Raw genomic sequence first — 225,893 nt, 5'->3', positions numbered from 1 at the left:
CCAGTACTCCGGGTTCGAGCCGCCCTGCCGGGCCCACGTGGGCGAGACCCAGCCGTACGCGGGGCCGTTGGCCACGAGCCAGGCGCGCGCCGGGGAGTCCCAGCCGTACTCGCACGGCAGCTCCGGCACGTCCAGGGCCAGGCCGGTGCCGTGCGAGGACGTGCCGGGCACCGCCGCGACCGAGCCGAGCGCCGCGCGCATCGCCACCTGCGTGTCGAGGTCGCGGTACGTGAGGTCCAGCGCCAGGTCGTGCCCGAGCGCGGCGCGGAACGCCCGGTTCAGCCGCTCGAGGGCGGCCGCCGCGTCCGCGCGCAGGTAGAACGGTGTGCCGCGGGAGTCGCGCGTCCAGGAGACGGCCGTGAGCGCGGAGGGCGGCAGCCGGCCGTTCGACCCGTCGCCCCCCTCCGTGGGCACCGACGTGTAGAACGCGGGCCCACCGTAGGTCGTCGCGCACCGGTCGGCGCCCCCGCCCGGTGCGGGAGGCGTCCCGGGCCGGCTGGTCGCCCGCACCGCCCGGGCGGCCTCGGCCGCGACCCGGGCCGCCTCCCGCTCCGCCACGCGTGCCTGCTCCGCCGCCACCGCCACGTGCACGGCCTGCTCGGCGGCGGCCAGCTCCGCCGCGAGCCGCCGGGCGGCCAGCGGCGACGCGGTGGGTGCGGCCGCCCGGCCCGCCTCGAGGTGGGCTGTCAGCGCGGCACGTGGCGCGTCGTCGTCACCGACGCGCTCGGCGGACGCCTCCAGCGTCTGCTGCCCCCGCGCGAGCGCCGCCTCGAGCGCGGAGCGGGCGTCGGTCAGCAGGGCGGACGAGCCCACCGCGTCGGACGTCGCCCCCTCGACGACCCGGGCGGCCACGTCCGCGTGCACCACCGCGAGCGCGTCGTCGACACGCCCGAGCGCCGCCTCCCGCTCCGCCTGCGCCGCGCGCCGATCCGCCGAGGTCCACGTCTGCACGCCGACGCCCACGCCGAGGGCGAGGGAGACCGCGGTGACGGCGGCGACGGCGACGCGACGGATGAGGACCTCCCCGGGGACCGTCGTCACGGTAGCCGAGCCCGCGGCGGGCGCCACCGCAGGGGGCGCCGGGCGCGACGCCCCCTGCGGTGGCGCCGAACCGGCGCGTGGCCGGGCGGGCGCGTCGGGCACGCTCCGCCTCGCCACGACTCACACGTCCGGGTCCTCAAGGCGCGCGCCGCCGGCGCCGATGAGCGGGCATGGACACCGTCTCGCCCGCGCCCGCGGCGAGGTCCGCCGCCCCCACGGCACCCTTGCTCGCACGCCCGCTGACTCCCGGGGAGTCCGCCCACCTCGACCGCCTGCGTGCCTGGCTGCGGGCGGACGGCACCGACGCGCACGACGCCGCGGCGCTCGACGCCCGCTGGGCGCGCCTGCTGCACACGCACCCGGCGGACGCGCCCGCACCCGCCGGGGTCTCCGCCGCGCTCGGGATCGCGGTCGGCGACCTCCTGCTCGCGTCGGTCACCGACGCGGTGTGGATGATGTGCCCCGGCCCCGACGGTGCGACCCCCGGCGTGCTGCTGCCGGACCGGCCCCACATGCCCGTGCTGCCGGTGCTCGACGCCCACCAGCGCTGGCGGGTGCGGTCGCCCTCGTGGACGGTGGACTACGTGCAGCGGGCGGCGGCGCACCTGATGTCCGGTCGGCAGCAGGTCCCCACGCCGCACCCCGCCCCCCGGTCCGAGCAGCCGCCGGCCGCGGCGGCGCCGGAGCCCGCCTGGGCGCCGGCCGTGGTCCCCGACGCCCCCGCCGACGAGCCCACCCCGGAGCGCGCGGCGTGGACCCCCACGGTCGTCCAGGACACCGGGGCCGACGAGCCCGACCCGGAGCCCGCCGGCTGGAGCCCGACGTTCGTCGAGGACACCGGCAGCGACGTCGGGGCGTACGACGACGCGATCCAGGACCCCGACCCGGAGCCCGCCGCCTGGACCCCCACGGTCGTCCAGGACACCGGCCCCGACGAGCCCGACGACGAGCCCGCCGCCTGGACCCCCACGTTCGTCGAGGGCACCGGCCCCGACGGCACCGACCTCCCGGGCACGTCCCCGGCACCCGCCGCGTGGACCCCCACGGTCGTCCAGGACACCACCGGGACCGACGAGCCCGACGAGCCCGACGACGAGCCCGCCGCCTGGACTCCCACGTTCGTCCAGGACACGGCCGAGCGGTTCGCGACGCCCGACGCCCCCGTGCCCGTGGTCCTCGAGGAGCCCGCGGTCGTCGAGGAGCCCGCGGTCGTCGAGGAGCCCGTGGTCGCACCGCAGTCGACGGTCACGCCGGGTCGCGGCCTGCCCGTCACGGCGCACCAGCACCTCACGCCGGAGGACCTGCCGCACCGACCCTCGGAGCGGGTCCAGGACCTGGCGCTGCGCGCCCTCGAGCTCGCACTGGACCGGGCCGTCGCCGACGCCGCGGGGTCCGCCCCGTTCGTGCTGGTGCGCGAGGGGTACGACGTCGAGGTGCTGGACTTCCCGCACTCCGACGCGGGCCTCGCGCAGGCGCGGGACGCTGCCCGGTCCGGCGGGTACACCGCTGCCGCGGTCGCCTGGACCAGCCCGGCCGACGCGACACGCCCCCACCCCCGGGTGGTCGTCGACGCGTCCGCGGCGGGCCGCCCCGGCATCCGGGTCGCGCACTCGTACGCGCACGACGAGCGCGGTGGCCACGAGGTCGGCGGACCGCTCGTCGTCGGGCAGTCGGCACCGGTCCTCTAGCCGTCCGGCCGCACCCCGGGAACGGCCGCGCGACCGCCGCGCGGACCCCGGGGACCCGGCCCTACGATCGCCCCGTGGCCGACCGTGACACGCCCGCCCACGCCGCGGCGGAGGAACGCCTGCACCGGGTCGCGCAGGAGCTCGCCGACCTGCCGGGCGTGGTGCTGCCCGCGGACGGCCGCCGCCACTTCGGCACCGCGACGCTGCGCGTCCACGGCCGCATCGCCGCCTTCACACCCGAGGACCGGCTCGTGGTCAAGCTCCCCGCCGACCGGGTGGCCGCGCTGGTCACGTCGGGCGAGGGCCTGCCCTTCCCGACGGGACGGCCCCCGATGCGCGAGTGGGTCGCGGTCACGTCGGACGACCCCGCCGTCTGGCGCGCGCTGCTCGCGGAGTCCGTGACGTACGTCGGCGCCTGACCGCGGCTGTCGGACGACGGTGCCGTCGGACGACGGTGCCGTCAGACGACGGGTGCGTCGGTGACGACCGGCTCGGCCTGCTTCTTGCCGTGCCGCACCTCGGCGCCGGCCATGATCGCCACGATGCGCACGTCCAGCACGGGCCCGCCGCCGACGGGTGGCTGCGTCTTGTTCTCCCAGCCGCCGAGCAGCGGCAGCCCCGACGTGCGGACCTCCCAGGTGCGGGGCACCTTGATCTCCACACCGCCCCAGAACGTGAACACGTCGATGCGCGCGGTGCCCTGGATGTCGGCCTCGCGCAGGTCCAGCTCGACGCCGCCCATGATCGCCGTCAGGCTCGCGGACCGGAAGTGCGGGGACCGGCTGCGCCGCTCCGTGCCCCACCAGAAGGCGAGAGCCGTGATGCGGTCGTCCTGCTGCTCCCGCGACGCGGCGCCGAACGTGATGCCCAGGCCGACGAGGATCACCGCGATCGGCCACAGGTAGTCCCACACGTCGACGTCGAGCACGTCCAGCCGGTCCAGCAGCAGCACCACGCCGGCCGCCGTGATGACGACGGGACCGAACCACGCGCGCGGCACCAGCAGCAGCGAGGTCAGCCCGGCCAGCACCACCAGCAGCGGCCACAGGGTCGAGGCGACCATGCCGAGGTCGATCTCGACCACGCCGGTGCGCTCGAGCAGGAGCACCACCCCGGCGAGCACGACGAGCACACCGAGAAGCACCTGACCGAGCGAGCGACGACCGTCCACACCCCCACGCTATCCCCCGTAGGCCCCGGCGTCACGGACGAATCCGCAGGTCAGTGGGTTGCACCCACCGGGTGCTCCGGGCGCGTCGCCGCGGTGCGCACGCACTGGGGGCAGGGCTCGCAGCCCTCGGTGCCCTCAACCTTGTCGAACCACGCGAGGTTCCGGCCGGCGGGGCAGTCGTCGTCCTCGTGGAAGACGTGCGGGGCGTTGCTGCGAGCAGAGTGGTACGGACGGACGTGCATGTCGGCCTCCTTGCCGATGCGCCCTGCCCTTGCGGGCCGTCCTCGCAGGCTAGGAGGCCGGGCGGGCCAGGACCCGGGACCTCGGTCCGTGGTGCGACGTGGCCGCCCGGAGCCGTCACGGGGCCGGGGACGACGAAGGCCCCGCACGCACCGTGCGGGGCCCTCGTTCCGGAGCCGCCTAAGGGAATCGAACCCTTGACCTTCTCATTACGAGTGAGACGCTCTGCCGACTGAGCTAAGGCGGCATCGTCGTCCGACCGCGCACGTGCGCGACCGATCGGCGAGCGCGCCCACTGTACCCGCCGCGCGCCCCGACACCAAAGTCAGCAGCGCGTCCCGTCGGCCGGCGCCTCACCGGTGAGCAGGTACGTGTCCACGGCGCCCTTGACGCACTGGTTCGAGCGCCCGTACGCGGTGTGCCCCTCGCCCTCGTAGGTGAGCAGCACGCCGGAGGACAGGATCCCCGCGAGCTGCTCGGCCCACGCGTACGGCGTCGCGGGGTCGTTCGTCGTGCCGATCACCAGGACGGGCGCGGCACCGTCCGCGGCGTACGACTCCAGCGCACCGACGGCGGGCACCGGCCACGCCTCGCACGCCACGCCGCCGTAGGAGAAGAACCGCCCGACCGTCGGGGCGACCTCCGCGACCTCCGCCGCGTCCGCGCGCATGTCGTCCGGGTCGGCCGACGGGCGGTCGTCCAGGCACAGGACGGCGGAGAACGCCTCGTTCTGGTTCGACGAGTACGTGCCGTCGGGGGCACGGCCGTAGTAGCTGTCGGCGAGCTGCAGCAGCACCGAGCCGTCGCCCTCCTCCATCGCCTTGGTCAGCGCCTGCGTGAGCAGCGGCCAGCTCGCCTGCGCGTACAGCGGCGCGGCGACGCCGCTGAACGCGAGCGCGAGGGTCAGCTCGCGCTCGGTGCCGGTGGGCAGCGGGTTCGCGGCGATCCGGTCGAACATGCGGGTGATCTGCGCCAGCCCGGCGTCCACGTCGCCGCCCAGGGGGCACGCGGCACCGGCCTGGCAGTCGGCCACGTACGCCCGCAGCGCACCCTCGAACCCGGCGGCCTGCCCGGCGGCCACCTCACCGGAGTCGAGCGTCGGGTTCATCGCACCGTCGAGCACCATGCGCCCGACGCGCTCGGGGAACAGCGCCGCGTACGTCGCGCCCAGCTCGGTGCCGTACGAGAACCCCAGGTACGTCAGGGCCTCGTCGCCCAGGGCGGCGCGCAGCACGTCCATGTCCCGCGCCGCGCTGATCGTGTCGACGTGCCCGAGCAGCGGGCCGGTGCGCTCCAGGCACGCCTGCCCGAACTCCCCGTTGCGCTCGACGGCCTGCGCGATCCCCTCGTCCGTCGAGAGGTCCGGCACCCACGACGTGAGGGCGTCGAGCTCCGCCGGCTCCACGCAGGTCACGGGCGACGAGTGCTGCACGCCCCGCGGGTCGAACGCCACCAGGTCGTACGCCGCGAGCACCTCGCGCGACACGACCTGCCGGAAGAACCCGAGGGTGTCGATGGCCGAACGTCCCGGACCCCCGGGGTTCACCAGCAGCGACCCGACGGGCTCGCCCGACGACGCGGGCACGCGGCGCAGCGCGACCGTGATGGTCTCCCCGTCCGGCTCCGACCAGTCGAGCGGCACCGTGGCGTCCGCGCACTGCTCGCTGCCGCAGGTCGTCCACTCCAGCACCTGGTCGTAGAAGCGCGCGAGCGCCGGGTCGGACGTCCCGGAGGTCGCGGCTGCGGCGGAGGTGGGGGCGGAGGCCTGGTGCTTCGGCGCGACGCATCCGGCGAGGCCGAGGGCGAGCAGGGCGACGAGGGCGCACCGGCGCAGGGTGGGTCGCGTCGGCATGCCACTACGGTAGCCGCCGGACAGGCGAGTCAGGCACGGTCCGCGGTGCCCGTCGTCGCGCGTCAGCCCTGCGGTCGCAGGGCGATCGCCATGGCCTCCACGGCGAGCAGCGGGGCGACGTTGCCCGCGAGTCGCGTGCGGGCCTGCCCGACGGCGTCCATGCGCCGCAGCGTCTGCTCCGGCGTGCTCCCGGCCGCCAGCGCCCGGACCTCCGCCTCCTGCTCCACGTTGACCAGGTCCACGCCGGCGCCGAGCTGCACCACGAGCACGTCGCGGTACAGCGAGAGCAGGTCCACCATCGCGCGGTCCAGGACGTCGCGCTGGGCGCGCGTCGCCCGCCGCTTCTGCTCCTCCTCCAGCTGGCGCACCTGCGCGCGCAGCGACGGCGGCAGCTGCTGGGCGCCGTCCGCGCCCATGCCGCGCAGCAGCTCGTTCCGCTCGGCGGCGTCCCGCTCCTCCGTGGCGGCCTTCGCGTCGGCCTGCGCGGTCTCGACGAGCTCGCCGGCGGCGAGCACCGCGTCGCCCACGCCGCGCACGCGCGACGCGAGGGACAGGACGGCCGCGCGGCGCTCGCGCGCCTGCGGGTCCCGCGCGAGCCGACGCGCGATGCCGATGTGGCTCTGGGCCGCGCGGGCCGCGACCTGCGCGACCCGCGGGTCGGCACCGTCGCGCCGCACCAGCAGCTCGGCGACCGCGTCGACCGGCGGCACCCGCAGCCCGACGGCCCGGCTGCGGGACCGGATCGTCACGAGCACGTCCTCCGGGCCCGGGGCGCACAGCAGCCACACGGTCCGCGGCGGAGGCTCCTCGATCGCCTTGAGCAGCACGTTCGCGCTCTGGTCGTTGAAGCGGTCGGCGTCCTCCACGACGATCACGCGCCACCGGCCCTGCGACGGCGACCGCTGCGCGAGCTCGACGAGCGGGCGCGTCGTGTCCACGCGGATGAACACGCCCTCGGTGGCGACGAGCGTGACGTCCGGGTGGGCGCCCGACAGCACGGTGGTGCAGGCGTGGCAGGTGCCGCACCCACCCGCCTCGCACTGGAGGGCGGCGGCGAAGGCCCGCGCGGCGTTGGAGCGGCCGGACCCCGGAGGGCCGGTGAGCAGCCACGCGTGGGTCATCGCGGAGGGGTCGGTCACCGCGCGGCGCAGCACGGCGACGGCCGGCTCCTGGCCGACCAGGTCGTCCCAGACGCTCACGCCACGCTCCCGGCCGCCGCACCGACGGGTCCCGCGCCGACGGGCGAGGCACCGAGCAGCGGCGCGATCCTGGCGCGCACCTGAGCGGCGACGACGTCGGCCGGCCGGGAGGCGTCGAGGACCAGCCAGCGTGCGGGGTCCGCCGCGGCGCGGGCCAGGAACGCCTCACGGGTGCGCCGGTGGAACTCGTCGCCCGCCGCCTCGAGCCGGTCCGGGTCGCCGGTCAGGCGCGCCAGCCCGATCGCCGGGTCCAGGTCGAGCAGGACGGTGACGTGCGGCAGCAGCCCCTGCACGGCCCACAGCGAGAGCTGCTCCACCTCGTCCGCGCCGAGCCCACGCCCGGTGCCCTGGTAGGCCACGGAGGAGTCGAGGTACCGGTCGGTGAGCACCACGGCACCGCGCGCGAGAGCCGGGCGCACCAGCGAGGCCACGTGGTGCGCGCGGTCGGCGGCGTACAGCAGCGCCTCCGTGCGCGGGTCGAGGTCCTCGCCGTGCAGCACGGCGCGGCGCAGCTCCAGCCCCAGCGGCGTGCCCCCGGGCTCCCGGGTCACGACGACCTCGCGCCCCAGCGTCGTCAGGTGGTGCCCCAGCAGGGCGACCTGCGTGGACTTGCCGACACCGTCGCCGCCCTCGAAGGACACGAACACCCCGGGCGGCACCCCGTCGCCGGGTGCCGGGTCGGGGCGGGGGGCGCGGTCGGTGCTCACGCGGTCAGGCTAGCCGCCGGCGCCCACAGCGCCGCACCGCGCCCCGACCGCACGGGCCGACGGAGCTCCGCCCCCGCGGGGTCAGGCGACCTGCTCCCCCGGATACGTCACGCCGACCTGCCGGCGCACCTCGTCCATCGTCGTCAGCACGTCCAGCGTGCCCTGCCAGGTCATCAGCGGGCTCTCGGTGTCCCCGGCGGCGACGCGGCGGGCCACCTCGGCCGCCTCGTACTGCAGGCCGCGGGCCGCGGGCTGGTCGAACGTCCACTCCCGGCCGTCGCGGCGCGCCAGGCGGAACGACGTCGGCGCGTAGAACGGGCCGGCCACCCGGATGTAGCCCTCGGTGCCGGAGATCGACGACGTGGTCGGCGTCTTCGACCACAGCGTGGTGTTCAGCGTCGCCTGCCGGCCCTCGCCGTAGTCGAGGATCATCGAGACCTGCCCGTCGACGCCCGTCTCCGTCAGCTGCCCGAACGCGTGCACGGCGGTGGGCACCCCGAGGAAGTCGTGCGCCCACGACACCGGGTACACGCCGAGGTCGAGCAGGGCGCCGCCGGCGAGCGCCGGGTCGTACAGGCGGCTGGCCGGGTCGAACGGGAAGTACTGCCCGTGGTCGGCGCGGATGTTGACGATGTCGCCGATCTCACCGGCCTCGATGACCTGGCGCAGCGCGGCGACGTGCGGCAGGAACCGCGTCCACATCGCCTCCATCACGAAGACGCCGGCGGCGCGAGCGGCGTCGAAGACCTCCTGCGCCTCGGCGACGTTGCGCGTGAACGACTTCTCCACCAGCACGTGCTTGCCGGCCCGGATCGCCAGCAGCGCGTGCTCGCGGTGCTCGGAGTGCGGGGTGGCCACGTAGACCGCGTCGACCTGCGGGTCCTCGACGAGGTCCCGGTAGCCGACGTGCGTCGTGGGGATGCCGTGCGCGGTGGCGAACCGCTCGGCGCGGTCACGGTGCCGCGAGCCGACCGCCACGAGCTGCGCGCGCGTGAACTCGCGCACGGAGTGGGCGAACTGGCTGGCGATGCCGCCGGCGCCGATGATGCCCCAGCGGATCGGCGGGGCGTTGCGGGGGTCCTCGGTGCGAGCCATGCCGTCAAACCTAGTGCCCGACGGCGACACCCGGCAGGCCGTACCTGCACGCCGCGCCGGTGCCGCGCGGCATCACCCGCCGGACGCCGCGGCACCGGATGCCGGGGCACCCGGCCGGACGGTCAGCCCTTGGCGGCGGACTTCTTCCGTGCGGGCGCCTTGCGGGTCGTCGTGCGCTTCTTGGCCGGTCCGGCCGCGCGCTTCTCCGCCAGCAGCTCCACGGCCTGCTCGGGGGTGATCGACTCCGGGGTGACGTCACGCGGCAGGGTCCGGTTGGTCTCGCCGTCGGTGACGTACGCGCCGAACCGGCCGTCCTTGACGACGATCGGCTTGCCGCTCGTCGGGTCGGTGCCCAGCTCGCGCAGCGGCGGGGTCGCCGTCTGCCCGCGCCCCCGCTTGGGCTGCGCGTAGATCGCGAGCGCCTCGTCGAGGGTGATGTCGAAGAGCTGCTCCTCCGACGCCAGCGTCCGCGAGTCCGTGCCCTTCTTCAGGTACGGGCCGTAGCGGCCGTTCTGCGCGGTGATCTCGGCGCCCGACTCGGGGTCGACGCCGACCACGCGCGGCAGCGACAGCAGCCGCAGCGCGTCGTCGAGGGTCACGGTGGCCAGCGACATCGAGGAGAACAGCGAGCCGGTGCGCGGCTTGGGGGCCGCGGCCAGCGCCTTCTTGCGGGCGGCGGCGGACAGGCCCGGGTCCAGCTCGGGCTCCGGCAGCACCTCGGTCACGTACGGCCCGTAGCGGCCGTTGCGCGCGACGACCTGGTGACCGGTCGCCGGGTCGGTGCCCAGCACCTTGTCGCCGTCGGGCATGGTCTCGAGCAGCTCGCGCGCCTTGTCGACCGTGAGCTCGTCGGGGGCCAGGTCGTCCGGCACGGAGGCCCGACGCGGGTCGGCGTCCGGCCCGTCGCCGGGCGCCTCGAGGTACGGCCCGTACCGCCCGACGCGCAGCGTGATGCCGTCGCCGATGTCGATGGAGTTGACCTCGCGCGCGTCGATCTCGCCGAGGTTGTCGACGAGCCCGCGCAGGCCGCCGGTCTCGACGGAGTCGGACCGGTCACCGAAGTAGAACTGCTCCAGCCAGTCGACGCGCTCCTTCTGGCCCGCGGCGATGGCGTCGAGGTCCTCCTCCATGCCGGCCGTGAAGTTGTAGTCCACCAGCCGGTCGAAGTTCTCCTCGAGCAGCCGCGTGACGGCGAACGCGAGCCACGTCGGCACCAGCGCCTGCCCGCGGTTGGTGACGTACCCGCGGTCCTGGATGACACCGATCGTCGCGGCGTACGTCGAGGGGCGGCCGATGCCGCGCTCCTCGAGCGCCTTGACCAGCGACGCCTCGGTGAAGCGCGGCGGCGGGGACGTGCGGTGGCCGTCGGCCGTGAGCCCGGACGCGTCGACCGCGTCGCCCTGCGCCATCTGCGGCAACCGGGCGTCGTCCTTGCCCGCGGCGCCACCGCCCTCGGACTCGTCGTACCGGCCGCGGTCGCGGCCCTCCTCGTAGGCCGCGAGGAAGCCGCGGAACGTGATGACCGTGCCGGACGCGGAGAACACCGTCTCCACCGGGCCGTCGGCGGGGGTGGCGGTGGCCGCCAGGCGCACCGACGCCGTCTGGCCACGGGCGTCGGCCATCTGCGAGGCGACCGTGCGCTTCCAGATCAGCTCGTAGAGCTTGAACTGGTCGCCGGACAGCTCACGCGCGACCTGGGCCGGGGTGCGGAAGTGGTCACCCGCGGGGCGGATGGCCTCGTGCGCCTCCTGCGCGCCCTTGGCCTTCGACGTGTACACGCGCGGCTTGTCGGGCACGTACTCCGAGCCGTACAGCTCGGCCACCTGCCGGCGCGCGGCGTCGACCGCCTGCGTGGACAGCGCGGGCGAGTCGGTCCGCATGTAGGTGATGTAGCCGTTCTCGTACAGCGACTGCGCGGTGCGCATGGCCTGCCGCGAGCTCATGCGCAGCTTGCGCGACGCCTCCTGCTGCAGGGTCGACGTGGTGAACGGCGCTGCCGGGCGACGGGTGTACGGCTTGGTCTCCAGGGACTGCACCGTGAACGCGGCGCCCTCGAGCCCGGCGACCAGCGCGGTCGCCCGCGCCTCGTCGAGCGCGACCGCGTCGCGGGACTTCAGCCCGCCGCGGTCGTCGAAGTCACGGCCGGACGCGACGCGCGCCCCGCCCACACCGGTCAGGCGTGCGACGAACGTCGGCTCGGCGTCGTCGGCCACGGCGAACGTGCCGGTCACGTCCCAGTAGTCGGCCGCGACGAACGCCATGCGCTCGCGCTCGCGCTCCACGACCAGGCGCGTCGCCACCGACTGCACGCGGCCGGCGGACAGGCCCTGGCGGACCTTGCGCCACAGCACGGGGCTGACCTCGTAGCCGTACAACCGGTCGAGGATGCGCCGCGTCTCCTGCGCGTCGACGAGGCGCTCGTCGAGCTCGCGGGTGTTCTCCAGCGCGCGGGCGATCGCCTCGCGCGTGATCTCGTGGAACACCATGCGCTTGACGGGGATCTTCGGCTTCAGCTCGGCCAGCAGGTGCCACGCGATGGCCTCGCCCTCGCGGTCCTCATCGGTGGCGAGGTAGAGCTCGTCGGACTCCTTGAGGAGCTTCTTGAGCTCGGCGACCTTCTTCTTCTTGTCCGCGTCGACGACGTAGTACGGCACGAACCCGTTCTCGACGTCGACGGCGAACTTGCCGTACGGACCCTTCTTCATGTCCGCGGGCAGCTCGGAGGGCTGCGGCAGGTCCCGGATGTGCCCGACCGACGCCTCCACGTCGTACCCGTCGCCGAGGTACCCGGCGATCGTGCGCGCCTTCGCGGGCGACTCCACGATGACGAGCTTGCGACCTGCAGACATCTGAACGGCCTTCCGTGCCGAGGGGTGTGAACGACGATCTCGTGGCGGCCGTGGGCGCGCCACGACGCGTGGACACCGCTTCCGAGGGGACTCTACGTCCTGGCGTCAACCCGGAGCCGACGTCGTCTCGTCCCGCGAACCGGCGGCGTGCCGCAGCACGAGCATCGCCGCGAACGTCAGGCAGCACGCCGCGACGACCCCCGCCACGCCCCCACCGTAGGCCAGCAGCTCGTGGGCCCGGTCCGCGACCCCGGCCCGGTACGCCCACGTGCGGGTCAGGAGCAGGCCGGCCACCGCACCGGCCGCCGCGCCCAGGACGGCGAGCCCCAGCGCGGTGCGCCGCGTGCGCTGCCACCACGGGTCTCCGGCGCCCACCCGCGGCAGGGTCGACGTCGCGGTCGGCGTGACACCGGGCCGGGCCGCCATGGCACCGCAGACCAGGGCCGTCCAGCCGAGCACGACGAGCGTGCCCGCCACCACGTCCGACGGCCGGTGCCACTGCCCCACGAGCGTCGAGACCCCGGTCAGCGCCGTGTACCCGGCGCCGAGCAGCGCGACGACGGGCCGGGCGCGGGGCGGCGCGACCAGCAGCAGCGCCGCCGCCACGGACCCCGCCGCGGTGGTGTGGCCGCTGGGCAGCGTGTTGCCGTAGTCGGCACCGACGCCCAGCAGGGGGCGGTCCAGCACCACGTGCTTGACGAGCCGCGTGGTGAGGTTGGCCCCGCCGACGAGCACCGCGACCTGCACCGCCAGCGACAGCCGACGGCGTACCAGGGCGACGACGGCCGCCCCGAGCAGGCCGCCGGCGACGAAGCCGACGGACACGACGTCGAGCACCGGCTCGGCGACGGCCCACAGCCGGCCCTGGCCGAACGCCGCGCCGTCGAGCGCCGCGTCCTCGACGCGCTGCCCGGCCCACGTGTCGACGAACGACCGCCACAGCAGCCACACGCCCACGGCGCACGCGACGGCCACGGCACCGCAGGCGACCACGACCCCGCCGCGCGCCTGCGGCCGACGCCGCTGGTCCGGGACCACCCGGACGACAGGACCCTCGTGCACCGTCACACGGTAGGCCACCCGGGGGACCTCGGGTGACCGCCCGGAGGACGCCCTCCCGCGGCGCGGGTCGGGGCCCGCGCCCGGCTCAGCGAACTCACAGGGACGCTCCAGCCGCACCACAGGGCGGTCGCACAGCCTGGTCACATGACGACGACAGCATCCGCCACGCACCCGTCGCACCGGCCCGACGCCCTGGCGCGCGCCGACGGGTCACCGATCCGTGCGCTGGTGGTCGACGACGAGACGAACCTCGCCGAGCTCCTGTGCACCGCGCTGCGCTACGAGGGCTGGCAGACCGAGCAGGCGCACACCGGCCACCAGGCCGTCCGCAAGGCCCGCACGCTCGACCCCGACGTGATCCTGCTCGACGTGATGCTCCCCGACATGTCAGGGCTCGACGTCCTGCGGCGCATCCGGCAGACCCACCCCACGGTCCCGGTCCTGTTCCTCACCGCGCGCGACGCGGTCGAGGACCGCGTGGCGGGCCTCACGGCCGGCGGCGACGACTACGTGACCAAGCCGTTCAGCCTCGAGGAGGTCGTGGCGCGCCTGCGCGCCCTGCTGCGCCGGGCCGGGGCGGTCGCGCAGCGCGAGGACTCCGTGCTCGTGGTCGGCGACCTGCGCATGGACGAGGACAGCCACGAGGTGTGGCGCGGCGACGACGCGATCCGCCTCACCGCCACCGAGTTCGAGCTGCTGCGCTACTTCATGCGCAACCCGCGCCGCGTGCTGAGCAAGGCCCAGATCCTCGACCGGGTCTGGCAGTACGACTTCGGCGGGCAGGCGAACATCGTCGAGCTGTACGTGTCCTACCTGCGGCGCAAGATCGACAAGGGCCGCGAGCCGATGCTGCACACGCTGCGGGGTGTGGGGTACGTGCTGCGCCCGGCGTCCTGACGATGACGCCGTCCCCGGGCACCGGCCGGCGGTGGCCGCTGCGGCGCCGCCTCGTGGCCGTCGTGCTGGGGCTCGTGCTCCTGGTGGGCGTGGTGACGGGCGTCGTGTCGACCGTCGCGCTGCGCGGCTCCCTGCTCGCGCAGGTGGACGAGCGGACCGTGGCCGCGGCGCAGCGTGCCGTCCGTGCGACGCAGGCGTCCCCGTTCCCCGACGACCCCGCCGACGGACGCGGCGAGGACACCGCCCCGGGCGCGGACGACGGGCGCGTCGAGGGCGGTCGGGAGCGGGGCCGCCGCGGCGAGCGGCCACCCTCGCTGGACGCCCCCGGCCAGGACGTCGGGACCGTGAGCCTGGTGGTCGGCGACGGGACGACGCGCGCGCAGTACCTGGACACCGACGCCTCGTTCGTCGACCTGACCGAGGCGCAGGTCGACGCGCTGCTCGACGTGCCGGCGGACGGCCGCGTGCACCCCGTGACGCTGGACGGGCTGGGACCGCACCGGGCGGTGGCGCTGCGCACGGACGACGGCGAGCTGGTGGTCACCGCGCTGCCGTCCGCCGGCGTGGAGGCGACCGTGCGGCGGTACGTGGCCGTCGAGGTGCTGGCGGCCGCGGGGGCGCTGCTGGTGGCGGGCGTCGGCGGGTCGCTGCTGGTGCGCCGGGAGCTGGAGCCGCTGACGCGCATGGCCGCGACCGCCACCCGCGTGGCCGAGCAGCCCCTGGGACGCGGGGAGGTCGCGATCACCGCGCGCGTCGACGAGCGCGACACCGACCCCTCCACGGAGGTCGGGCAGGTCGGCGCCGCGCTCAACCGGATGCTCGGGCACGTCGAGCGCGCCCTGGCCGAGCGGCAGGAGTCCGAGCAGCAGGTGCGCCGGTTCGTCGCCGACGCGAGCCACGAGCTGCGCACACCCCTCGCGTCGATCCGCGGCTACACCGAGCTGGTGCGCCGCTCCCCCGAGGAGCTGCCCGCGGACGCCCGGGCCGCGCTCGCACGCGTGGAGTCCGAGGCCACGCGCATGAGCGCGCTGGTCGACGACCTGCTGCTGCTCGCGCGCCTCGACGCGGGCCGACCCCTGGAGCGCGCACCGGTGGACCTCGCGGCGCTGGCCGTCGACGCGGTGGCCGACGCGCACGTCGCGGGCCCGGAGCACGTGTGGCGCCTGGACCTGCCGGGGCAGGGCGACGAGAGCGTGCAGGGCGACCCGGACGTGCCGGACGACGAGGTCGGGACCCTGACGGTGCTCGGCGACGACCACCGGCTGCGCCAGGTGCTGGGCAACCTCACGTCCAACGCACGCCGGCACACCCCGGCCGGGACGCACGTGACCGTCGCGGTCCGCCGCGACGGCGACGACGTCGTGGTGTCCGTGACCGACGACGGACCGGGCGTGCCGCCCGAGCTGCGCGACCGGCTGTTCGAGCGGTTCGCGCGCGGCGACGAGTCCCGCAACCGCGCGGCGGGGTCGACGGGCCTGGGGCTCGCGATCGCCCGCGCCGTGGTCACCGCCCACGGCGGCACGCTGACGTGCGAGAGCGCGCCGGGACGCACGTCGTTCGTCGTGCGCGTGCCGGCTGCCGACGTCGGCCGGTAGCGGCTACAGCCCGTAGGCCGCGTACGCGTCGAGCACGTCGGCCAGGGGCGCCGTGAGCCGGAACACCGCGGTGGCGTTCTGCCAGACCGCCACCCCGGTGCCGTCGCCCGCGTCGACGACCGTGAACGTCCCGACGGGCTCGCCGCCGACCGTGACCTCACCCGTCTGCGGCAGGTCGGGCGCGTCGGCCTGCGCCGGCTCGGTCGACGTCGCGGTGTCCGCGGCGGCGCCGGGCAGCGTCGCGGTGAGGCCCTGCAGGAACGTCGTGGCGTCCTGCGCGGTCTCGAGCTGGGCGGCGCGGACCGTGAGCGTGCCGCCGTCGCCGTCGGTGAAGGTCTCGGTGTACGCCTCCAGCGCGCCCGCGCCGAGCCACTCGGCGTCGTCCTGCGACGACTCCAGCGCGTACTGCAGCACCGAGGCGGGCAGCGCCGACGCGAACGCCGTGGTCGCGGGGCGCGCGACGGGCGCGACGGCCGGCGTCGGGAGCGGCAGCACGACGGTCTCGGCGGGCGCCGGCTCGTCCGCGCCGCGGTCACCGAAGACCGCGACGGCGCCGGCCACGAGGCCGGCCACGACGAGCACCGCCACGCCGATGATCGCGGGCAGCATCCAGCGCGGCCGCCCGCCCGGTGCACCGTCGCCGGGACCGTCGTCACCGACGACGGGGCCGGGCACGCCCTGCGGCGTCACGGCCGGTCGGTGCGTCGGTCCCGTGGCCCCCGGCACCCACTGGGGCTGCCCGGGTCGTCCCGTGTCGCTCATGCGCCGAAGTCTCCTCGTGTCGCGTGGTCGGCCGCTGCCGAGCCACGCGCAGCCTACCGAGCGCTCAGCCGTCGACGTCGCGCCGCCGCGCCCCGGCGAGGCCCGCCACGACCAGCAGCGCCGCGACCGCCGTCACGAGGAGGACCGCAGGCCAGTCCATCGGCGCGGCCGGCAGCGCCGGCAGGTGGGTGAACGGGGACAGCGCGTCGACGCCGTCCGGCAGCAGCTCGCCGAACAGCCCGACCGTCCCGACGTACGCGACGTACAGCCACACGGCACCGGTCGCCCGCGGCAGCAGGCCGAGCAGGGCCGTCGCGACGCCGAGGACGAGCAGGACACCGGGCACCGTCACGGCGGCCGCGCCGAGCAGCCGACCGACCTGTGACGCGTCGTCGAGCGTGGAGGCCGCGCCCGCCCCCATCACGACCCCGGCGAGCAGCAGCATCACCGTCGCGGCGACGGCCGCGAGACCGACCTGCGCGCCCAGCCAGCGCACGCGCGACACCGGCAGCGCGAGGAGCCCGGCGGCGCGGCCGGAGCGCTCCTCGGCGCGCGCCGCGCCGACCGCGGTGCCGACGTACGCGGCCGCGACGACCGCGATGAACACCACGTACAGGCCGAACGCCGCCGCGACCGCGTCGTCGACGTCACCGAGGATCACGGCCAGCTCCGACCCCTCGGCCACGAAGTCGACGACCGCCGACGCCAGCAGCCCGATCAACGCACCCGTCCCCACGACGCCCGCGCCCCAGGCGAGCACCGACGTGCGCTGGCGGCGCCACGTGAGCCCGACGAGCCCGCCGACGCGCCCGCGCGCCGGGCCGAGCCGTTCCGGCAGCAGACCCGTGCCCAGGTCACGCCGCCGCACGAGCACGGCCGCGACCCCCACGTTCACGGCGACCGCCGCGACGCCCACCGCGAGCGGCCACCACCGGTCGAGCGTGTACGGCGCGGTCGCCTGCGACCAGCCGAACGGCGACAGCCACGTCCACACGCTCGTGCTGCGCGGCCCCTGCACGTCGCCGACCGCGCGCAGCACGAACGCGAGCCCGAGCAGCGCCATGCCGATCGCGCTCGACGTCCGGGCGTGCGTCGTCAGCTGCGCGGCCACCGCCGTCGCGGACGCCAGCACGAGCGCGACGACCACGACGGACGCGACCATCAGCACCGAGCCGCCCGGGTCGAGGTCGGTGGTGAGCAGCGCGACGAGCAGCAGCGCACCGACGACGAGCACACCCGTCGCCGCGGCCAGGAGCCCCGCGACGACCGGTGCCGCCCGGCCCACCGGCTGGGACCGGACGATCTCGAGCCGCCCGTCCTCCTCCGGGGCGCGCAGGTGCCGGGACACCGCGAGCACCCCCATGATCCCCACGGGCAGCATCAGCCACAGCGCCAGCTCGTTGGCCGTCATCGCGCCCAGCGTGTAGTCGTCGAGCCCGAAGCCCGGGCCCGCGAGCGCCGTGGCGGCGGGTGACGCGATGAGCGCGGCACGTGCCTCGCGCTCGCCGGGGGGCGCGTAGAGCTCCGCGAGCGCGACGACCGAGACCTGCGTCATCCCCGCCACCGCGACCGCCCAGATGCCGGTCGTCCAGCGGTCGGTGCGCAGCGCCAGCCGCAGCAGCCGGCCCGTGCCCGCGAGCGGGCCGTGGGGCGTCGTCCGCCGCGGGCCCGACCGTGCGGCGGTCGCGCGCCGCACCGCCGTCGTCGTCACCGCTCCCCCACCCCGAGCGTCGCGAGCTCGTCGCCGTACTCCCGCAGGAACACGTCCTCGAGCGTCGGTGGGTGCGCGACGACCGAGCGCACACCGTGCGCGGCCAGGGTCGCGAGCACCGCGTCGAGCGCGACCCCGTCCGCGGCGAGCGTGACGTGCGCGTCGTCGGCCCGCAGGTGGTGCACGCCGTCGAGCGCGGTCAGCGCGTCGCGCGCCCCGGGGACGTCCGCGAGGCGGGCGACGACGGTCGTGCGCGTCAGCCCGCGCAGGTCGTCCAGCGTGCCCGTGCTCACGGCACGGCCGCGCCGGATGATCGTCACGCGGTCCGCGAGCGCCTCGACCTCGGCGAGCACGTGGCTCGACAGGAGCACCGTGCGGCCCTGTGCGGCGGACTCGCGCACGACCTCCTGGAACACCGCACCCATGAGCGGGTCGAGACCCGAGGTCGGCTCGTCCATGAGGAGCAGCTCGACGTCGGCCGCGAGCGCCGCGACCAGCGCGACCTTCTGCCGGTTGCCCTTCGAGTACGCCCGGGCCCGCACGCGTGTGTCGAGCTCGAACCGCTCGACGAGCGCGTCACGGCGGTGCGGGTCCAGCCCGCCGCGCAGCCGGCCCAGCAGGTCGATCGTCTCGCCGCCCGTCAGCTGCGGCCACAGCGTCACGTCGCCCGGCACGTACGCGAGGCGGCGGTGCAGTGCGACCGGGTCGCGCCACGGGTCGCCGCCCAGCAGCACCGCCTCGCCCCCGTCGGCCCGCAGCAGGCCCAGCAGCACGCGGATCGTCGTGGACTTGCCGGCTCCGTTGGGCCCGAGGAAGCCGTGCACCTCCCCCGTGCGCACGTGCAGGTCGAGGCCGTCCAGCGCGCGCGTGCGGCCGAACGTCTTGACCAGGCCCTGGACCGCGATCGCGTCCGTCATGGCTGCTCCCGGGTGGCGGGGACGGCGCCCTCCCCGGCGCGCCACGCGTCGAGGTAGGCCGAGTCGGTGAGCAGGCCGTGCGTGAAGATCTCCAGCCCGGCCTGCATGGACGTGGTGGTGATGTGGGCGAGCGCCGCCGCCGGGTCCGTGGTCGGCGACGGTGCGCGGCCCGCGGCCGCCTCGAGCTGCGCGAGCAGCAGCAGCCCGAGCTGCCCGGCGACGACGTAGCGGGCGCGCCCCTGCGGGTCGGACGTGGGGCGCACGGCACCCGTGCGCTCGCCGTGCTCGAGGTAGGCGACCGTGTCCGCGACGAGCCCGTCGACGAACGCCGCCGCCCCGGGCCCGCCGTCGAGGACGACGCGCACGAGGTACGCGACCAGCGGCGCGTACTGCTCCGTGCCGGCGAGCTCGGCCATGACGTCGCCCGCCGGGCGGTCCAGCGCGTCGGACTTCACGGCCCGCAGCTCGTCGTGCACGTACCGGTCGCAGGCCGCGCGCAGACCGTCCTTGGACCCGAAGTGGTGCAGCACGAGCGCGGGGCTCACGCCGGCGTCGGCGGCGACCTGCCGCAGGCCGACGCCGAACCCGTCGCGCCCGAAGCGCAGCATCGCCGCGTCACGGATCCGCGCGCGGGCGGTGAGGTCGTCGACTGATCGCACGTTCAGCAGACTAAACGTACGTTCAGCCGTCCACAACCCCCTGCCCCCGACAGGTCGGCGCACCCCGTGCGCGTGGCCGACGCCGGTGTCGGTGGCGGCACGTACCGTGCGTCCCGTGAGCCAGACGACCACGCGACGCGCCCGACCCGGGACCGAGCGCGCCACCGAGCGCCCCGGGTTCCGCTGCACCGAGTGCGGGTGGACCACCACCAAGTGGGTGGGACGGTGCGGCGAGTGCCAGGAGTGGGGCTCGGTGGTCGAGGACGCCGGCCCCGGCTCCGGCGGGCCGCGCACCGTCGCCGTCGCACCGACCCGCAACCCGGCCCGCCCCATCGAGGAGATCGACGTCGAGGCGGCCGCCGCCCGTCCGACGGGCGTCGAGGAGCTCGACCGCGTGCTCGGCGGCGGGCTCGTGCCCGGTGCCGTCGTGCTGCTGGCGGGCGAGCCCGGTGTGGGCAAGTCGACGCTGCTGCTGGACGTCGCGGCCCGTGCCGCGCGCACGGGCCGGCGCGTCCTGTACGTCACCGGCGAGGAGTCGGCGGCGCAGGTGCGGCTGCGCGCGGGCCGGATCCACGCGCTGGCGCCGTCGCTGCTGCTCGCCTCGGAGACGGACCTGGGCACCGTGCTGGGCCACGTCGAGAGCGTCGACCCCGACCTGCTGGTGCTGGACTCGGTGCAGACCTTCACGTCCGCCCAGGTCGAGGGGGCGCCCGGCGGCGTGTCCCAGGTGCGCGAGGTCACGGCCGCGCTGATCGCCGCCGCCAAGTCCCGTGCGCTGCCGGTGGTGCTCGTCGGTCACGTCACCAAGGACGGCTCGGTGGCCGGCCCGCGCACGCTCGAGCACCTGGTCGACGTCGTCTGCCAGTTCGAGGGTGAGCGGCACTCCCGGCTGCGGCTGCTGCGCGCCACCAAGAACCGGTACGGACCGACCGACGAGGTCGGGTGCTTCGACCTCTCCGAGCACGGGATCGTCGGGCTGGCCGACCCGTCCGGGCTGTTCACGTCCCGGCTCGTCAGCGACGTGCCCGGCACCTGCCTCACCGTGACGCTCGAGGGCCGACGGCCGCTGGCGGCCGAGGTCCAGGCCCTGGTGGCGCCCAGCGTGGTGCCCAACCCGCGGCGCACCACCAGCGGCGTGGACGGCAGCCGCCTGGCCATGGTCCTGGCCGTGCTGCAGCGACGCCTCGGCGCGCGGCTGGCCGACCAGGACGTGTACGTCTCGACGGTCGGCGGCGCGCGGGTCGTCGAGCCCGCCGCGGACCTGGCGCTCGCGCTGGCCGCCGTCAGCGGACGGGAGAACGTGCCCGTGCACGCCGGTCTCGTGGCGATCGGCGAGGTGGGGCTGGCCGGCGAGATCCGCCCGGTCCCCGGCGTCGGACGCCGCCTCGCGGAGGCCGCCCGCCTGGGCTGCCTGCGCGCGGTCGTCCCCGCCGGGACGCTCGCGGAGGTGGCCGTGCCGGACGGTCTGCGCGTCGTCGAGGCCCCGGACCTGGCCGCCGCCGTGCTGGCCGGGCTCGCCCCCGCCGCCGACGCGTGAGCACGGGCTCGGACAACACGTCACGCCACCGATACGATTCGCACGTGCCCCACTCGCACCAGGAGGACCTGCTGAGGTCCACGCTCGCCGCTGTCGCCCCCGGATCGGAGCTCCGCGACGGCCTCGAGCGGATCCTGCGCGGCCGCACGGGGGCGCTGATCGTCCTCGGGATGGACCCCACCGTGGAGTCGCTGTGCTCCGGGGGGTTCGTGCTCGACGTCGAGTTCTCCGCCACCCGCCTGCGCGAGCTGGCCAAGATGGACGGTGCGGTGGTCATCGACCCGGTGCGCGACCGGATCGTGCGGGCGGCGGTGCAGCTGCTGCCGGACCCCTCGATCCAGACGTCCGAGTCCGGCACCCGGCACCGCACCGCGGAGCGGGTCGCCAAGCAGACCGGCCTGCCGGTCATCTCGGTATCCGCGTCCATGCGGATCGTCGCCCTGTACGTCGGGGCGCAGCGCTACGTGCTCGAGGACTCCACGACGATCCTGTCGCGCGCCAACCAGGCCCTCGCCACGCTCGAGCGCTACAAGGCCCGCCTGGACGAGGTCAGCGGCACGCTGTCCGCGCTCGAGATCGAGGACCTCGTCACCGTCCGTGACGTGTCCGCGGTCGTCCAGCGCCTCGAGATGGTCCGCCGCATCTCCGACGAGATCGCCGGCTACGTGGTGGAGCTCGGCACCGACGGCCGCCTGCTGACCCTGCAGCTCGACGAGCTGGTCGGCGGCGTCGGCACGGAGCGCGAGCTCGTCATCCGCGACTACGTGGACACGTCCCGTCGCACCGTCGAGACGGTCCCGGGCGCGCTGGCCGAGCTCGACTCGACGCAGCTGCTGGACATCGCGCACATCGCGCGCGTCCTCGGGCTGCCGGGCGGCGGTGAGGAGCTCGACGCCGCCGTCGGACCCCGCGGCTACCGGCTGCTGTCGAAGGTGCCGCGGCTGCCCGGCCCGGTCGTCGACCGGCTGGTCGGGCACTTCGGCGGGCTGCAGAAGCTCCTGGCCGCCACGATCGACGACCTCATGGCGGTCGACGGCGTGGGCGAGCAGCGTGCACGCTCCGTCCGCGAGGGCCTGTCGCGGCTCGCGGAGTCGAGCATCCTCGAGCGCTACGTCTGACCCGAGCGCTCCGTCCGACCCGAGCCTCAGCCCAGGCCGAACACCGCCGGCGGTGAGGTCGCGCCGGCCGCCGTCAGGGTGACCGAGTAGGTCCCGTCCCCCGGGTCCGGCAGACCGCCCGCGCAGCCGGCGGCGGACCGCTCGCGCGGCCACACCAGCTGGGTGACGTCCGACTGCCCCCCGGCGAGCAGCAGGGTCCGGGGCGGGGCGTCGGCTGCGGCGCAGTCGCGGCTCGACCACACGCGGTCGTCGCCGGAGGTGATGAGGACCTCCCGCTGCGCCTCGCCGACGTCGACGAGGCACGGCTCGGACCCGGAGTTGGTGACCCCGACCTCGAAGGTGGGGTCGACCCCCGCGGGGAACGCCTCGGCACCGGGGGTGATCGCCAGGACGAGCTGCTCCGGCGCGCAGTCGGGCACGCCGGGCTCGTCGGCGGGCGGCGTCGTGGGCGCGGCCTGCGGCGCCGCGGAGGTGGGCGCGGCGGCGGGCTCACCGTCACCGCCGCGGCCCGTCAGCCAGACGACGAGCAGCACGATCAGCAGGACCGGCAGCCCGAGCACCACGAACCGCCGGATCCAGAACACCCGGGCGGGGGGCCGCGGCGGCGGCACCGGACGCGCGGGCCGGGGTGCGCGGCCCGCCGGGGGCGTCCGGTCGTTCATGCAGGACCTCCGAAGGTGGGCGCCGCGCGCGGGCTGGCTGTGCGCGACCACGGTACGAGGCCACCGCGGCGTACGCCGCCCGACGCGCTGCACGACGCGCTCCACGCCGCGCCGACGCGCCGCAGACCGACGCCCGCCCCGCGCGCCTCGCCGCGGGACCGGGGCGAGTTGGCGCACCCGCCGGGCACGGGCACCATGAGGCGTGCCCGTCGCTCAGCAGACACCGCCCCCGGCGACCGACGCACCGGACGCGTCCGTCCGCGCGGACGTGGTCGCCTGGTTCGACCGGCACGCGCGCGACCTGCCGTGGCGCGCCGCGGACCGCACCGCGTGGGGTGTGCTCGTCAGCGAGGTGATGCTGCAGCAGACCCCGGTGGTGCGGGTGGAGCCGGCGTGGCGGGCCTGGCTCGAGCGGTGGCCGTCGCCCGCGGACCTGGCCGCCGCGCCCACGGCGGACGTGCTGCGCGCCTGGGACCGGCTGGGCTACCCGCGCCGTGCGCTGCGCCTGCAGGAGTGCGCCCGGGCGGTCGTCGAGCGCCACGGCGGCGTCGTGCCGGACGACGAGACCGCGCTGCTCGCCCTGCCGGGCGTCGGGGCGTACACGGCGGCGGCGGTGCGCGCGTTCGCGTTCGGCCGCCGGTCGGTGGTGCTGGACACCAACGTGCGCCGGGTGCTGGCCCGCGTCGCGGCGGGCGAGGCGCTGCCGGCGCCCGCGCAGACGGCGGCCGAGGTCCGCCGTGCGGCCGCGTGGGTGCCGGACGACGACGCCGCGGCGGCACGCTGGTCGGCGGCGTCGATGGAGCTGGGGGCGCTGGTCTGCACGGCCCGCACGCCGCGGTGCGCCGCGTGCCCGGTGGCGGACCGGTGCCGGTGGCTCGCCGCCGGCCGACCGGCGGACGCGCACGCCCACCGACGCCGGACGCAGGCGTGGGCGGGCACGGACCGGCAGGTGCGTGGCCGGGTGATGGCACTGCTGCGGGAGGCCCTCGCGCCGGTGCCGCACGACGCGCTGGCCGCGGTGTGGCCGGACGCCGCCCAGCTGGCCCGCTGCGTCGACGCGCTCGTCGCGGACGGCCTGGTGACGCGGGACCCGGCGCCGGGCGAGGACCCGGACCCGGCGGCGGCCACCTACCGGCTGCCGCACTGACCCGGCGCGGCACCACCCGCGCCGGCCTCGCCGCGGCACCGGCCGCGCCGTCGCGACCCCGGTGGGTCAGAGCTCCAGGAGCATGCGCGTGTTGCCGAGGGTGTTGGGCTTCACGCGCGCCAGGTCGAGGAACTCGGCGATCCCGTCGTCGTGGGAGCGGAGCAGCTCGACGTACACGTCGGGCGGCACGGGCGTGCCGTCGATCTCGCGGAACCCGTGGCGGGCGAAGAAGTCGACCTCGAACGTCAGGCAGAACACGCGCCGCAGCCCGAGCCGGCGCGCACGGTCCAGCAGCGCGTCGACCAGCAGGTGCCCGACGGCACGGCCGCGGTGCTCCGGCGCCACCGCGAGGGTCCGGATCTCCGCGAGGTCCTCCCACATGACGTGCAGCGCCCCGCACCCGACCAGGTCGCCGCCGGCGACGGGACGCGCCACGAGGAACTCCTGCACGGCCTCGTAGTAGCCCACCCACTCCTTGGCGATGAGGATGCGCTCACGGGTGTAGGGCTCGACCAGGCGGTGGATCGCGCGGACGTCGGACGGCAGGGCGGGGGCGATCTCGACGGAGGCGGTGGTGCTCACGCGCACAACCTACGCACGGACGTGCACCCGCGCCGTCAGCGGGGCCGTCCGGGCGCGCGGCCGGCGACGGCCTCGACCAGCGCGGTGGCGGTCACCTCGTCGACCACGAGGTCCGTGACGACCCGGGCGTGCAGGGCCGCGAGCAGCGGCGCCACCTTGTTGTCACCGGCGACGACGCACACGCGGCGCGGGATCCGCTGCAGCTCGGCGGGGGTGGGCCCGGTGGCGCGGCTGTTGAGCGAGACGTCCTCCCAGGAGCCGTCGCCCCGCAGGAAGACGGTGCACACGTCGCCGACCACGCCCTCGTCGTGCAGGCGCCGCACGTCCGCGTCGTCGAGGTAGCCCGCGGAGTACACGTGCGACGGCACCGCGCCGGCGACGGCACCGGTGGAGAACACCGCGATGTCGGCACGGCGCTGCATGTCCAGCACCCGGCGGACCGAGCGCTCGCGCCACATGGCGGCCTTGGTGTCGGGGTAGTCGAAGAACGCGGGCACCGAGAAGTGGTGCACGGCGGCCGCGAACGCCGAGCCGAACGACGAGATGAGGTCCGAGGCGTACTCGACGCCGGACGTGCGCATGTTGGCGGCCCCGTTGAGCTGGACGACCGCGGAGCCGCGGGTGGGCTTGGGGGCGAGGTACCGCGAGACGGCCGCGAGCGTGGTGCCCCAGGCGATGCCCATGACCATGTCGGAGTCGAACCACGAGCCGATCAGACGTGCGGCCGTCATGGCGACCTGGTCGAGCCGCTCCACCGAGCCGGCGGAGTCCGGCACGGGCACGACGTAGGTGTCGATGCCGAACGCGGCGGAGATCGAGCGGCCCAGGCCGGGCGCACGGGTGCTGGAGGGTCGCAGCGTGATCTCGACGAGCCCCGTCTCCCGCGCCCGCTTGAGCAGCCGCGACACGGTGGACCGCGACGTGCCCAGGTGCCGGGCGATGACCTCCATCTTGAGGTCCTGCAGGTAGTACATCGAGGCCGCGCGCAGCACGTCCTGCTCCCGCTCGACGAACACGCGGCACCACCCTCCGTCGGGCACGACACGCGAGTCCCCGAGGCTGCACGTTCGTGCATTCGAGTTGCGCGTCCGTTCTGTACGTGATGACCATATCGGCGACGCACCCGGCGAGCGAGGGGGCCCCCGCCGGGAGCCGCGACCACCGAGCCACGGCTCCACCGGGAGGGACCGCCACATGAGGACCGCACCGCTGACCGCCCAGGGCCGGCAGGACGCACTGGGCGCACTGCGCCGCAGCTCCGAGGTGGGTCAGGAGCTCGACGTCCTCGTCGTCGGCGGGGGCGTCACCGGCGCCGGCATCGCCCTCGACGCCGTGACGCGCGGCCTGTCCACGGCGATCGTCGAGGGCCAGGACTGGGCCTCGGGGACGTCGAGCCGCTCGAGCAAGCTCGTCCACGGGGGCCTGCGCTACCTGCAGATGCTCGACTTCCACCTGGTCCGCGAGGCCCTGACGGAGCGCGACCTGCTCATCACGCGCCTCGCCCCGCACCTGGTCAAGCCCGTGAGCTTCCTGTACCCGCTGGAGAACCGCGTGTGGGAGCGGGCGTACGTGGGCGCGGGGGTCGCGCTGTACGACACGCTGGCCTCGGTCTCCGGCAGCCACCGCGCCATGCCGATGCACCGCCACCTCACCCGCAAGGGCATGGAGCGGCTGTTCCCCGACCTGCGCCACGACGCCGCGATCGGAGCCGTGCGGTACTGGGACGCGAGCGTGGACGACGCCCGCCTGGTCGAGACGCTCGTGCGCACGGCCGTCAGCTACGGCGCGCACGCCGCGTCCCGCACGCAGGTCGTCGACCTGCAGACCACGACCGGCGGCGCCGTGACCGGTGCCGAGGTGGTGGACCTGGAGACGGGCGACCGGATCGACGTGCGCGCGCGCCACGTCATCAACGCGACCGGCGTGTGGACCGAGCAGACGGAGTCGCTGGCGGGCAGCGAGGGCGGCCTGCGGGTGCTGGCCTCCAAGGGGATCCACATCGTCGTCCCGCGCAAGCGGATCGAGGGCAACACGGGCCTGATCCTGCAGACCGAGAAGTCGGTGCTGTTCATCATCCCGTGGTCCCGCTACTGGGTGATCGGCACCACGGACACCCCGTGGGAGCAGGAGCTCACGCACCCCGTCGCCACCAGCGCCGACATCGACTACGTCATCGAGCACGCCAACCAGGTGCTCTCACGGCCCCTGACCCGTGAGGACGTCATCGGGACGTGGGCGGGCCTGCGCCCGCTGCTGCAGCCGGGGACCAAGGAGGGCACGTCGTCGGCGAAGGTGTCGCGCGAGCACACCGTCGCCTCCCCGACGCCCGGCCTCACGGTCGTCGCGGGCGGCAAGCTGACGACGTACCGGGTCATGGCCAAGGACGCGGTCGACTTCGCGCTCGGCTCGCGGGCGACGACGCTGCCGTCGATCACGCAGGACGTGCCGCTGGTCGGTGCCGAGGGGCTCAAGGTCGTGCAGCGCCAGGCCCGCGCGATCGGCGCCCGCTACGGCTGGGACCGTCCGCGCATGGACCACCTGCTGCACCGGTACGGCTCCCTGCTGCAGGAGCTCACCGACCTGTGCGACGAGCGGCCCGAGCTGGCGCAGCCGTTGCAGCACGCGCCGGCGTACATCGGTGCGGAGATCGTCTACGCGGCGAGCCACGAGGGTGCGCTGCACCTGGACGACGTGCTCATGCACCGCACCCGCCTGAACTACGAGCAGGCCGACCGGGGCGTCGGCGCCCTCGACGAGATCGCCGACCTGCTGGCACCCCTGCTCGGGTGGGACGACGCGACCCGCCGCCGCGAGATCGAGGCGTACCGCGCCCGCGCGGAGGCGGAGGAGGCCGCCGCCGCGCAGCCCGACGACGCCACCGCCGAGGCGGTCCGCCTGAAGGCGCCCGACCTGGCGCCGCTTCTCCCGCTGGGTGAGGACGCCGACCCCGGAACCAAGCCCGGCTCGCCGGCCGGCCGCGGCGCGTCCGGCCCGGCGGGCACCTGAGGCACCGGTGGTGCGGGGCACCGCCGCCCCGCACCACCGGCCCGCCGCACCCGTGCGGCGACGTGAGGCCCCGGCGGTGACCCGCGTGACAACGACGTCGACGAGAGAGGTCTGAAGTGGACTACACGATGGTTGATGCGTTCTGGTCGGAGACCATCGGCACCGCGATCCTGATCCTGCTGGGCGCGGGGGTCGTGGCCAACGCGATCCTCCCGCGCACCAAGGGGTTCGGCGGCGGCTGGCTGATGATCAACTTCGGGTGGGGCCTGGCGGTGTTCGCCGGCGTGTACGCCGCGTACAAGTCCGGTGCGCACCTGAATCCCGCCGTCACGATCGGCATCTGGGCGGCCGGTCGCGAGGAGTTCGCGCCGGGCATCCCGGTCACCGCGCTCAACGGCGTGCTGTACGTGACGGCGCAGATGCTCGGCGCGGCCGTCGGTGCCGGCCTGGCGTACCTGGCGTACAAGAAGCACTTCGACCAGGACGCCGACCCCGCCGTCAAGCTGGGCGTGTTCTCGACCGGCCCCGAGCTGCGCTCGTACGGCTGGAACTTCCTCACCGAGGTCGTCGCGACCTTCGTCCTCATCTTCTTCGTGCTCGCGTTCGGTGAGACGCCCGCGGAGATCGGCCCGCTGGCCGTGGCGCTGGTCGTCGTCGGCATCGGCGCGAGCCTCGGCGGCCCCACCGGCTACGCGATCAACCCCGCGCGTGACCTCGGGCCGCGCATCGCCCACGCGCTGCTGCCCATCAAGGGCAAGGGCTCGTCCGACTGGGCCTACGCGTGGGTGCCGATCGCCGGCCCGCTCCTCGGCGGCGTGCTCGCGGGCCTCCTGGCACGCGTCTACGTCGGCTGACCCGACCACCTCGAACGACCGTCCCGACGAAAGGCTCCCCGATGACCGACCAGTACGTCCTGGCGATCGACCAGGGCACCACCTCGACCCGCGCGATGATCTTCGACCACGGCGCGAACGTCGTCGCCGTGGGCCAGAAGGAGCACGAGCAGATCTTCCCGAAGGCCGGGTGGGTCGAGCACGACGCGAAGGAGATCTGGACCAACGTCCGCGAGGTCGTCGGCCAGGCGCTGGGCCGCGCGAGCCTCACGCACGAGGAGATGGCCGCCGTCGGCATCACCAACCAGCGTGAGACGGCGGTCGTGTGGGACCGCGAGACCGGTGAGCCGGTGTACAACGCGATCGTCTGGCAGGACACCCGCACGCAGAAGATCTGCGACGAGCTCGCGGCCCTGGGCGGCGGCGCCGAGCGCTACAAGGACCGCGTCGGCCTGCCGCTGGCCACGTACTTCTCCGGCCCCAAGATCCGGTGGATCCTCGACAACGTCGAGGGCGCGCGGGAGAAGGCCGAGGCGGGCCGGCTCGCGTTCGGCAACACCGACTCCTGGATCCTGTGGAACATGACGGGCGGCACCCGCGGCGGGATCCACGTCACGGACCCGACGAACGCGTCCCGCACCATGCTCATGAACATCGACTCGCTCACGTGGAACGAGGAGATCGCGGGTGAGATGGGCATCCCGGTGTCGATGCTGCCCGAGATCCGCTCGTCGTCCGAGGTGTACGGCGCGGGCCGCAAGGGTGGCCTGCTTCCCGGTGTGCCGATCGCCGGCATCCTCGGCGACCAGCAGGCGGCGACGTTCGGGCAGGCGTGCTTCGAGGTGGGCCACGCCAAGAACACGTACGGCACCGGCAACTTCATGCTCATCAACACCGGCACCGAGCCGATCGCGTCGAAGAACGGCCTGCTCACCACGGTCTGCTACAAGATCGGCGACCGCGACACCGTGTACGCGCTCGAGGGCTCGATCGCGGTGACGGGCTCCCTGGTGCAGTGGCTGCGCGACAACCTGGGGATCATCTCCTCGGCCCCCGAGGTCGAGAAGCTGGCCGCGAGCGTCGAGGACAACGGCGGTGCGTACTTCGTCCCCGCGTTCTCCGGCCTGTTCGCCCCGTACTGGCGGTCCGACGCGCGTGGTGCGCTCGTCGGTCTGACGCGCTACGTCACCAAGGCGCACATCGCCCGGGCCGCGCTGGAGGCCACCGCCTTCCAGACCCGGGAGGTCCTCGACGCGATGAACGCCGACTCGGGCGTCGACCTCACCGAGCTGAAGGTCGACGGCGGCATGGTCGCCAACGACGCGCTCATGCAGTTCCAGGCCGACATCCTCGGCGTGCCGGTGGTCCGTCCGAAGATCGCCGAGACCACCGCGCTGGGAGCCGCGTACGCGGCGGGCATCGCGGTCGGCTACTGGTCCGGGGAGCAGGACGTCATCGACAACTGGTCGGAGGACAAGCGCTGGGAGCCCGCCATGGCGGACGACGAGCGCGACCGGCAGTACCGGCTGTGGAAGAAGGCCGTGACGAAGTCGTTCGACTGGGTGGACGACGACGTGCGCTGACGCGTCCGACGCGGCACGACCCCGGTGACCGACCCGGCGCCGGGGCCGTGCCGCGCCGGGGGCACCCGTGCCGACGTCAGGTCCGGCGGTTGCCGGCCTCCTGCTGGTCGGACGCGGGAACGCCGACGTGCTTGCGCGGCTGGAACGGGGTGCCGCTGACGGGGCGGGTCCCGGCCGCCTGGGCGACGACCCGCGTGGCGACCTCGCTCAGCTTCTCGTCGCGGCGCTGCGCCGTGGTCCGCAGCACCTCGAGCGCCCGCTCAGGGGAGCAGCGGCGGTGGGCGACGACGACCCCGATCGCCTGGTCGATGACCTCGCGGCTGCGCATGGCCGCCGTCAGGTCGGCGACGTCCTGGCGCAGGTCGTCCGCGTCCGCCCGGTCGGCGATCATGCCGGACAGCACCCCGGCGGTCACGCGCAGGTCGTCGGTGACGTCGGACCAGTCCACCGTGCCGGAGGTCCGGACGGCGACGCAGGTGGTGCCGTGCCGCACGGCGGTGGACACCGGCCCGACGGTCCCCGGCTCCGGCCACGGCACGTCCGGCGCCACGGAGCCGGGCGTCGAGACGACGTGAGGGGGGCGCCCGGCCACCTCGGCGACGACACGGAGGTCGACGCCACGGCGCAGCTCGTGCTCGAGGACGCGGCGCAGGAGGGCGAGCACCACCAGCATCCCCGGCGGGACGACGGCGGTCGCCGCGCCCGGCGCGACGGCCGTCATGAGGACATCGACATGCGACTGCCGTCGCGGTGCAGGACGGAACCGAGCCCCAGCACGTCGAGCAGGCGGGCGACCACGGCAGGGACGTCACGCACTCCGTACCCCACCCCGCTCTCCACGCAGATGCGCTCGCACTGCAGGAGGAAGGCGATGCCGGGGGCGCCGAGCAGGCGAACCTCGGCGAGGTCGACGACGACCGGGAGACCCGCCTCGGCGATCTCGGCGAGCGCGTCGCGGGCCTCGTCGCGCAGCGAGATGTCGATCTCGCCGCTGAGGTGCACGACGACAGCCGTGCTGTCGCGCCGGACGGTGATGGAGCTGGTGCTGGGCGTGTGGCTGGACATGTGGCTCGCCCCCAAAGGCGCTTGCCTGGCACCCCGGGAAACCCCGGGATGACCGTGCACGCCATGGGCTGGTGCCCTACCTCACACGACGACGCCCCGTGCACCTTCCACTGTCTCACGTATCCGGGCGAACCGACACAGGCCGGGCATCTCGCAGCTCACGTAGGCGTGCGCCAGGCGGACCACGCCGAGGGCGGGCACCGTGATCCTCACGACGCCCACCCCCGGCCCGTCACGGTGCTCACTGCTGCTGCGGGGCCTTCCGCACCTCCTGCGCCGACTGCTGCGCCTGGTCCCGCAGGTCGGACGCCGCCTGCGTGCCCTGCTCCTTGACGCCGGCGGCCGCGTCGGTGGCGGTGTCCTTCACGGCCTGCAGGGCGTCCTGCGCCGGCTCGCGCAGGTCGGACGCCATCTGCTGCGCCGCCTCCTTGGCCTGCGGAGCCATGGCCTGCGCCTGCTCCTTGACCGCCTGCGCGGCACGCTGCTCCGGCGCCGAGGTCGGCACCAGCGAGGACGCCAGCCACCCGAGCCCGAAGGCGACCAGACCCGCCGCGAGCGGGTTGCCCTGCGTCTGCTGGAGGGCGGCGGTGGGTGCGCCCTTCACGCCCTGCGCGACGGAGCCGGCGGACCCGCCGGCCGCGTCGCGGGCGCCGCCGACGGTGCCCATCACACGCTCGCGGACGGCCCCGACGCGGCCGCGCACCTTGTCCGCCTGGCGGTGCGCCATCTGTCGGGGGTCGATCGTGTCGCCGACGGCGTCGACGTTCGCCGACAGGTCGGCCCGCGTCTCCTCGATCCGCTGGCGGATCTCCTCGGGGCTCTCACTCATGGTTCGCCTCCTCGTCACCCTTCAGGGCGTTCGGGATCTTCTTCATGGTCTCGGCGGTGCGGGGTGCACCCTTCACACGGCGGAGCTCACCGCGTCCTCGCACGGCGAGGACCGCGGCGATCACCGCCCAGATCACGGCCACGACGACCGCGGACCAGGCCCTGCCCAGCGGCAGGCCCCACCACAGGGCGAACGACAGGAACATCAGCACGAAGTGCCCTGCCACCCCCGAACCGGCGAGCAGACCGCCGCCGGTGCCCGCGCGCTTCGCGGACTCGGTCAGCTCGGCCTTGGCCAGCTCGACCTCCTGGCGGACCAGGAGGGACAGGTCCTCGGTGACGGACCCGATCAGGTCACCCAGGGACGGGCGCTCGTCGGGCGCGCCCTCAGCGGCCGGCGGCGGCGCGCCGGTCCCGGGCAGAGGACCCGTCCCGGGCAGGGGACCTGCCCCCGGCACCGCGCGCGGGTCCGCCGCCACCGTGGGGTCGAACTGCCCGGTCACGGTCGGTCCTCACGGAGCACCCCGGCCAGCGGGTCGCCGCCGGCCGTGCCGTACGGGTCGGCCGCGGGGACGTGGCCGGAGGTCGGTGCCACGGGAGCGGGGCCGCCGGCCGAGACCCACGCCTCCTGCTCCGGGCGCTGCCCGGGGCCGCTCGGGTCCGGGGTGCCGGCGTACGCCGGGGCGGGGTCCACCGGCGGCGGCGCGGCGGGTGCCGTGGCCGTCGCACCCGTGCCCGCCGACGGGGGCGCGTCCTTCAGCCCGCGGGTGACCCGCCCGGCGAGGACACCGGCACCGGCCGCGAGCGCCAGGAACAGTCCCGGACGCCGGCGCGCGAAGTCCGTCACCTCACCCAGCAGGTCGCCGGGCTCCCGGTCCTCGAGCCAGCTCGCCACGCCGGCGGTGCGCTCGCCCGCCTGACGGACCAGGTCCGTCGCCAGCCCGCCGCCCTGCGAGCCGTCGGCCATGCGGCCCAGCTCGTCGCCGAGCGCGCGCAGGCCGGCCGCGGCCCGCACCTGCTGCTCCGACGCCTGCGTGGTCAGACCCGTGCGGGCCTCCGACCACAGGTCGCGGGCCTGGCCCGCGACCTCCGACGCGACGTCGGAGGCCCCGCTCTTCGCCTCGCCGAGCAGGCCCTGCCCGCTGTCCGCGGCGGCGTGCGCGAGGCTCGACGCCTCGTCCTTCGCGGTGCCCGCCGCTGCGGCGGCGCCACCTGTGCTGTCCGTGCTCATCGTCGTCTCCTCACTCACTCGTGAACGTGTCGTTGAGCTTCCCGGTGACCTTCTCCGCGAGGTTCGGCTTCGCGGTCGTGCCGTACAGCCGCGGGTCGGGCTGCGTGGGCGGGGGCATGGGGACGCCCGCCGCCGGCTCGGCGACGTAGGTGAGTTCACCCTTGCCGTCGGGCGTCGGGCCGGAGGCCCGCGCGCCCTTGTCCGCGTCCTGCCCGTCGGAGAACTTGATGTACTGGTGCGAGACCTCGCGGTGCTCGTCGCCCAGCGGGAAGCTGCTCGGCACGGGGATCCCCTGCAGCCCTTCCTCCTGCAGCTCGCGGGCGGCGGCGATCCACTGGTTCTGGTGCATCGTGTCGCGCGCGAGGAGGAACGCGAGCAGGTCGCGGACCCCGTGGCCGTCGGTCATGTGGTAGAGCCGGGCGACCGCGACCCGCCCGTGCATGGAGCTCTTGCCGGTGGAAGAAACATCGTGCCTCCTGTACCCGCCGTCGGGCGCGAGGGGATGCTGCAGGACACGGCTGCAGGACGGGGCCGGTTCGGGCGCCGCCCGGCGCAGCCGGCGTGGCGCCGACGGGCTTCCTCCGTCGGTGCGATGCGGTGGACGAGGTCGCGGTACCCCGTCAGGCGGGACGCAGTGCCCGTCGTCCTCGACCGTAAGCGGTCACGGGTCGATCCGCACGGGGAGGCCGGCGGCTCTCGGGATGCGCCCGACGGCCGAAGTGCGCACCCTGGTGGCCACCCGAGGCGGAGGACACCGATGCGAGCGATGGTCTACCGCGGGCCCTACAAGGTCCGCGTCGAGGAGAAGGACGTCCCGGCGATCGAGCACCCCAACGACGCGGTCGTGCGCGTCGTGCGAGCCGCCATCTGCGGCTCCGACCTGCACCTCTACCACGGCATGATGCCGGACACGCGGATCGGCCACACGTTCGGCCACGAGTTCGTCGGCGTGGTCGAGCAGGTCGGTCCGTCCGTACAGAACCTGCAGGTGGGCGACCGGGTGATGGTCCCGTTCAACATCTACTGCGGCTCGTGCTTCTTCTGCGCGCGCGGCCTGTACTCCAACTGCCACAACGTGAACCCGAACGCCACGGCCGTCGGCGGCATCTACGGGTACTCGCACACCACCGGCGGGTACGACGGCGGCCAGGCCGAGTACGTGCGGGTGCCGTTCGCGGACGTGGGCCCGTCGAAGATCCCCGACTGGCTCGACGACGACGACGCCGTGCTGCTCACCGACGCGCTGGCCACCGGCTACTTCGGGGCGCAGCTCGCGGACATCGTCGAGGGCGACACGGTCGTGGTGCTCGGCGCGGGCCCGGTGGGGCTGTTCGCGGCCCGGTCGGCGTGGCTGATGGGCGCCGGGCGCGTGATCGTCGTCGACCAGCTCGAGTACCGGCTGGAGAAGGCGCGCGAGTTCGCGTTCGCGGAGACCCGCAACTACACGGAGTACGACGACATCGTCGTGGAGCTGAAGAAGGCGACCGACGGGCTGGGGGCCGACCGCGTGATCGAGGCCGTGGGCGCGGAGGCGGACGGCAACCTGATCCAGCACGTCACCGCCGCCAAGCTCAAGCTGCAGGGCGGCTCGCCGGTGGCGCTGAACTGGGCGATCGACGGCGTGCGCAAGGGCGGCACCGTGTCCGTCATGGGCGCGTACGGCCCGCTGTTCTCCGCCGTGAAGTTCGGTGACGCCATGAACAAGGGTCTGACGCTGCGCATGAACCAGGCCCCGGCCAAGCGGCAGTGGCCGCGGCTGCTGGAGCACATCCAGGCGGGCTACCTCAAGCCGAGCGACCTCGTCACGCACCGCATCCCCCTCGAGCACATCGCCGAGGGCTACCACCTGATGTCCGCCAAGCTCGACGGCTGCATCAAGCCCCTGATCGTCCCGTCGACGGACTGAGAGGACCCACCGTGCCGTACACCGCGAAGAAGCCGCCGCAGCGCGAGAGCGCCGACGAGCTGCGCGCCCGCATCCCCGGCTGGGGCGCCGACCTGGACCCCGCCGACCGTCCGTCCGTGCCGCGCGAGCGCTCCGACCTGCCCCCCACGGGCGCGCACTGGGAGTTCCCGGACCGCCAGGAGGAGACCTACCCCCGCGAGCGGTCGATCGAGCACGAGATGCTCACGCCCGTGTTCGGCACCGCGCAGCCGCCGCACGGGCTGTCGGGCGCGATCCGCCGCTACTCCTACGAGCGCTTCAGCGAGGGGCGGGCCGCGCACTGGCTGCTGCTCATGGCCGCGGACCGCGTGGACGCGGCCGGGGCGCACCTGCGCTCGTTCGCCACCCTGCGACCGGACAACCCGATCACCGAGACCGGGGTGCTGTCCGAGCTGCACCGGCACCCGGTCGCGTCCCGTCGCGGGCGCGTCGACGTGCGGCACCAGCCGCTGGACGCGCTGATCGTCGCCGGGCCGTGGATCGCCGGCGGTGCCGCGGCGTTCGCGCTGCTGCGCGCGCTGCGGCGGCGGGGCTGAGGCGGCGGGGCCGAGACGACGACGCCGGGGCCGCCCGGCCTGCCCGGGGTACCGGGCGGGCCGGGCGTCCGGGCGTCAGCGCACGTCGGCCGTGAGCCGCCCGTCCGGGTGCACCGTGAGCGGGGCGATCCGCACGTTGCGCAGGTGGTCACGGCCCGACACGCGGGCGTCGTGGTACAGCAGGTACCAGCGCCCCGCCAGCTCCACGAGCGAGCCCTGCGTGGTCCAGCCGGCGACCGGCTCGAGGACCGTGCCGCGGTAGGTGAACGGCCCGTACGGCGAGTCCGACGTCGCGTGGACCAGCGTGTGCGCCTCACCGGTGGAGTAGAGCAGGTGGTAGAGCCCGTCGACCCGCGAGACCCAGGGCCCCTCGAAGAACCGGCGCGGGTCGCCCTGCGTCAGCGGCTCCCCCGCCTCGTCGACGACGACGACCTCGCGCGTCGGCTCCGCGAGCGCCAGCAGGTCGTCGGTCAGCCGGGCGACGCGCGGCCCGAGCGCGGGGGCGCCCGGCGCCGGGTAGGTGTCCTCGCCGGTGTACGTGTCGCCGTCCCAGCGCTGCAGCTGGCCGCCCATGATGCCGCCGACGTACAGGTACGCGCAGCCGTCGTCGTCCGTGAGCACGGCGGGGTCGATGCTGCCGACGCCGGCGATCGGCTCCGGCTCGGCGACGAACGGGCCGGTCGGTGAGCACGACGTCGCGACGCCGATGCGGAACACGCCGTCGGCGTCCTTCGCGGGGAAGAACAGGTAGTACGTGTCGCCGCGGCGGGCCGCGTCGGGGGCCCACATCTGGCGCGCGGCCCACGGCACGTCGGCCACGTGCAGCACCGGCCCGTGGTCGACGACCGGCCCGGCCACGTCCCGCAGCTCCAGGACGTGGTAGTCGCGCATGTCGTACTGGCTGCCGTCGTCGTCGCGCGGGACGCCGGTCTCCTCGTCGTGCGACGTGTAGACGTACAGCACGTCGTCCCAGACGTGACCCGAGGGGTCCGCGGTCCACACGCCCTCGACGAGCGGACCGTCGAGCGGGGCGGCTGCGTCCGCCGCCCCGACGACCCCCGCCGTGCGTACGACGTCCTCGACGTCCGATACCGGTCCGCTCACCACGTGCCGCCCGTCTCCTGCCTGCAGCGCCCCCGTCGGGCGCACCCGGCCGCACCCTACCGGGCACGGATCGTGACCGGTTGCGTCGTTCACGCCGGTACTCGCGACCCGCCCCGACGGTGTCGGTGCGCGCCGGTAACCTCGGGCGCCATGCGAGTCGCCACCTGGAACATCAACTCGATCCGCGCCCGGCTGGACCGGGCCGTCGGCTTCCTCGAGCGGTCGGGCGTCGACGTCCTGGCCCTGCAGGAGACGAAGGTCAAGGACGAGGCGTTCCCGCGCGAGCCGTTCGAGGCGCTCGGGTACGAGGTCGCGACGCACGGGTACTCGCAGTGGAACGGCGTCGCCGTGATCTCCCGCGTCGGGCTGCAGGACGTCGAGCGCGGGTTCCCCGGCCAGCCGACGTGGGGCGACCCGGCCGTCGCGGAGGCCCGGGCGCTCGGCGCCACGTGCGGCGGCGTCCGCGTCTGGAGCCTGTACGTGCCGAACGGGCGCGAGGTCGGCGACCCCCACTACGCGTACAAGCTCGACTGGCTCGCGGCCCTGCGCGACGCGGCGCAGGGGTGGCTGACCGCCGACCCGGCGGCGCAGGTCGCCATGGTGGGCGACTGGAACATCGCCCCGCTCGACACGGACGTGTGGGACGCCGCGTGGTTCGCCGGTCGCACGCACGTCACGCCGGCCGAGCGCGAGGCGTTCGAGGCGATCGCGCGCGCCGGGTACACCGAGGTGTCGCGCGTGCACCTGCCCGCCGAGCACACCTACACCTACTGGGACTACCAGCAGCTGCGCTTCCCGCGGAACGAGGGCATGCGCATCGACCTCACCTACGCCAGCCCCGCCCTCGCCGCCCGCGTCACCGGCGTGCGGATCGAGCGGGACGAGCGCAAGGGCAAGCAGCCGTCCGACCACGTGCCGGTGGTGCTCGAGATCGACGGCGCGTGAGGCACGCGCCGGACCGGGTGGTATCGGCCGCCCGGTCGCGTGCCGGGGCGCGTGCTCCACTAGGTTGCCCTCCATGACGTCCGACGACCGCGCCCACGAGCCCGCCGAGGGGACGGACGCGCCGTCCGTCCCCGAGCCGCCGACCGCCGAGGGGACCGGGTCCGTCCCGTCCGGCCCGGGTACCCCGGCACCGGACGGGGCTGCACCGCACGACTCGACGGCGTGGGGCACCTCCTCGTCCCCCGTGTACGGCGCGGGGGCCGCACCCGGCGCCGGCGACACCCAGCCGATCTCGACGGCGCTGAACGACACCCAGCCGCTGACGTGGAGCCAGCCCACGCCGCCGTCGGTCGTCCCGCGCACCGCGACCCCCACGCCGCCCGCCGTGCCCACGCCCGCCCCGGCCGCACCAGGCACCGACGCGGGCACCGACGCGACGGACCCGTGGGCGGTCCGCCGCGACGTGACCGCGGGCGACGCGGTACCGGCCGCGTCCGCAGCCGCTCCCTCGCCGTACGGCGGCGCCCCCGCGGCGCCCTACGGCTCGCCGGCGCCCTACAGCGCAGCACCCTCGCCCGGCGCGACGGCCCCCGGCACGCCGCCGCCCCCGGCGGCGTCCGGCACCCCGGCCCCGCCGTACGGGACCCCGCCGGTGCAGGACCCCTCCGCCGCCGCGTACGGCGGCGTCACGTACGGCGCACCGGGCGCCCCCGGGTACGGCCCGGGGTACGGGCCGCAGGGCTACCCGCCGCCCTACCCCGGGGCGCCCGTGCCCACCGACGGGATGGCGGTCGCCTCGCTGGTGACCTCCGTGGGCGGTTTGGTGGTGCTGTGCGGGCTCACCGGCCCCGTGGGCCTCGGCCTGGGGATCGCCGCGCTGCCGCGCATCCGCCGCAGCGGTGCCCGCGGGCGGGGCATGGCCATCGCGGGCATCGTCGTCGGCGCGATCGGGACCGCGGTGCTCGTCGCCGTCGTCGCGATGGTCGCCGCCATGGTCCAGTGGGGGCAGTCCCAGGCGGAGCAGGTCACGGACATCACCGGGAGCACCAGCGAGCTGGACCGCCTCCTCGACGACCTGGCGAGCGGGAGCGACAGCGGCAGCGGCAGCGGCAGCGGCAGCGGGTCGGCCGACGACCTCGACCAGCTGCTCGGTGAGCTGGGCGAGCAGCTCGAGGGGCTGGGCGAGGAGCCGTCGTACACGCTGCCCGACTACGCGCTGCCGCAGGACGTCGCGGTCGGGACCTGCTGGGCGACCGCCCCCGGAACCTTCGACCTGTCCGACGCCGTGGCCGTGCCGTGCGAGCAGGAGCACACGACGGAGGTGGTCGCCCGGCTCGAGGTGACGGGTACCCCCGCCGCCGACGGCGCACCCGAGGACCCGGTGTACGTCGCGGCGTCCACGCAGTGCGCGGACGCCGTCGACGCCCTGGACCCGGGCCTGACCGACCGGGGGTGGGCCGACGTGTGGCTCCCCCACCCCGACCAGGCGGTCGCCGGTGAGCTCGTCGCCTACTGCGTCTACGAGGGCCTCGACGCCGCCGGCGGCTCCCTCGTCGCATCGTCGGGGACGCAGCCCTGAGCACCCCCGACGACCGCACGTCGCCCCCCGTGGACGTGCCGGAGGACCCCAACCCCCCGACGTACTACGCGCCGGGCTGGCAGGAGGCGGCCGAGGCGCGCGCCCGCGCCCGCCGACGTGTGCGCCGCGGTGCGGCCGTGATCGGGACCGTCGCGGTCGTCGCGGTGGGCTCCGTGCTCGGCACGCGCGCCGTCACGTCCGCCCGCAGCGCGCCGCTGCCCGCGGACGTCGCCGCACCGACGGACGCGTACGCGGCCCAGCTCGTCACCGGGTCGTGCCTGGCGACCCTGCCGGCGGACGGCGAGGTCGACCGCGTGCGGGTGGTGCCGTGCGCGCAGGAGCACGCGGCGCAGGTGGTCGGCGAGTACGCGTTCGACCCCGCGGCCGTCTGGCCCGGCCAGGACGGCGCGCACACCCGCGTCGCCCGCTCCTGCGTGCTCAGCGACGCAGAGGTCGAGGCGGGGGTGCGGGCGATCACGTGGGCGCCCACCGAGGCAGGGTGGTCGCGGGGCGACCGCGCGGGGCTGTGCCTCGCGGTGCCGCCCGCCCCGGTGACGGGGTCGTTCGTCGACGGCACCGCGGTCCCCGCGGGCTGAGCAGGCACCGACCGGCCCGCCTCAGCGCTCCGGCGCCGGCGGCCCGTCCGGCGCGGGGGTCCGGGCCGCACGCCGACGCTCCGCCCGCGCACCCGTGCGCGCCCACACGAACCGCGCCAGCACCACGGCCATGACCGCATACACGACCGCGTTCAGCCAGTCGCTGTAGCGGCCGATGTCCTGCCACTGCGAGCCCAGCGCGTGCCCGGCCCACACCAGCCCGCCGTTCCACACGGCCGACCCGACCAGGGTGTAGAGGGTGAACCGCCACGGGTTCATGCGCTCGACACCCGCGGGCACCGAGATGAGGCTGCGCACCACGGGCACGCACCGGCCGATCAGCACGGCCGCACCGCCGTGGCGCAGGAACCACCCCTCGGCCTGGTCGAGGTCCTGCGCGTCCATCAACGGGATGCGCTCGAGCCAGCGGTGGATGCGCACCCGCCCCACCCACGCGCCCAGGCCGTACAACGCCCACGCGCCGACCACCGCACCGGTGGTGGCGGCGACGACCGCCCAGACCAGCGACATGCCACCCTGCGACGCGACGTACCCGGCGACGGGCAGAACGACCTCGGACGGGATGGGCGGGAAGAGGTTCTCGAGTGCGACGAGCACTCCCACCCCGAAGGGACCGAGCGCCTCGATCACGGAGACGACCCAGCCGGCCAGGCCGGTCAGCTCCGTCCTGGAACCGGCGGCGACGAGAGCGGCGAGAGCGGGGTCCATGGCCCGGCCATGCTGTCACCACCCGACGAGGGCCGCGCGCCGGCGGCGACGGGCCACGCCCTGCGGCGCACGTCGTGGCGCGTGCACCCCCGCCCGTGCATCGACCTACAGCACCGCGTTGTCCACCCATGCCCGAAGAGCGCAGCCGGTAACCGGGCGGCACCGGACAGACATGGAGCGGCAGGAGGGCGCGGCACCGCGCCCGCGCGCTGCTGACCTGCGGAGATGTGCAGGGTGGGACGTTCGGGGAGATTCTGCGCGAAGTATGCCGCTGATCTTCTGTGTCGCGGCTAGCGTCCTCCGTCACGAGACCCAAAGGGGGGTCTCGTGATCGTGCGTGGCCATCATCTGACGCACATGGATGGGAGAAGCTGATGAGATCCTTCCTCCGGGGCCTGACCACCGCCGCAGCAGTCGTTGCGCTCTCGATCGGCGCGGGCGTGACGACGGCGTCCGCAGCAGACGACCCCTACGGGGGTATGACCGTCGCAGAGTTCCGATCGCACCTGGCCGACCCCGGCTCGGCGGGCGACGCCCAGTGGGCTGCGGTGGAGCGTGCAATCCAGGACGCAGGCGGCAAGATCTCCTACTCAAGCAGCGACGAAGAGCGACTGCTTCGGGACCTCGTCCTGAGCCAGCCGTCCACGGCGAGCCCCCTCGCCGGACGCCAGGCGTCGTCTCTCGCCGGACAGGGTGCGACAACCTTCGCGTCGAAGGTGACCAACGGTCCGTGCACCGGCTACCCGTCCGCACCGCACCGCCGCACCGACACTCCGGGCGCCGCGCACTACAACGTGGGGTTCAAGCCTCGCATCACGTGCACCCAGTCGATGCAGCAGCTGATGCACACGTCCGTGCTCTACCGGCAGAGGGCCACGGGGCTGGTGGGATCCGACCGGATGGCGGTTGCCTCCGGAAGCAACCGCGACGCCGCCTCGTACGAGGACAAGCGTCCGGTGTGGAACTGCAGCTCCTCCGGAAGCGGCAAGTGGAAGGTGATCTACGAGTACGGGTACCAGCGCGCCGGCTGCACGTGCAACGCCGTTCAGTACTTCGTCGTTCAGACTGACTTCGCCAGCCTGAGCTGCCGCGGGATCTGACGTCCGACGGTGCTCCCGCGGTGCGCACCGCGGGGGCATCGTCGTTCGGTGATGGAAGGATCAGGTCATGGTGGACGCACTCATCGAGGCGCCGTTGGGTCGGCTGTTCCTGCGTGAGCTGGCGGACCTCACCGGTCCGGAGGGGCTCACGGACGACCTGGTGTGGCAGGCGTTCCACAGTGCCCTGGCGCTGAGCGTGCAGCAGCTGCACCTGCCTGACGCGCACGCGGTGGTGCCCGGCGCGCACGAGCTCGCAGCGGCGGTCCGTGAGCGCATGGGCTGGTGGTGGTCACCGGCCCCCGCGGAGCAGACCGGCCTGGAGGACCTGGCGTACGCCGGCCCGCGCGTCGGCTCCCTGCAGGACGGGTGGTGGACCAGGCCGGAGGGCGCGGTGCAGACGTCGCGCCGGCTGTCGGGCACGGACGTGTGCGTCCACCTGCTGCACCGCGCCGGGCACGACCTCGAGCCGACACGCCCGCTGCTGTGGGACGCGACCGTGGCGGGTGCGCGCGTCCTCGAGATCCGCACGGCGGACGACTGGTGCGCCCTGGTCGCGTCCGCGCCACGCCGCCACAGGGGCGACATGCAGGTCCCGCGCGCCTACCGGCGCCTGCCGGTGTACCAGCCTCACTGGGACCAGGTCGCCGCCGACGGCGTGCACGTGACACCCGGGGCGCTGATCACGTCCGGGCACACCCCGCTGCCCGTGCTCGACGGGTTCACCTACCTGGCCGGGTGGCACCCGGACGTCACGGCGTGGCTGAACCCGGCGCCGCTGTTCCGTGAGGGCTCGCGCCCGCTTCGCCTGGGGATGCCGCAGCGCTGACGGGGCGTCGGGGCGCCGGCTTCTCGTCGATGGTCGCGGCGACGACCTCGGCCATGTCGATCGACATGCCCCAGTCGAGCACAGCGAGCTGGGCGTCGCCGACTCGATGCATGGCGTCGAGCACACCGCTGTACTTGGTGTGGGTACGGCCCTGCCGTACCACGAGGGGAACGGCATGCCCCTTGCCTGCGATCCCGGAGAACAAGGACGATCGCGGCGCGCAGCTCAGCGCGCATGGTTCCGTCCGTGGACAAGGTGAGCGCCCCGACCGGCGGGGCGACGTTCTCCGCCTCGGGAATCAGCGCTGGAAGGGAACTCAGGATTCCTCCTCCTTCGCATTCGCGGGCAACGTGCCGAACGGCACCGCCCGAACGTCCGTGAGCACGGTCGTCGGCGGGCTCGCGCGCACGCCCCGACGACGGCACCGGCGGTGGCGACGGGCCACGCCCTGGCGGCGCACGTCGTGGCCCGTGCACCCCCGCCCGTGCACCGACCTGCGGATACGGTGGTCCGCGTCCGGTCGCGCACAAGGAGGTGCCACGTGGTCCCGTTCGACGTCGAGCAGGTCCTGTCGGAGCTCACGCTGGAGGAGAAGGCGTCGCTGACGTCGGGGGCGGACTCCTGGCACACCACGGCGGTACCCCGTCTGGGGGTGCCGTCGGTCATGGTGAGCGACGGCCCGCACGGGCTGCGCAAGCAGGACACCGTGCTCGGCGGGCCCAGCCTGGCGTCGAACGTCCCGGCGACCTGCTTCCCCACGGCGGCCGCGCTCGGGTCGTCGTGGGACCCCGCCCTGCTGCGGCGCGTCGGTGAGGCGCTGGGGCGCGAGACCCGCGCGCACGACGTCGCGGTGCTGCTCGGCCCCGGGGTCAACATCAAGCGGACCCCGCTGTGCGGCCGCAACTTCGAGTACGTGGCGGAGGACCCGCACGTCGCCGGTGTGCTGGCGGCCGCGCTGGTCGAGGGGATCCAGTCGCAGGGCGTCGGGACGTCCCTCAAGCACTTCGCGGCCAACAACCAGGAGACGGACCGCATGCGCGTGTCCGCCGACGTCGACGAGCGCACGCTGCGCGAGATCTACCTGCCGGCGTTCGAGCACGTGGTCACGCAGGCCGGGCCGTGGACCGTGATGTGCTCCTACAACCGGATCAACGGTGTCTACGCGTCGCAGGACACGTGGCTGCTGACGCGGGTGCTGCGCGACGAGTGGGGCTTCGACGGGCTCGTCGTGTCCGACTGGGGGGCGGTCCGTGACCGCGTACGGGCGCTGGAGGCCGGGCTGGACCTGCAGATGCCGGCGGTCGGGCCGCGCCCCGACGAGGAGGTCGCGGCCGCGGTGCGCGACGGGCTGCTCGACGAGGCGGCGCTCGACCGGTCCGCGCGCCGGGCGCTGCACCTGGCCGCCCGCGCGCTCCCGGCGGACGGCGACCCGTCGACCCTCGACCTGGACGCCCACCACGCGCTGGCCCGCGAGGCCGCGGCGGCCGGCACCGTCCTGCTGCGCAACGAGCCGGTCGACGGCGCCCCGCTGCTGCCGCTGGCGGGCACCGCCGGTCTCCTCGTCGTCGGTGAGCTCGCCCGCACCCCGCGCTACCAGGGCTCCGGGTCGTCGCAGGTCACGCCCACGCGCCTGGACGACGCGCTCGGTGCGCTGCGCGCCGTCGACCCGACGATCGCGTTCGCCCCCGGGTTCACGGTGGCCGGCGGCCCCGACGGCGACGACGACGCCCTGCTCGCGCAGGCGGTCGAGGCGGCACGCACGGCTGGGACCGTCGTCGCGTTCCTGGGGCTGCCCGGGCCCGACGAGTCCGAGGGCTACGACCGTCCCCGGCTGGGGCTGCCGGACAGCCAGCTGCGCCTCCTCGCCGCCCTGACGGAGGCGAACCCGCGGGTCGTCGTCGTGCTCGCCAACGGTTCGGCGGTGAGCGTCACCCCGTGGCGCGACGACGTGGCCGCGGTCCTCGAGACCTGGCTCGGCGGGCAGGCGGGCGGGTCCGCCGTCGCGGACGTCCTGCTCGGCGCCCGCGAGCCGGGCGGCCGGCTCACCGAGACGATCCCGCTGCGGCTCGAGGACACCCCGGCCTTCGGCAACTTCCCCGGCGAGGCCGGGCGGGTGCGCTACGGCGAGGGCGTGCTGGTCGGATACCGCTGGTACGACACGCGCGACCTGCCCGTCGCCTACCCCTTCGGCCACGGCCTGGGCTACACCACGTTCGCGTACGACGACCTGCGCGTCGACGTGCACGAGGAGGGTGCGGACGTGCGCCTGGACGTGGCCGTCACCGTGACGAACACCGGGGACCGCGCCGGGCGCGCGGTGGTGCAGGTGTACGTGCGCGACCCCGAGGCGGCGGTGATGCGGCCGACGCGCGAGCTGCGGGCGTTCGCCCCGATCGACCTCGAGCCCGGGGCCTCGCGCGACGTGACGTTCACCCTGGGGGCGCGTGCGCTGGCCTACTGGCACCCCGGCCTGCGGCGGTGGGCCGTCGAGGGCGGGCGGTTCGTCGTCGAGGTGGGCGCGTCGTCACGCGACCTGCGGGCCTCGGCGGTCGTCGACGTGGTCGGCGAGCCGCTGTGGGGCGAGCTGACGGGCGACTCGACGCTCGCCGAGTGGATGGAGCACCCCGTCGGCTCGCAGGTGCTGGCCGCGGCGCTCGAGGGCGCCGCGCTGCCGGACCTCGACCCGACCGTCGCGGCGATGGTCGCACAGATGCCGCTGCGGGTCATCGCCGACCTGGGGGTGCAAGGGCTGACCCCGCAGGCCGTCGACGCCCTGGTGGCCGCCGCCCGGTGACACCGGTGCGGGGCGCCCCGCAGGACGCCCCGCACCCGGGTGGACGTGCGGTCAGCGGGACGCGGTCACGGTCAGCCCGCCCTCGCCCAGGTCGACGCGCAGCGTGTCGCCGTCGTGGACCTCGCCGGCCAGCAGCGCGCGGGCCAGGCGGTCGCCGATCTCCTTCTGCACCAGCCGGCGCAGCGGGCGCGCCCCGTACGCCGGGTCGTAGCCCTCGAGCGCGAGCCACTCGCGCGCACCCTCGGAGACGTCGAGCGTGAGGCGCCGGTCGGACAGGCGCCGACCCAGCGACGCGACCTGCAGGTCCACGATCTGCCCGATCTCCTCCAGCGTGAGGGCGTCGAACAGCACGATGTCGTCGAGCCGGTTGAGGAACTCCGGCTTGAACGCCGAGCGCACGGCCCCCATGACCGCCTCGCGCTTCGCGGCGTCGTCCAGCACGGGGTCGACGAGGAACTGCGAGCCCAGGTTCGAGGTCAGCACGAGGATGACGTTGCGGAAGTCGACGGTGCGACCCTGGCCGTCGGTGAGGCGGCCGTCGTCGAGCACCTGCAGCAGGATGTCGAAGACCTCGGGGTGCGCCTTCTCGACCTCGTCGAGCAGCACGACGGAGTAGGGCCGGCGCCGCACGGCCTCGGTGAGCTGGCCGCCCTCCTCGTAGCCGACGTACCCGGGGGGCGCGCCGACCAGGCGCGCGACCGAGTGCTTCTCGCCGTACTCCGACATGTCGATGCGGACCATGGCGCGCTCGTCGTCGAACAGGAAGTCCGCGAGCGCCTTGGCCAGCTCGGTCTTGCCGACGCCCGTGGGGCCGAGGAACAGGAACGAGCCCGTGGGCCGGTCCGGGTCGGAGATCCCGGCGCGGGCACGGCGCACGGCGTCCGACACCGCGGCCACCGCCTTCGTCTGGCCGATGAGGCGCTCGCCGAGCACCTCCTCCATCCGCAGCAGCTTCTGGGTCTCGCCCTCCAGCAGGCGCCCGGCCGGGATGCCCGTCCACGCGGCGACGACCTCGGCGACCTCGTCGGGGCCGACCTTCTCGGCGATCATCGGCGTCTGCTCGGTCGCGAGCTCGGTGTCCTCGGCCGCCTCGGTGGCCTCGGCCTCGGCGATCTCCTTCTCGACCGCGGGGATCTCGCCGTAGAGCAGGCGCCCGGCGGTCGCGAGGTCTCCCTCGCGCTGGGCGCGCTCGGCGTCGGCGCGCAGCTGGTCAAGCCGGGCGCGCAGGTCGCCGACGAGGTTGTGCCCGGCCTTCTCCTTCTCCCAGCGGGCGTTGAGGGCGGCGAGCTCCTCGCGGCGGTCGGCCAGGTCGGCGCGCAGGCGCTCGAGGCGGTCGGCGGAGCCGGGGTCGTCGGCCTCCGACAGCACGACCTCCTCCATCTCCAGGCGCGTCACGGCACGCTGCAGCTCGTCGATCTCGACCGGGGAGGAGTCGAGCTCCATGCGCAGCCGGGACGCGGCCTCGTCGACCAGGTCGATGGCCTTGTCGGGCAGCTGGCGGCCCGTGATGTACCGGTCGGACAGCGTCGCGGCGGCGACCAGCGCGGAGTCCGCGATGGTCACCTTGTGGTGCGCCTCGTAGCGCTCCTTGAGCCCGCGCAGGATCGCGACGGTGTCCTCCACCGACGGCTCGCCGACGAACACCTGCTGGAACCGCCGCTCCAGGGCGGGGTCCTTCTCGATGCGCTCGCGGTACTCGTCGAGGGTGGTGGCGCCGACCAGGCGCAGCTCGCCGCGCGCGAGCATGGGCTTGAGCATGTTGCCCGCGTCCATGGCGCCCTCGCCGCCCGCACCGGCGCCGACGACCGTGTGCAGCTCGTCGATGAAGGTGACGACCTGCCCCTCGGAGGCGGTGATCTCCTGCAGGACGGCCTTGAGCCGCTCCTCGAACTCGCCGCGGTACTTGGCGCCGGCGACCATCGAGGCCAGGTCGAGGGAGACGAGCTTCTTGTCCCGCAGCGACTCGGGCACGTCACCGGCGACGATGCGCTGCGCGAGGCCCTCGACGACCGCGGTCTTGCCGACGCCCGGCTCACCGATGAGCACCGGGTTGTTCTTGGTGCGCCGCGAGAGCACCTGCACGACGCGGCGGATCTCGGCGTCGCGGCCGATCACCGGGTCGAGCCTGCCGTCGCGCGCCCGCTGCGTGAGGTCGACGCCGTACTGCTCGAGCGCCTTGTACGTGCCCTCGGGGTTGGGGCTGGTGACACGGGCGCTGCCGCGCACGGTCGGCAGCGCGGCGAGCAGGGCGTCGCGGGACGCGCCGGCGGCGCGCAGGGCGTCGGCGACGCCGGACTGCCCGGCGGCCAGGCCGATGAGCAGGTGCTCGGTCGAGACGTAGTCGTCGCCGAGGCTGCGGGCCTCGGCGTTCGCCGCCTCGAGCGCGGCGGCGGTCTGCCGGGACGCCGACGGCTGCGCGACGGACGCGCCGGTCGACGAGGGCAGGTTCACGAGGATGCCGCGCACGGCGCGGCCGAGCTGCTGGCGGTCGGCGCCGACCGCGTCGAGCAGTCCGTTGGCGACGCCGCCGTCCTGCTGGAGCAGGGCGTTGAGGACGTGGGCCGGCTCCAGCTGCGGGTTGCCGGCGGCGCTCGCCTGGGCGATCGCGTCGCCCAGCGCCTCCTGCGAGCGGGTGGTGAACTTCGCGTCCAACGAGAACCTCCGGGGGTGCTGCACGTGTCGTCTGTCGTCGATCGGATCAACGATGACCGAAGTTGAGTCTATTCCGCTCAAGTCTGGTTCGCGCAGTGCCTCGCCAGCGCGACCCGTCCGGTCTAGCGTGGGCTGCGGGTCGGGACGACCCGCAGCTCGCACCGCCGCGTCAGGCCGGAGGCATCGTGACCACGCCACCGCTCGCCCCGCTGGACACCGCCGCGCCACCACCCGCACCGGGCCAGGACGCGCCGCGCGACGTCGGCGGCGCCGTCCCGGTGCTGCGCGTCCTCGACGTCGCGACGGCCTACGCCTTCTACCGCGACGTCCTGGGGTGCAGCATCGACTGGGAGCACCGGTTCGGCCCCGGCATGCCGGTGTACGCCCAGGTCTCCCGCGACGGCCTGCGCCTGCACCTGTCGGAGCACCACGGCGACGGGGTGTTCGGTGGCGTGCTGTGGGTGCCCGTCGCGGACGTCGAGGCGCTGGCGGCGCAGGTGCACGAGCGCACCGAGGGGCGCCTGCGTCCCGGCGTCGAGGGCGACGCGCCCGGTGGCCCGACCACCGAGGTCGTCGACCCGTTCGGCAACCGGCTGCGGTTCTGCCGGCCGACGCCCTGACGGCCGCCCGACACGCACGTGTCACACCCGCGTCGCCGAGGCGACACCTGGCGCCCCTAGCGTCGGTGCCACACCGACCGAGAGCGGGGCACCGATGACCCTCACGCTGACCCTCGTCCGCCACGGACGCACCCACTTCAACGCCCGGCGGATCCTGCAGGGCCGCTGCGACTCACCCCTCACGCGCGACGGCCGCGCCGGGGTGCGCGCCACCGCCCGGCACCTGGCCGGCACCCCGTTCACCGCCGCCTGGTCGTCCCCGTCGGGGCGCGCCGTGGCCACCGCGGTGGAGGTGCTGCGCCACCACCCGGACGTCGCGCTGCGCACCGACCGCGGGCTGCTGGAGTACGCGTTCGGCGTCTACGAGCAGCGACCCGAGCGCGTGCTCGACGACGTCGTGCCGTGGACGGACCTGGTGACCGCCGTGCTCGCCGGCACCCACCCGGGCCTGCCGGGCGGCGAGCCCGGCGCCGACTTCATGGAGCGCACCCGCGACGTCTTCGCACGCCTCGCCGCCGCGCACCCCGAGGGCCACGTGCTGGTCGTCGGGCACGGCCTGGCGCTGGCGGCGTACCTCGCGACCCTCGACGAGATCGGCCTGGTCCCGCTGCCCAACGCCTCGGTCTCCACCGTCGAGGTGGCCGCCGACGGCACCGCCCGCATCACGTCGCTCGCCCTGGACGTCGCCGGGCAGGGTCACGTCGCGGCCCGTCCGATGCGCACGCCGACGCCCGTGCCGTCCGTCGCCTGACGGGTGCCGTCACCCGATCGACGGCGGGTCCGACCACCGGACGCGTGCGAGGATCTGCGCGTGGTCGACGACGAGGACGCCCGCCCGACCCCCGGGACCTGGGACGACGAGCGCACCGACGTGCTCGCCGGCCCCTGGCGGGCCCGCACCCTGCACCTGCGCCCCGACGCGGTCACGCGCCGCACCGGGGTCGCCCCGGTCGCCACGCTCGTGCGGCGGGTCCCCGACGCCGACGCCCCCGCGACCCGCCGCGCCGTGCTCTACCTGCACGGCTACGTCGACTACTTCTTCCACCCGCACGTGGGCGACGCGCTGGCGGCCGCGGGGTACGACATGTACGCCCTGGACCTGCGGGACCACGGCCGCTCGATCGTGCCGGGCCGGCCGCCCAACGAGACCACCGACCTCGCCGGGTACACGGAGGAGATCGACGCGGCCGTGCGCCTGCTGCGCCGCGACCACGACGTTCTCGTGCTCATGGGCCACTCCACCGGGGGCCTCACGGCCGCACTGTGGGCGGACGCCCGCCGCGGCCTCGGCCTGGTCGACGCCCTGGTGCTCAACTCGCCGTGGCTCGAGCTGCGCGGCTCGCTGTTCGAGCGGACCCTGCTGACACGCGTGATCGACCTCGTGGGCGGCCGGGCGCCGCAGATCCGGCTGCGCGGCATCGCGCCGCACTACGGCCGGGCGCTGCACCGCGACACCGGCGGGGAGTGGGACTTCGACCTCGCCTGGAAGCCGCACGAGGGCTTCCCCGTCCGCACCGGCTTCGGGCGCACCGTGCGCCGCGCGCACGCCCGGGTCGCCCGCGGGCTCGCCGTCGACGTGCCCGTGCTGGTGCTCGCCTCCGACGCGGCCGGGCCTGACGACCGCCACCACGACGCGCTGCTGACCACCGACTCGGTGCTCGACCCCGCCCAGATCGCGCGTCGCGCACCCCTGCTCGGCGACGACGTCACGTACGTCGAGGTGGCCGGCGGCGCGCACGACCTGGCCCTGTCGGCGCCGCCCGTGCGCGAGCGCTACCTGCGCGAGGTCACGGGCTTCCTGGCGTCCCGGCTGCCCGGCTGAACGGCTCCAGCGCCGGCTCCCCCGGCTCGGACAGCGACAGCACGACGCCCATGACACCCGGCTTGCGTCGCAGCGCCGCCTCCACCTCCGCCAGACGACGCGACGCCTCGGTCTCGTCGGGGTCGCCGGTCAGGTCGACGGCGCCGATCAGGACGACGCGGCGCGCGCCGACGAACTCCAGGCGCAGCTGCGTGACGCGCGCGACCTGCGGCATGTCGAGCAGCGTCCGCAGCGCCGCGTCACGCACGTGCGGGTCGACCGACTCGCCGACCAGGAACCGGACGTTGCGCGTGAGCAGCACGAACGCCACACCCGCGAGGAGCAGGCCGACGAGGATCGAGCCGACCGCGTCCGGCACGGCCGACCCCGTCACCTGGTTGGCGGCGATCCCCGCCACGGCGATGACGAGCCCGACCAGCGCCGCGGCGTCCTCGAAGAAGACCGCCCGCACGGTCGGGTCCGAGGTCGCCAGGACCTGCTCGAGCACCCCACGGTCACGCTCGGCCGCCTCCGCCCGGCTCTGCCGCCAGGCCTGCAGGAACGACGTGCTCTCCAGGACGAACGCCGCGGCGAGCACGACGTACGCGACCGCGAAGTCCGACGCGGGCTCGGGGTCGGACAGCTCGTGCACGCCGTGCGTGACGGACACCCCGGCGCCGACCGCGAACAGCCCGATGGCCGCGAACATCGACCACACGTACACCTCGCGGCCGTAGCCGAACGGGTGGGAGGCGTCCGCGGGGCGCGCCCCGCGGCGCTGCGCGACGAACAGGAAGACCTCGTTGCCCGCGTCCGCCCACGAGTGCGACGCCTCGGCGAGCATCGACGCGGCCCCGGTGATGCTCGCGGCGACGGTCTTCGTGACTGCCACCAGCACGTTGGCCAGCAGCGCCAGGACCACGGTCCGCGTGGACTCGCCGCCGCTGTCGGCCCGGCGCACCGGCCCGTCCTCGCCCCGGACCGCCGCCGGCCGCCCGGCGTCGGCCGCCCCCTCGTGTGCCCCCATGCGTCCGGAGTAGCACGTGCGCCCGTCGTGCGCCCGGCGGGGCGCGGTGGTTGGCTGTGCTCGCCCCGCGGACGGACGTCCGCACCCCGACGCCGGAGGACCGATGACCGTCAGCACCAGCCCGTGGCCCGCCGGAGTTCCCGGCTGGGCCGACCTCACCGTCACGGAGCTCGGCCCGACGCAACGGTTCTACGGCGGGCTGCTCGGTTGGCAGCTGAGCATCGGCGGGCCGGAGACGGGCGGCTACGTGACGGCGACGGTCGACGGGCACGTGGTCGCCGGCATCAAGGTCGCCGACGTGCCGCGCCCCGCCGGGTGGTGCGTCTACCTCGCGACCGACGACCTGGTGCAGAGCGTCGAGCGCGCCGTCGCGGCCGGCGCGACCGTGGTGCTGGACCCGGTGACGGAGCTCGACCTGGGCCGCCTGGCGGTGCTGTGCGACCCGACGGGAGCCGTCGTCGGGCTGTGGGAGGCCGGCACGCGCACGGGCTGGCAGGTGACCGACGTGCCCGGCACGTTCGTGTGGGCCGAGCAGATGTCGCAGGACCCGGACGGCGCCCGCCGGTTCTACACCGAGCTGTTCGGGTACGAGCAGCAGGACATGAGCGCACCCGACTTCACGTACACCTCGCTGTCGGTGGGTGGGGCCCCGGCGATGGGCGTCGGCGGGTACGGACCCGGTGCGGGCGACGTGCCCGCGGCCTGGACCTGGTACGTGGCCGTCGAGGACGCCGACGCGATCGCGCCGCGCGTCGCCGAGCTCGGCGGCGAGGTCGTCAGCGGGCCGGAGAACACCCCGTACGGCCGGATGCTGCTGGTCCGCGGCCCCGCGGGCGAGGTGCTGGCGCTGCTCCAGGCACCCCCGGAGGACCTCGTCGCCTGAGCCGGTGCGTAGGGTGGACGCCGTGCAGCCCGACGTGTTCACCCACCGCGCGTCACGCCCCCACGAGCCGCTGCGCACGTTCCACCCGCGCCGCGCCCCGCTGGGCGCGGACCGCGCGGACGCCCTGACGCGGCTGTTCCCCCGGTGGGGGTTCTCGGTCGACGACCCGCGCGTGCCGCCGCCGCGCACACCCGACGGCCTGCTCGACACCGTCGCGCTGTTCGGCCGCGCCGCACCGGTGGTCGTCGAGATCGGCTCGGGCATGGGCGACGCGACGGCCGCGATGGCGGCCGCCGACCCCGGCCGGGACTGGCTGGCGGTCGAGGCGCACCTGCCCGGCGTCACGGCGCTGCTGCTGCTCGTCGAGCGGCTCGGCCTGACCAACGTGCGCGTCGCCCACGGCGACGCGCTGCGCCTGCTGCGCGCCGACGTCGCCCCCGGGAGCCTCGACGCGGTGCACGCGTTCTTCCCCGACCCGTGGCCCAAGCCGCGGCACCACAAGCGCCGGCTGGTGCAGCCCGCGCACGTGGCGCTGCTGCGCGACCGGCTGCGCGTCGGGGGCACCCTGCACGTCGCCACCGACTGGGCCGAGTACGCCGAGCAGATGCGCGACGTGCTCGGCAGCGACCCCGACCTGGTCGGCGGGGTCGTGCCACGTCCCGCGCACCGCCCGGTCACGCGGTTCGAGCAGCGCGGCCTGGACCTGGGGCACGAGGTCACGGACCTGGTCGTGCGGCGGATGCGATGAGGCTGCTGCTGGTGCCCGGCACGGGCACCGACCGCTGGGACCGCGTCTGGCGCGAGCGGCTGCCGGACGACCCGCTGGAGGTCGTGCGCGGCTCCGCGGCGGACGCCGCCGACGCCGTGCTGCGCGGTGACGTCGACGCGGCGGTGCTGCGCCTGCCGCCCGCGGACGCCGTCGGCCACCCGTCCGGGCTGTCGGCCACGGTCCCGATGACGTCCGACGGCTGGGGCGTCGTCCCGCTGTGGACCGAGCAGACCGTGGTCGTCGTCCCGAAGGACCATGTGCTGACCGTGGTCGACGAGGTCGACGTGACGGACCTCGCGGGCGAGACGGTGCTGGTGCCCGGCGACGACGTCCTGGGGTGGGTGCCCCCGGGCACCGACGTGCTCGAGGTCCCCGACGTGCCGACGGCCGCGGACCTGGTCGTGTCCGGCAGCGGGGTGCTCGTGGTGCCGCACGCCCTGGCGCGGCTGCACGACCGACGGGGCACCGCCGTGCGCCCGGTGCCCGACGCCCCCGGCTCGCCCGTGGTGCTGGTGTGGCGCAGCGAGCAGGAGCACCCGCACGTGCAGGAGCTGGTCGGGATCGTCCGCGGGCGGACCGCCGGCAGCTCACGCGGACGCGCGGGCGACGAGCCCGCCCCGCGCCGGGCGACCGAGGACAAGAACGCACGCCGGTCCGGGGACGACCGGGGCGCCCGCCGCACCGCTCGGCCGGCAGCGGGACGGGGCAGGCCGCGACGCGGCCGCTGACGCTGACGCCGCGGGCCTGCACCGCCGCACGGCACGATCCGGCCCGGACGCGCCGGCGCCCGGCGGGCCACCGTGCGGTGGCCGGCCGGGCGCCGGGATGGTGCGGGGTGGTGCGGGTCGGTCAGCGCGTCGCCATGCGTCGACGGGCCACCACGAGCGCACCGCCCGCCGCCACGAGCACGAGTGCCCCGACGGCACCCGCGACCGGGTCGACACCGGTGACGGCCAGCGTGCCGCCGGCGGCGAGGACCTGGACCTGCTGCCAGCCCAGGAGCGTGCCGTCCGCGTTGTACACCGCGATGCGGTGCGTGCCCACCGTGGTCGACGCGGGGATCGTCAGGCGCACGGTGCCGTCGGCCGCCACCGTGGCCGTCCCGAGGTCGGCGGGGACGGAGAACAGGTAGGCGCGCACGGTGGCGCCGGCCGGCAGACCGGACAGGACGATCGCGGCACCGGGGGCGACGGTCGCCGGGGCGGTGAAGCCGCCCTTCGTGGCGTCGGTCAGCTGGTCGGCCACCGGGCAGACGGCCGCGGTGACGGTGATCGTCCGCGCGATGACCAGGTCGTCGGGGATCTGCGTCCACCCGTTGAGGTCACCGAACTCACCCTCGTAGGGGTACGCGTAGGCGTAGTAGGTGCCCGGTGCGACCTCGACCGAGCCCGCCTCGCCCGGCTCGTCCGGCTGCGCGACGAGGTCGTCCTCGCTGATCCCGTACAGGGAGTCGGTGTTGAGGATGATCCAGTCGACCGAGTCCACCGGGGTGATGGTGATCGTGCCCTTGGCGGCCGGGTTCAGTCCCTTGCACCCGGGCTGCGCGACCTCGACGGCCGGGGCCGGCACCGTCACGACCTCGGGGTCCTCGGTGGGCGTCGGCGTCGGGGTGGGCGAGGACGTCGGCGTCGGCGCGACGGTCGGCTCAGGGCTGGGCTCGGCCGTCGGCGCCGCGGTGGGCTCCGCGGTCGGCTCGGCCGTGGGCTCCGCGGTCGGCTCCGCGGTCGGCGTCGCGGTCGGCTCCGCGGTCGGCTCCGCCGACACCGTGGGCGTCGGGGCAGGGACCGTCTCGGCCTGCGCCGCGACGGCCGTACCGCCGAGGGCGAGGACGGAGAGTGCGACGACCGCTGCGGCTCTGTGGAATCGGGTGGGTGACACGGGTGCTCCTTCGTTGCCCTCCCGGGGACCGGGTGGGCGGCTGGCTCCGACGGACTGCTGACCCGGAGGCTACGGACGCGTGTCGTCCCAGGTCATCCGGCACTTGTCGCCCGAATCGCCCGGGACCGGAGCAACCGGGCGCCATGGGCAGGTGAAGTTTGTCGAGCCGGTACGCCGTACGGGTGTGCGGGGCACGTACGACTCGGCCCCGCACACCCGCGCGGTGGCGCGGGTGGCGGGGCCGAGGTGCGTGCGGGTTCGCCGCCTCAGCGGGCGACGAGCGGCCGCGAGTGCCAGATGCGGTCGATGTAGTCCCACATCGACCGGTCGGACGAGAAGAAGCCGGAGCGCGCGACGTTGAGGATCGCGGACCGCGTCCACGCCTCGGTGTCGCTGTACGCGGCGTCGACCCGGTCCTGCGCGTCGAGGTAGGCCTGGAAGTCCGCCAGGACGAGGAAGCGGTCCTCGTGCAGCAGGTTCGACACGATCGGCTCGAAGACGGACCGCTCGCCGTCGGCGAACGCCCCGGACGCGATGAGGTCGATCGCGCGACGCAGCCGCGGGTTCTCCTCGTAGAACGCCGACGGGCGGTAGCCCGACGCCACGAGCTTCTCGACCTCGGGCTCCAGGAGACCGAAGAGGAAGAAGTTGTCGTCGCCGACGAGCTCGCGGATCTCGACGTTCGCGCCGTCGTCGGTGCCGATGGTCAGGGCACCGTTCAGGGCGAACTTCATGTTGCCCGTGCCGGACGCCTCCTTGCCGGCCAGCGAGATCTGCTCCGACAGGTCCGCCGCCGGGATCAGCGTCTCGGCGAGCGTGACGTTGTAGTTGGGCGGGAAGACGACCGTCAGCGCACCCTGCACGCGCGGGTCGCTGTTGACCGTGCGTCCGACGTGGTTGATCAGGCCGATCGTCTGCTTGGCCATCTTGTAGCCCGGCGCGGCCTTGGCCCCGAACGCGAACACGCGCTTCTGCATCGTGGCCGGGTCGAGCTCGCCGCTGACGATGCGCTCGTACAGCGACACGATGTGCAGCACCTTGAGGGTCTGGCGCTTGTACTCGTGCAGGCGCTTGACCATCACGTCGAGCATGGCGTCGGCCGGCAGCGTGATCCCGTCGCGGCGCTCCAGCAGCGCGTTCAGGCGGTGCTTGTTGTGCGCCTTGACGTCCCGGAACTTCTCGCGGAACTCGGCGTCGTCGGCCAGGGGCTCCATCTCGCGCAGGCGCGCCAGGTCGGTGATCCAGCCGGGGCCGATGGCGTCGGTGATGAGGTCGGACAGCGCCGGGTTGGCCAGCCGCACGAACCGCCGCGGCGTGACGCCGTTGGTGACGTTGGTGAACTTGTCCGGCCAGTACTCCGAGAAGTCCGGCAGCACCTTGTCGCGCAGCAGCTGGGAGTGCAGCGCCGCGACGCCGTTGACCTTGGAGCCGGCGATGGTCGCGAGGTACGCCATGCGCACGGAGCGCTCGGGGTACTCGGCGATGATCGACATGCGGCGCTGGCGCAGCTCGTCACCGGGGTACCGCTGCGCGACCTCCGCGAGGAACTCGTCGTTGATGCGGTAGATGATCTCGAGGTGCCGCGGCAGCAGCTTGCCGAGCAGCGCGACGGGCCAGACCTCGAGGGCCTCGGGCAGCAGCGTGTGGCAGGTGTACGCGAAGCACTTCTGCGTGACGGCCCACGCCTCGTCCCAGTCCCACTTCCTCTCGTCGACCAGCAGCCGCATGAGCTCCGGCACCGCGATGACCGGGTGGGTGTCGTTGAGCTGGAAGATGATGCGGTCGGGCAGGTTGTGGAGGTCGAAGTCCTCGGGCAGCACGTTCTCGACGAAGTCGCGGATCGAGCAGGCGACGAAGAAGTACTGCTGCTGCAGGCGCAGCTCCTTGCCCTGCGGCGTGGAGTCCTCCGGGTACAGGACCTTGGAGATGTTCTCGGCGAACGTCTGGGCCCGCACGGCGTCGACGTACTCGCCGGAGTTGAAGATGGCGAGGTCGAACGCCTTGGTCGCCTGGGCGCTCCACAGCCGCAGCGTGTTCACGCGGCCGTTCTGGTAGCCCGGGACCATGTAGTTGTAGGGCACGCCGAGGACCTCCCACGCGGGGGTCCAGCGGGAGCGCTCGACGCCGTCCTCGTCGACGTACTTCTCGGTCGACCCGCCGAAGTGCACGGTGACCGCAGCCTCGGGGTGCGGGAACTCCCACGGTGCACCGAGGGACAGCCACGTGTCGGGCTGCTCGACCTGCCACCCGTCGACGAACGTCTGGCGGAAGATGCCGTACTCGTAGCGGATGCCGTACCCGATGCAGGGCACGCTCATCGTCGCGAGCGAGTCGACGAAGCACGCGGCGAGCCGGCCGAGGCCGCCGTTGCCGAGGCCGGGCTCGACCTCCTGCTCGCGCAGCGTCGCGAGGTCGAGGCCGAGGGACGCCAGCCCTTCCTCGACGATCTCGGTCATGTCCGTCGAGATCAGCGCGTTGTCCAGCTGACGCCCCAGCAGGTACTCGGCGGACAGGTAGCCCACCGACTTCGCCTGGGCCTCGCGCTGGCGTCGCACGGTCTCGAGCCAGCGGGCCATGAGGTACTCCCGCACCGTGCGCGCCAGCGCCAGGTACTGGTCGTTGACGCTCGCTCGCTCGAGCGTGACCCCCTGTCCGAAGTTCAGCTCACGCAGGAACTCCTTGACGAACCCCTCCACGGAGTGCTGCGGCGCGGCCACTGGTGCGGTGCCGTTGGCACGGTTCTCAGTCACTTGCGCAACGGTAGTTCCCTCGTGCCCGTCTAGCCAGGCCGTTCGGACCGGACAGCGCTGCACGAACCTCCCGAACCGCGCGTCCTGCGGCGTGTCGTACAACACGCTGCGAGGCGTGTTCCGCCCCCGGGCCGGACGAGCCTCCCGCCATCAGCGACGTCACCTGGACGCACGTCGGTACCGGGCGATGGCGAGCGGGGCGAACACCAGCAGGATGACCACCACGCAGCCGAGCGTGTACAGCACCGGGTGCTGCATCGACCACGCCTCGGGCGCGGCCGCCGCCGGGTTGGCGTTGCCGAACAGCTCGCGGCACGCCTGGGTGAGGGTGGACACCGGGTTCCACTCGACCACCCGCCGCAGCGGCTCCGGGAACGAGTCCAGGGGGACGAACGCGTTCGAGATGAACGTCAGCGGCATGATGACGATGAAGGACGCGTTGTTGATGACCTCGACGCTCGGGACCAGCACGCCGACGAGCGCCATGATCCAGCTCACCGCGTACGCGAACACGAGCAGCAGCCCGAACGCCGCCGCGGCCTCCAGCACCGTGCCGTGCACGCGCCACCCGACGAGCAGTCCGGTGAGCGCCATGATCACGAGGGACAGGACGTTGTAGACGACGTCGGACGCGGTGCGCCCGGCCAGCACGGCGGACTGCGACATCGGCAGGGACCGGAACCGGTCGAGGATGCCCTTCTGCATGTCGTCGGCGATGCCCGCCCCCGTGAACGTCGCCCCGAAGACGACGGTCTGCGCGAAGATCCCCGGGATGAGGAACTCCCGGTAGCTGACGCCCTCCCCCGGGTCGATCGCCCCGCCGAACACGTAGGCGAAGAGCAGGACGAACATGATCGGGGACACCAGGACGGCCACGAGGATCTCGGGGACCCGCAGGATCTTCAGCAGGTTCCGCTTGGCGACGACGTGCGTGTCGACGAACGTGCGGGTCAACGTGCTCATCGGGCCACCCCCACGGTCTCGCGCGGCTCGGACGCCTCGGCCGTGCGGCCCGTCAGCGTGAGGAAGACGTCGTCGAGCGTCGGGCGCCGCAGTCCCGCCTCGAGGACCGCGACGCCGTCGGCGTCCAGCCGGTCCAGCACCGCGCGCAGCGCCCGGGTGCCGTCGGCCACGGCGACCGACAGCGCCCGCCCCGCGGGGTCGGCGTGGACCTCGTCCCCGGCCGCGACGCCCGCCAGCACGCCGCGGGCGTCGTCCGCGTCCGCCGCGTCGGCCAGCAGCACCTCGACGCGCTCGCCGCCGACCTGCGCCTTGAGCTCGTCCGCCGTCCCGCGCGCGATCGCCCGCCCCTGGTCGATGACGACGATGGCGTGGGCCAGCCGGTCCGCCTCCTCCAGGTACTGCGTCGTCAGCAGGATCGTCGTGCCCGACCGCACGAGGTCGGTGATGACGTCCCACATCTGCAGGCGGCTGCGGGGGTCCAGGCCGGTCGTGGGCTCGTCGAGCACGACGACGGGCGGCTCGGCGACCAGCGCGCACGCGAGGTCCAGGCGCCGGCGCATGCCGCCGGAGTACGTCTTGGCGGGACGCCGGCCCGCATCCGTGAGGTCGAACGACGCCAGCAGCTCCTCGGCCCGGGGCCTGGCCCGCCGCCGGGGGAAGCCGTACAGCCGGCCGATCATCTCGAGGTTCTCGGCACCCGTGAGGTTCTCGTCCACCGCGGCGGTCTGCCCCGACAGGCCGATGCGGCGACGCACCTCGTCGGGCTCGCGCAGCACGTCCGCCCCCGCCACGGTCGCGGTGCCCTCGTCGGGGCGCAGCAGCGTCGTGAGGATGCGCACCGCCGTGGTCTTGCCCGCACCGTTCGGGCCGAGCAGCCCCAGCACGGTGCCCTGCGGCACCTCGAGGTCCAGCCCGCGCAGCGCCTCCACCTGCCCGTACCGCTTGGCCAGCCCCGTGGCCGTGATCGTCGCCGTCATGGTGCTCCCCGTCGCCGTCGCGCCTGCCGCGTCGTGCCCTGGGTCGATCGTCCACCCGGCCACCGACATACCCGGACAGGTCGCCCCCGGACGGCACGGGCCCACCGGTGGCGAAAGCGCGTGACACGAGGACGCCCTCGTGGGCAGCATCGACGTCACGCGCTCGCCGCTCCGCGCTCCGCGAGCGCCCGTGTGCAGCCGGCGCGGGATCCACCCGTGGTGTGCCGATGAGAACGGCGACGTCGACGGGTCAACCCCCGGGTCCGCCGCTGCAACGCCCCCGCGACACCCCGACGACACCCCGCGACACCCCTGGAGAGCCGCCATGACGACGCCCGCCGCGACGGCACCCGGCCGACCTCGCTGGCGGCGTGACGTCACCGTCTTCCTCACCGGCCAGACGTTCTCCCTGCTCGGCTCGATGCTCGTGCAGTACGCGATCATGTGGCACCTGACGCTGGAGACCCGGTCCGGCACGGTCATGGCCGTCTACGCGGTCGTGGGGTTCCTGCCGCAGGCGGTGGTCTCCGTGTTCGGCGGGGTGTGGGCCGACCGGCTCGACCGGCGGGCGCTGATCATCGGGGCCGACGCGACCATCGCCGCCACGACGCTGGCGCTCGCGCTCCTCATGCTGTCCGGGTACGACGACCTGTGGCTGCTGTACGTCGCCGCGGCGGTCCGGTCCGCCGGCGCCGGCATCCAGACGCCCGCGGTCGGCGCCCTGCTCCCCCAGATCGTCCCGACGGACCGGCTCATGCGCGTCAACGGCATCAACGCCACCATCCAGTCGGCCATGATGCTCGTCGCCCCGGCGCTCGCGGCAGGCCTGTACGCCTGGGCGTCGATCGAGGCCATCTTCTTCGTCGACGTCGCCACCGCGGCGATCGGGATCGGCCTGCTGCTGCTCGTGCCCGTGCCCCGGCTGGTCCGCACGGACCAGACGGCGGGCGTCCGGGGGTACGTCACGGACCTCGTCGACGGGGTGCGCTACGTCGCGACCACGCCGTTCGTGCGGTGGGTCCTGACGATGTGGGGCGTCGTGTTCGTGCTCATCGTCGCGCCGTCGTTCCTCACGCCCCTGATGGTGGTCCGCACCTTCGGCGACGAGGTGTGGAAGCTGACGGTCAACGAGCTGGCGTTCAGCATCGGCATGACGCTCGGCGGCGTGGCCGTCGCCTGGTGGGGAGGGCTGCGCAACCGCGTGCACATGGTGGTGCTGACCACCGGCCTGTTCGGCGTCCTCAACGTCGGCCTGGGGCTCTCGACGAACATGTGGGTGTTCTTCACGTTCATGTTCCTCATCGGCCTGGGGGTGCCGTTCTTCTCGACGCCGACCATGACGGTGCTGCAGGAGCGCGTCGAGCCCGAGCGGCTGGGCCGCGTGTTCGGGTTCGTCGGCATCGTCATGGCCGTCGCGATGCCGCTGGGCATGGCCGTGTTCGGCCCCCTGGCCGACCGGTACTCGGTGGAGTCGCTGCTGGTGGCGGCGGGTGCGGCGCTGATCCTCGTCGTCCTCGCCGGTGTCGCGCTGCCGTCGGGGCGGCGCGCCATCGCGGAGGCGGGTGGCGACCCTGCTCCGCGGGCGGACGGCGGGTCCGGTGCGGTCGCGACCGACGACGCCGTCCCCGGCACCGCGGACGAACCGGCGCACCGGGGCTGACGGCAGGCGCCCCGGCGCTCACCAGGACGCGGCGACGACGTCCGTCAGCTCGGCGGGGGTCAGCGTGACGGGGTTGCCGCGCGTGCTGGACGCGGCCAGCGCGTCGGCCACGACGTCCGGGACGTCGTCGCGCGCCAGCCCCAGGGCACCCAGCCCGGGCACGGCCAGAGCGGCGACCAGGTCCGCCAGCCAGGCGACGGCGTCGTCGGCGCGCGCGCCCGGACGGCCGGTGAGGGCGACGGCCGCGTCGTCGTACCGGGCCAGGCCCGGCCCGTCGGGGGCCGTTCGGCGCAGGGCGGCGACGTTCGCGGCCGTGGTCGCCGCGAGCACCGCGGCGCACACCTGCCCGTGCGGCGCCCCGAGCCGCCCGCCGAGCGCGGCGGCGAGACCGTGCACGGCACCCAGCTTCGCGTTCGCGAGCGCCATCCCCGACTGCAACGCGGCGACGCTCAGGTCCGTGCGCGCGTCGACGTCGTCCCCGTGCTCGACGACCCGCCTCAGGCTGCGCCCCGCCCGTACGAGCCCGTCGCGGGCCAGCGGGTCGGTCAGGGGCGTCGCGTGCGGGGTGGTGAACGCCTCGAGGCACTGCGTGAGCGCGTCGACGCCCGACGCCGCCGTGAGCGCCGGCGGGCAGCCGAGCGTGAGCAGCGGGTCGACCACGGCGACGGACGGCAGCATCGCGCGGCCCCGCAGGCTGGCCTTGACCCCTCGCTCCGGGACGCGCACCGGGGCGTTCGCGGTCACCTCGGCGCCCGTGCCGGCCGTCGTCGGGACGGCGACGACGGGCAGCGCACCGTCCGGCAGCGGCAGCCCGCGGCCGACGACCTCGAGGTGGTCGAGCACGTCGCCGTCCCCCGGTGCCAGGACGGCCACGCACTTCGCGAGGTCCAGCACCGACCCGCCGCCCCACCCGACGACGACGTCGGGACGCACCTCGCGCGCCAGGGCGACCACGGCACGCACGGCCTCGACGTCGGGCTCCCCCCGGTGCCGGTGGACCGCCGCGGCGGGCAGCGCGGCGACGTCGGCCGACCGCCCGGCGACCACCAGGACGCGCCGCCCCAGACCCGCGACGAGGTCCGGGACCTGCTCCGCGACCCCGGCACCGAGGACGATGCGGCCGGCCGTGACGAACGTGGACACCGCTGCAGGCTATGCCGGGGGAACGGGCGGACGCCCGGTCACGCGTGCAGCCGCGCGCGCCAGTCCGGTGGCACCCGGCCCTCCGGCCCCGGGGTCGGCTGGTCCTCGGGATGGGACACGGGCGGCGCGAGGTCCGGACCCAGCGTGTAGTCGCCCTGGGAGTAGTCCCACCACCAGTCCTGCCCGGGCTCGTACGTGCGCATCACGGGGTGGCCGGTGGCGCGCCAGTGCGCGCTGGCGTGCTGCCCGGGCGAGCTGTCGCAGCAGCCGACGTGGCCGCAGGCGGCGCAGCGCCGCAGCGCCACCCACCACCCCTCCTGCTGCTCGCACTCGACGCAGCCGGGGCCGCTCGGTGGGACGGTCGGGTCGATCTCGGCGGCGCTCATGGGCACTCCTTCGGGCTCCTCGCCAGTCTGCGCCCGGGTGCCACGTCACCGCACGCGGTGCCGGGACCAGGCGCCGGGAGCCGTGCCGAGAGCCGTCCCGTCAGTCGTGGCGTGCGCGCCAGTGCGGGTTCTCCATGATCCCGACGGCGTTGCCGAACGGGTCGGTGAGGACCGCGGTGCGGAACCCCTCGCCGCGCTCCGTCACGGGGTCCCGCAGCGTCGCGCCCAGGGCCACGAGGCGGTCCACCGCGGCCGCCACGTCGTCGACGTGCCAGGACACGACCTGCCGACCCTGCGCGTCGGCGGCACCCGGAGGCGCGTACGCCGCGTCGATGAGGCCCAGCTCGTCCTGGTCGTCGCCGATGCGCCACTCCCGGTAGCCGGTCCGCGAGTAGTACGGCTCGACGCCCAGGACGTCGGTGTACCAGGCGGCCGCGGCCTCCAGGTCGTCGGCGTAGTACGACACGTTGCTCAGTCCACGCAGCATGGGGCTCTCCTCGTGTCGGTCGCTCCTCACCCGGGTCGGGTCGGGCAGCGGTCGGGTCCCGTCCTCGACCGCGGTGTCGTCATCGGTGCAGCCGCGAGCGCCAGTCGGCGGGGTGGGCGAGCGGCGGCGCGAGTGCGGGAGCCGTGTGGCAGGACGGTCTCGACGGCCAACAGTCTGCGCCCGGGAACGGGCGGTGTCACCCGTTTCGTCCCGTCGGATCCCCTGCGACGACCGTGGCGACACCGCGCACCGGCCACCGGGACGGGCAGGAACGACGAAGGCCCGGCACCACCGGTGCCGGGCCTTCGACCTGCGCGCCCGAAGGGACTCGAACCCCCAACCTTCTGATCCGTAGTCAGATGCTCTATCCATTGAGCTACGGGCGCACTGCCCTCGCGGGCCGACCAGAACGATACAGGCACGGAGGGCCAGCCCCAAACTCGATCCGCTGCGGCGTGGGACACACCGGCTGCCGGCGCCCGGGGCGGACCCCGGTAGGTGCGGGACGTACCGGTCGGTAGGCGGCCGTTCGGGCCGGGCGTCACCCCTGCACGCTGCGCCGACCGGGTGGCCCGTCACGGTGCGGGCGCGCGCCAGTGCACACCTGTGTCACGGTGACGGCCCGCTGCGGGCCCGACGACGTCCCCGCGCACCGCGCACCACGAGAGGGGATCACCGTGACCGGTCGTCGAGACCGCGGCGGGGCGCGACCGACGCCCCCGACCGCACTGCCGGGCCCGGACGCGCTGCGGTGAGCGCCACCGAGGTGACCACCGCGCTGGACGGCTGGGCGGCGCGGCTCGTGCGGCTGGGTGCCGTCGTGGTGACCCGGCTGCGTCCCGGCCTGACGCCTGCCGAGGCCGACGAGGTCGCCGCGCGGCACGGCTACCTGCTGACGGAGGAGGTCGCGGCGCTGTGGACGTGGCGCGACGGCGTGGGAGCGCACCCAGGGCGGGCTCCGGCGCACCTGGCGCCGGGGCAGGAGTTCGGCTCGCTCGACGAGAGCCTGCGCCGCTCGCGGGAGTACCTGGAGGCGTCGCGGGCGGAGGCCCGCGCGGGGGCGCCCCTCACGGTGCCGTGGCAGCCGCACTGGGTCGTGGCCGTGCACGGGCACGCCCTGCCGCTGGTCCTGGACGGCGCGTCCCCCGGGCCCGACTCGTTCCGGCACGACCCGCAGAGCAGCCCGCTGGTGGTGGCGCACTCGACGCTGCCGCAGCGGATCGCGCGCTGGCACGACATGCTCGACACCGGCACCTGGCGCATCGCGCGCGACGGCACGTGGGACGTCGACCTCACGCACCTCACGCAGAGCGCGCACGCGCCCCGTACGGACCTGACCTGACGCCGACGTGGCCCACGGGAAAGGTGTGCGCGCCCGGGCGGCCCGTGCGCCACGCTCGGCACATGAGCGATCCCGTGCTGCGCGTCCGGTTCCCCGTCGACGACGTCGCCCTGAGCCGGCTGCACACCGCGGCGTTCGGTGGCGCGGGCGACGTGCAGCCGTGGGCGGCCCGCCTCGACCGGTACGCGGTCACGTGGGTGGGGGCGTTCGACGGAGACGAGCTCGTCGGGTTCGTGCACGCCTGCGGGGACGGCGGGGCTCACGCGTTCGTGCTCGACACGGTGGTCGACCCGGCGCACCGGCGCCGGGGCACGGGGCGACGCCTGGTGGAGCGGCTCGTCGCGGAGGTCCGTGCCGCCGGGTGCACGTGGCTGCACGTGGACTTCGAGCCGCACCTCGACGGGTTCTACCGCGCGTGCGGGTTCACGCCGACGCAGGCCGGCCTGCTGCGGCTGTGACGGTCGGTGACGTGCTCCGGAACGGGAAGAAGCCCGGACCCTGGGGCCCGGGCTTCTTCCCGACGCCTGTCGACGTCGAACGCGGAGACGGTGGGATTTGAACCCACGGAAGGGTTGACCCCTTCACGGCCTTAGCAGGGCCGCGCACTAGACCTGGCTATGCGACGTCTCCAAGACGAGCACACGTTACCGGTCGCTCGTCCTGCGACCAAAGCGAGTGCGTGGCGCGCTCGCGCGGCGGACCCGGACGGGTCAGCGCTCGAAGCCCCACTCGCGGTCCGTGACCATGCGCGCGACCGCCAGGCCGACCGCGAGCGCGGTGACCACCAGGGCCGCGGAGACCCCGTACGTCAGCGCCTGCGCCACGTCCCCGTTGCTCAGGTAGTACACGGCCCGGTACGCCGGGACGCCGGGGACCATGATCGTCACGGCCGGCACGTACACGGTGATGCGCGGGATGTTCAGCCGGGGGGCGATCCACGCGGCGAGCAGGCCGACGAGGAACGCGGCGACGGCGGCGGCGGCCTGCGGCGGCCAGTCCAGCAGCACGACGGCCTCGATGCGCAGCAGGTTGGGCAGGGCGGCGACGCCCGCCGCGACCAGCGCCATGCGCCACGGGCTGTTGAACATCAGCGCGAAGCCGAGCACGCCGACGAACGACGCGAGCAGGCGCAGCAGAGTCATGAGGGCCGGGTCCAGCGCGAGCTCGCGCGGCGGGTCCGGGCTCAGCCCGACCACGATCGACACCGCCCACACCGCGAACGCGGCCGAGACGAAGATCATCAGCGCCCACGTCAGCCGGGCGACACCCGCCGAGAAGTCGAGCTTGGCCAGGTCCAGCGCGCCGGTGACCAGCGGGAACCCGGGCACCAGGAACAGGGCGGCGGCCACGTACCCCGCCTCGTGCACGCCACCCGTGACGCCCAGCACGTGCAGGGCCTGCACGAACCCGAGGTACGACAGGCTCGCCAGCGTCGCCGCGAGCATCGTGACGCCGAACTGGTTGAACCCGCGGTGCAGCATGACGCGCCGCAGCCCCTGCCCCAGGCCGGCGCCGACGAACGCACCGGCGACCTCGACGGCGCCGCCGTTGTTGAGGAACGCGAACGCCGCACACGCCACGGCCGCCCACAGGGCGTTGAGCACCACCGGGTACAGCGGCGGCTTGTGCGCGATCCGCTCGATCTGCTCCGTCAGGTGCTCGACCGTGACGGGTGCGCTCGCCTCGACGCGCTGGGCCATCAGCTCGAGCTCGGCCAGGCGGTCGGTGTTGACGCCGACCGTGCGGACCTCGGTGACCTCGGTGCGGAACGACCGCCCGCGGTGCGACGTCGTCGTGATCTCGGTGAGCGTGACGTGCGCGTGGTGCCGGTCGATGCCCAGCGCGCCCGCCACGCGCGCCATCGACGCCTTCACGCGGTACGAGCCCGTGCCCGACGCGAGGCTGAGCCGCCCCACGCGCAGCACGGCCCCCGAGCGGCGGATCAGCTCGAGCTCGTCGTCGTCCGGTTCGGTGGGCACGGTGCCATCATCGTCGCAAGCGCCGCCCGGCGGCAGGACGTCCGCCCCGCAGACACGGCAGGACGGGGGCGTAGGAGAACGCGGTGGCGGGCACGGTGCAGGGCCGCGTGCAGGGGGCAGGGACGGGGCGTGGGGCGTGCGCGCACCTCGCGGCGGGCGGGGTCAGGGCAGGGCGTCGACCGCCCGCTGCTCCTGGTGGCGGGCGCGCTCGGCCGCCTTCGTGGCCCGGTCGAGCTCACGCGTCGCCGCCCGGACGGCCTTCTCCTGGTCACGCGCCCGCGTGCGGGCCGCGACGAGCGCCTCGTCGGCACGCGGCAGTGCGGCGCGGGCCTCGGCCAGGCGACGGCGCACGTCCGCGAGGGCCTGGACGAGCTCCTCCTCGGCGGCGTACGCGTCCTGCTGCTCGCGCTCCACGTCCTCCAGCGTCGCGACCGCCGCCCGCTCCGCCGTGGCGACGTCCTCGTGCCGGGTCCGCGCCCGGTCCAGGTCCGCCTCGGCGGCCACGCGCGCCGCGACCGCCTGCTCGTGACGGTGCCGCAGCCGCTCCGCCTCCTGGGCGCGGCGCGCGCGCTCCCGCTCCTCGGCAGCGGCCCGGGCGGACGTCCCGGACGAGGACGAGCGCGTCCGACGTGCACCCGACGAGCCGGCGGCGTCGTCGGAGGAGTGGCCGTCGGAGGAGTCGTCGGAGGAGTCGGAAGCGTCGTCCCCGCGGCCTGCCCTCGCCCTCGACGACGCCGCGGCACCGGGCCGTCCGCCCTGACGCGGCCCGTCGCCTCCCGCCTCACCCGCACCCCCGGACCGGGATCGTGAGGCACTGCTGCCGGCTTCCGGCATCAGCGCCTCACGGTCGTCGTCGGGGGCCGCGGCCGCCGAGCCGAAGCCGACGTGCTCGGTGCCGTGCGTGAGCGTGCCGGCCGCCACCGCGTCGGCCACGCGCGGGTCCGCGAGCGCCGCGGTCAGCGTCTGCTCGACCTCCTGCGAGGCGGCCGTCGAGAGCTTCTGCCCCCCGGCGGCGGCGAGCCGACGCGCACGGGCCACGAGCCCGGAGACGAGCGCCCGCCGCTGCGTGCCCAGCTCCCGCAGGGCCGGCCCGTCCAGCGAGCGCTCGGCGTCGCGCATGCCCTCGCCCAGGTCGCGCAGCGCGTCGGCGAGCGACGGGTCGTCCCGGACCAGCAGGTTCACCGCCCACGCGGCCACCGTCGGCTTGCGCAGCGACGCGATCCGCGCGGCGGTGTCCTTGTCCTTGGCCGCCTTCGCCCCGCGGACGGCGGCGTCACGGCGCGCGACGAAGTCGTCGAGCGTGCCGCCGTACAGGTCGTCGACGACGTCGTCCAGGGAGGCCACGCCCCCAGCCTGCCCGCCCACCCCGGGCAGGACCACCGCCACCCCGTCCTCTCACCCGACCGACGGGCCGGACCGCCGGCGCACCGCAGATCAGGGCGTCAGTCGCGGTGGCCGGGCTTGCGCGGCGGGTACCAGCGGTTGCCGTAGCGGCGCATGAGCTGCCCGTCGGAGACCTCCGCGAGGTCGTCGAGCCGTTCGAGCACGGCCCGGCCGACCCGGCGGGCCGCGGTGTCGTGGTCGGCCTCGAACCGCACGGTCACGCGTGCGGCGCCGCGCACCACGCCGACGTCGAACGCCTCGACCGTGGCCAGCGCGCGGGCGGCGGCGACGGCCTCGGGCAGCACGTCGGGCGCGGACGTGCCGGGCCGTAGCAGCCCGACGGACGCGGTGACGCGGTAGGACGGCACGTCAGTCCCGCACGGGCAGCCCGGCTGCCCGGCGCGCGGCGTCGACCAGGGGCACCCGGTCCAGGTCGTCGACCTCGGCCAGCGGCACCCAGACCGCCTCGTCGGTGGAGCCGTCGACCTCGTGCGTCAGCGCGCCGCCGACGACGTGCGCGCGGTACAGGATGCCCAGCGCGTGCAGGTCCGGCAGGTCCGGGCGGGCCCGCTCGGCCGAGGGGTAGACGACCGACTCGACACCGATCAGCCCGTCGAGCACGGCCTCGTACCCCGTCTCCTCACGGACCTCCCGGACGACCGCGGCCTCGGGGTGCTCGCCGGGCTCCAGGCCGCCCCCGGGGAGGGACCACCCCTGCAGCGCGCCCGCGGACCAGTGCACGAGCAGCATCCGCCCCTCGTCGACGACGACGGCGTACGCAGCGACCCGGGTGTCCACGGGCGACGACGCTACCGCCCGCCGCCGACCGCCTCCGGGACGTCGTCGGACAGCACGGTCGGGCGCGGGACCGGCGGCCCGAGGCCCCGCACACGCGTGCGCAGCCAGCGGGCGACGAGCCGCGGGTGCAGCAGGCTCGTCGGGCCGGCGGCGAGCTGGTAGATCCGCGACAGCGCGACCTGCGCCGCCACGTCGCCGTGCGTGCTCATCTCGTCGAGCGCGCCGATCCAGCGCCCCACCAGCACCGACACGAGGTCGCGTGACGCGGGCAGCCCGGCCAGGGCCGTGTCGGCACCGGTGGCCGTCTGCCACGGCAGCTCGCCGATGCGCACGCACTCGCGGACGAGGCGCGCGGCCGCGCCCGGCCCGTCGAGGCGGCCGTCGGCGTCGGCCCGGCGCAGGGCGAGCGCGTCGAGCGCGGCGACGGTCATGCCCTGCCCGTACACGGGGTTGAACGCGCACAGGGCGTCGCCGACGACGAGCAGCCCGTCGGGCCACCCGACGACGGTGTCGTACCGGTGGCGGCGGTTCGCGGTCTGGCGGTGCGTGGCGACGTCACCCTCGACCTGCCCCGCCGCGAGGACCCGTGCGAGCGAGTCGTCGGGCAGGCTCGTGAGGAACTCCTGCAGCCCGGCGAGGTCCCGGGGTGGACGGTGCGCCCCGGCGCCGGTCCCGGAGACGGTCCACCAGCCACCCTCGGCGGGGACGGCGAGGCCGCCGCCGCGCCCCGGCTGCGGCAGCACGACGACGCCCGGGGCCAGCAGGCGCCCGGCGGGCAGCCGCACCCGCACGGTCGCGTACCCGACCTGCGCGTCGACCTCCTCGACGGCTCCGGGCCGGACGCCGATCGCGTCGAGCCACACCGGCAGGCGTGACGCCCGCCCGGACGCGTCGACGACGAGGTCGGCGGGCCGTGCGCGACGGCCCGGCGCCGCGCCCGCCGGACCGACCGGCACGTCGGACCACCCCGCCGGGACGGCGTCGACCCACCACCGCGGCTCCCCGGGCCGCCCGCGTCGCAGCCCGGTGACCCGCTGCCCCCCGACGACCCGCACACCGGGCAGCGCACGCACCCGCCGCCGCACCAGGTGCTCGATCAGCGGCCGGGACGCGAGCAGCACCTCGGGCTGGCGTGACGGCGGCGCCCACCCTCCCGTGCCGAGCCACGCGAGCCTCCCGGTGTCCACCGGGACGGCACCTGCCGCGCGCAGGTCGTCGCTGAGGCCGGGCAGCAGCTCGTCGATGCTCGCCAGGCCGCGGTGCAGCAGCATGTGCGGCTGCCGGCCCTGCGGCACCCCGGGACGCGGCGCCGGGGCGGGAACGGCGTGGGTGGGGTCCGCGTCGGCACGGTCCGCGTCGGCACGGTCCGCGTCCGTCAGGTCGTCGCGGTCGAGCAGCGTCACCGCACGCCCGTCGCGCGCGAGCGCGGCGGCGGCCAGCAGCCCGGCGACGCTCGCGCCCACGACCACGACGTCCCGCACGCCCTGTGCACCCATCCGCCCATCCTGCGCGGTGGCGGGCGAACCGCACCAGACCCGGCAGCCGCCGGCGTGGCCGTCGCTGCGGAGGACGTCGTGGTCGCTCGCCGGACGCCTCGTCCGCAGCGCTCACGCCGTGCGCAGGTGCTCCTTGGCGTCGTCGTACGTGGCCTCGCCCGGCAGCGCGGCGGGCGCGTAGACCACCCGCAGCACCCCGCGCGGCAGCGGCTCGCAGCGCAGCAGCGCGAACGGCTGGTACGTGTCGGCCTCGGCGAACAGCCGCTCGCCCGCGCGGGCGGCGACGGGGTGCACGAACAGCCGCAGCTCGTCGAGCAGGCCCGCGTCGAGCAGCTGGCGGACCACCGAGATCGACCCGGCGACCAGCACCTTGCCCGTCGACGCGTCCTCCTTCAGCGCCCGGACGGCACCGACCACGTCAGCGGTGCGCTCGACGTTGCGCCACCCGAGGTCCTGCTCGCCGCGGGTCGCGACGAGCTTGCGCACGTCGCCGAGGTCCTTGGCGAAAGCCGCGTCCTCACCCCCGGCGGCCTCGCGGTCCGGCCAGGCCCCGGCGAACGAGTCGTACGTGACGCGGCCCAGGACCAGGACGTCGACGTCCTCGTAGTCCTCCCCGACGGCGGCGCCCATCTGCTCGTCGAAGTAGGGGAAGTGCCACTCGGGGTCGATCTCCGCCACGCCGTCGAGCGAGATGAACAGGGTCGAGACGACGGTCGCCATGGGGGTACCTCCGGTCGGGGTGCGGTCCCGGGGCTGACCGGCGCGACGGGCCGGACTCATCGGGGTCGGGCGTGCGGGTGCGGCCGCGTCGGGGTCCCGGTCAGTCGTCGATGTCGAGCACGTCGCCGGGTTCGACGCGACGCGCGGCGAGCCCCGGGTCCGCCAGCAGCGCGTCGACGACCGCCGCCGACGCGCCCACCGCGACCTCGCGCGTGTAGATCGGCACACCGACGAACCACGACCGGTCCTCCGGCCAGATCAGCGACGGCGCGTCGCCCGGCAGGTCCCGCAGCGCGAGTGCGGCGCGCAGCGGCCCCGTCCACAGGTGGTACGCCCGGTGGGGCAGGTGCAGCGGGTCGGCGGCGGGGCGCTCGAGGCGGCGTGCGGCCAGGGCGTCCTCGGCCTCGGCCCGGGCACGGGCGATCTCGGCGGCGTCCGGTACGGGACCGGCCGGGTCCCACCCCACGCCGACGCCCATGCCGGGCGCGTAGCGGGGGTCGGCACCGTGGTCGAACAGGAAGCCGAAACCCTCCCACAGCCCGCAGTGCACGGGCTGGTCACCGGTGACCGGCGCGAGCAGGTCGAGCAGCCGGTCGAGCGCCACGTACCCGTCCACGGGCTCGTCGCCGAGGTCCACGGCATGGGGGAACAGCGGCACCACCGCGTACGCCTCGTACCCGAGCGGCACGGCGTGCCCGACGCTCGGGCCGAACTCGCCCAACAGGGGCACGATCCACTCCCCGGCGCCCGGGCCGTCGTCCCAGCGCGCACCGGCGCGACGCAGCACCTCGGACCCGGACATGCCCGCGACCGTACCGGCGGGCGGCGGCTCGCGGCACGCGGTCTCCGCGCCGGACGGCCGGCGGGCGGGCCCGGCCGAGCCGAGGTCAGGACCCGCTGTGCGCCACCCTCCCCGCCCGTAGCCTGACCCGGTGACCAACCTCGACCCGCACCCCGACGAGCAGGTGTGCGTCGCCGGCCCGGCCGCCGACGTCGAGCTCGTCGAGCCCCGCGACGTGCCGCTGGGCGGGCCGCGGGCGATGACGGTGCGTCGCACGCTGCCGTCGCGGGCGCGCTCGCTGGTGGGTCCGTTCTGCTTCGCGGACCACTACGGGCCTGACGACGTCGCGGCGACCGGCGGCATGGACGTGCCGCCGCACCCGCACACCGGGCTGCAGACCGTGACGTGGCTGTTCGAGGGTGCGGTGCTGCACCGCGACGCGCTGGGCTCGGAGCAGGTGGTGGTCCCCGGGCAGCTCAACCTCATGACGGCCGGGCGCGGCATCTGCCACAGCGAGGAGGCGACGCCGGCCCGCTTCCCCGACCGTCCGGTGCTGCACGGCGTGCAGCTCTGGACGGTGCTGCCGGACTCCGCGCGGCACGGCGACCGGGCGTTCGAGCACGTGCTCGACGTCCCGACCGTCACGCTCGACGGTGCCGTGCTCCAGGTGTTCATGGGCGCGCTGGGCGGGGTCGCGTCGCCCGCGCGGGCGTACACGCCGCTGGTCGCCGCGCAGGTCGACCTGCCCGCGGGCGCCCGGCTGACGCTCCCGGTCGACGCGACGTTCGAGCACGGCGTGCTCGTCGACACCGGGGACCTGCGCGTCGAGGGGCACGACGTCGCCCCCGCGTGGCTCGCGTACGCCCCACCGGGCCGTGACGCCCTCGTCCTGGAGGCCGGCGACGCCCCCGTGCGCGCGGTGCTCATGGGCGGGACGCCGTTCACCGAGCCCGTGCTCATGTGGTGGAACTTCGTCGGCCGCACGCACGAGGAGGTCGTCGATGCCCGCGCCCAGTGGCAGGCCGCGATCGCCGGGGACCGCGCCGGGCTCGGCCGGTTCGGCGAGGTGCAGGGGTACGGCGGCCCCGCGCTGCCCGCACCCGAGCTGCCGAACGTGCGGCTGCGGGCCCGCGAGCGCTGAGCGGCGCCGTCCGCGCGACCGGAGCCGGGCGCCGGTCCCGGCCACCGAGCCCCCTGTGCCACGATCGTGGCCGTGGAGCTCCCCGTCCTCTGGTCCGTCGTCCTGATCACCGCCGGGGTGTGGAACCTCGTCGTGTGGCCCCGCTTCTGGCAGCGCGTGTCGGCCGACCCGCGGGCGCGCGACGCCGACGGCCGCGCCACCCGCTTCTTCACCGTCCACCTGGTGCTCGTCGCCGTCTCGCTGGCGCTGGGCACCGCGGTCGGGGTGCTGGGCCTGCTCACCCTGCGGTGAGTCAGCGCGCGAGCAGCTCGCGCAGCGTCGCCACGACCTCCCCCGGCGCCTCCTCGGCCAGGAAGTGCCCGGCGCGCGTGGTGCGGTGGTCGAGGTCGGGCGCCCAGGCGGACCACAGGCCGGCGGCGTCGTAGCCCAGCGCGGCGCCCCAGTCCTGCTGGACCACCGTGACCGGCATGGCCAGCACCCGGCCCCGCGCCCGGTCCTCGCGGTCGTGGACCACGTCGATCCCGGCGGACGCGCGGTAGTCCGCCACGATGGAGGGGACGGCCTCGCGGCTCGCCCGCAGGTACTCGGCGCGGTGCTCGGCGTCGATCGCGGCAGGGTCGGCGACCCACCCGTCGAGGAACGAGGCGAAGAACGTGTCGGCGACGGCCTCGATCATCGGCTCGGGCACGCCGACGGGCTGGGCCATGAGGTACAGGTGCCACGCGACCTTGGCGTCGGCGCCGTGCAGGACGTCCCACATGTCGAGGGTCGGCAGCACGTCGAGCACGAGCAGGTGCGTGACAGCCTCCGGGTGGTCCAGGCCGGCGCGGACGGCGACGAGCGCACCCCTGTCGTGCCCGGCGAGGGCGAACCGCTCGTGGCCCAGCGCACGAACCAGCGCGACCACGTCCGCGGCCATCGTCCGCTTGGCGTAGGTGTGCTCGTCGGCCTCGGCGGGCTTGTCGCTCGCGCCGTACCCGCGCAGGTCGGGGCAGATGACGGTGTGGTCCCTCGCCAGGTCCGCGGCGACGTGCCGCCACATGACGTGCGTCTGCGGGAAGCCGTGCAGCAGGACGACCGCCGGGCCGCTGCCGGCGACGGCGGCGTGCAGGTGCACGCCGGCGGCCGTCTCGACGCGCTGGGACGTGAAGCCGGGGATGGTCAGGGACATCGGTGCGCTCCTTGCAGGTGGGGACGAGCACCACCCTGCCCACGTCGGATCAGCGCCCGATCAGCGGGCTACCCTGCCGGGGTGACGGCGGTGGAGGTCCGGGTGCTGGGCCCGGTCGCCGCGACGGCCGATGACGTGGACCGTCCGCTGCGCAAGCCGCGGCTGCGCGAGGTCCTCGGCCTCCTCGTGGCCGGGCACGGGCGCACGGTCACCACCGGCGCGCTGGTCGAGGACCTGTGGGACGGTGCGGCGCCGGCCGGCGCCGTCGGCGCGGTCCGCACGTTCGTCGGGGAGCTGCGCCGCGCGCTGGAGCCGCAGCGTGCGCCCCGCACGCCGTCGCAGCTCGTCGTCACCACACCGACGGGGTACGCGCTGCACCTGCCCGAGCACGCGGTCGACGCCTGGCGCGTGGGCGCCGCGGCCGCCGCCGCGCGCGCCGCGTCCCCCACCGCGGCGGCGGCCCTGCTCACCGACGCCCTGGCCCAGTGGCGCGGTGACGCCTACGAGGAGTTCGCGGACCGCCCGTGGGCGCACGCGGAGCGTGTCCGGCTCGCCGCCCTGCGCGCCGACCTGACCGAGCGCCTCGCCGACGCGCTGCTGGCGACCGGCCGGGCAGCAGAGGCCGTGACCCTGCTCGACCCGCACGTGGCCGCGCACCCCTGGCGCGAGGACGGGTGGCGGCTGCTCGCCACCGCGCTGCACCGCGCGCACCGGCCCGCGGACGCCCTCGACGTGCTGCGGCGCGGCCGGCGGACGTTCGCCGACGACCTCGGCCTGGACCCGGGGCCGGCGCTGGTCGCGCTGGAGCAGGAGATCCTCGACCGCCGTGAGCACACCTGGAGCGACGCCGGCCTGTCCGCCCTCGACCGCCGCGGCGCCCGCGCCCGGCTCGAGGCGTCGCCCGCCGTCCTGTCCAGCCTGGCGGTCTCGGGCGACCTGACCACGGTCCGGGCCCAGCGCCTGGCGGCCGTCGCCGCGGCCGAGCAGCTCGACGACCCCCTGCTGTCCGCGCGCGTCATCGGCGGGCTGGAGGCACCGGGGGTGTGGACGCGGTCCGACGACGAGGACCTCGCGCGGGCGGTCGTCGCGGCCGCGGTCCGCACGCTGCCGCGCGTGGCCGGCAGCCCGCACGCCACGGCCCGGCTGCTGGCGACCATCGCGCTGGAGGACCGCGGGACGGCGGCACGCGAGCCGCAGGCGCAGGAGGCGGAGGCGCTGGCCCGCGGGCTGGGCGACGACCGGCTGCTGTGCCTGGCCCTGAGCGGCCGGTCCATGCAGCGGTTCGGGCGGGCCGGGCTGGCGGGCGACCGCGAGCGCATCGGGGCCGAGCTGGTCGCGGCTGCGCGGCGCGCGGAGTCGACCACCTTCGAGATCTGCGGGCGCATCGTGCGGCTGCAGGCGCTGTGCGCACTGGACCGGCTGGACGAGGCAGCCGCCGAGGCCGACGCGGTCGACGCCCTCGCCGCGGCCGCGGAGCGGCCGCTCGCCTCGACCTTCACGGACTGGTTCCGGCACGGGTTCGCGGACGCCCCCGAGCCAGCGGCGCCCGCGGAGATGCCCGGCTTCTCGCGCGGGATCGTCGCGCTGAGCCGTCTGACGCGCGCGGTGCGCGCCGGGGCCGACCTGCCCGACGGCGACCTCGGGCCGTACGCGCCGTGGGCCCGGCCCCTGCTGCTCGCCCGCAGCGGGTACCGCGACGAGGCACGACGCGCGCTGGCGACCGCGCCGGAACCGCCGCACGACCTGCTGCTCGAGGCCACGTGGGTCCTGCTGGCCACCGTCGCCCGTGAGCTCGACGAGCCGGCGGTCGGCGCGCGCGCCGCCACGGTGCTGCGCCCGGCGGCCGACGAGCGCGCCGCCGGCAGCGGCGTGATCGACCTGGGGCCGGTGCGCCGGCTCCTCACGCCCTGAGGGCGGGCTGTCACACCCGGCCGCTCGCCGGTGTCTCCGTGTCGTCAAGGACGTCCCCACGACGCACGAGGAGCAGTCATGACCGACACCACACGGGTCCCACCGGCCGAGGTCGACGGCGTGGCCGGTGCACTGGTCAGGTTCGTCGCCCGCAGGCGGCTCGGCCGCGTACCCGCCTCGCTGGGCGTGCTGTGGCACCACCGGGGCGTCATGACGGCCTCGATGGGTGCCGGCCGCAAGGTCGAGGGCTGGCACGCGCTCGACCCCCGGCTCGCGTCGTACGCGGCGATGGCGACGGCCGCGACCGTCGGCTGCGAGTTCTGCCTGGACTTCCAGTACTTCCTCGCGCACGACCACGGGCTCGACGAGGCGAAGGCCCGCGAGGTCCCCCGCTGGCGCGGGTCGACGGTCTTCAGCGCGCTGGAGCGCCGGGTGATGGAGTACGCAGAGGCGGCGAGCCTCACCCCGCCCGCGGTGACCGACGAGCTGTCGGACGCGCTGCTGGCCGAGCTGGGACCCGCCGGGCTCGTCGAGCTCGCCGCGCGCGTCGGGTTCACGAACATGACGGCGCGCATGAACGTCGCCCTCGGCATCCGCTCCGAGCACTTCGCGGCGGCCTGCGGCCTGGCGCCGCTGCCCGCGCCGACGGCGCGCGCGGGTGCGCAGTAGGTTGACGAAGGTGACCGGTGCGGCACGTGTCGTGGGCGACGACCCGTTCGTCGTGCACCGGGGCCTGCTGTTCACCGTCGCCTACGAGATCCTGGGCTCGGCCGCCGACGCCGAGGACGTGCTGCAGGAGTCGTGGCTGCGGTGGGAGGCCGTCGACCGGGCGCGGGTGCTGGCGCCGCGCGCGTACCTCGTGCAGGTCGTCACCCGCCAGGCGCTCAACCACGTGCGCACGGCGGCGCGCCGGCGCGAGGAGTACGTCGGCGAGTGGCTCCCCGAGCCGCTGCTGACCGCGCCCGACGTCGCCGAGGACGTGGAGCTCGCGGAGAGCCTGTCGATCGCGATGCTCACGGTGCTGCAGACGCTGGGACCGGCCGAGCGCGCCGTCTTCGTGCTGCACGAGGTGTTCGACGTGCCGTACGACGAGGTCGCGCGGGCCGTCGGGCGCACCCCCGCGGCCGTGCGACAGATCGCGCACCGCGCCCGGGACCACGTCGCCGCCCGACGGCCGCGGGTCGCCGTCGCACGCTCCGAGCACGAGCAGGTCGTCGAGCGGCTCGTGCGTGCGCTCAACACGGGCGACCTCGACGGCCTCGTGGCCCTGCTCGCCCCCGACGTCGTCTCGGTGACCGACAGCGGAGGCAAGGTCCGGGGCGCGTCCCGAGGGCCGGTCGTGGGCGCCCTCCGCCTGGCCCGGTACCTCATGGGGGGAATGGCGCGGAGCGCCGGTGCCCTGCGCGCGAGCGCCACGTACGTCAACGGCCGGCCGGCCGTGCGGATGGAGCTCGACGGCCGGGTGGCCGCCGTGGCGAGCGTCACCGTCGACGGCGGGCTCGTCACCCACGCCCACACGATCGTGAACCCCGACAAGCTGGGCCGGCTCGACCGCCCGGTCGACGTGCGGCGGTGAGCCAAGGGTCGCTGCTCTCACGGGTGGCGGGCGCGTACCGGGTCGGCCGCGCAGGCTCCGCGGCAGCGTGAGGCAGCCCGGACCGGCGGTGCCGTCGGGGGCTCATGCCTCCCGCACGAGCTGCGCCGAGAGGTACCGCGTCGCGCCCGTGGCGAAGCGCTCGTGCGGGCCCGTCCCGTCGAGGGCCGCGAACGGGCGGAACGCCCGCTGCGCCACGCGCGGGATCCACGTCCGCACCAGCTCCGCGCGGCGCGCACCGTCCAGGCCCAGCGCGTGCACGACCTCGGCGGTGACGTCGTCCTCACGGACCGGAACGAGCCCGCTCGAGCGCAGCTGCGCCCGCGTCACCGCAACCTCGCCGGCGGGCCGGAAGTCCGCCCAGGCGAACGTCCCGCCGGGGCGCAGCACGCGGTGCACCTCGGCGACGAACCGCTCGGTCGAGGGGTAGCAGTGCGACGACTCGACGTTGAGGACGACGTCGAACGACGCGTCGTCGAACGGCAGGGCGAGCGCGTCGCCCTGCATGAACCGCAGCCCCGGGCCGCGCCGCTGCCGCCGGCTGAGCCGCACCGCCGACGCGGCCAGGTCCACACCCGTCGTCGTCGCGGGCGCCAGCGCCCGGGCGACCCAGGACGCTCCCCCACCGCGCCCGGACCCGACCTCCAGCACGTCGGCGCCCGTCAGGTCGAGTCCGTCGAGGACGTGCGCGTAGAGCTGCACGCCGTAGCGGTCGGGCTCGTCGGCCGGGTCGAGCGCGAGCGGCGCCGCCGTGGGGTCGAGGGGTGCGAACCCGTAGTTCATGAACGTCCACGCCGGCTGCCGCACGCGCGCACCCAGCAGCTCGTAGCACGCACGCCACGCGAGCTGTCGCAGTCCCATCCGGTGACCGTAGCGGCCGGGGCCCGTGCCGTCAGGCGTCGTGGGGCGGCCGGGCGCCCGCGGTCCGGCGACACTCCGTGACGAAGAACGACCGTGCCGGCCAGCGGCAGCGCCGGCAGCGAGACCCGAGTCAGGGCCGACGCCTCGCCGCCGCCCAGCACGGCGGTGGCCGCGGCGAGCAGCGCGCTGACCAGCACTGCCCCGCGCACGAGCAGCTCACTTGCCGCGACGGACCTTCTGGATGATGAGGCCGAGGACGAACCCCGCCACCAGGACGCCGAGACCGACCCACCAGGGTTGGTTCATGCCGATCGAGACCATGACTCCTCCTTGGCGAGCTGACCGCCGAACCATCCCACCGCACCAGGCCCGAACCCCGTCGGCAGCGGCTCGTGGTCGCCCGTCATCCCGGCGACGGCCCCGCCACCACCCACGCTGCACGACGACGACCCGGGTCGTCGAGCCCGGCACGGCAGGTCTGCCCGCCACCACGGTGCGCTCCTGCCGCAGCCGGCGCGCACCTGAAGGTCACTTACGGCCGCGGATCGTGTTGACGATGACGACGATGACGACCGCCAGCACCAGAAGGCTGGACCCGACCCACCAGGGAAACTCCTGTCCTACGGAGAACATGGCCCCTCCTCACGCCCGAGCGTGCTCGCCGTCGCTCGGTCACGGTGCTCGGCGACCACGACCGTGCGGAGCCTGAGGCTCGTGGTCCACCGGGAGCTCATCTCCGGTTCCGGATCTTCATGGCGATGAAGCCGACGACGAGCCCGAAGGCCACGATGCTCAGACCGACCCACAGCGGGAACTCGCGTCCTATCGAGACCACGACTCCTCCTCACGTGAGCTGACCTCCGACCACCCCCAGGGTGGCAGATGCCCCCGCGACCGCCGGCGATGCGCCTCTGCCGGCGCCGAGCGGGGGGTCGAAACCCGTGGCGCCGAGGCCCGCAGCCGTCAGGACGTCGCCGGCAATAGCCAGTCCCTTCGCCCAGCCCTTGCGGCTGGTCCCGGGGGGGGTCGAGGTAGCTGACAGGGTTGCCCGACGCGTACGCGTACGGGTCGGACTCCTGCCGCGTGGGGTCGTACTGCGTGAAGCGCCCGAGCCGTGAGAGCCCCGTCAGGTCGTCGCGGGCGGACGCCGCGGCCACAGCCCTCGCGTCCCGCTGACCGCCCACACCAGCGCCCCGGCACCGAGCAGGCCGATCAGCAGCCCCGTGACGTGCAGCACGAGCGAGCCGAGCCCGCGCTCGGGCAGCAGGAACCCGTACGGCACCCAGCCGTCCGTGCGGCCGCGGGTCAGCACGACGCCCAGCCACAGCACGGGGTACGGCAGCACGAGCCACAGCCGGCGCCACGGCAACGACGGGCGGTCGGCGACGACGAGCCAGTCGAGCACGACGAGGCACGGGAACACGACGTGCAGGACGGCGGTCACCCACGGCGGCGCCCCACCCGCACCCGTCGCGAGCACGTTGGACACCAGCGCGACGACGAGCAGGCACGCCGTCGCCACGGCCCGCGCGACGGTCAGCCACCCCGGGACGCGCCGGCCGGTGAGCGCGAGGACGCCCGTCACGACCAGGAGCACCCCCGTCGACAGGCTCGTCAGGTTGGTGAAGTACCCGAGGAAGTCGACGAGGTCCCCGCGTCCGGCCGCCCGCTGCTCGGCGTACGACAGGGCGAGCACCACGAGCACCGCCGACCCGACCACGACGCGGACGCTCGCGACGGAGCGGGACGTCGTCCCGCGCCCGGCATCGCGCACCTCAGCCCCGCACCCGCTCGAAGTACCACGACAGCAGCAGCCCGGCCGCGACGGCTCCCCCGCCGAACGCCGCCGCACCGCGGCCGTCCACCAGCGCGCCTCGGGCGAGGAGTGCGGCGCCTCCCGCGTTGACGGCGCTCCACGCCACGTTGACGGGCGCCGGGGAGTCGCCCCGCCCCGGCGGCCGCGCGAACGGCGACGTGAACCGCCGGCCCGACAACCCGGCGACGCCGTGCGGGACGGCGTTGGCCGCGAGCGCGCCGGCGGCGAACGCGCGGGTCAGCCGCGCCGGAGTGGTCCGCTGCGTCATGCGAGGAGTCTGCCGCGGGCCGGGCGCCACGGCGAGGGGCCGAGCCCGGGGACCACGCCCGGGCCGCTGCTCGGCCCCCGGTAGCATCGCCCCATGGCCGAGCGCGTGACCATCGGCGATCTCGCGCAGCGCCTGGGACTGTCCAAGGCGTCGGTGTCGTACGCGCTCAACGGGCGGCCCGGCGTGAGCGCGGAGACGCGGGCGCGGGTGCTGGCGCTGGCCCGTGAGCTGCAGTGGTACCCCAGCTCGTCGGCGCGGACCCTGTCGGGCGCGCGGACCGGCGTCGTCGGGCTCGTGCTGTCCCGGGACCCCGACCTGCTGGGCACCGAGCCGTACTACATGCTCGTCCTGTCGGGCATCGAGTCGGCGCTCATCGAGGCCGAGTACGGGCTGCTGCTGCGCATGGTCGGCACGGAGCCCGGCCGTGACCTGGCCGTGTACGAGCGGTGGGCGGGTGAGCGGCGGGTCGACGGCGTCATGCTCTTCGACCAGCGTCGCGACGACCCGCGCATCCCCCTGGTCCGGCACCTGGGCCTGCCGGCGGTGCTCAACGGCGCCGCGGAGCCGGGGGCCGCGCTGCCCGCCGTCGTGCCCGACGAGCACGGTGACGCGGACCGGGTCGTCGAGCACCTGCGCGACCTGGGCCACCGGCGGATCGTCCACCTGGCGGGCCCGTCGGGGCTGCTGCACGAGCAGCGCCGTGACCAGCTGGTGCGCGCGGCCGCGGACCGCACGGGCATCGTCGTCGAGACGGTCGAGGGCGACTACACGATGGGGACGGCGGAGCGGCTGACGACCGAGCGCCTGCAGCACGGGCCCGGGCCGACCGCCTGGGTCGCGTCCAACGACGTCATGGCGCTGGGCGTGGTTCGGGCCGCGGCGCGCGCGGGCATGGACGTGCCCGGCCGGATGTCGGTGGTGAGCTGGGACGACTCGCTGCTGTGCGAGATCGGGGCGCCGCCGATCACGGCGCTCGACCGCCACCCGCGCGACTTCGGCCGCCGCTGCGCGCAGGCGCTGCTCGCGGTGATCGCCGGCACCCCCGACGAGGACACCGGGCCGCGCCCGAGCGAGCTGCGGGTGCGCGCGAGCACGGGACCCGCCCCCGCCTGACCGGTCCCCCGCACCGCAACGCCGAGACCCCGGCGAGTGGACGCGGCCGCTGACTCCTGTCACGAATCCGTCACGAGGGGTTCCCGTTCGGCCTAACGGTGGATACGTTGTCCCCGCGAACTGAACCGGTTAGGCAGTACCCCGGCACTCGACAAGGGAGTCCCCGTGAAGCTTCGCCACCTCGCCGCAGCGTCCGTCCCCGTCCTGCTCCTCGCGGCCTGCTCCGGCGGGGGAGGTGGTGACGACTCCGCCTCCGGTGACGGCGACGTCACCCTCACCTACTGGGCCAGCAACCAGGGCACGAGCCTGGACAACGACAAGGAGGTCCTCACGCCCGTGCTCGAGCAGTTCACGCAGGACACGGGGATCGGCGTGGACCTGGAGGTCATTGGCTGGAGCGACCTGCAGACGCGGATCCAGACGGCCGTCACGTCCGGCCAGGCGCCCGACGTCGTCAACATCGGCAACACGTGGGCCGTGTCGCTGCAGGCCACGGGCGCGTTCCTGCCGCTCGACGACGCCGCGATGGACGCGATCGGCGGCGCGGACAAGTTCGTCGAGACCGCGCTGGAGACCGGCGGCGCCCCGGACACCGACCCCACGTCCGTGCCGCTGTACGGGCTGGCCTACGGGCTCTACTACAACAAGGCGATGTTCGAGGAGGCCGGCCTGCAGCCCCCGACGACGTGGGAGGAGATGGTCTCGGCCGCCCAGGCGCTCACCGACCCGGCGACCGGCGTCCACGGCATGGCGCTGGCGGCGGGCAGCTACACGGAGAACAACCACTTCGCGTTCATCAACGCGACGCAGAACGGCGCCGAGCTGTTCGACGCCGACGGCAACCCGACGTTCACCGAGGACGGCGTCGTCGACGGCATCGTGCGCTACCTCGACCTGATGCAGGCCGAGGACGTGGTCAACCCGGCCAACGCGCAGTACGACAACGCGTCGCTCGCCGTGGCCGACTTCGCCACCGGCAAGGCGGCGATGATCCTCAACCAGAACAACGCCAACGCGACGATCGAGTCCAACGGCATGGCGGCCGACGCGTACGGCGTGGTGCCCTTCCCCGCACCGGCGGACTCCGAGAGCGACGTGGCCAGCCACGTCGCCGGCATCAACATCTCGATCTTCGGCAACACCGAGCACCCCGACGAGGCCCTGCAGCTCGTCGAGTACATGACCAGCGAGGACGTGCAGACGACCCTCGGCAAGCCCTTCTCCTCGCTGCCCGTGCTGAAGGACGCGAAGGCCGCCTTCACCGACGACCCCGAGCTGGCCGAGACGTTCACGCAGATCTACAACGAGCGGTCCGCCCCGCTGCCGCTGGTGCCGGCGGAGGACCAGTTCGAGACGACCGTCGGGCAGGCGATGAACCGCATGTTCGCCACGATCGCGACCGGTGGCACGGTCACCGAGGACGACGTGCGCGAGGCCATGCAGACGGCCCAGGACCAGGTCCAGGCGTCGGTCGGCTGACCGCCGCGGACCGCACCGAGGAGGACGCCGTGGCCACGACCACGTCCACCGCCCCGCCGGTGCCCGCAGCGCGCACCGTGCCCGGGCGTCGCCGCCGCAGGAGCGGGTGGTGGCTGCCGTACGCGCTGCTGGTACCGGCGGTGCTGCTCGAGGTGGTCATCCACCTGGTTCCCATGCTCACGGGCATCTGGATCAGCTTCACGCAGCTCACACGGTTCTTCATCCGCGACTGGACGTCGGCCCCGTTCGTGGGGCTGCGCAACTACCAGGTCGCCCTGGACTTCGACGGTGCGGTGGGCCGCGCGCTGCTCAGCTCCTTCGCGATCACCTGCGCGTACACCGTGCTCGTGGTGGGCACGGCGTGGGTGCTGGGCATGGCCGCCGCCGTGGCGCTGCAGCGGCCGTTCCGGGGTCGCGCGGCGTTCCGCACGCTGTTCCTCGTGCCGTACGCGCTGCCCGTGTACGCGGGCATCGTCACGTGGAACTTCATGCTCCAGCGGGACACCGGGGTCATCAACCAGCTGCTCGTCGAGGACCTGGGGGTGCTGGACGAGCGGCCGTTCTGGCTCATCGGCGGGCACGCGTTCGCGTCGATCGTCATCGTCGCGACGTGGCGGCTGTGGCCGTTCGCGTTCCTCATGCTGACGGCCGGCCTGCAGTCCGTGCCCGACGACCTGTACGAGGCCGCGGCGATGGACGGTGCGCACGCGTTCCGGTCCTGGTGGTCCATCACGCTGCCGATGCTGCGCCCGGTGAACCTGGTGCTGGTGCTCGTGATGTTCCTGTGGGTGTTCAACGACTTCAACACCCCGTACGTGCTGTTCGGCACGTCGCAACCACCCGCGGGCGACCTCATCTCGTTCCACATCTACAACGCCTCGTTCCTCACGTGGAACTTCGGCGCCGGTGCGGCGATGTCGGTGCTGCTGCTGCTGTTCCTGCTGCTCGTCACCGGCATCTACCTGATCACCCTGAACCGGAGGTCGCGCCGTGCATGAGACCCGGGCGTTCAAGACCTTCCGCACGGTCGTGGTCGTCGTGCTCGCGGCGGTCACGGCCCTGCCGCTCTACGTCATGATCACGTCGTCGCTCAAGCCGCTGCAGGACGTGCGCGGGGCGTTCTCGTGGTGGCCCACCACGTGGACGTTCCAGCCGTTCGTCGACATGTGGACCACGGTGCCGCTGGCCCGGTACTTCGTGAACAGCCTGATCGTGTCGAGCGCCGCGACGCTGGCGAGCCTGGCGATCGCGATCTTCGCGTCCTACGCGGTGTCCCGGTACCGGTTCCGCGGCCGGACGGCATTCACCACCACGGTGCTGTCGACGCAGATGTTCCCCGGCGTGCTGTTCCTGCTGCCGCTGTTCATCATCTTCGTCAACATCGAGCAGCAGACGGGCTTCCAGTTCGTCGGCACCCGCATCGGGCTGATCATCACGTACCTGACGTTCTCGCTGCCGTTCTCCATCTGGATGCTGTCGGGGTACCTCGACAACATCCCGCAGGAGCTCGACGAGGCCGCTCGGGTGGACGGCTGCTCCCCCATCGGCGCGCTGTTCCGCGTCGTGCTGCCGGCGGCACGACCCGGCGTGATCGCGGTGGCGATCTACGCCTTCATGACGGCATGGGGAGAGGTGCTCTTCGCGTCGGTCATGACGACGGAGGCGAACCGCACGCTCGCGGTGGGGATCCGGCAGTACTCGACGCAGACCAACGTCTACTGGAACGAGATCATGGCGGCGTCGCTCGTGGTCTCGATCCCGGTGGTCATCGGGTTCCTGCTGCTGCAGCGGCAGTTCGTGGCGGGGCTGACCGCGGGGGCGGTGAAGTGAGCGGCGGGGGTGCGCGCACCTGACCACCACGTCGCGGACCGGTGGAGGGGACCGGCCTGCGGCAACCCCGCTGAGCAACCCTGCAGTGCAGCCCCGCAGTGCAGGCCCGCAGTGCAGCCCCGCAGCGCGGTCCGGTATGTCAGGATCCCTCCAGGTGCGCGGTCCGCCGAACCGTGGGCCGGGCAGGGACGAGGGGGGACCGGCGGTGACCGAGATCCGGGTCGACGAGCAGGAGACCGCGCGGTGGCGCCTCGGCGTGAGGTCGCTCGCCGCGGTCCAGGCCGCGGTGGTGCTGGCGAACCTGACGTCGTGGCCGGTCCCGCCCCTGCTGACGCTGCTCCCGGTGTTCGCGCTCGGCCTCGTCGTGGGCGTCTCCCGTGAGCGGGCACCGGGCCGGTGGTGGTTCGCCCTGGCGCCTCTCGCGGCCGTGACGGCCACCCTCGTCGCGCTCACCGGGGCTGTCGCGGACGACGTCGCGTGGTGGGTGGTCGGCGCGGTCGTCAGCGCCGCGCCGGCGTGGCTCGTGGCGTCGACCGGGCGCCCCCTACGGGCCACCCGGTCGGACCCGGCGTGAGGGGCACGACGCCCGACGTGGCGACGCCGTCGGGTGCCGCGGGTGAGATGGGATGAGATCGGCCCGTCCGCGACGTGTGTCCGGTTACCCTGCGCCGATGGGACGCCGTGGCCCGAAGCAGGAGGTCGACCTCGTCGAGGAGGACGGGGCCGGCGACGGCGCGTCGGCCGACCCGCCGGACGGTGACGCACCCGGGGACGGCGCCCCGTCCGGCACCGACGCCGCACGCGCACGCCGGCGCAGGGCCACCACGCTCGGGGCGGGTCTGCTCGCGGTCCTCGTGCTCGTCGGCGTCATCGGGCAGGGCGTCGTCACCGCCCGCGAGCGGGACCGGCTCGCGGCCGTCGCCGCGCTCCGGGGCGTCCTCGCACCGCTCGACGGGCCGCCGCAGGTCCTGTGGACCAGCGACGAGGACATCCCGTTCCAGGTGGTGACCTCCGCCGGCCACGCGGCCGGGGCCGTGGAACACCCGGACGGCCGGGTCGTCGCGCGGGCGGTCGACCTGGCGACGGGCAGGACGGCGTGGGAGGTCGACCTGCTCACCGTGGCCGACGGCATGGAGCTGCCGGCGGGGGTGGTCCCGGTCATGCGCGGCTCCGCGTACTGCTGGCCCGGCGCCCCCGACAACCGCACGTCGGACGTGATGCTGTGCACCGCCGAGAACGCCGTCTGGGTCGAGGAGGACGGGACGATGCGCAAGATCGCCGCGACCGTCTCCCGCCTGGTCCTGCTCGACGCACGGGACGGCACGGTCGTCACCGACCTCACGGACGAGGCCGCTGCGGCGCCGGTCGCGGAGTCGTCCACCACCCTCGGCGACCTGGTGCTGCTGGCGGGCCGCACGTCCGACGGTGCCCAGGTCCGGGCCGTCCGACGCGACGGGTCCGTCGCGTGGCGCACCACCGTGCCCGCCCCGCCGCCCGCGGAGCCCGAGCCCGGAGGGTCGCCCGAGCAGCTGCAGCTGATCGGGGCCGGCGACCACGCCGCCCTCGTCACCCCCGATGCCGTGCACCTCCTCGGCGCGACGGGCGCGACGGTCCGCCGCACGCCCCGCGCCGCGGACGCCTGGGCCACGGGCTCCACCGACGGCACGGTCGTCCTGGGGACCGGCGGCGCGTACGCGCCTCCGGGCGACCCGCCGCAGGCCCCCGCGTCGTCGACGTTCATCCGTCCGGACGGCGCCGTCACCCGGCCCGGGGAGTGGGTGTGGCTGGGCGTCGACGACGGCACCGCGCCGTTCACGGCGCTCACGTGGGACGCCGACGGCCTGCACGCCTGGGACAGCGATGACGCACCGTTGTGGACCGCCGACGTCCGGCTGCCGCGCGAGGCCGTCGCCCTGGACGGCCTCGTCCACCTCGCGGACGGCACCGGGCTGCTGACGCTCGACGCGGGCACGGGTGCCGAGGTGTGGCGGATGACAGCCCTGCGGTCGGACACCCCCCTGATGACCGACGGCAACGTCCTGGTCGTCACCGCCGGGCCGACGCTGGGCGAGGACGGCGGAACCCGCCTCGTCGCGCTCGACCGCAAGGACGGCTCGGAGGTGTGGCGCGCACCCACGCCGGTCGACGTCGACAGCCTGTGGCCGGTGGGCGGCGTCCTCCTGGGCCAACGGTGGGAGCACGACGGACTGGACCAGGTGGTCGTCACCGCACTGGGGTGATCCGGTCCGGCAGCCGACGCGCGCCCCGCACGGTGCGGCGACCCCGCCCTGCTCGTCCGTACGACCGGCACGTCATCCCGGGGTTGGGACGGGTCCGACGCCTTCCCACCCACGGACGGACGGGACCCACGACCGTGTGCCCCCGTGGTGGGCCGCACGTCGAGCCCGCAGGGGGAATCGGCGGGCGCGGCGTCCCGCATAGCGTCACTGATATGCCCCTGACCTGTGACGACGTCGTCCTGCTGCACGACCCCCGTGTGGCAGCCGTCCCGGTCCTCGAGAGCGGCGATCCCCTCGTCGACGCCCGGCTGCCCCGCCTGCACGCCACTGCCGACCCGCTCGGCGCACGCGTCCGGGCACCGGTGGCCCGGCGCCTCGCGCTCGCCCGGGCCGCACTGCCGCCGGGCCTGCACCTGGCCCTGGCGCAGGGGTGGCGCAGCCCGGCCGAGCAGGCCGCGATCGTCGCCGGGTACCGCGCCCGCGTGCGCGCGGACCACCCCGCCGCGTCCGACGCCGAGGTGGACCGCCTCACCAGCCGGTACGTGGCACCGGTGGACGTGGCGCCGCACGTCGCCGGCGCGGCCGTCGACGTCACCCTCGTCGACGACGCGGGCACGGAGCTCGACCTGGGGTGCCCGCTCGACGCCACCCCGGAGGAGAGCGACGGCCGCTGCTTCACCGACGCGCCCGTCCCACCGGCCGCTCGGGCGCTGCGCACGGCGCTGTCGGACGCGATGCGCGCCGCCGGGTTCGTGAACTACCCGACGGAGTGGTGGCACTGGAGCTTCGGCGACCGCTACTGGGCGCTGCTGACGGGCAGCCCGGCCGCCCTGCACGGGCCGGTGGCGGCGTGAGCGCGACCCTCTGCCCGACGGACCCGGGCCCGGACGCCGCCGTGGCCCGGACCCACCCGGTGCTCACGGTGCGGCTCGACGCGGTCGCGCACAACACCCGCGTCCTGGCCGGGTCCGCGCGGCGGCTGATGGCCGTCGTGAAGGCCGACGGGTTCGGGCTGGGCGCCGAGGACGTCGCGCGCACGGCGCTCGGGCACGGGGCGTCCGCGCTCGGTGTGGCGACGCTCGCCGAGGCCGCCGAGCTGCGCCTCGCCGGCCTGACGGCGCCGCTGCTGGCCTGGCTGACGGCCCCGGGCGACGACCTGTCCGACGCCGCGCTGCACGGCGTCGACGTGGCCGTGCCGGGTGTCACGCACCTGCAGGCCGCGGTGTCGGCGGCACGGCGGCTGGGGCGGGTCGTGCGCGTCCACCTGTACCTCGACTGCGGCGCGGCCCGCGACGGCTGCCCGCCGGAGCTGTGGCCCGGGCTGTGCGCTGCGGCCCGTCGTGCGGAGCTCGACGGGACGGTGCGGGTCGTCGGCGTCATGGGGCACCTGCCCTGCGCGGCGAGCCTCGACCCGGTCGGCAACGCGGCGGCCAGGGCCCGGTTCGTGCGCGGCGTGCGGCAGGCGCGCGCGGTCGGGCTGCGGCCCCGGCTGCGGCACCTGGGCGCGACGGCCGCCGTGCTGGGCCTGCCCGGCACGGCGTTCGACCTCTCACGCGTCGGGGCGGGCCTGGTCGGCATCGACCCGACGGGCCGGTACCCGGTGCTGCGCGGGGCCGCCCAGGTGACGGCACCGGTGGTGCAGGTCCGTGACGTCGGTGCCGGGGTCGGCGTGGGCTACGACCACACCCACCGCACGGCCGCCCCCACACGGCTCGCGCTGCTGCCGCTCGGTTACGCCGACGGTCTGCCCGTGGCGGCGTCCGGTCGCGCCGAGGTCCTGGTGCACGGCCGGCGGCGCCCGCTCGTCGGGCGCGTGTCGATGGACCAGGTCGTCGTGGACGTGGGCGACCTGCCCGTGCGGCTGGGCGACGTCGTGACGGTCATCGGCACCGGCGACGACGTCGTGACCGGCGGCGCCACCAGCGACCCCGCCCCCACGCTCGCCGAGTGGGCGGGCTGGGCGGGCACCCTCCCGCACGAGCTGCTGACCGGGCTGGGGCGGCGGCTCGTACGCCGCACCGCACCCGCCGACGCCCACCTCACCCCCACACGTCCCCCCTTCCCACCTGGAGCACCCGTGACCTCCTCCCCCCTGCAGCACCGGCCCCTGCCCACCCCGCCGACACCGGGGTGCCGCGTCGCGGTCGTGGGCGGCGGCGCCAACGCCGAGCACGACGTGTCGCTCGCGAGCGCCGCGGCCGTCCGCGACGCCCTCGCCCCCACGCATGACGCCCTCGCCCCCACGCATGACGTCGTCGCCCTGACCATCGCCCGCGACGGCACGTGGTCGACCGACGGCGTCGCGCTGACGTTCCCGGAGGCGGTCGCCCTGATCGCGACGTGCGACGTCCTGCTGCCCGCGGTCCACGGCCCGCACGGCGAGGACGGCACCCTGGCCGCGCTGGCCGACCTCGCAGGCGTCGCCTGCGTCGGGTCCGGGGTGCGGGCCGGGGCCGTCGGGATGGACAAGTGGGTCACCAAGCTGGTCGCCGCCGCGGTGGGCGTCGCCGTGGCCGACGGGCACGTCGTGCGCAGCGCCGCCGAGGCCTGCCGCGAGCCGCGTCTGCCGGCCGTGGTCAAGCCGGTGGCGAACGGGTCCAGCCACGGGGTGCGCCGTGTCGACACCGTCGGCGAGCTCGCAGCGGCGGTCGCCGCTGCGCTGGAGCTGGACGACCGGGTGCTGGTCGAGGGGCTCGTGACGGGCCGCGAGATCGACGTCGCCGTGCTGCGCCGCGCCGACGGCACCACCGTCACGTCGCCGCCGTTGGAGATCGGCCACGCCGGAGCCGTCTTCGACACGGCGACCAAGTACGACGGCAGCGCACGGTTCGTCGTGCCGGCCGAGCTGGACCCGGCCGACGCGGACCGCCTGGCCGCCGCCGCGCTGGCGGTCGTCGACGCGCTGGGGTGCCAGGGGGTCGCGCGCGCCGACTTCTTCCTCACGTCCGACGGGCCGCTGATGAACGAGGTCAACACGATGCCCGGCATGACGCCGCACTCGCAGGTGCCGCGGATGTTCGCGGCGGCGGGCCTGCCGTACGCGGAGCTGGTCGCCGAGCTCGTCGCACAGGCCCGGGTGCGGCACGCCGCGGGCACTCCGTGACGGCACGCGTCGGCGCGTGGGACGCCCTGCGCGGCGCCGCCATCGCGCTGGTGATGCTGCGGCACGCCTGACCCGACGTGTTCCCGGGTGCAGGGTCGTCGGCGTCGTCACCCTGACGCTCGACCCGCTGGGCGACGTCGACACGCTCGGGCGGAGCGTCGCGGTGTCGCTGACGTACACGGCCAACGTGCCGTACGTCGGCCTCGTGGGTGTCAGCCCGGCGATCTACCAGCAGGCCGGTGGCCCCGCGCCGCGACGGGCCCGGCGGCGGTGGCCGTGGCCGTCGCGCTGCTCGCCGGGCTGAGCGTCGTCGACCTGCGCGGCCACGCCGCGACCTACCTGCTCGCCGGGCCCGCGGTCGCCGTCGCGACCGTCGTGCTGGTGCAGGCCGGCCGCCGGCACGTCACCCTGCGGCCGGTGTGGCGCCCGCTGGTCGCGCTCGGCACCGTGTCGTACGCCGCCTACCTGTGGAGCTACCCGCTGACGCTGTGGCTGCGCCCGACGCTCGACGACGCCACCGGCCTGGTCGCCGTGCCCGCGACGCTGCTCGCGGCCGCCGTGAGCTGGTGGCTGGTGGAGCGGCCCGTGCAGCGGGCGGGCCGACGCCCCCGGGTCGCGGCGGGCGTCAGCGCAGGACGGTGAGGGTCAGGTCGTCGCCGACGGTCGAGTCGACCGCGACGAGCATGCGTCCGGAGACCGTCACGTCCTCGGTGCCCTCAGGCAGGGGGGACCGCCACATCTCGGTGCCGTCCGCGGGGTCCAGGGCCACCAGCTCGGGCTCCCCGGCCGTGCTCGGCGCACGCGCGAGCCCGAGCAGGTGCCGGCCGTCGGGCACGATCGTGCCCTTCATCGCCGTCGACTCCCACATCACCTCGCCGGTGCGCGCGTCGAGCGTCACCACGGCGGACTCGCCGGCGAGGTGGAGACGGCCGCCGATGAGGACGGCGTTCCCCGCCACCCACCCGTCGCGGGTCCACAGCTCCTCACCCGCGACGTCCCAGGCGGTGACCCCGTCCTCGCGCATCGTCAGGAGCAGGCCCGGCACGCTGCCGTCGTCGAGCGCGACCAGGGGATAGCCGGCCAGCTCGACGTCGCCCTCGGGGAGCAGCACCGTGGTGCGCACGTCGTCGTCCGGGTCCGTGGCGTCGGACCCTTCCTGCGGGTACGCGACGACGTGGACGCGGCCGGCGACGAGCTCGGCGGCGATGTACGGCGAGTCGGCGTCCCGCCCCCAGGAGCGCACCGTGCGCCCGTGCGCGTCGAGGAGGCGCAGAGCGGTCGGCGAGCTGACCGAGACGAGGTCACCGACGGTCCGCACGGAGAACCACTGCTCGTCCGCGCCCTCGGGCAGGGCGACCGTGGTCCGCCACCGTTCCGCACCGTCCGGTCCCACCGCGACGACGTCGGCCCCGCCCTCGGTCGGGAGCGCGACGACGACGACGTCCGCGACCGCGGCGAACGATGCGTCCATGACCCCCGCACCCAGCGCCCCGGTGACGTCGGTGACGACCGAGCCGTCGCGTGCGTCGAGCGTGAGCACACGCGTCACCGTCGGCGGGATCTCGGCCGACCCGTCGGCGGTGAGCACCTCGACGCCGTCGTCCACCCAGCACGTCACGAGGTCCGCGCGGCTGCCGGCCTGCTCGCACCGGCCGGGGAACGACAACGCCCGCGCGCCGGTCCGGGGGTCGACGTGCGTCGAGCCGTCGAGGACCTCCGTCCGCCACACCTCGCTCCCCGTGGCGGCGTCCACGGCCGTCACCGCCACCGGCCCCTGGGTGGCGGCCGGTACCGAGACCAGCAGGCCGTCCGGCGTGCGCACGTCCGCGATCTGCAGCCGGTACCGCGTGGTCGTCTCCCACGCCGGCTCGGGTGGCCGCGTCAGCAGGTCGACGCTGTACGGCAGCGCGGCCACGGCGGCGATCAGGGCGCGCTCGCGCCGGTCCACCACCACCTGCCCCACGACGCCGGCCACGACCAGGGCCACGACGAGCCCGGCGCCGACGAGCAGCGCGACGCGTCGTCGACCGGACCCCGCCGCGGGATCCCCGTCGCCGGCCGCCGCACCGCCGGGGGGCGAGGGGTCGGGGGTCGCACCACCGGGATCGACGTCGTCGACCACCTCGACCTCGTGCAGGTGACCGCGGCGCGCCATCGTCGGAGGCTAGCGGCCGGGCCGGCCGGCCGGGCCCGTTCGGGTGCACAGTCACGAGACCGGGCGACGGCCGCGCGAGCGTGGTGCCCGGGAGGGCGGCGGCGCTGCCGGCCGGGTCAGACCGTGAGGTCCTCCCAGACGAACGTCGTCGTGGTCCCGCTCTGCCAGTCGCGCCGCAGGACCGCGTAGGCCACGGAGGCGACGGGCGCGGCACCCTCGACCGGCCAGCCCTCCCGGTAGTGCGCCTCCTTGAGCCAGCCGCACCGCAGGAAGGTCTTGCGCATCGCGATGTTGTCCTCGCGCGTCTGCCCCTCGAAGCGGTGCACGTCCGGCATCGTGCCGAACACGTGGTCGGTGGCCGCACGCAGGACCTCGACCCCGAGGCCCCGGCCGCGCACCGGCCCGTCCAGGCGCAGGTCGAACAGCGGCGCCGACTCCGTGAGGTCCTCCAGGCGCAGCACCCCGATCCGGCCGAGGTCGGTGTGCTCCACCCAGTACGTGTCGTTGTCCTCGTCGCGGTAGGCGCCGTCGGCGACCTGCTCCTCGACGTCCTGCGCCGTCAGGCGGGGCCGGACGTGGAACGGGAAGACGTTCCGCGTCATGAAGTCCACGAGAGCGGTGCGATCGGCGCCCACGGGGTCGAGGCGGTGGAAGGAGACCGTCATGGCGGCCACCCTAGGGTTCCGATCCGCTGACCTGCGACGACATTGCCCGCGGCGCGACGCACGAGGCCGCCGGTCGATCAGCCGGACCCGAGGTCGGCGGCGAGCGCGCGCAGCTCGTCGAGGACGCGGCGGACCACGAGCCGCTCGGCGCGGTCCCGCCGCACCAGTGCGTCGATCCGGCGACCCGCCCGCACCCCGGCGAGCGGGACGAGGCGCACCCGCGCGCCGCCGCCGAACGCGTACCGGGGCAGCAGCGACACCCCGTGACCGGCCTCGACGAGCGCCTCGACCACGTGGAAGTCGTTGACCCGGTGCACGATCCGCGGCACCGCACCCGACCGTGCACCGACCGCCGCGAGCACCTCCGCCACCGGGAACCCGCTTCCGCTGCTGGCACTGTCGCTCGTCGTCGAGGGGCCCGCGCGGATCGCCGGGTCGTTCGACGGGCTCGGCAGCACGCAGGGACTCCTCGCGCTCGGCGGGCTGGCGTTCACCGTCGTGGTGGCGACACTCGTCGGGACCGGGCTGTGGACCACGTTGATGGGCCGGCACCCGTCCAGCACGGTCGCGCCGTTCTCGATGCTCGTCCCCGTGGTCGGCACCGGCGCCTCGTGGCTGCTGCTGCGCGAGCGCACGTCACCGACGGAGCCGGCGTGCGGTGCGCTGGTCGTCGCGGGCGTGCTGCGGGGCAGCACACGCGGGTCGGCGGGCGGCGACGTCGTCGAGGTCCCCGCGACGCCCTCGGCGCGACCGCTCGACCCGAGCCCGGCGTCGCGCGCCTGAGGCACGTCGGCGCTGACCGGGCGGGACGGAGCGGACCGGCTCAGGCCCCGGCGGGGAGCGTCCGCAGCAGGTACCGCTCCGACTCCCCGGCCTGCTGGGCCAGGTCCCACAGCGTCGACGACCCGGCACCGGACGCCTCGGCGGCAGCACCGTCCTGCAGGTCCGACCCGGCCCGCCCGTCGGGGTCCAGCGTCTGCACGACGTGGTCGAGCTCCGCGGGGGCCAGCGGCACCGCCTGGGCCAGCACGGTCAGGTCGCGCAGCCCGTTGCGCAGCGAGTCCAGCTCGGCGAGCTGCCTGTCGTCGAGCCGGTCGCGGTCCGGCACCAGGTCGTCCTGCAGGCGCACGGCGTCGCGGAGCAGGGCGATCTGGTCCGGCTGGTGCGACCCCGGGCCACTGGACGCCTGCAACGCCGTCGCGGTGGCCTGCGCGGCGGTCCGGACGCGTTCACGCAGCGGTGGCGGCCGGAAGCCCGGGACGACGACGAACCCGAGGACCACGCCGAGCAGCACCGCGCAGGCGATGAGCCCGACGTACTGCGTCAGCAGCGTGACCGGGTCCAGGTCGCGGCTCACGGCGTTGAAGCCGACGCTGACGACCACCATGAACGCGTTGCCCAGCGCCGGCAGCGTGACGATGTACCAGAGCCCCAGGCACAGGCAGACGGCGGCGACGAGGACCAGGAACCGCTCCGGCACGACCAGCAGCACCACCGCGACCGTGAGCGCACCGGCGACCACCCCGACGACCTTGTTCCGCGTCTTGACCGCGGTGTCGCTCCAGGTGGCCTGCATGATGCCGAAGGTCGCGAGCAGCGCGGTGGAGACCAGCGGGTCGCCGCGCTGCAGGCGCGAGGTGATCAGCAGCATGATCAGCACCGCGAGCGCGGTGCGCAGCGCGTGCCGCACCTGCACGGACCGCAGGCGGGCGGAGGGGTGCAGCACGGCGTCCTGCAGCTGCTGGCGCCGGTCGCGCTCGAGCCGGACGGCGCTGGTGTCGCGCGTCAGCAGGGCCTGCTCGACGACGTCGAGCGCGGCGCCCGGGGCGTCGGGGACCTCGACGACGCCCGGCGCGGACGACGGGCCCGCTGCCGCCGGCGGCGTCGGTGACGACGTCCGTGACACGGACGTCGTCGCGTGCCTCTCGCGTCCCGGCTTGGCCCGCAGCCGCGCGGCCAGCCCCTGGGCCCGGTCCTGCAGCGCAGGGACGTCACCCGGGCCGGCGCCGTCCGCCAGCTCGGCGGTCCGCAGGGCCAGCCGGTAGCTCGACGCACCCTCGAGCGCCTGCGCGAGCCACCGCTGGCGGCCGTCGGTCAGCCAGGTGCCGAACGCGGTCGCGGTGGCCGTGGTCGGGTCGTCGGCGACGAGCACCGCGGCGACCTGCTCCCGCGTCGGCTTCGACGGGTCGGAGATCCCCATGAGGACGCGCAGCACGACGGCCACGACGACGCCCGCGACCGCCGCCGCGATCACCTGCCGGTGGTCGGCCCCGCCCTCCGGCGCGTAGCCGTAGCCGAACATCGTCGTCATCCCCAGGCCCAGGCCCGCCGTGCCGAAGCGCGGCCCGACCAGCGGGAGCAGCGCCGCCACCGCGGTGAGCAGCACGACCAGCACCATCGCCCACGGGCGCGACGTCTCCGCCACCAGGCGCGGCACCGCCGCCGCGACGACGAGCAGCGGTCCCATCACCGCGGCGACGCGCAGGTCCGCCCGCAGCGGACCCCCGATCAGCGCCACCAGCGCGAACATGCCCGTCAGCCCGCCGATGATCCCGGCCGCACCCGCGCCCCAGGCGTCGGCCAGCAGGACTGACGGCAGGACCACGATGATCATCAGCACGATCAGCATCGGGCTGCCCTTGGGGCGCGTACGCGCCTCGGTGCTCCCAGTGCCCCCCACGGTGCCCCCTCGGAGGTTCGGCCACGCTCGGTCCTCACGCTAGGGCGGGAGGGAGGGAGCCGCCACAGGCCGGGTCGCGGCCCGTCCGCGCGCCGCCGAGCCCAGGATCACAGCTCCACCGGCAGGAATCGATCGGCGATGGCGCTGGCGAGTCGGTTGCCGTCGATCTCGTACCGCTCGCCGGCGGGCGCGGCCACGAAGTGCTGTCCGTTGAGCCACACCCGCAGCGCGTCCTCGATCGAGTCGTCGTCGAGGGACCGGACGCGGACCGCGACCATGACGGGCCCCGTCGGCATGGCCGCGATCGCCGCGAGGGTCGCGAGGTCGTCCGCGTGCTCGGTGGCGTCCTCGGGTGCGAAGCGGCCGGGCACGGGCTCGTCGAGCATCGCCTCGGGGTCGACCGTCGCGATGACCTGCGCCCGGGCGACGGCCCGCGACAGGCGGTCCAGCTGCCCGGCGAGCATCCCGATCGTGGCCGACGGTGGCAGGACGCTGACGGCGTAGGTGAGGACTGCGGCGGCGTCGGCGACGGCCTCGAGCGCGTCCGTGGGGTTCTTCATGGCTCCTCCTTCGATCCGGGAGCCGCAGCGGAGCGACCCCTCCCCTGTGCCACGGAGAGCCGAGAAAGTGACATCGGAGGCAGGCGGACCGGGTTGACCAGGACGAACGCGGTGACGACCAGGGCGGCAGCGCAGCATCTGCGGGCGGTTCGCGCCGCTAGCATCGGCGCTCCGGGACGACGGGGTCCCGCACTGTCGGCCGCCGGGACTCACCTCGGCGGCGAGGAGGTCGTCGTGGGACGCACGCTGTCCACAGCCGCACGCACCTGGGCCGCAGTCGCCGTCGTGCTCCTGCTCGTCCACCTCACCGCCGAGGCGACGGGCGCGCAGGACCTGTCGACCGTGAGCCAGTGGACCCTGATGCCCGCGCTCGCCGCAGTCGTCCTGACCGCCACGCGCAGGCCGCGCAGCCGGCTGGTGACCTGGGTGCTCGTCGCGCTGGGGTTCTCGTGGCTCGGCGACCTCGTGCCGTCGCTGGTCGACGACGACATGTCCTTCCTGGTGATGGTCGGGTTCTTCCTGCTGGCCCAGGTGGCGTACGTCGTCGCGTTCGCGCCCTTCGTGCGCAGCTCCGTCGTGCACCGGCGTCGGCTCCTGCTGCTGCCGTACGTCGCGGCGCTCGGGACGCTGGTGGCCCTGTGCGCACCGCACGCGGGCAGCCTGCTCGTGCCGGTGTGCGTCTACGGCGGGATGCTCACGGCCATGGCCGTGCTGGCGACCGGGCTGGGACGCCTCGCAGCGCTGGGCGGGGCGATCTTCCTGCTGAGCGACGCGCTCATCGCGCTCGAGGCGTTCGTCCCGTCGTGGGACCTGGCGGGTCAGGGGTTCTGGGTGATGCTGACGTACACCGTGGGGCAAGGCCTGCTCGCCGCGGCGGTGCTGCGCCGCGACGCTGTCGAGCGTCGTGCGCCGGAGCAGCAGGCGGCGCCGGCGGACGTCGCGCAGGACGAACGGGCTCCGAGCTGAACAGGTGGAGTCCACCGAGCGGAGGTACCGAACCGCTGAAGGGCCCACGGACTGGACCGGTCGCCGTGAGCTCGTGCTGGTCGCCGCCGAGGACCTCGACGCGCTCGAGGAGACCCTCGACATCCTGTCGGGCGGGCGGCTGCGCAACGAGATGGCCCAGGCGAACGGAGACGTGGACGTCGGCCTCGGAGTCGGGCGCGACGCGCTGCCTCCGGCACTCCTGTCGCGGTGAGTTCCGGGTGCCTCACCTCATCGACGACGCGACGCGGACGGTCTCGTCCTGACGATCGACCACCACCGCGATGCCTACCGGACGCACTAACACTGCTCCCCGGAGGCGATGGGATGGCGACAGGGATGTCCGCCCGGGCGCAGACCGGGGCCTTTTGCGGCGCGGTCCCACGGAACTGCTCGACACCGACTGCCTCGTGGCGCGCGAACCACGGGTCAGGCGCGCAGCTGAGCGCGATGATTCGCCGCGCGCACCAGGGCGGCGCGGGCACTCTACGCATCAGCTCGAGTGGGGGCTGCTGCACGAGTAGGTGACACCCATCTGTGGCGCCGTAGGCGCCGCTGGAAGGATGTGCACCGTGCCCAGGCCCTATCCGATGGAGTTCCGCGACGACGTCGTGGCCGTTGGCTCGCCGCGGGGACGCTCCGATCAAGCAGGGCGCAGCGGACTTCGACATCGCCGAGTCGTGCCTGCGCAACCGGCTGTGTGACGCTGACATCGAAGACGGCAACCGGCCGGGGGTGACCCGCACGGACTCGGCCGAGCTGCGTGAAGCCCACCGGCGGATCCGCTTGCTGGAGCAGGAGAACGAGATCCTCCGCCGCGCCGCGGCGTACCTGTCCCTGGCGCACCTGCCGGGAAAGGCTCTACCCGCTCGTGAGCGGACTCGCCGCCGACGGGATTCCCGTCGCGGTGACGTGCCGGGTCCTCAAGCTCGCCAGGCAGCCCTACTACCGCTGGCTCGCCGCCCCGGTAGGTGCCCGCGAACTCGACGAGGCGCACCTGTCCAACGCCCTGTTCGACGCCCGCCGCGACGACCCGGAGTTCGGCTACCGGCTCCTGGCCGACGAAGCCACCCGGGCCGGGCACCGGGCGTGTGACCGGCGCGTGTGGCGGATCTGCTCGGGCAACGGCTGGTGGTCGGCGTTCGGCAAGAAGCGCACGAAGGGCGGCAAGAAGGGCGGGCCGCCAGCTCACGACGACCTCGTGCTGCGCCGATTCCGCGCCGACGCACCGAACCGGTTGTGGCTGTGGGACATCACCGAACACCCCACCAGCGAGGGCAAGGTCTACCTCTGCGCGATCAAGGACGTGTTCTCCAACCGGATCGTCGGCTACTCCATCAGCGACCGCATGACGTCCCAGATCGCAGTGAACGCTCTGGTCAGCGCCGTCCAACGGCGTCGGGCCGTCGCCGGGTGCGTGGTGCATTCGGACAGGGGCAGCCAGTTCCGAAGCCGGAAGGTCGCCCGCGTCCTGACCCGTCACGACCTGGTCGGCTCCATGGGCCAGGTAGCCTCCGCCGGCGACAACGCCGCGATGGTGAGCTTCTTCTCCCTGCTGCAGGACAACGTCCTGAACCGACGACGCTCGACCACCCGCGACGAACTCCCTCTGGCGATCATCACCTGGATCGAGGGTACCTACCACCGCCGCCGCCGACGCCAAGCCCGGCTCGGACGGCTGACACCCATCGAGTTCGAGACCATCATGACCGCTCAGGTCGCACTCGCCGCCTGAGACCGACTGTCACCTACTCGTGCATCAGCCCCGACCGCTATTCACAGGTCTGTGATGAGCGATGGTGTCCAACTTCTCCCGCTGCAGGCCGCTCCAGATTGGTGCTCGCGGAGACCACGCCGGCCGAGCCCTGCCCTCATGGCGTACAAGCAGCCGTGCCGGTCGCGGTAAGCAGGAGCACCCGGAACTTCCGCCGACAGATCTTGGCGAGGTGCCCAATTCGCCCGGTGGAAGGTGCGACCCTGTGTGACACACAGCATCCAACGCACCGGACGGGATCGGAATGGTCTACCTGGACAAGTGGGGCATTAGCCTCGACGAGCTCGACGCTCTCGTCGCAGAGAGCAGCGTCCTACGAGGCATGGTGTACGGCTTCGTGGCGGAGTTCAAGCTCCGGACCGACGTCTTCGAGAGCGACCCCCGGATCATCAACCTCGTGAAGCCCGCCGACTCTAACCGAGTCAACCACCGGGACAAGACGAAGCGGATGAAGGGCGACCTGAACTTCACGTACCGGAACCAGCAGTTCAAGGTGGAGACCAAGAGCCTTGACACCGCCAGCTGCATCGACCGAGGAGACGGTCGGTGGGGGGGCACCTTCCAGTGCAACGGTTCCGATAAGCGGGAGATCGAGTTCGACGACGGCACGACGCTCGAGACGAACCTGCTGCTGTTCGGCCAGTTCGACCTGGTGGCAGTGAGCCTCTTCGGCTTCGGAGAGCACTGGCACTACGCGTTCGCCAAGAACTCCGACCTGACCGGTAGCACCTGGCACAGGTACACGCCAGCGCAGCAGAGGGCACTCATCGCCTCGTCGCAGAAGATCTGCGAGCCGCTCGAATGGCCGTTCCGGTCCGAACCGTGGAGCCTCCTCGACGAAATCATCGAGGAGCGAGCACGGGGCGTTGCTCCCGAGCAGACCATGGACCAGGAGGCAGCCGAGTCCCTCGACGAGCACGGCGAGCTCGACAGGAAATAGAACCTGCTCGTCGAAATCGAGGTCGAGGAAGCTGGCGTCGACCTAGTCGTCGGCGTGCCCCTGCGCAAGCCGCTCACCCCCGGCGACAAGAGGTGAACATCGCCCCCATCCGCACGAGCGAACTGGGGCAAGCAGCCGCCGCTAAGCCCACACCGCCGCCTGGAGGACACCGAACGGCTACACGTGTCACGACGACCTTCCACTGCGACATCTGCCGCGCGGAAGCGACCGACACTCGCCGCTTCACCGTAGATGGACGCGGCCGCGAGGTCGACGTCTACGCCGAGCACACGGCAGCGTTCGAGGAGAGTCTCAAGCCATACACCGACGCTGGACGGCGGGACACGGGGAAGAGTGGCCAGCGCCGGCGAGCGGGCTCGGTCGCCCCGAAGAGCAGCGACCCGAAGGCGACCCGGGCGTGGGCAGCCTCGCAGGGCATCGTGCTGAATGCTCGAGGAGCATCCCCTCCGACATCCAGGAGCGGTCCCAGGCCGCTCACAAGCAACCAAGTCAGCGTCGAGAGCACTGGCAGGATCCAGGGCTCTCGTCGGTTCACCCGTGTCGAACTGTCCGGGACCTAGCCGAACCGTGGGAGGGTTTTCCGACGAGAACCGCCGACGGTATGGGACGAACACATGGGTTACCTGGATGACTGGGATCTGACGTACGAAGAGATCAACGAGCTACTCACCGACAACCCGAGCCTTCGCAGCTTCGTCTCCGGATACGCCGCCGAAATGAAGTGTCGCCGACTCTGGTTCGAGAGTGACCCTCGGGTATCCAACGTTACGAAGTACGACGACCACGACCGGACGAAAAAAGGTGACATTGCTTTCGACTACCGAGGTCACACGTTCACAGTCGAGGTGAAGTCGCTGCAGACGAACAGCATCAAGTACAATAGGGCCGGGGACAGGGTCGCCAACTTCCAGTGCGATGCCAGCGACAAGCGTCCCGTGGTCTTCCCCGACGGATCGACCGTTGACACCACATGTCTTCTGGTCGGCGAGTTCGATCTCCTCGCCGTCAATTTGCACGGGTTCTACGGCAAGTGGCACTTCGCCTTCGCTAAGAACGAGGACCTGCCCCGTGTCAGCGGAAGGCGTGGTGCGTCGAGATTCTACACGCAGACGCAACTCGACGGGCTCCTCGCTACTTCGATGCCGATGACTGACCCGCCGGGGTCTCCGTATGAGGCGGACCCTTGGAATCTCCTCGACGAGCTCGTAGAGGAGCGTGAGAGGGGCCTCGGTCCCGCACCGGTGCGGGTTGTCACCGAGGACGACGGTGGCGAAGTCCTCGTCATCGACAGCGACTGACGTCAGCGGGACTGCATGACCGAGAGCCCCGGACGAGGGGGCTCGGTCATGCAGTCGGCGCTGGCTATAGCGCTACGAAGCTTCGGTCGCGCTGCCGGCCTTCGGGGGGTCGATGACCGGCTCCTCGACACCGTTCGTCAGGACGCCCTTCTCAGCAACGAGCCCCATCGCCTTCGCCTCAGTGGCGGTCGGCCGGATCCGCTTAGGGAACTCGGGGTTCCGCTTCACGAATACCAAGAAGTACGAGTGGTTCTTCCTGGCGTGCTCCTGCTTCACGAGCCGCACGATGCCTGGCCGGTTCACTCTCGTGACCACGAAGAGGTCCTTGCAGTAGAACCGCTCCTCCCAGGCGTTGATGAGCTCAACATGCGTGAGGCGTTGCCGGTTGGCTGAGACCTCGTCCTGGCACTTGACGATGAAAACCCCGTAGTTCCGCAGGGTCCGCCACGCCTCCTCCCCTGCCTTCAGGTAGAGGTCCAGGACAGCGTCGTGGTACTTCGGCGCACCCTCGACGTGCTCGGTGGCCTTGCCGTCGCTGTAGTTCTCACGGAAGGCAGCGTGGGAGCCGCCGCCAGCCATCTCGCCGGTCGTCTGTCGGAACAGGCCCTCCATGTACGGCGGGTCGAGTACGAGAGCATCAAGCGAGCCGTCCTCGTAGGGGAGGTCTCGGCAGTCGACACCCGACTGGATGTCGGTGAAGAGCGTCTTGTACGTGCCCTCCTCGACGAACTTCCAGAAGGCGCCCTTGCCCCAGGTGACGTCAGCGATCGTGGACCCTTCGGGGACATACAGTTTCAGGATGTCCTTAAAAACCGGTGCGTTGTCACCGAGGTGCGAGCTCAGGACGACGTTCGTGGTCGACTCGCCGGCCGGTCGCTTACGTCCGCTCGGCAACGGTGTCTTGTCGATGATGCTCTCCTCCCACAGCTTCTGCTGTTGGCTCATGGCCGTGCTCATACGCCGCTGCGACCGCCCTTCCCGCCCTTGGCTTCATGTTGGGTGCGGGCTCGCTGCCGAGCCTCACCACGGGCGCTGAGGATGTCGTGGAACGCCTGCTCCTTAGCGATGACGTCCCTCGGGTCGCTCAGCTCCGGGTGTGCAGCCCTCATCTCCTCCTCCAGCAGCTCGTAGTGAGCCTGAGCAAGGTTGACGCTGGCGCTCGAGTAGTAGACGTCAGTCCCGTTGAGGACGTAGTACCGGCCGTCATCTGGGACGGCTGGGGTCCCCTTCTCGAGGCTGATGCCGAGCCACCTGAGGCTTCTGCTGTACGGCTCGTTTGGCACGACACCATGGTGCCCTGGTTTGGTTCGTGCCGCACTCACCGGTTCGCCCACCACTCCAACGGTAGTCGAACACATGTTCGAATGGAAGACGCTGGTGTGTTCTTGGTGACTGCGCCGTGCTCTCGGGAGGACCAAGGAGGGTCGGATCGTGGCTCGACACGGCGACTTGCGACCGACTTCGCCCACATGCCCCTGACCGACGGCACCGACACCGAGGTCCTGATGTTCTTCGACGACCACTCCCGGTTCGTGCTGGCCTGCGCCGCCCACCACCGGGGCCGCGGCCCCGACGTCGTGGCTACCTTCCGCGCCGCGATCAGCGACAACGGCGTGCCAGCCGCGGTCCTGTCGGACAACGGCATGGTGTTCACCACGCGCCTGGCCGGCGGCCGCGGCGGGCGCAACGCGTTCCAGTCCGAGCTGGCCCGACTGCACGTCGAGCAACGCACCTTCCGCCCCAACCACCCCACCACCTGCGGGAAGGTCGAACGCGTCCAGCAGACCCTCAAGAAGTGGCTCGCCACACGACCCCCGCCACGAACCTGACCGAGCCGCAGACCCAGCTCGACCAGTGGCGCAAGCACTACGACACCGCCCGCCCACACACCTCCCTGCACCGACGCACCCCCGCCGCCGCCTACACCGCGACAGCCAAGGCATACCCCCACGGCGGCGCCGGCACCCACGAACGCATCCGCCACGACGGCATCGACACCAACGGCAAACTCACCCTGCGCATCGCCGGGCGTGCACCCCATCGGCATCGGACGACCCCACGCCCGAACCCCCGTGATCACGCTCGTCGCCGACCTCGACGTCCGCATCGTGCACGCCATCACCGGCAAACTCCTACGCGAGCTGACCATCTACACCACCCGCGACTACCAACCCCAGAAACGCCAACAGGCCGGACCCTGCGGGTCCGGCCTGTTGCTGATGTCCTGCGACATCACATGGCGGGGTGTTGACACAACTGCCTGACCTGGGCCGCGACCCGGCTGCCCACAGGACCTTCACAGGATCCGAGGTGAAGTGTTCACACCGCGACTGCCTGACCTGGGCAAACACCACGCGGCCAACCACAGGCTGTCCACGTCACGTCACGTCAGGTCGATGGATGCCCCATACCCGTCGACAGAACTTCGCACGGAGGAGAAGAGCTCAGCCGTCGACTCGTCCATCCAGTACCGGGACGGGACGCCGTCGATCCAGCGGGACGGGAGCTGGCGGCCCATGCTCCGCGCCGTCCTCCCGGGCCACGCAAGGAGGCCTGCCACCGCGCGGACATCCACCCCGAGGAGAGCCGCCAGCTCAGGCGCCGAGACGGGCGCGGGAGAGCTGTCGATGAGGTGCCCGAAGAGGGCCTGCGCCTCCGTCGTGAGCCCGTTCCAGAAGTCCGTCGCATCGTCAGCATCCGTCTCGGGGCTCCACGGCCGCAGCGTCGAAGCACCGGGCGACGTGGCGTGTCCGCGGTACGTCTCGCGCACGTCCGCGACGCGTCGACCGTCGGACAGGTGCCAGAACATCCAGCCGTTCGTCATGCCGCCTCGGACGTGGCGGGCCGCGGCGGAGAGTGACTCGAAGGTCATGTCGTCGTCGACGACGACGGAGCCGTCGTCCGTGATCGTCGCGGACGCGCTGCCGTACTTGCCGGGGCGGCCCGCCAGGACGGTGCCCGGGCGCAGGAGACCGGCGGCGATGAGGTGCCGAACCTCCACCCAGGCTTCCTCTTCGGGCCTCGCGTCGTCGACCTCGCCGACGTGGCCTGCCGGCACCGGCCAGATGCGCACGATCGCGTCGACGAGCCGTTCGGTGCGCTCGTCGATGTGCTTCTCGTCCCACCCGTCGGCGCCGGCAGAACGCACGTCCCTGTTGAGAAGCAGGACGTCGTACGTGGCGAGCTTCTCCCTCTTGCCAGCGGAGCCGAGCCAGGGGCCGTTCGAGACGGCTGAGTTGAGGGAAGCCGTCAGGAGCGTGAGGTTGCCCAGTCGGTGCACGTGCTCGTTGCGCTCGATCTCGGCGGCGAGGCCGTCGACCGGCCAGTGCGACTTCCACGACTGAGGCAGGAGGTGCTCGAGCGGGTAGCCGCGGCGCGGCACGCAGCCGACGTCGTGCGTGGAGCGGAGGTCGTCCTCCACAGCCTCGAGGACCATCCGGAGTCGGGATCGTGAGAAGCGCTTGTAGGCGGGCTCCGTCTGCAAGCTCCGACGCACCTCGACGTCGCCAGGCCAGTACGTGCTGAGGACCCGCAGCCGCGACAGGTACGCGGACACACTCGCAGCGAGCTCGTCGGCCGGCGTGGACCGGTGCACGCGGATAACGTCCGCGATGAGGCGGCTCGCGCCGGCGAGCGGCAGCCGCAGCAGCATCCGACGCACGAGCCAGCTCTCCATGGCGGTCACGACGTCGTCGATCACGCTCTGGGGAAGGTCCCGACCCGGCTCATGCAGCCAGATCAGGATGGGCTTGAGCACCTCCGTGCCCATGGCCCTGAGGCGGTACACGCACATCTCGACGACCGTGAGCTGGCGGTCAGGATCGTCCGCGGCAAGCGTCCACCGCTCGTACAGGTCCGCCTGGGCCTTGATGGTCGCAAGGAGCTCGCTCATCTTCTGGGTCGCGAGGTGCTCCGCGTAGTGCTTGAAGAGCGTGAACGTCTGCTTCGTCGAGACGGGCTCAGCGGTCCGCGACACGAGCCACTGGTTGAGGAACACCGAGCTGCGGGTCATCGACTCTCGACCGACAGGGACCTCAGCGTCCCAGAACCTTGTGCGGAACGGCCAGACCTCCTTGTACACCTTCTCGGTGTCGGCACCCTCGGCGTCGAGGCGCTGGAACACGAAGTTCTTGACCAGGTCAGCGGCGGTGAGCGGGGTCCCGCGCGCGTTGAGGGTCTCGAAGATCTCCTGCGAGTCCTCGGATGCGCGCAGGTCGATGACCACGAGCTGCAGGCCCTGCTTGAGGACGGTCGCGAGAGTCTCGGCGCGCTCCTCGACGGTGCTGCGGTCACTCTCGGCGAGGAGCCACCCCTGGACCTGCCCGACGAAGAAAGCGTGTGCGCGCGCGATCTTCGACGCCCCGTGTCGCAGGGCGCCGTACTCGATCGGAGGCTCGGCGTTCATGACCTCGTCGTACGCGGCCCGGTCGTCGTTGGTGTGCCTCAGCTTGAGCTGGTCGGCGGGATCGGGGACGAAGTCGGCGCCGTTGTGCGTCATGGAGGTCAGCTGCTTCGCCAGCCGGTCGAAGCCCCGTTCCTCGTACACGGCGGCCGTCGCGTCGAGGATGATCTGCAGAGTCGTCAGACGCTGCTGCCCGTCGATGACGTTCGCCGCCTGAACGACACCGGTGGCGCCCTCATGCGCCTGGAGAACGACGGCCCCGAGGAAGTGAGTGCCGGTCGCATACGGGTCACGCAGGCGAAGGTTCGCGGTGCGCTCGATGTCCTGCCACAGCGGCTGCCACTGCTCTTCCTCGTCCCACACGTACGGGCGCTGGAACAGCGGGACCACGAGGTGCTGCGGCAGGTTGAAGATCTCGAGCGGGGTGCGGACCTTCGTGTCCATCGGCTCCTCATTCGGGCTGACGCGGCGCGGACCCCTGCAACCTAGTCCGACGTTCGCGCGCGGGTGCTCACTAACGCCGACGGCTCCCGCGAACTCACCCCCTCTTCGGCGTCGCGGCCGTCGCCGGCGGCCCAGCTGGGTGCAAGACCAGGCGCGACCGCGCGGTACCCGCCTCGCCCCGTCTGCACCCAGGAACGGCCGACAAGCGGACCCGCAAGCGCCGGTAGCCTGCGCGGATGGGCGAGTCTCTAGCCACGACCCACCGTTGCGTCGTGAAACGGCGGAACCGATGACTGCGTACAGCTTCGGCAACCGGTGGGTCGGCATCGTCGCGCTGCGTGAACCCGACCCGTCCGGCAGGGAGCCGCTGCACCGGATGGCGGCACGGCTGCGTCGGCCCATCACCGTGGCTGACGCCGTCATGAGCCGCGACGAAGCTGTGGCGCTCCTCGCGCGGTTGCGGCACCGGTTCGCCCTACGCGGGGACTGGTCCCTGGTGGCCGAGTGCGAGCGGACCGAGGACGCCATCCGCATCGGGCTGCAGAGCTCGATCCGCGCAGGCTTGGCCGTCGTGATGGGTCGTGAGGAGTCGCGTCGTAAGCGCGCGGCGAGCCCCTCCCTCGGGCCGTCGGGACCGCCCCGCGCGTCGCGCCGGAAGCACGCCGGCGTGCGTGTGCCACTGCTGCCCGCTCCGCCCACGCCGCCGGGGCTGCCCCTCCTGCCCCCGGGGGGAATGGAGGTCGCCGCCTGCCTTGGCGTGGCTCCGCTCGACCCGGTCTCCGGGGCCTGGCTGCGGTGGGCGTCGGTGCACGCGTCGTATGCACACGAGAACCACCTACCCGGGGTGAGCCACTTAGCGCTCGAGATGCTCGCAGGAGTGGGCCACCGGTGGCTGCAGCTCGCGGTCATCCAGGAGTACCACCGCCGCAGTGGCGACCTGGTCACCCCCGACACGGTCCACTCCGTCGCACGCACCCACACGCAGGTCCGCGACGCGCTGAGCGAATACCTACAAGGGCACGGGTTGGGCCTCCTCAGTCGCGGCGAGCATTCCGCAGGAAGGCTCGGCGGGCCATCGCGAGCCATCGCCATGCAGGTGCTCGGGGCTCTGTGCCTGACCACCGGCAGCCACCGACCCGCCGTCGCGGCCGTCCGGCGGTTCTGGACCCCCGCGGCCGATTCCGGCACGGACTGGGTGACGCTCGTGCAGAACTCACTGGGGTACGCCCCAGAGCTGCACACGTCCTCCGAAGGGCCGGACCACGCGCGGCGCTTCACTGTGACCCTGCGCGATCGCCAGGGGCGCAGTGCGACAGGCTCTGGAACCTCGACACGCCTCGCTCGACGTGATGCCCACCGCGCTTACGCCCACACGCACGCACGTGACGTCGTCCCGACCACACCCGCGACCGCGCCCCGTCGCCCGCATAGCCCGTCACCGCTGCGCGGGGCTCCCGCTGCGCACGTCGCGACCGTGGGCGAGCTCGCGCGAGTGTTCGACCTTCCCGCCTCCGCCCACGGCCTGCTGACCGAAGCCCTGGTCCACGGGTCCTGGGCGCACGAGAACCGTCGGGCCGCGGAGGCGAGCGACGTCCGGTCCAACGCAACACTGGCAGCACTCGGTTCGTTCATCGCCCCGGCGCTCACCGCACACCACTTCGCGGCTGCGACCCTGCAGCGGTCGCTCACGCCGGACGCTGAGCAGGCGAGACTCCCCGATGTGCCGGCCGAGCACATGGCACGGCTGGGACGCACGCTGGCACCGGGCGGCGGCGCGCTCTACGGGAAGGGCACCACGCCCGCGACCAACCAGCATGCCGAGGTCGGACAAGCGATCCTCGGGGCCACCTGGCTGGCCGGAGGCGCGACGCTCGACCGGCGCGTCCCGGACGCGGTCGCTACATGGCTCGCCGAGGCGCGGAACAACCTCGACGCTGTGTCACAGCTCGTGGCGCTGTGCACGTCGATCGATTGCTCTGTCGAGCTCATCGTGGAGCCGCAGGGCCTCGACCACGAGCGGGCGTTCCGGGCCACGTGCCTGTTCGGGGATGGCAATCGCACGCAGTGGTCCGGCCCCTGGGAGACGAACAAGGCACGGGCGAAGCTGCTCGCGGCGTCGTCGGTACTGGACCTCATCCTCTCTCTGGCGGCCGGCGACCTGCCCAACACGTTGCCCCGGGACCAGGCCGCCGTGCTCGCACAACTGCTGTGGGCGGAGGCGGTGTCCGTCGCGCGTCGTGGGCCGGAGCCGCGCCGGGACGTCACCGCCCGGCGCCTGGGGGTCGACCTGGTCGTCTCCGGCAGCCTCGACAGACACGGCCGGTGGTCCGCGGGTGTGGAGCGCGTCCTGGCGGGCAGCAGCACGCTCGACACGTTCAACCGCGCGGTGTCCGGGTACTACCGCGCGCTGCTGGCACGCTCGCTGCGCGACGCGCTCCGCGAGGCGCTCGCACCGGTTCGCCGCGCCTGCGGCACCGGCGAGATGTCGCCCGAGGCCCAGGCGCGGACGCAGGCCGTCCTCGCCGTGCTCGAGGCAGTGACCTCGCTGCCCACGGACGACCTGGGCGCCGCCGTGCGCGATGCGTGCGCCGCCGTCGGCACGACGCCGCACGGCCTCGGAGCCGAGTACCCACGCAGCGCTCCCGGGACCGCGGGGGTGGGTGCGATGCTCGTGCGGCTGAGCGCCGCGGTCGCCTCCGCGGTCGAGGCCGAGCTGGAGGTCGCCGTGGAGACCGCCGAGGGCGACATACGTGTCATCCTCCGCGCCGATGGTGCCGACCTGCCCGCCACGTTGGGACACGTGCTCGACGTGGTTGCCTTGCTCGTACCCCAGTTGAGGGTCGCCCCCCAGGACGGCGCCGTGCTGATGGTCGCGCCCGCCGTGACCCAGCCCCCGCTGACCCCTCTGGGCCGTGCCGCGGCCGACGCGCTCGCCAACCGCGCCGCCGACCCGTGGCTGGCGGGACTGGTCGAGCACCTCCGCGGCCTTCTCGACAGCGACTCCGAGAGCGACGACGACGGTTGGCAGGCGCGTGCTCAGCGCGCGATCGACCACCTCCGCGAACCGGTGCGGGAACCCGCTGCCCGACCCGCCGGCTGAGCGGGTCCTCGTCGCGTCGCCGTCGCGACGCCCGACCTCGGCCGGCGGGAGCGGGCAGAGCGTGGCCGGACGCGTTCGTCACGCGGCGCGAGCGGCAACCTGATCGGCGAGCGCGGCGAGGACCCGGCGTTGGGGCGCGGACGGCTCGCCGTCCACCCGGGCCACGCGGTGCGCCGCTGCCATGACGTCGCTGACGTCACCGGTCGTCTTCGCCAGCAGCCGCCATACGCGCCCCGGGTCGACGTCGATCACTCCGGCGAGTTCCTCGTCGACGACCTCGTGCACCTCCCGCACGTACCGCACCAGGTTCCGCAGCAGCATCGCCTCGTCGTCCGACGCCCCGCCCGCCTCGACTACCAACCACGTCACCCACAGCAGCAGGCGCGGAGACTCGCTCGCCGCCGCGAGGCTCTGGGCAACCTCCACGATCCGGGCCTCATTGCGGAAGACCGCCCGCGCGTGGCGGCCGGCGGCCAGGGTCGTGTAGCGGTTGACCAGCACCGACAGCGGTATGCCGACGAGGGGGATCCCGAACTTGATGACGTTGCGCTGCAGCAGGAACTTGCCCACGACCGGGAACGCCTTCGCGGCATGCAGCACGGACCCGGAGTAGTACTTCTTCAGCAACGGGCGCAGCAACGCCGGCACGGCCTTGGACACGCCCTCGCGCGCCAGCTCTCCGCTCTTGATCGTGAACGCGACCCGGACGAGCTTCCACACGTCCTCCGGGTCTGACAGGTCCAGCGGGACGCGGTACAGGACCGCGACGTCGTACGCGAGGCGCAACTGAAGCTGGGTCACGAAGACGACGTCCACCATGAACGCCGCGACGCCGGCGGGGACGGTCGCCGGGGACGCCCCGCCGAGGGTCCCGATGGTCGCGGCCAGTGTCGCGGTGTAGGCGCCAGTCGACAAGCCACCTTCCAGCGCCGCGTACCGGGACGCCATCTTGATCCGCTGGTCGACGATCACGTCGGCGGGAACGCCCTCGTACTTCTCCTGGAAGTACTGCCAGTCGACCTTGTCGGTGTAGGTCTTCAGGGCGCCGCCGATGAGCTTGCTGAACCACACCCCGGACCGGATCTCGTCCGCGCTCAAGCCCTGGACGAACTTGCGCGCGGCGGCACGCTCCTCGTCGACCACGGCGCGAGCGGTGTCGTCGAGTGCGTCCGTGTCGTCGTCGACGGGCAGATCCGACATGGCAGTCCTTCCGAGCGGTGCGTTGAGGGGCAAGGGTGCCAGGCGTGGCGGCGTGAACCGTGCCGGTCGCCGGGCCGACGGCAGAAGATCACTCGACCAGTCGGGCGTCCGGCTCGTCACCGGGCGCGGCCGACCACGACAGGGTCGCCAGGCCGAAGGCCCGTGGGGTCGGCCGGGACTGCAGGACGCCCGGCGCGTCCCCCTGCGACGCGCCGGGCACTGGGTCACTGCTTTACGAACACGCCGCAGCCGTTCTCGAAGTCTTGGCCCTCCTGGAGCGTCACCGTCGGGTGGCCGCCTGGACGATGTCGTTCTCGATGATGTCGCCGCCGTTGGTGCCGCTGCGGTAGATGCCCCAGTAGCAGGAACGGCCGGGCACGCGACGACGGCAGCCGTCAGTTCAAGGTCCCGCAGTTCCGCCGTGACCTCGCCTCAGCCCGGGGCCGGCGGATGAAGGTCTACAACCAGCCCACGCTCGTGCTGCCCGCCTCGGTGGCCACCAAGCTGCGTCAGGAGCACCGCTGGGGCTCCGACGCGTGGATCGCCGACTACAGCCGCCGCACCGCCATCGAGGCGGTGTTCGGGAACATGAAGGCACGCGACGGCGAAGGGGTGCAGCGCGGCTGGATCCGCCTCGTCGGGCTGGCCGCCACCGCGATCATGACCGACTTCGCGCGATCGTGCACCACAACCTGCGCATGGTCCGCACGTGGGCCAGGCGCACCGGCTTCCAGAGCAACGACATCCTGCTCGCACGCGACCGCGCCATCGCCGGGTACGAGGAGACCCCCCTCGACGACGACGAGCCGCCCGCGGCGCTGAGCCCGCCCGCCGCAGCCTGACCCCGGCGACAACCCAGCCCTCTCGACCAGCCCACGGCCCCAGGCCGGTGGGCTCGTCATCGTGCCCGGGTGCCGCCACCTGCGCGCCTCGCCCCGCGAAGTGCCCGCCGGAACACCGCCCGCCGGCCCGATCGAGCACCCCGGGAACGACGAAACCCCCCGCGAGAAGCCCTTCCGGGCCCCTCGCGAGGGGTTCTGTCACTTCAAGGCACTGAGTTCCGTCAGTACCCCGTGGCGGGATGGTGACACAACTGCCTTGACCTGCGCGTCCGGGAGCCCGCGGGGACATGCAGTCACACGACTTCGGTCTCAACGCTCACACCGCAACGCGCTGAACTGCAAGAACGCGCGATCCCGCGTGGACGCTGCCGCGAGCTGGATCGGACGCGATCACGGACGCGTCGCACGGCCCATCTTGCGGTTCGCGAAGGGGCGGCGTCCGTAGTGCGCCGCGAACTGAGTCAGCAGTGCGGCTTCGACGTCCTCCGGATCCGTCTGCGGGGTGGGCAACCACGCGACCAGCAGATCGTCGGCATCGGCTAGCTGCCAGATGTAGCGACCGCCCCAGTGCCCGACGGGTTGCCCCACGCCATGGCGTCGGTACTCGTCGAGCCGCTTCCGCAACCCTCGCGCCCCCTTCGACCCGCCGCCGGCCTTGCCGATGTAGAGCACGATCGCGCTCGCCACCCACGCGTCAGTCAGGCGGTTGAGCTCGACCGACGGGTTCTTGGCCTTGAACCATCCCGCCACGCTCGACTCGAGGAACACGGCGGGCTCCGACGAGTCCCGAACGACGACATACACACCAGGGTGTGTCGGCACGTGCGCATCGGGAAGCCGAGCAAATGGCGCGAACCCCGCCAGGCCCGCGTCGCGCAAACCCTGGAGCGTCCGCTCGCGGATCTCAACCATGTCGCCCCTGTCGTCGAGCCGCGTGGTCACTGCGGTGTGCGAGGGCGCGGCGTCCGGCGTCGTCGTGGCGGGATGAGTCCGAAGATGCGCTCCTCGACCTCGGACGCGCTCAGCCCGTGCGGTGCTCCCCATGCCGTCAAAATGTCGACGTACCGGGCGTAGTCGTCGGTGGATTGCCCCGATCGCGCCGCTGCCGACCGGGCTTTGCGCGACGCAGTCGCCACCGCCAACGACGGCCCGGCCCCGGACGACGATCCGCTGCGGGACCGGTTCATGCACACCACGTTCGACGGCGCACTGGCGGTGCACGTCGGCGGCGCCGTGCGGTGCGTCCCGGCGCCGGACCCCGGTCAGCCACTGACGTCCTACCTCGATGCAGCACTGGGCGGACCGGACCGGCTCGCCGGGCCCATCGCGCGTCAGTTGCTCGAGGTGCTCGCCCCTCGACGAGCTGAGGGTGCGCGCACCCACAGCGTGCTGGCCGGGCGTCCCCTGGTCGCGCGCCTGCTTCACGAATGGGACCCCGAGCGCGCCACCCGCTGCCTGGCCGAGCTCGACGAGCTGGCCGCCGACCCGCGAGACGACATGCGCCGCGCGCCGCTGGTTCACGTGGGGCCGTTCGCGATCGTCATGGTGCCCTCGGGCACGGACGAGGTTCACGCGATGTCGGCCAGCGGTCCGCTGGGACGCTCGCACACCACCATCGACACCGCTCACCTGCTGGCCGCCAACGACACGTGGCTCGGCGACCAGGGCACCGCGACAGCAACGGCGTACGCGCGGCTGCGCGGCACCGGACTGAGTGCCCGCGACGCGCTCGGGACCCTTCCAGCGCTGCTGGCCGATCCCGCGTAGGGGGTTCGCTCGGAGGGGTCGGTTCGGCCGGGCGCCTTCGACCGGCGCCTCCCTGCCCCCTTCCCACTCGGAACCCTCATGACTATGATTCGGGTCATGACGACGACATCGTTGGCGAACGTGAAGGCACACCTGTCTCGCTTCGTCGACTCCGTCCACGACACGCACGAGCGCGTGACCATCACGCGCAACGGCGAGCCGGCGGCGGTCCTGATGTCGCCCGACGACCTCGCGTCCCTTGAGGAGACGATCGCCGTCCTGTCGGACGCCGCAGTCATGGCCGAGGTCCGAGAGGCTGACGCCGCAGTCGCCCGCGGTGACGTCACCCCGCTGGCAGACGTCTTGCGTGCCCGCGCTGCGAACGCGTGAGGTACGAGGTCCAGCTCGCTCCTCCGGCGCGGCGCGCCCTGGCCGGCGGGTTGCCTCCGGCGGTGGCCGCGGCGGTGATCGAGTTCCTCTCTGGTCCGCTGGCGGAGGCGCCGTTCCGCGTCGGCAAGCCCCTACGGAACGAGCTCGAGGGCAAGTGGTCGGCACGACGTGGTGAGTACCGCGTCATCTACACGATCAACGCGCGTGTGGTCACCGTGACCGTGCTGACGATCGCTCATCGCCGCGACGCCTACCGCACGTAGCCGCCCAGCAGCGGGCGCAGCGCCATTGCCGAGCCACATGGACTTCGGGGGGGGGTGGTCGGAGCGGGCCCCTGCGGGCTGCTGCGCCCCGCCTCGACCTGAGCGACCCCCGGTCCGGGCGGCCCACCCTCATCCGTGCCACGAACGCGGCCGGTGCCGTCGTGGCGGAGGTCGGGTACTCCTTCACCAAGGCCGGCGCGTCCGGGCCGTCCGCGGACCGCCTCGCGGTCCAGACCCGCACCTCGACCAAGGAGGTCGGCGTCCCGGCCGGCGCGGTCACGTCGTACTCCTACGACTCGCTCGGTCGGCTCACCAACGCCACCGAACGCACGGGCTCGACCACGAACGCGGCGTGGGGGTATGGGTACGACAAGGCCGGCAACCGCACGTCGCAGACCCGATCGGCCAACACCGGGCTGCCCGCGGGGACCACGACGTACGCGTACGACACCACGCACCGTCTGACGTCATCCAGCGCGGACACCACCGCGTGGCAGTACGACGCGGTGGGCAACCAGCTGACGAACGGCATCACCGGGCAGCGCGCGACCTACGACTCCCGGATGGCTGTCACGTCGATCGGCACGGCCACGTACGACGGGTTCGACCAGGGCAACGCCGAGACGGTCTCCCGGGCGAACCCCGCCGCGTCCTGGACCAGCGCGTCCATCGGGCTGGTGTCCCAGACGTCGGGGTCCACAACGCACGTGTTCACCCGCGACACCCGCGGCAACGTCCTGGCGGCGAAGCAGGGCAGCAAACGCCTGTACTACGTCCAGGATGCGACGGACTCGGTCATCGGGGTGTTCGACGCCGCCGGCGGGTTCACCGGCGGGTACTCCTACTCCCCGTACGGAGAGCTGCGCGCGGCGACCGACAACCCCGTGATCAGGGACAACCCGTTGCGCTTCGCGAGCGGCCTGTGGGATGCGGCGGCCAACCTGTACCGGCTCGGCGCGCGCTACTACGACCCGGGTCTGGGCCGGTTCACGCAGTACGACCCGACCGGCCAGGAGCCCAACCCGTACGCGTACGCGGCCGGCAACCCGGCGAACTTCACCGACCCGACCGGGACCAAGATCAGGTGGGGGTGGTTCACCAAGGGCGTTGACGCGCTCAGTGGCGCGTACGACTCGGTCCAGGCGTTCCAGACGGTCAGGGCCTACGCTCGAGGTGACACCTACAACGGCTCGGTAGGTGTGGCGTCCTGGGCCATCGGGGGCGTCGTCGGCGGTGTCTGCGCGGGCCTCACCGCGGCCGCGACCGGAGGTGCCGGGCTTCTCGCGGCAGGTGGGTGCGCGACCCTCGGGGCCGCAGCTGGATTCGGTTTCGAGCAGCTCGCAGCCAAGCGGCGCAGGTAGGACGGAGTGGGATGTCGAACCAGACTGACGACCGGCCCCGCGGGGCGACAGCGGTTGTTCTGTACGTCCTGGTGCCTCTGGCCACCGCAGGCCTGCTGTACGCCGCCTTCAACGGGCATGCCTCGGATGCCCGGGTGCTGTTCGGTTTGATCGTCGGCACGGCGACCTGCATCGGGGTCGTGTACAAGCTGCTGACGTCGTGGGGTAGGCGCTGAAGTGGACGTCGTGGGCGTGATCGTCGTGGTCGCGGCGGTCGTGGTGGTCAGAGTGGTCTCGCGGCGCCACCGGGACCGAGGGCAGCGCTGACGGCCCTCGCCGGGCCGTCCGCAGCAACCGCGGAGCTCGGTGCCCCGCGGCGCCGGAGCAGCAGCACACGGCCGATGGTCCGGTAGGCAAGGACCACGTCGGCCCCGCCCAGGCAGACCGGGGCGGGGTCGACGTGGTCCAGGACCGCTCGCGGTGCTGCGGATGTATCGCTGGGCGTGACAACCGCGGCACCGGATGTGCCCTCGTGGGCCGTCTGGCAGATGCGTACCGCTAGCGGTACGCATCTGGCTCGACCGCACCGGCCTCGGTCCTGCTGACAGGGGTAGGACTGGTGGCGACCGGAGTGGGAGCTCCGCTCGCCGTCGGGCTGGGGATCGGCGCGGCAGCCACCGCGGCCGATGTTGGCTCGAACCTCGCCAGGGGCAACAAGCGCGGAGCGCTGTTCGCCGGTGCGATGGGCGTCGTCGGGATGCGGACCGGCGTGGCAGGACACCTGCTGGGAGCCGGCAAGCTCTCATCGACACTGTACGAAGGCGCCTACGCGGGCATCGGCCTGTGGGGCGGGTCGCTGACATGAGGAGGGGCACTGATCATGGTCGCTGCTGGCAATAGCGGCAACATCCTGCTGGGCGTTGGCACCATCGTGGTCGCGGTTCTCATCGTGCTCGTGGTGAACAAGCTCCGCGGCGGAAGCGGACGCAAGTAGGTCCACCTTCACCGGCGCAACGCCGAGGGGGCCGGCACCGTACGTTGAGTACCGTGCCGGCCCCCGCGGCCGTTCCACTGCTGCTCCCCCACGGCCGATGGCCGCGCTTCGGGTGCCGACGCACGGTGACGCTGATCAGGTGCATCCTTGCCACGGCCTTCCGCGGTCGAGCGCCCCACAGCCCGGCTTCGGCTTATGCCCACGACGTCGCTGAGGCGCGCACGGGCTGACCTCGAACAGCTCGTCGAGCTCATCCGGGACATGCACGAGCGTGTGACCGCCGCCCGCAACGGCAAGCGGACGGCAGTCCTGATGTAGCCCGACAGCGTCGCGAACCTCGAGGAGACGATCGCCGCCCTGTCGGACGCAACCGCGACGGTCGAGACCCAGGAGGCCGACGCCGCAGTCGCCCGCGATGAGGCCGGTCCGATGCGGCCCCACTCAGGTTGCCGTCCGGCCGCTAACCAGCCCACGCTCGTCCTCCCCGCCTCGGTCGTGCACTTCAACCTGCGCATGGTCCGCAAGTGGGCCAAGCGCATCGGGTTCCAGAGCGACGACATCCTGCTCGCACGCGACCGCGCCATCGCCGGGTACGAGGAGATCCCCCTCGACGACGACGAGCCGCCCGCGGCGCTGAGCCCGCCCACCGCAGCCTGACCTCGGCGACAACCCCGCACCCTCGACAAGCCCACGGCCCCAGGCCGGTGGGCCTGCCGTCATGTCCGGGCACCGTCGCCTGAGCGAGCCAACTCCGGCGCACGCCGATCGTCCAGCCACGAACGGCCCGAACGAGCCCAGCTGGAACGACTGAACCCCCCGCGAGGCGCCCTTCCGGGCCCCCGCGAGGGGTTCTGTCACTTCAAGGCACTGAGTTCCGTCAGTACCCCGCGGCGGGGTAGTGACACAACTGTCCTGACCTGGGCGAAGAGGGGGGCGGTCTCGACGCGGTCACACGGAACTCCTGGAGGTGCCCACACGGCGAGTCCTTGACCTGGTGAAACGCTGCTACGGGGCACCGTCAGACCTTCGGGCGCGACATACGCTCGATGGCGCCAGTTGCGTCGTGGAACGCGAGGCGTCGGGTCCCCCGCGCAGCTTGAGTGGCCCGGCGCGCGAAGACCCTCCGCAGCGGCTCCGCGCGTGGACACGACGGGGAGGTCCGCGCCTCGCACCTGAACCAGACCCGGCCTCGCTCGACCCGGCAGACCGTGACGCGATCGAGCAGTACCGACCCGCCGAGCTGCCCGACGCCGAGTGGGCAAGGTTACGGCGGTGCTCCGGCCTGACGGCGAGGCGGCCGCTTGCGGGGCGTACGTTGCGGGCGCCCGACGGGACGTGGTGGGGGTGCCACGTCCCGTCGGGCTGCTGTCAGTCGCGCACGTCGATGAGGACGCCCAGCGAGGGTGCAGGCGCGGCTCCGCCCGTCGTGTCAAGCAAGACCGCGGTCGGGACGTCCGGTCCGCCGCTCGCCGGGTCCCACACCTGGATGCGGGTCCGGGCGGGGAACCCGTCGACGAGCGTGATGCGCTGCCGGTAGCCCGAGCGGCCGTTGACCAGGACGCGGGACTCGATGACCGCGGTCGCCCCCGTGACGTCGAGGCGCTCGATGCGCTCGCCGACCACGGTGAGCTTCGCGTTGGTTGCGCGGACCAGGGACGCACCGAGCGGCCCGCTGTGCCCGGGCACGGTCCGTGCGTCCACGGCGACGTGCACGACGTCGGCGGTCCGGTTGCCGGTGGTGCGCAGAACGCCGGCAGCTGTGGCGCTGGCCCGTGAGGTGGTCGCGCCCTGGACGGTCACGGTGCCGGCCGGCGAGGTCGCGGTGCCGTCAGGTCCCACGACCGTCACGCTCACCTGGTAGGTGCCGGGTGTCGTGTACACGTGCGTGCCGGTGACGGCCGGTGCGTGCCCTGCGGTCACGACCCCGTCGCTGACGGCGCCGTCACCCCACGACCACTGCGCGGTCATGTTGCCGCCGTCGCCCTCGGTCACCGAGAAGGTGGCCGACGCCGCGACCTCGGTGCCCACGGTGACCGGGGAGGTGGGCAGCGTCGGTGCCGCGGTCACCTCCGGTGCACCTCCGACGACCTCAAGGTACGTCTCGTAGGTGGCCTCGGGCTCGGGGTCGACGGTCTCTTCGGGCAGGTCGACGATGGCGCCCGGCATGCCGATCGCGCCGCCGGTGAAGACGAGGTTGCGCCAGTCGTTGTGGCCGTGCAAGACGTCGAGCTCGCTGTCACGGTTGACGCTGGTGGACACGCTGGACTCCAGGTTGCCGTCGCAGTCCCAGTCGACCGGCTGGGACTTCGGCGCCGTCACGGGCTGGCCCTGCCCGTTGCAGTGGAACCTCGGACGCAGCCCGAGGTCTGCGGTGAGCCCGATGCCGACGTTCTCGTCGAGGTCGTGCTCGTCGAGGTCGGCCAGGCGGACGAAGGAATAGTCGAACCTCGGGCCCGGGTAGCCGACGGGGAGCTTGAACTGGTGGTCGTAGTTCATGACCGACAGGTAGTTCGGCTTGCCGTTGACGTGGTCGCTGCCGCCGTGCCCGAGGCCGAGGTTGTGCCCGAGCTCGTGCATGAACGTGCCGGCCTGGTAGCCCCGGGAGATGTTGTTCCCGAGGCTGACGATGAAGTCGGAGCCGCCCTCGAGCACCCCGCGGGACCTGCCGCTGGGGTACCCCTGCCCTGCTGGCTTCTCCTCCATGCGGTGGACCCACAGGTTGTAGTGGAAGAGCGCGGCGCGTGCCGGGTCGAAGTTGTCCCGCTTGACGGCGTCGAATGCCCGCCAGCTGTAGCTGTTGGTCAGGAAGCCGCTGGACCCGAAGTGCTCGGTGTGCGGGATCTGGTCGGCCTGGCTCAGGGAGCCCCAGACCGCGCCGGGCTGGCCGTAGGTCAGGGGTGCGAACCGACCGTAGTCGACGTGCAGGTGGATCCCGGACCGCGCGAAGCTGTCGACGATGTCGGCGATCTCGGCCGGGTCGGGGGCGTGGGAGTGCGTGGCGTCGGACATGTAGTCGATCTCGACGAACACGTCCTTGGTGCGCGGGTCGGCGCCCATGGCCGGCAGGTCGACGAACCACTGCTCGCCGCCGACGGTCATGGCGAAGCCGTTCTCCTCCCATTCGTCGAGCAGCCCGTCGCCGTCGGAGTCCTCGGTGGACCCGAACCGGCACAGGGCGTCCTCGGAGAAGAAGACGTTGTCGATGAACGCGGCCGAGTCCAGCACGGAGTCGCCGAGGTCCTGGATGGTGAGGAACACCTTGACCTCACGCCCGCCGAGCACCGGCGTCGCCGACCGCAGCCGGGCGGTGGAGCCGTCGTAGGTGCTCGCGGTCGAGTCCTGCAGGTCGAATGAGGCGTTGACGGTCAGCGGGTTGCCCTGCGAGTCGCGTGCGAAGTTGCCCGGGGCGTCGACCGCCCCGTTGACGATCCACATGTCGCCGCTGCCGAACTGGGCGGTGAACGCGTCGTTGTACGAGCCGCCCACGAAGTCGGGGTACTCCTCGGACAGGAACGCGACGTCCATCGCGAGGCAGCGTGCGTCCTGCGGCGCCTGGAGCACGAGCTCGAGCTGGACCTTGTCGTTGCCCTGCTCGTTGTCGAGCCCGTCCAGGACGGTGCTCTCACCGCTAGGTACCGGCGGCAGCATCGCGCGCGAGGCGTCACCGGTGGACATCACGAGGAACGTCTCACCGCGGCTGGGGAACGGCAGCGGGTCGCCTGCGGCGGCAGCCTGCGCCCCGGGGTCGCCGGCGCCCATGGGCACGATCGGTCCGTCAGGGCCGGGATCCGGCGCCGAGATCGGCACGCCGTCGCTGACCGCGACACCGCGGGGGTCGGACTGCCCGATGGACGCGCTGACGAACCACGACGACGGGATGTCCAGGGCCGCAGCGATCTCGTCGTCCGACGGGGCGGCCGCGGCCGCAGCGCGTGCGGCGGGTCCGGCCGGCGCGGTATCGGGTGCCGGGCGGGCCGGTGCCTGGTCCTGCGGCGGTGTCGGGTCGCTGACGGGCAGTGCCGGGTACCCGGGCGCGGGTGCCGGGTCGAGCGTCGCTGCGCCGGCGGGCAGCGCGGACAGCAGGACTGCGAGCGTGGCCGAGGTGGCCACGGCGAGCCATGGTCGTGCGGGCATGCTGGTTCCTCTCGTGGGCGTGCGTCACCCACCGGGCAGGTGCCGGTCGGGTCGGTGCGGGTGAGGCTGGCCGGTGGGGTGTCAGTCCTGGCGTGGTGTGGCCGCCGGCGGCGGGTCGCACACGAACGTGGGGCACAGCTCGCTCTCGCCGCCGCACTCGGGCACGACGAACGTCACCCAGTACTCGTAGGCGACCCCGGGCTGCTCGGCCGGCTGGGTGTCGACGTAGGTGAAGTTGTCGTCGAGGCGCTCGACCTGCTCGACGCGCTGCCACGCGGTGGTGCCGGCGGGACGGCGGTAGACCACGAACGGCTCCGGTACGCCGATCGTCTGTGAGGAGTCCCAGGTGACGAGCACCCCGTCGGGGGTCTGCTCGGCATGGACCCAGTTGACCTGGTGGACGGTGGCGCAGTAGTCCTCGAACGTCGCCTCTTCGTCGTCGCTCGGGGCGGCGACAGGTGTGTGCGTGTCGGGGGCGTCCGCGGTGTTGGCTGGCCCGCAGGCAGCCATGGTGAGGACGACGAGCATCGCGAGCGCGGTGCTGACTGCTGCCCGCACGCTGCCCCCTTTCTCCGCTGCTGCACTGTCGCTGGACGGTAGGCCGGCCCGGTGGGCCGGGTCTGGCGTTTCGGGCTGAACCACTCGAACAGCGCAGTACACGACGATCGCGAGGTAGGGATGTGTCCGCGTACGCGAGGCGCACGCCGGGAGCGTTCCTGGCTGGGCGGCCGCAGATGCCCGTTCGACAGCTGCCGACGGGGTGGTGACACCACCGTCCGATCTGGGCCGCGACGCGGCTGTCCGGACACGTGAGGTGCTCGACCAGGAGCAGCTCGTGTCCTGGGGCTGGATCCGCCTCGTCGGGCTGGCCGCCACCGCGATCATGACCGCCTTCGCGATCGTGCACTACAACCTGCGCATGGTCCGCACGTGGGCCAAGCGCACCGGGTTCCAGAGCGACGACATCCTGCTCGCGCGCGACCGCGCCATCGCCGGGTACGAGGAGATCCCCCTCGACGACGACGAGCCGCCCGCGGCGCTGAGCCCGCCCACCGCAGCCTGACCTCGGCGACAACCCCGCACCCTCGACAAGCCCACGGCCCCAGGCCGGTGGGCCTGCCGTCATGTCCGGGCACCGTCGCCTGAGCGAGCCAACTCCGGCGCACGCCGATCGTCCAGCCACGAACGGCCCGAACGAGCCCAGCTGGAACGACTGAACCCCCCGCGAGGCGCCCTTCCGGGCCCCCGCGAGGGGTTCTGTCACTTCAAGGCACTGAGTTCCGTCAGTACCCCGCGGCGGTAGCGGTGGGATTTGAACCCACGGTGGACTTTCACCCACACACGCTTTCGAGGCGTGCTCCTTAGGCCGCTCGGACACGCTACCTCGGGGGGTCACAGTACCCGGTCGGCGCCGTCGGTCCCAATCCGCGCCCGGGCCGCTCACAGCGAGCCGTCGTACCGTGGCCCGGTGAGCACGTCGCAGGCAGCCCCCGTCACCTCGGGGTCGCTCGCAGACGTCGTCGCGCTGCTCACGGGCCACCGGCTGACGGTGCTGACGGGCGCGGGCGTCTCGACCGACTCCGGGATCCCCGACTACCGCGGACCGGACTCGCCGCCGCGCACGCCGATGACGTTCCAGCAGTTCGTGGGCGACGAGGCGTTCCGCCGGCACTACTGGGCCCGCAACCACGTGGGGTGGCGGCACGTGCACCGGACGCGGCCCAACGCGGGTCACCGCGCGCTGGCGGCGATGGAGCAGCGGGGCGTCGTGCACGGCGTCATCACGCAGAACGTGGACCTGCTGCACGAGGCCGCGGGCTCCCGCCACGTCATCGACCTGCACGGCCGGTACGACCGGGTGGTGTGCCTGCGGTGCCACCGCGTGGTGCCGCGTGCCGCCCTGGCGGACCGGCTGGAGGCGCTCAACCCGGGGTTCGTCGAGCGGGTGGGGCAGGTGGCGGACGTGGAGATCGCGCCCGACGCGGACGCCGTCGTCGAGCAGACCGCCGACTTCCGCGTGCAGGACTGCTGGCAGCCGGACCTCGAGGACGCCGCGCAGGAGTGCGGCGGCATGCTCAAGCCGGACATCGTGTACTTCGGGGAGACGGTGCCGCGCGAGCGGGTCGACCGGGCGTACGCCATGGTCGACGCCGCCGACGCCCTGCTGGTGGCGGGGTCGTCGCTCACCGTGCAGTCGGGACGACGGTTCGTCCGGCACGCCGCGCTGGCGGGCAAGCCCGTCGTCGTCGTGAACCGCGGGGCGACCCGCGGTGACCGGTACGCCACCGTCACCCTCGACGCCGGGACCAGCGAGACGCTGTCCGAGCTGGCCGAGGTCCTGCCGACGCCGCAGCACTGAGCACCCGGGGCCGCCCGCAGCGCCCCCTCAGCCGCCCGGCAGTGCCCCCAGCCGCCCGGCAGCGCCTGCTCAGCGGTGCGGGGCGAAGAAGTCCCGCAGCAGCGTGGCGGACTCCGCGGCCCGCACCCCGGCGACCACCTCGACGCGGTGCGGCGAGCGGCGGTCGCGCACGACGTCCCACTGCGAGCCGCACGCGCCGGCCTTCTCGTCCCACGCCCCCAGCACCAGGCGCGGCACCCGCGCCTGCAGCACCGCACCGGCGCACATCAGGCAGGGCTCCAGGGTCACGACGAGCGTGCACCCGTCGAGCCGCCACCGGCCCAGTGCCGCTGCGGCCTGCCGCATCGCGACGATCTCGGCGTGGCCCGTCGGGTCGCCGTCGACCTCGCGCGTGTTGCGCCCACGCCCGACGACCGTGCCGTCGGGGCCCAGCACGACCGCCCCCACGGGCACGTCGTCACCGGCCAGCGCGGCGCGCGCCTCCGCGAGGGCGAGGTCCATCGCGGCCTCGTCGGCGGGCGTCGCCCAGGCGGAGCGCTCACCGACCACGACCCGCGGCACGTCCGCTGCGCCCGCGCCCGCCACGGCACCGGAGGCGTCGACGGCACGGGGACGGCCCGCGTCGGGCGCGCCCTGCGTCGACTCCCCCACAGCACCTCCCCCGTCGTCGTTCCGCACCGCCCGCGCCGCACAGGCGGCCCACGGCCGACCGGCGCCCACGTGCGCCGCACGCCCCCGACCACCGTCCCGGGCGGACGGGGGCATCCTCGCACTACCCTGACGTCCATGCGCCTGCACGTCGCCGACCACCCGCTCGTCGCCCACAAGCTGGCGGTCCTCCGGGACGCGGAGACCCCCAGCCCGACGTTCCGTCAGCTCGTCGACGAGCTGGTGACGCTCCTCGCCTACGAGGCGACGCGCCACGTCCGGACGCGTGACGTCGAGGTGGTGACGCCCGTCGCCGCGACGACCGGCAAGAAGCTCGCCCACCCCAACCCGATCGTCGTGCCGATCCTGCGCGCCGGTCTGGGCATGCTCGAGGGCATGACCCGCCTGCTGCCCACGGCGGAGGTCGGGTTCCTGGGTCTGCAGCGCGACGAGGAGACCCTCGAGGCGATCACGTACGCCAACCGCCTGCCCGACGACCTCACGGGCCGGCAGTGCTTCCTGCTCGACCCGATGCTCGCCACCGGCGGCACGCTGGTCGCGTCGATCGACTACCTGCTGCAGCGCGGGGCGCGGGACGTCACCGCCGTCTGCCTCATCGCGGCGCCCGAGGGCATCAAGGTCGTCGAGGAGTTCGTCGGGGACCGCGCGGACGTCCAGGTGGTCGTCGCCGCCGTCGACGAGCGGCTCGACGAGCACGCGTACATCGTCCCGGGCCTGGGCGACGCGGGCGACCGGCTGTACGGGATCGTCTGACCTGCGAGGTGCTCGTCCGTCGGGCGGCCGGTCCCACGGCCTGAGACGACGCCGATAACTCCTTGGGGTGACACGGACCGCCGTGCCACGATCGTCCGGTGAGTCCCGAGATGTCCCTGGTGTGCGCCCGTCATGGCTGCTGCGTACCTGCGTCCGGGTGGTATCCGCGCTGGTGTCGGGTCTGACCCGCTCCCACCCGGACCGCCCGTCCAGCCCGCAGCCTCTCGCCGGCCCCGCCGCCGGCCGCCCACACCCGGAGACCTCCCATGACCACACCCGCTCGGCTGCGCCGCCCGCGCAGCGCTCACCCACCGCTCGCGCGTGAGACCGCCCCCCTGGCGCCCGCGCCCGCCGGCCCTCGCGCCGGCTTCGTGCTCTACGTGAGCCTCCCCCAGGACGGCGCCGACACGGGCACGACCCCGCGCCCCGGCGCCGCGGAGATCGCGGAGACCGCCGACCTGCTGCGCGAGCTCGCGCAGGAGGCGCTGCCCGGTGCCGACACGTTCGCGGCGCTGTCGCTGGTGCCCGGCACCGCGGGCGACGTGCGCAGCCTCGGCGAGCGCATCACGCACCTGCGCCTGCTCGAGCCGGTGCCCGACACCGACCCGGGCACCCCTGACGTCCTCACCGGCTCGGGGGACGCCGGCTGAGGACTCGCGCTGCCGGGCCGGGCCCGGATCGGGGGACCCGCCCGGCCCGGCAGCGCACCCTTCCCCGCCGCCACCGGTGGCGTGCCGCGTCGCGTGGACGTGGTGCCGTGGCGGCCGCCCGGCGCGCGAGCGACCGAGACCCTGCGACGAGCGGTCGACGACCCGGCCCGCGACCTCCGCCCGTCCCGTCAGGACTCTGCGGCGTCAGGACTGCGGCGTCAGGACTGCGGCGCCTGCAGCGACGGCGGCGCGGCCGTCCGCACGGTGACGACCCCGATCAGGTACTGGTCACCCGCGGTGCTCGGTGTCAGCGTCCCGACGCCCGTCGGCAACGTGACCTCCTCGAACCCCTTGGCGTCGACGCCCAGGGAGTTGGGGTGGGCCCACCCGGTGGCGGTGGAGTCGAACGCGTTGCCGGCCGACCCGCCGCCGACCGTCGCGGTGCCGTCCCACCGCAGCGGGCGCAGGGGGCCGACGCCCGACAGGGTCATCCGGTCGTTCGACGCGGCACGGTCACCTTCCCAGGCGACCACGCCGATGCGGGTGCGGGCGCCCGCCTCACCGACGAACGCGAAGGCGGGGGCGGCGGTGGACGTCCCGGTCCAGGCGCCACCCTGGTGGACGGTGACGGCCGAGGCACCGGGTGACCCGGCAGCGGCGGGCGTCCCGTGCACCACCACGAGCGACCAGCCCGCGTAGTACGTGGGGTCGCGGTCGGAGCGGCCGGCGCTCACGGCGGCGTCGGCCAGCGCCCACGTCCCGGCGCCGCCGCGTGCCACGAGGTCCGTGACGTCCACGGCCGCCTGGTAGTACTGCCGCCCGCTGCTGTCGGCCACGTCGACCACCGAGCCGGCGGTGACGTCCGTCCACGTGCCGTCGGGGCTGCGCAGGCGCGCGGTGCTGCGGTCGCCGCTCCAGGCGTCGGCGGGCCCGCGCACGGCCGACCAGTACAGCCCCGCCCACACCACGGGCCGACCGCCGGGCACGGTCAGGCGGGTCGACGACGAGACGGGCACGGCGGCGCGCGCGCCGGACGGCGGCGGCACCAGGTCCAGGGGACGCATGTCGAGCCCGTTGTTGTCGCGGTCCTGCCGGACGGCCGGGCACGTCCCGCCGTACGCGCCGACGCACTGCAGCAGCGGTGCGCCGACCTCGGTGACGTCGAGGTCGCCGACGCCCGACCACACCGGGGTGAGGTTGCCCGACGCGACCACGACCTGCGCGGACGTCGTGACGGCCTGCGCGCCCGTCGCGGTCACGCGCACGTCGACCGTGCCGCGCACGGCACCGGCGGCCCGCACCTGCAGCTGCACGGGGACGGACCCGCCCGCGACCAGCCCGCCCAGCGGGCACGTGACGACCGACCCGGCCGCGGCGCACCCGACGGTCTGCGGGCCCGCGGCCGTCGGGTCGTGCGTGATGCCCGGCGGCAGGGTCACGGTCGCCACCACCCCGGCGGCGTCGGCCGCGGGCCGCCCGTCGACGCGCGAGCCCGCGACAGCCGCCACGAACGCCACGGTGCCGCCGCGCGTCGCGTCGACGACAGCCGCCGCGTCGGTCACGGCCAGGACCGGCTCGATCGCGGTGACGTCCACCTCTGCGGGCACCGCGGGGACGTCCGCGTCGGGGGCGCTCACGCGGGCGGTGGCCGCACCGAGCGCGCCGACGCTGCCGGCGGCGGCCGTGACCCGCGCCGTGACGCTGCTGCGGGCGCCGGGCGCCAGGTCGGTGGTGCAGGTCGCGGTGGCGCCGGCCGGCGCGCAGGCCCAGCCCTCGCCGGTGGCGTCCTCGATGGTCGCGCCCGTGGGCACCGTGAGCTGCAGCGAGGTCCCCGCCGCGGCCAGGTCACCGGTGTTGGCGACGGTGACGCCCAGGTCGACGGGGGTGCCGGGGGCGACGTCGAGCGCGGCCGGCGCCTCGACGCCGAGCACGGGGGGCCGCACGAGGGACGAGGTCACCACGTGCGTCTCGGAGGACCGGTGCCCGGCCGGGGACAGCCGCACGTGCAGCGTGCCGCTGCCCGTCGCGGCACCGGAGGGGCTCGTCAGGGTCAGGGTGAGCGTCGAGCGCTCGAACGGTGCGAGACCGGCGTGACGGCACACCGTCGGGCCGTCCTGCCCGGCGGCGCACGACCACGGCGCGGCGGCCGTGGCGCTGACGCCCGGCGGCAGGGTCAGCTCGGCGAGCGCCGGGGCGGTCGCCGTGACGGCCGTGCCGCCCGCGTTGCGCACCGGGACCGTGAGGGTGCGCGCGCGGCCGGTGACCAGCTGCACCTCGGTGGGGACCGGACCGTCGAACGCCAGTCGTGCCGGTGAGGCCGCGACCCGCACGCGCACCGGCTCGGGCTCCCAGGTGCGCCCGTCGCCGGTGATCCGCATGTGCACGGCCTCGTCGCCGGAGGTGCTGACCCAGCCCTCGTCGACGTTCACCCGCAGCGCGAGGACGGCACCGCGGCCGGGGTCGAGCCCGGGCAGCGTGCACGACGCGGCGGCGCCGTCGCCGTCGCGGTCAACGCACGTCCACCCGACGGGCTCGGCCGCCGCGACCGGGCCGAACCCGAAGCCGGGCGACGCGAGCGCGCCCGCCTGGAACGTCACGCCGGCGGGCAGCTCGACCTCCGCCACGAGCGCCGCCGCGGGCAGCCCGCCGGCGTTGCGCACCGTCAGCTCGATGGCCTGCCCCGCGACACCGGCCGCCAGGTCGATCCCGCCCTCCGGGACGACGACGACGACGTCGGCGGGGCCCGGCGGCGGGGGCTGCTCGGGGTCGGGGTCGGGTGCAGGTCCGGGGCCGGGCTCCGGCTCGGCACCCGGGGCCGGACCGGCAGGCGGCGCGAGGACGGGGCGTGAACCCGGCGGGGTCACCGGCGCCGGGGCGCCCGGCGGTGCGGCGGCAGGTCCGCGGCCCGGGACGGTGCCGTCGCGGCCGTCCGGCGAGGCGTCGCCCGGCGAGGCGTCGTCCGGGGTGCCGTCGTCCGTGTCGGGCGTCGGGTCGGACGTCGGCACCGGCGCCGGCGTGCTCGAGGACGTCGCGCGGGGCGCCGGTGCCGTCGGGCGGGTCTCGGCGGCACCGGACACGCTCGGCGTGGGGTCGGCCAGCACGTCCGGGCCGTTCACGAGCAGCACGGCCGCGGCGACCACGACCGTGACGACGAGCGCCGCGGCCGCCACGAGGGCCACCGCGCCGGCCGAGACGCCGCCCAGCAGCCCGGCCGCACCGGTGGCGGCCGTCGCGGCGGTCGCGCCGCCGACCGCTGCCGACGCGCCGGTGACGGTGCCCACGGCACCCGTCGCCGCGACACCGCCCGCCCCGGCACCGACCGCACCCGCACCACCCGACCCGACGGCACCCGCACCGGCACCGCCGGCACCCGCACCTCCCGAGCCCGCACCACCGGAGGCCCCGGCACCCGAGCCCGCCGACCCGGCACCGCCCGACGCCCCGGCGCCCCCGGCCTGACCCAGCGCCGCTGCGCCGGCCGCGAGGCCCCCGCCGACCGGCAGGTCGTGCGCGAGCGCGCCGAGCCCGAGCAGCCCCAGCACCAGCGGCGCCACGACGGCCCGCATCCCGTGGTTGACGTCCCCGAGCTCCAGGACCAGCGCGCGGCACTCCCCGCACTCGTCCAGGTGCGTCTCGACCTGCCGGGTGTCCCGCGCCGCCAGCCCGCCGCGCACGTGCGCACCGAGCTTGCCGGCGACCGACCGGCAGCCCTCGTCCAGCGGGTCCTGCAGGTGGTGCTGCAGGTAGGCCTGGCGCAGACCCTCGCGGGCGCGGTAGGCCAGTGCAGCGGTGCTGTTGGCGCTCAGTCCGACGATGGGGGCGATCTGGGCGGGCGTCAGCCCTTCGACCTCGCTGTGCCAGAGCACCTCGCGCCAGCGCTCGGGCAGGGAGCGGAACGCACGGGCGACGACGCCGCGCTCGAAGCCCGCCAGCGTCGGCTCCTCGGCGGCGGCGACGGGCGCGGAGGCGGTCTCGAGCGTCGCGACGTCGTCGGTGGGCTGGGCGCGCCGCCCGGCCGTGCGCTGCACCGCCGCCACGCGGCGCACCACGGTGAAGAGGTAGGCGCGGAACGCCGCGTCGGGCCCGTTGCCGCCGAGCAGCGCCCGGTGGACGTTGGCGAAGGCGTCCGCGACGACATCCTCGGCGTCCGGGGTGGAGTCCGTGTACTGCCGCGCCACGACGAGCGCGGCACCGGCGTGGCGCTCGTAGAGGCGACCGAAGGCGGCCGAGTCACCCGTACGGGTGGCGCGCAGCAACGCGGCGTCGTCCTCGACGACGTCGCTGTCGCTCATGCCTGCCGCCACGCCGGGTCCCCGTCACGTCTGCCGGTGGGCCGCCGCCTGCGTGCGGCCTCGCCGCTACAGGGTGCCATACCCGACCGATCGGACGAACAGGATGACGCGGGTCGGACGTGCGGGACGAATCGTGCGCTGTCGCAGGTCGCAGGCCCGAAAGGCCGTCCGCCGTGCCGCTCGCGGCGCCCCTGCTCTGCACACCTCGCGGGCGCGGCCGACCGGGTGATCCTGGGGGCCGACCGGGTGAAACCACCCACACCCGCGTCATGATCCGTCCCGGCGTCCCTCTCCTCAGGCGTGACGACCGACATCGGCAAGGACGGGCACGCCCTGCCCGAGGGGCTGCGGGAGCGTTGGCGGGAGGAGAGCGTCGCCTCGGTGTGGCGGCGCCCCTCCGACTGGTACCACCCGGCGGTGGACGCGCTGGCCGTCGCCGTGCTCGCCGACGACGACCCGTCGCGCCCCGCGTGGGCGCTGGGCCGCGCCCGCGGGGAGCACGGCGTGGGCATCGGGGAGACGCTCGACGACCTGGTCTGCCTCTACCGCTCGACGGGGCGTCCCGTGCCCCCGCTCGACGCGGTGCGCGCGCTCAACGAGGGCTGGTCGGACGCGCAGGCCGCGCTCGTGACCGCCGGCGCATGCGTGGACCCGGAGACCGGGCTGCCGACCCAGCAGTACCTCGCCGTGCGCCTGGCCGAGACGTACCTGGTGGCGGAGCAGGACGACGTGGACCCGGCCGTGCACCACGGGCTCACCGTGGTCGACGTCGCGGCCGGGCACGTCACCGGGCTGATGCGTGCGGCCCGGTCCGCGGCCGTGGGGGCGGCGCTGCGCACGACGTTCGGCACCGGGTACCCCATGGCCACGCTGGGGGGCGGGGTGTTCGTGGTGCTCACGCGCACCGACGACGGCGTGGACGCGCGCCTGGCCGAGCTGCGCGCGGACATCGCCGGGCGGTGCGCGGACATCGACGTGCGGATCTCGGTGCGTCAGCCCGTGCGCGTGTGGGTGGAGCCGCTGCCGGAGACGCACGCGGAGGCCGTCCAACGGCTGTCGCACCTGGCCAGGCCCGAGCCGTGGGCGGGCATCCCGCGTCCTGCCGGGCCGCCCGAGGGCCGCTGACCCGCGCTCACCGCCGGGCCGCGAAGCGCCCGATCTCGCCCACCCCGAGACAGATCGGGGCGAACGGCGTTACCGTCGATCTCATGGCTCCCGCCGACGTGGTCCCGCAGGGCGAGGCGCCGCCGGCCGAGGTCCCAGGACCGCTGCTCACCTCCGGCACCTCGGCCGACGTGTACGCGCTCGACGACGGCCGCGTGCTGCGCCGCTACCGCGAGGGCCGGGACGCGGGACCCGAGGTCGAGCTGCTGCGCCACGTGCGGCAGCACGCCTACCCGGCCCCTGAGGTGCTCGACGCCGCCGGCTCGGACATCGTCATGACCCGGCTGCACGGCCCCACGCTGCTGCAGGCACTGGGCGCGGGCGAGATCTCGATCGCCGGCGCCGCGCAGGTGCTCACCGATCTGCACGCCCGCCTGCACCTCGTGCCGTCCCCCCGCTCCTGGCAGGTGCCGTCCGACCACGACTGGCAGACCCTGAGCGGCGGGCCGGTGGTCGTCCACCTGGACCTGCACCCCGGCAACGTCATCCTCACCGAGGCCGGTCCCGGGGTCCTGGACTGGGCGAACGCCCGGACCGGGACGGCCGAGCTGGACGTCGCGCTGACCGCGGTCCTCATCGCCGAGGTCGCCGTCGACGCGGGCGGGGACTACTCGCAGGCGGCCCGTGCCCTGCTCGCCGCGTTCCTGCACTCCAGCCAGGTGTCACCGCTGACCGCCCTGGACGACGCGGCGGCCCTGCGCTCGACCGCACCGTTGCTGCTGCCCGGCGAGCGTGAGCTGGTGCCCGCCGCCGCCGCCCTGGTGCGCACGATGGTGGAGCTCACGTCGAACCCCTGACGGCCCGCGCACGACGACGGCCGCACCCGTCGGACGGGTGCGGCCGTCGTGCGTCGTCCGGCCGCGCAGTGGTCGGCGCGGGTGGTCGGCGCGGGTGGTCAGCGCGGCACGTAGGTGAGGCAGTCGGCCAGGTCGTGGCCGGCGCCGATGCGGACCGACGGGGCGCCGCACTCCAGGTGCGCGTTGTGCGAGCAGTCCTGGCGCTGGCAGGCGCCGACGTGCGAGACGACGCGGTCCAGGCCGCCCTTGACGCCCAGCGGGATGAAGGTGGCGCACTGCGCGTCGCCGGTGCCGCCGATGGTCACGGCGGCGGCGTGGCAGGACGAGTGGTCGTTGTACGAACAGCCGGCGACCGAGCACTCGGCCACGGCGGGAAGCTCTGCGAGGGTGCTCATGACGACCTCCGGGGGGTGGGACGTGCGGGGTGCACTCCTCGACGCTAGACCCGCCCGGGCCACCCCGCCAGCAAGGCAGGCCAGGCTTACCCGCAGGTCAGAGGCCCTTTTTACGCAACGAGGCTGTTGCGCAAACGGCGTCGAGGCAGGTCACGCCCCCGCTGGGACGGCCCCTGACGGACGGCCGCGCGCGACGTCGTCGGAAGAAAGTTCGTCCCGGGTGCATCCGGGAGGCGTCCGCCGGGGGAAGTAGGGGTGTCAGCACGTCCCCGCCCGCCGCCACGCGGGCCCGTTGGAAGGACTCCCCCGATGCGCGCACGACTCCTCACCGGCACGGCTGCCGGTGCCCTGGCCCTCGGCCTCCTCACCTCGATCGCTGCGCTCCCCGCCACGGCGGCGACCGGCAGCACCGCCAAGCTCTCGGTGCTGCACGGGGTCCCCGACCTGACGGTGGACGTGTGGGTGAACGGCGAGCGGACGCTCGACGACTTCACGCCCGGCACGCTCGCCGGTCCGCTGGACCTGCCCGCCGGCACGTACACCGTGGCGATCACCGCCGCCGACGCGGCCGACGCCTCCTCCCCCGCCATCGGCCCGGTGGACCTGACCCTGGAGGGCGGCGGCGACTACACGGCCGTGGCCCACCTCAACGAGTCCGGCACCCCCACCGCCACGCTGTTCACCAACGACACCGCCGCCACCGCTGCGGGCCAGGGCCGGCTCACGGTCCGGCACGTGGCCGCCGCCCCCGCGGTCGACGTCCTCGCCGGCGGTCAGCCCGTCATCACCAACCTGACCAACCCGAACGAGAAGAGCCTGGACCTGCCGGCCGGCACGGTCTCGGCGACGGTCGTCGCGGCCGGGACCACGGAGCCGGCGGTGCTCGGCCCGGCGGACGTCCCCGTCACCGAGGGCGCCCTGACCATCGTGTACGCGTGGGGCTCGCTCGAGGCGGGGAACCTCGCGCTCGCCACGCAGACGGTGACCGGGCTGCACTCCAACCCGTCGGGCGTCCAGGCGGGCCAGGTCGGCCTCGCGGCGGACGAGTCCTCGCCCGTGCTGCCCGTCGCACTGACGATGCTCGTCGTCGCCGGCGTGACCGGTCTGGCCGTGGCCGGGCGTCAGGTGGCCCGTCGCGCGACCGTGCGTCGCTGACCCGGGAGCACCGTGAACCACCTCGTGCCCGACGGCCGGCCAGCCCCTGCCGGCCGGCCGCCGGGCGCGGCGACCGCCCGCCGCCGCGTGCGCTCGGCGTGCGCGGCGGCGCTGGCCGTCGTCGCCCTGGTGGGCGCGTGCGGGACGTCGGAGGGGAACGCCTCCGCACCGACGCCCACCGCCGGCGCACCGGCCGCCACGCCGACGGCGGGCCCCCCGGCTGCGGGGCCCGCCGTCCCTGACGTGCCGGTGCAGGACGCGGGCCTGGCCTCGCTGCCCGTCGCGGCCCCGGCCCCCGTCCGGCTGGTCGTGCCGGACCTGGGCCTGGACATGCCGATCGACGCGGTGGGCGTGGCGCAGGACGGCACCATGGAGATCCCGCAGGACGCGGACCGGGCCGGCTGGTACCGGTTCGGCCCGTCGCCCGCGGACCCCGCCGGGGCCACGGTCGTCGCGGCGCACGTGGACTCCTGGACCACCGGGATCGGCCCGTTCTCCGAGCTGCGCACGGTCGCTCCCGGGGCCCGCGTGGAGGTCACCACCGCGGACGGTGCGGTGCACGCGTACACCGTCCGGGAGGTCACCCAGGTGCCCAAGCAGGACGCGCCGGTCGAGCAGTGGTTCGATCGGGAGGGGAGCCCGCGTCTCGTCCTCGTCACCTGTGGAGGGGCGTTCGACCGCGAAGTGGGGCACTATGCCGACAACGTCGCGGTGACCGCCGACCCCGTCGTGGACGGCGCGGGTGGATGAGCGCCGTGGGGCGCACGCCGTGCGCGCGGTACCGGGGCAGGGACGGAAGGAGCGCGGGTGAGCACGTCGGCCACCGTGCCCGACGACGTGGAGGTGCTGGGACGCGCCTTCGCGGCGGGGGACGAGGCGGCCATCGGCGAGGCCTACCGCCGCTGGTCCGCGCTCGTCCACACGGTCGCCCTGCGCTCGCTCGGCGACCGGACGGATGCCGAAGACGTCACGCAGCAGGTGTTCGTGGAGGCCTGGCGCGGCCGGGCGCGGTTCGACCCGGACCGTGCCCGGCTGCCCGGCTGGCTGCTGGGCATCGCCCGGCACACGGTCGCGGACGCGCACGAGCGCCGCACCCGGGACCGCCGCGTGCGCGAGCAGCCCGAGGTCACGACCGACCCGGACCGCCTGCCCGCCGCGATGCTCGACCAACGGGTCGTCGACCGGGTCGTCGTGGCCGACGCCCTCGACGACCTGGGTGACCCGCAGCGCACGATCCTGCGGCTCGCGTTCTTCGACGACCTGACGCACGACCAGATCGCCGACAGGCTGGGACTGCCGCTCGGGACGGTGAAGAGCCACGTGCGACGTAGCCTGGCCCGCCTACGGACCCGATGGGAGGTGGATGGTGCCGTCCGATGACCTGCACGTGGACGACGAGACGCTGGCCCTCCTCGCTCTCGGCGAGCGCGTGGGCACGCCGGGCGACCTCGACCACGTCGCCGCCTGCCCGCAGTGCGCCGACGAGGTCCAGGCGCTGCACGGCGTCGCGGACCTGGCGCGCGAGTCCGGCCCCGACCCGCACCTGGTGGCCCCCGGCCCGCAGGTGTGGGACCGCGTCGCGGCCGAGCTCGGCCTCGGGGAGCGCGCGCACGCCGCGGCACGCGGCGGGACGATGGCCGGTGCGCCGGACGCCGCGACGTCCGCCCCGGACGACGACCCCCTCCCGGAGGCCCGGGACGACGCACCCCGCTCCCTGCCGGGCGGACAAGCCGACGGCCCGTCGAGCGGCGAGCCGGACGGCCCGCCCGCCACGGTGACACCGCTCGCGTCCCGCCGTCGTCTGCGGCCGGCGTGGATCGCGGTGGCCGCGGCCGTCGGGCTCGTGGTGGGGGGCGCCGGTGCGACCGCCTACCTGGAGCTGCGGCCCGAGCCGTCGACGGTCCTGGCGTCCGCCGTCCTCGAGCCGCTGCCGGGCTGGTCGGAGACCGGCACGGCGCAGGTGCGCACCGCACCCGACGGCACGCGCTCGCTCGTCGTCGACCTGGACGAGGCGCCGCAGGGCGAGGGGTTCCTCGAGGTGTGGCTGCTGCGCCCCGACGTCTCCGGCCTGATCAGCCTGGGGACGCTCGACGGCACGAGCGGCACGTTCGCGCTGCCGCCGGGTCTGGACCTGGCGGAGTACCCGGTGGTCGACGTCAGCGACGAGCCGCTGGACGGCGAGCCCGCGCACTCCGGGGTCTCCGTGGTGCGCGGCGCGCTCGACGCCTGAGCCGGCCGGCGCTCTCGACGCCTGAGCCGGATCGCCGGGAGGCGCGTCAGCTCCCGGCGCCCAGGTTCCCGGCCAGGCGGGCGTGGCGCGCCTGGCTGGCGGCGTCCATGCCGACGATCGTCACGGACTTGCCCTTGAGCGCGTACTTGTGGGTGATGGCGTCGAGCGTGGCCACCGTGGAGGCGTCCCACACGTGCGCGCGGCTCATGTCGATGACGACCTCGTCCGGGTCGCCGGCGTAGTCGAACCGGTAGACCAGGTCGTTGGACGACGCGAAGAACAGCTCGCCGGCCACTGCGTAGACCGCGCGGCCTGCGTCGTCCGCGGCGAGGCGGGTCACGGTGGTCACGTGCGCGACCCGGCGCGCGAACAGGACCATGGCCAGCAGGACGCCGGCCAGCACGCCGTAGGCCAGGTTGTGCGTGGTGACGGTGACCACCACGGTCGTCAGCATCACGGCCGTCTCGGAGAGCGGCATGCGCCGCAGCGTGCGCGGGTGCACGGAGTGCCAGTCGAACGCGCCGACGGACACCATGACCATCACCGCGACCAGCGCCGCCATCGGGATGACCGCGACCACGTCGCCCAGCCCCACGACGAGGACCAGCAGGAACACCCCGGCCAGGAACGTGGAGATGCGGGTGCGGGCACCGGAGATCTTGACGTTCATCATCGTCTGGCCGATCACGGCGCACCCACCCATGCCCCCGAACAGCCCGGTGACGATGTTGGCGCCGCCCTGGCCCCACGCCTCACGGGTCTTGTCCGAGTGCGTGTCCGTGATGTCGTCGACGAGCTTGGCGGTCAGCAGGGACTCCAGGAGCCCGACGAACGCCACGGCCACCGCGTAGGGCGCGATGGTCCGCAGGGTGTCCAGGGTCAGCGGCACGTCCGGCCACAGCAGCGACGGCAGGGACTCGGGCAGCGCGCCCTCGTCGCCGACGGTGGGCACGTCGAGGCCGGCGAGCACCGTGGCGCCCGTGAGCAGCACGACCGCGACGAGCGGGGCGGGGACCGCCGTCGTCCAGCGCGGCAGCAGCACGATGACGACGATGCCGGCCGCGACCAGCGGGTACACCAGCCAGGGCACGCCGGTGACGTGCGGGACCTGGGACATCAGGACCAGGAGCGCCAGCGCGTTGACGAAGCCGACCATCACCGAGCGCGGGATGAACCGCATGAGCCGCGCGACGCCCAGCAGGGCGAGCGCCACCTGGATGACCCCGGCCAGCACGATCGTCGCCATGAGGTGGTCGACGCCGTGCTCACGCGCGACCGGCGCGACGACCAGCGCGACCGCGCCCGTCGCGGCCGAGATCATCGCCGGGCGGCCCCCGAGGAACGCGATGGTCACCGCCATCGTGAACGACGCGAACAGCCCCACGCGCGGGTCGACGCCGGCGATGACGGAGAACGCGATCGCCTCCGGGATCAGCGCCAGGGCGACCACGAGCCCCGCGAGCACCTCCGTGCGCAGCCGGCGCGGGGACCGCAGGGCCGCGAGGACGGAGTGCGAGTCGTCGGCCTCGGGCGGGCCGGCGGCGGCCACGGGGACGCTCCCGGGGGCGGGGGCACCGTCGGCGGGACCGGTGGCGGGCGGGGGCGTGCGGGGGTCGTCAGGCATGCGGGCTTTCCGTGGGGTGAGGCGGGGCGGTGGGGGTGCACCCCGGGGGGCCGGGCCGGCAGGCGGACGGCGCGGGCACCTCGCCCGTCACGGTAGCCCGTGCCACGGCACGCGGACGCCCCGCCACCCGGTGACGGGCGGCGGGGCGTCGTGGTGTGGTGCGGCGAGCCGTGCCGGGCGGTCAGGTCAGAGCAGGCGCACGCGCGCGCCGGACAGCCCGCCGGCCAGCGGACCGGCCGGCAGCGCACCGTCCAGCCGGTCGCCGACCAGGTCGGCGTCGAGCACCAGCGCGCCTCCGTCCGGGTCCTCGAAGTCGGCGCCCACCAGGCGTGCGGGCGGCAGCTCGGCACCGGTGACGACGTCGAGCACGGCGGCGCCGGCGCCCGGTACGTCGACCTCGAGCCACACCTCGTCGCCCTGCGTCACGACCTCGACGCGCGCGGGGCCGTCGAGCACGAGCGGGTCGGACTCGCCGTCCGCCGGGCGGGCGCCCCCGACGAACACGTTGCTGCGCGACCAGTAGGGCTGCACGCGGCTGCCGAAGCGGTTGTGGTCACCGTCCCAGCGGTCGCCCATCTCGGTGAGGTACTGCTCCAGCGACGTCGGGTAGCCGTCGTACGCGCTGGTGCCGGTCTGCGAGCCGATGCGGCCCCACGAGTCCGCCGCGTACGCCACGTCGAGGTCGCCGCCGACGAACACGTTGCCGATCCAGCGGTCGTCGCCGGTGAGGATGATCCCGTAGCCGGCCACCTGCGTGGAGTGCGGGCGGTGGTACGGCGTCGCGCGGTCGAGCATCTGCTTGAGCCCGACCGTGCCGCACAGCAGGTTGCGCGCGTACAGGCCGCCCTGGCTGTGGTTCTCCACCGAGACCGGGGACGTCAGCACGTTGTGGTCGACGACGTACGGGCCGTGGCTGACCTCGATGAACAGGTCGCGGGCGTTGTCCCACAGCACGTTGCTCGTGATGCGCGTGCCCTGCGTCTGCCAGTCCAGCCAGATGCCGAGCGAGCAGTCGTGGATGCGGTTGCCCGCGATGACGACGTCGATCGGCGCGTGCAGCTTGATGCCCGCGATCTCGTGCCCGTAGAACTCGCGGTCGTTGGCGATGTCGTGGACGTGGTTGTCCTCGATGCGCGAGAACACGCACCCCAGGTGCCCGACGACCGCGTTCTGACCGCAGTGGTGGATGTGGTTGCGGCGCACCACGTGCGAGCCGATGTGCTCCTTGTCCCAGCCGATCTGCCGGGCGGAGAACACGGACTCGAGCTGGTACTGGTAGCCCGGCTTGTCGCCACGGTCGGTGGCGAAGTTGTCGCCCGTCGACGCCTCCTTGCCCAGCGAGACCGCCGAGCACGTCGCGTCGTGGATGTCGTTGTCCTCGATGACCCAGGCACGTGCCCAGTTGGGCCCGATCAGGCCGGGCTGGTTCGCCGTGGGCGGCGCCCACTGCGTCGCGGCCTGGCACAGCTCGAAACCGCGGACGGTGATGAAGTCGACGTGGTGGTCCTCGGGGAAGAACACGGCGCGGCGCACGTTGATCTCGACCAGCGCCGCGTTCGGGTCGGCGTCGCCGAAGCTCGCGTGGATCGTCGTGACGTCGGCGCCCACCTCGGCGTGCCAGACGCGCTGCGTCCAGTCCGCGTCGGGGACGGGGACGGTCGTGCCGGTCCAGTCGTCGACCTGCTCGGTGCGCCGCGGCGCGGACGTCACGGCGTCGACGCTTGCGACCTCCAGCAGCCGACGGCCGTCGAGGTACACGGCGCCGAGGTGCTTCTTCGGCTCGTCGCGGCCCGGGCGGACCATCCAGTCGCCGTCGACCTCGACGGCGAACGGGTTGACCTCGCCGAACAGCGTGTTCGGCACCTCGACGCGCCACACCCCGCCGCCGACCGGCTCCCAGCCGGTGACCTGCTCGGAGCCGGTGATGCGCACGTGCTCACCGGGTGCGGCCTGGTAGGTGATGCGGCGGTTCTCACCGCGGCCGCCGCGGCGGGGGCGCACCCACTCGCGGTAGACCCCCGCGTGCACGGTGACCGTGTCACCGGGGCGGGCGAGCTGGGCTGCGCGGTCGATGGTGCGCAGCGGGGCGTCCTGCGTGCCGACGGCGTCGTCGGAGCCCTGGACAGAGACGTGGATAACCATTGCCATGAACCGACACTACCCGCGGCCCGACGACGCGACAGCGCGCTGACGCGAGCCGCGCGCCCCCTGCGGTGGCGGGCACCGGAGCACCGCTGAGAGGGTGGACGGGCCCACCCGGGACCCTTCGACGGCGAGGTCGAGCATGAGCACGTACAAGGTCGCGTACTTCGTCGGCAGCCTGTCGTCGACGTCGGTCAACCGGACGCTCAGCAGGGCGCTGGTCCGGCTGGCCCCCGACGACCTGGAGCTCACCGAGATCCCGATCGGCACCCTGCGCCTCTACACCCCCGACCTCGACGACGACTACCCGCCCGAGGCGCGCGCCCTGAAGGACACGCTCGCCGCGTCGGACGCGGTCCTGTTCGTCACGCCCGAGTACAACCGGTCGATCCCGGGTGCGTTGAAGAACGCGATCGACTGGGCGTCGCGCCCGCACGGCCAGAACTCGTTCGACCACATGCCCGCGGCCGTCATCGGCGCGTCCCCCGGCATGATCGGCACCGCGCTGGCGCAGCAGAGCCTGCGGGGCGTCCTCAGCTACTGCAACGCCCGCCAGATGACGTCGCCCGAGGCGTACATCCAGTTCGACCCCGACGTCTACACGGACTCCGGCGAGGTGACGGACGAGGACACCGCGACCTTCCTGCGGGAGTTCATGCAGGAGTTCCGCGACCACGTCCAGCGGGTGCTGGCGGTGCTCCCGCGGGACTGAGCCGCACGCGGCCGGCGCCCCCGGTCAGGTCGGCACCGCGTCACGCCGGCACCGCGTCACGCCGCGGGGTCCGGCACCGTCAGCCCCGCCAGCAGCAGGCGCACCATCGCGCGGGCGTCGTAGGCGGGGTCGGCGCCGCCGGACGCGCACAGGTTGCCGATGCCGCGCAGCAGACCGGCCGCGGGCACGTCGCCGCGCACCTGGCCGGCCGCCCGCGCGGCGTCTAGCAGCGCGTCGCACGCGGGGACGAGCCGCTCGAGGAAGAACGCGTGCATGGCCTCGAACCCCGGCCGGTCGTCGCGCATCGCGGCGGCCAGCCCGTGCTTCGTGACGAGGAAGTCGACGAAGAGGTCGGCCCAGGCGAGCAGCGCCGCGTACGGCGTCGGGCGCTCCCGTAGCAGCGCCGGGGCGGCCTGCGCGCACGCCTCGACCTGGTGGCGGTAGACGGCGACGACGAGGTCGGCGCGGGTCGGGAAGTGCCGGTAGACCGTGCCCATGCCGACGCCCGCCGCCTCGGCGATCGCGCGCACCGGTGCGTCGACGCCGGAGGCCACGAAGACCGCCGCGGCGGCGTCGAGCAGGGCCCGCTCGTTGCGGCGGGCGTCGACGCGCCGGGGGCGGGGCGCGCTCGACGGCTCGGTCGGGACAGGGCGGGACGAGGTCACGCGGGCGCCTCCCTTGCGGAATCGGAGCAGCGTTCCGTATGTTGGCGGAGCGACGCTCCGCTTCGTCAGCCTCGCACCCCGCCCGCCACGGCACCAGCGCGCGGCGGGGACAGCGCCCGCCCGCGGTGCACTGCACCCCGGCCCACCCCACCAGGAGAGCCCCATGCGCTACCGCACTCTCGGACGCACCGGCGTCCAGGTCAGCACCCTGGCGCTCGGCGCCATGAACTTCGGCGCCGTCGGCCGCACCGGTCAGGCCGACGTCGACGTCATCGTCCGGACGGCGCTCGATGCCGGCGTCAACGTCATCGACACCGCCGACCACTACAGCCGCGGGCAGTCCGAGGAGATGGTCGGACGCGCGATCGCCGGTCGTCGTGACGACGTCGTCCTGGCCACCAAGGCCATGCTCCCGATGACCGAGGAGCCCAACCACCGCGGGGCCTCGCGCCGCTGGCTCACCCGTGCGCTCGACGACAGCCTGCGACGGCTCGGCGTGGACCACGTCGACCTCTACCAGGTGCACCGGTGGGACCCCGAGACGTCGGACGACGAGACGCTCTCCGCCCTGACCGACCTGCAGCGCGCGGGCAAGATCCGCTACTTCGGGTCGTCGACCTTCCCCGCCTACCGCGTCGTGCAGGCGCAGTGGGCGGCCCGCGAGCACGGGCTCTCGCGGTACGTCACCGAGCAGCCCAGCTACTCCGTGCTGCAGCGCGGCGCCGAGGCCCACGTCCTGCCCGTCGCCCAGGAGTACGGGCTCGGTGTGCTGGTGTGGAGCCCGCTCGCGTCCGGGTGGCTGTCCGGCGCCGTGCGGGCGGGCCGTCCGGTCACGACGAACCGCACCGGCTTCATGCCCGAGCGGTTCGACCTCGAGCTGCCGGTCAACCGCGCGCGTCTGGACGCCGTCGAGCGGCTGGCGGCCGTCGCGGACGAGGCGGGGCTCACGCTGGTCCAGCTCGCCCTCGGGTTCGTCACCGCGCACCCCGGCGTCACGAGCGCACTGATCGGACCGCGCACGCTGGAGCACCTGCACTCCCAGCTCGCCGCGGCCGGGACGGTGCTGACCGAGGACGTCCTGGACGCCGTCGACGCGATCGTCCCGCCCGGTGTGGACCTGGCGCCCGGCGAGAAGATGGACGACCCGCCGTCGCTGCTGGACGCACGGCTGCGACGCCGGTAGGCAGTCGGCCCTCACTCCCCCGTGCGGAACCCGTTGGCCTTGTGCGTGCCGTCGCACCAGGGCGGGGTGCCGGTCCCGCCGCAGCGGCACAGCGCGACGGTGCGACGGGACGGCACGACCGTCCGGCCGTCCGCGTCGACGATCTCGATCGGGCCGCGGACCAGCAGCGGGCCGTCCGGGCAGGGGGTGATCCGCACCGGCCGGCGGGACTCGTCGGCGCTCACGCCGCCGCCCGGGCCGCGGCGACGGCCTCGCGCCGCAGCCGGCGGGTGGACTGCGCCGCCGTGCGGATCCGGGTGCCCCCGTAGGGGACGCCGCCGGTGAACCGGTAGCCGAGCGCGACCCACGACAGGACGGCCCGCTCGGCGAGCCACAGCGGCGCCCACGCGGCCGACGTCGCCGGGTAGAAGCGCGTCCCGCGGTCACGCCGGCGCCCGGCCTCGGCCACACCCGCCGTGAGGACCACGGCGGCGGCCACCGCCCGCACCGGCCCGTACCGGCGCGCGGACGCGGCCAGCAGCGGCAGCACCGCCAGCTCGGCCACCAGGCGCACGGGCTGGGCGTGGCTGTCGTACGCCTGGCGCAGCCGCTGGTCGACGAACCGGCCGGGCGCCGGCGGGATCCGCCGGACCACGAGGTCCCGCGCGACCCGGGTGCGGCCGCCGCGCGCCTGGACGGTGCGCACCAGCTCGAGGTTCTCGAACAGCACGTGGTCCGCGTAGCCGTGCGGCGGCAGCGCGTCGCGCCGCACCACCAGCGTGCCGGGCCAGTCCCCGCCGACCGCCCGGTTCACCAGCGCACGCCCGGTGTCCCACCGCGCGTGCCACGGCAGCGGGTGGAACGCGTTCTGCGGACGGACCAGGTCCACGTCGTCGAGCATCCGCAGCGCGCGGGCCATCTCGGCGGGCTCCCAGCGGACGTCGTCGTCGGCGACGACGACGTACGGCGCGTCGGAGACCTCCAGCCCTCGTCGCACCCCCTGGGCCTTGCCGTTGCGCCCCGGCACCGGGTGCGGCGCCTCGACGTGGACGACGTCCCGCGGCAGCGCGTGGGCGTTGCGCTCGCGCACGTGCGGCGGCGAGCCGTCGACGAGCACGACGGGAACCTCCCGCACCAGGCCCACCAGGTAGGACAGCGCCTCGACGTCCAGCGGCGTCTCGCTGCGCAGCGGCAGCACGTACACCGCGTCGCGGTGCCGCACGCTCATCGCAGCGGCTCCCGCAGCGACGTCTCACCGGCCTCCCAGCGGTCCAGCACGTGCTGCGCCCACCACCCGTCGAGCGCCAGGCACGCGGCGGCGCCCCACATCACGTCGGCCGCGAGCGCCGGGTCCTGCTCGACGAGCCGGCCCGCGAGGTCCCGGCCGGCGATCTGTTCGTGCACCGCGTCGGCCTCGACGTGCTCGTCGAAGTACTCGGTGACGTCGGGCCCCAGGCCGAGGCGGCGCATGCCGTTGCCGTACAGGCGGTTGGGGACGGACGACGTCATCTCGAACGCGGCCAGGTGCCCGACGATCGCGCCGCGCAGACGGCGGTGCAGGCCGAACATCGACATCGCGTTGGGGTGCGCGAGGGTGATCGCCGGGACGTGGTCGACGTAACGCCCGTACGTGTCGTCGAGACCCAGGCCGCGCATCGCGGTGGCGAACAGCGCCGCGTGCTGCCGCTCGGGGTCGCCCGCGCCGTACTCGTCGGACTGGATCTCCATCAGCGCGACCTTGGGCGCACCGCCCAGGCGCGGCACGGACCACGTGTGCGGGTCCGCCTCCTTCAGCTGGTAGACGGACCGGTGGACCAGCAGCTCCTCGAGCTGGGAGCGGTCCGCGCGGCGCGCGATCCAGCGGGACATGCTCGGGCCGCCGTCGGCGGACGTCAGGGCGAACAGGGCGGCGGCGACCTGCTGCGCGGACGAGCCCTCCGGCAGGTCCGGGACGGCGACGCGCTCGCGCAGCTCGGCCTCGACCAGCTGCTCCAGGGCGGCACGGGCGCCCAGCACGTCGGGCTGCCACTCCCAGTCGTCGTCGACGCCGGCGAGCCCGCGGTAGTGCAGCTCGTACATGCACGTCAGGGCGAGCTGCACGTCGTCGTGCTCGAGCCAGGAGCCGGACGGGGCCGCGACGACGTCCGCGACGGACGCGTGCAGGGACCCGGGGTCGGCGGTCCACGTGAGGACGCGGAGCAGCGTGTCGCTCAGCGGGCCGCGGGGGGTGGGGACCGGCATCGGGGACTGCTCCCCGGTCGTGACGGGCGCCGGGGACGGCAGCTGGGTGGTCATCGAGCTCCTCCTGCAGGTAGGCGCCCCGCTCGGCGCCCGCTCATCGTGGCCCGACCCCCCGGACCCCGCCACCGGGGGGCACGTGCCACGGGTCACGCCCACCCGGTCGCGTGCACCGCGCACCCGCCGGCGCGCCGGGGCGTCGCGCCCGGGGCCCGCAGCGGTGCACGTCAGGACGGGCCCGCGCCCTCGCCGTCCGGGGCGTTGCCCTCGTGGTCGTCGGGGATCGGGTCGGGGTCGACGCCGAGGGACGGCAGGTCGGGCTGCTTCCCGTCGAAGCTGTCCGGCAGGCCCTCGCTCATGTGTCGTCCCGCGGGTTGAGGTTGGCCGGCTCCGCGTCGGTGTCGGCGTCCTGGTCGGGGTCGCCCTGCGCGGCAGCCCCGGTGCGGGGGTTGAGGTTGGCGGGTTCGGCGTCGGGGTCCTGGTTCGGGTCGTAGCCCGTGGTCTCTTCGCTCATGCTCTCCACGTTCGCACCGGCACGCGCGGCTCGCACCCGGACGCCCGCGCCGACGGCGCACGGGCATGCGTGAAGGGTTGGTGCCGGGATCCGGCACCAACCCTTCACGCACCGGCCGGACGGGCCGGACGGGTGCGTCAGATCGCGGCGCCCGCGGCGTAGCCCGCGTGGATCGCGTCGCCGACCTTCGACGGCTGCACGCAGTCCCCCACGACGTGGGTGGCCGGGCGGCCCGCGAGCGCGTCGGGCAGCGCACGGTCGGGGCGGACGCCGAACGCCAGCAGCGCCGTGTCCGCCGCCAGCTCGACGACGCCGTCCGGCCCGTCGCACACCACCGTGCCGTCGCCGATCGCGGTGACGCGGTGGCCGGTGAGCACGCGCGCCCCGACCTCGGCCAGCCGGCGCAGCAGCGCGACGCGGTTGTGCACGACCATGTCGGCGGCGATCTGCGGGGCGGCCTCGACGATCGTCACGTCGTGCCCGTCGAGCGCGAGCTCGAGCGCGGCGTCGGCCCCGGACAGCCCGCCGCCGCACACGACGACGCGCGGTCCGACGTGCGCGCCGCGGTGGAAGTCGAGCACGTGCACCGCGGACAGGCCGTCGGCGCCGGGGACGGGCGGCGCCCAGGGCGTGGAGCCCGTGGCGACCACGACCGCGTCGGCGTCGGTGAGCTCGGGGGCGTCGGCGGTGACCTCGTGGTCGAGGTGGACGGTCACACCGAGGCGCGCCATCTCGCCCTCCCACCAGTCGACCATGCGGTGCAGCTCGCGCTTGAACTCCGGCGTGGCGGCGGGCTCGAGGACGCCACCGAGCCGCGGCCCGCGCTCGTAGAGGTCGACCTTGTGGCCGCGCTCGGCGGCGACGCGTGCGGCCTCCAGCCCGCCGGGGCCGCCCCCGACGACCGTGACCGCACGGACCACCGGCGTCGGCAGCAGCACCCGCGTCGCCTCCTGCGCGGCCTCCGGGTTGACCGAGCACCCCAGCGCCTTGCCGGCCACGACGTTGCCGATGCACAGCTCGTTGCAGCGGATGCACGGGCGCACCTGCTCGGCCCGTCCCTCGGCGACCTTGCGGACCAGGTCGGGGTCGGCGATGACCATGCGGCCGAACCCGACGAAGTCCGCCGTGCCGGCGGCGAGGGTCTGCTCCGCAAGGTCGGGCGTGAGGTTGCCGTTGACGGCGACGGGGATGCGCAGGACGGGCTTCACGACCTCGGCGTCCGGCAGGTACACGCCGTCGCCCATGTAGTACGACGGGAACGAGTAGTCGATGGCCTCGTAGGAGCCGGCGTCGACGAGCAGCACGTCGAGCCCGGCGTCCTGCAGGATCACGGCGAGCTCGCGCGCCTCGTCGGGGGTGCGGCCTCCGGGGAACCCCTGGCGGACGCTGATGCGCATGGACACCGGGAAGTCGGCGCCGCCCTCCTCGCGCACGATCCGGATCATCTCCGTGGCGAAGGTCGCGCGGCCCCGCACGTCCCCGCCGAACCGGTCGGTGCGGGTGTTCCACACGGACGACAGGAACTGGTCGGTGAGGTACCCGGTGTGCCCGTGCAGGTCGATGGCGTCGAAGCCGCACTCCAGGGCGCGGCGGGTCGCGGCGCGGAACCGGTCGAGGATGTCCTCGACCTGCTCGGTGCTCAGCGCGCGGCAGCGGACGCTCGGGTCCATGAGCGTGGGGCAGTCGGACGCCGAGAACGGGGGCAGGCCGCCGGGGCCGCCCGGCATGATCCGCCCGAGGCCCGGGGTGAGGTTGGCGCTGATGAGGCCGCCGGCGCGGTGGACCTCGGCGACGGCGTCGCGCAGCGGGGCGACGTGCCGGTCGTGGGTGAGGCTGATGGTCGAGCCGGTGGGCAGGTCGTAGACGTCCTGCGTCTGGATCGACTCGGTGATGAGCAGGCCGACGCCGCCGCGCGCCCGGGCGACGAGGTACGCCACGCCCGCGGCGGAGATCGTGCCGTCGGCGTTCGCCGTGTGGGTGCCCATGGGCGGCATGAAGGTGCGGTTGGGCAGCTCGAGGGAGCCCCAGCGGGCGGGCTCGAGCATGCGGGGGTGGCGCGTCACAAGGGCTCCGATCAGGGAAGGGATCGAAACGGACGGCCGCGTCCGTTTCTGTTCCCGAGTATTGCGGCGGCCCGCCCGCGACGCCGGGGATCAACGTCCTAGACTTCGTGGGTGACCTCCGCGCGACGGGACGCCGCGCGCAACCGCGCCGCCGTCATCGCCGCGGCCGAGCGCGTCTTCGCCGCCCAGGGTCTGACCGCCCCGCTCAGCGAGGTCGCCCGCGAGGCGGGGGTGGGCCGCGCGACCGTCTACCGCCACTTCCCCGACCGGTACGCGCTCGCGGCCGGGCTCTACGGGCAGCACCTCGACGACGCCGCGCGGCTCGCCACCGAGCGCGCGGGGCAGCCCGGCGCGTTCGAGGCCGTCGTGCGACGCATCGCCGAGGGCCAGCGCCGCCTCGCGGGCCTGTTCCCCCTGCTGCGCTCGGCGCCCGACGCCGCCGGCCACCTCGACGCCCTGGGCGAACGCATCGGCACCCTGGTGACCCGGCCGCTGGCCGATGCCATCGACCTGGGCGAGATCTCCGCCGACGTCACGGTCGCCGACATCCACCTCGTCCTGATGATGGTCGAAGGTCTGCTCGCGTCCCAGGACGACGACGAGCGCGGCCCCGCGCTGGACCGCGGGCTGACGATCGCGCTCGCGGGGCTGCGGCCCTGACCGTCCCGGCCCGCGTGCGCACGTCAGCCGCTGCCGGGCCTACCGGGCGGCGTCCGCCCCGTGGCGGGTCCGGCGGTGCGTGGAGCCGCCGTGCCACTCGAGCAGCAGCAGGGCGGCGTCGTCCTGGACGTCGGCGCCGACCTTCTCGAGGAACATGCGCGAGATGTCCTGCGCGACGTTGCGGGGGTGCTGGTCCGCCGTGTCGCGCAGTGCGGCGGGCAGGTCGAACGCGGCGGCGCTGCGCTCGAGCATGCCGTCGGTCATCAGCAGGAGCCGGTCTCCCGGGTACATCTCGATCTCCTGAGCCTGGTACTCGTGCGGCCGCATCCCGAGCAGCGGGTTGTTGGCGGGAGCGACGGTCGTGACGTGACCGTCGTGGAGCAGGAGCGCGCCGGGGTGCCCGGCGTTGATGATCCGGACCACGGCGCCCTCGCCGCTGCCCTCCTTGTCGTCCACGGACCGGAGGTCGATCTCGAGGAGCATCCCGGTGACGTAGGCACCGCCGTGGGGGACGCCCTGGTCGATGAGGGCCATGTTGGCGGCGTGCGCCTGCTCGACCAGGTCGGCGCCCTGCCGGCGGGCGTTGCGCAGCGCGTTCACCGTGAGCGTCGCGATGAGAGCGGCGTTCAGGTCGTGCCCGGTGGCATCGGTGAGGGTGGCGATCAGACGGTCGCCGGACGCCACGTAGTCGAAGGTGTCGCCGGCCGCGCTGGCCGAGGGCTCGAGCCAGCCGGCGATCGTGAAGGACCCTCCCTCGCACACGAAGCCCAACGGCAGCAGCCGACGCTGGATCTCACGGGGCAGGGTGAACTCGGCCGAGCGCATGGCCGTCTCGTAGGTGTCGGTGTGCCGCTGGTTCGCGACCAGCACGTAGGCCAGGGCGTGGGCGACGGCCGCGAGCTGCTCGGCGCGGACCGGGTCGAGCTCGCCGTCGGCGGCGTCAGGACGCTCCTCCCCGCCGTCTCCCCCGCCGTCCGCCGTCGCGTCGCTCGGCGGCAGCTGCACCGCCAGGACGCCCAGGGCGTCGCCCCGCACGGTGACGGGTGCGTACGCGCGCCGGCGCGCGGCGTCGTGGATGATGCACTGCCCGCGCCACGCCCGCCCCGGGTCGGTGCCGTCGAGCGAGAAGCGTGTGGCGGGGTCGCCGTGGTCGATGAGGGTGTTCCCCGCCGCGTCGGCGATCAGGAACGTGGCCGACTCGACGCCGAGGCTCCGCCGCAGGGCGTCCGCCGCGGCCGACATCGCGTCGGCCGGGGAGACGTCCTCCGCGGCGGTGAGCAAGGCAGAGATGTCGACTGGTGCGGGCGTCACGCGATGAGGGTGCCACGCCTGCTGGACGACCGCACGAGAAGTGCCCGCGGGGTTGCACCGACAGCGCGAGCGGTGGAAGGGACGCCGCGCGCCCCTTCCACCGCTCGTCAGGACGTGTCAGCGCGTGGCGGCGGCGTCCTGCTGGTAGGTGTCGACGCGGTCGTCACCCTCCACGTCCTTGGCCAGCAGGAAGGCGCCGACGGCCCAGACCGCCGCACCGATCAGGCCGACCCACACGCCGATGTCGGTCGCCAGACCGTCACCGCGCTCGAGGCCGCCCATCGGGTTGATCGCGAAGGCCAGGCACTGGATGGCCGCGGCGATGCCGACGGCCATGGTGACCAGCGTGAGGCCGCGGTGCTGGCCGCGCCGGGCCAGCTTGTTCGCGTAGAGCAGGGCGATGAGCAGCCCGAGGCCCAGGTAGGCGATGAAAGGGACGACGGAGTCGGTCTCGTAGCCCGTCCTCGGGTCGGCGTCGCCGCCCGGGTTCACCCAGTTGAGCAGGGGCGAGATGTTGAACAGCACGATCCCGAGGGCGGCGACGACCAGGCCGGTGGTCGCCGCGCGGCGAGGCTCGTGGGTGGCGTTGCCACCGTTTGTGCGGGGTGCAGCCATGAAAGCCTCCAGTGAGGGAACGGTTGTGCGTGAACCGCAACGGTTGCACCCCGGAGTCGACCACGCGACCTGAACGGCATTTTTCGGGCATTCTGGCCCGATTCCGCAGAAACGGGCTCCCATATCGGCGCGCAGGTGCCCGTGCAACGTCGAAGCGTTTCACCACTGGATGCCGTCGTCCTGCTACGCCACCGTGAGGCCGTTGTGAACGTTCACGGCTGGGTCGGACGCGTGACACGTCGGCGTCGGGACGACGCCCGGGTGACTCGGCGCCCACCCGTGACGCCCGGTGGACACCGACGTCCGCGGGGTAGGTCCGGCCCGTCCGCGGGCCACGTCCACCGAGGAGACCTCCGTGTCACGCACCCGTCCTCGCTCCAGGCTCCGCATGCTCGCCCTCGTCCTGGCCCTGCTCGCCGCGCCCGCCGCCGCCGTCGTCGCGCCCGCCGCGCCCGCCGCCGCCGCGACGCCCACCGTCCAGGAGCCGGCTCCCCTGCCGCCGCTCGGCTGGAACAGCTGGAACACCTTCTACTGCAACATCAACGAGCAGATGATCCGCCAGGCGGCGGACGCGATGGTCAGCTCCGGCATGGCGGCCGCGGGCTACCAGTACGTCGTCGTCGACGACTGCTGGATGCAGGACACCCGCGGTCCCGACGGCAACCTGCGCCCCGACACGTCGCGGTTCCCGTCCGGCATGAAGGCGCTCGGGGACTACATCCACTCCAAGGGCCTGAAGTTCGGGCTGTACCACGCCCCGCGCGAGAAGACGTGCGACCAGTACTTCAACAACCGCCCCGGCACGTCGTCCAACGGCAACGAGACGCGCGACGCGCAGCTGTTCGCGTCGTGGGGCGTCGACTACGTCAAGCACGACTGGTGCGACCCGCGCGGGAACGTGCAGGAGCAGGCGGCCCTGTTCAAGAAGTTCGGCGACGCGCTCAAGGCCACCGGTCGCCCCATCGTCTACTCGATCAACCCCAACAGCGCGCACGACAACACGGCGCCGACGTACTCCGGTTGGGGTGCGTTCGCGGACATGTGGCGCACGTCGGAGGACCTCAAGGACGCCTGGTCGACCGGCTGCCCGCCGTCGGACCAGTGGTGCTTCGTCGGCATCACCGAGGCGCTGGACGTCATCGAGCCGATGCGGGAGTGGACGCGGCCGGGGCAGTACAACGACCCGGACATGCTCATGGTCGGCGTCCGCAACACCCTGACGCCCACCGAGAACCGCGCCCACATGAGCATGTGGGCGATGCTGTCGGCACCGCTCATCGCGGGCAACGACATCCGCAACATGAGCGCCGACGTGCGGGCGGTCCTCACCAACCGTGACGTGCTGGCCATCGACCAGGACCCGCTGGTGCGCCAGGCCGACCGGGTGCGGGACGACGGCGACGCCGAGGTCTGGGCCAAGCCCCTGGCCGACGGGTCGGCGGCGGTCGCGCTGCTCAACCGCGGCAACAGCGCCCGCAGCATCTCCGCGACGCTCGTCGAGGCCGGCCTGCCGGCGGGGACCGCGTCGTACCGCGAGCTGTGGACCGGTGCGTCGGGCCAGACGTCCGACCGGATCACCGCGACCGTCCCCGCGCACGGCGTCGCGCTCTACCGCGTCACGCCGGGCACGACGACCCCGCCGCCGACCGACCCGCCGCCGACGAGCTCGACGTCCATGCTGGTCAGCGCCGCGTCCGGCCGCTGCCTCGACGCGCCGAACGGTGCGACGACGAACGGCACCAAGCCGGTGATCTGGGACTGCCACGGCGGGGCCAACCAGCGCTGGGAGGTCAGCGGGGCCCAGCTGCGCGTGCTGGGCCGCTGCCTGGACGCCCCAACCGGGGCGGCCGCCGGCACGGCCGTGCAGCTCTACGACTGCCACGGGGGCACCAACCAGCAGTGGACGCTCGAGTCCAACGGCACCGTCCGCAACGTCGCGACGGGCCTGTGCCTGGACGTCGACCGCAACCTCACCGCCAACGGCACCGGGGTCCTGCTCTGGCACTGCTCCGGGTCCGCCAACCAGGTCTGGAGCCGACGATGAGCCGGCGGTGGCGGGTCGCCGCGCTGGCGGCGGCGGCCCTGCTCGCACCCGTCGCCCTCGCCGTCCCGGCGCAGGCGGACAACCCGATCGTCCAGACGATCTACACGGCCGACCCGGCCCCGCTCGTGCACGACGGCCGGCTGTACGTCTACACGACCCACGACGAGGACGGCTCGACCTGGTTCACCATGAAGGACTGGCGGGTGTACTCGACGACCGACATGGCGAACTGGACCGACCACGGCTCCCCCATGAGCCTGGCGACGTTCTCGTGGGCGCAGTCCGACGCCTGGGCCGGTCAGGTCGTCGAACGGGACGGGCGGTTCTACTTCTACGTCCCGGTCGTCAAGCGCGGCGGCGGCAACGCCATCGGCGTCGGGGTGTCCGACAGCCCCACCGGGCCGTTCCGCGACGCGATCGGCCGACCCCTGGTCGACAACGCCGAGATCGACCCGAGCGTGATGATCGACGACGACGGGCAGGCGTACCTCTACTACGGCAACCCGAACCTCTGGGTCGTGCGGCTCAACCGCGACATGGTGTCGCTCGCCGGCAGCCCCGCCCGGATCCCGCTCACCACCGTGGGCTTCGGCACCCGCCCCGGCAACGTCGCGCAGCGGCCCACCCTCTACGAGGAGGGCCCGTGGGTCTACAAGCGCAACGGCACCTACTACAACGTGTTCGCCGCCGAGTGCTGCAGCGAGTTCATCGGCTACTCCACGTCCCCCACGCCGACCGGCCCGTGGACCTACCGGGGGACGGTGATGGCCCGGCAGGGCGGCAGCTTCACCAACCACCCGGGCGTCGTCGACTACCGGGGCAGGTCGTACTTCTTCTACCACAACGGTGCACTGCCCGGCGGGGGCGGGTTCACCCGCTCGGTCGCCGTCGAGCAGTTCTCCTACGGCGCCGACGGGTCCATCCCCCAGCTCAGCATGACGACCGCGGGGCCACCGCAGATCGAGCCGCTCGACCCGTACGTCATCCAGCAGGCCGAGACGATGGCGTGGGCCAGCGGCCTGGAGACGGAACCGGCCACCGAGGGCGCCATGAACGTCGGGTGGATCGAGAACGGCGACTGGCTGCGGGTGAAGGGCGTCGCGTTCGGCACGGGCGCGGCCACGTTCACCGCGCGGGTCGCGTCGGCGGGCAGCGGCGGGCGGATCGAGGTGCGCCTCGACAGCGCGTCCGGCCCGGTGGTCGGCACGTGCACGGTGCCCGTCACCGGCGGCTGGCAGACGTGGGCGACCGTCAGCTGCCCCGTCAGCGGCGCGACCGGCACCCGGGACCTGGTCCTGCGGTTCACCGGCGGCAGCGGCAGCCTGTTCAACGTCACCAGCTGGCAGTTCACGCGCGGCGGAGACACCACGCCCCCACCCACGCCCACGGACGTCCGGATCACCAACCGCGCCAGCGGCAAGGTCATGGACGTCCAGGCCCCCAACCGCGACGACCTCGCGGTGGTCGGGCAGTGGACGAGCAACGGCCAGCCCTGGCAGCGCTGGCAGATGGTCGACGCGGGCGGCGGCTACGTCACCGTGCGCAGCGTCCACAGCGGCAAGTGCCTCGACGTCAGCGGTGCGTCAGGTGCCGACGGCGCCCGGCTCATCCAGTACACCTGCCACGGCGGCACCAACCAGCAGTTCTCGTGGCGCTCGGGCGACGGCTACGAGCAGCTGGTGACCCGCAGCGGGAAGTGCGTGGGCGTGGTCGACGGCTCGACGGCCGACGGCGCCGCGCTCGAGCAGCGCACGTGCACGTCGGCGGGCACGTTCCAGTGGAGCCGCGCGGCCTGACGCCACGGCAGCGCGACGTCGGCGGCTCCCGGACGGTCCCGGGACCGCCGACGTCGCGCTGGAGCGATGTCGGCGCGCGGTCGTACGGTGGCACCGAGCGGCACGACGCAGGGAGGCGGTCACCGTGGTCGGACAGGACGAGCCCGCGATCCCCGGTGTGGTCCCCGCCGACCGGCTGCGCATGGCGGGCAGCCGGACCCTGCGGTTCGAGGGTGCGCAGCACGGCTCCGGCGTCAGCTTCTTCCTCGTCACGAACGCCCCCGGGCAGGGGCCGGTCCTGCACCGCCACCCGTACTCCGAGACGTGGTCCGTCCTCGACGGTGAGGCGACGATCCGGATCGGGGAGCACGACGTCGTCGCGCGCACCGGCGACACCGCCGTCGTGCCGCCCGACACGTGGCACCGCTTCACCAACACCGGCGACGGCGACCTGCGGATGATCTGCATCCACGCGTCGCCGGTGATGATCCAGGAGAACGCTGCCGAGGATCCGCCGCGCTGACGGGACCGCTGTGTCCGGTGCCCTCCGACCTCTCAGCGGTCCGTGCGGTCGTCCTCGAGCTCCAGCGCCTCGGCGGGGCTCGTCGACAGCTGGATGCGGTCCCACGGTGTGAGCGCCGACAGCGACCGCCGCAGGGTCGTCACGACGGCCGAGACGACGAGCGTGACGGCGTCCGACCCGCCGCGCTCGCCGTAGCGGTGCAGCGCGGAGACGAGCGTGGCGGTCGCGCGGTCGGCCGACCGGCGGCGCCCGGGCTCCACGTCGTGGGTCGCGGCCTCCGCCGTCGTGGCGGCCAGCTCGCGCAAGGCGTCTGCGGTGGGTGTGCGCAGCTCCTCGGGGAGGTGCGCCACGCTCAGGCCCCAGGGCTGGTCCTCGACCGTCGCCTGGAGGTCGTCGACGAGCAGCGCGGCACGCTGCAGGGCACGGAAGTACTCGGTCCGCCGCGCGACGTCGTCGGACCGGCGCCGCGCCCTGCGGTTCCCGCGTGCCGCCTGCCGCAGCTCGTCGACCTCCGTCCGCGCGCGGTTGAGCGGCCCGCTCAGCTCGTCGCGGTCCGGGAGCTCGACGTCGTCGTCGGCACGCGGGTCGATGGCCGCGGCGAGCGAGCGCAGGTGCTCGACGCACGCCTCGCGCAGGGCGTCCAGCGCGCGGTCGGTCCGCTCCAGCGGCAGCGCCGGGCGCACGGTGCTGACGACCACCGTGCACGCGGCCCCCAGCAGGAACAGCCCGGCGTACGCCGCGGTGTAGCCGATCTCCTCCCCCTGCCCGACGAGCAGCACGAACATCCCGGCGACCGGCACGTACGAGCGCGCGTCACCGAACCACGGCACGCCGGCGAGCAGCATCCCGAGCCCCACGACCAGCGCGATCGCGGCGACACCGGGGCCGAGCACCACGTCGGCCAGCACCCCGACGGCCCCGCCCAGCAGGATGGCGGCGACCGTCCGCACGGTCTCCGCCACGGACCGGACGACCGCCGAGTACGTCGTCGCGACCGCTCCGAAGGGCGCGTAGAACGCGTAGTCCTGCGCGCCCGGGACCTGCCGCGCCAGCACCCACGCGACGGTCGCCGCCACCGCCGCCTTCAGCGCCAGCTCCACGCGCGGGTGGCGCAGGAGCCGACGTGCGGTCCCACGGTCTGTGCGCATCCGTCCAGTCGAACCCGGGGTGCGGGCACCGGCAAGGTGGCCGGGAGCAGGGTGTGCGTCCCGGTACGGCCGGATGACGACCGGCCGGGGGTGGCACGACGGCGTGAAGGGTTGTTGCCGAATTCGGCAACAACCCTTCACGACCTACCGCCGGCGGTGCCGCGTCAGCCGACGTCGACCGGGCGCCCCTGCTCCGCCGTCCACTCGGAGAGCGAGCCGTCGTAGACCGCGACGTCGACGCCGGCCGCGACGTAGGCCGCGAACGCGGGGACGGTCGCCGCGATCCCGCCGCCGCAGTACGTGACGGCGCCCTGGGCGTCGAGCAGGCCGCCGTCCTGCAGGAGGCCGCGCAACTCGGCGGGCGGCAGGAAGCGGCCGGTCGCCGGGTCCAGGAACGTGAACAGCGGCAGGTTGATGCTGCCGGGGATGCGGCCGCGGCGCGGGTACGGGCTGACCTCCTGCTCGCCGCGGAACGTCGCGGGGTCGAGCGCGTTGACCAGCAACCCGGCTGCCGACCCGGTGGAGATCTGCTCGACCTGCGGCAAGGTCGCCAGCAGCTCGGGCCGGACGCGCGGGGTCAGCCGGCCCGGGGTGGCACGGGCGGCCGCGTCGTCCTCGGCCCCGCTCGCGAGGGGCAGCCCGGCCGCCCGCCAGGCGCCGAGCCCACCGTCGAGCACCGACACGTGGTCGTGGCCCAGCCAGCGCAGCAGCCACCACACGCGCGTCGCCCACGCGGAGCCGACGTTGTCGTACACGACGACGTGGGTGTCGTCACCGATGCCGAGCGCACCGAGGGCGGCGGCCAGCGCGTCCGGGGCGGGGAGGGTGAAGAGCTGCGGAGCGCCGGTGTCCGAGAGCTCGTTCGTCACGTCGACGAACGCGGCGCCGGGCACGTGCGCATCGAGGTACGCGGCGCGCAGCGGCTGCGCCGTGTACGGCTCGCCCTCACCGTGCGTGGCCAGCGCCGTCGAGGCGTCGAGCACGACGAGGGGCACGGTGCCCGCCGCCGTGGTGGCGTGCAGCTCCTCGGGGCTGACGAGGGCGGGAAGGGCAGAGGTCATGAGGCTCTCCTCGCTGGGGCCGGTGTCCACCGACGCTACGCGGCCCGTGGCACTCCGAGCCGATCAACGATGCCCCGGGCTGCCCACACCACCGTGCGAGCGTCCCGCGCGCCGGGCCGTCAGTGGGCGACGGCATGCGCCGACAACCAGTCGGCGACGGCGTCGAGCGTCAGGTGGTCGTCACCTCCAACGGCGCGGATGAACCCGTCGCCGTCGTGCGGGTCGACGACGAGGGAGTACCCGTTGACCTCGTAGAACGACGCCACCAGGAGCCACGAGAGCCGCTTGTTGCCGTCGTGGAGCGGATGCTACCGGTTGATCGCGTCGAGCAGGGCCGCTGCCTTCGCGTGGATCCCGACGTACGCCTCGACGCCCCGGACGACCTGCGAGGGGCGCGCGAGAGCCGACGCGAGCGAGCCGGCGTCACCGATGTGGAGGCCGGACCGGTCGCAGATCAGCTTCGCCGTGTCGAGGGTCGGGTACCAGACACTCACCGGGACAGCAGGTCGAGCAGGGTGGCGTCGCGCTCGGCGACCTTGGAGACCGCGTCGGCGTAGGCGTCCTCGACGACGGTCTGCTCGGCCAGCCGGCGGATCGCGAGGATCGCCGTGTCGTTCATGGACCGGTTCTCGCGCTCCGCGAGACGCCGCAGCAGCGCGCTGTCCTCGTCGCTCATGCGCAACGACATCGTCGAGATGCCGACCTCCCTGGTATCACTGTGCCACCGGCGTACGCCCGGCCCGGGTCGGCGCGACGGGACGAGCAACTCCATCAGGTGATCGCGCTGCACTTCGACAGCCTGCCGCCGCGGAGTCACCGACGTACCGCTGACGCCCCCCGAGCCTCCGCCACGGGTGCCGGGGGCCTTTCGCACCACCCGGGCACGCATCTCCTGATCGCTCCGTTCCGGCAGAATGGGTGAAGACTCACCAACAGCGACCTTTCTGGGTTTCGCCGGGACGGGTGAGGCGTCGGTGAATTATCGCGCCATGTCCACGCACCACCTGAATGTGCCAGCCGCCAGGAGCGTGCGATTTATCGCACGATCTGCAAGCATAACCTGATTGAGCCCGCGGGACGAGACCGCTGATTTTGTCCGTGCAAATAGCGACGCTATATTCCCGCGCATGCGCACTACTCACACCCTCGTCGCCCTCAGCTGCGCACTCCTGCTCGCAGGCTGCGGAGGCGGCGACACCGTTACCGATGAGGCGGTCGCGACCGCACCTCCCACGTCCGAGCAAGTGACGGATCGCAGTCCGGCCGCGCAGGAGGAGAAGGCCGACCACGCCGAGATCCTCGAGGCCGGGTTCGGGCAGGACGGCGACTACACGTGGGTGACCTCGCTCGTCTCCAACACCGGGCACGTCGGGGAGTTCGCGACCGTCGTGTTCAACCTCTTCGACGAGACGGACACCCTGATCGCGACGGAGGAGCAGGTCGAGATCTTCACGAGTGCCGAGGGCGTCACCGCCATCGGGACCCAGACAGACACGACCGGCAAGACCGTCGCCCGCGTCGAGGCCACCCTCGAGGTCAGCGACTACGGTTCCTCCGCCGAACCCGCCGAGCCCGTCGCACCCGTCGACGGTCAGCAGACCGCTGAGGGGGACTGGACGTTCACCCTCGTCAACGGCACTGCCGAGGACTGGTCCGACCTGCGGGTGGGGATCATCTGCCGCAGCGCGGAGGGGACGATCGTCGGGGGCGGCGGGGACTTCCCGTCGCTCGTGCCGGCCGGTGGCCAGTACCTCATCGACGGGTGGGTCATGGCTGCGTCGCCCGCCTCGTGCACCGCGTACCCGCAGCTGCCGAGCCCCGAGTCCTGACAGACGACGGGACGAGGTCCCCCGCTGCCCCACCGGCGGCTGATCGCCCTCGTCCCCCGACGCGCCGCGGCCCCCGTGACCAGCAGGTCACGGGGGCCGCGGCGCCGTTCAGCGGGACTCAGAAGTCCCAGTCGTCGTCCTCGGTGTTGACGGCCTTACCGATGACGTACGAGGAGCCCGACCCGGAGAAGAAGTCGTGGTTCTCGTCGGCGTTGGGGCTCAGCGCCGACAGGATCGCCGGGTTGACGTCCGTCTCGTCGCGCGGGAACAGCGCCTCGTAGCCCAGGTTCATCAGGGCCTTGTTGGCGTTGTAGCGCAGGAACTTCTTGACGTCCTCGGTCAGGCCGAGCTCGTCGTAGAGGTCCTGGGTGTACTCCACCTCGTTGTCGTACAGCTCGAAGAGCAGGTTGAACGTGTAGTCCTTGAGCTCCGCACGCTCGGCCGGCGACACCAGCTCGAGGCCCTTCTGGTACTTGTAGCCGATGTAGTACCCGTGCACGGCCTCGTCGCGGATGATGAGGCGGATCAGGTCGGCCGTGTTGGTGAGCTTGGCGCGCGACGCCCAGTACATGGGCGCGTAGAAGCCCGAGTAGAAGAGGAACGACTCGAGCATGGTCGAGGCGACCTTGCGCTTGAGCGGCTCGTCACCCCGGTAGTAGTTGAGGACGATCTCGGCCTTGCGCTGCAGGTTCGGGTTCTCCTCCGACCAGCGGAACGCCTCGTCGATCTCCTTCGTGGAGATCAGCGTGGAGAAGATCGAGGAGTACGACTTGGCGTGCACCGACTCCATGAACGCGATGTTCGTGTAGACGGCCTCCTCGTGCGGGGTCAGCGCGTCGGGGATGAGGCTGACCGCGCCGACCGTGCCCTGGATGGTGTCCAGCAGCGTCAGACCGGTGAAGACGCGGGTCGTCATCGTCTTCTCGGCCTCGGTGAGGGTCGCCCAGGACTGGATGTCGTTGGAGACCGGCACCTTCTCCGGCAGCCAGAAGTTGCCGACGAGGCGGTCCCAGACCTCCGCGTCCTTCTCGTCCTGCAGCCGGTTCCAGTTGATCGCCGACACGCGGTCGACCAGCTTCAGCTTGCCCGTGCTCATCATGTGTTCTTCCTCAGTCTCGTCGAAGGCGTCGTCGCAGGTGGGGCGTCAGAGCATGCAGCTGACGCAGCCCTCGACCTCGGTGCCCTCGAGCGCCATCTGCCGCAGGCGGATGTAGTAGATCGTCTTGATGCCCTTCCTCCACGCGTAGATCTGCGCCTTGTTCAGGTCGCGCGTGGTGGCGGTGTCCTTGAAGAAGAGCGTGAGCGACAGGCCCTGGTCGACGTGCTGCGTCGCCTCGGCGTACGTGTCGATGACCTTCTCGTAGCCGATCTCGTACGCGTCCTGGTAGTACTCCAGGTTGTCGTTCGTCATGAAGGGCGCCGGGTAGTAGACGCGCCCGATCTTGCCCTCCTTGCGGATCTCGATCTTCGACGCGATCGGGTGGATCGAGCTCGTCGAGTGGTTGATGTAGGAGATCGAGCCGGTCGGCGGCACCGCCTGCAGGTTCTGGTTGTACAGGCCGTGCTCGGCGACGAGCGCGGCCAGCAGACGCCAGTCGTCCTGCGTGGGGATGCGCACGCCTGCGGTGTCGAAGAGCTCCTGGACGCGCGCGGTCCGCGGCTTCCACTCCTTCTCGATGTACTTGGTGAAGTACTCACCGGTCGCGTACGTCGACTTCTCGAAGCCGTAGAACGACGCCTTGCGCTCCTGCGCGAGCAGGTTCGACGCGCGGATCGCGTGGTACGCCACGGTGTAGAAGTAGATGTTCGTGAAGTCCAGGCCCTCGTCGGAGCCGTAGAAGATCCGCTCGCGCGCCAGGTACCCGTGCAGGTTCATCTGCCCCAGGCCGATGGCGTGCCCGCCGGCGTTCGCCTTCTTGATCGACGGCACCGACTCGATGCTCGTCTGGTCCGAGACGGCCGTCAGGGCGCGGATCGCGGTCTCGACGGTCCTGCCCAGGTCCGGGGAGTCCATCGACAGCGCGATGTTCATCGAGCCCAGGTTGCAGGAGATGTCACGGCCGACCTCGGCGTACGACAGGTCCTCGTTGTACGTCGACGGCGTCGAGACCTGCAGGATCTCCGAGCACAGGTTCGAGTGCGTGATCTTGCCCTCGATCGGGTTGGCCCGGTTCACCGTGTCCTCGAACATGACGTACGGGTACCCGGACTCGAACTGGATCTCGGCGAGGGTCTGGAAGAACTCGCGCGCGTTGATCTTGGTCTTGCGGATCCGCCCGTCGTCGACCATCTCGTAGTACTTCTCCGAGACGTTCACGTCGGCGAACGGCACACCGTAGACGCGCTCGACGTCGTACGGGGAGAACAGGTACATCGGCTCGTTCTTCTTCGCCAGCTCGAACGTGATGTCCGGGATGACGACGCCGAGCGAGAGCGTCTTGATGCGGATCTTCTCGTCCGCGTTCTCGCGCTTGGTGTCGAGGAAGCGGTAGATGTCCGGGTGGTGCGCGTGCAGGTACACCGCGCCGGCGCCCTGGCGCGCACCGAGCTGGTTGGCGTACGAGAACGAGTCCTCGAGCAGCTTCATCACGGGGATGACGCCGGAGCTCTGGTTCTCGATGTGCTTGATCGGCGCGCCGTGCTCACGGATGTTCGACAGCAGCAGGGCCACGCCGCCGCCGCGCTTCGACAGCTGCAGGGCGGAGTTGATGCCGCGCGCGATGGACTCCATGTTGTCCTCGATGCGCAGCAGGAAGCAGGAGACGGGCTCGCCGCGCTGCGCCTTGCCGAGGTTGAGGAAGGTCGGCGTCGCCGGCTGGAACCGGCCGGACACGATCTCGTCGACCAGGTTCATGGCGAACTGCTGGTCGCCCTCGGCCAGCGCGAGCGCGACCATGCAGACGCGGTCCTCGAAGCGCTCGAGGTACCGCTTGCCGTCGAACGTCTTGAGCGTGTACGAGGTGTAGTACTTGAACGCACCGAGGAACGTCTGGAAGCGGAACTTCTTCGAGTACGCGTGCTGGAAGAGCGACTTGACGAACGCGCGGTCGTACTGCGCGAGCACGGCCGGGTCGTAGTACTTGTTCTCGACCAGGTAGTCGAGCTTCTCGTCCAGGTCGTGGAAGAAGACCGTGTTCTGGTTGACGTGCTGCAGGAAGAACTCGCGCGCGGCCTGCCGGTCGGCGTCGAACTGGATCTTCCCGTCCGCGTCGTACAGGTTGAGCATCGCGTTGAGGGCGTGGTAGTCCAGCCCCGTCAGCTCTACGCGGGTATCTGCGACTGTCGCTGCCAAAATCTTCCCAATCCTTCGCGGACGCGTGTGACGTCCTCGGTTGTTCCCATGAGCTCGAAGGCGTACAGGTACGGCACGTGGCACTTGGCCGCCACGATGTCGCCGGCGATGCAGTACGCCTCACCGAAGTTCGTGTTGCCGGCCGCGATGACGCCGCGGATCAGCGCACGGTTGTCCTCGTCGTTGAGGAACTTGACGACCTGCCGCGGGACCGCGCCGCCCTCGTTGCCGCCCCCGTAGGTCGGCACGACGAGGACGTACGGCTCCGTGACGCGCAGGAACCCGTCGGTCGGGCGCAGCGGGATCCGCTGCGCCGGGATGCCGAGCTTCTGCACGAAGCGGTGCGTGTTGTCCGACGCGGACGAGAAGTACACGAGCTCGGTCACCGCTCGCCTCCCTCTCCGCGTCCTGTGCTGCTGCCGTGCGGCGGACCCGGGCATGCCGAGGCCCGCTGCGCGTGCCGGGTGCAGCCCGGCCGGCGCACGAGGCGCCGGCCGGACCGTTCTCGAGTGCCCGCCGGGCCGACGCGGCGCTAGCCGTGCGCCGACCCGGGGCGTGCGGGGCGACGGACCGCGAGGTCCGCCGCGATCAGGCGACCTGCGTGGCCAGCTTGTCCGCGAGCGCCTTGATGCGGTCCGGGCGGTAGCCCGACCAGTTCTCGCCGCCGGCGACGACGACGGGCGCCTGGAGGTGGCCGAGCGACATGACGTAGTCGCGCGCGTCGGCGTCCTCCGAGATGTCGACGACCGTGTACTCGTGGCCGAGCTTGTCGAGGGCGCGGTACGTGGCCGTGCACTGCACGCAGGCCGGCTTGCTGTACACCGTGATGGTCATGTCTGCTCCCCCGAGCTCGTGGTCCGTGTGGTTCTCGCCGTGGCGGCCGCGTCACCCGGGGGTCGGGGTCCGCGTGCTCCTGTCAGCCTCCGGGCCTCCCTGCGAGGGGTGGTCCGTCGTGCTGCCGAGGGGCCTGCATGACACCGGTGTGGTTCGGGGCGAGCCGTCTGGCTAGACACTACACCTGGGGTCTGACATCGCAAGCACCCACTAAGTGTTGTGTTACGGCCGTGTCATTCTTCACCCTGTGAGGCCAGTGGCGCACCGCCTGTGGACGCCGCGCGAGCCCGCTGACGTGCGACGACGCACGTCAGCAGCGCGACACGCCGGGACGACCCACAGCGGCGTGCACAGGCGCGGGCACGTCGTCCCCACCACCGTCCACAGGCGGCTTCGGGGGCGTTGTCCGCTATGCCGGGATGCCACGGGCGCACAGTTGCGTGCGACACCCTGCGGGGCGGCCGTCCGCGACGCGGCGGACCGTCCGCTCTGCGGGCTACCTGCCCGTGCGGACGGCCGCCGCGGCGCGTGCACGTGGCCGCGCACGGGGTACGGCCCGCACCGGGAGGGCGTCCTTGCACGCCCGGCACGGTGTCGGGGGCGTCAGAACGACGCGAGAGCCTGCCCGATCACGGCCAGCACGGCGAGGCTGCCGACCGTCCAGGCGAGCACGGACCCCAGCAGGTAGGCGACGTAGCGCGCGCGCTGCCGCGCCGAGCCCTCGAAGTACGGCGCCGGTGCCCAGCGCACGGTCTCCACCACGTGGCGCACGCGGGTGCGCAGCGGGAGCGGGCGGGCAGCCGTCACAGGACGGTTCCAGGTGACAGCGGACACGGCGACACGCTCCTGTAGGTGCGAGGACAGCGGAGTGCCGGGGTCTCCGGCTCTTCGATGGTCCCAGCGGGGCACCGCCAGGACGCGGGACCTACGTCCCCGGGCCGCGCGCCGCCTGCGGGTGGGGCGTCAGGCGATGCGCAGGTGCTCCGCCGGCGGCCCCGGTCGCACGCCGTCGGGCCGTGCGGCCACCGTCTTCTCCAGCACCGACGTGATCTCCTCGCCCACCAGCTCGTGCCGGTCGAGCAGCGCGTCGCGCAGCGCCTCGACCAGGTCCCGGTTGCTGGCCAGCAGCCGCCGCACCGTGGCCCGCGCGCTGTCCAGCACGTCCTCCAGCTGCGCCCGCGCCGCCGTGTCGCCGATCACCGCCGAGACGAGGTCCCGGTCGGTGGCCGCGAACGACACCAGCGAGCCGGTCATGCCCGCCGCCCCGACCATCTGCGCGGCCGTGCGGGTCGCCGCCGCCAGGTCGGACGCCGGGCCGGTCGTCGTCTGGCCGAAGAACAGCTCCTCGGCCACCCAGCCGCCCATCGCGATCTGCACCAGCGCCCGCAGGTCGTACTGCGTGCGGGTGTAGACCTCCTCGCAGTCGCCGTGCGCGAGCAGGCCCAGCGCGGAGCCGCGCTTGACGATGGTGAGCACCTCGAGCGTGCGGTTGGGCGCCACCAGCCACGCCGTGACCGCGTGGCCGGCCTCGTGCGTCGCGATGAGCGTGCGCTCACCGGCCGTGTAGGTGACGGGGTGCCCCAGCCCCACGAGCTCGGTGATGCGCGCCTGCTCGACGTCGACGAAGGTCATCGCGTCGTCGCCGCGCCGCAGCGCGTTGACGAGGGCCTCGTCGAGCAGGTGCTCGACCATGACGGGGGTCCAGCCACTCGTCGCGGCGGCGACGCGGTCACGGACGGCGGGCTCGTCGAGCTCGGCGTGGTGGGAACGCCGGGCGAGGAAGTGGTCGACGAGCGCCCGCCGTCCGTGCGCGTCCGGCGGGTTGAACGTGAGCCGCCGGTCGAAGCGACCCGGGCGCAGCAGGGCCGGGTCGAGGTGGTCCGCACGGTTGGTCGCGGCGATGAGCAGGATCGGCGCCCGCGTGGGGCGGCGCTGCTTGAGCTGGCGCTGCGCAGGCAGCAGCAGGTTCACGGCGGCGACCAGCCCGTTGTAGAAGCGGTCCGCACCGACCGGCTGGTCGAAGGACTGCATCTGCACCAGCAGCTCGTTGACGACACCGCCCGTGCCCTCGGAGATCATCGCGTTGCGCACCACCCCCTGGCCGGCCAGCAGCGACGACGGCGACGGCAACCCCACGAACGCCGCCGTGGGCTCCGCGCCGAGCAGGCCACCACGGCGCAGGGCGATCGCGTCGATCTCCTCGATGAAGCCGATCGCGCCGCCCTCGGTGCGGGCCGCGGCGCGCAGCGCCTTGAAGTAGGTGCGGATCTTGCGGGCCGTCGCGCCGTAGTACATGGACTGGAAGCTCGTCGCGGAGACGAACAGGAACGGCACCCCGGCCTCGGCCGCCATCGCCTTGGCGGTCAGGGTCTTGCCCGTCCCGGGCGGCCCTTCGAAGAGGATGCCGCGCCGCGGGGTGCCGCCCATCTGGTCGGCGAACCGCCGGTGCGTCTGGAACAGGTCGATGGAGCGGCGCACGTCGTCGACGATCGGGTCGATGCCGACGACGTCGGCCAGCGTGACGTCGACCTGCTCCGGGCGGAACGTGATGTGCGGGGACCGCCCGGCACCGACCTGGGTGCCCACGAGCAGCGCGATCAGGGCGACGAAGAACAGCACCGGGGCGATGACCAGCGGGTCGACGGCGGGCAGCACCACGAGCGGCCGCCCGGTGAGCGCCGACCACACGACGTAGGCCTCGAGCGCCAGGACCACCAGGCAGAGGCGGATCACCCGGCGGCGACGCACCCGCTCGCGGTCCACGGCGATGTCGTGCGCGCCGAGCAGGGGCCTGGCGGGGGCGTCGGTCACGGGCGGGCCCTTCGTGAGGCGACGGCCCGCGGTGCTCGGCCGCCGCAGCCGCGGTGGTCGGGCCATCGTCGTCCGGATTGTCCGTTTCGGACAACCGCTTCGACCCGCTGTCACCCGTCCGGCCCAGCGCGCGAGCCGGCCTCCTCGGTCACGGACCCCGCGGTCGGTAGCCTGCCCGACTCCGGAGGAGAGGTGGGCGGGGATGACGACGACGGACGGCTCGGCCACGCAACCCGCGGCGGTCATCGACCTGCGCGTGCTGCCGTGGCGCCCCCGGCGCCGGTACAAGGGTCCGGACATCGACTTCGCGCTGTTCGGCGTCACCGAGCTGCTCGGCGGGGTCGTCGCGCTGGTCGTCGCGGTCCTGGGCCTGGTCGCGGTGCTGCTGGTCGTCGTCGCGGTGGCGCTCGTGGTGCTCGAGCTGTGGATCGTCGCGCTCGTCGCGCTCACCCTGCTGCTCGCCCGGTTCGTCGGGCTGCTGCCGTGGGTCGTCGACACGGGCCGTGGCGGCTACGAGCGCTACCGGTGGCTGCCGCACGCGACGCGACGCGTCCGCGAGCTGAACGGCGGGGGGCCGGCCCGGGTGCGCTGGCGCTGGGTCTGACGCGCTCAGTCGCGGCGCGGGGTGCCCGACGTCAGCTGCCGCGGGACCCAGCGCGTGGGCCGCGGTGCGCTCGCCTCGGCCAGCGGGTGCAGCCGGTCGGCGACGACGTTGCCGGTCGGGTCGGCCCGGAACACCCGGCGGCCCGGGTCGACCAGCGTGCGCAGGAACTCGACCTGCCGGCGCAGCGCGCGGGCCTCCTCCTCGAGCTCGAGGATGCGCTTGATGCCCGCCAGGTTGACGCCCTCCTGGGACAGCCGCTGGATCTCGCGCAGCGCACGGATGTCCCGCGGCGAGTAGCGACGGCCGCGGCCGCGCGTGCGCGCGGGCCGCACCAGGCCGAGGCGGTCGTACTGCCGCAGGGTCTGCGGGTGCATGCCCGCGAGCTCGGCGGCGACGGAGATCACGTAGACCTTGGAGTCCTCGTCCATCACCCCTCCTCACCGGCTCCGCAGGTCAGCGTCTGGCCTGCGCCATCAGGTCGGCCCGCACGTCCTGCCCGGACGTCGCGATGCCGAACGCCTGCACGGCCTCCTTGGCCGCACCGGACAGCTTCTGCGGCACGACGACCTGCACGCTCACCAGCAGGTCGCCCGTGTGCCGCGACGTCGCCACACCCTTGCCCTTGACCCGCAGCGTGCGACCCGACGGCGTACCGGCCGGGACCTTCACGCGCACGGTCGAGCCGTCGAGCGTGGGGACGTCGATCGTGGCGCCGAGTGCGGCCTCGTCGAAGGCGACGGGCACGGTGACACGCAGGTTGTCGCCGTCGATGCTGAAGACCGGGTGGGGCTCGACGTGCACCGTGATCACCAGGTCGCCCGCCGGGGCGCCGTCGTCACCGGGGCGTCCCTTGCCGCGCAGACGGATCTTCTGCCCGTCGCGCACCCCTGCGGGGATGCGGGCGTTGACCGTGCGGCCCTCGACGGACAGCGAGATCGTCGACCCCTCGACGGCCGTGCGGAACGGCAGCGTCGTGGTGGCCGTGAGGTCCGTGCCGCGCTGCGGGCCGCGCGCCGCACCGAACCCGCCGGCGCCGCCGAACAGGCCACCGAGGATGTCCTCGAAGCCCGCGCCGCCGGCCCCGCCGCTGGAGTAGCGCACCCGCCCGCCGGGGCCGTTGGCCCCGCCGCCGAACATGCCGCCGAACACGTCCTCGAACCCCGCGGTGCCGCCTGCCCCGCGGCCGCCCGCGGTGAAGCGGGCACCGCCGGCCATGGCCCGCAGCTGGTCGTACTGCTGGCGCTGCTCGGGGTCCGACAGGACCGCGTACGCCTCACCGATGTCCTTGAACCGCGCCTCCGCCTTGGCGTCACCCGGGTTCTGGTCGGGGTGCAGCTGGCGGGCGAGCTTGCGGTACGCCTTCTTGATGGTCGCGGCGTCGGCGTCCTTGGCGACGCCGAGCACGGCGTAGAAGTCCTTCTCGATCCAGTCCTGGCCGGTCACGGCGCCTCCCTCCTGCTTCGTGTGCTGTGGTGCGTGGTCGTGGTGGTTCTCCTGGTGCCGCGGAGGCGGCGGCCGGTCCCCCGGCCGCCGCCCTCGCGTCTCTCGGTGCTGATGATGGCGGCCTCAGGCCTCCGGGTCCACGACCGCGACGCGCGCGGCCCGCAGGATCCGCGCCGGGGTGCGGTAGCCGGGCTGCAGCACCTGCTGCACCGTGGCCACCTCGACCTCGTCGGAGTGCGAGTGCATGAGCGCCTCGTGCACGGCCGGGTCGAACGGGTCGCCCTCGGTGCCATAGCGCTCGATGCCGAGCCGGAAGAGCGTGCTCTCCAGCTTCTCGGCGATCGACGCGAACGGACCGGTGAGGTCGCCGTGGCGACGGGCCAGGTCGATGTCGTCGAGGACCGGGATCAGCGCCTCGCCGACGGTCGCGACGCCACGGTCGTGCGCCGCCACCGTCTCGGCCTTGGACCGCTTGACGTAGCCGTTGTACTGCTGCTCGAGGTTGTACAGCGCCGCCTGCGCGCGCTGCAGCTCCTCGAGCCGCTCGGCCGCGAGCTTCTCGGCCTGCACCAGGCCCTCCAGGACGACCGACTCCTCGGCCTCCGTCGTGACCTGCTCGGCCTCGGCCAGCACGGCCTCCTCGGGCGTCGGCTCGCGCAGCTCGCCCGTCTCCGGGTCGACGCGGCGCTTGTCCGTGAACCGCGGGGTGTCCTCGGGGTCGGGCGTGCCCGACCCCGAACGCTCCTCGGTCACTTCTTGTCGTCCTCGTCGTCGACGATCTCGGCGTCGACGACGTCCTCGTCGGAGGTCGTCGAGGACGTCGAGCCGGCGCCGGCCGGGGCCTCGTCGGCGGCCGGGGCCGCGGACTGGTTGGCGTACAGCGCCTCGCCGATCTTCTGGCTCGCCGTGAGCAGCGCGGCGTGCTTGGCCTTGACGGCCTCGACGTCCGTGCCCTCGAGCGCGGTCTTCAGCTCCGTGACGGCGCCACCGACCTCGCCCTTGATGTCGTCCGAGAGCTTGTCGCCGTTGTCGGCCAGCAGCTTCTCCGTCTGGTAGACGAGCTGCTCCGCGGTGTTGCGGGTCTCGGCCTCCTCGCGGCGGCGCTTGTCCTCGGCGGCGTGCTCCTCGGCGTCCTTCACCATGCGGTCGATGTCCTCCTTGGGGAGGGCCGAGCCACCGGTGATCGTCATCGACTGCTCCTTGCCCGTGCCGCGGTCCTTGGCGGACACGTGCACGATGCCGTTCGCGTCGATGTCGAACGTGACCTCGATCTGCGGCATGCCGCGCGGGGCCGGGGCGATGCCGGTCAGCTCGAACGTGCCGAGCGGCTTGTTGTCCCGGGCGAACTCGCGCTCACCCTGGAACACCTGGATGAGGACGGACGGCTGGTTGTCCTCGGCCGTGGAGAAGATCTCCGACCGCTTGGTGGGGATGGCCGTGTTGCGCTCGATGAGCTTGGTCATCACGCCACCCTTGGTCTCGATGCCGAGGGACAGCGGGGTCACGTCGATGAGCAGGACGTCCTTGCGGTCGCCCTTCATGACGCCGGCCTGCAGCGCGGCACCGACGGCCACGACCTCGTCCGGGTTGACGCCCTTGTTGGGCTCCTTGCCGCCCGTGAGCTCGGTGACGACCTCGGACACCGCGGGCATGCGGGTCGAGCCACCGACGAGCACGACGTGGTCGATGTCCTTCACCGAGATGCCCGCGTCGCGGATGACCTGGTGGAACGGCGCCTTCACGCGGTCGAGCAGCGACTGCGTCATCTGCTGGAACTGCGCGCGCGTCAGCTTGGTGTCCAGGTGGATGGGGCCGTTCTCGCTCATCGACAGGTACTGCAGCGAGATGTTGGTGCTCGTCGCGGACGACAGCTCCTTCTTGGCCTGCTCCGCCGCCTCACGCAGACGCTGCAGGGCGATCTTGTCCTTCGACAGGTCGACGCCCGTGGTGTTCTTCACCTCGGTGACCAGGTGCGCCACGATCGCGGCGTCCCAGTCGTCACCGCCGAGGCGGTTGTCACCGGCGGTCGCGCGGACCTCGATCGTCGAGAAGCCGTCGTCGTCCTTGCCGACCTCCAGCAGGGACACGTCGAACGTGCCGCCACCCAGGTCGAAGACGAGGATGTTCTCGTCCTCCTTGCCGCGCTCGAGCCCGTAGGCGAGCGCCGCGGCGGTGGGCTCGTTGATGATGCGCAGGACGTTGAGGCCCGCGATCGTGCCCGCGTCCTTCGTCGCCTGACGCTCGGCGTCGTTGAAGTACGCCGGGACCGTGATGACGGCGTCCGTGACCGGCTCGCCCAGGTACGCCTCGGCGTCGCGCTTCAGCTTGCCGAGGATGCGGGCGCTGATCTCCTGCGCCGTGTACTTCTTGTCGTCGATGGTGACCGACCAGTCCGTGCCCATGTGGCGCTTGACGGACGAGATGGTGCGGTCGACGTTGGTGACGGCCTGACGCTTGGCGACCTCACCGACGAGGACCTCGCCGGTCTTGGAGAACGCGACCACGGACGGAGTCGTGCGCGACCCCTCCGCGTTCGCGATGACGGTGGGCTCGCCGCCCTCGAGGGTGGCGACCACCGAGTTGGTGGTACCGAGGTCGATGCCGACTGCTCGTGCCATGTGTGTGCCTTCTTCCTGGAGCCCGGTGAGGCTCCGACGTGCTGTGGTCTGAGAGACGTCTTGAGTCCGCCGGGCTCAAGTCTGCGATGCGCCGGGGGCGCGAGGCAACTGGAGGCGGCGGAAGTTGAGTCTGATGGGCTCAACTCTTGGAGGGCGGAGTTTGTTCCCGGGTGCGTCTCGCTCCGCGTCTCACCGCCGCTGTGGGATCTCATCTGAGTTGTCCCCATCTCATGAAGCTGCCCACGGCCTGACCCAATCTCACCTAGTCGTCCCAGCCGGAGGGCCAACGGTGGGGAGATGGGCGTGGCTCGGGACGGGGTCCGTGACCGCCTCTAGGCTCGTGCGCGTGCCGACCCTCGACGCCGAGTCAGCGATCGCCGAACAGTTCGTCGCCAGCCTGTTTCCCGCGGCCTGCGGTGCTGTGCTCGCCGGAAGCAGCGCGAGTGGCACCAGCACGCCGACCAGCGATCTCGACCTCGTCCTGATCTGCCCGACGGGCGCCCTGGACGGCGGGCGGTCGAGTCTGGCAGCGACGTACGAGCACAGCGGGCGCGTCGTAGAGGTGTTCGCATACTCGCCCGAGGCGTACCGCACCTGGGCCGGCCGCGAGGTCGACGCACACCGCCCGGTCATCCTCACGATGCTCAGCGAGGGCGTAGTCCTGCGCTCCGGGCCTGAACTCCATGATCTGCAGACGTGGGCACGAGACGTGCTGTCGGCCGGCCCGCGGATCGAGCAGCACGCACTCGACGTTCGCCGTTACGCCGTCAGCGCTCTGCTCGACGATCTGGCGGACGCCGACGACCCCGGCGAGCGTGCACTGCTCTTGGCCGATGCCTTCACCGCGCTGTCCGAGCTGCTTCTCCTGACGCAGCGGCAGTGGCTCGGGTCAGGGAAGTGGCTCTTGCGCAGGCTCCGCACCGGGGCCCCCGCCGTTGCCGACCGGTTGATCGGTGCGTTCGCATCAGGCGAGCGCTCCCTCTTCCTCCAGGTGGCCGACGATCTGCTCGCACCGCTTGGCGGTCGACTCCAGGCCGGCATCGTCCGCTGACCAGACGCGCACCTCCCGGTCGTTGAGGATGTGGACAAGTGCGTGAGATGGCAGGTGTCTCAACTACCCGCCCCACCGCAGGTCAGAGCCTCGGGCCGGACAAGTTCGATGAGCTCCTACAACCGCGGCGCCCGGCAACGAACTCGTGTGGCGGAGGCGCCCAGCGGCGAACATCTCCCTCAGGTCCTGGAGAGTCGTCACCTGAGTGGCCAACTCAGCGACGGCGTCGACGATCGCCAGCAGCCCGCCACGGCGGGGCTCGTCCGACCGCCACGCTCACGCAGCCCACCCCGCAGCACCGACAGGATCTCGTCGCGCTCCATCAACCCCACCCCCTGGACATGTCGGTTCGCGTCGCCCGACGAGCCAGCGTAGAGAACCGGCCGGCGCGACGCGTTCGCCCGGTCATCGGCATGACCCGAGAATCGGGCGATCCCGCACCGTTCGCCGAGGATCCGGACACGAAGGTGAGACCGCGGCCGTCTCAGGCGCCCGTCGCTGTGCAGGTGAGCAAGTTGGGCCGCGACAAGTCCGGTGAGTTCCTGCAGTTGCTGTGGGATCTCATCCGAGCTGTCCCAATCTCGGGTCTGCTGCACGACGATGACGTCGCCCTCGCGGGCTTGGTGGCGTTCGTCAGCCGGGGCGGCGTCACAGCAGGTGCGCGAGCAACCTCTCGGGTCGGCGCAGGACGTCGTACGTGCACCCGGCGTCCACGCCGACCGTGAGGGTGGCCGAGGACCGGTCGGTCACGACCGTGCCGCCGCGCGCCGCGACGTTCTCCGTGACGAGGGTCGCCACGTCGGTCCGCGTCGCTCGTCGCGCGACGAGCGCGCGCGTGAGCTCGCCGACGAGCCCGCCCTCGCGCTCCACGCGAGCGTGTGGGCTGCCGGGCAGCCGCAGGTCGAGGTGCACGACCTCGCGGGCGCGCACGTCGACGAGGAACGGCACGACGGTGCGCAGGCCGCCCGTGAGCGGGAACGCTCCGGCCACGGCTGCGGGGTCGAACACGGCGCGGGACCGGTCGGCCCGGTCCCGCAGCATCCAGCCCGCCCACGCCTCCTCGAGGTCGTCGAAGCGCGGCCCGGAGTACCGGAACACCGCCGGCGCGAGGTAGCGCCACCGCTCGACCTGGGGACCTGGCGTGGACGCCGACCGCGCGACCGCACGGCGCCACCACGGTCGGCGCGCCGCAGGATCGTTCCCCGGCTGGCCCGCAGGAGGCGCGCCGGCCTCGGCGAGCGCGCCCAGGTCGACGTCGAGGAACTCCTCTGCTCCCGCGGGCGCCGAGGTGACGTCACCCGAGTGCACCATGACGCCGGAGCGCAGGCGCGTCCAGCTCACGTGGTCGACCACCACGAAGTCCTCGTCGAGCGCGAGGCACGAGAGGTCGAGGTCGCTGGCCGGGTGCCTCCAGTGGACGAACAACCGCAGCACCGCCGCGTCACCGAGCGGCAGGGCGCTCCCGCGCTCGACCTGGACGAGCCCCGCGGCTGTGGAGCGCAGCCCATCCGGCATGAGCACCCGGTCGAGCCCGTCGGCCACGTGCACGCGCTCGCCGGCCCACGAGCCGCGGCCCGCCAGCTGCGTGCGGACCGCGGTGGTGAGCGCCTCGAGCAGACGAGTCCGCAGCCCGTCGGGCAGCGCGAGGTGCCCCGGGGCGCGGGACACCAGCAGCGCCGACCCCGACGGCGTGACGGCGACCCTCGGGTACGTGCGCCCGTCGTCGTCGACGCCCGCGCGTGCGGTCAGGAGCACCCGCACCGGAGCGCTCGCCGCGCTGTCGGCGAGCGCGCGCGCGAGCGCGTCCTCGTGACCGGGCGTCCCCGCGGCGAGCGCCGCCAGCCGGCGCAGCGAGCGGACGAGCGCGCCCGGGGACTCGCGTGCCAGGAGCGCGACCGCGGCCGGGTAGTCCTCGACGAGCAGGCGCTCGACGCGCGAGGCGAGCGACGTCGGGTCGTGCCGGCTCGCGCGCAGCCGCGCGACGACCTGGCGGGTGCGGGGCGCGTCGTGCTCGTCCACGTGCAGCCCACGCGCGATCGCGAGCCAGAGCCCGCGCCGCCGGAACACGTCGCCGAGCCGATCGGAGCGCTCGAGGCACGCGACGACGACGCGCCGGTCGGCTCGGGAGAGCCGAGGATGGCGCACTCCCCGTCGGAGCGCGACGTCGGTGCCGGTGAGGTCGGCGAACAGCCGCAGGAGGTCGTCGGGAGTGAGGCCGAGCGTCGGCAGCACCGCGCGGTCGGTCTCCCACACCAGTCGGGTCAGCAGCGTCCGGGTCTCACGGAAGCGGACGGTCGCCGGGTCGACGTGCGCGACCCCGAGGAGCCGGGTCAGCGCGGCGAGGTCGGCGCGGACGTCCTCGCGCAGCGACGCCGCGGCGGCGAACGCCTCGCGCATCCACGTCCGGAGGGCGTCCTCGGCCTCCGCCGGGTCGACGACGCGCACGGTCGACCACTCGACGTGGCCGTCGGCGGGCAGCACGTCCTGGTGTGCGCGCGCGAGGACCGCCGCGGGGACGTCCTGGGGAACCGACGACGCCGGCCACCAGCCGAGCGAGGAGAAGTCGAACGCGGCGCGCACCTGCTCGGCCGTCGGGTCGGTGACGCCCGCAAGGCGAGCCCAGCCGAGCACCGCCCGCACCGCGACATGGTCGACCGCGGGCAGCGCGTCCGGGAAGCCGTCGAACAGCGGCGCGTAGGAGCTGCTCTGGCCGCGCCGCTCGTGCACGTGTCGCACGATGTCGGGAACCCGGGCCACTGCGGCGCCGGTGAGCGCCTCGGGGTTCGTGACCGCCACACCCACGCGGGCGAGCTCCGCCAGGGCCACGGCGACCGCCTCCGGCGTCGCGCCACCTGCGGGCGTCGCGGGCGCCGTCAGCAGGCCGAGGCGGTCCAGCGCGATGCGCTCGACGTCGTGCACGGCGTAACCCTCCGGGTGGCGGACCCCACCGGGGTCCGAGACGACGATGGCCGGCGCCCGGGTCGGGCGCCGGCCGGTGAGGAGATCGCCCGGGCGGGGACTTTGAAGAGTGGCGAAGTATGCCCGGGCCGGGCCTCGGCACTCATCGTGCCGGAGCGGCGACGCGATTTCCTCGGTTTTCTGTGGCGGCGCCGCTCGGACTCGCCCGCGAGTCGGTGGACCGTCCGGCGAGTGCCGTTCGACCTGCTGCCGACGCTGGTGCAGCTGAACGACTGGCACGGGAGCTGCAAACGGCGGCGGACGGCGGCGCACTCCTCTGGCAGTCCTCGTGCCGTCCGACCGAGGCGTTCGCCCTCCGGCAGAAGGGACAGCCGTAGTCGACCGGTTCGTGGCTCGGCATGGTCACGGTGTCCAGCCGTCCCACGCACTCCACCAGTGGTTGTTCGAGTCGAGTTGGGCTACGACATCGGCTGCGGCCGCCAGCACGAGGCCGACGGTGCCCTCATCGATGCGTCCGGTGACTCGCTGCCAGTGCAGGTCGGCCACGTCTTTCCACTCGCGTCGGCCGTCCGGGAAGACGATCAGGTCCAGGCCGTGATCGTCGGTCTCGAACCCGTTCCGTCGGCGCACGATGGGCGCTTCGAAGTTGATGTACCAGTTCTGGAAGGCCCCCGCGGCATCGAAGAACTTCCAGACCCCGTAGTGATCGCCGCTCCGGTGGAGCTGGAGCACCACGGTGGACGCCCAGGCCGAGTGCGAGCTCCATGGGTGGGGACCGAACGGATGCGGAGGAAAGCTGAAGCGTGAACCGGGATCCAGACGGACGGCCAAGGTCGCACCGTCGTCGGACACGACCGTCACCGGATGCTGCATCCACACGCGGTCGTGCAGGACCTCGAACCGCTGGATCGAAGTGCCTGGCTCATAGATCGACACGATCGATGACCCTATCGGCGGGTCCGGCCACGGTCCGGGTATGGACTTCCTCGTGCTCTCCGCCCGCGCGGCGCAGATCCGCCTTCGGTACGCGCGGTGGGAGCAGGAGCGTTACGGACGCAGCTGGACAGAGGAAGAGATCGCCCTTGGTCTCGTTGGGGACGTGGGCGACCTGATGAAGCTGGTTCAGGGCAAGGCCGGCGTCCGGCCACACCCCGACCTGGACGAGGCCCTCGCGCACGAGCTGGCCGACTGCCTGTGGGCGGTGATGACCCTGGCGAGCACCTACGAGGTCGACCTCGAGGCAGCCTTCCTCCGCACGATGGATCAGCTTGAACAGTCAATCGCGGACCCGACGGACACGGTTGCGGCAGCGCGTCAACCGCACCGACGACGTCGCCAGGGGGCCGGCCTCATCCGCACCGACCTCGAGACCAACGGCGGAGAGCCGTCCCACCCGCGCCGGGTGGCGGACCCGGTGACCTGCGACACCGCGGGCGACCGCGTCTACTCGCTGCGCGGGCGCGGCCCACCCGGATGCGGCATGAGCGGACGCGGGCGGACTACTTGTCGGAGACCGACACCGAGGGCAGACCCCGCTCGGCCCGAGCGCGATCGACTAGTTCCTGCACGATTGTCGTCTTGGCAGCGTTGTACGCACCGAGCCCGACGGCAGCATCCTTGACGGCCAGGCGCTTCACCTCTTGGTAGCGGAGAGCATCCGTGGGATGCGCAAGCAGCCAGTCGCGGAAGAGACGCTGATTCACCTCACCCCATACCGCCGAGGCGAAGAAGTGAGCGATGTGAGTCCGGGTGCCATCCCGCTCGCGGAGCATCACGTCGTGCGTTCGTACGCTGCTGCCAGTTCGCCAGCCATCGCGCACCAGCGCTGGCCGGTGTCGCTGGAAGTCGCGAGCGTCCTCGACGCGAACAGCAAGGTCGATGATCGGCTTGGCTGACAGCCCCGGGATGGCGGTGGATCCGATGTGCTCGACGGTCCACTGCGGGTTGCCTACCTGCTTGAGCGATTCAGCCGCGGCCCTGAACTGGTCAGGCCATGACGGGTCGTAGGGAACAAGCACAGCCTGAACCCTACTGATGCAGCCAGACATCTGGACCGCAGCCTGTTCGTCTCCGGGTGGGAACGCGCAACGCCCCAGCAGAAGCAGCTCATGGCCGCGATGGCCGTCGACATCGGTCCGAGCCCCGTGGCCGACCTCGCCGCGCGGATGGGCAAGAAGAGGCCCTCGGACTGAGCGCGTCCCGCGACGCGCTCATCAAGGAGGGCTTGATCTACGCGCCCCGTCGCGGCTTCCGGTTTCACCGTGCCCTTGCTGGCCGACTACATCCAGCGGCACACCAACGAGCCGTACGTGTCATCGGTGACGAGCTTCCCGGGCTCTCGCTGAGGATTCGGACAGGTAGGTGAGACGCAGCCCGTCTCACCTACCTGTCCCGCCAAAGGTCACAGCATCGGTGTCCGGACAACTCCGATGAGTTCCTACATGTGGTGTGGGTTCGCATCCAGCTTGTCCGGTTCGCATTAGCGTGTCCGGCGCCTGCCCGCCGTCGCTCTGGCGTGTCCGCGCGCCACTGAGGACCTGGACGGGTCCTGCGACCCCCTTTGCGCGCTCGCCTCCTCGTGTCGATCAGCTGCGCCGCATGCCGAGCGCAGCTGTTCGGACAGCTCGTGGAGGGAGCCCGCCGTGAAGGTCGGTTCGCAGCCCGCCGGGGCACGCCGGCCCTTGCGGTTGATCCATGCCGTAGCGATCCCGAGCACCCGGGCACCACCGATGTCGGCGGACGGCGAGTCCCCGACGTGCAGGACCTCGTCGACCTGCAGCCCCAGAGCGCTCAGAGCGAGCTCGAACGGTTCTGGGCGAGGCTTGTAGGCGCGGGCGTCCTCGCTCGTGACGACGGCGTCCACCGGCAGGTGGTGCAGGTCCAGCACCGCCTGCACGTCGTCCCGGTGGATGTTGGAGACCACGCACACGGGTACCCCGACCTGCTGCAGGAACGGCAGGCTGTCGGCGAAGACCGCAGGACGACGCCAGAAGTCGAACTGGGGACGACAGAGGCCCTCCGCGTCGCCCCGCACGTCGAAGTGCTGCATCGTCTCCGCGAGCGTCTCGTGGCTGAGGGCCCGCTGCAGGCGGAACGCGTCACCGTGGGCCGCGCGGCAGGCCTCGCCGAACCGACGCCCCCACTCCTTCGCCACGACGCCGGGCTCGACACCGGCGAGCCCTGCGACGTGGGCGCAGATCGGCGCCAGGACCTCGTCGTCCTCGCACACGAGGGTGCCGTACAGATCGAGGAGGAGGCCGCGGTACATGGGCCGCACGATAGCGAGGCCCCGCCCTCGGCCCGGTCATACGCACCCCTGCAGCTCAGCCCGTCCCGTACCGCTTCTGAGGATTCGGACACGACAGTGAGACGGCGGCGTTCTCAGGGAGCTGTCCACGTCGAGGTCAGAGCGTCGGACGGCGGACAAGTACCGCGAGCCCTACACCCGATGACCGGGCGCGTTGCGTGCTTCGGCGACCAGATCGTGGCACGCAGCGTCTGCGGCCGGTCAGGTGGACGTTGCGCGCGCAGGACGCGCGACGACGCCAGACTGGCGCGGTGCCGAGCCGCCGTCGCGTCCGTGTCCTGCTGATCGTCCTGACGGGGACGATCGTCGTCCTCGCGCTCGGGGCCGCGCTCGTCGAACGCGGCCTGGTGTGGCCGAACCGTCTGTTCGCAGCGCGCTACGACGTGCGGGGGGTCGACGTCTCGGCATGGCAGGGAACCGTCGACTGGCCGACGATCGCCCGGCAGGACGTCGACTTCGCGTACGTGAAGGCCACCGAGGGCTCGTCGTTCGTCGACCGGGAGTTCGAGGCGAACCTGCGCGGGGCGCGCGAGGCCGGGCTGATGGTCGGTGCGTACCACTTCTTCAGCTTCGAGAGCAGCGGCAGGGCGCAGGCGGAGCACGTGCTCGCGACGGTGCCGGACGACGAGGACCTGCTGCCCGTCGCGATCGACGTCGAGTACTACGGGACGTTCCACGCCGACCCCCCGGACGCGGCGCAGGTCCGCCCGGAGCTGACCGCGCTCATCGAGACCCTGCGTGACCACGGCATCGAGCCGGTCGTCTACGCGACCCCCAGCGCGTACGACAGGTACGTCGCCGGCCACTTCCCAGGCACGCCGATCTGGATCCGGTCGGTGATCGTGCCGCCCACCATGTCGGACGACCGGGCGTGGACCTTCTGGCAGTACTCGAACCGGGACCGCCTCGACGGGTACGACGGCGAGGAGTCGTTCATCGACATGAACGTCTTCGACGGCGACCTCGACGACCTGCGCGCCCTGCGGTAGGCCTGGCGGAGGCAGGTCACGAAGCAGGCCGGAGCTGTCGTTGTCGTCGATCTGTCATCGCGATGTCGCGTCGTCACCGACGTGTCACCTGCCACGCTGACCGCATGGACGAGCCCGGCGGCGAGTGGCACAGGACGGCGCTCGTCCCGCGAGCGGCAGAACGGACACCGTCGGCTTACGGTGGCTGGGTGCTGACCAACCGCTCCGCACCGCACGCCCGGGTCACGCCCGTGCTGATCGTCGCCGACGTCCGCGCCGCGGTCGCCTGGTACACCGAGGTGCTCGGCTTCGTCGAGCACGTCCGCATCGGCGAGGGACACCGGGCCCAGCTCGGGCTCCCGGACGGCCCTGCCGCCGAGCTCGTCGTCGCCGAGGAGCGCCCCGGACGTCGCGTCCCGGATCCCGACGGCCGTTCCCACCAGGTCGTGCTCAAGGTCGTTGATACGGACGCCGTCGTCGCGGCGGCGCTCGCTCGCGGAGCCGTCCTGGTGGAGCCGTCGCACGACTGGGAGTACGGCGAGCGGCAGGCCACGCTGAACGACCCGTTCGGCCACCAGTGGGTGCTCACCCAGACGCTCGCGGACGTCGCGCCCCAGGAGTGGGGAGGACAGTCCGTGACCCCGCGCTCGCCGTGAGGTCCGGCCGGTGCAGGCGCTGCCCGCCGTCGGGAGCCCTTGCCCGTTCCAGGCCGGAGAGGCTGACGCGATGCTCGACACGACCGGACCCGCTGGACCCCCCGGTCGTCGGGCACTCCAGCGCCCCTACCCACCGCGACGCTGGCATGGGTGCTCTGTGACGGACGTGCGACGTTCGGTGATCGCCGCTGGGCGACGGCACTCCGTGGGCGTGCGCGTGGACGGATCTGTCGTTGCCGCAGGCGCCCCCGGATCGCCGGAGTGCTCCGTCGGTGCGTGGTCCGACATCGTGTCGGTCGCGGTCGGCAGTGTGCACACGGCACCGAACACGGGCCGCTCGCACACTGTGGGCCTGCGTACCGACGGGACGGTTGTCGCGGTCGGTTGGGCTGACTCGACGTGCCCCGTCTGTCCGCGCACGACCTCGCGACCGTCGTCACGGCGCTCTGCGACCCCGACCGGATCGACACCTGGACGCGCGGCCGCCTCGTCGCCGAGCTGCCCGCCGCGTCGATCGTCGTCGGCAAGACCGTCCACTGCTACGCGCCACCCGAGCCCGACGCCCGCTGGGTGTTCGTCGACGTCCTCAGCGAGTGGGGCCCGCCGTGGGACCGACCGGAGGCGCCGGTCCGGTCGTACCGGACCGCGGGGCCACGCGGGGCGAGGAGTGCGATGGTCGTGAGCACCCTCGGCCGGCAGACCCTCACCCCGCGGGGCTGACCCGCGTCGAGAGAGTGCGCGTGATGGTCGCGCCGTTCGTGCTCACGGGAAGAAGTCCGCCGTCTGGAGGTGGCGCTGGAAGACCTCCCGGTCGATCGCGTGGACGGTGAACGACGGCACCGCGTCGGCTCCCAGCTCCAGAAAGTCGTCGATGTCGGTCTTCGACACGGTGGTCCGCGTGCCGGTGTAGACGACCTCACCGTTGAGCTGGTCGTACGTGAACTTGCCCTGGCAGTCGCTGAAGCGGCCGGCGACGGCGTACAGGTCGAGGACGCCCGAGGTGTGCAGCTCTCGCAGGAACTCGCCCGACCGCACGGCCAGGCGCCACGGGTCGAGCGTGGCCGGTGTCCCGAGGGGTGCTCCGCCGATCCCGGCGCGGGTGCGCGCGCGCTCGAGGCGCTCGGGGTCGTCGAGGAGCGCCTGCGTGAGCGCCGAGTCCATCGTCGCCTCGAGGCCGCGCCGGTCGACGAGCTGACGGGGGCCGACGTAGAACAGCATCCCGAGCAGGCGGGTCACGCTCGTGACCAGACGCAGCACGTTGAAGATGCCCAGGCCGCGCTGCATGCGGCACCAGTCGAGGCTGAGGATGCCGAGGACGAGGTCCCGCACGCCGTCGACGGTGTCCCGGACCCAGTCCACGACGTCGGCCAGCCAGTCCGTGACCGCCTTGAAAAAGCCGAAGATCGCGCCGAACAGCGCGCACGCGCCGTCACCGTAGATGCAGAAGGAGCGCCCCAGGCCCTCGAGGAGCCGACCGACGTCCCGGATGATCTCGCCGACGTCGTCGAGCAGCTCGACCACCAGACCGAGGACGTCGTCGAGCGCGTCCACGACGTCGTTGACGAGGTCCCACAGCGCGCTCAGCGCCTTGATCGGGTCGGTGAACAGGCACACGAAGAACGTGACGAGTCGCGACACGACCTTGAGGACGAGCTCGACGACGATGCCGATGACCGTGACGACGATCTTGCACACCAGGTGCGCGACCCACTTGCCGACGGTGACGACGACCCAGGTGACGACCCGGACGACGACGGTCACGAGCCAGCAGAACCACTTGTTGCAGCACGCGCACCACCAGTTGCAGTCCTGCTCGCGGCAGCGGCGCTCGGTCTGGCTGACCCAGTTCTCGACGGGGCGCTGCACCTGCTCCTCGACCCAGGTGCGCACCTCTTCGCACGCTTCGCGGGCCTGGGTGACGAACCGCTCGACGGGCGTCAGCACGTTCTCCTGGATCCAGGTCGACACCTCACGGCACGCAGCCACGGCAGCCCCCCTCTCGGGAGAGAGGTGCGGGTGGTGGTGCTGGTTGATACCTGTCGGCGGCCGCGGTAGCGGGGTCGGTGGCGGACGGGAGCGCCGGCACTGAAGGCGTCGATGTACCGCTGAACCAGCGCGCCGCCCTGGCTCATCGGCCCATCACGAGGGCACCCGCCGACTGGCTGTCGATCGGTGCAGGCGCTGCCGGCGCGGTACGCCTGCGCCTAGAAGTCGCCGCCGAACAGGTCGGTCACCATGGCGGTGCCCGCCTCGGGTGCGCGGACCGTCAGCTCCAGCCGGCCGGGCTCGAGGTGGAGCGTGAAGTCGAGGAAGGCGCAGCAGCTCTGCTCGGCCGCCGCCAGCGTGGCGACGCGCCCGGCCAGGTCGGCGTCGGCGGGGAACGTGATCCGCACTCCCCCGTCGACGTCCTCGCGTCGCCGTGCGTGCTCCAGGAGGCTGTGCCACTGGTCGGTGCGCGCGACCAGGTCCGACGGGTCCAGCGCGCACGCCACGGGCGCGTCCTGCCTGGTGCCCGTCCCTGTCGTCGGCGGGGAGACCGAGAGTGGGATCGCCGCTGGGAGGTCCTCGGGGACGCTCGCCGCGGCCGCGCCGGTGGTGCACCCGCAGTCCGGACCGCACCCGCCCGCAGGCGCCGCCTGGAGGAGCTCGGCGCGGACCTCGGACAGGCGAGCGGCGAAGGTCGTGAGCTCGTCGATCCTGGTGCCGGTCGCCGTGAGCTGCGTCTCGAGGCCGGCGACCAGGCGCGACCGGACTGTGCGGCACGGCTCGTCCTGCCGGGCGATCAGCAGCTCGCGGATCTCGCCGAGGGCGAGCCCCAGGAACTTGGCCGAGGAGATGAACGCGAGCTGCTCGACCGCGGTGTCGTCGTAGATGCGGTACCCGGCCGCGGTGCGCTGCGCCGGCAGCAGGCCGGCGTCGTCGTAGAACCGCAGCGTGGTGGCGGGCACACCGCTGCGCTCGGCGAGCTGAGAGATCCGGTAGGAGGCCACGCCTGGACCGTAGACCTTCGACCCGGCTCGAAGGTCAAGAGGTACACCGCAGGACTCGGACGACCAGGCGAGACGTCGGTCGCGTCACGGACCGGTCCCGCTGCAGGTAGGAGCCGCAGCGCGCGACCGCCCACACCCCTCACCTAATCGTTTGAGCCGATCGCGCGTCCCACGAGCCCCGTGCCACAGTGAGGCGTTCCCGCGCGTGAACGTTCACATCGGCGCAACGTCGCGCCCGCGCGGCCGGCTCCAGGAGGCAGACGACATGCACGGAATTGCTCGACGGCTGGCCCTCGCCGTCACGCTCTGCGTCGCACTCGCCGGGGGTGTCGTGGCACAGTCCGCGCCCGCCTCCGCCGAGAGCAACGGGGGCACCCGCGTGATGCCCCTGGGTGACTCGATCACGGAGGGCATCGGCATGTCCGGAGGCGGCGGGTACCGCGTCGGGCTGTGGCAGCGCCTGGCGCAGGGCGGCTACACCACGGACTTCGTCGGGTCGGGCTTCAACGGGCCGTCGAGCCTGTGGGACCACGACCACGAGGGGCACTCCGGCTGGCGGATCGACCAGATCGACGCCAACGTCGTCAACTGGGTGCGCACGTACCAGCCGCGCACCGTGCTGCTGCACATCGGCACCAACGACATCAGCCAGAACCGCGACCTGGCGAACGCGCCGAACCGGCTCGCGGGGGTCATCGACAAGATCACCAGCACGTCCCCGCAGACCGACGTCTTCGTCGCGACCCTCATCCCGGTCTCGTACGCGGACTCGCAGGTCCGTGCCTACAACTCCGCCATCCCCGGCATCGTGTCGAGCAGGGCCAACGCAGGCAAGCGCGTGCACCTCGTCGACATGTACAACGCGGTGAGCACCGCCGACCTCCCCGACGGCGTGCACCCCAACGCGACGGGCTACGACAAGATGGCGGCCGCCTGGTACGCCGCGCTGCGTGCCGTGCCGGGGAGCATCGGCAACCCGGCGGGCGGCACGACCCCCACTCCCACGCCGACCCCTACCCCGACGCCCAGCCCGACCTCCAACCCCGGCACCGGTCCGGTCGACACCTCGGCCTGGTACACGCTCGTCAACCGCAACAGCGGCAAGGCCATCGACGTGTACAACCTGTCCACCGCCGACGGCGCCCGCATCACCCAGTGGTCCCGCAACGGCGGCAACCAGCAGCAGTGGCAGTTCGTCAGCGCCGGCAACGGCTACTACAAGGTGAAGTCGCGGCTGTCGGGCAAGGTCCTCGACGTCAGCGGGAACTCCACCGCCGACGGCGCGGCGATCCAGCAGTACAGCGACCACGGCGGCACCAACCAGCAGTTCAGCATCCAGACGATCGACGGCTACGTCCAGCTGATCGCCCGGAACAGCGGCAAGGCCGTCGAGGTGCAGGGCGCCTCCACCAGCGACGGCGGGAACATCGTCCAGTACTCCGACTGGAACGGCACCAACCAGCAGTGGCAGCTGGTCAAGGTGGGCTGAGCGGGCGCGTCACCGGGTCACCGGCGTCCGGGTGCGCGCGATGCGGGCAGACGCGGAGTCACGCCTGCGCGGCCGCCTCCTCCACTGAGCGCAGCACGCAGAAGAGGTTGCCCTCCGGGTCGGCGAGCGTCACCCAACCGCTTCGTGGACCGTGGATCCCGCGATGGTCCTCGTGCAGCGTCGCCCCGTGGGCGAGAAGCGACCGGACCTCGTCATCGCGGTCCGCGGTCCTCGGCCGAAGGTCGAAGTGCATGCGGTTCTTGCCCGGCGTCGGGTCCGGGACCTCGATGAAGAGGATCTCGTGGCAGGTCAGCGGGTCGCGGATGACGCACTCCTCGTCACCCGGGTTGTTGGGGTCGTCCGCCAGGTCCGAGTAGGCGAGCACCGCCCGCCACCACTCCGACAGCGTGTAGGCGTCGCGACAGTCGACCGTCGTGTGGGAGACGAAGGCGCTCATGGCAGCACGCTGACGTGAGCATCGCCGCCCGGCAAGGGCACTTGCCCGCCACGGCTCAGCTGTGCTGCCAGAGCGTGGAAAGAGCCCGCCGTGTACGTGGGTTCGCAGCCCGTTCGGGACCGGACGACCTCAGGGAGTGGCCGACGCCGAGGATGGAGCACCCACGGCCGCGTCGGTGCGCAGCCGTGCGTGCAGGTGCATGTCGTGGTGGCCGTCGGCGTGCAGCGCGTGGCCGCGTCGTACGCCCTCGGCGCGGCAGCCGAGCAGCTCGGCGACGCGGCAGGACGCAGGGTTGCGGGTGGAGTGCTCGACCTCGACGCGGTGCAGGCCGAGGTCCTCGAACGCCCAGCGCAGCACCTCGGTGCCTGCGCGGACGGCGACGCGCCGTCCGCGGGCCTCGGGGACGACCCAGTAGGCCAGCGCGGCGTAGCCCTCGAACAGGTTCAGGTGAGTCAGAGCGGCGCGCCCCACGACGCGACCGGTGCCGCCCGCCGACGCACTGCCCTCCTGCGCGGGTTCATCGACGCGGACTGTCGGCGCCACCACCGCCCACTCGGCGGCTGTGCCTGCGCGCCACGCGGCGTTCTTGCCCTCGATCCACGCCCGGGCCTCGTCCTCGTCGGCCATCGTCCGGGCGTGCCACCGGCGGATCGCGTCGTCGTCGTAGGCCGCGCGGACGTCCGCGGCGTCCTCCCGGTGCCACGGGCGAAGGCCGAGCCCGTCAGCGGCCAGGGAGGGCTGACTGGACCCATCCCACCTACCTGCGGGGACGACCGGCTCGGCAGTCAGAGGCACGGCAGGAGCCTGCCAGCCGACGCCGGTACTGACCAGGGCACAGCCGACGACGACGTCCGCGGACTCGAGGGAGCCGCCGGCGAGGTGGAGCACGTCGCGCCGCTGCCGCCTCCGGTGTCAGATTGAGTTGACACGAGGCGGCTGTCAGACCAGGCTGACAGCCATGGACCTCAGGCAGGTGGAAGCGGCAGCGTCGCAGGGGGATCCCCGTGAGGGGCTGCGGATGGTCCTTGCGCTGCACCGACTGGCGGACAGGTTGGAGGACGTGCACGTCGCCCGGGCGCGAGAGCAGGGGATGTCCTGGGCGGACATCGCCGTGGAGCTCCAGGTGACGCGCCAGACGGTCCACAAGAAGCACAGCCGGCCACGCGGCCCACGGAGATGGAGCAAAGATGCTGATGTATGACGAGTCCTTCGTCGCGGTGATGACGGCGACGAAGAACGAGGCCACCGCCCTGGGAGCGCGCGACTTCGGCTCCGAGCACGTCCTGCTGGGGCTGCTGGCCTCCGACGACGACCTCACGCAGCGGGTCGTCCGGTCGTTCCCGGGCCTCACGACGTCGGCCGTGCGTGATGCTGTGCACGGCGCGTTGGACGATGCGCCCCACCTCGCTCGACTCGGACTCTCCGCCCCTGACCCGGCGGTGACCGCGACGACGCGAGGCGCCGGCGGCGCACCACCGCGCAACAAGCACACTCCCGAGCTGCAGTCGGCACTGAACCAGGCGACAGCGAAGTGGGGGCAGCTGCGGCGCACCGGCGCCCTGCCGAAGGAGCGCAAGGTGGGCAGCGCGATCCTGTGGCTCGCGGTCCTCGAGCCCGCCGCGCGGGCCTCGCGGCTGCTGCACGCGATGGACGTCGACGCCGACAGCGTGCGCGCAGCGGTCCTCGGCGCCATGGTGCCGGCAGGTGCCGACGTTCCGGCGTGGCCGACCGAGCCGACCGTCGGGCCGTTCACCCGTCTCGTCCAGCAGGTGTTCAGCCGGACGAACGTGGCCCGCTGAGCCGTCGCTCAGGACAGCTGTGTCAGCGGGAAGACCGCGAGCTCGCCGGTGAAAGGGCGACCGCGCTTCTCCCACGCGCCCTCGATGTGCTCCCGAGGACACGAGCACGACGAGACGCGCACGTTCCTGGCTCCATGAGCGGGTGGTGGCCCGCCGGTTGACGCTGCTCGTCGGCGTAGACGGCTCGTGCTCGACCACCCCGCCGTCGCCGTGCGGTTCGCCTGACGCTGACCATGACGGTCGACTCATGACGGTCATGACGGTCGACACGTGACGGTCGACGGTCCGCGCCGGCACGTGTCAGCGTGAACCATGCGCCATCACATCGAGCTGAGCGCGGGCCGCATCGACTACGAGGACACGGGCGGCGACGGACCCGTGCTCGTCTTCGCGCACGGCGTGCCCATGAACGAGACGCAGTGGCGCAAGGTCGTGCCACTGCTCAGCGGGTACCGGTGCATCCTGCCGACCCTCCCGCTCGGCGGCCACCGGCAACCGATGCGCCCGGGTGCTGACCTGACGCACCGCGGCGTGGCGCTGCTGCTCGGCGAGCTCCTCGAGCGGCTGGACCTCACCGACGTGACGCTCGTGCTCAACGACTGGGGCGGTGGCCAGTTCCTGGTCTCCGAGGGCCGCGCGCAACGCGTCGGGCGCATGGTGCTGGTGGCGTGCGAGGCGTTCGACAACTTCCCGCCCGCACCGGCGAAGGCCCTGGCGGCGGCAGCCCGGGTGCCGGGCGGGATCTGGCTGGTCGTGCAGCTGATGCGCACCCGCTGGTTCCGGCACAGCCCACGCGCCTACGGCGCCATGAGCCTGCGCGGCATCCCGGACGACGTCTTCGACGACTGGATAGCGCCTGCGAGGAGGTCCCGGGCGATCCGGCGCGACTTCGCGGCGTTCGCGGCCTCGGCGCCGGATCGCGCGACGCTCCTGGCCTGGTCCGAGCGGCTCGCCGCCTTCACGGGTCCCGTGCTGGTGGTGTGGGCGCAGGACGACCCGCTGATGCCTCGGGACCACGGGCCTCGCCTCGCGGCCCTCTACCCCGCCGGGCGCCTGGTCGAGATCGCCGACTCCTCGACCCTCGTCCCCGAGGACCAGCCCGAGCAGCTCGCCGAGGCGATCCTCGAGTTTCTCGAGGACTCGGCCTAGACCAGGGTCACTGAGCGCGGGGGTGCGGCACGGGCACGTCCGCCCTCGAGCACCGAGAGGTTGGCGACGGTATCCCCCCCGCGTCGGGGTGTGAGCGATACCGTCGCATCATGGCTGAGGTCGACGCACGGTGGGTGCGGCTGCTCGCGCTGGGTCAGGGGCCCGAGGACGACGAGGTGGACGACGAGACGGCGTCGCTGGTCCAGCAGCTCCAGGTCGAGGCGGAGGTGTCCGTCCTCGAGCTGGCTCTGAGCGCGCTGTCGCACGACGACCCGTGGCACCGACAGGCGGCGGCGCGGGTCCTCGGACAGTTCGGGTACCCGGAGGGACGACCCTTCGGCGCGCGCGTGCTCCCCGAGCTGGTGCGCGCGGCCCGTGCGGAGAGGGACGACGACGTCCGCGAGGACCTGGTGGACGCCCTGGGCAAGGCGGAGGACGTCGCGTGGCTCGACGAGCTGCTGTCGTTCGCGGGAGACCCGGCTCCCGGGGTGCGCCGCGCGGTGGCGATGTCCGTACCGGGCATGCCCTACGCCGCACCCCCGACCGAGCGGGCGCTCGATGCGCTGATCACGCTCTCGTCGGACCCCGATCCCCGAGTCCGTGACTGGGCGACCTTCGGCCTGGGCTCCCAGTGGTCGCAGGACTCACCCGCGATCCGCGCCGCGCTGCGCGCCCGGCTGGACGACGAGGACCACGACACAGCAGCTGAGGCGCTGCTGGGACTGGCCCGTCGAGCGGACCCCGAGGCGCTCACCCGGGTCCGGGCTCTGATCGAGGAGCCCGACACGCTCATCGGGCTCGTGGCGCTCGAGGCGGCTGCAGAGCTCGCGGACCCCGTGCTGCTGCCGGCGTTGGAGGAGCTCGCACGGGCGTGGGACGGCGACGAGGACGAGCACACCGAGGCCCTCGCGTTCGCGATCGCCAGGTGCGACCCGGGGTCGCTCGAGGCGGCGAGACAGATCGAGCAGCAGATCGTCACGGCGGTCGACGAGCGCGTCGCCGGCACGGGATGGTCGCTCGCGCTGACGGGTGCCTACCCCCGCACGCTGGCGTGGCCCCGTCGTCCCGACGGCGCGGTCGACGAGTCGGTCGAACCGGACCTCGTGTGGGAGCGACGCACGCCGGACGGGTCCGAGATCGATGCTGTCGTGGTCCAGTGCGTCACCGCGATCCACGAGGCTGCAGCTCGTCGGGGTTGAGAACTGCCTGCCGGGTCCGCGGACCGGGCGCGCACCAGGTCCGCGGACCGGAGGGCGGCACCGTGCGCCTCGCCGTGCGGTTCCGATCGTCCGACCGACCTGATCACTAGGGTGGCTCCGCATGACGACGAGCGAGATCAGCGCGGATCTCGTCCGCGACCTGCTGCGCGACCAGCACCCCGACCTGGCCGACCTACCCCTGCGCGAGGTGGACGGCGGCTGGGGGAACCAGATGTGGCGCCTCGGCGACGAGCTGGCCGTGCGGATCCAGCGGATGGACACGACGCCGGACCACCAGCTCAAGGAGCGCCGGTGGCTGCCGCTGCTCGCCCCGCGCCTGCCGCTGCCCGTTCCCGTCCCGGTGCGCGACGGTGCGCCGTCCGCACGGTTCTCCAAGCTCTGGACCGTCATGACGTGGGTCCCCGGGCAGCCGCTGGACCAGGGGTCGATCACTCGCGGCGAGCACGCGGCCGACGCCCTGGCGGCGTTTCTCCGGGCGCTGCACGTCGAGGCGCCCGCCGACGCACCGGTGGCCACCGACCGCGGCGCGCACCCGAAGGACTGCACCGGCGGCTTCGAGCACTTCCTCGGCTCCGTCGATGCCGAGGCGCTCGGCCGGGACACCGCCGACGTCCGGGCCGTCTGGGACGACGCCGTCGCGGCCCCCGCATGGGAGGGCCCCTCGGTGTGGGTGCACGGTGATCTGCACCCGGCGAACGTCGTCGTCGCCGACGGGACGCTGGCCGGCGTCGTGGACTTCGGCGACCTGTTCGCCGGTGACCCGGCGTGGGACCTCACGGCGGCCTGGCTGCTGCTGCCGGCGGACGCGACCGCACGCTTCTTCACCGCCTACGCGCAGGCCGACGAGGCGACCGTCCGACGTGCCCGCGGACTGGCCGCTGCGAAGAGCCTCTTCCTGATGCTGATGGGCCAGAACGGGGACCGCGGCCTGCCCGGCGGGAAGCCGGCGTGGGGGCCGGCGGGACGCGCGGCGCTCGACCGGGTGCTGAGCGAACCTCTGCCCTGACGTGGTCCGCAGCGTGCGCCGGGACGGTCGCCGTCAGGGCTGCGCCGCGGCGGGCCGGTGCACGGCGGGACGCGTCTCGAAGACGGCGACCTCGTCGGCGGCTGCGGCGAACTGGGCAGGTTCGGCGCCCTCGACGATCCCGAGGCGGATAAAGAACTGGACGCCGTGGGGCACCTCGGTCGGGAACGCGGTCATGACGCGCCTACGAACGGCGGGGTCGGTGACCTCGACCAGGTCGACGTCCTCGTGCGCGCGTCCTCGCGTGAGGCGACCGTGACCGGCGGCGCGGGCGTTCCTGGCCCAGCTCGAGTCGGCGAGCCCGGCGATGACGTAACGGCGACCGTCGACGGTGAGCGGTGAGACGGGCGTCGACCGCGGTTCGCCGGTGGTGCGGCCGGGGATCGTGATGATGTGGATGGTCCCGAGCGGCACGCCGAGCCGGTGCAGGAGCTTCACGAGGCGGTTGGCGGGCTTCAACCATCCGGGCAAGGTGCCGGTGTCGGACATGAGGTGGCTCCCTTCCAGGGGCGGCTCGTGGCGCGGCGGCCAGCGGCGTCGGTGATGACGTCGGGTGTGCGTCGACCGCGACGATCCTGTTCCCGGCACGTCGCCGGGAGGACCGGGCTCTCCCCGGTAGTGTTCGACCCGGGATCATCCCGAGCCGGGATGTAACGTGAACGGGATAGTCCCGTATTGGAGAGATTACGCACGGGGGTGGGAGATGTCGAGCCCGAACGGCGACCGGATCCGCCGGGCGCTCCAGGGTGCGCTGGTCAACGCGGTGCTCGGGAACGAGCGCATCGCGCGCGAGCTCGACCTGCTCGTCACCGACCTCCAGACGCTGCACCTGCTCGTCCTGCGTGAGGACGTCCGCACGCCCAAGCAGCTCAGCCGGACCACGGGACTGCCGACCAGCACCGTGACACGCGTCCTCGACCGCCTGGAGGCCGCGGGCTACGTCCGCCGCGTGCGCGACCCCCAGGATCGGCGTCGCATCAACATCGAGCTCGTCGCCGAGAGGATCGAGCCGATCATCGGCCGCTACCACCAGTACACGCAGAGCCTCGAACGCACGGACGCCGAGTTCAGCGAGGACGAGCTGGGGATCGTCGCCCGCTACCTCGAGCGGACCGCCTCCACCTTCTGAGGCACGGCCGCGGCGGATCGCACCGTCGCGAACCGGACGACGGCGGGTGCATCCGAGAACGCCCCTGGAGGGGAAGAGGGGGCAGGGCGTCGACGACGACGCCCTGCGGTGCGCAGCGCGTGCCGCCCGACCGCCCGCAAGGAGTCCTTCCATGAGGATCCGTCGTCTCGCAGCGTCCCTGGCCGCCACCGCCCTCGCCGGTGGTGCGGTCGTCGGGCTCGCGCCCGCAGCCTCCGCCGCCGGCACCGCCGCCGGCACCACGAGCCTCGCCTCGGTGCTCGCCGCCGACGGCGCGGGATTCGACCGCAACTGGTACGACTACGACATCGTCGACAACGCCGTCAACGCGGTGCTCGCCGCCAAGCCCGGCAGCCCTGTGGCGGTGCTCGCGGACGGGACGGTCCCGCTCACCGCGTTCCTGCCGAACGACCGCGCGTTCCAGGTGCTCGCGCACGACCTGACGCACCGCTGGTACGGCTCGGAGGAGAAGGTGTTCGGGGCCCTCGCGCAGGCGGTGGGGATCGACGCGATCGAGCAGGTGCTGCTCTACCACGTCGTGCCCGGCGCCACGATCGACTCCGCCACCGCACTGGCGTCCGACGGGGCGGCACTGACCACCGCCCAGGGCGGCACCTTCACGGTCGACGTCCTGTCCAAGCGGATCCCGATCGTCGTGCTGCGCGACGCGGACCGCAACGACCTGAACCCGCTGCTGGTGCGCAGCCAGCTCGACATCAACGCCGGCAACGCGCAGATCGCGCACGGCATCTCGTTCGTGCTGCGCCCGCTCGACCTGTGACGCCCCGGCGCCCGCCCGGTGCCGACCGGGCGGGCGCCGGCACTGCGCGGGCTCGGGGAAGGCATCAGGCCGGGCCGCGCGGGACCGGGGGTGAACCGGTGGAGGACCCACCCGCCGGCTTCGCCGGCCGGGACGAGTGGCGCGGTGCCCTCACGCACCTGGCGTGATCAGAGCAGGCCGAGGAACCGCTCCGCGTCGCCGACGCGGGGGAGGTTGTTGAACATGACGTAGGGCGACGGTCGGCCGTCGACCATGTCCCGCAGCCGGCGCAGCTCGTCGTCGGAGTGGACGTGACGCGAGCCGGTCGTGCCGTGCAGGCGGTAGTACGTCTGCTCCGGCGTCACGGTCTCGGTCTGCATCGGGTCGACCACGTGCGCGAGATCGAGCTCGGCGCAGAGCTCCGTGAGCAGCTGCGTGGGCCACTCACCACGAGGTTCCCACAGCAGCCGCGCCGCCGGCCGCTCCACCTGCGTCATGAAGCTCCGCAGCCGTCCGACGTTGTCAGCAGTCGGGCGAAAGCTCTTCGGGCACTGCAGCAGGACGGCGGTGGCCTGCAGGATCCGGGCGCACTCGAGGGTCCGCTGCCATCCCGCGAGGACCGCAGGCGTGGTCCGGAACGCTCCCACCTGGCCCCGTGCGCCGTCCGGCAAGGGCTGCTTCATCCGCCGGTAGGTGGGGCTGTTGGACTCGTGGGTGACGACCTGCCACGCCTTGATCGTGAACTCGAAACCGGCCGGCACCTGGGCTCGCCAGCGCATCAGCACGGCGTCAGTGGGGGGCTCGTAGAACGTGTGCTGGACCTCGACGACGGGGAAGCGGCGCACGTACGACGCCTGGGAGACGGTCCAACCGCACAGCCCGACGTGAACACCCACTGCCTATCCGTCCCCGGTGCAGCACGCTCGAAGCGACGCCCGGCGCAGCACGATCCCGTTGGCCACGCAGCCGATCCTCCCAGGAGTGCACCGTCCCGGCTCGGTGAAGGTTCGGCCCCCCGGCCGGCTCGACAGCGAGCAGTGGCCGGCAGGCAACGGCGTGCGCCGTCACGCGTCGAGCGGCGCACCCGTCGGATCGTCACCCGCGTCGTCGCGCAGCGTCGGGCCACCCAGGGGGTCGGTCGACCACGCGACGAGCCGCCATCCGCCGGTCGGGTCGCCGTCGATCTCGATCGCGCCGGTGTTGTCCAGCGGCGTCCGCTCGACGTCGTCGACGTCGAGACCCGCGACACGGGCGGCCACCCAGCACCGGATGGCGGCTCCGTGCGAGACCACGACCGCGGTGCTCCCGCCCGCGGAGACGACCTGCGCGACGGCGTCGTCGAACCGTGCCAGGAACGTCGCCCCGTCGGGCCCTCCCGGCATGCGCCGGCTCGTGTCGCCGCGCGCCCAGGCGAACACCGTCGAGAGGTAGGCCTGGTGCGCCTCGTGACCGCTGGACATCTCCAGGTCGCCGGCCTCCACCTCCCGCAGCCCGTCGTAGGTCGTCGGCGCGAGGCCCAGGCGATCCGCGAGCGGGGCCGCGGTGAGCGCCGTGCGCAGCAGGGTCGAGACCGCGATCGCGTCGATGCGGCGGCCCGCCAGGGCCGCCGGCACGGCAGCGGCCTGGCGCTCGCCCAGCGCGGTGAGCCGCGGGCCCGGGATGCCGGTGTCGACGAGTCCTCGCACGTTCGACGGGGTCTGGCCGTGCCGCAGCAGCAAGAGACGCATGCGGCATTGTCACCGCCGGATCGTCGGGTCTCGACGGCGGTTGCCCGCCGCACAGCGCGTCGTCGGAGGGTCCGTCACCCACGCCACTGACGTGTCAGCACCCTGCCTCCCCGGGGACGACCTCCTCGATCCGGCGCATCCGCCTGACCGGTGAGGCGACGACGGGCAGGCTCGCGAGGGCCATCGGGAGGGCGCCGATCACGGCGGCGAGCCACGGGCCGAGGCTCGTCACGAGAACGCCGCCGACGAGCGCCCCGAGGGACAGGCTTCCCCACGACGCGAGGCGGTAGGTGGCATTGACGCGACCGCGGAGCTCCGGCGCCACGGCGAGCTGGCGCAGGCTGACGGCCTGGGAGTTGGCGACGCCGATCCCGACGCCGGACACCACGAAGGCCACGGTGAGGCCGGCGAGCGCCGGCCAGCTCGGCTCCCGGACGCCGACGACCCCCACGAGGGGAGCGGTGTTCCCGACCAGCATCGCCACGACGAGGGAGCGCCCGTACCCGAACCGGAGGGTCAGTCGCTGGCTGAGGGCGCTGCCGATGGCCGCACCGACACCCACGGCCATGATCACGGTGCCGAGGACGACGGGCCCCCACCCGAACGTCTGCAGCACCAGGACCGTCAGGGCGAGCAGGACGATCTCGTTGCCGAAGTTCCACAGGCCCGCTTCGGCGACCAGCGCGCGCAGGATCCGGTGCTGCGACAGCGCGGCCAGGCCGACCTTCAGCTCGGCGAGCGCGGAATCGCGCGGAGCGCTCGGACGCCGGGGCTCGGACACCCGGACGTGCGCGAGCAACGCGCCCGAGAGCAGGTACCCGAGCGCGTTCAGGGCGATCGCGATCGGAGCGGTCAGTGCCTGCACGAGCAGGCCGCCCGCCCCCGAGCCGGCGACGCCGATGACGGACTGGGTGGCGGTGATGCGGGCGTTCGCGTCGATCAGCGCGCTGTCCTCGACCACGAGCGGCAGGAACGAGAAGTCCGCCAAGGTGTAGAGCACGGTGAGCGACCCGATCAGCGCGGCCGCGACGACGAGCATCGGCACCGTGAGCCGGCCGCTCACCGCCAGGGCGCACACCGCGACCAGGAGCAGGCCGCGGGCGAGGTCGGCGCCGATCATCAGGGGCCGTCGCCGCACGCGGTCGACGAGCACACCCAGGGCGAGCGTGAGGACGAGGTACGGCGTCAGCAGCGCGGCCCGGACGAACGAGAGCTCGGAGGCGGAGGCTCCCAGCGTCACCACGGCGAGGACCGGGACCGCCAGCTCGCCGATCTCCGCCCCGAGGCCCGAGAAGGCCCCGGCGCCCCAGACGCGCCGGAACGCCGGGACCCGCCACGCGCTGGTAACCGTCGTCATGCTGATCTAGGTTATGGGCGCAACCGTCGTCACCGCAATGGGGGTTATCCTTCCCGCATGCCTGCGTCCTCTCCCGTCACGCCCGCACCGGGCGAGCTCGAGATCGTGCGCGCGTTCGTCAACACCCTCGACATCGAGTCGGGAGCGGACCTGATGCGCGATCCGGACGCGTGGGCCTCGTGGGCGAGCGGGCACGGGCTCGCCTCCCAGGCGACTGCCGCCGACCTCCGCTTCGGCCGAGGGCTCCGCGAGGCGCTGCGCGCGGCCCTGCTCGCCAACCACGACCGCGCGCCGCTGCCGACCGAGACGATCGAGGCCCTCGACGCCGCGGCGACCCGCTCCCGGCTGACGGTGCGCTTCACGTCCGACGGACCGACCCTGCGACCCGTCGGGACAGGCGCCGACGCCGTCTACGGACGGATCGTGTCGGCGGTCGCGGCATCCCTCGCCGACGGGACCTGGTCACGCCTCAAGGTCTGCGCCGCCGACGACTGCCGCTGGGGCTTCTACGACACGTCCCGCTCCCGCACCGGCCAGTGGTGCTCGATGAGCATCTGCGGCAACCGCGCGAAGCAGGCCCGCTGGCGGGACCGCACCGGTCGTACGTGACGAGTCCCTGCCGGCCGCGGTGCGAGCCGGCGCTCGTCGAAGCGACGGGCACTGCGCCCGGGAACAGGACCGGCGCCCGTACCGTGGCCGGGTGCACCCTCCCCTCGCCCCGTTCGACTCCGGGTGGATCAGCCGGCCGGGGGACGTCCGTCTCTTCTGGGAGACGTCGGGCAGTCCCGACGGCCGCCCGGCCCTCTACCTGCACGGCGGCCCCGGCAGCGGTCTCGGCGCCGGTGGCTACCGTCGCCGGTTCGACCCCGAGCGCTACCTCGTCGTCGGGCTCGACCAGCGCGGCTGCGGACGCAGCACGCCGTGGGCGATCGACGACCTGGACCACCTCGACGACAACGCCACCCCCACCCTCGTCGCCGACATCGAGGCGCTGCGCACCCACCTGGGCATCGACCGGTGGCTCGTCCACGGCGTGTCGTGGGGGTCGACGCTCGCGCTGGCCTACGCGCTGGCCCATCCCGACCGCGTCACCGCGCTCGTGCTCACGGCAGTGACGACCGGCAGCCGCGAGGAGATCGACTGGATCACGCAGGGCGTGGGAAGGGTCTTCCCCGAGGCGTGGGAGCGGTTCGCGGCGACGACGCCGGCGGGTGAGCGCGTCGTCGAGCACTACGCGCGCCTGCTGCGTGACCCCGACCCGGCCGTGCGGTCCGCGGCCGCGGACGCGTGGGACGCGTGGGAGTCGACCCACATCTCGCTCGACCCGGGCTGGGCACCCGGGCCCCTGCACGACCACCCCCGCGAGCGGGAGAACTTCGCCACCCTCGTCACGCACTACTGGGCCCACGACTGCTTCCTCCCCGGGAACGCGAGCGTCCTCGCACGCGCCCACGAGCTGGCGGGGATCCCGGGCGTGCTCGTCCACGGGCGTCGCGACATCAGCGGCCCGGCCGTCACACCGTGGAGGCTGCACCAGGCGTGGCCGGGCAGCGAGCTGCACGTCGTCGAGTCGGAGGGCCACGGGGGCGACGTGGAGATGGAGCTCACCTGCCGGGCGATCGACGAGCTCGCGGGTCGGTGAGCGCGGCACCTGTCCGGCCGCGAGGCCGCCCCGCGCGGGCTACAACCCGCAGTGCGGCTCCCTGCAGTAGACCACCACGGCCTCCGCGAGCTGCCGCTCGACGAGGACCGCGGGACGGTCCTGCGCGTCGATCGCCAGGAACGGCACGAACTCGCTGGACGACCTCGGTGGGGTCCACGTGGACAGCAGAGCGGACCGCACGTCCGAGCAGGCGTCGTCCGTGCAGGCGTGCAGCTGCACGCCCGGGTCCACGGTCGCGGCCAGCGGCCGCCCCGAGCCGTCGACGACGAGCTCCGCGCCCCGGGCGGCGCCGCCGGGCAGTCGCGACGACGTCGTCGTCGAGCAGGCGGCGTCGGCGCAGCCCAGCAGCTCGATCCCACCGTCCGACAGGTCCCGGTGCAGGACGACGGGACGGCCGTCGCCGCGCACCGCGAGCGCGAGCACGCGCGAGTACCGGTAGTCGTCCCCCTGCCCGTAGTAGAGGGAGTCGTGCTCGGTGTCCGGCTCCAGCACCTGCACGCCCGTGAGGGCGGTGCCCCCCGGCTCGACCCGGGCGAGGTGGACCAACGCTCCCTGGGAACGCAGCACCCACACGGTGCCGTCGGGCGCGATCTCGACGTCGACGACGTCGTCCCCGGAGGTCGGCCCGAACGGGACGGTGACGGGTTCAGGGCACCGGGCGGTCGCGCACAGGGTCAGCGCCAGCTCCTGGTCGCGGGGGCCGCCGACCGGGTGGACGGCCGCGTAGGCGCCGTCGCGTGCCGCCACCGCGTGGAGCGCCGGGTTGTGGCTGGCCGACTCCTCCGCGATCCTCACCTGGGTCGTCCGCCGGTCCGGGTCCGTGCAGTCGGTCGGCGCACAGGTGACGAGGTCGTACCGCGCGGTCGCCCCGTCGTCGGGGAGCACCCCGGCGAGGATGACGACGCCGGGACCGTCGGGGTCCGCGGCGACCGCGGCGTACTGGAACCTGCCGCTCTCGGCCATGCCGCGACCGTGCTCGCAGCCCTCCTCCGGCGAGCAGAGGAACGTGTCCATGCCGCGGTCGACGTGTTCGAGGACGAGGACCCCGTCCGCGGTGCCGACGGTCATCGGGGCAGCCATGAAGTCGCGCAGCGCGAGGACCTGCGGGCGCAGGGCGGGGGTGACCTGGGGCAGGGTCGGGGCGACGGCGAGCAACGGCACCAGCGCCCAGGCCGCGGCCGCGCTCGCCCAGCCGGCTGCCGCGGACCACCCCGGCCCGGCTGCGCGCCCCCGCTCCCCACGTGCGAGCGTGCCCGTCACGCGTGCCACGCCGCGCCAGGCGAGCGGCGGCACCCCCTGCCGCTCGGCGACCGACGTCGCGCTGATGTGGGCCCACGTCAGGCCCGCGGCTGCCACCGTCAGCGCGATGCAGCCGACCACGGCCTGCAGCACGTCCCGCGCCGCCGTCCACACCAGGCCGTCGGCGTCGGCCGTGAGCCACCTCACCGCCACGACCAGGGCTGCCGCACCCGTCATGACCGTCAGGACCAGGACACGTCCGCGACCGAGCTGCGTACGGGCGGCATCGCAGCGGCGCAGCTCGCGGACCCGACGCGCGGCGGTGCGCAGCCCGACCCCGTGCAGCAGGGCGGCCACAGCCACGCGGCCGCCGCCGGCGACAAGCAGCACAGCCGCCAGCAGCGCGGGGACCACGACGAACGGTGCGAGCGGCATCGGCAGCAGCACGGCCAGAGCCACGGGGACGAGCGTCGCCAGGGAGAGCCCGACCAGGCCCACCAGCAGCACGGCCCACCGGCGGGCGAGCTCACGCACGACCTCCCGCACGCGGAGGGCGCGGTCGAACGCGACGGCCGGGGCCGCCAGGACGACACCGCCCAGTGCCGCGACGGTGAGCACGCCCGCGACGACACCCAGCAGCAACGACGTCAGCTCCGCCGCGCCCGACTCCGCCGCGTGCACCAGGACGCCGTCGTTCAGCAGCGTCGGCGTCGTCCAGGCGCGGACGACGACGCCGACCACGCCGACGAGCGCCGCGGCGACGAAGGCCAGCGCCACCGGCAGCAGGAGCGCGGGACGCCGACGGACCTCCCCGACGCTCCCGTCGGCCGCCGAGCCGAACAGCAGGCTCGGCGTGACGGGCGACGAGCCGTCGGTGTCGGCACGGTCCACCCCGGCACCGGTCGTCAGGGCGCCGGGGTCGCCGGCGGGGGCGTGGCGGCCGTCCGTAGGCGTGCTGCGCATCGGGTCCTTCCGGGGTCCGTGCTGCTGCCGGGCGGCAGGGCACGCGTGCCCGTCCCGCTGAGGTCGCGCCAGAGCCTAGGGGCCACCCCACCGCGGCGCGCGCCACGCGGACGGGGCTTCCGCCGCACGGGTGACGGTCGCACCTCGCGTCGTCACGCCACCCGCGCACCCCAGTCGATGCGGTGGTCGTACATCCAGGCGGTGCTCCGGTCGGTCACCAGGTACCGGAAGACGAGCGGCATGACCGCCTCCTGCACGCGCCGGCCGACCGGGCCGGCGATCTTCGCGCTGCCGCTGCGGGCGCCGGCACTCACGACCCGCTCGACGCGTGCGCGGCGGGCGTGTTCGTACGTGACGAGCGCGGTGCGGGTGTCCGGGCAGTCGCGCAGGGCCTGCGCCAGCACGACCGCGTCCTCGAGCGCGATCGAGGCGCCCTGGCCCGAGCTGGGTGAGGGGGCGTGGGCCGCGTCGCCGACGACGACCATGCGGTCGCTCGACCAGGTCGGGACGTGCGGGAGGTCGTAGGTGTTGTCCCCGGCGAGCTCGAGCCGCCCGTCGGCGACCAGGTCGCCGGCCGGCCCGGGGTCGACGCCCACGAGCGCGTGGAGCTGCGCGCGCCACTCCGGCTCGGTCGTCGCGGCCCGCTCCTCGCGGGTCACCGGCAGGCGGGGCACGTTGACGAACCAGACGACGTCGCCGTCGGGCGTGGGGTGGGCCCCGAAGAACGCCCGGCTGCCGAAGACGAGGTGCCACGCCTCGGGGGTCAGGGTGCGCGCCACATCCGTGCCGCGCGTGACGCCGCCGAAGTTCACGAGGCCGACGTAGCGGCCCGCCGGCGCGGCCGGGTCGATGGTGCACCGGACGAGGGAGTGCACCCCGTCCGCCCCCACGACCAGGTCACCGTCGACATGCGTCCCGTCCTCGAGGACCACCCGACCCGGGCCCACCTGCGCGACGCGCGCACCGGGACGCAGCTCGACGCCCGCGCGCCGGGCATGTCCCGTGAGCACGGCCGCGAGGCGGGACCTCTTGAGGGTCAGCGCGCCGGTGCCGGGGGCCAGCGTGCCGGCGAGCGACAGCGTCCCGAGACGTCGTCCGGACGCGCCGTGCAGCACGTTGTGCCGCGTCCGGAACCCGGCCTGCTCGACCGCGTCGCGCACGCCGAGCGTGGCGAGCACGTCGAGCCCGTTCGGTCCGACTGTGAGGTACGACCCCTCCTCCGCGTCGAGGACGGCCCGTCGTTCCAGGACGACCGCCTCGATGCCGGTGCGGTGCAGCGCCAGGCCGAGCGCCGGGCCGGCGACGCCGCCTCCTACGATGACCACACGCATGGCGGTATCCTTCGTTCGATCTTCGAATCTTTTGACTTTCGAAAGGCTAGGTGGATGAGGGTCTCGCGTCAAGAGGCGCTGACGGCGGTCGGCAGCGCGATGCAGCGCTACCAGCGCAGCGTCCAGTCGTTCGACGACGCCGCCGCCCGGCACCTCGGCGTCGGACCCGCCGACCTGCGCTGCCTCGACTGGCTGACCGACGGTCCGATGACCGCGGGCGAGCTCGCCGCGGCCACAGGACTGCGCCCCGCCGCGACCACGGCACTCATCGACCGGCTCGAGCGCAAGCAGCTCGTCGAGCGCGTCCGCTCGGAGCACGACCGCCGCCAGGTGCTCGTCCAGATGACCGCCGCGGGGCAGGAGGCGACGTGGGAGGTCTACCGACCGCTCGCCGAGGAGGGCGCCTCACTCCTCGACCGGCTCACCGCCGAGGAGATGGACCGGATGAGCACGCTCCTGGACGACATGCGTGAGCTCACCGAGCGGCTCCGCGACCGGCTGGTGAGCGGCGAGTAGCGCCGACTGACGCACGCCACCTGACGTCGGGTCCGGGTACTCGGAGTCGGCTGCGTCCGGCCCGTGCCGTGTCAGCCCCGACGTCAGGTCCGGGAGAGAGCGGTGAGTTCCGAGCCTCGCGGCGGTCCGTACGACCACACCCGCGATGCCGAGGGGACCCATGACGGCCGACCACCGCAGTCGCAGGCCAGGCAGGAGCCGTGCCTCGACACGCTGGATCGCCGAACCCACCGCGGACGCCACCCGCCGGCCGGCCTGGTCCGTGCAGGACGTCCTCGCGCGGCGGCCCGCCGTCCGCGTCAACCAGCTCGGCTACCTGCCGGGCCGGCCCATGCAGGCGACCCTCGTCACGGACGAGACGGGGCCCCTGAGGTTCACGGTCGTGCGCGACGACGACGTCGTGGTGCGCGAGGGCGTGTCCCAGCCGTGGCCCGTGCGCCCGGACCCGACGTCCGGGCTGACGGTGCACGTGCTCGACCTCCGCGGCCTCCCGGAGGGCACGTTCCACCTGCGAGCGGGCGCCGAGCACAGCCACCGCTTCCGGGTGGGCGCCCGGCTGCACGCGTCCCTGCACGACGACGCCCTGCGCTTCTTCACCCTCCTGCGGTCCGGCGCCGACATCGACGTCCCCGGGTACGAGCGGCCCGCGGGCCACCCGGACACCGCGGTGCCGGCGTGGACGGGTCCCGCCGCCCGGCGGCTGTACCCGGGCTGGCACGACGACGGCGTCTACAACGTGTCGGGCGGCTGGTACGACGCCGGGGACTACGGCAAGTACGTCACCAGCGGGGCGATCGCCGTGTGGCAGCTGCTGGGAGCGCTCGACGTCCGGCCGGGCGACGCCCGGATCGTCGCCGAGTGCCGCTGGCAGCTCGACTGGCTGCTGCGCATGCAGGTGCCGGCCGGACGCCCGCTGGCCGGCCTGGCGTTCCACCGCGTCCACGGCACGACGTGGTCGCCGCTGCCCGGCCTGCCGCACCTCGACCCGACCGAACGCGTCCTGCACCGCCCCTCGACCACGGCCGCACTGCACCTGGCGGCCGCTGCGGCAGCCGGTGCGCGGCACCTCCGCTCGAGCGACCCCGCGTACGCGCACCGGCTCGAGCACGCCGCACGGTCGGCGTACGCCGCGGCCCGACGCCATCCCGACCTGCTCGCCCCGGACGACCACGCGTGCCACGGCGGCGGGCCCTACGACGACGCCGACGTGGCGGACGACGTCTACTGGGCGGCCACCGAGCTGTGGCTGGCCACCGGCGACCCCGGCTACGAGGCCGCGATCCTGCGCTCCCCCGTGCACGCGGCCGACCCGTTCGACACCGCCGGCTTCGACTACGACGCCGTCGGCGCGCCTGCCCGCCTCGACCTGGCGCTGCACGGCCACGGGCTGGCCGACCACGACCGGGTGGTCGACAGCCTGCGGGCCGGCGCCGACCGCCTCCTCGACCTGCAGTCGCGGCAGCCGTGGGGCCAGCCCTACGCACCGGCCGCGGGCTGGGCGTGGGGGTCGAACGGGCGGATCCTCAACAACCTCGTCGTGCTCGGCGTCGCCCACCTGGTCACCGGGGACACGGCCTACCTCGACGCCGTCGCGACCGGCACGGACTACCTGCTCGGCCGCAACGCGCTGGGCCAGAGCTACGTCACCGGCCACGGCACCGACCACAGCCATCACCAGCGCACCCGCCAGTTCGGCCACGACCTCGACCCGACGCTGCCGCCACCCCCGCCCGGAGCCCTCGCGGGCGGCGCGAACAGCGTGCCCGCACCGGACTTCCCGTACGACGAGCGCCTGCGGGGTCTGCCGCCGCAGCTCTGCTACCTCGACGAGCCGACCTCCGAGGTCACCAACGACGTCTGCATCCGCTGGAACGCGCCGCTGGTGTGGGTCACCGCGCTCCTCACCGACCGCTGACGTGGGTGGGTGAGGCGAACGTGCGCCCCAGTCGTCGCCCTGCCTCACGGGGCCGAGGGCATCCCGGCAGGCCAGGCCCCTGACCTGCGCGGACCTCCCTGATGACCCGGTCGTCCTCGGGTCGGCCGCACTCGTCGCCGCAGGGCCGAGCGTGTCCGCGCGCGACCCGCCGGTGCCGGTGGGACCGGGCGCTTCCGACCGCGCCGAAACATGTCCCTCATGTCCGAGGTGCGTGCTTTGCTGTGCCAGTCAGTTCGCACGATGAGAGGCGCGGCAGTCGCTGACGACCCGCGACCGGAGCACAGCAGCAGGGGGCGTTTTGCCATGGAGGACGACCAGATAACGATCCAGGCACCGTGCGTGGCGGGACAGCCCGCACGGCAGCTCACGGTGAGGTCCGGGCAGTCGGCATCGGTCGGGGTCTGCCGGTGCAGCAGGTGCGACCTGCATCTGAGGATCGAGGACGACGGCACTCCCGCTTTCACGGCGGAGATCACCGCGGGCCGCGGCTACTGGTCGGTGAGCAACCTCTCCGACCAGCAGCCGATCCGGATCGTCAACATGGACGACCTGTACCAGTACTTCGTCGTCGAACCGGGCCGCCGACGCGTCCCCGTCCCCTTCGAGCTGTCACAGATCGGGCCGACCAACGCCCCCTCCGGCTCCATGGTCACGATCTTCGGGCCCGAGCCACGCCGGGTCCTCGCGCACCAGCCGGTGTGCCGGGAGGCGCCCGCGCGCGTGCTGCTCGACCCGGGATCGACCTATCACCGGGTGCTGCGAGAGCTGTGCCGCCCCCGTCTCGCAGGCTCGCTCAGCGCCCCCCTGCCGACGTCGTCGCAGATCGCGACCGCCTTGAGCTCCGGACGGCGACAGCTCACCGCACGCGCCGTGGACGCACACATCCGGTACGTGAGCGCGAAGCTCGACCTCCCGAGAGGTGCAGGTCGCGACGCACTCGTCGCGATCGCCATCCGGCTCGGTGCGGTGCAGTAGCCACGGCCCCGCAGCCCCGCGTCATCAGGTATCACGTCGCGCGAACGTCACGTACGCCGCCGCGACGCACGCGGCGACCCATGCCGTCAGGACCCCGAGACCCGCCCCACGCGTCAACGCGTCGGGGCCCTCGGGCGTCCCGACGGCGCTCAGCGCCGCGTCCTGCGGGAGAAGCGCGATCACCTGCGGCAGCGCACCGCGCAGGGTCGGTGCGACGAGCAGGGCGGCGACGACGAGCACGACCAGCGGCACCACCGCGCCACGAGCCAGTACCGCGAACCCGAACGCGAGCACCGACAGCAGCGTGTACGCGCTCACCAGCGCGAGCACCGCCGTCACGGCATCACGTGGCCCGAGCGTGCCCGCGCCCAGGGCACCCGCGTGCTGGACGAGGTATGCCGGCGTCACGACCACGAGCGCGGCGGCTGCGCTCACGCCCGCCGCCACGGCCAGGTGGGCGCGGAACGACCGGGCGCGGTCCGGCGTCGCGAGCAGGCTCGAGCGCAGCTGCCCACCGGTGTACTCGCTCCCCGCCGCGATCGCACCGAGCGCTGCGAAGACGTACACCGGAGCGAGCATGAGACTGCCGACCTGGCCGAGCGGGATCCCGCCGTCGGCCCCGGCCAGGCGCAGCGTGTCGTCGCGCGCGAGCACCGCCAGCAGCACGTTGGCCACGAGCGCGGCGCCCACCACCGCCCACGCCGACGGGAGGGTGCGGACCTTCGTGAGCTCCGCGGCGAGCACGGCGCTCACGGCGCCTCCCGGCGGGTGAACGCCGCACCCGCAGCGATCCCGAGCACGACGACCCACGTCGCCAGCACCGCGACCGCGAGCGTCGGCCCCGACGTCAGGTCGGGCGTGGACACGGGGTCCAGCAGCAGGTTGCGACCCGCACTGACCGGCAGCCAGCGGTCCAGGGTCGGCGCGAGGGCCTGGGACATCGCCACGGCGGTCAGGACCACCGCCACCATCACCGCGATCACCACGCTGCGCGTGACGAGCGTGACCGCGTACGTCACCAGGCACAGCGCCACCGCGAAGACGACGAACCGGGCCTGCGCGGACAACGCGGCCTGGCTCACGACGAGCCCGGGCTGCCACTGCCGCACCGCGAGCCAGGTGAACAGCGTCGACACCGCGGCGACCAGCAACGCAGGCAGGAGGAGGAAGATGCCGGCGGCGCCGAGCTTCGCGGCGACCAGGTGCCCGCGCGCGGGCACCGCGAGCATGCTCGTGCGCAGCTGACGCCCGCGGAACTCCTGCCCGGCGATCACCGCCGCCACCACCGGCAGGAAGATGCACATCTCGAGCGACGACGCGACGAGACTCTCCAGCATCGCCTGCTCCGCGTCCTGCGGCTGCCCGACGAAGATCTCGATGATCCCGTCGGGCGTGATGGCAGCGACCGCGTCGGAGTACAGGGACAACGACGTCGCACCCACGAGCACCTGGAGCGCCAGCACGCCACCGAGCGTGAGCCACACGCTGCGCAGCGTGATGATCTTCGTCAGCTCGGAACGCACGACCGCCACGAGCGCGCTCACCGGGCCGCGCCCGCGGCCAGTGCGGCGAAGAACGCGTCCTCGAGCGAGGGGTGCCCCGCGACCACCTCGCCGAGCGTCCCGTGCACGAGGACCCGACCGCGGTCGATGATCACCAGGTCGTCGACCGTGTCCGCCATCTCCGCCATCTGGTGGCTCGAGACCAGCACGGTGCGCCCCTGCGTGGCGAACTCGCGCATCAGGGTGCGGATCCACCGGATCCCCGCGGGGTCCAGGCCGTTCGTCGGCTCGTCGAGGACGACGACCTGCGGGTCGCCGAGCAGCGCCGCCGCGATCCCCAGACGCTGCGCCATCCCCAACGAGAACGTGCGCACCCGCTGCGACCGGGCTCGCTCGAGATCCACGAGTCCGAGCACCTCGTCGACCCGCGACCGCGGGATCCGGTTCGACTGGGCGATCCACCGGAGGTGGTCGACCGCGCGACGCTCCGGGACCGCACCCGCGCCGTCCAGCATGGCCCCCACCGTCCGCAGGGGGTCCCGCAGCTCGGCGTACCGCCGGCCGCCGATCGTCGCCGTGCCGCTCGTCGCAGAGCTCAGGCCGAGCAGGATGCGCAGCGTCGTCGACTTGCCGGCGCCGTTCGGACCGAGGAACCCCGTCACGCGGCCGGGCACCGCGGTGAACGTGACGTCGTCGACGGCCATGGACTGCCGGTACCGCTTGGACAGGTGCTCGATCGTGATCACGTGGACCTCACAGACGTGCGGGAAGGACGTCTCGATCCTGTCCGCACCGCACCGGCGCCCGGGTCACCCGGAAGTAGACACCTGGTGAGTCGTGGGCAGGCGGGCAAGGACCTCGAACCCACCCGCCGGGTGGTCCGCCCAGTCCACGGTGCCCCCCACCAGGGCGGCGCGCTCACGCATCCCCGTCAGGCCGAATCCCGGTTCCGTGCCCCCGGCGCCCGGACCCCGGTCCCGGACACGCACGCTCACGTGCGACCCGTCCGACCCGACCACCACCGTGCACGGGGCGCCGGGCGCATGTCGCACCGTGTTGGCCAGCGCCTCCTGGACGATGCGGAAGACCACGAGGCTCGTCGCCTCGTCGACCCGCTCGTCGACCTCGATCAGCGCCTCGACGTGGACACCTGCACCACGCGTCCGCGCTACCAGCTCCTGCAGACGGGACGCGAGCCCGCCCTGGTCGGGCGCGTCCGACGACGACGTCCGCAAGGCGCCGACCAGGCCCTGGACCTCCTCCAGCGTGCCGCGGGCCCGGACCTCGATGTCGGCCAGCGCCTCACGCAGCTCGTCCTCGTCCGCGTCGGGCAACGAGCGGGCCACCCCGGCCTCCGCACCCAGCAGGCCGAGCGCGTGACCCACCACGTCGTGGACCTCACGCGCGACCTCCAGCCGCGCCGCGACCCGCGCAGCCTCGGCCGCGGCCTCGATCCGGCGGCCGACCGCCGTGCCGAGCAACCACGCCACGCCCGGCGCGGCCACCGACAGGACCATCCACTGCGCCACCTGCCGGCTGTCGTCCGGGACACCCGACACGGCCACGACGACGAGCAGCACGGCGACGAGCCCGATCACCAGCCGGCGTGCGCTCGCGGCACGACGCACCGCCAACGGGTACAGGCACCACGCGACCGCGAGCATGAAGTCCTCCGTGACCCCGAGCGCCATCGCGCCCAGGGTCGCGAGCCCGACACCCGCCACGACGAGGGTGGGGAGCCGCTCCCTGACCAGCATGGCCACCCCGACGAACGCCGCGAGCGCCAGCCCCACCGCGCGATGCCACGGGTCGTCCGCGCCCATCGCGGGCGGCAGCCAGAACACACCCAGGACGACCACCGCGGCGACCGCGTTCACCGACCACCGGACCAGCGCCGACGACTCGTGCGGCGACGGCGCCGCGAGCGCAGAGCCAGGCATGCGACGGATGCTAGACCACCTCGATCCGGCACCGTCGGCCGGCCGTGGCCCGGGATACTTGCGTGCTATGACCGAACCGTCCATCCGCGTCGTCGTCGCCGACGACGACCCGTCGTTCCGGGGCGTCTACCGCAAGCTCTTCGAACGGACCCCGGGCTTCCGTCTCGAGGGCGAGGCGGGGGACGGCGACGAGGCCGTCCGCCTCGTGCGGGCCTACCAGCCCCACGTGGCGCTCCTGGACGTCCAGATGCCGCGTCGCACGGGCCTCGACGCGGCGCGCGAGATCCTCCAGGACGTGCCCGACGTGCGCGTGGTCATGCTCACGACCTTCGACCTCGACGACTACGTGCACGAGGCGCTGAGCCTGGGGGTCTCCGGGTTCCTGCTCAAGAACGCCTCGCCGCAGGAGGTCCTGGCCGGCGTGCGCACCGCGCACGCCGGCCACGCCCACCTCGCCCCGGAGGTCACGGCCCGGCTCCTGCGCCAGCTCGCCCCGCCCCGCCCCGCCCGTCCGCACACGTTCGTCGGGCGGCTGCTCACCCCGCGCGAGCTCGAGGTCGTCCGGCTGGTGGCCCGTGGGTGCAGCAACCAGGAGATCGCGGACCAGCTCGTGCTCAGCACCGAGACCGTGCGCACCTACCTCCGGCGCATGTTCGTCAAGCTCGGCGTCAAGGACCGCACCCACCTCGCGGTCCTCGCCCACGAGGCAGGGCTGCTGCACGAGACCCGCTGACACGCGGGGTCACGCGAGCAGCTGGTTGCCCGCCAGCTCGCGGTACAGCGGGCACGAGTCCATCAGCTCGCGGTGCGTACCTTGCGCGACCACACGCCCCTGGTCCAGCACGATGATCGCGTCCGCGGCGACCACCGTCGACAGGCGGTGCGCGATCACCACGATGCTCCGTCCGCCGACCGAGGCGACGAGGTCCCGGACGATCCGCTCGTTGTTGCTGTCCAGGTTCGACGTGACCTCGTCGAGCAGCAGCACCGGTGAGTCCGCCAGCAGCGCACGGGCGATGGCGAGCCGCTGGCGCTCACCGCCGCTCAACAGCTCACCCCCCTCACCGACCTGGCACGCGAGGAACGCGGCCGCGTCGCCGGCCCGCGGGAGGTTGACCTGGCGCAGCGCGTCGATGCACTGGTCCGTGCTCGCTCCCGGGGCGCCGAGGACGAGGTTGTCCCGGACGGTCCCCGACAGGACCGGCGCGTCCTGCTCCACGTAGGCGATCTGACGGCGCAGCTCCACGCGCGACAGCCGGCGCACGTCCTCGTCGCGGAAGCGGACCGAACCCTGCGTCGGCTCGTAGAACCGCTCCAGGAGGGCGAACAGCGTGGACTTCCCCGCGCCGGACGGGCCGACGACCGCGGTGGTCTCCCCCGCGCGCAGCTGGATCGACACCCCGCGCAGCACCCAGTCGTCCCCGGGTGCCTCGTCGTCCGGACCCTGCGGGTACCGGAACGACACGTCCACCAGCTCGAACGCCGCGGGCGCCGACGCATCCGGCAGCGGCATCCCCGGAGGCACGTCCACGTCGCGCTCGCCCTCGATCGCCTGCACCTCGAGCACCCGGTGCAGCGAACCGAACGCCTCGCCGAGCTGCGCGAAGATGCCTGCGCACAGGGTGATCGGCGCCGCCATCAGCATCAGGTACATGATGAACGCGCTGAGGTCGCCCACCGTGAGCGTCCCGGCGGCCACGCGCATGGCACCGACCGCGATGATCGCCAGCAGCAGCGCCTGGATCGTCACGGCCGCGAACGTCTGGATCGCGGCGCGCAGGGTCGCCGCGGCGTAGCCCGCCTTCAGCACCGCGTCGGCCTCTCCCACCGCGACGTCGACCTCACGGTCCGTCGAGACCGTCGCGCGGATCGTCCGCATGGACCCGAGCCCGCGCGTCACCGCCCCTGCGAGTGTGCCCATCGCCGTCTGCAGGCGCAGCCCGGCCGGTGCGGTCCGGCGGCCGATCACGACGATCACCACGAGCGCGACGACGATGGTGACGACCGCGAGGGCCAGCAGCGCCCAGTCGATCAGCGCCATCATGACGACCGACACCAGGACCGCCACGACGCTGGTCGCGAGCTCGACGATCCCGGAGCTCATCACCATGCGCAGCTGGCTGGTGTCCGTGGTCACCCGGGACACCAGGTCGGCCCGCTCGCGCCGTTCCAGGACACCGATCGGCAGCGTGAACAGGTGCCGGATCACGCGCTCACGCGTGTGGAACGCGAACAGCTCCCCGGACCGCTCCATGACCAGCTGCTGGGCGTTCGTGAAGACCGCGCTCAGGATCAGGAGCGTGACGAGCAGGCCGATCGTCACGGGACGGATGCCGCCGTCGAACCCGTCGACCGCGGACGCGACCACGCGCGGCTGGAGGGCCGCGAACACCGTGCTCGCGCTACCCAGCACGAACGCGAGGGTCATTCGGCCGCGGTACGGGCGAAGGAGGCGCAGGACGTCGCCCATGCCCGGGGGGCCCTCCGCGGCACGACGCTCGGCCGGCGGAGCCGGCTGCGACTCCGTGGGGGTCTGCGGCTCGTCGATGACGCGTGCTGCGGTCATCATGCTCTCCAGGAGGGGGATCGGCGGCTGCGCTCGGCGTCAGCCGTGGGGGACACGGTCAGGACGGTGTGGAAGTGCGCGACCGCGGGCGGTTCGCCGACCGGCGCCCCGTCCGCCTCGACCCACGCGTGCGCGACGAACGGGTCGGGACGGAACCCCGTGCGCCAGGTCGGGGCGCTGCCGTGCAGGCGGGCCAGCAGCACCACGGCGATCGAGCGCTGCAGACACCCCTGACCTGCGCAGCGGCGGCTCACGCTGTTGACGTCCGTGCGCCACCGTGCGGTGTCGGCTGCGTTCGCCGGCCGTGCGCCCGCGGTCACCGCCACCAGGACGCGGCGGATCACCGCGGGAGGGAGCGCCGCGAGCACGAACGCCGGGCCCGTCGCGAGCCGCGCCACGAGCGACCGACGCCATCCGATCCGCTCACGGAGCTCGGCGAGCACCGGGGCGCTCATGCCGGCCCGTCCGTGACGAGCTTCGCCTTGCGGAACTCGGCGAGGAGCTGCAGGTGATCGGCACGCACACGTGCCTCGTCGGTGCCGGTCTGCCCGGCCACCGCGCGCACGTAGTCGTCGACGGCGACCCCCTTGGCCAGCTCGTCGACGAACGTCATCGCCGCCTCGTTGAGGTGCCAGTACACGCCCTTGTGCGTGTCCAGCAGCACCCGACCTTCCTCGACCTCGACGATCTGGAGTCCATCCTTCAGCCGGACGATGTCAGCTCACCCTCTCGTGTACGTGCACGCGCGCCAGACGGTGGCGGGTCCGCGAGCGACCGGAGCCATCGCTCGGTGAATGCGATCTGATCGAGGTCGCGGTACTCCGCGCCGTCGACGGAGTACCCGTCGACCGCACGCATGATCCGGCCCGGGTCGATCAGCCCGAGGTCCTCCAGGGCGGACCCGGAGGAGAACAGCTCACGGAGCATCGGCGCGGCGGCGCGGTGGTGCGAGAAGACCTCCGCCGAGTAGTCGCCCTTGTCCGCCCGCGTGAAGTAGTCCAGCGACATCCCTGCCGGGCGTGCTGCCGCCAGCAAGGGCTTGACCGGGTACTGACGGGCGCGGTCGTCGATGCTCAGCGCGAGGCACGCGTCGACGATCCTGCGGTCGAGGTACGGGCTGTCGAAGAGGAGGCCCGCGCCGGGTGTCCGCGCCTGGTTGATCCGGCGCACGTCCGCGCCGTGGACCGACAGGTACTGCACGATCTGGTGTGTCGTGCGGTCGGGCGAGTACGGTTCCCGCCCTTCGGCCATCTCCTGCGCGGCGAGCCCCCGGAGGTGGTCCCGGGCGACGCCCGTGAGCGCGGGGTGCACCCGCGGCATCGCGACCCACCGCGAGAAGTCCGCGAGCTCCGACTCCGGTCTGTCGAAGTCGGCACGCGCGACCCGGGCGAGGTCGTCCGCGTACGTCCCCCGTTGCGCCAGCGTCCGGAAGGTCCCGACCACCGGGTACCGGTTCGCGAGCCGCTGCCGCCAGACCTGCCGGACGCGCCCCTTGGCCCCCGAGCGCAGCAACGACCACAGGATCGTCGTGACCGGGCCGAAGAGGGCGTCCCCCGCGTGCCCGTTCAGGTGCAACGACGATCCGGTACCCGCCAGGGCGTCCTCCAGCATCGGGACGGCCGCCGCGGAGACGGACGCGATGCTCGGCCCCTCGGGAGTGTTGACGAGCGTGCCCGTCGTCGCGTCGACGAGGCGCGGCAGCACCGAGTCGTAGGGCAGGACCAGGTGGTTCGTCCCGAGCTCCGACGCCGCGCGCTCCGCCCAGACGTGGTCACCGTTGGCGACGTTCTGCGAGCTGAGGAACAGGGTGTGGTGGGGAGGTCGGCCGCTGTCCGCGAGGAAGAAGCTCAGGGTCGTCGAGTCGAGCCCGCCGGACAGGTCAGCGCTCAGGTCGCGTCGGTGGTCGGTCCGCGTCGCGAGCGCGGCACGCATGGCGTCCCGGGCCACGTCCGTGAGCTCCTCGAGGGACCTGTCCGGTGCCGGCGGGCTCCACCAGCGCACCGCGCGCGGCGCGTCCGACCCGAGCGAGTGCCACCACTCGCCCGGGCGCAACGAGTGCACGCCCGCCCAGATGCTGCGCAGCCCGACGGGGAGCGAGATCTCGGCGTCGGTGAGCCGGCTCGCGAGGACCGCCGGGTCCGGTCGCAGCTCCGCGAGCCGCTGGAGCGTCAGCTGCTCGTCACTGATCACGGGGACGCCGGCGACCATGGTCCAGCACAGCGACCTGGTCAGGAACAGCGGTGCCTGCGACCGCATACGACCGTGCGAGCGGGCGAACAGGACGACGTCGCCCTCGGTGAGGCGTCCGGCGTCGAGCCGGTCGACGGACGTCGCGCCCTCGAGCCACGAACGCAGCGACCGCTCGTCCGTCCCGTGGGCGTCGTCACCGGTCACCACGACGTCGAGGTCGCGCACGCGCGCACTGACCACACGCCGGCCGCCGGTGTCCCCGACGAGCCAGGCGTTCCCCGACGGATGACGGAAGAGCACCTTGCCGACCTGTGCCGCGAGAGCGGCTGCCAGGTCGGGCGGAACGGGGCGGTCAGGCAGAACGACGATGGACATCCTGCCTCCGAAATTGCGAGAAGAATTCCTGATGAAGTCGACGCACGCGCGACGATGCACTCCTGTGCGCGCGGGCGATGTGAACCCGAAGTGCCAGCGCGAATCGCACGAGGACGATTCGCGCTGGCACCTGCAATCGGTCTAGCAGGTCATCAGACGTAGATGACGAAGACCGCGGGACGCCGGAAGATGTCGTTGTGCGGCGCCTTGCCGAGGCTCTTGGTCACGGACTTGAACGACCCGATCCGCGTGAGCTGCGGGGTTGCGTAGGTGCTCATTGCTCACTCCTCTCGTTGGTTGAGATGTAGATGCGAACACCTGCTGTTCGCCGATCCCGACTTTATGGCGCCCCACCGGGCCGCGGAATGTCGGTCGGCCGGGAGTGGGTGGGGTTGCGCACGCATCTTCTCTGGTGCTATTCACGGCAGAGAGGCGAGCAGCTCCGGTCCCCGCCACGATGAGCACATGCGACTCCTCGACCTGCCCGAGCACGAGATTGCTTCGTTCGACAGCGTGGGCGTCGCCATGCGGTTCATGCCGAGGACCGGTGGCACGTCGGTGCACCTGGCGAGGATCGCGGCCGGGGGGACCCTCGGACGCCACCCCGCGGTGCGGCGTCAGCTGTTCGCGGTCGTCCACGGGCGCGGCGAGGTGCAGGTCGGTGAGGAGCCCCGTCAGCCCGTCGGCCCCGGCACGGTCGTGCTGTGGGAACCGGGCGAGGTCCACCAGACGTGGGCGGTCACCGACCTCACCGTCGTCGTCGTGGAGACCGCCGAGGAGGTCGACCTCGATGCGCGGGTCGCGGGCCGCGACGCCGTGCGGACGGGCTCCGCGATGCCGGTCGAGGTCGCCGGGGTGCACCTTCCCGCCGGGCGGGCGGCGGACGCGGCGTGGACCGTCTGCGCGGAGTACGCGGACCCCGCGCTCCACCACCACTGCGTGCGGTCGTACGTCTTCGGTGCCGCCTGGGCGCAGGCTCGCGGCCTCGCGTTCGACCGCGAGCTGCTCTTCGTCGCGGCGATGCTGCACGACCTGGCCCTCACGCCGCCGTTCGACAGTCACACGGTCGCCTTCGAGGAGGCGGGCGGGCACCTGGCGCGCGTCCTCACCGCCGGGCTCGGCTGGCCGGCCGAGCGACGTGACCGGGCGGCGGAGGTGATCGTCCTCCACATGCGGGGCGACGTCTCGCACGACGTCGACGTGGAGAGCCGGCTGCTGCAGGTGGGGACCAGCGCGGACGTCTCCGGGACCGGCCTGGAGGCGTTCGACACCACCTTCAGGGACAACCTCGTCGCCGCGTACCCGCGGCTGGGCTTCGCCCGTTCGTTCGTGGGCCTGCTGCAGGACCAGGCGCGACGCAAGCCGGGCTGTGCCGCCGCGGCGCTGACAGCGACCGGGTGGGCGGACCGGGCCCTCGCGCACCCGCTCGACCAGGACGCGTCCGGCTAGCACCCTCGGCCGGTGGGTACCTAGCGACGCGCGAAGGCCAGGTGGACGACGCCGGACGGCGACGGGGTCGCCTCGATGCCGAAGCGCCCGTCGAGACCCTCCAGACCGTCCCACAGCCGCTCGCTTCGGCCCAGCAGGACCGGCACCACGACGAGGTGCATCCGGTCGATCAGGTCCGCCTCGCCATCGGCAGGCTCTGCCCGGTCCGGTTGAACACCCAGGTCATGACGACGTTGAACGTGACGCAGAAGGCGATGAACCCCCGGCCGGGCGGACGGTGGAAGGTCGGCGGTTGCATCCGAGGACGCAGACGCCTGCACCGCCGTCTCGCAGGCCGTCTCGATCGGGCTCTGGCGCTACGGTGTGCCGCACCCGGTCCGCCGACGGCGAGGAGCGCACGCGCCCCCTCGGGCCGCTCGGCCTCTGCGTGGTCCTGCTGCTCGACGACGCCACCAACGGGGTGAACGGCACGTTCGACGGCCTCGGCACGGCGCTCCTGTGGGCGGCGCTCGTCGGCGTGGCGGCCGTCCTCCTCGTCAACGTCGTGCTGTACCGCGCGGGGCGGTCGCAGCCCGTGCTGCGCCGCGTGCACGGCTGGGCGGTCGTCGTGCTACCGGTGGTGATCGTCGCCTGGCGCGGGATCGCGCAGGCGGGCGCACCTCAGGCGTACCACCGCACCCCGAACGAGGCGAGGAGCGCGACGAGCGCGATCCCCGCGCACCACCTGGATGCCACCAGGCGCCGGCGCGCGTAGACGAACGCCTCGTCCCGGGCCGCTCGGCGCGCGACGACCCCCGGTGGGATCTCCTGGATCCGGGGCTGCGCGGCGAGGCTCGCGAGGACGATGGACGCGGCGGCGGCCGTGAACGCGATGCCCGCGGCGAGCGCGAACAGGTTGCGGGCGGCCGGTGAGAGGGACCCCACCGCCGTGTCGGCGTTGAGGAGTGTTCCGGCTCCCAGGAGGCCGGCCACGGTGCCCACCGTCTTCTGCCACTCCGCGGCGACCGCGCGCAGACGCGGCAGCCGTTCCGAGACCGCCGCGTCTGCCCACGCGTCGACCTCGCTGTCACCCGGTTCGGTCGGTACACCGACGACGCGCAGCCCGTCGGCCGGCCCGCGCCCGTCATCTCGAGGCGGCGTGGTGCTCATCGGGCCTCGAGCCGGATGGCGCCGGCGGCCCCGCAGCCTGCGGGACGGGCATCAGCCGCTCGGCCTGCGTGGTGCCGGCCGCAGTTGCAGGCGACCGACACCCGCTCCGGTGCGGAGCCCTTGACGAGGCCGACACCGGCCGCCGCCGTGATGTCCCGGTCGATCTGGTGCCCGCAGCCCGGGCACGGCCCCACGAGCAGGACCCGCTGCCCCTGCAGCCGGAGCTCCAGGGCCGACGCTCCCGCGACCCACTCGTCCACACCGATCGGCCCCCACTTCCGCCCGGCGTCGCTCATGACAGCTCGCCGAGTCCGCGGCGCAGCTCGATCGCGAAGCGGTCCAGCGTCGACGTGCGGTGCTCGAGGCCCCGCTCGAGCGCGATCTCCCGATTCCTTGCGATGTCGAGCATCGCCTCGCACCAGACCTGGAACTTCATGGCCATGTCAGCGGGCGTTCCGCGTGCGGGTGGATCGGATGCCACGGGGCGAGGACGCGACGCGCGCAGGTTCGCGAGCTCGGAAGCAGGCTGCCCGAGCCGCAGCCCGGTCAGCCCCAGCCGCAGCTCCGGGTAGGGGTGCGTCCATCCGAGGTGATCCTCCGTGTGCGCGGCTTCCGCCCACCACAGACCGGAGTGCAGCGCCCACGGCGCCATCGCACCGATCACCTGGCTCGGTGACGGGTACCCCGGTCCGAGCGGCGGACGCGTCTGGATCTCGCACGCGACCGCGTCGGCGTGGTTCTCGCTGTTCGACGTGGCGACCTCGTCGACCTCGTCGATCGGCGCGGCCCACTGGTCCGCCCTGGTGACCCGTGCCGCGCGCTGGAACGCCGGGTTGTCGTCGAGCCACGTGTCGTCAGGTCCGGGCCGCCGCCGCGCCCAGTGCCCGAGCTCGTGCGCGATCACCTGGCAGTACGCCGAGAGCATGGCGTGTCGGCGGAAGAGGTCGGCGCGGCCGGTGTGGATCGAAACCTGGATCGGCTCGGCGCGAAGGTCGCGGCGTTCCCGGCAGCGCTCGAGGAGGTCGCTCATCGCGCCGTACTGGTAGCCGAGCGGGAGGTCACCGTCCACCCACCGGTCGGGCAGCCCCGTGAGCGTACGGATGCTGGAGGCGGCCGTCTGCACGACGATCCTCAGCGCGGCCAGAAGCCCGGTGTTCACGAGCACGACGACACCGTCCCCGGCAGCGAACGACCGCGCGGCGGGGACAGGATCCGGCCACAGCCCGCAGACGAAGCGCGGGATGTCGGCGGGTGTCCGGGCGGCCGACTCCGCGACGGCGGCGCTGCAGATCTCGAGCTGACGCACGACCTGGCGTGCCCCACCCGCGAACGCGAGCGGCTCGGCGAAGCTCGATGACCACCGCTCGCCGTTCGGATCCAGAGCGAGGTCGCGCTGGACCGCCGCCTGGACCGCGTCCTCCGCCGCCACGTCCGCCGCGAGGGCGTCGACGCCGCCCTCGACGAGGTCGAGCGCGTCGAGGTACGCGACGCGCAGGTCGCCGTAGCCGGTCCGAGGGATCGGGCCGTCGCCGCCGTGATCCTCGATCGGCCCGTCCGGGTGGACGGACGCACGGATGAGATCGAACGTCAGCACGGCACCTCCCACGTCGCGGTGCACCGGTCGTACCCACTATCGACCGTGCGCCCGAGCTGGGAAAGGGCGAACTGTGACGATCTGGGCGTCGTCGGCGTCCGTCCCCGTGGTCGTCGACGGGCGCCGTCGACGGGCGTCGTCGACGGGGCGCTGGTCCCCGGCCACGCCGTGGACCGTCAGCCCAGCGGCTGAGCCGTCACAGGGGGCGCGGGCGGTAGGCCTCCAGCAGGCGCTCCGTGAGGTCCTCGAACTGCGGGTCGACCACCCGGCGCGCGGGGTCGGCGTCGTGCCACGCGACGATCTCGCGGGCGCCCTGCGCGAACGGGATGCGGGGCGAGAACTGCGGGACCAGCCGCCGGATCTTCGTGTTGTCGAAGAGCATCGTGTGCGCCTTGTCGCCGAGGATCCCGGCGCCCAGCTCGGGGTCGGCGGCGGCGATCGCGTCGGACGCGACGTGCACCAGCCGCGGCTCGTCGACGCCGGCCGCGGCGGCCATCGCGCGGAAGATCTGGTCCCACGACGGGGCCTCGTCGCCGGTGATGTGGAACGCCTCGCCGATCGCCTCCTCGCGACCCAGCAGCCCGACCAGCCCGACCGCGACGTCCGCGCTGTGCGTGATCGTCCACCGCGACGTCCCGTCCCCGGGCACGACGACCTCCAGGCCGCGGCGCATCCGGTCGACGACCGTCCAGCCGCCGTCCATCGGCACGAGCGTGGCGTCGTAGGTGTGCGACGGGCGCACGATCGTCATCGGGAGGCCCGTGTCGCGGTACGCGCGGACCAGGAGGTCCTCGCACGCGATCTTGTCGCGGGAGTACTCCCAGAACGGGTTGCGCAGCGGCGTCGACTCGACGACCGGCAGGTGCGTGGGCGGCGTCTGGTACGCCGACGCGGAGCTGATGAACACGTACTGGCCGGTGCGGCCGGTGAACAGGTCGAGGTCCGCCTGGACGTGCTCCGGGGTGAACGCGGTGAACTCGACGACGGCGTCGAACTCCTGGTCGCCCAGCGCGGCGCGGACCGACTCCGGGTCGCGGACGTCGGCGTGGACCACCCGGGCCCCGTCGGGCACGGGCCGCTTGGTCGACCGCCCGCGGTTCAGCAGGGTGACATCGACACCCTCCGCGACCGCCCGCCGGGCCGCCTCCGTGCTGATGATGCCGGTCCCACCGATGAACAACGCGCGCAGTGCCATGCCACGCAGGATACGGAACGCACCTCGCGCGCCGATCGGTGGGTTGCTGCGTGCCGACAGGGAGACCGGTCGCGGGGAGGTGTCCGACGCCTGCGGGGAGCCGTCACGCTGAGGGCGCCGACGCGATCTCCAGCAGGACAGGCGGCAGCGGTTTGAACGGTTTTCGCCCTGTTCGCCCCGACATGCGGCGCGTACGCTCGCACCACGAGCGGTCTCCGGGCATGGGGCGGGGGGCGAGGACGATGCCGGACTGCTTCTACACCGACACCGCGGGCAACCACCACATCGTGACGGTCAGCAGCTGCCAGGAGTGCTACCGCATGGGCGGCAGCTGCATGGACGACGGCGGCGGACCGCCGCCGATCGGACCGGGAACGGTGACGTTCTGCTTCATCCGGAACGTGCTGACCCGGAGCCTCGCCAACCTGCTCACCGACGTCGGGTCCTCGGCTGCCATCTCCCGCTCGGCGCTCGCGTTGATCGACACCGACGACGAGGTGATCCCCCCCGCGCGCGGCCATGTGCGCCGCGCCGGAGGCGGCCCCCGGGACGACGACGCGTTGGTCCCGCTCACCGGCGACCTGCGATCGCAGGTCGCCGCCCGGGTGACCGACAGCATCCTGCGGCTCGCCACCACCTACCGCGACACCGTCGCCTTCCGGGACGACGTGCTGATGCCGACCACCCGTGGGCGCCGGCTGCGCGACCACTACGACGTCAACCTCCCGCACCTCTACGCCGCAGCGGCCCGGGACCTCGGTCTCGTGCGCCGCACGGCGGCCACCTGGCTGTCGATCCACCCCTTCGTGGCCGCCGTCGTCGCGGCCGCCCGAGGGCTCGATGAGGACGGCGACGTGGAGCTGACACCCGAGCAGGTGGCTGCCTGCAAGCAGGTCTTCCGCGACTTCCACGACGCCTCGTCGGACGAGGAGTTCCGTCACCTGCTCGACGACCTCGAGCGGGAGTTCGAGGGATACGCAGGGCTCACGCCCCGGGCGGCCCTGGAGCGCCTGCGCGACGCGGCCCCGCCCGACGAGGCCGAGATCCTGTCGTGATCGTCGACCTGCAGGTCACCGCGGACCACCTGGCGGCGAACGTGCGCAACCAGCTCCGCACCCGCCCGGTGTGTCTCACGCAGGAGCAGAAGCTCGGCCAGGACACGGTCCTGCTCGACCACGTCGAGATCACCGATCGCACCACCCTGCGTGCCACGCCCCGGACGGTCACGGTCGTCGGTCAGGGCAACGTCCCGGTCGACCTGGCCGGTTCCGCCGTCGAGGTCACCCAGGAGGTCGTGCTCCACCTCGTCACCGTCAACGGGCTGCTCGCGGCCGGCACGTCCCCCGCAGCGCAGATGACCAGCCTCCCGGTCGACGTCCGTTTCACCCTGGCCCTGACGGTCGTCGGCGGCACACCCAGGCTGCAGGTCACGTACGTCCCTCCCATCGACGTCGGAGGTCTGGCGCAGCTGATCCCCGGTGTGGGCCAGCAGGTCGACGCCGCCCTGACGACGCTGTCGGGGACGATGCCCCTCGACGTCCGCGGACTGGACCGGCTGCTCCTGCGCTCCCTGCCGCCCGTCAACGCCGGGCTGGCACTCGACGCGGGCGAGCGACTCGTGACCGTGCGGCTGGAGGCCCTCACCTCGCCGAGGACGGTCACCCTGTGGCAGGAGCTCTACGCCGGCGCCGCACCGGACCGCCTGGACGGCCACGGCTGGGCCGCCTTCATCGACGAGACGCTCCTGGCACTCACGACGCTCGAGCTCGCGAACGCCGCCAAGCCGACGGTCGGCACCTTCGGCGCCCCGGTCGCCTCCTGGTCGCCCAGCGGGCGCGGCATCCGCGTGTCGCGCAGCGGCACGGTGAAGGACGTCGGCCCCTTCGACGAGGACGCCGACGTCACCGTCACCATGACGCTCGAGTTCTCCGTCGTCTCCCCCGACGTCCTCCGGCTGCGCCTCGACCTCGACGTCGCCACCGACCTCGGCGGCCTGAGCGGGCTCATGGGCGACATCCTCGGGCTCGAGCCCGACCTGGACGCGGTGCTGCCGACGGTGAACGGCTGGACCAAGGTGGCTGCGACCACGTACGAGCGCACCATCTACCCGGGCCTCAGCAGCCCGCTGCTGGGCCACCTCGTCGTCGACGACCTGGTGCCGGACCGTCACGGGCTGCACCTGACGGGCCACGTCGCCCCACTCCGCCCGCTGACGCCGGCCGGGCTGACCGTCGAGCCGGCGCGATTCACGTGGCAGCTCACCGGCTCGTGCTCCCGCGGCATCGGGATCCGCAACGTCGGCACCGTGACGCTCACCGGCACCGGCAGCGCACCCCTGCACCTGTGCGAGGCCCGCGTGCTGTTCGACCCGGCCAAGCAGTTCCCGCTCACGGTCGTACGCGACGAGGACGGCACGGCGACCGCCGTACGCATCGAGGTCGGCGAGCTGACGGAGGAGTACCTGTCCGCCCCCGCCTACCCCTGCGTGGTCCTGATCAAGACGAACGGCGGCGCCCGGGCGGTCCCGCTCGGCATCCCGGCGCAGGCGAGCGAGGAGGAGCTCCGGGCCCTGACGCGCGCGCGCTGGGCCGCCGTGGGCAGCTGCTACCAGCTGGTCGACATGCTCACTGACCCCGTCTTCTGGATCCCCGACCCCCCCGACCGGACGTCGCTGCACAGGTGGGACGTCGTCATGGCCGGCCTGAGCTACGGCGAGGAGGTCGTCATGATCGACAGCGACGGGCAGCGCGTCGCGACCGGTGTCGCCGGGGCGACCGGGACGGTCCACCTGTCGGCCGTCGTGACGCCGGGACCCGAGGGCCGCGACGTCGTGCTGAGCCGGTCCCGCGCCGAGGCCCCGGCGACCGGTGCGCAGCCGCTCGTCGTCGACGTCCGCCAGACCCTGCTGGAGGGCGTCGCGAGCGTCCCCGCGGACGAGGGCCTCCTCGCGCTCCGCCCCGGCCGCCACCTCGGTGCGCCCGTCATGATCCTGGTCGGGCCCACCGAGTCGACCCTTCTCGGGTTGCACGATCCCGCTCGGCCCGAACCCCTCGCGACTCTTCCGACCGGCCCCCGACTGGTCGCCTTCGCCGACGGCACCCACCCGACAGCGGCGCTCCGCTCCTACCTCGACCTGCCGAACGGTCTGGCCGCCAGCTGGAACCGGCGCCGCGGTGAGGTCACCCTGTTCGCGCCGACGGCCACCGCCACCGGGCCCGACCGCGTCACGGTGCTCGCGGACCCACGCGGCTGAGGAGAACACCCTCCGCGAGGCGGACACCCCCGCCCGGACAGAGGCGGCGGGGGAGCCGGCGCCGAAGGTGCCGCTCCCGCTCACCCGCAGCGCCGACCTCCACCCCGGCTCGGTGGTGTTCGGGCGCCACCTCAGCACGGACGCGTCCACCCGGCACGCCCCGGGCGTCGCGGTTACCGTGCAGAGATGAAGCGCTCGTTGCGGACGGCGCGGTCCGCCGTCGTGGCCCTCGTCGCCGCGCTCGCGATCGTCGTCCCCGGCGCGGGCGCGGCCCTCGCCCACCCTCCCCGGGTCGTCTACGACGCCCTCGGCGACTCGTACGCCTCCGGTTACGGCGTCCCGCCCTACGCCGAGTGCGGCCGCTCGCAGGGCGCCTACGCCGTGCAGCTCGACGGGCGTCAGCGGCTGCGGCTGGACGACTTCGTCGCGTGCGCGGGCGCGACCACGACCTCCCTGGTGAGCGGGGGTCAGCTCGCCGCCCTCGACGCCGAGACGGACCTGGTGACGTTGACGATCGGCGGCAACGACGTCGGCTGGTCCACTGCGGTCGTGGCGTGCCTCGGCGGCACCGACGCCCAGTGCACGGGCGCGGTCGCCGTCGTCGACGCCAGGATCACCGGCGAGTTGCCTGCCCTGCTCGACACGGTCTACGCCCAGGTCGCCGCGGCCGCCCCGAACGCCCGCGTCGTGGTGACGGGTTACCCGCGGCTGTTCTCCCCCGAGCACGGCCCGTACCTCGCCGCCTCGCCGGCGGAGCTGACCTGCCTCAACGCCGCTGCGGACACCCTCGACACGGTGATCGCCGCCGCGGCCACCCGCGCCGGGTTCCGGTTCGTCGACGTGCGCCAGCGCTTCGAGGGCCACGGGGCGAACTCCCCGGACCCGTGGATCCTGGGGCCGTCGGACCCCGGAGCCTTCCACCCGACGATCGAGGGCTACGAGGCCTACACGGCCGCCGTCAGCTCCACGCTGGGCCGGGTGAAGCCGGGCTGCGGCAGGCACCACCGTGAGGCGACACCGTTCACCCTGGCCGGTCAGGACGCGCGCTGCCGGCCTCCCCGGTGACCGCGTCGTTCGCCGGCGCTACGCCCGCGGGCGTCGTCCGCGCCCGCTCAGGCGGCGTGGGCGACGATCGCGGCGTGCGCGTGCCACGCGCCCTCCTGGTCCCGGTGCACCCGCTCGCGCTCGACGAACCCCGCCGCTGCCAGCCGTCGTGACATCTCGTCGGGCGGCCACCGGTACGCGGTGGTGACCCGGTGCGCGAACGGCTCGTGCTCGGGCCCGTCGAAGAACCCCACGACGAGCGGTGCGCCCGGCGCCAGGACCCGGCGGATCGCGGCCAGGGCGCCGTCCAGGTGCTCGGGTTCGAGGTGGATGAGGGAGTACCAGGCCAGCGCACCGGCGACCGACCCGGGGGCGCGGTCGAGCGCGAGCACGGACCCCACCTCGAAGCGCGCGTCGGGGTGGGCAGCACGCGCGTGCGCGACGAACTCCGGGACCAGGTCGATGCCCGTGACGTCGACGTGCCTGCTCGTCAGGTAGCCGGTGAGGTGGCCGGGGCCGCACCCGAGGTCGAGTACCGGGCCGCAGACCGGCCGCAGGTGCCGGTCGATGAGCCGCAGGTCGTCGGGGTGCACCCGGTCGACCGATCCCAGCAGGTCGATGTACTGCTCGGCGACGAGCGCGTAGGCCTGCTGGACGTCACGGGTCGACATCGACGAGACGATACGGGCGAGCGTGCTGGTGCCGGCGCGCGGCCGTCGGCGTGCAGCGTGTGGCCGCGTCGTACGCGGACCTACCGGATGACCCGGACCTCCTGGGGCCAGCCGCACCCCTCGGCGACCCGGCCCGCCCACAGCTTGGCCGTCTCCAGGTCGGGCACGTCGATGATCGTGATCCCGCCCAGCTGCTCGACCGTCTCGGTGTAGGGACCGTCGGTGATCGACAGCGTCCCGCTCGTCGCGTCGGCGCTGAAGGCGTCTGCCAAGTCCTCCTCGAGGCCACCGGCGAAGACCAGGACCCCGGCGGCCTCCATGTCACGGACGACCGCCGTGCTGGGCTCCACGCGGGTGCGGAACCACTCGGCCGGGTGGTCCCCCACCCACTGCTGGTGGAAGTAGATGGCGTACTGCGTCATGTCGCGCCTCCTGTGCGGCTGCCCGCTTCGGTGTCATCACTCTGACGGACGGACCGTGCCGGATTCGACAGGCGCGGGCACGCGAGGGTGGCCGTGACCCCGAGCGGGCCTACCGACGCGCGAAGGCCAGGTGGACGACGCCGGACGGCGACGGGGTCGCCTCGATGCTGAAGCGTTCGTCGAGACCCTCGAGCCCGTCCCAGAGCCGCTCGCCCCGGCCCAGCAGGATCGGCACGACGACGATGTGCATCCGGTCGATCAGGTCCGCCTCGAGGAACTGGCGGACGGTGCTGACGCCGCCACCGATCCGCACGTCGAGGCCGCCGGCCAGCTCGCGGGCGAGCGCGAGCGCGGAGGCCGGATCGGCGTCGACGAAGTGGAACGTGGTCCCACCCTCCATCTCGAGCGTCGGCCGCGGGTGGTGCGTCAGGACGACGACCGGGGTGTGGAAGACGGGGTCGGGGCCCCACCACCCCTGCCACTCCTCGTCGAGCCAGGGACCGCGCTGCGGGCCGAACTTGTTGCGGCCCATGATCTCCGCACCGATCCCGGTCCCCCACGAGCCGGCGAACGCCTCGTCGACACCGTAGGAGCCGTCCGTCTCCCCGTGGATGCCCATGGCGCGGAACGTGGGCGTCTCGAAGGCCCACTCCACCAGCCGCTGGCCGGCGTGCCCGAACGGCGCGTCGAGAGCCTGGCCCTCCCCCGTGCCGAAGCCGTCGAGCGAGACCGAGAAGTTGTGCACGCGGACGAGAGACATGTCAGCTCCTGACGTGGCGGCGACCGTCGCTGCCCGCACCGACGAGGGCGCTCCTCGACGGTAGCGGACGCCGGTGTGACGTCGCTCACCACCCGACCGGGAAGATAGTTGTCGATTCATCTATTGAGCGAGGCATGGAGACTCAGAGGATCGGCATCGTCATCAGCTCGTCGCGCCCCACCCGGATCGGCCCGAAGGTCGCCCAGTGGGTCAGCACCGTGGCCCCCGCGGGCGTCGACGTCGAGATCGTCGACCTCGCCGACGTCGACCTGCCCTTCCTCGCGGAGCCCGAGCAGCCGGCCACCGGCAACTACACGATGCCCAGCACCACGAGCTGGTCCGAGCGGGTCCGCAGCTACGACGCCCTCATCCTCGCCGTGCCGGAGTACAACGCCGGCTACCCGGCCGTGCTGAAGAACGCGATCGACACGCTGCACGCCGAGTGGAAGGGCCTGCCGATCGGTGTCATCGGGTACGGGTGGGGCGCCGCGGCCGGCGCCGTGCGTCAGCTCGGCGAGGTGCTCGACCGGGTGCAGGCCGTGACCCTGGCCGGCCCGGGCCTGAGCTTCGGCCAGCACCTCACCCCCGAGGGCGAGCTCCTGGAGGCTGCCCCGGCGGACGACGTGCGCGGCCTCTACGACCAGGTCCTCGCAGCCGCCCGCGAGAGGGTCCCGGCCTGATCCGACCCGACCGCCGGATCCGGCGCGCAGCCGGATCCGGCGCGTCGTCGTGCGCAGGCGCGGCCGTCCCGCAGACCGGTGGGCGCCGGTCGGCCGCGCCCTTCGGCTGACGACGTCGGGACCCGTGGCCTGCGCAGCCTCGGCGCGTTTACCGGAGCGGCAGTACACGACGTAGAGGTCGCGGCGGTCGTCTTGACCCTCGACCAGGTCGAGCCGTGAGCGTTCCGGCATGACCGCCGTCGACACGCCACCGAACTCGCTCCCCCGCTCGTACCTCGTCTGGCTCGGGGGTTTCACCGTGGCGCGGCTCGGTGACGCCGTGCTCGTCTTCTCGCTCGGCTGGGCGGCCGCGGGGTTCGGCGGGACGACCGCGGCCCTGGCCCTGACCCTCGGTGCGCTGCCCCGCCTGGTGCTGCTCGTCGCCGGGGGTGCCGTCGCCGACCGCGTCGGGGCCCGCCGCGTCCTGATCGCCGGCGAGGCCGCGCTGATCGTCCTGACCGTCGCTCTGGCCTTCGCTCTCGCGCGGGTCGGCACGCCGGTCTGGTTGCTCCTGGCGTCGTCGGCGGCGCTCGGCACGGTGACCGCGTTCTGCCTGCCCGCCGCCGGTTCGCAACCCCGCCGCCTCGTCCCGGACGACCAGCTGACCCGCGCCCTCGCCCTGCGGCAGGGCTGGGGCCAGGCGGTGTTGATGGCCGCCGCACCGCTGGGTGGCCTGCTCGTCGGGACGGCAGGCCTCCCGGCCATCGCGTGGGGCGCCGCGGCGCTGCTCGGTGTCGGCCTGACCGTGCTCGTGGCCGTCCGGGACGCCACAGCCTCGTCGCCCGAGCCCGGGCTCGTCGACGTGCCACGCGACCGACGCCGCGACCTGCTCGACGGCTTCCGCGTCGTGGCCCGCACCCCGGGACTGCGCGGCCCGCTCCTCCTGACGGGCGCGGGCGCCGCGCTGATCCTGCCCGTCCCGTCCCTCCTCGTGCCGCTGCTGGGCCGCGCATCGGGCTGGGGCCCGGGGCCGACGGGCGTGGTGGCCGGAGCGGTGGGTGTCGGGGTGATCAGCGCGGCGCTCCTGGCCGCTCGACGTCGACGGCTCCCGCCTCGCGCCGGTTCGGCTGCAGCGGGACTGACGGTCAGCGCGGTCGGTGCGCTCGCCCTCGCGGTCGGCCCGGTGCTCGACGACACCCGGGCGGCCGTCGTCGCCGGCGCTCTGGTGTTCGGGTTCGGGAACGGGACGTTCGTCGCGCGGCTGGCGCCGCTCGTGCTGGGCGGCGCGCCGCGGACCCACCTCGCGCGGGTGCAGGCCGTCGTGGGCCTGGTGCAGCTCGTGCCCGTGATGGTGACGACCCCGGTCCTCGGTGCGCTCGCCCAGCAGACGTCTCCGGGCTGGGCCCTGGCGGCGATCGCGGCGGGCCTCGCCGCGTGCGCGGCCGGGGCCCGGCGCCTCACGGGTTGACCCTCACGTCGGTCGAGGGTCCACAGTGGGCCCCGTGCCCGACGACCTGCTCAGCATCGGAGCCCTCGCCCGCGCCGGCGGCCCGCCCGTGTCCGCGCTGCGGTTCTACGACGCGGCCGGTGTGCTGCGCCCGGCGCACGTCGACCCCGCGACGGGGTACCGCTGGTACACCTCCGCGCAGGTGCACACTGCCCGGCTGATCGCGAGCCTGCGGCAGGCGGGTCTGCCGGTGAGCGACCTGGTGGCCGTGCTCGAGGCGCCGCACGAGGCGCACGCCGTCCTGGCCCGCCATCGCCGACGGCTCGAGGACGACCTGGTCACGGCGCGTGCGCACCTCGACGCGGCCGCGGAGATCCTGACCCAGTCCGGACGCTGCTCCGTGGTGGCCACCGAGGTCGTCGCAGCGGTCGCGGCCGTCCGGCACGCGGTGGGCGACGACGACCCGCAGTGGCCCGGGCTCGCAGGCGTCCTGCTGCACCTCGACGGGACCACGCTGCGCCTCGTCGCCTGCGACCGTTCCCGCCTCGCCGTCGCGACGGTGCCGGTCCGGCAGGTCTCCGGCCCACCCGTCAGGGTCGTCGCACCGCTCACGCTGCTGGACCAGGTCGTCGCCGGCCCGCTTCCCGACGTCGGCCCGGTCGTGCTCGGTGCAGGCGACCTCGAGATCCTGGGCCGTCGTGGGGAGCCGCTCGACGCGGCATACCCGGACTACGATCGGCTCCTGCGCTCAGGCACGTCACGCACCGTGACGGTCGCGTCCCAGGACCTCGTCGACGGCGTCGACGGCGAGGACGACGTCGTCGTCGTGCGGCTCGACCAGGGACGGGTGGGGCTCGCTCCCCCGGCGGCGGGCGACACGTTCGGCTACTCCCGGGAGTTCCTGCTCGACGCCGTGCGCGCCGCGCGGGCCGAGCGCCTCGCCCTGACGCTCGACGACCGGTCGTCCCTCGCCGTGGCCCCGGCCGACCGCCCCGACGACGTCGGGCTGATGATGCCGATCCGCCTGCACCCCTGACCCGGCCCACGACACGACCGCCCCCGCACGGACCCGTGCGGGGGCGGTCGTTCACGCGGGTGCGTCGACTACCGACGTCACCCGACCTTGACGAGCTGCCACTGCTGGTTCGCGCCGTTCCAGTTGGAGTACTGCACGACGTTGCCGCCGTCGGCCACGGACGCGCCCTGGACCTCCAGCGCCTTGCCCGAGTTCCTGTTCACGAGCGACGCGTAGCCGTTGGCGATCGACACGTTCCACTGCTGGTTGCCGCCGTTGTTGTCGGACCACTGGACGACCTCGCCGCCGTCGGCGGTGGACTTGGCGTAGACGTCCAGCACCTTCGACGAGAGCCGGGACTTCACGCGGTAGGACCCGTTGCCCGAGCTGACGAACTGCCACTGCTGCTGGTTGCCGTTGTTGCGCGACCACTGCACGATGTCGGCGCCGTCCGCGGTCGACAGGTTGTAGACGTCGAGCGCCTTGCCGCTGTTGCGGTTGACCAGCACGTACCAGGCGTTGGTGTCGACGGAGCTGCTGCCGCCGCCGTTGTTGCCGCCACCGTTGTTGTTGCCGGCGTTGAGGGCGTTGAGGACCGAGGTGTAGGCGGCCTTCTTGTTGCCCGAGGAGTCGAACAGCAGCGGGTTGGCCCCGGTGCGCCAGGAGTCCGAGTCGCGCACGCCCCACACGGTGATGCCGGTGCAGCGCGACACCGCCAGGCACGCCTCGGTGACCTGCCGGTAGGCGTTGGCCTGGTTCGAGCCCTGCTCGATGTCCAGCTCGGTGATCTGCACGTCGACGCCCAGGTCGGCGAAGCGCTGCAGGTTGGCCTGGTAGTCGCTCGGCACGCTCGTGCCCAGGTGCGACTGGAACCCCACGCAGTCGATCGGCACGCCGCGGGACTTGAAGTCCCGGACCATGGTGTAGATGCCGGTGGACTTCGCGTTGATGCCGTCGGTGTTGTAGTCGTTGTAGCAGAGCTTGGCCCCGGGGTCCGCGGCCCGGGCCGCGCGGAACGCCGCCTCGATCCAGTCGTTGCCGGTGCGCTGCAGGTTCGAGTCACGGCGCGAGCCGCGCCCGTCGTCGGCGAACGCCTCGTTGACGACGTCCCAGGCGTAGATCTTGCCCTTGTAGTGCGCCGCGACCTGCGTGACGTGGTTGAGGAAGGCGTCGCGCAGCGACTGACCGGACATGTTCTGCATCCAACCGGGCTGCTGCGCGTGCCAGCCGAGGGTGTGCCCGCGCACCCTCTTGCCCTTGCCGAGCGCGTAGTTGACGATCCGGTCGCCGTTGGTGAAGTTGAACTGGTTGCGGTTCGGCTCCGTGGCGTCCATCTTCATCTCGTTCTCGGCCGTGATCATGTCGAACTCACGGTCGACGATCCCCATGTAGGTGGAGTCGTTCATGCGGCCGGCGGCGATGGCCGTGCCGTAGTAGCGTCCGCGCTCCGCGGCCGACTGGCCCAGCGTCGTCCCGGCCTGGGCGGGGCCGGCCAGGGCCACGGCGGCCGTGGCCACCAGGCCCGCGGTGGTGAGCAGGGACACCGCCCGGCGCACCCGGCCGAACCGGGGTGAGGTCGTGGTCATGTTGTCGCTCTCTCTCGGTGGACAGCGGCGCGACGAGGTCCCGCCCGGTCGGGTGGTGCTGGGGGGGACCTGCGCGCTCCTCGGTGCGCGGCGGACGACGTCGGCCGCCACGTGTGATCGTTCACAACACCCCGTG

Annotated in this window: 221 protein-coding genes, 4 tRNA genes and 1 pseudogene (1 of these 226 only partly in view); 103 read left to right on the top strand and 123 right to left on the bottom strand. The window is 73.7% G+C overall.

Going from position 1 to position 225,893, the window contains the following annotated elements; genetic code table 11:
* Positions 1-1,041, bottom strand: partial view of a M15 family metallopeptidase gene (locus KG103_RS19060; protein ID WP_264758260.1) — the 5' portion only. It extends 21 nt beyond the left edge of the window; the window shows 1,041 of its 1,062 coding nt (coding positions 1-1,041); the start codon lies at positions 1,039-1,041; its stop codon lies off the left edge, out of view.
* A 170-nt stretch (positions 1,042-1,211) separates the two neighbouring features.
* Between KG103_RS19060 and KG103_RS03095 the strand changes: the two genes are divergently transcribed.
* Together KG103_RS03095 and KG103_RS03090 are read left to right on the top strand one after the other, a co-directional pair.
* Positions 1,212-2,729: a hypothetical protein gene (locus KG103_RS03095; RefSeq protein ID WP_207340413.1), complete on the top strand. Its 1,518-nt coding sequence runs from the start codon at positions 1,212-1,214 to the stop codon at positions 2,727-2,729.
* Positions 2,730-2,803: 74 nt separating this feature from the next.
* A complete protein-coding gene (locus KG103_RS03090; protein WP_207340412.1) occupies positions 2,804-3,148 on the top strand; it encodes an MmcQ/YjbR family DNA-binding protein in 345 nt (114 codons plus the stop codon).
* Between the two features lie 41 nt (positions 3,149-3,189).
* On the opposite strand, the gene KG103_RS03085 is transcribed toward KG103_RS03090, so the two are convergent.
* The 9 genes from KG103_RS03085 to KG103_RS03045 form a co-directional block, all read right to left on the bottom strand.
* Entirely contained in the window at positions 3,190-3,900 is a 711-nt protein-coding gene (locus KG103_RS03085) for a LiaF transmembrane domain-containing protein (RefSeq protein WP_207340411.1), read from the bottom strand.
* Positions 3,901-3,950: 50 nt separating this feature from the next.
* Positions 3,951-4,142 carry a hypothetical protein gene (locus tag KG103_RS03080; RefSeq protein ID WP_207340410.1) on the bottom strand — a complete coding sequence of 64 codons (192 nt, stop codon included), beginning with the start codon at positions 4,140-4,142 and terminating at the stop codon, positions 3,951-3,953.
* 172 nt (positions 4,143-4,314) lie between these two features.
* A tRNA-Thr gene (locus KG103_RS03075) sits at positions 4,315-4,387 on the bottom strand.
* A 78-nt stretch (positions 4,388-4,465) separates the two neighbouring features.
* Complete coding sequence (locus KG103_RS03070) at positions 4,466-5,992, bottom strand: alpha/beta hydrolase (protein ID WP_207340409.1); 1,527 nt, start codon at positions 5,990-5,992, stop codon at positions 4,466-4,468.
* Between the two features lie 62 nt (positions 5,993-6,054).
* Positions 6,055-7,191 (bottom strand): DNA polymerase III subunit delta', encoded by a 1,137-nt coding sequence (locus KG103_RS03065; RefSeq protein WP_207340408.1) that lies wholly within the window; start codon positions 7,189-7,191, stop codon positions 6,055-6,057.
* Positions 7,188-7,898 (bottom strand): dTMP kinase, encoded by a 711-nt coding sequence (gene tmk / locus KG103_RS03060; RefSeq protein WP_249670746.1) that lies wholly within the window; start codon positions 7,896-7,898, stop codon positions 7,188-7,190. The genes KG103_RS03065 and tmk overlap by 4 nt, the downstream gene beginning before the upstream one ends.
* Positions 7,899-7,979: 81 nt before the next feature.
* Complete coding sequence (locus tag KG103_RS03055) at positions 7,980-8,993, bottom strand: Gfo/Idh/MocA family protein (RefSeq protein ID WP_207340407.1); 1,014 nt, start codon at positions 8,991-8,993, stop codon at positions 7,980-7,982.
* Between the two features lie 122 nt (positions 8,994-9,115).
* The gene (gene topA, locus KG103_RS03050) at positions 9,116-11,842 is read right to left on the bottom strand and encodes a type I DNA topoisomerase (protein ID WP_207340406.1); all 2,727 of its coding nucleotides are present in this window, start codon (positions 11,840-11,842) and stop codon (positions 9,116-9,118) included.
* 105 nt (positions 11,843-11,947) lie between these two features.
* Positions 11,948-12,904: a phosphatase PAP2 family protein gene (locus KG103_RS03045; protein WP_249670728.1), complete on the bottom strand. Its 957-nt coding sequence runs from the start codon at positions 12,902-12,904 to the stop codon at positions 11,948-11,950.
* Positions 12,905-13,048: 144 nt separating this feature from the next.
* Here KG103_RS03045 and KG103_RS03040 point away from each other — a divergent pair, with 144 nt between their 5' ends.
* Positions 13,049-13,801: a response regulator transcription factor gene (locus tag KG103_RS03040; RefSeq protein WP_278186663.1), complete on the top strand. Its 753-nt coding sequence runs from the start codon at positions 13,049-13,051 to the stop codon at positions 13,799-13,801.
* A 2-nt stretch (positions 13,802-13,803) separates the two neighbouring features.
* Positions 13,804-15,396 (top strand): sensor histidine kinase, encoded by a 1,593-nt coding sequence (locus KG103_RS03035; RefSeq protein ID WP_207340404.1) that lies wholly within the window; start codon positions 13,804-13,806, stop codon positions 15,394-15,396.
* Positions 15,397-15,399: 3 nt separating this feature from the next.
* On the opposite strand, the gene KG103_RS03030 is transcribed toward KG103_RS03035, so the two are convergent.
* From KG103_RS03030 to KG103_RS03015, 4 genes are all read right to left on the bottom strand, one after another.
* The gene (locus KG103_RS03030) at positions 15,400-16,158 is read right to left on the bottom strand and encodes a hypothetical protein (protein WP_207340403.1); all 759 of its coding nucleotides are present in this window, start codon (positions 16,156-16,158) and stop codon (positions 15,400-15,402) included.
* A gap of 64 nt (positions 16,159-16,222) precedes the next feature.
* Positions 16,223-17,869 carry an ABC transporter permease gene (locus tag KG103_RS03025; protein WP_207800627.1) on the bottom strand — a complete coding sequence of 549 codons (1,647 nt, stop codon included), beginning with the start codon at positions 17,867-17,869 and terminating at the stop codon, positions 16,223-16,225.
* Positions 17,866-18,786 carry an ABC transporter ATP-binding protein gene (locus KG103_RS03020; RefSeq protein ID WP_207340402.1) on the bottom strand — a complete coding sequence of 307 codons (921 nt, stop codon included), beginning with the start codon at positions 18,784-18,786 and terminating at the stop codon, positions 17,866-17,868. The genes KG103_RS03025 and KG103_RS03020 overlap by 4 nt, the downstream gene beginning before the upstream one ends.
* The gene (locus tag KG103_RS03015; protein WP_249670723.1) at positions 18,783-19,445 is read right to left on the bottom strand and encodes a TetR family transcriptional regulator; all 663 of its coding nucleotides are present in this window, start codon (positions 19,443-19,445) and stop codon (positions 18,783-18,785) included. The genes KG103_RS03020 and KG103_RS03015 overlap by 4 nt, the downstream gene beginning before the upstream one ends.
* Positions 19,446-19,560: 115 nt before the next feature.
* Between KG103_RS03015 and radA the strand changes: the two genes are divergently transcribed.
* Together radA and disA are read left to right on the top strand one after the other, a co-directional pair.
* A complete protein-coding gene (gene radA / locus KG103_RS03010) occupies positions 19,561-20,982 on the top strand; it encodes a DNA repair protein RadA (protein WP_207340401.1) in 1,422 nt (473 codons plus the stop codon).
* Between the two features lie 44 nt (positions 20,983-21,026).
* Positions 21,027-22,100 carry a DNA integrity scanning diadenylate cyclase DisA gene (disA, locus tag KG103_RS03005; RefSeq protein ID WP_089800379.1) on the top strand — a complete coding sequence of 358 codons (1,074 nt, stop codon included), beginning with the start codon at positions 21,027-21,029 and terminating at the stop codon, positions 22,098-22,100.
* Between the two features lie 26 nt (positions 22,101-22,126).
* Here disA and KG103_RS03000 read toward each other — a convergent pair whose 3' ends face one another.
* On the bottom strand, positions 22,127-22,762 hold the full coding sequence (locus KG103_RS03000; protein ID WP_207340400.1) for a hypothetical protein: 636 nt from the start codon (positions 22,760-22,762) through the stop codon (positions 22,127-22,129).
* 202 nt (positions 22,763-22,964) lie between these two features.
* Between KG103_RS03000 and KG103_RS02995 the strand changes: the two genes are divergently transcribed.
* The gene (locus KG103_RS02995; protein WP_207340399.1) at positions 22,965-23,909 is read left to right on the top strand and encodes an HhH-GPD family protein; all 945 of its coding nucleotides are present in this window, start codon (positions 22,965-22,967) and stop codon (positions 23,907-23,909) included.
* A 66-nt stretch (positions 23,910-23,975) separates the two neighbouring features.
* Here KG103_RS02995 and KG103_RS02990 read toward each other — a convergent pair whose 3' ends face one another.
* Together KG103_RS02990 and KG103_RS02985 are read right to left on the bottom strand one after the other, a co-directional pair.
* Positions 23,976-24,491, bottom strand: a complete 516-nt coding sequence (locus tag KG103_RS02990; RefSeq protein ID WP_207340398.1) for an amino-acid N-acetyltransferase — start codon at positions 24,489-24,491, stop codon at positions 23,976-23,978.
* 35 nt (positions 24,492-24,526) lie between these two features.
* Positions 24,527-25,507: a sugar-binding transcriptional regulator gene (locus KG103_RS02985; RefSeq protein ID WP_207340397.1), complete on the bottom strand. Its 981-nt coding sequence runs from the start codon at positions 25,505-25,507 to the stop codon at positions 24,527-24,529.
* Positions 25,508-25,685: 178 nt separating this feature from the next.
* Between KG103_RS02985 and KG103_RS02980 the strand changes: the two genes are divergently transcribed.
* The 3 genes from KG103_RS02980 (at position 25,686) to glpK (ending at position 29,913) form a co-directional block, all read left to right on the top strand.
* Complete coding sequence (locus tag KG103_RS02980) at positions 25,686-27,497, top strand: glycerol-3-phosphate dehydrogenase/oxidase (protein ID WP_207340396.1); 1,812 nt, start codon at positions 25,686-25,688, stop codon at positions 27,495-27,497.
* Between the two features lie 128 nt (positions 27,498-27,625).
* A complete protein-coding gene (locus KG103_RS02975) occupies positions 27,626-28,351 on the top strand; it encodes an MIP/aquaporin family protein (RefSeq protein WP_207340395.1) in 726 nt (241 codons plus the stop codon).
* Between the two features lie 41 nt (positions 28,352-28,392).
* Positions 28,393-29,913 (top strand): glycerol kinase GlpK, encoded by a 1,521-nt coding sequence (gene glpK, locus KG103_RS02970; RefSeq protein ID WP_207340394.1) that lies wholly within the window; start codon positions 28,393-28,395, stop codon positions 29,911-29,913.
* 76 nt (positions 29,914-29,989) lie between these two features.
* Here the strand turns inward: glpK and KG103_RS02965 are convergent, their stop codons facing one another.
* From KG103_RS02965 to KG103_RS02940, 6 genes are all read right to left on the bottom strand, one after another.
* The gene (locus KG103_RS02965; RefSeq protein WP_207340393.1) at positions 29,990-30,634 is read right to left on the bottom strand and encodes an ANTAR domain-containing protein; all 645 of its coding nucleotides are present in this window, start codon (positions 30,632-30,634) and stop codon (positions 29,990-29,992) included.
* Positions 30,631-30,978, bottom strand: coding sequence for an STAS domain-containing protein (locus tag KG103_RS02960; protein ID WP_207340392.1), 348 nt, complete (start codon positions 30,976-30,978; stop codon positions 30,631-30,633). Before KG103_RS02960 ends, KG103_RS02965 begins: the two co-directional genes overlap by 4 nt.
* Positions 30,979-31,219: 241 nt before the next feature.
* Positions 31,220-31,807, bottom strand: coding sequence for a DUF3618 domain-containing protein (locus tag KG103_RS02955; protein WP_207340391.1), 588 nt, complete (start codon positions 31,805-31,807; stop codon positions 31,220-31,222).
* Positions 31,800-32,264 carry a phage holin family protein gene (locus tag KG103_RS02950; RefSeq protein WP_372434890.1) on the bottom strand — a complete coding sequence of 155 codons (465 nt, stop codon included), beginning with the start codon at positions 32,262-32,264 and terminating at the stop codon, positions 31,800-31,802. The genes KG103_RS02955 and KG103_RS02950 overlap by 8 nt, the downstream gene beginning before the upstream one ends.
* Before the next feature lie 41 nt (positions 32,265-32,305).
* Positions 32,306-33,037, bottom strand: coding sequence for a hypothetical protein (locus KG103_RS02945; protein ID WP_207340390.1), 732 nt, complete (start codon positions 33,035-33,037; stop codon positions 32,306-32,308).
* 10 nt (positions 33,038-33,047) lie between these two features.
* Positions 33,048-33,479 carry a manganese catalase family protein gene (locus KG103_RS02940; protein WP_207340389.1) on the bottom strand — a complete coding sequence of 144 codons (432 nt, stop codon included), beginning with the start codon at positions 33,477-33,479 and terminating at the stop codon, positions 33,048-33,050.
* A gap of 315 nt (positions 33,480-33,794) precedes the next feature.
* On the opposite strand from KG103_RS02940, the gene KG103_RS02935 reads away from it, so the two are divergent.
* Both KG103_RS02935 and KG103_RS02930 read left to right on the top strand, forming a co-directional pair.
* Positions 33,795-34,943, top strand: a complete 1,149-nt coding sequence (locus KG103_RS02935) for a zinc-dependent alcohol dehydrogenase (RefSeq protein WP_207340388.1) — start codon at positions 33,795-33,797, stop codon at positions 34,941-34,943.
* Between the two features lie 11 nt (positions 34,944-34,954).
* Positions 34,955-35,518: a hypothetical protein gene (locus tag KG103_RS02930; protein ID WP_207340387.1), complete on the top strand. Its 564-nt coding sequence runs from the start codon at positions 34,955-34,957 to the stop codon at positions 35,516-35,518.
* A 75-nt stretch (positions 35,519-35,593) separates the two neighbouring features.
* On the opposite strand, the gene KG103_RS02925 is transcribed toward KG103_RS02930, so the two are convergent.
* Positions 35,594-36,622 carry a glycoside hydrolase family 43 protein gene (locus KG103_RS02925; protein ID WP_207340386.1) on the bottom strand — a complete coding sequence of 343 codons (1,029 nt, stop codon included), beginning with the start codon at positions 36,620-36,622 and terminating at the stop codon, positions 35,594-35,596.
* A gap of 150 nt (positions 36,623-36,772) precedes the next feature.
* Between KG103_RS02925 and KG103_RS02920 the strand changes: the two genes are divergently transcribed.
* The 3 genes from KG103_RS02920 (at position 36,773) to KG103_RS02910 (ending at position 39,742) form a co-directional block, all read left to right on the top strand.
* Positions 36,773-37,567, top strand: coding sequence for an exodeoxyribonuclease III (locus KG103_RS02920; RefSeq protein WP_207340385.1), 795 nt, complete (start codon positions 36,773-36,775; stop codon positions 37,565-37,567).
* Between the two features lie 73 nt (positions 37,568-37,640).
* A complete protein-coding gene (locus KG103_RS02915) occupies positions 37,641-39,146 on the top strand; it encodes a DUF4190 domain-containing protein (protein WP_207340384.1) in 1,506 nt (501 codons plus the stop codon).
* A gap of 29 nt (positions 39,147-39,175) precedes the next feature.
* A complete protein-coding gene (locus tag KG103_RS02910) occupies positions 39,176-39,742 on the top strand; it encodes a hypothetical protein (RefSeq protein WP_207800629.1) in 567 nt (188 codons plus the stop codon).
* Between the two features lie 21 nt (positions 39,743-39,763).
* On the opposite strand, the gene KG103_RS02905 is transcribed toward KG103_RS02910, so the two are convergent.
* Positions 39,764-40,471, bottom strand: coding sequence for a DedA family protein (locus KG103_RS02905; protein WP_207340383.1), 708 nt, complete (start codon positions 40,469-40,471; stop codon positions 39,764-39,766).
* 374 nt (positions 40,472-40,845) lie between these two features.
* Here KG103_RS02905 and KG103_RS02900 point away from each other — a divergent pair, with 374 nt between their 5' ends.
* The 3 genes from KG103_RS02900 (at position 40,846) to KG103_RS02890 (ending at position 45,191) form a co-directional block, all read left to right on the top strand.
* Complete coding sequence (locus KG103_RS02900; RefSeq protein WP_207340382.1) at positions 40,846-41,571, top strand: hypothetical protein; 726 nt, start codon at positions 40,846-40,848, stop codon at positions 41,569-41,571.
* 67 nt (positions 41,572-41,638) lie between these two features.
* Positions 41,639-42,397: a hypothetical protein gene (locus KG103_RS02895; RefSeq protein WP_207340381.1), complete on the top strand. Its 759-nt coding sequence runs from the start codon at positions 41,639-41,641 to the stop codon at positions 42,395-42,397.
* A gap of 541 nt (positions 42,398-42,938) precedes the next feature.
* Positions 42,939-45,191, top strand: coding sequence for an aryl-beta-d-glycosidase (locus tag KG103_RS02890; RefSeq protein ID WP_207340380.1), 2,253 nt, complete (start codon positions 42,939-42,941; stop codon positions 45,189-45,191).
* Between the two features lie 51 nt (positions 45,192-45,242).
* On the opposite strand, the gene clpB is transcribed toward KG103_RS02890, so the two are convergent.
* A complete protein-coding gene (gene clpB, locus KG103_RS02885; protein WP_207340379.1) occupies positions 45,243-47,843 on the bottom strand; it encodes an ATP-dependent chaperone ClpB in 2,601 nt (866 codons plus the stop codon).
* Positions 47,844-48,028: 185 nt separating this feature from the next.
* Here clpB and KG103_RS02880 point away from each other — a divergent pair, with 185 nt between their 5' ends.
* The 3 genes from KG103_RS02880 (at position 48,029) to KG103_RS02870 (ending at position 50,285) form a co-directional block, all read left to right on the top strand.
* Positions 48,029-48,463: a glyoxalase superfamily protein gene (locus KG103_RS02880; RefSeq protein WP_249670722.1), complete on the top strand. Its 435-nt coding sequence runs from the start codon at positions 48,029-48,031 to the stop codon at positions 48,461-48,463.
* Between the two features lie 94 nt (positions 48,464-48,557).
* The gene (locus KG103_RS02875; protein ID WP_207340378.1) at positions 48,558-49,214 is read left to right on the top strand and encodes a histidine phosphatase family protein; all 657 of its coding nucleotides are present in this window, start codon (positions 48,558-48,560) and stop codon (positions 49,212-49,214) included.
* Positions 49,215-49,274: 60 nt separating this feature from the next.
* Positions 49,275-50,285: an alpha/beta hydrolase gene (locus KG103_RS02870; RefSeq protein WP_207340377.1), complete on the top strand. Its 1,011-nt coding sequence runs from the start codon at positions 49,275-49,277 to the stop codon at positions 50,283-50,285.
* On the opposite strand, the gene KG103_RS02865 is transcribed toward KG103_RS02870, so the two are convergent.
* A complete protein-coding gene (locus KG103_RS02865; RefSeq protein ID WP_207340376.1) occupies positions 50,251-51,291 on the bottom strand; it encodes a cation diffusion facilitator family transporter in 1,041 nt (346 codons plus the stop codon). The two genes, KG103_RS02870 and KG103_RS02865, sit on opposite strands and share 35 nt — an antisense overlap.
* A gap of 103 nt (positions 51,292-51,394) precedes the next feature.
* Between KG103_RS02865 and KG103_RS02860 the strand changes: the two genes are divergently transcribed.
* Genes KG103_RS02860 through KG103_RS02850 form a run of 3 tightly spaced genes read left to right on the top strand, consistent with a single transcriptional unit; the run spans position 51,395 to position 53,671 of the window.
* A complete protein-coding gene (locus KG103_RS02860) occupies positions 51,395-52,174 on the top strand; it encodes a VOC family protein (protein WP_207340375.1) in 780 nt (259 codons plus the stop codon).
* A 22-nt stretch (positions 52,175-52,196) separates the two neighbouring features.
* Entirely contained in the window at positions 52,197-52,922 is a 726-nt protein-coding gene (gene trmB / locus KG103_RS02855; protein ID WP_207340374.1) for a tRNA (guanosine(46)-N7)-methyltransferase TrmB, read from the top strand.
* A complete protein-coding gene (locus KG103_RS02850; protein WP_207340373.1) occupies positions 52,919-53,671 on the top strand; it encodes a LysR substrate-binding domain-containing protein in 753 nt (250 codons plus the stop codon). The genes trmB and KG103_RS02850 overlap by 4 nt, the downstream gene beginning before the upstream one ends.
* 121 nt (positions 53,672-53,792) lie before the next feature.
* Here the strand turns inward: KG103_RS02850 and KG103_RS02845 are convergent, their stop codons facing one another.
* From KG103_RS02845 to KG103_RS02830, 4 genes are all read right to left on the bottom strand, one after another.
* Positions 53,793-54,707: a PT domain-containing protein gene (locus KG103_RS02845; RefSeq protein ID WP_213319975.1), complete on the bottom strand. Its 915-nt coding sequence runs from the start codon at positions 54,705-54,707 to the stop codon at positions 53,793-53,795.
* 380 nt (positions 54,708-55,087) lie between these two features.
* On the bottom strand, positions 55,088-57,571 hold the full coding sequence (locus tag KG103_RS02840; RefSeq protein ID WP_207340371.1) for a glycogen/starch/alpha-glucan phosphorylase: 2,484 nt from the start codon (positions 57,569-57,571) through the stop codon (positions 55,088-55,090).
* Positions 57,572-57,730: 159 nt separating this feature from the next.
* Positions 57,731-58,534 carry an ABC transporter permease gene (locus tag KG103_RS02835; protein ID WP_207340370.1) on the bottom strand — a complete coding sequence of 268 codons (804 nt, stop codon included), beginning with the start codon at positions 58,532-58,534 and terminating at the stop codon, positions 57,731-57,733.
* On the bottom strand, positions 58,531-59,511 hold the full coding sequence (locus tag KG103_RS02830) for an ATP-binding cassette domain-containing protein (protein WP_207340369.1): 981 nt from the start codon (positions 59,509-59,511) through the stop codon (positions 58,531-58,533). The genes KG103_RS02835 and KG103_RS02830 overlap by 4 nt, the downstream gene beginning before the upstream one ends.
* A 325-nt stretch (positions 59,512-59,836) precedes the next feature.
* Between KG103_RS02830 and KG103_RS02825 the strand changes: the two genes are divergently transcribed.
* Positions 59,837-61,171 carry an MFS transporter gene (locus KG103_RS02825; RefSeq protein ID WP_207340368.1) on the top strand — a complete coding sequence of 445 codons (1,335 nt, stop codon included), beginning with the start codon at positions 59,837-59,839 and terminating at the stop codon, positions 61,169-61,171.
* A gap of 18 nt (positions 61,172-61,189) precedes the next feature.
* Here the strand turns inward: KG103_RS02825 and KG103_RS02820 are convergent, their stop codons facing one another.
* The 4 genes from KG103_RS02820 to KG103_RS02805 form a co-directional block, all read right to left on the bottom strand.
* Positions 61,190-62,314: an iron-containing alcohol dehydrogenase gene (locus KG103_RS02820; RefSeq protein WP_207340367.1), complete on the bottom strand. Its 1,125-nt coding sequence runs from the start codon at positions 62,312-62,314 to the stop codon at positions 61,190-61,192.
* Positions 62,315-62,352: 38 nt separating this feature from the next.
* Complete coding sequence (locus tag KG103_RS02815; RefSeq protein ID WP_207340366.1) at positions 62,353-62,700, bottom strand: UBP-type zinc finger domain-containing protein; 348 nt, start codon at positions 62,698-62,700, stop codon at positions 62,353-62,355.
* Positions 62,701-62,800: 100 nt separating this feature from the next.
* Positions 62,801-63,187 (bottom strand): VOC family protein, encoded by a 387-nt coding sequence (locus tag KG103_RS02810; RefSeq protein WP_207340365.1) that lies wholly within the window; start codon positions 63,185-63,187, stop codon positions 62,801-62,803.
* Between the two features lie 313 nt (positions 63,188-63,500).
* Positions 63,501-63,573: transfer RNA gene (locus tag KG103_RS02805), tRNA-Arg, on the bottom strand.
* Positions 63,574-63,938: 365 nt separating this feature from the next.
* Here KG103_RS02805 and KG103_RS02800 point away from each other — a divergent pair.
* Positions 63,939-64,529: an SMI1/KNR4 family protein gene (locus KG103_RS02800; protein WP_207340364.1), complete on the top strand. Its 591-nt coding sequence runs from the start codon at positions 63,939-63,941 to the stop codon at positions 64,527-64,529.
* Positions 64,530-64,591: 62 nt separating this feature from the next.
* Complete coding sequence (locus KG103_RS02795; protein ID WP_207340363.1) at positions 64,592-64,987, top strand: GNAT family N-acetyltransferase; 396 nt, start codon at positions 64,592-64,594, stop codon at positions 64,985-64,987.
* An 82-nt stretch (positions 64,988-65,069) separates the two neighbouring features.
* Here KG103_RS02795 and KG103_RS02790 read toward each other — a convergent pair.
* From KG103_RS02790 to KG103_RS02755, 8 genes are all read right to left on the bottom strand, one after another.
* Positions 65,070-65,159 (bottom strand) — tRNA-Ser (locus KG103_RS02790).
* Between the two features lie 80 nt (positions 65,160-65,239).
* The gene (locus tag KG103_RS02785) at positions 65,240-66,508 is read right to left on the bottom strand and encodes a threonine/serine exporter family protein (protein WP_207340362.1); all 1,269 of its coding nucleotides are present in this window, start codon (positions 66,506-66,508) and stop codon (positions 65,240-65,242) included.
* A gap of 162 nt (positions 66,509-66,670) precedes the next feature.
* Positions 66,671-67,852 (bottom strand): hypothetical protein, encoded by a 1,182-nt coding sequence (locus KG103_RS02780; protein ID WP_207340361.1) that lies wholly within the window; start codon positions 67,850-67,852, stop codon positions 66,671-66,673.
* A gap of 98 nt (positions 67,853-67,950) precedes the next feature.
* On the bottom strand, positions 67,951-68,259 hold the full coding sequence (locus KG103_RS02775) for a hypothetical protein (protein ID WP_207340360.1): 309 nt from the start codon (positions 68,257-68,259) through the stop codon (positions 67,951-67,953).
* 1 nt (position 68,260) lies between these two features.
* Positions 68,261-68,689 carry an NUDIX hydrolase gene (locus tag KG103_RS02770; protein ID WP_207340359.1) on the bottom strand — a complete coding sequence of 143 codons (429 nt, stop codon included), beginning with the start codon at positions 68,687-68,689 and terminating at the stop codon, positions 68,261-68,263.
* 11 nt (positions 68,690-68,700) lie between these two features.
* Complete coding sequence (locus KG103_RS02765) at positions 68,701-70,185, bottom strand: NAD(P)/FAD-dependent oxidoreductase (protein ID WP_207340358.1); 1,485 nt, start codon at positions 70,183-70,185, stop codon at positions 68,701-68,703.
* A 111-nt stretch (positions 70,186-70,296) separates the two neighbouring features.
* Positions 70,297-70,905 (bottom strand): dihydrofolate reductase family protein, encoded by a 609-nt coding sequence (locus KG103_RS02760; protein WP_207340357.1) that lies wholly within the window; start codon positions 70,903-70,905, stop codon positions 70,297-70,299.
* A gap of 100 nt (positions 70,906-71,005) precedes the next feature.
* Positions 71,006-71,707, bottom strand: a complete 702-nt coding sequence (locus tag KG103_RS02755; protein ID WP_207340356.1) for a hypothetical protein — start codon at positions 71,705-71,707, stop codon at positions 71,006-71,008.
* 130 nt (positions 71,708-71,837) lie between these two features.
* Between KG103_RS02755 and KG103_RS02750 the strand changes: the two genes are divergently transcribed.
* The gene (locus tag KG103_RS02750; protein ID WP_207340355.1) at positions 71,838-72,827 is read left to right on the top strand and encodes a pirin family protein; all 990 of its coding nucleotides are present in this window, start codon (positions 71,838-71,840) and stop codon (positions 72,825-72,827) included.
* A gap of 72 nt (positions 72,828-72,899) precedes the next feature.
* Complete coding sequence (locus tag KG103_RS02745; protein ID WP_207340354.1) at positions 72,900-73,118, top strand: SCO4848 family membrane protein; 219 nt, start codon at positions 72,900-72,902, stop codon at positions 73,116-73,118.
* Position 73,119: 1 nt separating this feature from the next.
* On the opposite strand, the gene KG103_RS02740 is transcribed toward KG103_RS02745, so the two are convergent.
* Positions 73,120-73,998 (bottom strand): alpha/beta fold hydrolase, encoded by an 879-nt coding sequence (locus KG103_RS02740; protein ID WP_207340353.1) that lies wholly within the window; start codon positions 73,996-73,998, stop codon positions 73,120-73,122.
* A gap of 81 nt (positions 73,999-74,079) precedes the next feature.
* On the opposite strand from KG103_RS02740, the gene KG103_RS02735 reads away from it, so the two are divergent.
* The 3 genes from KG103_RS02735 (at position 74,080) to KG103_RS02725 (ending at position 77,485) form a co-directional block, all read left to right on the top strand.
* The gene (locus KG103_RS02735; protein ID WP_207340352.1) at positions 74,080-75,909 is read left to right on the top strand and encodes a BTAD domain-containing putative transcriptional regulator; all 1,830 of its coding nucleotides are present in this window, start codon (positions 74,080-74,082) and stop codon (positions 75,907-75,909) included.
* A gap of 78 nt (positions 75,910-75,987) precedes the next feature.
* The gene (locus tag KG103_RS02730; protein WP_207340351.1) at positions 75,988-76,578 is read left to right on the top strand and encodes a carboxymuconolactone decarboxylase family protein; all 591 of its coding nucleotides are present in this window, start codon (positions 75,988-75,990) and stop codon (positions 76,576-76,578) included.
* Between the two features lie 10 nt (positions 76,579-76,588).
* Positions 76,589-77,485 (top strand): RNA polymerase sigma-70 factor, encoded by an 897-nt coding sequence (locus KG103_RS02725; protein ID WP_249670720.1) that lies wholly within the window; start codon positions 76,589-76,591, stop codon positions 77,483-77,485.
* A gap of 102 nt (positions 77,486-77,587) precedes the next feature.
* Here the strand turns inward: KG103_RS02725 and KG103_RS02720 are convergent, their stop codons facing one another.
* The 3 genes from KG103_RS02720 to KG103_RS02710 form a co-directional block, all read right to left on the bottom strand.
* Positions 77,588-78,364: a class I SAM-dependent methyltransferase gene (locus tag KG103_RS02720; protein WP_207340350.1), complete on the bottom strand. Its 777-nt coding sequence runs from the start codon at positions 78,362-78,364 to the stop codon at positions 77,588-77,590.
* A 1,126-nt stretch (positions 78,365-79,490) separates the two neighbouring features.
* Positions 79,491-80,084 carry a Pr6Pr family membrane protein gene (locus tag KG103_RS02715; RefSeq protein ID WP_249670719.1) on the bottom strand — a complete coding sequence of 198 codons (594 nt, stop codon included), beginning with the start codon at positions 80,082-80,084 and terminating at the stop codon, positions 79,491-79,493.
* A gap of 55 nt (positions 80,085-80,139) precedes the next feature.
* On the bottom strand, positions 80,140-80,448 hold the full coding sequence (locus tag KG103_RS02710) for a hypothetical protein (protein WP_207340348.1): 309 nt from the start codon (positions 80,446-80,448) through the stop codon (positions 80,140-80,142).
* Between the two features lie 93 nt (positions 80,449-80,541).
* On the opposite strand from KG103_RS02710, the gene KG103_RS02705 reads away from it, so the two are divergent.
* The 10 genes from KG103_RS02705 to KG103_RS02660 all read left to right on the top strand — a co-directional run bounded on the left by KG103_RS02705 (position 80,542) and on the right by KG103_RS02660 (position 90,855).
* The gene (locus KG103_RS02705) at positions 80,542-81,561 is read left to right on the top strand and encodes a LacI family DNA-binding transcriptional regulator (RefSeq protein WP_207340347.1); all 1,020 of its coding nucleotides are present in this window, start codon (positions 80,542-80,544) and stop codon (positions 81,559-81,561) included.
* Between the two features lie 165 nt (positions 81,562-81,726).
* A complete protein-coding gene (locus KG103_RS02700; RefSeq protein WP_207340346.1) occupies positions 81,727-83,040 on the top strand; it encodes an ABC transporter substrate-binding protein in 1,314 nt (437 codons plus the stop codon).
* A 29-nt stretch (positions 83,041-83,069) separates the two neighbouring features.
* On the top strand, positions 83,070-84,038 hold the full coding sequence (locus KG103_RS02695) for a carbohydrate ABC transporter permease (RefSeq protein WP_207340345.1): 969 nt from the start codon (positions 83,070-83,072) through the stop codon (positions 84,036-84,038).
* Positions 84,031-84,870 carry a carbohydrate ABC transporter permease gene (locus KG103_RS02690; protein ID WP_207340344.1) on the top strand — a complete coding sequence of 280 codons (840 nt, stop codon included), beginning with the start codon at positions 84,031-84,033 and terminating at the stop codon, positions 84,868-84,870. Before KG103_RS02695 ends, KG103_RS02690 begins: the two co-directional genes overlap by 8 nt.
* Before the next feature lie 205 nt (positions 84,871-85,075).
* On the top strand, positions 85,076-85,444 hold the full coding sequence (locus KG103_RS02685) for a hypothetical protein (RefSeq protein WP_207340343.1): 369 nt from the start codon (positions 85,076-85,078) through the stop codon (positions 85,442-85,444).
* A gap of 97 nt (positions 85,445-85,541) precedes the next feature.
* Positions 85,542-87,110: an outer membrane protein assembly factor BamB family protein gene (locus KG103_RS02680; protein WP_207340342.1), complete on the top strand. Its 1,569-nt coding sequence runs from the start codon at positions 85,542-85,544 to the stop codon at positions 87,108-87,110.
* A gap of 212 nt (positions 87,111-87,322) precedes the next feature.
* Positions 87,323-87,964: a M15 family metallopeptidase gene (locus tag KG103_RS02675; protein WP_207340341.1), complete on the top strand. Its 642-nt coding sequence runs from the start codon at positions 87,323-87,325 to the stop codon at positions 87,962-87,964.
* Positions 87,961-90,213, top strand: coding sequence for an alanine racemase (gene alr, locus KG103_RS18755; RefSeq protein WP_249670718.1), 2,253 nt, complete (start codon positions 87,961-87,963; stop codon positions 90,211-90,213). The genes KG103_RS02675 and alr overlap by 4 nt, the downstream gene beginning before the upstream one ends.
* A 163-nt stretch (positions 90,214-90,376) precedes the next feature.
* Positions 90,377-90,517: a hypothetical protein gene (locus KG103_RS18750; RefSeq protein ID WP_242635847.1), complete on the top strand. Its 141-nt coding sequence runs from the start codon at positions 90,377-90,379 to the stop codon at positions 90,515-90,517.
* Positions 90,490-90,855: a hypothetical protein gene (locus KG103_RS02660; RefSeq protein ID WP_249670716.1), complete on the top strand. Its 366-nt coding sequence runs from the start codon at positions 90,490-90,492 to the stop codon at positions 90,853-90,855. Before KG103_RS18750 ends, KG103_RS02660 begins: the two co-directional genes overlap by 28 nt.
* Here the strand turns inward: KG103_RS02660 and KG103_RS02655 are convergent.
* The 3 genes from KG103_RS02655 to KG103_RS02645 form a co-directional block, all read right to left on the bottom strand.
* On the bottom strand, positions 90,839-92,368 hold the full coding sequence (locus KG103_RS02655) for an outer membrane protein assembly factor BamB family protein (protein WP_207340339.1): 1,530 nt from the start codon (positions 92,366-92,368) through the stop codon (positions 90,839-90,841). The genes KG103_RS02660 and KG103_RS02655 overlap by 17 nt on opposite strands.
* Before the next feature lie 116 nt (positions 92,369-92,484).
* Positions 92,485-93,033 (bottom strand): GNAT family N-acetyltransferase, encoded by a 549-nt coding sequence (locus KG103_RS02650; protein ID WP_207340338.1) that lies wholly within the window; start codon positions 93,031-93,033, stop codon positions 92,485-92,487.
* A 77-nt stretch (positions 93,034-93,110) separates the two neighbouring features.
* Positions 93,111-93,362, bottom strand: a complete 252-nt coding sequence (locus tag KG103_RS02645; protein WP_249670714.1) for a LysR substrate-binding domain-containing protein — start codon at positions 93,360-93,362, stop codon at positions 93,111-93,113.
* Here KG103_RS02645 and KG103_RS02640 point away from each other — a divergent pair.
* Positions 93,337-93,816 (top strand): EamA family transporter, encoded by a 480-nt coding sequence (locus KG103_RS02640; protein WP_207340336.1) that lies wholly within the window; start codon positions 93,337-93,339, stop codon positions 93,814-93,816. The genes KG103_RS02645 and KG103_RS02640 overlap by 26 nt on opposite strands.
* A 40-nt stretch (positions 93,817-93,856) precedes the next feature.
* On the opposite strand, the gene KG103_RS02635 is transcribed toward KG103_RS02640, so the two are convergent.
* Both KG103_RS02635 and KG103_RS02630 read right to left on the bottom strand, forming a co-directional pair.
* Positions 93,857-95,662 (bottom strand): hypothetical protein, encoded by a 1,806-nt coding sequence (locus tag KG103_RS02635; RefSeq protein ID WP_207340335.1) that lies wholly within the window; start codon positions 95,660-95,662, stop codon positions 93,857-93,859.
* Between the two features lie 158 nt (positions 95,663-95,820).
* Positions 95,821-96,273: a hypothetical protein gene (locus KG103_RS02630; protein ID WP_207340334.1), complete on the bottom strand. Its 453-nt coding sequence runs from the start codon at positions 96,271-96,273 to the stop codon at positions 95,821-95,823.
* Positions 96,274-96,507: 234 nt separating this feature from the next.
* Between KG103_RS02630 and KG103_RS02625 the strand changes: the two genes are divergently transcribed.
* From KG103_RS02625 to KG103_RS02600, 6 genes and pseudogenes are all read left to right on the top strand, one after another.
* Positions 96,508-97,239: a lysoplasmalogenase gene (locus KG103_RS02625; protein ID WP_207340333.1), complete on the top strand. Its 732-nt coding sequence runs from the start codon at positions 96,508-96,510 to the stop codon at positions 97,237-97,239.
* Positions 97,240-97,243: 4 nt separating this feature from the next.
* Positions 97,244-97,471: a hypothetical protein gene (locus KG103_RS02620; protein WP_207340332.1), complete on the top strand. Its 228-nt coding sequence runs from the start codon at positions 97,244-97,246 to the stop codon at positions 97,469-97,471.
* A 358-nt stretch (positions 97,472-97,829) separates the two neighbouring features.
* Positions 97,830-98,992, top strand: a pseudogene (locus tag KG103_RS02615) (IS3 family transposase).
* A 283-nt stretch (positions 98,993-99,275) separates the two neighbouring features.
* Complete coding sequence (locus KG103_RS02610; protein WP_207340331.1) at positions 99,276-99,971, top strand: hypothetical protein; 696 nt, start codon at positions 99,276-99,278, stop codon at positions 99,969-99,971.
* A complete protein-coding gene (locus KG103_RS19155; protein WP_372434881.1) occupies positions 99,854-100,552 on the top strand; it encodes an Lsr2 dimerization domain-containing protein in 699 nt (232 codons plus the stop codon). Before KG103_RS02610 ends, KG103_RS19155 begins: the two co-directional genes overlap by 118 nt.
* Before the next feature lie 54 nt (positions 100,553-100,606).
* Positions 100,607-101,290, top strand: a complete 684-nt coding sequence (locus KG103_RS02600) for a hypothetical protein (protein ID WP_207340329.1) — start codon at positions 100,607-100,609, stop codon at positions 101,288-101,290.
* Positions 101,291-101,362: 72 nt separating this feature from the next.
* On the opposite strand, the gene KG103_RS02595 is transcribed toward KG103_RS02600, so the two are convergent.
* Positions 101,363-102,235: a hypothetical protein gene (locus tag KG103_RS02595; RefSeq protein ID WP_207340328.1), complete on the bottom strand. Its 873-nt coding sequence runs from the start codon at positions 102,233-102,235 to the stop codon at positions 101,363-101,365.
* Positions 102,236-102,243: 8 nt separating this feature from the next.
* Entirely contained in the window at positions 102,244-102,573 is a 330-nt protein-coding gene (locus tag KG103_RS02590; protein WP_207340327.1) for a hypothetical protein, read from the bottom strand.
* A gap of 6 nt (positions 102,574-102,579) precedes the next feature.
* Here KG103_RS02590 and KG103_RS02585 point away from each other — a divergent pair, with 6 nt between their 5' ends.
* Together KG103_RS02585 and KG103_RS18745 are read left to right on the top strand one after the other, a co-directional pair.
* Positions 102,580-103,119, top strand: a complete 540-nt coding sequence (locus KG103_RS02585) for a DDE-type integrase/transposase/recombinase (protein WP_307860920.1) — start codon at positions 102,580-102,582, stop codon at positions 103,117-103,119.
* A gap of 243 nt (positions 103,120-103,362) precedes the next feature.
* Entirely contained in the window at positions 103,363-103,554 is a 192-nt protein-coding gene (locus KG103_RS18745; RefSeq protein ID WP_243656357.1) for a hypothetical protein, read from the top strand.
* Positions 103,555-103,673: 119 nt separating this feature from the next.
* On the opposite strand, the gene KG103_RS02575 is transcribed toward KG103_RS18745, so the two are convergent.
* Positions 103,674-106,136 (bottom strand): GmrSD restriction endonuclease domain-containing protein, encoded by a 2,463-nt coding sequence (locus tag KG103_RS02575; protein WP_207340324.1) that lies wholly within the window; start codon positions 106,134-106,136, stop codon positions 103,674-103,676.
* A gap of 289 nt (positions 106,137-106,425) precedes the next feature.
* Between KG103_RS02575 and KG103_RS02570 the strand changes: the two genes are divergently transcribed.
* On the top strand, positions 106,426-109,236 hold the full coding sequence (locus KG103_RS02570) for a ribonuclease III (RefSeq protein WP_213319972.1): 2,811 nt from the start codon (positions 106,426-106,428) through the stop codon (positions 109,234-109,236).
* A 78-nt stretch (positions 109,237-109,314) separates the two neighbouring features.
* Here KG103_RS02570 and KG103_RS02565 read toward each other — a convergent pair whose 3' ends face one another.
* Both KG103_RS02565 and KG103_RS19000 read right to left on the bottom strand, forming a co-directional pair.
* Positions 109,315-110,436, bottom strand: a complete 1,122-nt coding sequence (locus KG103_RS02565; RefSeq protein WP_207340322.1) for a hypothetical protein — start codon at positions 110,434-110,436, stop codon at positions 109,315-109,317.
* An 88-nt stretch (positions 110,437-110,524) separates the two neighbouring features.
* Positions 110,525-110,656 carry a hypothetical protein gene (locus tag KG103_RS19000; RefSeq protein WP_256439599.1) on the bottom strand — a complete coding sequence of 44 codons (132 nt, stop codon included), beginning with the start codon at positions 110,654-110,656 and terminating at the stop codon, positions 110,525-110,527.
* 478 nt (positions 110,657-111,134) lie between these two features.
* Between KG103_RS19000 and KG103_RS02560 the strand changes: the two genes are divergently transcribed.
* Positions 111,135-111,278 (top strand): hypothetical protein, encoded by a 144-nt coding sequence (locus tag KG103_RS02560; RefSeq protein ID WP_207340321.1) that lies wholly within the window; start codon positions 111,135-111,137, stop codon positions 111,276-111,278.
* A 390-nt stretch (positions 111,279-111,668) separates the two neighbouring features.
* Here KG103_RS02560 and KG103_RS02555 read toward each other — a convergent pair whose 3' ends face one another.
* Entirely contained in the window at positions 111,669-112,220 is a 552-nt protein-coding gene (locus KG103_RS02555) for a hypothetical protein (RefSeq protein WP_249670712.1), read from the bottom strand.
* Positions 112,221-112,394: 174 nt separating this feature from the next.
* Between KG103_RS02555 and KG103_RS02550 the strand changes: the two genes are divergently transcribed.
* From KG103_RS02550 to KG103_RS02520, 7 genes are all read left to right on the top strand, one after another.
* On the top strand, positions 112,395-113,045 hold the full coding sequence (locus tag KG103_RS02550; protein ID WP_207340320.1) for a hypothetical protein: 651 nt from the start codon (positions 112,395-112,397) through the stop codon (positions 113,043-113,045).
* A gap of 96 nt (positions 113,046-113,141) precedes the next feature.
* Positions 113,142-113,414, top strand: coding sequence for a type II toxin-antitoxin system Phd/YefM family antitoxin (locus KG103_RS02545; protein ID WP_089801006.1), 273 nt, complete (start codon positions 113,142-113,144; stop codon positions 113,412-113,414).
* Positions 113,411-113,677: a type II toxin-antitoxin system RelE family toxin gene (locus KG103_RS02540; protein ID WP_089800253.1), complete on the top strand. Its 267-nt coding sequence runs from the start codon at positions 113,411-113,413 to the stop codon at positions 113,675-113,677. The genes KG103_RS02545 and KG103_RS02540 overlap by 4 nt, the downstream gene beginning before the upstream one ends.
* A 161-nt stretch (positions 113,678-113,838) precedes the next feature.
* Positions 113,839-115,038, top strand: coding sequence for an RHS repeat-associated core domain-containing protein (locus tag KG103_RS02535; protein ID WP_207340319.1), 1,200 nt, complete (start codon positions 113,839-113,841; stop codon positions 115,036-115,038).
* 11 nt (positions 115,039-115,049) lie between these two features.
* Positions 115,050-115,253, top strand: coding sequence for a hypothetical protein (locus KG103_RS02530; RefSeq protein WP_207340318.1), 204 nt, complete (start codon positions 115,050-115,052; stop codon positions 115,251-115,253).
* A gap of 395 nt (positions 115,254-115,648) precedes the next feature.
* Positions 115,649-115,882, top strand: a complete 234-nt coding sequence (locus KG103_RS02525) for a hypothetical protein (RefSeq protein ID WP_207340317.1) — start codon at positions 115,649-115,651, stop codon at positions 115,880-115,882.
* A 642-nt stretch (positions 115,883-116,524) separates the two neighbouring features.
* Positions 116,525-116,668 carry a hypothetical protein gene (locus KG103_RS02520; RefSeq protein ID WP_207340316.1) on the top strand — a complete coding sequence of 48 codons (144 nt, stop codon included), beginning with the start codon at positions 116,525-116,527 and terminating at the stop codon, positions 116,666-116,668.
* A gap of 711 nt (positions 116,669-117,379) precedes the next feature.
* Here the strand turns inward: KG103_RS02520 and KG103_RS02515 are convergent.
* Both KG103_RS02515 and KG103_RS02510 read right to left on the bottom strand, forming a co-directional pair.
* Positions 117,380-120,145, bottom strand: a complete 2,766-nt coding sequence (locus tag KG103_RS02515) for a choice-of-anchor L domain-containing protein (RefSeq protein WP_207341937.1) — start codon at positions 120,143-120,145, stop codon at positions 117,380-117,382.
* An 81-nt stretch (positions 120,146-120,226) separates the two neighbouring features.
* Positions 120,227-120,703, bottom strand: a complete 477-nt coding sequence (locus tag KG103_RS02510; RefSeq protein ID WP_207341936.1) for a hypothetical protein — start codon at positions 120,701-120,703, stop codon at positions 120,227-120,229.
* 256 nt (positions 120,704-120,959) lie between these two features.
* Here KG103_RS02510 and KG103_RS02505 point away from each other — a divergent pair, with 256 nt between their 5' ends.
* The gene (locus KG103_RS02505; protein WP_207341935.1) at positions 120,960-121,208 is read left to right on the top strand and encodes a hypothetical protein; all 249 of its coding nucleotides are present in this window, start codon (positions 120,960-120,962) and stop codon (positions 121,206-121,208) included.
* A 234-nt stretch (positions 121,209-121,442) separates the two neighbouring features.
* On the opposite strand, the gene KG103_RS02500 is transcribed toward KG103_RS02505, so the two are convergent.
* Positions 121,443-121,529 (bottom strand) — tRNA-Ser (locus tag KG103_RS02500).
* A gap of 84 nt (positions 121,530-121,613) precedes the next feature.
* Between KG103_RS02500 and KG103_RS02495 the strand changes: the two genes are divergently transcribed.
* Positions 121,614-122,504 (top strand): Sir2 family NAD-dependent protein deacetylase, encoded by an 891-nt coding sequence (locus tag KG103_RS02495; RefSeq protein WP_207341934.1) that lies wholly within the window; start codon positions 121,614-121,616, stop codon positions 122,502-122,504.
* Between the two features lie 69 nt (positions 122,505-122,573).
* On the opposite strand, the gene KG103_RS02490 is transcribed toward KG103_RS02495, so the two are convergent.
* Complete coding sequence (locus tag KG103_RS02490) at positions 122,574-123,005, bottom strand: nucleoside deaminase (RefSeq protein WP_089800999.1); 432 nt, start codon at positions 123,003-123,005, stop codon at positions 122,574-122,576.
* 285 nt (positions 123,006-123,290) lie between these two features.
* On the opposite strand from KG103_RS02490, the gene upp reads away from it, so the two are divergent.
* Positions 123,291-123,926: a uracil phosphoribosyltransferase gene (gene upp, locus KG103_RS02485; protein ID WP_207341933.1), complete on the top strand. Its 636-nt coding sequence runs from the start codon at positions 123,291-123,293 to the stop codon at positions 123,924-123,926.
* Between the two features lie 266 nt (positions 123,927-124,192).
* Positions 124,193-124,576 carry a hypothetical protein gene (locus tag KG103_RS02480; protein ID WP_207341932.1) on the top strand — a complete coding sequence of 128 codons (384 nt, stop codon included), beginning with the start codon at positions 124,193-124,195 and terminating at the stop codon, positions 124,574-124,576.
* A 218-nt stretch (positions 124,577-124,794) separates the two neighbouring features.
* Here KG103_RS02480 and KG103_RS02475 read toward each other — a convergent pair whose 3' ends face one another.
* Positions 124,795-128,868 (bottom strand): sigma-70 family RNA polymerase sigma factor, encoded by a 4,074-nt coding sequence (locus KG103_RS02475; RefSeq protein ID WP_207341931.1) that lies wholly within the window; start codon positions 128,866-128,868, stop codon positions 124,795-124,797.
* A gap of 300 nt (positions 128,869-129,168) precedes the next feature.
* Here KG103_RS02475 and KG103_RS02470 point away from each other — a divergent pair, with 300 nt between their 5' ends.
* Together KG103_RS02470 and KG103_RS02465 are read left to right on the top strand one after the other, a co-directional pair.
* Complete coding sequence (locus KG103_RS02470) at positions 129,169-129,993, top strand: hypothetical protein (RefSeq protein WP_207341930.1); 825 nt, start codon at positions 129,169-129,171, stop codon at positions 129,991-129,993.
* Between the two features lie 83 nt (positions 129,994-130,076).
* A complete protein-coding gene (locus KG103_RS02465) occupies positions 130,077-130,829 on the top strand; it encodes a phosphotransferase (RefSeq protein WP_207341929.1) in 753 nt (250 codons plus the stop codon).
* A 98-nt stretch (positions 130,830-130,927) separates the two neighbouring features.
* Here KG103_RS02465 and KG103_RS02460 read toward each other — a convergent pair whose 3' ends face one another.
* Positions 130,928-131,224, bottom strand: a complete 297-nt coding sequence (locus KG103_RS02460) for a DUF1540 domain-containing protein (RefSeq protein WP_207341928.1) — start codon at positions 131,222-131,224, stop codon at positions 130,928-130,930.
* Between the two features lie 309 nt (positions 131,225-131,533).
* Between KG103_RS02460 and KG103_RS02455 the strand changes: the two genes are divergently transcribed.
* From KG103_RS02455 to KG103_RS02440, 4 genes are read left to right on the top strand one after another with little or no spacing between them, the layout of a single operon-like run.
* Positions 131,534-132,379: a DUF4397 domain-containing protein gene (locus KG103_RS02455; RefSeq protein WP_207341927.1), complete on the top strand. Its 846-nt coding sequence runs from the start codon at positions 131,534-131,536 to the stop codon at positions 132,377-132,379.
* A 12-nt stretch (positions 132,380-132,391) separates the two neighbouring features.
* Entirely contained in the window at positions 132,392-133,129 is a 738-nt protein-coding gene (locus KG103_RS02450; protein ID WP_249670710.1) for a class F sortase, read from the top strand.
* Between the two features lie 57 nt (positions 133,130-133,186).
* A complete protein-coding gene (locus KG103_RS02445; RefSeq protein ID WP_207341926.1) occupies positions 133,187-133,759 on the top strand; it encodes an RNA polymerase sigma factor in 573 nt (190 codons plus the stop codon).
* Positions 133,743-134,609 (top strand): anti-sigma factor, encoded by an 867-nt coding sequence (locus KG103_RS02440; protein ID WP_207801487.1) that lies wholly within the window; start codon positions 133,743-133,745, stop codon positions 134,607-134,609. Before KG103_RS02445 ends, KG103_RS02440 begins: the two co-directional genes overlap by 17 nt.
* Positions 134,610-134,655: 46 nt before the next feature.
* On the opposite strand, the gene KG103_RS02435 is transcribed toward KG103_RS02440, so the two are convergent.
* Positions 134,656-136,233: a SulP family inorganic anion transporter gene (locus KG103_RS02435; protein WP_207341924.1), complete on the bottom strand. Its 1,578-nt coding sequence runs from the start codon at positions 136,231-136,233 to the stop codon at positions 134,656-134,658.
* 186 nt (positions 136,234-136,419) lie between these two features.
* On the bottom strand, positions 136,420-138,381 hold the full coding sequence (locus KG103_RS02430; protein ID WP_207341923.1) for a right-handed parallel beta-helix repeat-containing protein: 1,962 nt from the start codon (positions 138,379-138,381) through the stop codon (positions 136,420-136,422).
* 136 nt (positions 138,382-138,517) lie between these two features.
* Between KG103_RS02430 and KG103_RS02425 the strand changes: the two genes are divergently transcribed.
* On the top strand, positions 138,518-139,087 hold the full coding sequence (locus KG103_RS02425; RefSeq protein WP_207341922.1) for an NADPH-dependent FMN reductase: 570 nt from the start codon (positions 138,518-138,520) through the stop codon (positions 139,085-139,087).
* A gap of 56 nt (positions 139,088-139,143) precedes the next feature.
* On the opposite strand, the gene KG103_RS02420 is transcribed toward KG103_RS02425, so the two are convergent.
* The gene (locus tag KG103_RS02420; RefSeq protein ID WP_249670708.1) at positions 139,144-139,752 is read right to left on the bottom strand and encodes a TetR/AcrR family transcriptional regulator; all 609 of its coding nucleotides are present in this window, start codon (positions 139,750-139,752) and stop codon (positions 139,144-139,146) included.
* A 163-nt stretch (positions 139,753-139,915) separates the two neighbouring features.
* On the opposite strand from KG103_RS02420, the gene KG103_RS02415 reads away from it, so the two are divergent.
* Positions 139,916-140,935: an aldo/keto reductase gene (locus KG103_RS02415; RefSeq protein WP_207341920.1), complete on the top strand. Its 1,020-nt coding sequence runs from the start codon at positions 139,916-139,918 to the stop codon at positions 140,933-140,935.
* 11 nt (positions 140,936-140,946) lie between these two features.
* Here the strand turns inward: KG103_RS02415 and KG103_RS02410 are convergent, their stop codons facing one another.
* The 6 genes from KG103_RS02410 to KG103_RS02385 form a co-directional block, all read right to left on the bottom strand.
* A complete protein-coding gene (locus tag KG103_RS02410) occupies positions 140,947-141,159 on the bottom strand; it encodes a CDGSH iron-sulfur domain-containing protein (protein ID WP_207341919.1) in 213 nt (70 codons plus the stop codon).
* Positions 141,156-142,142 carry a glycosyltransferase gene (locus KG103_RS02405; RefSeq protein ID WP_207341918.1) on the bottom strand — a complete coding sequence of 329 codons (987 nt, stop codon included), beginning with the start codon at positions 142,140-142,142 and terminating at the stop codon, positions 141,156-141,158. Before KG103_RS02405 ends, KG103_RS02410 begins: the two co-directional genes overlap by 4 nt.
* Positions 142,139-143,209 carry an iron-containing redox enzyme family protein gene (locus KG103_RS02400; protein WP_243656523.1) on the bottom strand — a complete coding sequence of 357 codons (1,071 nt, stop codon included), beginning with the start codon at positions 143,207-143,209 and terminating at the stop codon, positions 142,139-142,141. The genes KG103_RS02405 and KG103_RS02400 overlap by 4 nt, the downstream gene beginning before the upstream one ends.
* Positions 143,210-143,379: 170 nt before the next feature.
* A complete protein-coding gene (locus KG103_RS02395) occupies positions 143,380-143,511 on the bottom strand; it encodes a chromosome partitioning protein (RefSeq protein WP_207341917.1) in 132 nt (43 codons plus the stop codon).
* Entirely contained in the window at positions 143,508-143,666 is a 159-nt protein-coding gene (locus tag KG103_RS02390) for a hypothetical protein (protein WP_207341916.1), read from the bottom strand. The genes KG103_RS02395 and KG103_RS02390 overlap by 4 nt, the downstream gene beginning before the upstream one ends.
* Positions 143,667-143,803: 137 nt before the next feature.
* Positions 143,804-145,729 carry an oxidoreductase gene (locus KG103_RS02385; protein ID WP_207341915.1) on the bottom strand — a complete coding sequence of 642 codons (1,926 nt, stop codon included), beginning with the start codon at positions 145,727-145,729 and terminating at the stop codon, positions 143,804-143,806.
* A 111-nt stretch (positions 145,730-145,840) separates the two neighbouring features.
* Between KG103_RS02385 and KG103_RS02380 the strand changes: the two genes are divergently transcribed.
* Positions 145,841-146,389: a TetR/AcrR family transcriptional regulator gene (locus KG103_RS02380; protein WP_207341914.1), complete on the top strand. Its 549-nt coding sequence runs from the start codon at positions 145,841-145,843 to the stop codon at positions 146,387-146,389.
* A gap of 39 nt (positions 146,390-146,428) precedes the next feature.
* Here KG103_RS02380 and KG103_RS02375 read toward each other — a convergent pair whose 3' ends face one another.
* Together KG103_RS02375 and KG103_RS02370 are read right to left on the bottom strand one after the other, a co-directional pair.
* Positions 146,429-147,700 carry a PP2C family protein-serine/threonine phosphatase gene (locus KG103_RS02375; RefSeq protein ID WP_207341913.1) on the bottom strand — a complete coding sequence of 424 codons (1,272 nt, stop codon included), beginning with the start codon at positions 147,698-147,700 and terminating at the stop codon, positions 146,429-146,431.
* Positions 147,701-147,817: 117 nt separating this feature from the next.
* Positions 147,818-148,315, bottom strand: coding sequence for a hypothetical protein (locus KG103_RS02370; RefSeq protein ID WP_207341912.1), 498 nt, complete (start codon positions 148,313-148,315; stop codon positions 147,818-147,820).
* 388 nt (positions 148,316-148,703) lie between these two features.
* On the opposite strand from KG103_RS02370, the gene KG103_RS02365 reads away from it, so the two are divergent.
* The 3 genes from KG103_RS02365 (at position 148,704) to KG103_RS02355 (ending at position 152,657) form a co-directional block, all read left to right on the top strand.
* The gene (locus tag KG103_RS02365) at positions 148,704-150,359 is read left to right on the top strand and encodes a glycoside hydrolase family 27 protein (RefSeq protein ID WP_207801486.1); all 1,656 of its coding nucleotides are present in this window, start codon (positions 148,704-148,706) and stop codon (positions 150,357-150,359) included.
* Positions 150,356-152,155: a family 43 glycosylhydrolase gene (locus KG103_RS02360; protein ID WP_207341910.1), complete on the top strand. Its 1,800-nt coding sequence runs from the start codon at positions 150,356-150,358 to the stop codon at positions 152,153-152,155. The genes KG103_RS02365 and KG103_RS02360 overlap by 4 nt, the downstream gene beginning before the upstream one ends.
* A gap of 124 nt (positions 152,156-152,279) precedes the next feature.
* Positions 152,280-152,657 (top strand): cupin domain-containing protein, encoded by a 378-nt coding sequence (locus KG103_RS02355; protein ID WP_249670707.1) that lies wholly within the window; start codon positions 152,280-152,282, stop codon positions 152,655-152,657.
* 32 nt (positions 152,658-152,689) lie between these two features.
* On the opposite strand, the gene KG103_RS02350 is transcribed toward KG103_RS02355, so the two are convergent.
* The 5 genes from KG103_RS02350 to KG103_RS02330 all read right to left on the bottom strand — a co-directional run bounded on the left by KG103_RS02350 (position 152,690) and on the right by KG103_RS02330 (position 155,542).
* Entirely contained in the window at positions 152,690-153,805 is a 1,116-nt protein-coding gene (locus KG103_RS02350; RefSeq protein ID WP_207341909.1) for an FUSC family protein, read from the bottom strand.
* Between the two features lie 164 nt (positions 153,806-153,969).
* Positions 153,970-154,866, bottom strand: a complete 897-nt coding sequence (locus KG103_RS02345; protein WP_207341908.1) for a sulfurtransferase — start codon at positions 154,864-154,866, stop codon at positions 153,970-153,972.
* Positions 154,867-154,985: 119 nt separating this feature from the next.
* Positions 154,986-155,132 carry a hypothetical protein gene (locus tag KG103_RS02340; protein ID WP_207341907.1) on the bottom strand — a complete coding sequence of 49 codons (147 nt, stop codon included), beginning with the start codon at positions 155,130-155,132 and terminating at the stop codon, positions 154,986-154,988.
* Between the two features lie 42 nt (positions 155,133-155,174).
* Positions 155,175-155,360: a hypothetical protein gene (locus KG103_RS02335; protein ID WP_207341906.1), complete on the bottom strand. Its 186-nt coding sequence runs from the start codon at positions 155,358-155,360 to the stop codon at positions 155,175-155,177.
* The gene (locus KG103_RS02330) at positions 155,357-155,542 is read right to left on the bottom strand and encodes a hypothetical protein (protein ID WP_207341905.1); all 186 of its coding nucleotides are present in this window, start codon (positions 155,540-155,542) and stop codon (positions 155,357-155,359) included. Before KG103_RS02330 ends, KG103_RS02335 begins: the two co-directional genes overlap by 4 nt.
* A 568-nt stretch (positions 155,543-156,110) precedes the next feature.
* Between KG103_RS02330 and KG103_RS02325 the strand changes: the two genes are divergently transcribed.
* The gene (locus KG103_RS02325) at positions 156,111-156,695 is read left to right on the top strand and encodes a hypothetical protein (protein WP_207341904.1); all 585 of its coding nucleotides are present in this window, start codon (positions 156,111-156,113) and stop codon (positions 156,693-156,695) included.
* A gap of 118 nt (positions 156,696-156,813) precedes the next feature.
* Here the strand turns inward: KG103_RS02325 and nrdF are convergent, their stop codons facing one another.
* The 6 genes from nrdF to KG103_RS02295 all read right to left on the bottom strand — a co-directional run bounded on the left by nrdF (position 156,814) and on the right by KG103_RS02295 (position 163,632).
* A complete protein-coding gene (gene nrdF, locus KG103_RS02320; protein WP_207341903.1) occupies positions 156,814-157,794 on the bottom strand; it encodes a class 1b ribonucleoside-diphosphate reductase subunit beta in 981 nt (326 codons plus the stop codon).
* A gap of 45 nt (positions 157,795-157,839) precedes the next feature.
* Entirely contained in the window at positions 157,840-159,987 is a 2,148-nt protein-coding gene (gene nrdE / locus KG103_RS02315) for a class 1b ribonucleoside-diphosphate reductase subunit alpha (protein ID WP_207341902.1), read from the bottom strand.
* Entirely contained in the window at positions 159,957-160,373 is a 417-nt protein-coding gene (gene nrdI, locus KG103_RS02310; RefSeq protein WP_207341901.1) for a class Ib ribonucleoside-diphosphate reductase assembly flavoprotein NrdI, read from the bottom strand. The genes nrdE and nrdI overlap by 31 nt, the downstream gene beginning before the upstream one ends.
* Positions 160,374-160,575: 202 nt before the next feature.
* Positions 160,576-160,821 (bottom strand): glutaredoxin-like protein NrdH, encoded by a 246-nt coding sequence (gene nrdH / locus KG103_RS02305; RefSeq protein WP_089800153.1) that lies wholly within the window; start codon positions 160,819-160,821, stop codon positions 160,576-160,578.
* 603 nt (positions 160,822-161,424) lie between these two features.
* Positions 161,425-161,655 (bottom strand): chemotaxis protein CheW, encoded by a 231-nt coding sequence (locus KG103_RS02300; protein ID WP_207341900.1) that lies wholly within the window; start codon positions 161,653-161,655, stop codon positions 161,425-161,427.
* A 129-nt stretch (positions 161,656-161,784) separates the two neighbouring features.
* The gene (locus KG103_RS02295) at positions 161,785-163,632 is read right to left on the bottom strand and encodes an AAA family ATPase (RefSeq protein WP_207341899.1); all 1,848 of its coding nucleotides are present in this window, start codon (positions 163,630-163,632) and stop codon (positions 161,785-161,787) included.
* Positions 163,633-163,834: 202 nt separating this feature from the next.
* Between KG103_RS02295 and KG103_RS02290 the strand changes: the two genes are divergently transcribed.
* Positions 163,835-164,236 carry a hypothetical protein gene (locus tag KG103_RS02290; RefSeq protein WP_207341898.1) on the top strand — a complete coding sequence of 134 codons (402 nt, stop codon included), beginning with the start codon at positions 163,835-163,837 and terminating at the stop codon, positions 164,234-164,236.
* 5 nt (positions 164,237-164,241) lie between these two features.
* On the opposite strand, the gene KG103_RS02285 is transcribed toward KG103_RS02290, so the two are convergent.
* The 4 genes from KG103_RS02285 to dnaK all read right to left on the bottom strand — a co-directional run bounded on the left by KG103_RS02285 (position 164,242) and on the right by dnaK (position 168,297).
* Positions 164,242-164,664, bottom strand: coding sequence for a heat shock protein transcriptional repressor HspR (locus KG103_RS02285; RefSeq protein WP_207341897.1), 423 nt, complete (start codon positions 164,662-164,664; stop codon positions 164,242-164,244).
* Positions 164,665-164,689: 25 nt separating this feature from the next.
* Positions 164,690-165,679: a DnaJ C-terminal domain-containing protein gene (locus KG103_RS02280; RefSeq protein ID WP_207341896.1), complete on the bottom strand. Its 990-nt coding sequence runs from the start codon at positions 165,677-165,679 to the stop codon at positions 164,690-164,692.
* 123 nt (positions 165,680-165,802) lie between these two features.
* The gene (grpE, locus tag KG103_RS02275) at positions 165,803-166,432 is read right to left on the bottom strand and encodes a nucleotide exchange factor GrpE (RefSeq protein ID WP_207341895.1); all 630 of its coding nucleotides are present in this window, start codon (positions 166,430-166,432) and stop codon (positions 165,803-165,805) included.
* Complete coding sequence (gene dnaK / locus KG103_RS02270; protein ID WP_207341894.1) at positions 166,429-168,297, bottom strand: molecular chaperone DnaK; 1,869 nt, start codon at positions 168,295-168,297, stop codon at positions 166,429-166,431. The genes grpE and dnaK overlap by 4 nt, the downstream gene beginning before the upstream one ends.
* Before the next feature lie 346 nt (positions 168,298-168,643).
* Here dnaK and KG103_RS02265 point away from each other — a divergent pair, with 346 nt between their 5' ends.
* Positions 168,644-169,348, top strand: coding sequence for a nucleotidyltransferase family protein (locus KG103_RS02265; protein ID WP_207341893.1), 705 nt, complete (start codon positions 168,644-168,646; stop codon positions 169,346-169,348).
* Between the two features lie 648 nt (positions 169,349-169,996).
* Here the strand turns inward: KG103_RS02265 and KG103_RS02260 are convergent.
* From KG103_RS02260 to KG103_RS02245, 4 genes are all read right to left on the bottom strand, one after another.
* On the bottom strand, positions 169,997-172,267 hold the full coding sequence (locus tag KG103_RS02260; RefSeq protein ID WP_207341892.1) for a hypothetical protein: 2,271 nt from the start codon (positions 172,265-172,267) through the stop codon (positions 169,997-169,999).
* A gap of 402 nt (positions 172,268-172,669) precedes the next feature.
* Positions 172,670-173,203, bottom strand: a complete 534-nt coding sequence (locus tag KG103_RS02255; protein ID WP_207341891.1) for a DUF402 domain-containing protein — start codon at positions 173,201-173,203, stop codon at positions 172,670-172,672.
* A gap of 563 nt (positions 173,204-173,766) precedes the next feature.
* Entirely contained in the window at positions 173,767-174,285 is a 519-nt protein-coding gene (locus KG103_RS18735; RefSeq protein ID WP_249670705.1) for a GrpB family protein, read from the bottom strand.
* A 461-nt stretch (positions 174,286-174,746) separates the two neighbouring features.
* Positions 174,747-175,535, bottom strand: a complete 789-nt coding sequence (locus KG103_RS02245; protein WP_207341889.1) for an HAD family hydrolase — start codon at positions 175,533-175,535, stop codon at positions 174,747-174,749.
* Between the two features lie 290 nt (positions 175,536-175,825).
* On the opposite strand from KG103_RS02245, the gene KG103_RS02240 reads away from it, so the two are divergent.
* The 3 genes from KG103_RS02240 (at position 175,826) to KG103_RS02230 (ending at position 177,918) form a co-directional block, all read left to right on the top strand.
* The gene (locus KG103_RS02240; protein ID WP_249670703.1) at positions 175,826-176,563 is read left to right on the top strand and encodes a GH25 family lysozyme; all 738 of its coding nucleotides are present in this window, start codon (positions 175,826-175,828) and stop codon (positions 176,561-176,563) included.
* Positions 176,564-176,751: 188 nt separating this feature from the next.
* A complete protein-coding gene (locus tag KG103_RS02235) occupies positions 176,752-177,198 on the top strand; it encodes a VOC family protein (RefSeq protein ID WP_207341888.1) in 447 nt (148 codons plus the stop codon).
* A gap of 399 nt (positions 177,199-177,597) precedes the next feature.
* On the top strand, positions 177,598-177,918 hold the full coding sequence (locus KG103_RS02230) for a hypothetical protein (RefSeq protein ID WP_207341887.1): 321 nt from the start codon (positions 177,598-177,600) through the stop codon (positions 177,916-177,918).
* 42 nt (positions 177,919-177,960) lie between these two features.
* On the opposite strand, the gene KG103_RS02225 is transcribed toward KG103_RS02230, so the two are convergent.
* Entirely contained in the window at positions 177,961-179,184 is a 1,224-nt protein-coding gene (locus KG103_RS02225) for a hypothetical protein (RefSeq protein ID WP_207341886.1), read from the bottom strand.
* 218 nt (positions 179,185-179,402) lie between these two features.
* Positions 179,403-180,188 (bottom strand): MerR family transcriptional regulator, encoded by a 786-nt coding sequence (locus tag KG103_RS02220; RefSeq protein ID WP_207341885.1) that lies wholly within the window; start codon positions 180,186-180,188, stop codon positions 179,403-179,405.
* Positions 180,189-180,453: 265 nt separating this feature from the next.
* On the opposite strand from KG103_RS02220, the gene KG103_RS02215 reads away from it, so the two are divergent.
* Positions 180,454-181,677 carry an RICIN domain-containing protein gene (locus KG103_RS02215; RefSeq protein ID WP_207341884.1) on the top strand — a complete coding sequence of 408 codons (1,224 nt, stop codon included), beginning with the start codon at positions 180,454-180,456 and terminating at the stop codon, positions 181,675-181,677.
* A gap of 58 nt (positions 181,678-181,735) precedes the next feature.
* On the opposite strand, the gene KG103_RS02210 is transcribed toward KG103_RS02215, so the two are convergent.
* The gene (locus tag KG103_RS02210; protein WP_207341883.1) at positions 181,736-182,134 is read right to left on the bottom strand and encodes a VOC family protein; all 399 of its coding nucleotides are present in this window, start codon (positions 182,132-182,134) and stop codon (positions 181,736-181,738) included.
* 129 nt (positions 182,135-182,263) lie between these two features.
* On the bottom strand, positions 182,264-182,929 hold the full coding sequence (locus KG103_RS02205) for a GNAT family N-acetyltransferase (RefSeq protein WP_207341882.1): 666 nt from the start codon (positions 182,927-182,929) through the stop codon (positions 182,264-182,266).
* Between the two features lie 392 nt (positions 182,930-183,321).
* On the opposite strand from KG103_RS02205, the gene KG103_RS02200 reads away from it, so the two are divergent.
* From KG103_RS02200 to KG103_RS02185, 4 genes are all read left to right on the top strand, one after another.
* Complete coding sequence (locus tag KG103_RS02200; protein WP_207341881.1) at positions 183,322-183,933, top strand: Clp protease N-terminal domain-containing protein; 612 nt, start codon at positions 183,322-183,324, stop codon at positions 183,931-183,933.
* 312 nt (positions 183,934-184,245) lie between these two features.
* On the top strand, positions 184,246-185,082 hold the full coding sequence (locus KG103_RS02195) for an alpha/beta fold hydrolase (protein ID WP_207341880.1): 837 nt from the start codon (positions 184,246-184,248) through the stop codon (positions 185,080-185,082).
* 110 nt (positions 185,083-185,192) lie between these two features.
* Complete coding sequence (locus KG103_RS02190; protein WP_207341879.1) at positions 185,193-186,281, top strand: HEAT repeat domain-containing protein; 1,089 nt, start codon at positions 185,193-185,195, stop codon at positions 186,279-186,281.
* A 121-nt stretch (positions 186,282-186,402) separates the two neighbouring features.
* Positions 186,403-187,308 (top strand): phosphotransferase, encoded by a 906-nt coding sequence (locus KG103_RS02185; protein WP_207341878.1) that lies wholly within the window; start codon positions 186,403-186,405, stop codon positions 187,306-187,308.
* A gap of 33 nt (positions 187,309-187,341) precedes the next feature.
* On the opposite strand, the gene KG103_RS02180 is transcribed toward KG103_RS02185, so the two are convergent.
* Positions 187,342-187,815 carry a nitroreductase/quinone reductase family protein gene (locus KG103_RS02180; protein ID WP_207341877.1) on the bottom strand — a complete coding sequence of 158 codons (474 nt, stop codon included), beginning with the start codon at positions 187,813-187,815 and terminating at the stop codon, positions 187,342-187,344.
* 214 nt (positions 187,816-188,029) lie between these two features.
* Here KG103_RS02180 and KG103_RS02175 point away from each other — a divergent pair, with 214 nt between their 5' ends.
* The gene (locus tag KG103_RS02175) at positions 188,030-188,455 is read left to right on the top strand and encodes a MarR family winged helix-turn-helix transcriptional regulator (RefSeq protein ID WP_207341876.1); all 426 of its coding nucleotides are present in this window, start codon (positions 188,030-188,032) and stop codon (positions 188,453-188,455) included.
* 151 nt (positions 188,456-188,606) lie between these two features.
* Entirely contained in the window at positions 188,607-189,254 is a 648-nt protein-coding gene (locus KG103_RS02170) for a fasciclin domain-containing protein (RefSeq protein ID WP_207341875.1), read from the top strand.
* Positions 189,255-189,421: 167 nt separating this feature from the next.
* On the opposite strand, the gene KG103_RS02165 is transcribed toward KG103_RS02170, so the two are convergent.
* The 3 genes from KG103_RS02165 to KG103_RS02155 all read right to left on the bottom strand — a co-directional run bounded on the left by KG103_RS02165 (position 189,422) and on the right by KG103_RS02155 (position 192,317).
* Positions 189,422-190,129, bottom strand: coding sequence for a DUF72 domain-containing protein (locus tag KG103_RS02165; RefSeq protein WP_249670701.1), 708 nt, complete (start codon positions 190,127-190,129; stop codon positions 189,422-189,424).
* Positions 190,130-190,297: 168 nt separating this feature from the next.
* Positions 190,298-190,960: a histidine phosphatase family protein gene (locus KG103_RS02160; protein WP_207341874.1), complete on the bottom strand. Its 663-nt coding sequence runs from the start codon at positions 190,958-190,960 to the stop codon at positions 190,298-190,300.
* A 94-nt stretch (positions 190,961-191,054) separates the two neighbouring features.
* Entirely contained in the window at positions 191,055-192,317 is a 1,263-nt protein-coding gene (locus tag KG103_RS02155; RefSeq protein WP_207341873.1) for an MFS transporter, read from the bottom strand.
* A 57-nt stretch (positions 192,318-192,374) separates the two neighbouring features.
* Here KG103_RS02155 and KG103_RS02150 point away from each other — a divergent pair, with 57 nt between their 5' ends.
* Positions 192,375-192,926, top strand: a complete 552-nt coding sequence (locus KG103_RS02150; RefSeq protein WP_207341872.1) for a CGNR zinc finger domain-containing protein — start codon at positions 192,375-192,377, stop codon at positions 192,924-192,926.
* A gap of 91 nt (positions 192,927-193,017) precedes the next feature.
* Positions 193,018-193,959, top strand: a complete 942-nt coding sequence (gene pip, locus KG103_RS02145; protein WP_207341871.1) for a prolyl aminopeptidase — start codon at positions 193,018-193,020, stop codon at positions 193,957-193,959.
* Between the two features lie 39 nt (positions 193,960-193,998).
* Here pip and KG103_RS02140 read toward each other — a convergent pair whose 3' ends face one another.
* Both KG103_RS02140 and KG103_RS02135 read right to left on the bottom strand, forming a co-directional pair.
* Positions 193,999-196,182: a hypothetical protein gene (locus tag KG103_RS02140; RefSeq protein WP_207341870.1), complete on the bottom strand. Its 2,184-nt coding sequence runs from the start codon at positions 196,180-196,182 to the stop codon at positions 193,999-194,001.
* Positions 196,183-196,334: 152 nt separating this feature from the next.
* Positions 196,335-197,513, bottom strand: a complete 1,179-nt coding sequence (locus tag KG103_RS02135; protein ID WP_207341869.1) for an FAD-dependent monooxygenase — start codon at positions 197,511-197,513, stop codon at positions 196,335-196,337.
* 54 nt (positions 197,514-197,567) lie between these two features.
* Between KG103_RS02135 and KG103_RS02130 the strand changes: the two genes are divergently transcribed.
* From KG103_RS02130 to KG103_RS02120, 3 genes are all read left to right on the top strand, one after another.
* Positions 197,568-198,029: a MarR family winged helix-turn-helix transcriptional regulator gene (locus KG103_RS02130; protein WP_207341868.1), complete on the top strand. Its 462-nt coding sequence runs from the start codon at positions 197,568-197,570 to the stop codon at positions 198,027-198,029.
* A 262-nt stretch (positions 198,030-198,291) separates the two neighbouring features.
* The gene (locus tag KG103_RS02125) at positions 198,292-199,944 is read left to right on the top strand and encodes a glycoside hydrolase family 9 protein (protein ID WP_207341867.1); all 1,653 of its coding nucleotides are present in this window, start codon (positions 198,292-198,294) and stop codon (positions 199,942-199,944) included.
* A gap of 324 nt (positions 199,945-200,268) precedes the next feature.
* Positions 200,269-200,940, top strand: coding sequence for a hypothetical protein (locus KG103_RS02120; RefSeq protein ID WP_207341866.1), 672 nt, complete (start codon positions 200,269-200,271; stop codon positions 200,938-200,940).
* Positions 200,941-200,964: 24 nt separating this feature from the next.
* On the opposite strand, the gene KG103_RS02115 is transcribed toward KG103_RS02120, so the two are convergent.
* The 4 genes from KG103_RS02115 to KG103_RS02100 form a co-directional block, all read right to left on the bottom strand.
* Complete coding sequence (locus KG103_RS02115) at positions 200,965-201,693, bottom strand: hypothetical protein (protein WP_207341865.1); 729 nt, start codon at positions 201,691-201,693, stop codon at positions 200,965-200,967.
* Positions 201,690-202,484, bottom strand: coding sequence for an ABC transporter permease (locus KG103_RS02110; protein WP_207341864.1), 795 nt, complete (start codon positions 202,482-202,484; stop codon positions 201,690-201,692). Before KG103_RS02110 ends, KG103_RS02115 begins: the two co-directional genes overlap by 4 nt.
* Positions 202,481-203,188 (bottom strand): ABC transporter ATP-binding protein, encoded by a 708-nt coding sequence (locus tag KG103_RS02105; RefSeq protein WP_207341863.1) that lies wholly within the window; start codon positions 203,186-203,188, stop codon positions 202,481-202,483. Before KG103_RS02105 ends, KG103_RS02110 begins: the two co-directional genes overlap by 4 nt.
* Before the next feature lie 63 nt (positions 203,189-203,251).
* Positions 203,252-204,382, bottom strand: coding sequence for a sensor histidine kinase (locus tag KG103_RS02100; protein WP_207341862.1), 1,131 nt, complete (start codon positions 204,380-204,382; stop codon positions 203,252-203,254).
* A 67-nt stretch (positions 204,383-204,449) separates the two neighbouring features.
* On the opposite strand from KG103_RS02100, the gene KG103_RS02095 reads away from it, so the two are divergent.
* On the top strand, positions 204,450-205,115 hold the full coding sequence (locus tag KG103_RS02095; RefSeq protein WP_207341861.1) for a response regulator: 666 nt from the start codon (positions 204,450-204,452) through the stop codon (positions 205,113-205,115).
* 9 nt (positions 205,116-205,124) lie between these two features.
* On the opposite strand, the gene KG103_RS02090 is transcribed toward KG103_RS02095, so the two are convergent.
* From KG103_RS02090 to KG103_RS02070, 5 genes are all read right to left on the bottom strand, one after another.
* Positions 205,125-206,948: an ABC transporter ATP-binding protein gene (locus tag KG103_RS02090; RefSeq protein ID WP_207341860.1), complete on the bottom strand. Its 1,824-nt coding sequence runs from the start codon at positions 206,946-206,948 to the stop codon at positions 205,125-205,127.
* Complete coding sequence (locus tag KG103_RS02085) at positions 206,948-207,403, bottom strand: lasso peptide biosynthesis B2 protein (RefSeq protein ID WP_207341859.1); 456 nt, start codon at positions 207,401-207,403, stop codon at positions 206,948-206,950. Before KG103_RS02085 ends, KG103_RS02090 begins: the two co-directional genes overlap by 1 nt.
* The gene (locus KG103_RS02080) at positions 207,400-207,612 is read right to left on the bottom strand and encodes a PqqD family protein (RefSeq protein WP_207341858.1); all 213 of its coding nucleotides are present in this window, start codon (positions 207,610-207,612) and stop codon (positions 207,400-207,402) included. The genes KG103_RS02085 and KG103_RS02080 overlap by 4 nt, the downstream gene beginning before the upstream one ends.
* A 38-nt stretch (positions 207,613-207,650) precedes the next feature.
* Positions 207,651-209,513: an asparagine synthase-related protein gene (locus KG103_RS02075; RefSeq protein ID WP_207341857.1), complete on the bottom strand. Its 1,863-nt coding sequence runs from the start codon at positions 209,511-209,513 to the stop codon at positions 207,651-207,653.
* A gap of 152 nt (positions 209,514-209,665) precedes the next feature.
* Entirely contained in the window at positions 209,666-209,791 is a 126-nt protein-coding gene (locus tag KG103_RS02070) for a lasso RiPP family leader peptide-containing protein (RefSeq protein ID WP_207341856.1), read from the bottom strand.
* Between the two features lie 187 nt (positions 209,792-209,978).
* On the opposite strand from KG103_RS02070, the gene KG103_RS02065 reads away from it, so the two are divergent.
* A complete protein-coding gene (locus tag KG103_RS02065) occupies positions 209,979-210,962 on the top strand; it encodes a cupin domain-containing protein (RefSeq protein ID WP_207341855.1) in 984 nt (327 codons plus the stop codon).
* A 20-nt stretch (positions 210,963-210,982) separates the two neighbouring features.
* Here the strand turns inward: KG103_RS02065 and KG103_RS02060 are convergent, their stop codons facing one another.
* Entirely contained in the window at positions 210,983-211,123 is a 141-nt protein-coding gene (locus tag KG103_RS02060; RefSeq protein WP_242635968.1) for a hypothetical protein, read from the bottom strand.
* 8 nt (positions 211,124-211,131) lie between these two features.
* Positions 211,132-211,260, bottom strand: a complete 129-nt coding sequence (locus tag KG103_RS18990; RefSeq protein ID WP_256439598.1) for a hypothetical protein — start codon at positions 211,258-211,260, stop codon at positions 211,132-211,134.
* 63 nt (positions 211,261-211,323) lie between these two features.
* On the opposite strand from KG103_RS18990, the gene KG103_RS02055 reads away from it, so the two are divergent.
* Positions 211,324-211,716 carry a hypothetical protein gene (locus tag KG103_RS02055; protein ID WP_207341854.1) on the top strand — a complete coding sequence of 131 codons (393 nt, stop codon included), beginning with the start codon at positions 211,324-211,326 and terminating at the stop codon, positions 211,714-211,716.
* Here the strand turns inward: KG103_RS02055 and KG103_RS02050 are convergent.
* From KG103_RS02050 to KG103_RS02035, 4 genes are all read right to left on the bottom strand, one after another.
* Positions 211,623-212,111 (bottom strand): hypothetical protein, encoded by a 489-nt coding sequence (locus KG103_RS02050; protein WP_207341853.1) that lies wholly within the window; start codon positions 212,109-212,111, stop codon positions 211,623-211,625. The two genes, KG103_RS02055 and KG103_RS02050, sit on opposite strands and share 94 nt — an antisense overlap.
* Positions 212,108-212,407, bottom strand: coding sequence for a transposase (locus tag KG103_RS02045; RefSeq protein WP_207341852.1), 300 nt, complete (start codon positions 212,405-212,407; stop codon positions 212,108-212,110). The genes KG103_RS02050 and KG103_RS02045 overlap by 4 nt, the downstream gene beginning before the upstream one ends.
* Positions 212,404-213,705: a hypothetical protein gene (locus tag KG103_RS02040; RefSeq protein WP_207341851.1), complete on the bottom strand. Its 1,302-nt coding sequence runs from the start codon at positions 213,703-213,705 to the stop codon at positions 212,404-212,406. Before KG103_RS02040 ends, KG103_RS02045 begins: the two co-directional genes overlap by 4 nt.
* A gap of 196 nt (positions 213,706-213,901) precedes the next feature.
* A complete protein-coding gene (locus KG103_RS02035) occupies positions 213,902-214,900 on the bottom strand; it encodes an NAD-dependent epimerase/dehydratase family protein (RefSeq protein ID WP_207341850.1) in 999 nt (332 codons plus the stop codon).
* Between the two features lie 242 nt (positions 214,901-215,142).
* Here KG103_RS02035 and KG103_RS02030 point away from each other — a divergent pair, with 242 nt between their 5' ends.
* The 3 genes from KG103_RS02030 (at position 215,143) to KG103_RS02020 (ending at position 219,218) form a co-directional block, all read left to right on the top strand.
* On the top strand, positions 215,143-215,955 hold the full coding sequence (locus KG103_RS02030) for a hypothetical protein (RefSeq protein ID WP_207341849.1): 813 nt from the start codon (positions 215,143-215,145) through the stop codon (positions 215,953-215,955).
* Entirely contained in the window at positions 215,952-218,153 is a 2,202-nt protein-coding gene (locus KG103_RS02025; protein ID WP_207341848.1) for a hypothetical protein, read from the top strand. The genes KG103_RS02030 and KG103_RS02025 overlap by 4 nt, the downstream gene beginning before the upstream one ends.
* A 186-nt stretch (positions 218,154-218,339) precedes the next feature.
* Positions 218,340-219,218, top strand: coding sequence for an SGNH/GDSL hydrolase family protein (locus KG103_RS02020; protein ID WP_207341847.1), 879 nt, complete (start codon positions 218,340-218,342; stop codon positions 219,216-219,218).
* Positions 219,219-219,265: 47 nt separating this feature from the next.
* Here KG103_RS02020 and KG103_RS02015 read toward each other — a convergent pair whose 3' ends face one another.
* From KG103_RS02015 to KG103_RS02005, 3 genes are all read right to left on the bottom strand, one after another.
* On the bottom strand, positions 219,266-219,868 hold the full coding sequence (locus KG103_RS02015; protein WP_207341846.1) for a class I SAM-dependent DNA methyltransferase: 603 nt from the start codon (positions 219,866-219,868) through the stop codon (positions 219,266-219,268).
* Positions 219,869-219,948: 80 nt separating this feature from the next.
* A complete protein-coding gene (locus KG103_RS02010; protein WP_207341845.1) occupies positions 219,949-220,290 on the bottom strand; it encodes a YciI family protein in 342 nt (113 codons plus the stop codon).
* A 109-nt stretch (positions 220,291-220,399) separates the two neighbouring features.
* The gene (locus KG103_RS02005; protein ID WP_207341844.1) at positions 220,400-221,050 is read right to left on the bottom strand and encodes a dihydrofolate reductase family protein; all 651 of its coding nucleotides are present in this window, start codon (positions 221,048-221,050) and stop codon (positions 220,400-220,402) included.
* A 134-nt stretch (positions 221,051-221,184) separates the two neighbouring features.
* On the opposite strand from KG103_RS02005, the gene KG103_RS02000 reads away from it, so the two are divergent.
* The 3 genes from KG103_RS02000 to KG103_RS01990 all read left to right on the top strand — a co-directional run bounded on the left by KG103_RS02000 (position 221,185) and on the right by KG103_RS01990 (position 224,192).
* Positions 221,185-221,730, top strand: coding sequence for an NADPH-dependent FMN reductase (locus tag KG103_RS02000; RefSeq protein ID WP_207341843.1), 546 nt, complete (start codon positions 221,185-221,187; stop codon positions 221,728-221,730).
* A gap of 229 nt (positions 221,731-221,959) precedes the next feature.
* Complete coding sequence (locus KG103_RS01995; RefSeq protein WP_207341842.1) at positions 221,960-223,177, top strand: MFS transporter; 1,218 nt, start codon at positions 221,960-221,962, stop codon at positions 223,175-223,177.
* Positions 223,178-223,211: 34 nt separating this feature from the next.
* Positions 223,212-224,192, top strand: a complete 981-nt coding sequence (locus KG103_RS01990) for a MerR family transcriptional regulator (RefSeq protein ID WP_207341841.1) — start codon at positions 223,212-223,214, stop codon at positions 224,190-224,192.
* Positions 224,193-224,269: 77 nt separating this feature from the next.
* Here the strand turns inward: KG103_RS01990 and KG103_RS01985 are convergent, their stop codons facing one another.
* The gene (locus KG103_RS01985) at positions 224,270-225,757 is read right to left on the bottom strand and encodes an endo-1,4-beta-xylanase (protein WP_207341840.1); all 1,488 of its coding nucleotides are present in this window, start codon (positions 225,755-225,757) and stop codon (positions 224,270-224,272) included.
* Positions 225,758-225,893 lie beyond the last annotated feature (136 nt).

Origin of the sequence: Cellulomonas wangleii (genome assembly GCF_018388445.1) — a bacterium.
Classification (GTDB): Bacteria; Actinomycetota; Actinomycetes; order Actinomycetales; family Cellulomonadaceae; genus Cellulomonas; species Cellulomonas wangleii.
This window is presented reverse-complemented; position numbering and strand designations above follow the sequence as displayed.

Excerpts from the sequence above, each read along its gene's own strand:
- KG103_RS02245 (WP_207341889.1), bottom strand. The coding sequence starts at position 175,535 with ATGTACCGCGGCCTCCTCCTCGATCTGTACGGCACCCTCGTGTGCGAG.
- KG103_RS02370 (WP_207341912.1), bottom strand. The coding sequence starts at position 148,315 with ATGGCTGCACCCCGCACAAACGGTGGCAACGCCACCCACGAGCCTCGC.
- KG103_RS02150 (WP_207341872.1), top strand. The coding sequence starts at position 192,375 with ATGCCTGCGTCCTCTCCCGTCACGCCCGCACCGGGCGAGCTCGAGATC.
- topA (WP_207340406.1), bottom strand. The coding sequence starts at position 11,842 with ATGTCTGCAGGTCGCAAGCTCGTCATCGTGGAGTCGCCCGCGAAGGCG.
- KG103_RS02965 (WP_207340393.1), bottom strand. The coding sequence starts at position 30,634 with ATGACGGCCGTCGCGCCGGGCGCGGCGACCGCCGTCGTCCCGCCGGGG.
- KG103_RS02810 (WP_207340365.1), bottom strand. The coding sequence starts at position 63,187 with ATGCTGCGTGGACTGAGCAACGTGTCGTACTACGCCGACGACCTGGAG.
- KG103_RS02170 (WP_207341875.1), top strand. The coding sequence starts at position 188,607 with ATGAGGATCCGTCGTCTCGCAGCGTCCCTGGCCGCCACCGCCCTCGCC.
- KG103_RS02390 (WP_207341916.1), bottom strand. The coding sequence starts at position 143,666 with ATGAGCGAAGAGACCACGGGCTACGACCCGAACCAGGACCCCGACGCC.
- KG103_RS02395 (WP_207341917.1), bottom strand. The coding sequence starts at position 143,511 with ATGAGCGAGGGCCTGCCGGACAGCTTCGACGGGAAGCAGCCCGACCTG.
- KG103_RS02120 (WP_207341866.1), top strand. The coding sequence starts at position 200,269 with ATGGAGGACGACCAGATAACGATCCAGGCACCGTGCGTGGCGGGACAG.
- KG103_RS02175 (WP_207341876.1), top strand. The coding sequence starts at position 188,030 with ATGTCGAGCCCGAACGGCGACCGGATCCGCCGGGCGCTCCAGGGTGCG.
- KG103_RS03055 (WP_207340407.1), bottom strand. The coding sequence starts at position 8,993 with ATGGCTCGCACCGAGGACCCCCGCAACGCCCCGCCGATCCGCTGGGGC.
- KG103_RS02140 (WP_207341870.1), bottom strand. The coding sequence starts at position 196,182 with ATGCGCAGCACGCCTACGGACGGCCGCCACGCCCCCGCCGGCGACCCC.
- KG103_RS02000 (WP_207341843.1), top strand. The coding sequence starts at position 221,185 with ATGGAGACTCAGAGGATCGGCATCGTCATCAGCTCGTCGCGCCCCACC.
- KG103_RS02740 (WP_207340353.1), bottom strand. The coding sequence starts at position 73,998 with ATGTCCCTGACCATCCCCGGCTTCACGTCCCAGCGCGTCGAGACGGCC.
- KG103_RS03080 (WP_207340410.1), bottom strand. The coding sequence starts at position 4,142 with ATGCACGTCCGTCCGTACCACTCTGCTCGCAGCAACGCCCCGCACGTC.
- KG103_RS02100 (WP_207341862.1), bottom strand. The coding sequence starts at position 204,382 with ATGCCTGGCTCTGCGCTCGCGGCGCCGTCGCCGCACGAGTCGTCGGCG.
- KG103_RS02455 (WP_207341927.1), top strand. The coding sequence starts at position 131,534 with ATGCGCGCACGACTCCTCACCGGCACGGCTGCCGGTGCCCTGGCCCTC.
- KG103_RS02095 (WP_207341861.1), top strand. The coding sequence starts at position 204,450 with ATGACCGAACCGTCCATCCGCGTCGTCGTCGCCGACGACGACCCGTCG.
- KG103_RS02765 (WP_207340358.1), bottom strand. The coding sequence starts at position 70,185 with ATGGGTGCACAGGGCGTGCGGGACGTCGTGGTCGTGGGCGCGAGCGTC.
- KG103_RS02710 (WP_207340348.1), bottom strand. The coding sequence starts at position 80,448 with ATGACGCAGCGGACCACTCCGGCGCGGCTGACCCGCGCGTTCGCCGCC.
- KG103_RS02945 (WP_207340390.1), bottom strand. The coding sequence starts at position 33,037 with ATGAGCACGGACAGCACAGGTGGCGCCGCCGCAGCGGCGGGCACCGCG.
- KG103_RS02065 (WP_207341855.1), top strand. The coding sequence starts at position 209,979 with ATGCGACTCCTCGACCTGCCCGAGCACGAGATTGCTTCGTTCGACAGC.
- KG103_RS02195 (WP_207341880.1), top strand. The coding sequence starts at position 184,246 with ATGCGCCATCACATCGAGCTGAGCGCGGGCCGCATCGACTACGAGGAC.
- KG103_RS02060 (WP_242635968.1), bottom strand. The coding sequence starts at position 211,123 with ATGCACCTCGTCGTGGTGCCGGTCCTGCTGGGCCGAAGCGAGCGGCTG.
- KG103_RS02035 (WP_207341850.1), bottom strand. The coding sequence starts at position 214,900 with ATGGCACTGCGCGCGTTGTTCATCGGTGGGACCGGCATCATCAGCACG.
- KG103_RS02560 (WP_207340321.1), top strand. The coding sequence starts at position 111,135 with ATGGTCCGCACGTGGGCCAGGCGCACCGGCTTCCAGAGCAACGACATC.
- KG103_RS02190 (WP_207341879.1), top strand. The coding sequence starts at position 185,193 with ATGGCTGAGGTCGACGCACGGTGGGTGCGGCTGCTCGCGCTGGGTCAG.
- KG103_RS02075 (WP_207341857.1), bottom strand. The coding sequence starts at position 209,513 with ATGTCCATCGTCGTTCTGCCTGACCGCCCCGTTCCGCCCGACCTGGCA.
- KG103_RS02360 (WP_207341910.1), top strand. The coding sequence starts at position 150,356 with ATGAGCCGGCGGTGGCGGGTCGCCGCGCTGGCGGCGGCGGCCCTGCTC.
- KG103_RS02895 (WP_207340381.1), top strand. The coding sequence starts at position 41,639 with ATGGTGGACGCACTCATCGAGGCGCCGTTGGGTCGGCTGTTCCTGCGT.
- KG103_RS02865 (WP_207340376.1), bottom strand. The coding sequence starts at position 51,291 with ATGGGGGCACACGAGGGGGCGGCCGACGCCGGGCGGCCGGCGGCGGTC.
- dnaK (WP_207341894.1), bottom strand. The coding sequence starts at position 168,297 with ATGGCACGAGCAGTCGGCATCGACCTCGGTACCACCAACTCGGTGGTC.
- KG103_RS02630 (WP_207340334.1), bottom strand. The coding sequence starts at position 96,273 with ATGAAGAACCCCACGGACGCGCTCGAGGCCGTCGCCGACGCCGCCGCA.
- KG103_RS02530 (WP_207340318.1), top strand. The coding sequence starts at position 115,050 with ATGTCGAACCAGACTGACGACCGGCCCCGCGGGGCGACAGCGGTTGTT.
- KG103_RS03030 (WP_207340403.1), bottom strand. The coding sequence starts at position 16,158 with ATGAGCGACACGGGACGACCCGGGCAGCCCCAGTGGGTGCCGGGGGCC.
- KG103_RS02475 (WP_207341931.1), bottom strand. The coding sequence starts at position 128,868 with ATGAGCGACAGCGACGTCGTCGAGGACGACGCCGCGTTGCTGCGCGCC.
- KG103_RS02350 (WP_207341909.1), bottom strand. The coding sequence starts at position 153,805 with ATGCGCACAGACCGTGGGACCGCACGTCGGCTCCTGCGCCACCCGCGC.
- KG103_RS02545 (WP_089801006.1), top strand. The coding sequence starts at position 113,142 with ATGACGACGACATCGTTGGCGAACGTGAAGGCACACCTGTCTCGCTTC.
- KG103_RS02005 (WP_207341844.1), bottom strand. The coding sequence starts at position 221,050 with ATGTCTCTCGTCCGCGTGCACAACTTCTCGGTCTCGCTCGACGGCTTC.
- KG103_RS02515 (WP_207341937.1), bottom strand. The coding sequence starts at position 120,145 with ATGCCCGCACGACCATGGCTCGCCGTGGCCACCTCGGCCACGCTCGCA.
- KG103_RS02975 (WP_207340395.1), top strand. The coding sequence starts at position 27,626 with ATGGTTGATGCGTTCTGGTCGGAGACCATCGGCACCGCGATCCTGATC.
- KG103_RS02960 (WP_207340392.1), bottom strand. The coding sequence starts at position 30,978 with ATGTCCAGCCACACGCCCAGCACCAGCTCCATCACCGTCCGGCGCGAC.
- KG103_RS02135 (WP_207341869.1), bottom strand. The coding sequence starts at position 197,513 with ATGCGTGTGGTCATCGTAGGAGGCGGCGTCGCCGGCCCGGCGCTCGGC.
- KG103_RS02585 (WP_307860920.1), top strand. The coding sequence starts at position 102,580 with ATGGTGCCCTGGTTTGGTTCGTGCCGCACTCACCGGTTCGCCCACCAC.
- KG103_RS02030 (WP_207341849.1), top strand. The coding sequence starts at position 215,143 with ATGCCGGACTGCTTCTACACCGACACCGCGGGCAACCACCACATCGTG.
- KG103_RS02460 (WP_207341928.1), bottom strand. The coding sequence starts at position 131,224 with ATGAGCACCCTCGCAGAGCTTCCCGCCGTGGCCGAGTGCTCGGTCGCC.
- KG103_RS02465 (WP_207341929.1), top strand. The coding sequence starts at position 130,077 with ATGGCTCCCGCCGACGTGGTCCCGCAGGGCGAGGCGCCGCCGGCCGAG.
- KG103_RS03020 (WP_207340402.1), bottom strand. The coding sequence starts at position 18,786 with ATGACGGACGCGATCGCGGTCCAGGGCCTGGTCAAGACGTTCGGCCGC.
- KG103_RS02330 (WP_207341905.1), bottom strand. The coding sequence starts at position 155,542 with ATGAGCGACGAGGACAGCGCGCTGCTGCGGCGTCTCGCGGAGCGCGAG.
- upp (WP_207341933.1), top strand. The coding sequence starts at position 123,291 with ATGCGCCTGCACGTCGCCGACCACCCGCTCGTCGCCCACAAGCTGGCG.
- KG103_RS02815 (WP_207340366.1), bottom strand. The coding sequence starts at position 62,700 with ATGAGCGCCGCCGAGATCGACCCGACCGTCCCACCGAGCGGCCCCGGC.
- KG103_RS01985 (WP_207341840.1), bottom strand. The coding sequence starts at position 225,757 with ATGACCACGACCTCACCCCGGTTCGGCCGGGTGCGCCGGGCGGTGTCC.
- KG103_RS02090 (WP_207341860.1), bottom strand. The coding sequence starts at position 206,948 with ATGACCGCAGCACGCGTCATCGACGAGCCGCAGACCCCCACGGAGTCG.
- KG103_RS02430 (WP_207341923.1), bottom strand. The coding sequence starts at position 138,381 with ATGGCAATGGTTATCCACGTCTCTGTCCAGGGCTCCGACGACGCCGTC.
- KG103_RS02980 (WP_207340396.1), top strand. The coding sequence starts at position 25,686 with ATGAGGACCGCACCGCTGACCGCCCAGGGCCGGCAGGACGCACTGGGC.
- KG103_RS02185 (WP_207341878.1), top strand. The coding sequence starts at position 186,403 with ATGACGACGAGCGAGATCAGCGCGGATCTCGTCCGCGACCTGCTGCGC.
- KG103_RS02015 (WP_207341846.1), bottom strand. The coding sequence starts at position 219,868 with ATGTCGACCCGTGACGTCCAGCAGGCCTACGCGCTCGTCGCCGAGCAG.
- KG103_RS02070 (WP_207341856.1), bottom strand. The coding sequence starts at position 209,791 with ATGAGCACCTACGCAACCCCGCAGCTCACGCGGATCGGGTCGTTCAAG.
- KG103_RS02850 (WP_207340373.1), top strand. The coding sequence starts at position 52,919 with ATGAGGCTGCTGCTGGTGCCCGGCACGGGCACCGACCGCTGGGACCGC.
- nrdF (WP_207341903.1), bottom strand. The coding sequence starts at position 157,794 with ATGATGAGCACGGGCAAGCTGAAGCTGGTCGACCGCGTGTCGGCGATC.
- KG103_RS02905 (WP_207340383.1), bottom strand. The coding sequence starts at position 40,471 with ATGGACCCCGCTCTCGCCGCTCTCGTCGCCGCCGGTTCCAGGACGGAG.
- KG103_RS02835 (WP_207340370.1), bottom strand. The coding sequence starts at position 58,534 with ATGAGCACGTTGACCCGCACGTTCGTCGACACGCACGTCGTCGCCAAG.
- glpK (WP_207340394.1), top strand. The coding sequence starts at position 28,393 with ATGACCGACCAGTACGTCCTGGCGATCGACCAGGGCACCACCTCGACC.
- KG103_RS02285 (WP_207341897.1), bottom strand. The coding sequence starts at position 164,664 with ATGGACGAGGACTCCAAGGTCTACGTGATCTCCGTCGCCGCCGAGCTC.
- KG103_RS02365 (WP_207801486.1), top strand. The coding sequence starts at position 148,704 with ATGCTCGCCCTCGTCCTGGCCCTGCTCGCCGCGCCCGCCGCCGCCGTC.
- KG103_RS02705 (WP_207340347.1), top strand. The coding sequence starts at position 80,542 with ATGGCCGAGCGCGTGACCATCGGCGATCTCGCGCAGCGCCTGGGACTG.
- KG103_RS18990 (WP_256439598.1), bottom strand. The coding sequence starts at position 211,260 with ATGCAACCGCCGACCTTCCACCGTCCGCCCGGCCGGGGGTTCATCGCC.
- KG103_RS02490 (WP_089800999.1), bottom strand. The coding sequence starts at position 123,005 with ATGGACCTCGCCCTCGCGGAGGCGCGCGCCGCGCTGGCCGGTGACGAC.
- KG103_RS02160 (WP_207341874.1), bottom strand. The coding sequence starts at position 190,960 with ATGCGTCTCTTGCTGCTGCGGCACGGCCAGACCCCGTCGAACGTGCGA.
- KG103_RS02435 (WP_207341924.1), bottom strand. The coding sequence starts at position 136,233 with ATGCCTGACGACCCCCGCACGCCCCCGCCCGCCACCGGTCCCGCCGAC.
- KG103_RS02635 (WP_207340335.1), bottom strand. The coding sequence starts at position 95,662 with ATGCTGATCGTGCTGATGATCATCGTGGTCCTGCCGTCAGTCCTGCTG.
- KG103_RS02755 (WP_207340356.1), bottom strand. The coding sequence starts at position 71,707 with ATGTCCGGGTCCGAGGTGCTGCGTCGCGCCGGTGCGCGCTGGGACGAC.
- KG103_RS02045 (WP_207341852.1), bottom strand. The coding sequence starts at position 212,407 with ATGAGCGACGCCGGGCGGAAGTGGGGGCCGATCGGTGTGGACGAGTGG.
- KG103_RS02565 (WP_207340322.1), bottom strand. The coding sequence starts at position 110,436 with ATGTCGGATCTGCCCGTCGACGACGACACGGACGCACTCGACGACACC.
- nrdH (WP_089800153.1), bottom strand. The coding sequence starts at position 160,821 with ATGACCATCACGGTGTACAGCAAGCCGGCCTGCGTGCAGTGCACGGCC.
- KG103_RS02020 (WP_207341847.1), top strand. The coding sequence starts at position 218,340 with ATGAAGCGCTCGTTGCGGACGGCGCGGTCCGCCGTCGTGGCCCTCGTC.
- KG103_RS02900 (WP_207340382.1), top strand. The coding sequence starts at position 40,846 with ATGAGATCCTTCCTCCGGGGCCTGACCACCGCCGCAGCAGTCGTTGCG.
- KG103_RS02405 (WP_207341918.1), bottom strand. The coding sequence starts at position 142,142 with ATGAGCGTGCGGCACCGCGACGCGGTGTACGTGCTGCCGCTGCGCAGC.
- KG103_RS02010 (WP_207341845.1), bottom strand. The coding sequence starts at position 220,290 with ATGACGCAGTACGCCATCTACTTCCACCAGCAGTGGGTGGGGGACCAC.
- KG103_RS02915 (WP_207340384.1), top strand. The coding sequence starts at position 37,641 with ATGACGTCCGACGACCGCGCCCACGAGCCCGCCGAGGGGACGGACGCG.
- KG103_RS02830 (WP_207340369.1), bottom strand. The coding sequence starts at position 59,511 with ATGACGGCGACGATCACGGCCACGGGGCTGGCCAAGCGGTACGGGCAG.
- KG103_RS02955 (WP_207340391.1), bottom strand. The coding sequence starts at position 31,807 with ATGAGTGAGAGCCCCGAGGAGATCCGCCAGCGGATCGAGGAGACGCGG.
- KG103_RS02290 (WP_207341898.1), top strand. The coding sequence starts at position 163,835 with ATGACGACGACGGACGGCTCGGCCACGCAACCCGCGGCGGTCATCGAC.
- KG103_RS02650 (WP_207340338.1), bottom strand. The coding sequence starts at position 93,033 with ATGACGGTCTCCTTCCACCGCCTCGACCCCGTGGGCGCCGATCGCACC.
- KG103_RS02720 (WP_207340350.1), bottom strand. The coding sequence starts at position 78,364 with ATGGGACTGCGACAGCTCGCGTGGCGTGCGTGCTACGAGCTGCTGGGT.
- KG103_RS02610 (WP_207340331.1), top strand. The coding sequence starts at position 99,276 with ATGGTCTACCTGGACAAGTGGGGCATTAGCCTCGACGAGCTCGACGCT.
- KG103_RS02795 (WP_207340363.1), top strand. The coding sequence starts at position 64,592 with ATGAGCGATCCCGTGCTGCGCGTCCGGTTCCCCGTCGACGACGTCGCC.
- KG103_RS02675 (WP_207340341.1), top strand. The coding sequence starts at position 87,323 with ATGCCCCTGACCTGTGACGACGTCGTCCTGCTGCACGACCCCCGTGTG.
- KG103_RS03070 (WP_207340409.1), bottom strand. The coding sequence starts at position 5,992 with ATGCCGACGCGACCCACCCTGCGCCGGTGCGCCCTCGTCGCCCTGCTC.
- KG103_RS02875 (WP_207340378.1), top strand. The coding sequence starts at position 48,558 with ATGACCCTCACGCTGACCCTCGTCCGCCACGGACGCACCCACTTCAAC.
- KG103_RS02825 (WP_207340368.1), top strand. The coding sequence starts at position 59,837 with ATGACGACGCCCGCCGCGACGGCACCCGGCCGACCTCGCTGGCGGCGT.
- KG103_RS02655 (WP_207340339.1), bottom strand. The coding sequence starts at position 92,368 with ATGGCGCGCCGCGGTCACCTGCACGAGGTCGAGGTGGTCGACGACGTC.
- KG103_RS02085 (WP_207341859.1), bottom strand. The coding sequence starts at position 207,403 with ATGAGCGCCCCGGTGCTCGCCGAGCTCCGTGAGCGGATCGGATGGCGT.
- KG103_RS02180 (WP_207341877.1), bottom strand. The coding sequence starts at position 187,815 with ATGTCCGACACCGGCACCTTGCCCGGATGGTTGAAGCCCGCCAACCGC.
- KG103_RS02345 (WP_207341908.1), bottom strand. The coding sequence starts at position 154,866 with ATGACCTCTGCCCTTCCCGCCCTCGTCAGCCCCGAGGAGCTGCACGCC.
- KG103_RS02425 (WP_207341922.1), top strand. The coding sequence starts at position 138,518 with ATGAGCACGTACAAGGTCGCGTACTTCGTCGGCAGCCTGTCGTCGACG.
- KG103_RS02935 (WP_207340388.1), top strand. The coding sequence starts at position 33,795 with ATGCGAGCGATGGTCTACCGCGGGCCCTACAAGGTCCGCGTCGAGGAG.
- KG103_RS02520 (WP_207340316.1), top strand. The coding sequence starts at position 116,525 with ATGGTCCGCAAGTGGGCCAAGCGCATCGGGTTCCAGAGCGACGACATC.
- KG103_RS03035 (WP_207340404.1), top strand. The coding sequence starts at position 13,804 with ATGACGCCGTCCCCGGGCACCGGCCGGCGGTGGCCGCTGCGGCGCCGC.
- KG103_RS03040 (WP_278186663.1), top strand. The coding sequence starts at position 13,049 with ATGACGACGACAGCATCCGCCACGCACCCGTCGCACCGGCCCGACGCC.
- KG103_RS02595 (WP_207340328.1), bottom strand. The coding sequence starts at position 102,235 with ATGAGCCAACAGCAGAAGCTGTGGGAGGAGAGCATCATCGACAAGACA.
- KG103_RS02730 (WP_207340351.1), top strand. The coding sequence starts at position 75,988 with ATGACCGACACCACACGGGTCCCACCGGCCGAGGTCGACGGCGTGGCC.
- KG103_RS02400 (WP_243656523.1), bottom strand. The coding sequence starts at position 143,209 with ATGACCACCCAGCTGCCGTCCCCGGCGCCCGTCACGACCGGGGAGCAG.
- KG103_RS02570 (WP_213319972.1), top strand. The coding sequence starts at position 106,426 with ATGACTGCGTACAGCTTCGGCAACCGGTGGGTCGGCATCGTCGCGCTG.
- KG103_RS02860 (WP_207340375.1), top strand. The coding sequence starts at position 51,395 with ATGACCGTCAGCACCAGCCCGTGGCCCGCCGGAGTTCCCGGCTGGGCC.
- KG103_RS02050 (WP_207341853.1), bottom strand. The coding sequence starts at position 212,111 with ATGAGCACCACGCCGCCTCGAGATGACGGGCGCGGGCCGGCCGACGGG.
- KG103_RS02215 (WP_207341884.1), top strand. The coding sequence starts at position 180,454 with ATGCACGGAATTGCTCGACGGCTGGCCCTCGCCGTCACGCTCTGCGTC.
- KG103_RS03000 (WP_207340400.1), bottom strand. The coding sequence starts at position 22,762 with ATGAACGACCGGACGCCCCCGGCGGGCCGCGCACCCCGGCCCGCGCGT.
- KG103_RS02760 (WP_207340357.1), bottom strand. The coding sequence starts at position 70,905 with ATGGCGACCGTCGTCTCGACCCTGTTCATCTCGCTCGACGGCGTGGCG.
- KG103_RS02415 (WP_207341920.1), top strand. The coding sequence starts at position 139,916 with ATGCGCTACCGCACTCTCGGACGCACCGGCGTCCAGGTCAGCACCCTG.
- KG103_RS02575 (WP_207340324.1), bottom strand. The coding sequence starts at position 106,136 with ATGGACACGAAGGTCCGCACCCCGCTCGAGATCTTCAACCTGCCGCAG.
- KG103_RS02940 (WP_207340389.1), bottom strand. The coding sequence starts at position 33,479 with ATGCACGGGCGGGTCGCGGTCGCCCGGCTCTACCACATGACCGACGGC.
- KG103_RS02200 (WP_207341881.1), top strand. The coding sequence starts at position 183,322 with ATGCTGATGTATGACGAGTCCTTCGTCGCGGTGATGACGGCGACGAAG.
- KG103_RS02440 (WP_207801487.1), top strand. The coding sequence starts at position 133,743 with ATGGTGCCGTCCGATGACCTGCACGTGGACGACGAGACGCTGGCCCTC.
- KG103_RS02920 (WP_207340385.1), top strand. The coding sequence starts at position 36,773 with ATGCGAGTCGCCACCTGGAACATCAACTCGATCCGCGCCCGGCTGGAC.
- KG103_RS02155 (WP_207341873.1), bottom strand. The coding sequence starts at position 192,317 with ATGACGACGGTTACCAGCGCGTGGCGGGTCCCGGCGTTCCGGCGCGTC.
- KG103_RS02600 (WP_207340329.1), top strand. The coding sequence starts at position 100,607 with ATGGGTTACCTGGATGACTGGGATCTGACGTACGAAGAGATCAACGAG.
- KG103_RS02480 (WP_207341932.1), top strand. The coding sequence starts at position 124,193 with ATGACCACACCCGCTCGGCTGCGCCGCCCGCGCAGCGCTCACCCACCG.
- KG103_RS02680 (WP_207340342.1), top strand. The coding sequence starts at position 85,542 with ATGGGACGCCGTGGCCCGAAGCAGGAGGTCGACCTCGTCGAGGAGGAC.
- KG103_RS03095 (WP_207340413.1), top strand. The coding sequence starts at position 1,212 with ATGGACACCGTCTCGCCCGCGCCCGCGGCGAGGTCCGCCGCCCCCACG.
- KG103_RS01995 (WP_207341842.1), top strand. The coding sequence starts at position 221,960 with ATGACCGCCGTCGACACGCCACCGAACTCGCTCCCCCGCTCGTACCTC.
- KG103_RS02130 (WP_207341868.1), top strand. The coding sequence starts at position 197,568 with ATGAGGGTCTCGCGTCAAGAGGCGCTGACGGCGGTCGGCAGCGCGATG.
- KG103_RS02210 (WP_207341883.1), bottom strand. The coding sequence starts at position 182,134 with ATGAGCGCCTTCGTCTCCCACACGACGGTCGACTGTCGCGACGCCTAC.